Here is a 226,214-nt window from a genome sequence, read left to right on the forward strand (position 1 = left end):
CGGGGATGCGGGGTCAACGGCCGGGCGAGCGGAGGGGCGCTCTGTCCGACTCTTCAGGATTTCTCACTAATTCGGTCATATTCTCGCGAAAATTACATTGTGAAACGTACGTGCTGTAACGTTGGTTCTGGCTAATTCACAACCCCCGAGGCATGCGTGTTGGGGGGTGCGAGGAGCATGGGTGGTCTCGAAGAGCGACTGCTCTACCAGGATGACCAACTCAAGATCATGATGCGCCGGAACCCAGGGTCGCCCGAGCCCCTGGCCGTCACGCTGATCGGCGAGATCGACGCCACCAACAGCCACGCGCTGGCAGGGGCCCTGGCGAGCTGTCGCCAGGGCTCGTACATCCTCGTCGACACCGGGGAACTGACCTTCATCGACGTCTCGGGGCTACGTGTGCTCGTCATGCCCACGCTGCCCCCGTCCCAGCGCTGGATCCGGCTGCACAACGTCACGCCGTACCAGCGGCGGCTGCTGCGCATGATGGGCTGGTACTACGAGCCCCGCGCCCATCACCTGCCCATTTAGCCGGGCATGTCACCTGCCGAGGGCAGGGCTAGCCGTTCCTGCCGACCTCCACGTCCTCCAGGACGCCGAGCGCGTCGGGCACCAGGACGGCGCATGAGTAGTAGGCGCTGACCAGGTAGGAGACGACGGCCTGCTCGTTGATGCTCATGAAGCGCACCGACAGGCTGGGCTGGTATTCGTCGGGGATGCCGGTCTGGTGCAGGCCGACAACGCCCTGCTTCTCTTGGCCGGTCCGCATGAGCAGGATCGAGGTCGTGCTCGTGCCGGAGATCGGGATCTTGTTGCACGGGTAGATCGGGACGCCCCGCCAGGACGGCACCCGATGCCCGTTGACCTCGCCCGCCTGCGGGTAGACCCCGCGCTTGCTGCACTCCCTGCCGAAGGCGGCGATGGCCTGCGGGTGGGCCAGGAAGAACGCCGGGTCCTTCCATACGGTGGCCAGCAGGTCGTCGAGGTCGTCGGGGGTGGGCGGTCCCGAGCGGGTGCGGATGCGCTGGCTGAAGTCGGCGTTGTGGAGCAGGCCGAACTCCCTGTTGTTGACCAGCTCGTGCTCCTGGCGCTCGCGCAGGGCCTCGACCGTGAGCCGGAGCTGCTGGTCGAGCTGGCTCATCGGGTGGTTGTACAGGTCGGAGACCCGGCTGTGCACCCGCAGGACCGTCTGGGCGACGCTCAGCTCGTATTCACGCGGGCTCAGCTCATAGTCCACGAACGTGCCGGGCAAGGTGGGCTCGCCCGTGTGGCCCGAGGACATGTCGATCGCGGCCTCGCCATAGTCGTTGTGCGCGTGCTCCACGCTGGAGCGCCAGTTGTCGAGGTGCTCCCGCAGCGCGGGCGATCCCTCGGCGATCTGCTCGAAGTCCTGCTTGGCGAGCGTGAGCACGGTGGTGGGCGTCTTGGCCCGCCAGGTGTACTCGAAGGCGCCGCCGTCGACCAGGCACTGCTCGCCGAGGTAGTCGCCGTCGGCCAAGGTGCCGAGGCTCTGATCGTCGCCGTACGCGCCGCGGCCGATCTTGCGCACCCGCCCATGGGCGATCAGCACGAGCTGGTCCGCCGGCCCGCCCTCGGTGACGATCTTCTCGTCGGCCTCGTACTCGCGCTGGACGAAACGATCGGCCAGCGCCTCGAGCACCTCCATGTCCTCGAAGCCGCGCAGCATGGGCAGCTCGGTGAGCTCGGCGGGGATGACGCGCACCTCGGAGCCGGTGTTGCTGAACGTGATCCGCCCATCCCCGAGGGTGTACGTCAATCGCCGGTTGACCCGGAACACGCCGCCGGAGCACTGCACCCACGGCAGCAGTCGCAGCAGCCACCGAGAGGTGATCTCCTGCATCTGCGGCGGCGTCTTGGTCGTGGTCGCGAGTTGCCTGGCGGCGTCGGTGCTGAGGCTGAGTTGTCCGTTGCCGTTAGCCGAGGTGGTCGATGGGGTCGTTTCGGTCATCGTGCACCTGCCTGTCTCGTGCTGGGCCTAGCCGGGGTTACGGGTGGATCGGAGTTCAGGAGGGAGGGAGAACGTCAAGGTCTCTTCGGTCAGGGCGACCTGCTCCACGTCGGCGTAGCCGCGCGCCGCCAGCCAGCCGAGTAACTCCTCGACCAGCCACTCGGGGGCGGAGGCGCCGCAGCTCACGCCCACGGTGCGCACGCCGCGCAGCCACCCCTCGTCCGCGTCGGCGGCCCGGTCGACCAGGTAGGCGGCGTCCGCGCCGGCGCCCAGGGCGACCTCCACCAGCCGCTGGGAGTTGGAGGAGTTGGCCGAGCCGACCACGATGACCAGCTCGCACTCCGGCGCGATCCTGGTGACCGCCTCCTGCCGGTTCTGGCTGGCGTAGCAGATGTCGTCGCTGGGCGGGTCGGCCAGGTGCGGGAAGCGCTCGCGTAAATCGGCGACGGCCCGCATGGTCTCGTCCACGGCGAGCGTGGTCTGCGACAGCCAGCTCATCGGCCCTGAGCCGCTCACCGTCACCTCGCTGGGGCGGGCCGGGTCCACCACATGGATGTGGCCGGGAGCCTCGCCGAGCGTGCCCTCGACCTCCTCGTGCTCGGCGTGACCGATGAGCACGATCTCGTAGCCCGCCTTCGCCAGGCGCGCGGCCTCCATGTGGACCTTGGTGACCAGCGGGCAGGCCGCGTCGATCGTACGCAGCCCGCGTCGCCGCGCCTCCTCCTTGACCGCCGGCGAGACGCCGTGAGCGGAGAAGATCACCAGCGCGCCGTCGGGGACCTCGTCGAGCTCCTCGACGAAGACCGCGCCGCGGGTGGTGAGCTCGCCGACCACGTAGGTGTTGTGAACGATTTGCTTACGCACGTAAACGGGCGGCCCGAAACGCCGCAGCGCCTCCTCGACCGTGACGATCGCGCGTTCGACGCCCGCGCAGAAGCCGCGCGGCGCCGCGAGAAGTACCCGGCCCATCTGGGAATCCCCTTACCTGATGCGGTGCGCGAGCCGGTCGGCCAGCACGGCCAGCGCGCTCGCGGCCTCCGGCTTGATCGGCGCCACGACCAGGGCCGTCATGGCCTCGCGCACCCGTTGTTCGATCATTTCCTCGACCACCGCGACCGCTCCGGTGTCGAGCAGGATCCGGCGCAGCTCCGCGGCCCGCTCCTCGGTCAGCTCAGGATCGCCGTGCCAGCGCTTGAGGTGGTCGCGCTGCACCCGCGAGGCCCGCCGCAGGGCATGGGCGATCAGCACCGTGTGCTTGCCCTCGCGCAGGTCGTCGAGCGCCGACTTGCCGGTCTGCGACGACAAGCCGAACGTGCCCAGCACGTCGTCGCGCAGTTGGAAGGCCTCGCCCAGTGGCACGCCGAACCGGGAGTAGGAGTCCAGCAGCTCGGGGGAGGCGCCGGCCAGCGCGCCGCCGATCTGCAGCGGCCGCTCCACGGTGTATTTGGCGGTCTTGAAGCGGATCACCGTCAGCGCCTCGTCCACGCTCGCGCCGGCGCGGAGCTGGGCGAGCATGTCGAGGTATTGGCCGCTGATCACTTCGGTGCGCATGGTGTCGAAGAGGTGGTGGGCGGCCCGCAACCGCGGTGGATCTATCCCGCACGACGACAACATGGCGTCGGACCAGGCCAGGCTCAGCGTGCCGAGCAGGATGCCGCCCGCCTGGCCGAACGACTCCGCGCCCGGCCCCTTGTGCAGCCCGGCCAGGCTCTTGTGCACGGTCGCCCGGCCGCGCCGCAGCTCGCTGCCGTCCATGATGTCGTCGTGGATGAGCAGGCCCGCGTGACACAGCTCCAGTGCCGCGGCGGCCCTGATGATCTCCTCGCAGTCGTCGCCGCCGGCGCCGCGCCAGCCCCAGTAGCACAGCTGAGGGCGGATGCGCTTGCCGCCGCCGAGCACGAAGCCGTTCAGCACCCCATAGGCCGCCTCGACGTCGGGATCGGACACGATCGCGCGCCAGGTTTCGAGAAAACCGCTCAGATGCTGATCAATGCGTGAACCAAGGGAGTGCTGAGTGAAGCTCACCGGCATGAGCACGGCTCCTTCGGTCAGTCGGTCACTACCAGTAGTTACTCACTGAATACGAAGCGTGTAAAGCTTCTTTGGTTACTTGGGTTTCGATGGGCCACAGCTGTTCCAACGGACTGAGGAGGCCATGGGGCGAGCGCGCCCGTTTGAGGTCTGACGTGGGGGTATGCGATCAGTCATGAAGGCAGTCACCTGGCACGGCAAGCGCGACGTCCGGGTCGAGAACGTGCCCGATCCGGCGATCAAGGAGCCCAACGACGCGGTCATCAAGGTGACCAGCACCGGGATCTGCGGCTCCGACCTACACCTGTACGAGGTGCTGGGCCCATTCATGGCCGAGGGTGACATCCTGGGCCACGAGCCCATGGGGATCGTCGAGGAGGTCGGCCCGTCGATCTCCACCATCAAGCCCGGCGACCGCGTGGTCATCCCGTTCAACATCTCCTGCGGCCACTGCCACATGTGCGGGATGGAGCTGTACGCGCAGTGCGAGACCACCCAGGTACGCGAGCAGGGCACCGGCGCCGCCCTGTTCGGCTACACCAGGCTGTACGGGCGGGTGCCCGGCGGCCAGGCCGAATACCTGCGGGTGCCGGAGGCCCAGTTCGGCCCGATCAAGGTGCCGGAGGGACCGCCGGACGAGCGCTTCGTCTACCTGTCGGACGTGTTGCCGACCGCCTGGCAGGCCGTCGAGTACGCCGATATCCCCGAAGGCGGCAGCGTCACCGTCTTCGGCTTGGGCCCCATCGGCCAGATGAGCGCCCGCATCGCCCACCACCTCGGCCACCGCGTGATCGGCGTGGACGGCGTCATGGCCCGCCTGGCGATGGCGCGCCGCCACGGCATCGAGATCGTCGATGCCAGCGAGGTGCACAACGTGCCCGAGGAGATCCGCTACCGGACGTCGGGACGCGGCACGGACTCCGTCATCGACGCGGTCGGCATGGAGGCCCATGGCTCGCCTGCCGCCAAGCTCGCCCAGACGCTCACCGGCCTGCTGCCCGACGCGGTGGCCGCCCCGCTGATGTCCAACGCGGGCGTCGACCGCCTGGCGGCGCTCAACCAGGCCATCGACTCCGTCCGCCGGGGCGGCGTGATCTCCGTCGTCGGCGTCTATGGCGGCATGACGGATCCGCTGCCGATGTTGCGCATGTTCGACAAGGGCATCACGTTGCGCATGGGCCAGGCCCACGTCAGGCGGTGGATCAGCCGGCTGATGCCGCTGGTCACCGACGAGGCCGACCCGCTCGGCGTGATGGACCTGACCACGCACCGGATGCCGCTCGAGCAGGCGCCGCGCGCGTATGAGATGTTCCAGAAGAAGGCAGACGGGGCCATAAAGATTCTGCTCCAGCCGTAAGGCCCAGGTCATAGGTGTTTCGGGGGCTGGAGAGCGGGCAGCGTGGCGGCATGAGAGTCGTTGTGGTTGGTGCTACCGGGAACGTCGGCACCAGTGTGGTGCGTGCGCTGGCCGGGGACGTTAACGTGACCTCGATCGTGGGCGTCGCGCGCCGGATGCCCGGGTGGCGGGTCGACCGCACCGACTGGCGGCAGGCCGACGTGGTCTCCGCCGACCTGACACGGATCTTCGACGGCGCGGACGTCGTGGTGCACCTGGCGTGGTTGTTCCAGCCGACCAGGGATCCGGCGACGACCTGGCGGGCGAACGTGCTCGGCAGCATGCGGGTCTTCCGCGCCGCGGCGGAGGCGGGGGTGCCTGCGCTGGTCCATGCCTCGTCCGTGGGGGCGTACTCGCCGGGGCCCAAGGACCGTCCTGTGGACGAGAGCTGGCCCACGCACGGCTGGCCGGGCGCCGCGTACGGACGGGAGAAGGCGTACGTGGAGCGGGTGCTCGACGTCTTCGAGCATGATCACCCCGGCATCCGGGTGGTGCGGATGCGGCCGGGGTTCGTCTTCCAGCGGGTGGCCGCGACCGAGCAACGCAGACTGTTCGCCGGGCCGTTCGTGCCGCGGCGGCTGGTCCGGCCGGGGCGCATCCCGTTCGTCCCGGACATTCCCGGGCTGCGGTTGCAGGTGGTGCATGCCGGGGACGTCGCCGAGGCCTACCGGCTGGCCGTCACGCGGCCGGTGAAGGGCGCGTTCAACATCGCCGCCGAGCCCGTCCTGTACCCGCACGACCTGGCCGAGCTGCTCGGCACCCGTACGGTGCCGGTGCCGCGGGGCCTGGCCAGGGCGGCCGTGGCGGCAGGGTGGCACATGAGGCTGCTGCCCGCCGCGCCGGGCCTGCTCGACATGGCCCTGCGGCTCCCGGTCATGAAGGTGGAACGTGCCAGGGACGTGCTGGGCTGGACGCCGGCGCGCTCGTCGTTCGAGGCGGTGCGGGAGCTGATCGACGGCCTGCACGACGGGGCGGGCATGGACACCGCCCCGCTCGCGCCGGACGCGGGTCCGGTCGACCGGCTCAAGGAGCTCGCCACCGGCATCGGCGGACGCCCGTAGGAATAGCTAAAAAAGTTGCCGGTAAAAAGGTAGCCGAGTGTAATGCCACTTTCTTGGGGAAGGGGTGGACCATTCGAGGTCCAGAGGCGTGGCCTGGTGTCGGAATGACGCGGAAGGGACGCCATGGACTCCTCTTCACGGGCCGCCTTTAATCAGGTCCTGCACTTCGATTCTCGTTCCGGGGGCGCCGCGTCCTCGGGCTCTGCGCGGACTCAGGCCAGGTTGGAGGAGCCTGCCATGCGCACCCTATTGACCCTGCCCTTCACGCTCCAGGACGTTACGAAGCTGCGCCGAGCGGTGGCCGAGCTCGCCGAGAAGTGCGGGCTGAACGGGCCGAGGCTGGATGACTTCGTCCTGGCCGTGCACGAGAGCGTCGTCAACGCCGTCGAGCATGCGGGCGGGCACGGGTACTTCAAGTTGTGGACGGTGAATGGCGTCATCCGCTCAGAGACGATCGATCGAGGGTCGGGCATCCCCGACGGCTACGTGGACGGTCAGTTCCGGCCGTCCGAACGCAGCTATTCGGGGAGAGGGATCTATCTCATCCGCCGGTTGTGCGACACGGCGGACTTCCACACCGGTCCGCGCGGCACCACGGTCCGGCTCACCATGCAGCTGCCGCGGGGGCGCGACTTCAGCATGCGCCAGCGCATGAGGCGGATCAGGGTCTCGGTCGGCGGCCACCCGCCGGGCCGCTTCACTGCCTGACTGACCTGCTCCTGCGCCAGGTAGGCTCGCAGCGTGAGCGGCGAGCAGCTTTCCCCCGGGATCATCTCTCCGGTCCGGCGCATCGGGCGGCGGGAGTTCGATTTCGAGCGCCAGGTCGCCATCATGGCCATCGTCAACCGGACCCCTAACTCCTTTCACGACCAGGGCCGTACCTACGCGCTGGACGGCGCCGTGGCGGCCGCGAAGAAGGCCGTGGACGACGGGGCCGACTGGGTGGACATCGGCGGGTTCGCCTTCAGTGCCGCTCAGGCGCAGATCGGCACGGCGGAGGAGATCGAGCGCGTCGCCCCGGTGATCGCCGAGGTCAGGGCCGTGACGGACGCCGTGATCTCGGTGGACACCCACCGCCCCGAGGTGGCGCAGGCGGCGATCGAGGCCGGCGCCGACGTCATCAACGACACCAACGGCCTGCGCGAGCCCGGCATCGCCGAGGTCGCCGCGGCGGCCGGTGTGAGCGTGGTGGTCACCCACAGCCTCGGCGGCCCTGGGCAGCGGGTGTTCCGGCCGAGCTATGCCGACGTGGTCGCGGAGGTGGCGGACTTCCTGCGTGAGCGGGTCGCGTTCGCGCTCAAAGCGGGCATCGCCCCCGAAAAGATCATCATCGATCCCGGGCACGACCTCAACAAGAACACCTTTCATTCCCTGGAGCTGACGCGCCGGCTGGAGGAGATCACCTCGATCGGTTACCCGACGCTGGTGGCGCTGTCCAACAAGGACTTCATCGGGGAGACGCTCGACCGTCCCCAGGGGGAGCGGAAGGACGGCACGATCGCCGTCAACGTCGTCTCCATCGTCAAGGGTGCCCGCATCCTGCGTGTCCACGACGTGCCCGCGGCCGTGGACTCCGTACGCATGACCGAGGCCGTGCTCGGCTGGCGCGGCCCGCTCGCACCGAGTCACAACCTGGCCTGACGTGGGAGTTGATGTGACAGAGCGCAAGCCGCCCGGCGTACCGTTCGAGACCTGGGTCGACCGGCAGATCCGCGAGGCGATGGAGCGCGGTGAGTTCGACGATCTGCCGGGGGCGGGCAAGCCCCTGCCGGGGCTGGACCGGCCGCACGACGACATGTGGTGGATCAAGCAGAAGGTGGAGAGCGAAGGGCTCACGATGCCGCTGCCGCCGACGCTGGCGCTGCGCAAGGAGGCCGAGCAAGCACTGGCCGAGGCGCGCGGGGCGCGGTCGGAGACCGAGGCGCGGCAGATCATCGAGGACGTCAACCACAAGATCCGCGAGGCGATCAGGACGGGATTGTCCGGGCCGCCGCTCAACCTGGTGCCGTTCAACGTCGAGCAGATCGTGTCGGAGTGGCGCCGGGCACACTGACGAGAAGGGGCCGGGTCGATGCGACCCGGCCCCTTCAGGAAGCCGAGGGACCCGGGTCAGGCGGGCCCCTCCGGTTGGTGAGGGACCTGGGTCAGGCAGGCCCCTCCGGCCGGGCTGAGGAGGCTCGGAGCTCCTCAGCCCGGCCAGGTCCTCAGTTGACCGGCGGGTAGGCGTTCGCCAGCAGCTGGCGGAACTGCGCGGAGAACCACTGTCCGGACAACGGCGCGTCGGGCAGCGCACCCGACATGTTGAACTTGTTGAGGTTGTTGCCGGTGTAGGTCGGGTCGCACATCCGGTCGAACTTCTTGCCCTCGTCGTTCGGGATGTCCCTGCTGGCGCCGTCGGACTCGCCCGGAGGCTTGATCCAGACGTAGGCGTCGAAGCCGGCGGCGGGGCTGGCGGTGGGCCGCGCCCCCAGGCCTGCGCCGTTCTGGTTGCACCAGTTGCCGGCGTGGATACGGCGGTCGGCGCGCGACTGGTCGACGAACGGGTTGAGCTCCGTCGAGGTGCTCGGCGCGGTCGGGCGGGCGCTGCCGCCCCAGCCGTTGCGCGAGGTGTCGATCAGCATGCCGAGCCCGGAGCGGAAGCCCTTGGTGATCAGCCTGTTACGCAGCTCCGTCGCGAAGGTCCGCTCGTCGATGTAGTAGTTCCAGTCCACCCAGTTCGACGCCCGGACCGACTGGTTGCCCACCTGGGTGTTGATGGTGAAGTGCGGCTCGGTGGTGATGGAGTAGTTGGCGGTGTTGACGATGAAGCCGTCCACGCTGTCCACCCCGGCGGTGGTGCCGGAGACGGTGTTGTAGAAGAGGTCGACGGCCGGCTGGAAGTTCGAGTCCCAGCCGAGCCACGCGTGGTGAGCGGCGTCGATGTAGGAGTAGACGTTGGTGATGGGCTCGAGCTGGTTCAGCGCGTACCGGACGCCGTCGACGTAGCCGCCGGGGCCGTTGGCCTCCCGGCACTTCTCGAAGGAGTTGATGTTGGTGACCAGGTTCGGCAGCGAGTCGGGCTCGATGATCGCGACGATGCGCAGGTTGGCGTACTTGGAGTCGCGGAAGATGGCCGCGATGGGGTCGATGTACTCGCTCTTGTAGCGGTTGAACCCGTCCTGGGCGATGAGGAGCTCACCGCTGGAGGCCAGCGCCGAGCAGTCGCGGTTGGGCAGGTTGTAGACGACGACCTGGATCGTCAGCGGTGCGGAGCCGTTGGCGGCGTCCTGCCTGACCGCCTCGTCCAGGTGGGCGCGCAGGCCCATGGCCGAGGAGGAGCCGGCGATGGCGGCGATGCGGTCCATCCACACGGCCGTGGAGGTGTTGGCCACGGCGGAGCCACCCGGCTCGGCGGCCGCCTTGGCGGACCAGTTCGGGTTCACGTAGCCGGTGGCGCCGGCGTACGGGTTCTCGACGTGGGTCGGGTTGGTGACGCCGTCGTCATCGGCCTCGGTGGCGGTGACGGTCTGCGAGGTCAGCCCGGTGGAGGAGACCGTGATGGGCCGGCTGCCGTTGGTGGTGTCGGTGTCCTGCGCGGCGGCCAGGGTCACCGTCTGCGCGGTGTTCCACGTCGTGGGGCTGAACGTGAGGCTGGCGCCGGAGGAGATGGTGATGTTGGTGTCGCCGGTGCCGGCCGCCGAGGTGACGGTCACGTTCGAGGAGGGCTGGGTGGCCAGCTTCACCGTGTACGTGGCGGTCGAGCCCTCGGGCACGGTCACCGCGGTCGGCGTCACGATGATCGACTGCTCCTGGACGGAGTCGTCGTCCACCTCGGTGGCGTTGACCGTGGCGCCGGTGGCGCCGGTGACGCCGACGCTGAAGGCCGCCGTGCCCGCGGTCGTGTCGGAGTCCTGCGCGGCGGCCAGGGTGACCGTCTGCGGAGTGTTCCAGTTGGACGGCGAGAAGGTCAGCGACCCGCCGGAGCTGACGGTCAGGTCCGTGTCACCGCTGGTACGCGCGGTGGAGACGGTCACGTTCGCCGCCGGCGCGGACGACAGCCTGGCGGTGAACGTCGCGGTGCCGCCCTCGTTGACCGCGACCGAGCTGGCCGACAACACCACCGACGGGGTCGTCTGGGTGCCGCCGCAGGTGACGCCGTTGACGCTGAACGTCTCCGGGTTCGGGTTGGTGCCCGTCCACGTGCCGTTGAAGCCGACGGACACGGAGGCGCCGGTGCCGAGGCTGCCGTTGTAGGGCATGTTGGTGCCGGTCACTCGGGTTCCGGACTGGGTCCAGTTCGCCCCCCAGCCGGTCGGCGTGTACTTCTGGCCGGTGGTCGGGTAGTCAAAGGCCAGCGACCATGACGTAATGGGGTCGCCGGTGTTCTTCAACGTGATGTTCGCGGTGAAACCGCCCTGACCAGGGCTGCTCGTCCACGAGTTGGCAGAGTAGGTCACGTCGCAGGCGACCGCGGCGTTCGCGGCCGTGCTCTGGCCGACGACGAGTCCTAAGGCCGCGACACTCGCGGCGGTCATGGTCACGGCCCATTTGCGAAGGCCGCGTTGGAGTCTCACGAGCGATCATCTCCAGTGCGCTGTTAGATGGCTGGGAGCGCTCCCATGGTGTGCCGGACGCGAGGCGCTGTACAGAGGCCGGCTTTCGCGGAGGTGTCCAACGCCCCGCATGCTCGTTGAATACCCCGGAACGCCGATGAAACTTTCATCCCCGGCAGCCTGGTGAGAGGAAATACGGCGGTTACCGCAATGCCATTTCGTTGACATACGCCGGACGGCCCCCACAATCCCGTTTGGGAGCGCTCCCACACCCCTACTCCCATGGAGATCCCGTGAAGTACAGACCTCCCGCGTTCTTATCGCGCGTGACGAGACGGCTCGCCGTGGCCACGACCCTCGTCCTCGTCGCGGGCGCGACCACGGCCGTGGCGGCCGCACCCGCCCAGGCCGCCGTGTCGTGTGACGTGACCTACTCTGCCAACTCGTGGACGAGCAGCCCTGGTCAGGGCGGTTTCACCGCGAACATCACGTTGAAGAACACCGGCGACCCGATCACCTCGTGGTCGCTGGCCTTCGACTTCCCGACCACCGGCCAGAAGTACACGCCGAGCGGCTGGGGGGCGAACTGGACGCAGTCCGGCACGCGCATGACCGGCACCAACATGCCGTGGAACGGCAGTCTCGGCACCGGGGCCTCCACGACGATGGGCTTCAACGGCACCTGGACGGGCACCAACCCGAACCCGGAGACGTTCAGCGTCAACGGCGTCACCTGTGGCGGGAGCGGCAACAACGTCGCGCCCACCGTGTCGCTGACCTCACCGACCGCCGGGCAGACGTTCACCGCGCCGGCCACCGTGCCGATCGCCGCGAACGCGGCCGACTCCGACGGCACGGTCTCGAAGGTCGACTTCTACCAGGGCTCCACGCTGCTGGGCACCGACACCTCGGCGCCGTACAGCTACAACTGGACGAACGTCGCGGCCGGCAGCTACTCGATCACCGCCAAGGCCACCGACAACGGAGGCGCGACCAAGACCTCGGATCCGGTCGGCATCACGGTCTCCGCGGACACGGGCCCCGCCCTCGTGGTGAGCCCGACGACGATCTCCGTGCCGGAGGCGGGAAGCGCGAGCGTCACGGTGAAGCTGTCACAGGCGCCCTCGGCGAACGTGACCGTCTCCGTCGCGCGGGCCAGCGGTGACGCCGACATCACCGTCCCCGCGCCGGCCACCAGGACCTTCACGCCGTCCAACTGGAACACCGCGCAGAGCGTCCCGCTGAACGCGGCCAACGACAGCGACACGACCAGCGGCTCGGCCGTGATCAGGTTCAGCGCCCCGGGCTATGACCCGATCGACGTCACCGCCAGCGAAGCGGACGACGACCTGGGCGGCGACAACGAGTACGTCAAGCGCTTCGTCGAGCTCTACAACGAGCTCCACGACCCGGCCAACGGCTACTTCTCGCCCGAGGGCGTGCCGTACCACTCGGTCGAGACCTTCATGGTCGAGGCGCCGGACCACGGGCACGAGACCACGTCCGAGGCCTACAGCTACTACCTGTGGCTGGAGGCGACGTACGGGCAGGTCACCGGCGACTGGTCGAAGTTCAACACCGCGTGGGCCTCGATGGAGAAGTACATCATCCCGGCCACCGCCGACCAGCCGACGAACTCCTTCTACAACCCGTCGAAGCCGGCCACGTACGCGGCCGAGCACAACGCGATCAGCAACTACCCGTCGCCGATCGACTCCAGCGTCTCGGTGGGCACCGACCCGCTGGCCAACGAGCTGCAGACCGCGTACAACACCCGCGACATCTACGGCATGCACTGGCTGCTGGACGTCGACAACACCTACGGCTTCGGCCGCTGCGGCGACGGCACGACCAAGCCTGCCTACATCAACACCTACCAGCGCGGCCCGGAGGAGTCGGTCTTCGAGACGATTCCGCAGCCGTCCTGCGACACCTTCGCCCACGGCGGGACCAACGGCTACCTGGACCTGTTCATCAAGGACGGCTCCTACGCCAAGCAGTGGAAGTACACCAACGCTCCTGACGCCGACGCGCGTGCCGTGCAGGTGGCGTACTGGGCGCTGACCTGGGCCAAGGCGCAGAACAAGGCAGGGGACATCTCCGCGACCGTGGCCAAGGCCGCCAAGATGGGCGACTACCTGCGCTACGCGATGTACGACAAGTACTTCAAGAAGCCCGGCTGCACGAGCCCCTCGTGCGCGGTCGGCACCGGCAAGGACTCCGCCGCCTACCTGCTCAACTGGTACTACGCCTGGGGTGGGGCGACCGACTCCAGCGCCGGATGGGCCTGGCGCATCGGCTCCAGCCACAACCACTCCGGTTACCAGAACCCGTTCGCGGCCTGGGCCCTGTCGAACGTGACCGAGCTCAAGCCCAAGAGCCAGACCGGCGCTTCCGACTGGAGCACCAGCCTGACCCGCCAGCTGCAGTTCTACAAGTGGCTGCAGTCCGCCGACGGCGCCATCGCCGGCGGCGCGACCAACAGCTGGAACGGCAACTACAGCGCGCCGCCGAGCACCCTGCCGAAGTTCCACGGCATGGCCTACGACTGGCAGCCGGTCTACCACGACCCGCCGTCGAACCAGTGGTTCGGCTTCCAGGCGTGGTCGATGGAGCGGGTGGCCGAGTTCTACAACGTCACCGGCAACGCCGACGCCAAGGCCATCCTCGACAAGTGGGTGACCTGGGCGCTGGACAACACCACGATCAACGCGGACGGCACCTACCAGATGCCCTCCACGCTGCGGTGGACCGGTCAGCCCGCCGGTGACTTCAACGCCACCACCGGCATGCCGCCGGCCAACCCCGGCCTGCGCGTGACCGTCGTGGACCACACGCAGGACGTGGGCGTCGCCGGCTCCTACGCCAAGGTCCTGATGTACTACGCGGCCAGGGCGAACCACACCGAGGCGCGTGACACCGCCAAGGCGCTGCTCGACGGCGTCTGGAAGAACCGCGACGCCAAGGGCGTGTCGGTGCCGGAGACCAAGGCCGACTACAACCGCATCGACGACCCGGTCTACGTGCCGCCGGGCTGGACCGGCAAGATGCCGAACGGCGACACCATCGACTCCAACTCCACGTTCATCTCGATCAGGTCCTTCTACAAGAACGACCCCGACTGGGCGGAGGTCGACGCCTACCTGAAGGGCACCGGCCCGGTTCCCAGCTTCAACTACCACCGGTTCTGGGCGCAGGTCGACGTGGCCGTCGCGCTCGCCGAGTACGGGCGGCTCTTCCCGTGAGAAAGGCAGCTCTGATCGCTGCGGCGTCGCTGGTCCTACCCCTGGTGACAGGGGTGGGGCCGGCGGCCCACGCCGCACCCGCCTTCGCCTACGGCGAGGCGCTGCAGAAGTCGCTGTGGTTCTACGAGGCCCAGCAGTCGGGCGCGCTGCCCGACTGGAACCGCGTCTCCTGGCGCGGCGACTCGGGCATGAACGACGGCAAGGACGTCGGCGTGGATCTCGCGGGCGGCTGGTACGACGCGGGTGACCACGTCAAGTTCGGCTTCCCGATGGCGTTCTCCGCCACCATGCTGGCCTGGGGCGCGGTGGAGTACCGCGACGCCTACGCGAGCTCCGGCCAGCTCACCCACCTGCTCAACAACCTCAAGTTCGTCAACGACTACTTCATCAAGGCCCACCCGTCGGCCAATGTGCTCTACGGTCAGGTCGGCAACGGCGGCACGGACCACGCTTGGTGGGGCCCGGCCGAGGCGATGCAGATGAACCGGCCGGCGTACAAGATCGACGCGTCCTGTGGCGGGTCGGACCTGGCGGGGGAGACGGCGGCGGCGATGGCGGCCTCGTCGATCGTCTTCCGCCCGACGAACCCGACATATGCCGACACTCTGGTGACGCACGCCAAGCAGCTGTACTCCTTCGCCGACACCGTCAGGAAGAAGTACAGCGACTGCATCACCGACGCGCAGGGCTACTACAACTCCTGGAGCGGCTTCAACGACGAGCTGGTGTGGGGCGCGATCTGGCTCTACCGGGCCACGAACGACGCCTCCTACCTGGCCAAGGCCGAGAGCGGCTACGCCAACCTCGGTACCGAGCCGCAGAGCACGACCAAGTCGTACAAGTGGACGATCGCCTGGGACGACAAGTCGTACGGCGCGTACGTGCTGCTGCACAAGCTGACCGGCAAGCAGCAGTATCTGGACGACGCCAACCGCTGGCTCGACTGGTGGACGGTCGGCGTCAACGGCTCGCAGGTCAAGTATTCGCCGGGCGGCCAGGCCGTGCTCGACCGGTGGGGCTCGCTGCGCTACGCGGCCAACACCTCCTTCGCGGCGCTCGTGCACAGCGACTCGATCACCGACGCCACGCGCAAGGCCCGCTACCACGACTTCGCGGTACGGCAGATCAACTACGCGCTCGGCGACAACCCGCGCAGCTCCTCCTACCTGATCGGCTTCGGCGCCAACCCGCCGAAGAACCCGCATCACCGCACGGCGCACGGTTCGTGGACCGACCAGATCACCAACCCGGAGCAGACCCGCCACACGCTGTACGGCGCGCTCGTCGGCGGCCCGCCCGACCCGAACGACGCCTACACCGACAAGCGTGACGACTACGTCATGAACGAGGTCGCCACCGACTACAACGCCGGCTTCACCAGCGCGGTGGCCAGGCTCTACAAGGAGTACGGCGGCGCCCCGGCGGCGAACTTCCCGGTCGCGGAGACCCCGGACGGTCCGGAGATCTTCGTCGAGGCGGGCGTGAACGCCTCGGGGAGCAACTTCACCGAGATCAAGGCCATCGTCCGCAACCAGTCGGCCTGGCCGGCCAGGGTGCTGTCCGACGGCTCCTTCCGGTACTACTTCACGCTCGACGGTTCGACGACGGCCTCGCAGATCAGCGTGTCGTCGGCGTACACGCAGTGCAAGGCGCCCACGTTGCACGCGGAGCAGCGAACGCTCAGGCCCGAGAGCGGTAGCTTGCGTGACCAGCGAGGGCCAAGTGAGCGCGACCATCAAACCGTGGGCGGCAGCACGTACTACGTCAGCATCGACTGCTCGGGGCAGGCCATCGCCCCGGCCGGGCAGTCGCAGCACCGCAGAGAGGTGCAGTTCAGGATCAGCAGCGCGGGCACGTGGGACCCGGCCAACGACTGGTCGTACCGCAACATCCCCACGACGCCCGGCGCGACGCCGGCGCGGACCCAGAACATCACCCTCTACAGCGGCGCCACCAAGATCTGGGGTGAGCCCCCGGGTCCGGAGGAAGAGGACGACACCCCGCCCAGCAAGCCGGGCAAGCCCGCGGTCTCCGGGATCACGGGCTCCACCGCGAAGCTCAGCTGGACGGCCTCCACGGACAACGTGGGCGTGACGGGTTATGACGTCTACCTGGGGTCCACCAAGGTAGGCACGGCCACGAGCGCCTCCTTCGACCTGAGCGGGCTCACCCCTGCCTCGTCCTACACCGCCTCCGTGGTGGCGCGGGACGCGGCAGGCAACACCTCGGCGCCGTCGGACGGCACGCCGTTCACCACCACGGACGAGCCACCGCCTCCGGGCGGCTGCACGGCGGCGTTCAAGGTGACGAGCTCCTGGGGCGGCGGCTACCAGGCCGAGGTGACCGTGAAGAACACGAGCACCTCGGCGATCAACGGCTGGACGGTCGCCTGGACGTCCCAGAACCAGATCAGCCAGCTGTGGGGCGGCAAGCACACCCAGACCGGCTCCAGCGTCTCGGTCAAGAACGAGGCCTGGAACGGCACGCTCGCCCCCAACGCCACCACCACGTTCGGCTTCATCGCCACCGGCACCGCGTCCACCCCCGACCCGATCACCTGCACCCCCGCCTGAGCGCGGACCCCGCCCCCGTCGCGCCTTGCGCCGGGGGCGGTTCCACGGCTCAGGGAAAGGCCTCCCTCATGAAGTCCGGCATGAAGTCACTGTTCACCGCGCTGGCCGTCGCGGCGGCCCTCGTGGTCGCGCCGGCAACGGCCGCGAACGCGGCCACCGGCATCCACGTCAGCGGCACGAAGATCCTGGAAGGCAACGGCCAGGAGTTCGTGATGCGCGGCACCAGCCACGCGCACACCTGGTACGCCGGTCAGACCAAGGCGTTCGCCGACATCAAGTCACTGAAGGCCAACACCGTTCGCGTCGTGCTCAGCGGCGGCCGCTGGACCGCCAACAACGCCGCCGACGTGGCCAACGTCGTCCAGCTGTGCAAGCAGAACAAGCTCATCTGCGTCCTGGAGAACCACGACACCACCGGGTACGGCGAGCAGAGCGGCGCCTACACCCTGGACCAGGCCGTCGACTACTGGCTCAGCGTCAAGTCCGCCCTGGTCGGCCAGGAGGACTACATCATCGTCAACATCGGCAACGAGCCGATCGGCAACAACGCGGTCACCCCCGGCTGGGCCGACCGCACCAAGGCCGCCATCCAGGAGCTGCGTGACAACGGCTTCGACCACGCGCTCATGGTGGACGCGCCCAACTGGGGCCAGGACTGGCAGGGCACGATGCGCGACAACGCGCGGTCGGTCTTCGACAGCGACCCCGACAAGAACACGATCTTCTCCGTCCACATGTACGGCGTCTACGACACGGCCGCGGAGATCACCGCGTACCTGGACGCGTTCAAGACCGCCGGGCTGCCGCTGGTGATCGGAGAGTTCGGGTTCAACCACTCCGACGGCGACCCGGACGAGGACACGATCATGGCGCAGGCCGTGAGCCGCGGCATCGGCTACCTGGGCTGGTCGTGGAGCGGCAACAGCGGCGGCGTCGAGTATCTCGACCAGGTGACGAACTTCGACGTCACCCGGCTCACCTCCTGGGGCCAGCGGTTGTTCAACGGCGCCAACGGCATCGCCGCCACCGCCAAGGAAGCCTCGATCTACGGCGGCGGCACCACCGACCCGACCCCGCCGAGCACGCCGGGCGCCCCGTCGGCGTCGAACGTCACCGCCTCCGGCGCCTCGCTGACCTGGACCGCCTCCACCGACAACGTGGGCGTGACCGGCTACGACGTCTACACCTCGACCGGCACGCACCTCGGCGCCACGGCCACGAACTCGATCACGCTGACCGGGCTGTCCCCGGCCACCGCGTACCAGGTGTACGTGCGGGCCAGGGACGCGGCGGGCAACCAGTCGAACCCGTCGCCGAGCGTGTCCTTCACTACGCTCGCGGGCGGCGGCTGCACGGCCACCGGCAGCGCGCAGAGCCAGTGGAGCACCGGCTACGTGTCCGGTGTGACCGTGACCAACACCAGCTCCTCGACCAAGAACAGCTGGACGGTGACGTTCACGCTGCCCGCCGGGCACACGATCATCGGCTACTGGAACGCCGCGCTGACGGTCAGCGGCCAGACCGTGACGGCCAAGAACCTGACCTACAACGGCACGCTCGGCCCCAACGCGAGCACCGGTTTCGGGTTCCAGGCCGGCCGCCCGAACGGCGACACGGCCCTGCCGTCCGGCTACGCCTGCGCCAACTGAACACCCCAGCCGTCGGCTGCGTATGAGGAGGTGAGGCCACAACTCCATATCCCTGCCCAATGAACACCATCCCCGCCCGGATGGGACGGACGCGGCCGATTCCTCCAGTCGGCCGCGTCCGTTTGTGTCCGCCCCTGCGGGCCCCGTTTCCGCATGTGCCCGCTCGCCAGCCGTCGTCCTCTTGCCCAAGGAGCGGCATCGAAGTGCGGTGGCGGGCGGGCGTGGCGGGGGAACGGGGCTATTTGGCCTGCGAGAACCGCTGGCGGGCGGCCTCGATGGCCGCGTCGTCGTCGAACTCCTCCTGGAACGCCTGTGTGTGATAGCGCTCGGGGATGAGGTTCTTGACTCGGTCCGGATAACCCGCGCCCGGTTCGGGCACGCGTATCTGGGGCGGGATGCTGATCTTCACGGCGATCGGGCCCCCGGCCCGCACGGAGGCGGCCCAGTCGGGGGTCTCGCCGGTGATCGCGCAGATGTGACGGGCGTACACCCACGTCACCTCCACGAGGGATCGGGCGTCCGCGGGCTCGGTGCCGAACGGTTCCACGGCGCACACGACGCGTGATTCGAAGGCGTGCCCGTGGGCGTGGTGCTCGTCGGGCGAGGACTCCTCGAGAATCTTGGTCACCTGCGCGGCGAGCTCTTCCTTCAACTGTGACGACGGCTGCCTGGCGGCAAAAAACATCACCCCGGCCAGGGTCAGGCTGGCCAGGGTGACGATTGCCGCGACTAGCCCGCGACGCTTTCTGATCACGGGCTAGAGCAGGTCAAGGTGGGTGCAGGGTTGGGGACGGAGCCAGTGGCGTTGAACCCGAACGTTGTCGTGCCGTTCGGCGCCAGCTGGCCGTTGTAGTTGGCGTTCGTGACCGTCACGTTGGGCGGTTGCCCGGTCAGCACGCCGTTCCACGGGCTGCCTTCGAAGCCCTGCCCGCCGCCGTAGGTCCACTTGACCGTCCAGCCGTTCAGCGAGCTCGTGCCGTTGTTGCGCACGGTCACCTCACCCTGGAAGTGGCCGGCCCAGCCGGTGTCGGTGGCCTTCCACGTCGCCGTGCAGGCGCCCGTGGGGGTCGTCGGCGTCACCGTCGGGGAAGGCCCCGGCGACTGGCCGCCGGGGCCGACCCCGGTGACCTCGCCGTTGCCGCCGTCGAAGGTGACGTCGGAGCAGCTGTAGAAGTTCTCGTTGCTGTCCGAGCGGATCCAGTGGGTGAAGATGATGTGCCGGCCGGACTTGCCGGACGGGAGCTGGGCGTTCCAGTAGTAGTAGTTGAGCCCGCCGGCGCCGCCGCTCTCAGGCGGGTTGGTGACGCTGCCGAACGGCTCCAGGTCAGACCACTTCAGCGGCGCGTCCGGGTTCCACCCGTTCTTGGTGATGTAGTAGTTGAACGCGCCGGGGTGCCTGGCCCAGTTGCTGTGCCGCATCTGGATGGTGGCGCCCGAGGTCAAGTGGGTCAGCGGCCAGTCGGAGCGGACCGCGTTGTAGGCCGTGAAGTCGTAGGGGCCGCCGGTGCCGCCGCTGCAGAGCTGCCCGTCGGGGATGAAACCGTTGGTCCGGCCCGCGCCGTCGGAGCGCAGCACCGCGAACCAGTTGTACAGGGGGGTCGTGCCGCTCTGCTGGACGGCAGACGCGCAGGCCGGGTTGTAGGGAATGATCTGGCCGTTGTCGCGCAGGCCGTCCTGCCAGCACAGGAACGTGCGGGCGCCGGGGAACATCGAGACGCCGTGCGCCTGTGCCTGCGTGGGCACCATCAGGAAAGAAGCGATCAGGACCAGTGCGGCGGTGATCCCCGCCGACTTGAATAATTTCATGGGGATTCCCTTGTGCTGACGACAGAGGAAACCTGCCCCACGACCCAGCCCGCCCGGCCAGCGCGATTGAATCACGCCGCGCGTGCCTTGGACAACGCGCGGTGAAACTTTCAGTCGATCTTGGTGATAGCCGCCCTTTGGTGGCATATTGGGAGCGCTCCCAGAGATTGCCTGAGGATCGACATGAGGCGCGTCTACCTTTCCCTGATCGCGTTATTCGCGACGTGCCTGTTCGCCACGCCGGCGCAGGCCGCCCCCGTGCTGTGCGACAAGTACGCCTCGACCACCATCCAGGGCGGCCGCTACGTCGTCATGAACAACGTCTGGGGCGCCGACACCGCGCAGTGCATCGATGTGAACCAGAACGGCGGCTTCACGGTCACCCAGGCCGCGCACAACAAACCGACCAACGGGTCCCCGGCCGCGTACCCGGCGATCTACGCGGGCTGCCACTACGCGACCTGCAGCACCGGCAGCAACCTGCCCATGCAGGCCAGTGCCTCCGGATTCGGCGCCCTGCGCAGCACCGTGAGCATGACGTATCCGAGCTCCGGCGCCTACAACGCCTCCTACGACATCTGGTTCGACCCCACGCCGCGCACCGACGGCCAGAACACCGGCGCCGAGATCATGATCTGGCTCACCAGGCAGGGCTCCGTCCAGCCGGTCGGCTCGCAGGTCGGCACCGTCACCCTGGCCGGCGGCACCTGGCAGGTCTGGTACGGCAACATCGGCTGGAACGTGATCTCCTACGTCCGCACCTCGCCGGCGACCTCCCTCGACTTCACGATCAACACCTTCTATGCCGACGCGATCAGCCGCGGCTACGCGCAGCGCTCGTGGTACCTCACCAGCGTGCAGGCCGGCTTCGAGCCCTGGGTCGGCGGCGCGGGCCTGGCGGTCAACTCCTTCTCCTTCGGCTCGACGGGCGGCGGCACCGACACCACGCCGCCGAGCACGCCCGGCACGCCGGCCGCCACGGGCACCACGTCGACCGGCACGACCCTGTCCTGGGCCGCCTCCACCGACAACGTCGGCGTGGCCGGCTACGACGTCCTGCGCGCGACCGGTGACACCTTCGCCGTGGTCGGCAGCAGCTCCACGACGTCGTTCACCGACACCGGACTGAGCCCCGCCACCACCTACCGCTACCGGGTGCGGGCCAGGGACGCCGCGAACAACCTCTCGCCCGAGTCGGCCGCCACCACGGTGACCACCCTGTCCGGCGGGGGCGGCGGAGGGTGCACGGCCACCGGCGCCGTCCAGAACTCGTGGAGCAACGGCTACGTCGTCCAGCCGGTGACCGTCACCAACACCGGGACCTCGGCCAAGAGCGGCTGGACCGTCACGTTCACGCTGCCGGCCGGGCACACGATCACCGGTTCGTGGAACGCGACCCTCACCGTCAGCGGCTCCACGGTGACCGCCAGGAACCTCGGCCACAACGGCGCCCTGGCGCCGAACGCCTCGACGAGCTTCGGCTTCCAGGCGAGCAGGCCGGAGGGGAACACGCAGGCGCCCAGCGGGTACACCTGCGCATGAAGCCCGCGCGGGCGTGCTTTAGCGAGGGGCACGGGCCGCGCGATCGGAGGGGTACGGCTGGTGCTGCCGTACCCCTCCTTCAATTGCGCTCGAGCGCGGATTCGAGGTCGTCCAGCCTGGCTTCGAGCTCACTCAGGCAGGCGGGTGTGAGCCTGCCCTCCCGCCAGCGGTCGGACAACTTCCTGCGGATGTTGGCCGTCGTGGTCTCGTACGGGCCCCGCGGCGTCACGGTGCCGTTCAGCACCTGCTTGAGGTCGAGCACGACGTCGGCGTCGGTCGCGCCGCACGGCGTCCTGGCCTCCAGCACGGTCGTGAAGTCGTCCACCGCCTTGTCGACCGTGACCGCCGCGGCCGGCTTGCTCTCGATGTACCTGGCCGTGGGGGATGCCGACGGCTCCACCAGGGCCTGGTCCACCTGCTGCCGCATCCCCGGTAGCTGGAGTCCCTGCTGCTGGAGTCCCGTCTGCTGGAACCACAGCAGCGCGGAGAGCGTCAGCACGGCGGAGCTCGCGACCGTCAAGCCGCGCTTGAGCTGCCGGCCGAGGGTCGCCGTGCCCAGCGCGGAGGTCAGCTCGGCGACGATGTCCGCCGCCGTGGGCCGCTCCTCCGGCCGGTGCGCCAGACACCGCTGGCCGAGCGAGGCGACCGCGTGCGGCACCCCGGGGACCCGCGGCGGGGGAGACGTGCGGCGGGCGACCTCGATCTCCTCCCACGTGGTCTCCGGGTACGGCGTCCGCCCCGTGAGCATGGTGTGCAGCAGCACACCCAGGGCGTACACGTCGACCGCGGGATGGGTCGGCGCGCCGAGCAGGCGCTCCGGCGCGACGTAGGGCGGGGTGCCCCGGTCGTCCTCCGGGTCGCCCGCCCAGGCCGCGATGCCGAAGTCGAGCAGCTTGGGCCCGTCCGCGGTGAGCAGCACGTTCTCGGCCGTGACGTCCCGGTGCACCAGGCCGCGGGCGTGCCCGGCCATGAGGACCCGGGCCAGCCGCAGTGCGATGCCGGCCGCCTCGGTCCACGGCAGCGGCCCCGCCTCGATGCGCTCGGCCAGCGGTGTGCCGTCGAGCAGCGGCATCACGACGTAGGCGGCGACGGCGCCATTGGCGGTGACGCACTCGCCGTAGTCGTAGATCTCGATGGTGTCGGGGTGGATGAATCGGGCGGCGGCGCGGGCCTCGCTGCGGACGCTGACCCGCTCGCCGCAATCGGTGTGCAAGGACGCGGTCAGTACCTTGAGCGCGATCATCCGATGCAGTGACTGATCGAAGGCGCGCCAGATGACCGACATGCCCCCCTGGGCCAGCGGATCCAGCAGCAGATACCGCCGAGCCAGCACCTCCCCCGGCTCAAGCCGACTCACGGACGACCAGTTCCGTGGGGAGGACGGGATCGATGCCCGCGGCTCCCGTGAGGAGCAGCCGGGTGGCGACCGTGGCGAGCTCCTCGACGGGCTGGCGGATCGTGGTGAGAGCGGGGACGGTGTGCTTGGCGACCGGGGCGTCGTCGAACCCGATCACCGCGACGTCCGCGGGCACCTTGCGCCCGGCCCTGCGCAGCGCCTGGATCGCGCCCGCCGCCATCAGGTCCGAGGCGACGAACACGGCGTCCAGTCCTGGGGCGTGGCGCAGCAGCCACTGCATGGCATGGGTGCCCGAGGCGGCGGTGAAGTCGCCGTAGGCCACCGGCACGTCCGGCGCGCCGGCCGCCTGCAGGGTGCGGACCAGCCCGTCCAGCCGGTCGCGGGCGGCAGGCAAGGATGGTGGGCCGCCGATCGCGGCCACGTTCCTCCGGCCGCTGAGCAGGAAATGCTCGGCTGCCTGCCGGCCGCCGTCGTAGTTGTCGACGTCGGCGTACGGGAGCTTGAGGTCGTGGGGCGGGCGGCCGATGTTGCGCACCGGGACGCCCGACGTGGATAGTTTGATCGCCAGGGGATGGCGTTCCCTGGCGCCGATGATGAGCACCGCGCCGGATAACGCGGGCAGGGTCGACGACGTGGGGGTGACGGTGGTGACCTGGAGATGGGTGCCGTGCTCGGCGATCACCGCGCCCGCGGCGGACAGGAGCCTGGCATAGTAGGGTTCGGAGAACAGACGGGGCAGATGGTCGCAGATCACGGCCGTGACGCCATCGGCCATGGTCTTGGCCGCCGTTCCCCTGGGCGCCCGGTGCCGGACGTAACCCATGCGGGAGACGGCGTCGTAGACTTGGCGGCGGGTCGAGGTACTGACCCGCACCGAGCCCGTGAGGACTCGGGATGCGGTCGCGGGGGAAACCCCTGCAGCGGCCGCCACCTGTGCCAGTGTGGGCTGCTCGGTCATGGAGCACCTCGCGGGAAGTTGCTGGGAGCGCTCCCAAGGTACCAATGTTTCGGCGTTGTTAATAGGGCCTTTGCAAGGAGTGCGTCCCATTGTGCGGACAGGCTCCGAATTTGCGGAGCTAGAGGCGTTGGTAGCCGTCAGAGGTTTTTGTGCCGACGGTGATCAGCGCTCTATTTCATGTCCGATTTGTCGTATCCGGATGGTGGAAATCCCCCGAATGATCAGTCGTCTTCCCCGCCGACGCGAATCTCGAAGGGGTTGTCGTCGCCTGCCTCCGGCTCCTCGCGCTCGGGCTGCACCGGTGCGCAGCTCTGGCCGCAGCCGCCGAAGCGGGCGCTGTTCACCGGCGTGAAGTCCGTCGCCGGGACGTCCTTCAGCGCGGCGATCATGGTGTCCTTCCAGATCGGACCGGGGATCGAGGCGCCGAAGACCGAGCTGTAGTAGCGGCCGCCGATGGTGACGTAGTTGAGCTTGTACTTCTGCGCGCCGCGCGGGTCACCGATGCTGACCGCCCCCGCCAGGTCCGGGGTGAACCCGGCGAACCAGGCCGTGGCCTGCGAGTCCGTGGTGCCGGTCTTGCCGGCGGCCGGCCTGCCGATGCCGCCCACACTGCGCATCGTGCCCTTGGTGAACACACCGGACAGGATGTCCGCCGCCGCGTCCGCGACCTCAGGGTCCAGCGCCTGCTTGCACTTCGGCTTGTAGTCGGTCACCTTGCCGTAGCGGTCTTTGATCGAGGTGATGGCCATGGGGGCGCAGTACTTGCCCCGCGCGCCGATCGCGGCGTAGGCGTTGGCGACGGTCACCGGATCCATCTCGTTGATGCCGAGCGTGAAGGTGGAGTATTCCTGCAGCTTCTGGCCGTCGGACCGCTTGATCCCGAGTGACTGGGCCGTCTTGATCACGTTGCACAGGCCCACCTTCTGCTCCAGCGCCATGAAGAAGGTGTTCACCGAGCCCCAGGTGCCGGTCGCCAGCGACTTGAAGCCGCCGCCGCCTTCGTCGTTGGTGACGGTGTGGCTGGGGTCGCCGATGTTCTCGCCCTTGCAGTTCTTGAACGAGGAGTAGTAGGGGGCGCGGTAGCCGCTGCCGACGGACAGGCCGTCGTTGATCTTCATGCCTTGCTTGAGCGCGGTGAGCAGCGTGAAGGTCTTGAACGTCGAGCCGGCCTGGAAACCGGTGCCGCCGCCGTGCACCGCGTCGGCGACCACGTTGTATGACATTTCCTTCTTGCGCTTGCTGGTGCCGTACGTGCGGCTGGAGGCCATGGCCTTGATCGCGCCCGTGCCCGGCTCGACCAGCGCCTCGGAGGCGACCGGATTGTCGGAGGCGAACACGTGCTTCTTGATGGCCGCCTCGGCCGCCTTCTGCATCTTCGGGTCGAGGGTGGTGGTGATCTCCAGGCCGCCCCGGTTGAGGAACTGGCTCCGAGCCTTGGCCGTTTTGGCGAAGACTGGATTGGTGAGGACCTCGTTGCGGACGTACATGCAGAAGTACGGATATTCGCTGGCCCCGCAACCACCCGGGATGTCGGTGCCCTTCCAGCCGAGCTTCTTGGCCTTGGCCTCCGCGGCCTCCTCGGAAGTGATCTTGCCCAGCTTGGCCATCGTGTCGAGCACGAGGTTGCGCCGGTTCAGCAGCCGCTCCCGCTGCTCCTTGCCCAGGTTCGGGTCCGTGGCGTTGGGGTCCTGCACGGCGCCGGCCAGGGTCGCCGCCTGCGCCAGGGTCAGCTCGGAGGCGCTCACGCCGAAGAAGCGCTTGGCCGCGGCCTCCACTCCGTACGCGCTGGCGCCGAAGTACGCGATGTTGAGGTACTTCTCCAGGATCTGGTCCTTGGTGTACTTCTCCTCGACCGCCATCGCATACCGCAGCTCTCTGAGCTTGCGCGCGTAGCTGGCCTCGAGCGCGGCGTTCTTCTCCTTCTCGGTGGCCGCCGAGTTGAGCAGCACCTGCTTGACGTACTGCTGCGTGATGGACGAGCCGCCCTGGGCGATGCCGCCCGAGCTGAGGTTCTTGGCCAGGGCGCGGATGGTGCCCTCGATGTCGATCGCGCCGTGCTCGTAGAAGCGGTAGTCCTCAATGGAGATGATCGCCGTCTTCATGACGTCGGCGACCTTGTCGAGCGTGACGTTCTCGCGGTACTCCTCGTAGAACCACGCGATCTCGTTGCCCTGGGCATCGAGCACGGTCGTCCGCTCCGCCAGCGGGGGCTCCTTGAGCTCCTCGGGTTTGATGCCCAGGTCCTCGGATGCCGAGACGAACATCGCTCCGGTGCCTCCGACCGCGGGCAGCGCGATGGCGGCGGCCACCACCCCGGCTGCTGCCGCGGCCGCGGTCAGGCGCGCGATACTCGACACACGGGAACCCATGCGAAAATTCCCCACCTTCTGGAGTGATCTCGAGAGCAATCTCGGGCAATAGGGTGCATCCTAAACCCGCCCGTGGCGTGCTCCATGTAAAAGCTTGGACCTCCGGGGGAGCCGGTTTGTTCGCCCTCGATGTGGTGATTTCCAGCACATCTTGTTGATCGCCTGTCAGGCGCGGCCACGGCTTCGGTCAGGCGTCGGCAAAGAAGCGTGTGAGGGCACGGGCGAACGCACGCCGCTCTGGCAACGTCTACCAGGGAATATCTTCCTGGCCTCGGTGGAGGGTCTCATGCGTCGTGTCGGAGATGGCGGACACTTCGATCGTCTGCTCGGCGCTGCTCGTACGCACTGGGCGGAGAGCCCCAGCGGTGACAGATGCATCGTGGCGGAGGTGTACGACCAGGACATCAGAGCCGTGGCACGCACGCTCCTGGTCGCGAAGGCCCTCTGCGGGGCGGCCACGGCGCGGCTGGTCGTGCTGGGCGACACGGAGGCGCGGCAGCTGGGCGAGGTGTTCGGGGCGGCCCGCGACCTGCAGCCGGAGACGCCGCCCCTCGCACTGGTCACCGACCGGGTGGACCGCGGCATGCCCAGGGAGATCCCGGTCGTGCACGTGACCGGCACAGGCACGCTGCAGGCGTACGCGCTGTTCCCCGCGGACGGGGCGAGCTCCTTCCAGGAGGAGCTGCCCGGCCAGGTCGCCGCGTTCTTCGAGCAGTACGTCTGGCCGCACCGCGACCTGATCAGGCCCAGCGTGGAACGTTCGGCCTGGCAGGCGAAATGCGGCTACCAGGTCCGCACCGACACCGAGCGCCGCCAGCTGCGTAGCTACGGCTGCGCCCGGCTGGGGCTCGATCCCGGCCTGCCCACGGTCGCCGTGTTCGGCCACAAGCCCGGCGAGGACACGGAGCTGTTCGAGACGACGGCGCACTACGCCACGTCCGATGAGTGGGCCAACTGGTTGTTCCTCGACCCGGTCGGCGGCGCCCACGCCCGGATGAAGCACGTGGCCGACACGCTGTCCACGAACATGTTGTGGAGCCTGACCGACGTCGCCGTCGCGTTCGGCGACATCGAGCTGCCGGCCTTCGGCATCCCCGTCATCCAGGCAGGCTGGTCCGAAGGGGCCGAGTGCGGCGCCACGCACGTCTCGCGCACGCCGTCCGAGCTCCGGCAGCTACTGGACGAGTCCATCGCCAGGCACGCCAAGGGCGACACCATCCTCACCCCCGAGCAGCGCGAGCGCGCCCGCCTGTGGCTCTGGATGCGCCGCTGCGGCGGCGACGTGCCCACCCAGCTCCTGCCGCACTGGGCGCATGGCGACGACTACGCGCGGGTGCTGGGGGTCAACCTGCGGTACGTGGAGCGCGACGGCGACCCGCTCTTCGGCGCGGTCCACCGCATGTGGGAACGGCGTGACCCCCTGCTCACCCGTTTCGACTTCCATCACCCGGCAGGGCTGTCCACCATTCTGACCCCCGTGAGGAGCACGAGATGAGCAGCGTAGGATCCGCCACCGATCTCGACCAGATGGTCCTTCCGGCGATACCGCCCGCGCACGTGCTCAGCGGCCAGGTCGCCGCGTTGCAGGTGACCGACCGGCTGCATCGGGGCACGCAGATCGTGGGCCGGTTCGAGACGTCGGGGCTGGCCGGCTTCAAGATCGCCGCGCAGGGCCGCCCGCTGCGGGTGCGGATGTCGTTGTCGGTGGACGAGCGGTCGGTGACCGACTGGCACAACGGCAGCACCGAGCCGGTGAGCTCGCTGCCGCGGCTGATCCAGATCCGCTCCCAGGGGCAGCTGCGCCAGTGCGTGTTGCTGCGTGGCCGGAGGGCGCAGGCCCAGGTGGCCTTCGACCTGCCGGCGGAGGAGATCCCCGACGACGGGCTGATCTGCATCGAGGCGCTCGACATCATGGAGGGCGACGGCGTCAGCGAGGAGCTGCGCCAGATCGTGGGCGGGCGCCTCATGCGTGACGGCGTGGCGGGGCTGCGGCTCGACAAGATCGTGTTCGAGGAGGTGCCGCCGGCCGACTTCGACCCCGACACGCTCGACGGATGCCGCTGTGAGCTGTACTCGCTGATCAGTGCCGGCGGCCTGGCGAACGTCAACAGGCAGGGCGCACGCCAGCTGCGCTCGGGCATGTTCGTGATCAACCCGGTGCTGCCGGGCGCGTTCGGGTCGAGCGGCCTCATCACGCTCCGGCTGGGCACGAGAGCGGAGCCGGCCAGCGTCATCCCCGCGACGTGGCGGCGCATCAACAGCGAGCTGCGCTGGTTGCGCCACGCCACCAGGAAGCTCATGCGGTCGGCAGCGCCGACGGTGGTGCGGATCCTCAGCGTCAGGGACGGCGACATGGGCCGGGCCAAGCGGCGGGTGCAGGGCAACATCACCGAGCTGGAGCTGCCCAGCCCCGCCCGGTCGCCGCTGCTGGTGATGGTCGGGGCCGTCCCGGGCGTCATCCCCACGCTGGAGTCGGGCACCTCGCACTAGTAAGCCGGGGCACCGCGAGGCTTAATGGGCCGGGAAAAAGGGTGATCACCCTGTGATAACGCCGCTCTGAGGGCAGGGGAGAAGGCGTGAGCAGGAACGGCTTGCGCATCGAGACGACCCGATATGTCCAGTGCACTGTCGTGCGTGCCAGCGGTGAGCTCGACCATGCGGGACGGGTCCGGTTCAGCGCCTGCATCAACGCCGTGTGGGACTGGTCGGACGGGCCCGTCCTCGTGTTCGACCTGGCCGACCTGGATTTCTACGACTCCTCCGTCATCGGCGTGCTGGCGATGGCGATGCAGCGCATGGAGGAGGAGGGGGACAGCGGACGGATCATCCTGGTCAGGCCCTCCGATCACCTGCTTTCCGTGCTGCGGCTGACGGACCTGCTGTCGCACGTGGAACTACGCGCCAACGTCGAGGAGACCGTGGCGGAGTTGATGATGCAGTCGGGGGAATCCGCTAGCCCCGCGCCGAGCCGCCTGCCCGTCATCATCCAGACGGGCGGGCGCGAACGCGGGGATTGCTGAAGCGGCCTACAGCCCGTACGTCTCCAGCAGGCGCAGCCACACCTCGCTGACGGTCGGGAACGACGGCACAGCATGCCAGAGCCGGTCGAGCGGCACCTCCGCGGTGACCGCGATCGTGGCGGCGTGCAGCAGCTCCGCCGCGCCCGGACCGGCGAACGTGACGCCGAGCAGCACCTTCCTGTCCTCGTCCACGACGGCCCTGGCCCGTCCGCGATAGCCGTCGCCCAGCAGGTAGGCCCCGGTGACCCGCCCCATGTCGTAGTCCACCACGCGGACGCGGAAGCCCTCCTGCCTGGCCGCCGCCTCGGTGCGGCCCACCGCGCACACCTGGGGGTCGGTGAAGACCACCTGCGGCGCGCCGTAGCCGTCGGCCAGGTCGCGCATCGCGGGAAGCTCGTCGCCGCGCGCCCGCGCCGCGATCACGTCGCCGCAGAGCCTGGCCTGGTACTTGCCCATGTGGGTGAGCAGGTTCCGGCCGTTGACGTCGCCCACGGCGTACAGCCAGCCTTCGGGGACGCCGGTCGCCCGCATGCTGTCGTCCACCTCGACGTACTTGCCGTCGGCCAGCCCCACCGAGCCGAGCCCCAGGTCGCGGGTGGCGGGCCGGCGGCCGGTGGCCACCAGCAGCTCGTCGGCCTCGAGCGGCGGCTCCTCGGGCAGGTGCACCGTCACCTTCCCGCCGGGCTCGGGCCGCTCGACCCTGACCACGTCGGTATGGGTCCGCACGTCGATCCCGGCCTCCGCGAACGACTCGGCGAGCATCTCACCCGCGAACGGCTCCATCCTGCCCAGCAGCCCGCCGCCGCGGACCAGCACGGTGGTCTGCCGGGCGCCGAGCCCATGCATGGCCTGCGCCATCTCGCAGGCCACCACCCCGCCGCCGAGCACGGCCAGCCGCTCCGGGATCGCGGTGGCCGCGGTCACCTCGTGACTGGTCCACGGGTCGGCCTCGGCCAAGCCCGGCACCGGCGGCACGGCCGCCCTGCTGCCGGTGGCCAGCACCACGGCCTGCCTGGCGGTCAGCACCCGCTCGGCGCCGTCTTCCGTGGTCACGCGGACCCGCTTGGGGCCGTCGAGCCGGCCGCGGCCTCGTACGAACTCGGCCGGCACGCTCTCGATCCACCCCACCTGGCCGGTGTCGTCGTACCGCGAGACGGCCTCGTCCCGGTGGGCCAGCACGGCCGCGACGTCGATCTCGCCGAGCGAGAGCCCGGGCACGCGGCTCACCTCGCCCGCCAGGTCGATCGGCCGCAGCAGCGCCTTGCTCGGCACGCACGCCCAATAGGAGCATTCGCCACCGGCCAGCCGTTCCTCGACGACGGCCGCCGTCAGGCCGCCGCGTACGGCCCGATCCACGACGTTCTCGCCGGCGGGACCAGCGCCGACCACGATGACGTCGAACTCGTCAGCCACCCCTGCCTCCAGAAGCACTCGTTCGTGATTCGCACTCTTTCACGCCTGGGTTCTCGCACACCGCGCGACCCCGCCGTGGCCGGGTGAGAGACCTGTCATCTCGACCTCATAGTGGCCCAACGGCCGCCTTGGAGGCTGAGGTCAGCCGCGGAGAGGCCGCGGCGGACGTCAGAAGGGGACTCACATGGGCCAGGCAATACGGCGGATCCTGCTCGCGGTCGCGGTCGCGCTCGGGCTGGGCGCGACCAGCGCGGTCTTCGTGACCACGAGCGCCCAGGCGGCGGCCGCCCCCGCCGCCGTCCACGTCACCACCACCGCGGACGACGACGATGACGATGGCGGCAACGACGACGGCGGTGATGATGACGACGATGGCGGCGACGACGACGGCGGGGCTCCGCGAGGCGGGGTCGACACGGGTGTCGGCGGCGCGTCGCGTGACGACGACGATGACGATGACGGCGGGGCTCCGCGAGGCGGAATCGACACCGGCGTGGGTGGCGCGTCGCGTGACGACGATGACGACGATGGGGCTCCGCGAGGCGGGGTGGACACCGGTCTCGGCGGGACCGCTGAGACCGGGAGCGCCGACGGCGGGTCGGTTCCCGTGCTGCCGCTGAGTCTGGCAGGCGCCGGGCTGCTGGCCGTGGGGGCGTACTGGGTGCGGCGCGCCTTCTTCGCGGGCAGCTGAGACCGTGCGTGCGTTCCTGGCGACCTGCGCGCTGGTCGCGGCGGCCGGAGGATGCGCCGCCGCACCGGCGCCCCGCGAGGCGGCGAGCCCCGCCCACGACAGGGCGGCGACCTCAACGCACGACGGGACGGCGGCTCGAGGCGGGGACACCCGCCCGGTGTCGGTGCCCGACTCGGGCACGTCGGATGCCGCGCCCCGCCGGGCCGACGTCGCCAATCCTGTGCGGTTACGCATCCCCGCCATCGGCGTCTCCACCAGGGTGATCCCGCTGCGGCTCGACGCCGGGAACCGCCTGATCGCCCCCAAGCAGTTCGACCGCGTGGGGTGGAACAAGGCGGGACCGGAGCCAGGCGAGCAGGGCGTCGCCGTGATCGCGGGCCACGTCGACTCGACCACCGGCCCGGCGGTGTTCTACCGCCTGCGCCAGCTGCGCAAGGGCGACCGTGTCCACGTCGACCGCGCCGACGGCACGACGGTCACGTTCGTGGTGAACCGCCTGTCCCGCTATCCGAAGAACCGCATCCCGGACAAGGAGGTCTACGGCTCAGGCGGGGGCACCCAGCTCCGGCTGATCACCTGCGGCGGCGCGTTCGACCGTCAGCGCCGCAGCTACCAAGACAACGTGATCGTCTTCGCCGGATGACCCCGGAACCCCGTGCCGCTGAGGAGCCAGGCTCCTCAGCGGCACAGGTGTCGCTCCTCCACCCATGGCCTCATTCGTCTTCACGTAGGCCAGGCGTCGGGCGTCGTTAACCCGCGGGCCGTAGCGTTCCGGCATGGCGGATCGTTATCCCACGTCGGTGCCCTACAGTCGGGCCACGGACGGCTACCACACCTACCGGATCCCCGCGGCGGTCGTCACGCGGGCGGGCACCGTGCTGGCTTTCGCGGAGGGACGGCGCGCCTCGGGCGGCGACTCCGGACACATCGACTTGGTGCTCAAGCGCTCGACGGACGGCGGCCGGACCTGGGGCGCCCTGCAGGTGATCGCCACGGAGCCGCGGCGCGGCACCGCGGGCAACCCGGCTCCGGTGGCGCTGGCCGACGGGCGGATCGTCCTGGTGTTCGTCCGGCAGGGGCCGTCGGCCACCGAGGAGAAGATCCGGCGCGGCCAGGTGTCCGCGGCCGATGGACGGCGGGTGTTCGTGCAGGTCAGCGAGGACGACGGGGTCACCTGGCCGGCTCCTCGCGAGATCACCGGCACCGCGAAGCGGCCGGAGTGGCGCTGGTACGCGACCACGCCCGGGCACGCGATCGAGCTGCGGCGCGGGCAGCACACGGGGCGGATCGTGGTCCCCGCCAATCACTCGCTGCCCCCGAGCGGTCAGGACAACGGGACCGAGGGCAAGTACAACGGCGGCCACTCGGTGCTCAGCGACGACGGCGGCCAGACCTGGCGCATCGGCTACGTCGACGACAATCCGGACGGCTACGTCAACGTCAACGAGACCACGGCCACCGAGCTGCCCGACGGGCGCGTTTACGTCAATACCCGCACCGACTCGACCGCCCCCGGCACCAGGGCCGACGCGTACTCCGCCGACGGCGGTCAGACGCTGGAGCAGCCGTTCCGCCCCCAGGCGGCGTTGGTCGGCCCGGTGGTCGAAGGCAGCGTGTTGTGGTGCGATTCGCCGGACGTGCTGCTGTTCTCGGGCCCCGCGGCGCCCGACGCGCGGGCGATGATGACGGTACGCGCCAGCGACGACCTCGGCGTCACCTGGCGGGTCGCGCACACGGTGTCCGGGCTGCCTGCGGCCTACTCCGACCTGGTCAGGGTGGACGCAGACACGGTGGGCCTGCTGTTCGAGACCGGGAGCTTCGGCCCGTACGAGAGCATCGCCTTCCGCCGCATCCCCATCGCCGAGCTGGCGCCCTAGATCGCGTAGAGCGGGTTGGGCACTTTCGTCCAGCTGTCGCCCGGTGGCGCGCCGTCCAGCTGCGCACGCAGGTGTGCCTTCACCGTGAGGTGCGGGCCGAACAGGGCGTCGCGGTCGGCCCGCACGTCCGGACCGTCCGGGAGCGCGTCGAACGCCTCCCTGGCGGCGCCCGCCACGACGGCCCACAGCCGTGACTCGGCGGCCCGGTCGCCCGCGCAGAAGAGGGAGATCAGGCTGCCGAACGTGGTGCCGACGAGTGAGCCGTACAGCTTGGCGTGCAGGACGGCGGGGTCGTCGCTGAGCAGCCTGTCGCTGACCGGCGGGACCTCGATCCCGTTGCGCGTCAGCCTGGCGGGGCTGAGCCGGACGTCGGCGAGGTCCCGGTAGACCAGGCGGGTGGGCAGGCCGCGAACTCCGTCCATCACGATCAGCAGGTTCTGACCGTGCGCCTCCAGCGCCGCGCCGAGCGCCAGCAGGCCGAGAGCGCCGGCCAGGGCCAGGCGGGCGAACACCGCCAGCCACTCGGCAGGGTCGCGGACCATCTCCCGGGCGACGGCCGCGACCGGCAGCACGACGCCGCCTCGGGTGACGGCGGGCGTCGGCTCGCGCAGCATGGCCGACACGTCGGCGCTCAGCTCGCCCTTGGCCGTGGCGGCGGCCCCGGCCAGGTAGCGGGCCATGTGCAGGCGGCCGCCCAGTCGCGCCGACAGGTCCGTGAGCACGTCGGACAGCGCCACGCAGTCGCGGATCGAGCCGGGGGAGATGTCCCTGACGTCCGAGGTCATGCGGGTGGTGAACGCCGTCTTGAAATGCGGGCCGCCGTCGAGCGGGGCGAGGGTGCGTACGGACATCAGCGGGTGTGCCGGGATCGCACCCAGCGCGTACGGCCGCAGGCCCAGGTCGGGCAGCACGTGCCGGGTCTGCCACGGGTGCACGGGCAGGAGCAGCCGGTCGCCGTCGGTGAGCGAGGCCGGCCACGGACCCGAGACCAGGCAGTCCGCCGCGGGCACCGCGACCAGGTCCAGGGCGACGACGGGGCGGTGCTCCGGCATGTACGCCAGCTGCTCAGCCACCGAGACACCCGGGCGGTTGCGGCAGCACGGATGGTAAGGGTGACCGTCGACCACACTCTGCTCGTAGTACTCCGGCGTGGCGGTCGTCGCCGGGGGCTGCGTGGCGGCGCTCGCCCGGGACAGGGCCAGGGAGGCGACGCTGTTGTCCAGATCCTCGACCAGCCGCACGGCCCCGGGCAGCCGGAGCGCGGCCAGCAGGTCGGCAGGGTGCGTCCAGGGGCGGCCGTCCAGCCACAGGGCGGGTACGCCGCCCAGGTCGTACGGCAGCCGCGCCGGCCCGGCCATCCGCCGCCCGTCGGACAACACCACAACGGCCTGCCCGGCAGGAGAGCCGGGGGACCCCTCACCCGGGGATGCGGCCACGCCGGGGAGGGATTCGTGGAGGAGGCTGCGCCACAGGCGACCGAGCACGGCGGCTCGCGCGTCCGGAAGCGCCGCGGCGTAGGACGCCGACAGATCAGGACGTACAACGGCCAGCTCGGCCGCGAACTGCTCCTCAAGCAGCCCCATATTTCACACTATTTCCAGAAATATCCTGGGTATCTAGCCCATGGGCATTAATAGGCATAAATGGTAAGAAAAGGTCGCCATGGCATCCACGGAGCTCCCGTCCCCTGGGCCTGAGCGAGAGGCACGGACGGTCGCCGCGGCCCTCGCGGTTACGGCGCTGCTCAACTGCCTGCTCCGCGAGACGGCCCGCCCGGGCCCGGATCCTGGGACATTCGCCCTCGCCGCGACCGGCCGCGTGCTGCGCGTCCACGGCAAACGCTTCCCGGCCGAGCCGGAGCTCCGCACGCCCGACGGCTGGCTGCCGGTGTCGCTGGACGACCTGATCGCGCTGGCGGCGGCGGAACTCCGCGCGAGCACCGGAGTGGACAACGACGTGCTGCCCGCCGAGATCGCCCACAGCCGGGACGTCGCGGCCGCGTTGCTGGCCGCCAGACAGGCCGCCGCGCCGCCCGCGGACCCGTACGTGCGCTCCGAACAGGCCCTCGTCGCCGGGCATCGCTACCACCCCGCGCCCAAGGCCCGCGGTGGCGCGGGTCCGGAGGAGTGGCTGCGTTACGCGCCGGAGGCGCACGCGAGCTTCGCCCTGCCGCTGCTCGGCGTGCCCGCCGAGGTCCTGGTGGAGGAGGGGGAGGTGAGCGCGCTCGATCGGCTGGGCCCGCTCCCGGGCGATGGCGTGGCGCTGCTGCCCGCGCACCCCTGGCAGGTGGAGCTGCTCGGCGGCCTGCGCGGCGGGCGGCTGCGTCAGCTGGGCGCCACGGCGGCCGTCGCCGTGCCGACCGCGTCGATCCGCACGGTCTACCTGCCGGAGCTCGACCTGTTCTGCAAGTTCAGCCTGGACGTGCGGATCACGAACGATGTTCGCCGCCTGTGGCTGCGTGACCTGCGCCGGCTGAGCGCGGTCGCCGACCTGGTCGACGGCGCCTTCGACGGCCTGCCCGAGCATGTGCCCCGGCCCGCCGTGCTGCGCGACCGCGGATACCGCAGCGCGGAGCTGGGCGGGGACGGGGGCGAGGCGCTGGCCGTGATCGTCAGGGACGGGCTGCGCGAGCACGTGCGCCCGGGACTGACCGCGCTGATGGCGGCGGGGATCAGCGAGGGCTTCCCCGGCAACCCGCTCGACGGCCTGGATGAGGACCGGGCGCTGCTGTGGTGGGAACGGTACCTGGAGCACCTGGTGCCGCCGGTTCTGCACGCGTACCTCCGCCACGGGATCGTGCTCGAATGCCACCTGCAGAACGTGCTCGTCGCGGTGGACGAGCACGGCCTGCCCGCTCAGGCGCTCTACCGTGATCACGAAGGCGTCAGGGTCGTCGCGGAGCGTCATCCCGAGATCCCAGGCTCGGGCCTGGTGAGCCCTTCCTACGGCTGGGAGCGGCTGGTCTACTGCCTGGTGACCAACAACCTCTACGAGCTCGCCGGGGCGGTCGCAGAGCGCCATCCGCGGCTGTGGGAGGAGTTGTGGGCGCGGGCGAGGGCCGTGTTCAAAGGCGCCGGGCGGGATCACGGCGATCCGGAGGACGTGCGGACGCTGCTCTCCAGCACGCACATTCCGGCCAAGGCCAATCTCCTGCTGCGCTGGACGGACGCGGCTGGAGAGGCGATGCGGTGCGTGCCCGTGCCCAACCCCTTGCGACTCTTTACGGCATAAGCCACTCTCGCCCGCTCACGCATCGGGCGGCAGGAGTCGCTCGGGCAACGATTTCACGCGGCCGATGATGGCGGTGGTCGAGCGGTCGGGAACGTAGCCGAGCACCCGCACCTCGCCGCCCAGCGCGCGCACCAGCGGCGCCTCCTCCAGCATTTCCGGTGTGTAGTCGCCGCCTTTGACATAGAGCTCGGGGCGGATCATTCTGAGCAGCCGCTCCGGGGTGTCCTCGTCGAATTCGACCACGTAGTCCACGTCGTTCAGCGCCGCGAGCACCGACATGCGGTCCTCACACGGGTTGACCGGCCGCCCCGAGCCCTTCAGCCGGGCCACGCTCGCGTCGCTGTTGACCGCCACCACCAGCACGTCGCCGAGCTGCCCCGCCTGCTCCAGATAGGTCACGTGCCCCCGGTGCAGCACGTCGAAGCAGCCGTTGGTGAACACGACCCGCTCGCCCCTGCGCCGGTGCTCATCCAGCAGCCGGGCCAGCCGCTCGGGAGTCTGCACCGCGCCCTCGCGGCGGCGCAGGGCATGCAGCAGGTCGTGCCGCGTGCAGATGGCGGTGCCCGAGCGGCGTACGACGACGCCGGCCGCGGCCTGGCCCGCCTGCGCCGCCTCCTCCGGCGACGCACCGTCCGCGAGCCAGAGCGCGAAGGCCGCGGTGTAGGTGTCGCCCGCGCCCGTGGTCATGTGCTGCGGCGCGGGCTGCGCGTAGGTCCGATACGGCGGGCAGCCGCTCCTGTGCAGCAGTGTGCCCTCGCCGTCGAGCGTGGTCACCACGATCTCGGCGCCGGTCAGCTCCAGCAGCCGGTCGCTGCGCGCCATCAGGTACGCCGGCCGGTCCACCTCTCCGTCCTCGTCGCCCAGCAGGCGTACGACCTCGGCGTAGTTGGGCAGCACCGCGGCCGGCGCGCACTCCCGCCACGACGCCACCGCGTGCGCGTCCACCACCAGCAGGGCGACCTCGGCGAGCGCCCGGCGCACCGCGGGCGTGCACACGCCGCCGCCGTAGTCGCAGGCCACCACCACATCGGCTCGGCCCACGGCCGCCGTCACCCGTCGCAGCAGCTCGCACTCGGCCTCCGCGGGGAGGACGTCGTGGTCCTCCTCGTCGTAGCGGGCCGTGAGCTGGCCGCTGGCGACCAGCCGCCGCTTGTGCGCGGTACGCCGCCCGGGCACGGTCACCAGGTCCGTCTCCACGCCGAGCAGGCGCAGCGACTGCACCAGCTCGTCACCGGGCGGGTCGTCGCCCACGACGCCGACGAGCCGGACGCGGGCCCCGAGCGCCACGAGGTTGGCCGCCGTGTTGGCGGCGCCGCCCGGCGCGTTCTCGGTCGCCTCCAGGCTCATCACGGGCACCGGAGCCTCCTGAGCCAGCCGTTTCGCCGAGCCGAGCAGCCACGAGTCCAGCATGACGTCGCCCACGACCACGGCGTTGACGGTCTTCTCGTTCGCGGTGCCCATGAGGAGCGAGTACCTGTGAAAGCTCTGCTCAAACCCATGAGGCTGAACCCCGCGCCAGGTATGGAGGGGATGTCCTGGGGTAGCCGGGCGGCTATGCACGGCTGCTCGGACCTGGTCGACGGCGTGGAGCGGATCGCGGTGCTGAGAGCCAACGCGATCGGCGACTACCTGCTGGCCGTGCCGGCGTTGGAGGCGCTCAAGCGGGCCTACCCCGGTGCCCGGCTGACCCTGCTCGGCACCGCCTGGCACGCCGAGTTCCTCACCGGGCGGCCAGGGCCCGTGGACGACGTGGTGGCGCTGCCGCCGATCTCGGGCGTCTCGACGTCGGAACGCGGGCACCCGGCGCCCGACGAGCTCTGCGAGCGGCTGCGGGAGCGCGGTTTCGACCTGGCGGTGCAGATCCACGGCGGTGGCCGGTTCTCCAACCCGTTCATCCGGCGGCTGGGGGCGCGGGTGACGGCCGGACTGCGGGCGCCGGACGCCGAGGGGCTCGACCGCTGGGTGCCGTACACGGACTACCACCACGAGACGCTGCGTTTCCTGCAGGTCGCCGCCCTGGTCAGTGGGGTCGCGGACGGGCTGGAGCCCCGCCTGGCGGTCACCGGCGAGGACCGGGGCGAGCTGGCTCGCGTCTTCGGCGAACCGCCGCCGGGGCTGGTCGCCGTGCACCCGGGGGCGAACGATCCGCGCCGCCGGTGGCCGGTGGAGCGCTTCGCCGCCGTCGCCGACCGGCTCGACCGGCCCGTCGTCGTCACGGGCACGGACAAGGAGCGGGACCTGGTGGAGGGCGTGGTGGCCGCCATGCGCCGCCCGGCCATCCCCGCCGTGGGCACGTTCGGCCTCGGCGGGCTGGCCGCGCTCTACGAGCGCTGCGACCTGGTGATCGCCAACGACACCGGCCCCCGGCACCTGGCCGCCGCCGTCGGCACGCCCACGGTCGCCATTTACTGGTGCGGCAACCTCATCAACCACGGGCCGATGTCCAGGACCCGGCACCGGCCGCTGATCTCGTGGACCACGGCGTGTCCGGTGTGCGGCGCCGGCGGCGTGGACCCGCGGGCGGAGCGTTGCCCGCATGACCCGTCGTGGGTGATCGACGTATCCGTGGGCATGGTGATGGAACAGATCAGAGACTTGCTCACGGTGGAGGGGAGATGTGGACATGAGTGATCACGCAGTGCTTGACGAGCTGCGGCAGGCCATCGACGAGGCGTTCGGCGAGCGTGACCGGGTCGCGATCCGGGAGGTGTACGCGGCGGCGTCCGAACACGTGAACCTGCCCGCCGACCTGCTCGCGCACCTCAACGAGCTGCCCGAGGGCGCCTACAGTCGGCAGGAAGTGACCGAGGCGATCAACGACGTCATCCGGCGCCGGGGTGAGCAGGACAGCCTGGGGCTGCTGGATTCTCCGGATTCAGGCGCATAGCGAGGCGGCGGCGCGGCGTCCCGCACTCATGCGGCTCCGGTTCCTGCTCGCCGGTGGCGATCAGCACGCGGCCGAGGACCTGGTGCAGAGCGCGCGACCGCCACCACACCCTGACCGGGTGTTCTACAGCCTCGACGGTGAGCCACGGGACGCGCCCGACGGCTAGCGGTACGTGGGCTAAGGCGGTGCTGGTGCGGTTCCTCTCGGTGGTCTACGGGTCCTAGGCGAGGGACACAATGGCGATGCCGAGGCACATCTCGTCGCTGGTGCCGTCGCCCCACACCACGTACCGGGGCGGCTGCTTCTGGAGTTGCGGCAGCAGGGCGCGCAGGCCGGCGTCGTGGGTGCAGGTCACCCGGACGACGTCGCCCTTCTTGAGCTGGACGGGCTTGGGGAGTACGCGCAGCGACTGGTCGTCGAAGTTGTAATCGGGGACGTCCAGCAGTGTGCGGGCCCCGGGCGCGCCGGGGTTGAGCTCGACCTTGATGGCGCGGCCGAGCAGGTGCATGTGGCCGGCCAGGGCGTGGACGGTGGCGGGGCCCCCGATGGGCAGGTCGCAGTGCTGCGTGGGGCCCGGCTCGGCCGGGCGGCAGAACTCGGCGAGTTCGGTCAGCTGGTCCTCGATCTCCTTGCCGAACCTGCCGATGACGTCCTTCACCGCGGCGGCCCGGTCGCACAGCGGGCCCGACTCCTTCGGCGTGCAGGGCAGCTCGACCGGGGCGGGGAACAGCGCGGTCTCGAGCGGCGTCAGCGACTGCTCGGTGAGGCGCAGCCGGATCCCGGAACGGTCGGTGCCCGGCTTGCCCGCCACGCCCAGCAGGTTGTAGTGAACCTGCATGACGAGCCGGCTGCCCGGCGGCAGCTCGTATCCGTACTTCGCGTCGAGGAGCGTCTCGTTCGTTCCGGGCGCCCAGTGGGCCACCCATGACGCATTGTCGACGCCCGAGTCGCCGAAGCAGGTGTAGCCCGGGCCCGGGGTGGCGGCGTCGAGCTCGCGGGCCTTCGCGGCCTGCTCGGGGTTGAGCCTGAAGAAGATGGCGTGGTGGACGAGGTCGGTGTTCTGGGGCTGGAACTGGGCGCCGGTCAGGAACATCCGGTTTGCCAGCTTCGGGTCGATGAGGAAACACCGGTAGTCGTCCGTGCCGCCGTTGGGCGGGCCCGGCGTGTACGGCTCCTCCATCGTCAGAGAGACGAACCGCTCGCCGGCCCGGAGCGGGGAGGCCGTGGGCGTGGATGTGGTGCTGTGGCCGGAATGACTCGAGTGCCCGCCAGCCGCCGGGGTCGTGGCGGTGGTGGTGGACGCGCCACACGAGGCGAGCAGGACGGCCACGACGAGGACGGCGGCCGTCCGGGCTAGTCGGTTCATGGAAATCACACTGGCCTGGCCGGAGCCGCCGGGCATCCTTCCCCGGAACCCTTTTGCTCCTTCGTTGGGATGACGTCGCCCATCAGACCGTGGTCCGTCAGGGCGGCGAGATGGGGAGGGTGGCCTCGACGTGGAAGCCGCCGTCCACCACCGGACCGGCCTCCAGCGTGCCGCCGGCCAGCTCGACCCACTGCCGCACGTCGTGCAGACCACCCACGTCCGTCCAGCCGAACGCGGTCGCCTCCTTGTCCGGCGGCGTGTTCTGCACGCTGATCCGCACGACGCCCGCGAGGTAGCGGACCTCCACCCGGGCGTCCGCGCCGGGCGCGTGGTCGCGGACGTTCGCCAGGGCCTCCTGGACCACCCGGTACGCCGTCCGCCCCACCGCGCCGGAGACGGGCACCGGCGTCCCGCTCACCACCAGCTCCACGGGCACCCCCGCGCAGGCGGACTCCGAGGTCAGCGAGCGCAGGTCGGGCAGCGGCAGCCCCACATCGAACCCCTCCCCGGTGCCGCGCCGCAACAACGCCACCATGTGACGCAGCTCCTCCAGCGCCTCGCCGGCCGTGGCGCGCAGCTCCTCCGCCGCCGCCCGGCCGCGCTCGTCGGCCGAGGCCGCCGCCAGGGCCCCGGCCTGCAGCACCATCCGGCTGACGCGGTGGGTGACGACGTCGTGGATCTCGCCGGCCAGCCGCTCGCGTTCCACCCACTCGGCGCGTTCGGCCAGCACCCGCTCCAGCCGTGACCTGATCTCCGTGTACAGGCCGTACAGCACCGCCAGCGCGATCACCACCTCGGTACGCAGGACGAGGGGTGCGGCGGCCGGCCACCCGGCGAGCAGTGACACGGCCAGGGCAAGCGTGATCACCGGCAGCCACCGCAGGGTGCGGCGATGCCTGGCGAACCGCATCGCCGCATACCCGGCGAACGCGCACGACGGCGGCCACACCAGCACGTCGTACAGCGGCGGCACGACGGACGGGGCCAGCACGCACAGCACGGGCAGCGCGACCGCTGTGCCCGCGCAGATCCACGCCACGGTGAGCGGCGCGCGGCGCATCCACAACACCGGCAGCGCGGTGGCCAGAAGGATCGGCAGAAGCGGGCCCGCGGAGTCGATCGCCAGCGTCAATCCTGCCGCGACCAGGACCGCGACCACGTCGGCAGGCCGCGGACGGGCACCGTCCACCGGCTCATCGTACGATCGCCGCCCCGGCCTGCCCAGCCTCCTCAATGCCCCGGCATCAGAGCTTGGTGATGCGGACGGCGTCCGCGATGACGTACCCGGTCGTGGAGGTCCAGCGGCTCACGCCGACCACGTTGTACGTGCCCGCGTTGAGGGAGAACGTGCCGATGCTGCGCCATGCACCGCCCCCCGACCGCTGATCAACGGTGACCGTCTGGTTGCCTCCCGACGCGGCCACGATGTGCGGCGACGCGCTGTTGTAACCGGCGTTGGCCGGATGCCACACCTCCACCCGGTAGTCGCCCGCGCTCGGAATCGAAGCCTGGAACCAGGCGGGATCGCTGGCCGCGACCGGGTCGGCGAACCGGTAGTCGCTGCCGTGCACCTGCGTGGAGTACGTGGAGGTCCCCCAGTTGGCACTGGCCGTGAAGCCGGACCCGGCGTTGTCGATCACCACGCTGTACCCCGAGCCGCCGGAGGCGACCCGGCCGGCGCTGGGCGCGCTCTCCTGGTGCGTCCTGTTGAGCGCGGTCACGTAGTAGGTCTGCGTCCCGCCGGCGGTCGGGTCGGTGAAGGTGGTCTTCCTGGTAGTGGTGATCAGGTTGCGGGCGTCGGCGAAGAAGCACGGGTCGGCGGCCGACGGGGAGCCGGCGACGCGGTAGACGGCGTACGAGGTGCCCGAGCCGCTCCAGGTCAGCTGGACGCCGTTCGCCCCTTGGGTGGCGGAGGTGATGACCGGTGCGGCGGGGGCGGCGGCCGAGCCGCGGGCGGGATGCAGCGCGGGCTTGGTGTAGTGGGCGTTGACGAGCCTGGTGATCGCGCCGATCCGGTCGGCCTTGACGTCCTTGGCGCTGAAGTAGACGTCGCCGACGACCTCGGGATGTTTCCTGTTGTCGGTGAGGTGGTCGCTGAGCTCGGCCGGGTCCTGCCAGGCGGCGTCCTGGCCGGAGGCGCCGGCGCGGTAGGCGGCCTGGCCGACGACGAGCTGCACGCCGGTGTCGCGGACGACGTCGGACCACCAGGCGGTGAGCACCTCGTAGGCGGCGGTGGAGAAGCCGATGTGCCAGTAGATCTGCGGCGCGATGTAGTCGACCCAGCCCTGCTTCACCCACTGCCGGCTGTCGGCGTAGATGGAGTCGTACGACTGCAGCCCCGAGGTGCGCGAGCCGAGCGGGTCGGTGCCGGAGTTGCGCCAGATGCCGAACGGGCTGATCCCGAAGGACACGTGCGGTTTGGCGGCGTGGATGCGCTGGTCGAGCTCACGGACGAGGAGGTTGACGTTGTTGCGCCGCCAGTCGGCGATGTTGCCGAACGAGCCGCCGTACTGCTGGTAGGTGGCCGTGTCCGGAATGCTCTGGCCACTGACCGGATAGGGGTAGAAGTAGTCGTCGAGGTGCACACCGTCGAGGTCGTAACGCGAGACGGCGTCCATGATCGCGTCTTCGATGAAGTCGCGTACCGTCGGGATGCCCGGGTTGTAGTAGAGCTTGCCGCCGTAGGCGAAACGCCAGGACGGATTCTGCCGCGCCGGGTGCGTGGAGACGAGCCTGGTCGGGTCGTCGTGGTTGGCGATCCGGTACGGGTTGAACCAGGCATGGAACTCCAGGTTGCGGGCGTGGGCCTCGTTGACCATGAAGGCCAGCGGGTCGTACCCCGGGTTGCCGCCCTGAGTGCCGGTCAGCCACTGCGACCACGGCTCGTACGGCGACGGCCAGAACGCGTCGGCCGTCGGTCTGACCTGCACGACCACGGCGTTCATCCGTTTAGCGACGGCCAGGTCCAGCCAGGCGCGGAATTCGGCCTGCTGCGCCGCCGCGCTCAGTCCGGTTCGGCTGGGCCAGTCGATGTTCGCGACAGACGAGATCCACATGGCCCTGAGCTGGCGTTTGGGGGTGGCGGGATCGATCGTGCAGGCGGCTGCGGCTGCGGAGGCGGCGGGAGTGACGATGCTGACGAGTGCGGCGGTGAGCGCCGCTAAGACGGTACGCAGAAGCGCGGTCACGAAGGGAAGTTTCAAGGCTGTGAGACTAAAGCGCAATAGTCTTCACAAAAGCTGTGGGCGGAAAGTTTCACCTAACTCCTAAGTAATGTCAATTATCGACATCAGTCAGGACATGCCATACGTTGCTCCCGTCACCCTTGTGTAACGAGGAGCACCCATGACTCTCGCCCGCACGCGATTAGCAGCCCTGGCCACCTCGATTCTCGCCGTCCTCCTCATCGCCGCAGGCCAGCCCACCCTGGCCGCGGCCAAGGAGGCCCCGCTGCCCGCCGCCTTCGCCAAGGCGGCGGCCGAGTACGGCGTGCCGCGCGACCTGCTCGTCGCGCTCGCCTATGCCGAGACCCACCTCGACGGCCACAACGGCGAGCCCAGCGCCAGCGCCGGCTACGGCTTGATGCACCTGGTCAGCAACCCGACCAACCATTCGCTCGAGAAGGCCGCCGAGCTCACCAAGCTCCCGGCCGAGAAGCTGCGCAAGGACGACGAGGCCAACATCCTCGGCGGCGCGGCAGTCCTGCGCTCCCACGCCGACGCGCTGGGCCTCGACGAGACCGCCAGGAAGGACCTCGGCCGCTGGTACAAGGCCGTCGCCAAGTACGGCAACGCCTCCTCGCCCGAGCTGGCCCGCCTGTACGCCGACGCCGTGTACGAGCAGCTCGGCCTCGGCATCGACGCCCGCGGCGTGCAGGTCAAGCCGCAGGAGGTCACCGCCGACCGCGGCGACCTGGCCACGGCCCGCGACCTGAACGCGCAGGCCGAGGTCGCCAGCCCCGACTACCCGCCGGCCGCCTGGGTGCCGGCCAACTCCGGCAACTACCGCGTCGCCAACCGCGAGTCCGACTACAACATCGACCGCGTGATCATCCACGTGACCCAAGGCTCCTACGCCGGGACCATCTCCTGGTTCCAGAACCCCAGCTCCAACGTCTCGTCGCACTACGTGGTCAAGTCCTCCAACGGCGCCATCACCCAGATGGTGCGTGACAAGGACGTCGCCTGGCACGCGGGGAACTCGACCTACAACAACCGGTCCATCGGGATCGAGCACGAGGGCTTCGTCAATGACGCCTCGTGGTTCACCGACGCGATGTACCGGGCCTCCGCGGCCCTGACCAAGGCCATGTGCGACAAGTACGGCATCCCCAAGACCAGGACCGGCATCATCGGCCACAACGAGGTGCCCGGCGCGACCCACACAGACCCGGGCCCGCACTGGAACTGGACCACGTACATGAACTACGTGACCGGTGGCGGCACCCCGTCGTGGACGACGACCGTCGACAACACCACGGCCGGTCAGTTCACCGCCAGCGCCAACTGGGGCACCTCCACCTACTCCAGCCAGCGCTACGGCGCCGACTACCGCTTCGCCGACCCGGTCGCCGCCAGCGACCCGGCGTGGTACTCGGCGACGATCCCCAGCGCCGGCACGTACCGGGTCGAGGTCTGGCATCCGGCTGATCCCGGGTACAGCAGCTCGGCGCCGTACATCGTGGCGGCCTCGGGCGGCAACCAGACCGTGTACGTCGACCAGCGCTCGGGCGGCGGGACGTGGCGCAGCATCGGCACGTTCTCCCTCAACGCGGGCACGTACAACGTGGTCGGCGTGAGCCGCTGGACCTCCGGTACGGGCCTCGTCATCGCCGACGCGGTCCGCATCAGCCGGCTCTGACACCTTCGCACGGCCCGCGCCCGCCTCAGCGGGTGCGGGCCCTACCCTTCGTACGGCCCGCGCCGCCCAGCGGGCGCGGGCCCTGCCCTTCGCTCAGCCCACGGCAACAGGCCCATCGGCCTCCCACCGGGTGAGCACCGCCCGATGGCCGACCTGGAGGCCGGTGCGCGGGTCGATCGCGAAGGCGCCGAACAACGTGCTGGTCTCCAGCGCGCCGGCGACCGCCCACACGTCCTCACGCTCAGCGCTTCCCGCCTCGGCGGCGCAGTGGGTCGCGATGATCGCGGCAGCGGCGGCCTGGACGGCGGGATAGTCGGGCAGGACCCCGGCCTGCTCCCGATAGGCCTCGACGAAATCCCGCTCGCCCATCCCGATGGCGGCCTCGCCACCGCTCCCAGGGAACCATTGCCCGACCCCGTAGATCCCTCGAGGGTCGTCCACGGCCTCGCCGAACTCCCGCACGCCCGCTGCCACGGCACAAACGACCCGCGGACTCCCGGCCCGCCCGATCACCTCGACGTCCTCGTCAAACGACCCAGCACAGAGCAGATTCCACGAGCCGCCCTCCGGAAGAGCATCCCCGGGCCCGACACGGATCACCGGAATGCCGAGCTCATCCGCGCACGCCTGAGCCCCCGCCGCCACCTGCCGGCCGAAGCTCCCCTTGCCCTCGGCGATCCACAGCGGGTCCCGATTGCCCAGGCGCCGCACGAAGGGCTGGGCATACCGGCTCGTGGGCGTAAGGACCGAGACGACATGTCCGGGATGAGCCGCTTCCACGTCGTCACCTGAACCCCCGTGATTCCAGATCAGCCGGTCCAGTTCCACGGCGATCCGGCCCGCCCGGCGCATGAGCCGAGTGGAGTACGGCCCCAGAAGGAGGTCACACCGCGACGACAGCCGGCGGAGCATGCCCTCCAGCACCTCCGGGTCGCTCCGGTCATCCTCGACGATCAACTCCATGGACGGGTTGAAACCTCGCCAGATGTCGAGCCCCAGCCCGACCTGCTCACCAAATCGGGCGTACTTTCCAGACAGGGACAGGGGCACTCCGATCCGGAGTCGTCGGTCGGCGGCGTTCGGCACACCACCAGCCTGACATCATCGACCTCGGCGTTTGTTCAGGGGGCACCGGGCGCGATGATGGTCGGGTGACCGAAGTCCTGAGATACACCGCCTTCACCACCGCTCCCTCCGGAGGCAACCCCGCCGGAGTGGTCTTGGACGCCCACGGGTTGTCGGACGCGGAGATGCTCACCATCGCCGCCGACGTCGGCTACTCCGAGACGGCCTTCCTCTTCCCCACGGGAGAGCGCCAGTACCGGATTCAATACTTCAGCCCGCTGGCCGAGGTCGCCTTCTGCGGTCACGCGACGATCGCGACCTCGGTCGCGCTGGGCGAGCGGATCGGGCCAGGAACCGTGCACCTCTCCACCCAGGTAGGACCAGTCCCGGTGGAGATCGTCGCAGACCCGGCCGGTGGCCTCACCGCCACCTTGACGAGTCCGCCCACCTCCACCCGCCCGGCCTCTGACGAGGAGGTACGGCCGGCGCTCGCCGCGCTGGGCTGGTCGGCCGACGACCTGGACCCCGCCTACCCAGCGCACATCGCCAACGCCGGCAACGACCATCTCGTCCTGCCCGCGGCCTCCCGGGACCGCCTGGCCGACCTCGACTACGACTTCGACGCCCTCGGCAAGATCATGGCAGAGCTGGGCTGGACCACCGTCCATCTCTTCTGGGCCGAATCCCCCACTGTCTTCCACGCCCGCAACCCGTTCCCGCCCGGCGGCGTGGTCGAGGACCCGGCCACCGGCGCGGCGGCGGCCGCCTTCACCGGCTACCTACGCGCTCTGGGACACCTCGAAGACGGCGCGGTCACCATTCATCAGGGCGTCGACATGGGGCGACCCAGCCTCCTGACGTGCACCGCGATTCCCGGCGACACCCGCGTCAAGGTCTCCGGCACCGCAGTGCCCATCCCGCCCATCCCGTAGCGGACGCGATTAGAAGTCGAATTCTCCGAGCTTCGCGCCGCCCACGAAGGCACGGAAGACGCTGCCCCGAAGGATCATCGGTGAGACGTCGGGCTGCTCGGAGTCACGGATCGCGTATTGGTCGCCGCTCAGCTTGGCCGCGTAGAGGCAGTCCCCTCCGTCCGGGCCAGAGAGCGTGGACTTGGTCCACAGCGCGGTCTCCAGCTCAGCACGCAGCTCGTTACTGATCTTCATACCTTGCCGCCACCTCACGCACTAGTCGCTGGCTCACGTGTATAGGATGCGCCCATTTGTGAATTGCGTCGTATATGACGTTAACCCGCCTTACCGTCTCCTCGCGAGCGGAAATAGCGCCCTGCGCGGAGGCATCAATGCTGACGTGATCCGGCATGCCGTCACCCTGAGCAAGCGCGAAGCCTCCGAGCACACCTGCCGTCGCGCCGACTTCCAGCGGCACGATCTGGAACGAGATGTTGGGTCGCTCGGCCATCCGCAGCAGGTGCTCTAGCTGCTCGCGCATCACGTCGTTCCCCCCGACGGGCCGGAGAAGAACGCATTCGTCGAGCAGCGCCCAGTACATGGGCGGGTCTATGCGTTCGAATACGGATTGCCGCCGGAGTCGTGTCTCGACGGCCTCTTCGATCCACTGCTCAGTGGCCCATGGTGCGACCGACAGGATGGCCCGCGCATAGCGAGCCGTCTGGAGGAGTCCCGGGATCACGAGCGGTTGCCAGGTCCGGATCGTGTGCGCCTTCTCCTCGGCCTTCGGCCACTCGCTGAACCACTTCGGAGTGGACATGACCGTCGTGTTGGGCAGGAGCCCGTAGAGCTCTCCGTTCAGCCCCAGAACCGCTTCTGCCGCCAGGGTGAACTTCTTGCCCGGCCTGCGCTTGCCCCGCTCGATCAGGCCGACCAGGCTCTCGCTGCATGAGAGCAGCTCGCCCAGCGCCGTTTGCGACAGTCCGGCCGCGTTGCGCGCCTTCTTCAGTACCTCGCCGTACACCTCTGTCGTCATGCCATGCCCTTTCACAGGACCCCGACAAGCGCCAGCACGTCTGTCCGGAAACGGACCGTGACGAGCCGATTACAAGGTAGCCCCGAAGCGTCACCCTGGGGAGTGTTTCCGGACACATGCTCAGCCAATTGTCAGAGCCAAATGGCCGCACAACAGAACAAAGTCGGTGATTTTGTGCGAGCAGGAACCACACCAACGGAGCTGCCAGATGTCGTCCTATGGCGCAGTACGACACTGCGCCGAAACGACAGGACGGCATGGCAGGCACGGCAGGCGACCGGACTATGGCTGGCCGACAGCCATCCATCGCTCCGATCCGACGCACTCCAGATCGTCGCCGAACTGGTGGCCAACGTCATCCAGCACGTGCCTGCGGGCCGGCGGCGCGACTGGCTGAAGGTACGGCTGGGCTTCGGTGACGGCTTCATCCGCCTTGAGGTGACCGACCCGGGCACTCCGGCACCGGAGCCGCGGTTCGTTCCGCACCAGGTGGACCCCATGGGGGAAACAGGACGCGGCCTCGGCATCGTGGCCCGGCTGAGCATCCGATGCGGAACGCATGTCATCGAGCACGGCCATCGCGTCGTCTGGGCAGACATCACCGTAGGTGCGTGATGGCCGTAACGGCGGCGCGGCGATTCCCCGGCTGGGACATCGTCGATGGCGCTGGGGGCGGCTACATCGCAGTCCGTAAAGTCCGAGTGCCGGAGACCAGCGGGCTCTCCAACGTACGGTGCGGCGCGACTCTGCCCGAACTGTACGAGCACTTGGAGGAGGAAATGCACCGCCAAGAACGGGAGTCTCCGGCCAGGAAATTGCCCGGCGCGGCATAACGGATAGGGTGTGGCGAAAAACGGAGATCGGCTTGCCGCGATTAGCGTTAATGGCCTGGCTGGGGGCCCTGTCCGCCGCCGCCTTCCCGACATGGGATTTATGGAGGGTCCGCTTCGAGGAGGCGCCGTCTTTCTTTGCGGCGGTTTCGACCCCTACTACGAGAGCGTGTGGGACTGGCTGTTCCTGCCGTTCCTCCTGCCCCTTCGCGGTGACCTCAACGCGCTCCATGGCTTCACCCTGACTTGGGCGGTCCCGGCCATCGTGGTGCTGGTCTGCTTCGCCCGCTGGCACTCGGCCGTCGCGGGACGGCGAGCAGCGGGGATCCTCACGTTCTTCGCGGTGCTCGGGCCGCTCGCCTGGCCGTATTTCGACCTTGAAGCCTGTGCCACCGTCCCTCTGCTCAGCGCCCAGTGGTGGGCGGAGATGATCGATATATGGGGGACGACAGAGTTGTCGCTCCTGATGGCCGCCGCGCTCGTGCTGCTCGCGACGCAGGGGCTGGGTCCGGCCGAGGAGTCGCCCACCGCGCCGGTCAGCCTGGTGGCGCGCCGGTCGGCGGCATTCGTGATCGACTACTGGGTCGTCGTGGTGTGCGTCACCCTTATCGCGCAGCCGTTCCCGGACTTCCTCGAATACGGCCTGTCGGACTGGCTCCGCTTCGACAAGATCGCCGAGGAGCCCCTGCGACTGCTGGTCCCCGCGGCGCTGATCCTCTACGTCCTGCCGAGGCGGACGCTCGGAATCTGGCTCACGAGACTGCGATGAAGGTCAGGCGGTGGCGCCGCCATCGATCACGTGGTCCTGACCGACGACGAAGCTCGACTCCGGGGACGACAGCCACAGCACGGCGGCCGCGATCTCCTCGGGGGCGGCGACCCGGCCGATCGGCAGCGCGCTGCGCAGGCGCTCGTCCCGTTGCTCACGCGTCTCCCCCGGTCGGATGGACATCGGCGAGTCGATCGGCCCGGGGCTGACGGCGTTGACGCGGACGCCGTCGGCGATGTGGTCACGGGCGGCGGTGCGGGTCAGGTGGCTCACGGCGGCCTTCGACGCCGCGTATGCCGCCGCGCCCGGGAGGCGCCAGTGCGCGCCCACGTTGGAGGCGACGTTGACGATCGCGCCGCCGCCGTGCGCGCGCATATGGGCGATCTCATGCTTCATCGACAGGAACACGCCCTTCAGGTTCACGGCCAGCACGTCGTCCCAGACGTCCTCGTCGTAGTCGGCCACGGGCGCCAGCATGCCGAAGACACCGGCGGCGTTGCAGGCCACGTCGAGGCCGCCGTAACGGGAGACGGCGGCGGCCACCATGGCGGCGGTCTCGGATGACCTGGTGACGTCGCCGGCGAACGAGCTCGCCCGTCCTCCGTCGTCCTCGATCCCCTTCACGAGCCCGGCCAGCCGGGCCGTGTCACGCCCCACGGCCAGCACGGCGGCGCCCTCCTCCGCGTACGCACGCGCGACCGCCCCGCCCACCACCCCGGTAGCGCCGGTGACGAGAGTGACCTTGCCCGTAAAACGCCCCATAATTCCATACCAATCGTTCTTAAATTTGGACAGCCGTCATGGCCTGATCGACCGCGTCACGAAGCCGGCGCGGGTCCGGATCGGCCCGGCCGAGCACCCTGATGCCCTGCAGCAGCACGAGCAGGAGCCTGGCCAGCGCGTGCGGGTCCTTGCCCGCCGGGATCTCCCCCTGCGCGCGGGCCCTGACGAGCGCGGCGGCCATGGCCGTCTCCAGCTCCGTCCAGCTCGCCGCCACCTTCCGCGAGACCACCGCGTCGCGGGAGCCGAACTCGACGGCCGTGTTGACCACCATGCAGCCCCGCCGCAGCTCATCGGCCAGGCATTCCGCGACGTACGCGTCGAGGAAGGCGCGCAGCGCGGGCAGCGCGCGCCCCGGCTGGGACAGCGGCGAGACCACGTCGCGCCGCGCCAGGTAGAGTTCCAGCGCCTTCAGGTAGAGCTCGCGCTTGCCACCGAAGGTCCCGTAGATGCTGGCTCGCGCGATGCCCAGGTGCTCCACGAGGTCCGCCATCGACGTCCCTTCGTAGCCGCGCTCCCAGAACATCTCCAGCGCCTTCTCTAGCGCGGCCTCTGGGTCGAACTCCTTGCTCCGTGCCACGTCGGCAACGCTAACACTATCGAGAACGATCGGTCAAAAATGCCTTCTTCACGGTCCCGCCCGAGATCGCCCAGCGCCGAGCGGACGGGTAGACGAGCCGCGCCAGCGCGCACTGTCGCGTGGTAGATGTCGGTGCTTCGTGCACGACATCTTCCGTGGGGTGTCCTGCACGTCGCCGGTGTAGCGGGAATCTGCGGGGACGGAGACGCGAAGGGATGAGGCCCCCAACGCTGCGGCTCAGGCGACATCCGGCGCCTTCGGGTTCCTATGGCACAGTTTCACTGTGCCGTTTGACGATCTGCCGGACTGGCTACCGGCGTGGTGTCTGGACCATCTCGGGGACCAACCCGCCGACGTGCTGTTCCGACAACAATCGGTGTCGACGGTGTTCGGTCTCCGGTTGGCCGGCGGTACGGACGTCGTGGTCAAGGCCCGCGGCGACGACGGCCGGGCGGGGTCATGTGTTACAGCGCAGGCCCGGCTGGCCGAGAACGGGTTCCCTTGCGCCCGTCCACTCACGCCGGTCGTCGGTGTCGGTCCCCTGGCCGTGCACGCGGAGGAATTCCGCCCTGGAGGAGAGGTGTTGCGCGGAGACGCGCCGGACATCGCTGTGCGCTACGCAGAGGTCTTCGCCCGGCTGATGACCGCACTGGCGGACCTCGCCGTCACGCCGCCGCTGCCGAATCCGCGCTGGGTGCGGTGGGATCACACGGATCCCGGGCTGTGGCCGTCGATCGAGTCACTCGACGAAAAGGACCACACAACCTCCGGTGGCACGACCAACAGGTGTGGACGGTGCACGACTGGGACAGCCTGGCATGGCAACCGGAAGCTGCCCTGGTGGGAGCCGCGAGTGCAGTATTCCCCAAGATGGGACCGGCTACCCTGCCGCCGATCGAAAGTACCGAGGCGTTCCTGGCCGCCTATCAGGACTCTCGGGCCCGCTTGTTCACCGCCGAAGAGCAGCAGATCGCGTGGGCGGCCAGCCTGTGGCCGGCAGCCCACGACATCCGATGGGAAGCACTCCACGGCTACACCGCAGTGTCCGGCAAGGCACTCTGGACACAAGCGGCCGAACGCCTCCACCGAGCGAACGCCTGAGGCATCGCGGTTCACGCCACGCTCATGCCTCCAGAAGCGCAGCGGGACGAGCCCTTTGCGCAACACCTGGCGCAGGGTTGCCGTTGGCGTCACCGGCGCTTGACCTGCATGTCCCGTCGGCCTTCCCGGCGTCCAGCGGCGTGGTCAGTGCATCCCCGATCGGCCCGTTGTCGTTCGGCGAGTTCTCTTCGAAGTTCGCCACGGTCACCGAGAAGCCTCCGCTCCGGGTGCCGTGGCGCAAGCCGGGGGCTCGGCGTTGATCAGGACAGCACGTGCTCCGGACTGTCCAACCAGATCTGCTGACCTTCCTGTGTGATGGTCAAGCCGAATCTGTCGCGGCCTGGCTCTCCCCAGCTCACCCAGCGGAAATAGGCATCAACAACCTCATCCCACACAGGGCGGTCGCCGACCTGGTAGACGCTGTACTGCTCCTGGTCCGGCCGCCACTCCACAACGGCCCACGAATAGGCGGTTGTCGGATCGGACACCCACATCCGGAAAAGCTCGCCGTCCTCGTCCGCATCCTTCATGCTGCTTGAGGACAGGCCCGTGATCGCGGAAATGGCCAGATCCGCTCCGGCCGAAGCGTAGGCGATCGTGCGCGGGTCGATGCGCGTCGTGACCCAGTGCTTGTCCCGCGGCCCGCGCGCCGGTTGGTCCGGGATGTAGCGCTGCGAGCGTATCGGCATGTAGGAGGCGAAGCCCCGGAATCGTCCGACCGCCGTACCGTCTTGCAGCACCATCAACCGGACCGAGTGGTTTTCCCCGAAATTGGGGCAATATGGCAAGACGATCTTCGCTCCTGGACGGCACTGCTCAACCCAGGCGTACGGCACGGCACGAATGCCGCAGGTGACATGGACGCGATCGAAGGGCGCGTGTTCGGCGTGGCCCTTCGTGCCGTCGCCCACGATGAGATTCGGGTGGCACCCGGCGTCGTCCAGGCTCTTGGCGGCCTGTTCGGCAATCTCCGCGTCAACTTCGATCGAGGTCACACTGCCATGGACCCCGACGAGCTGCAACAGCAGAGCGGCGGTCCAGCCAGTGCCCGTGCCGATCTCCAGTACCCGATTGCCAGGGTCGGGGTCCAGGAGATCCAGCAGGTCCGCCACTGTGCTCGGCGCGGAGGCGGAGGACGTGTAGTCGCCTTCCAACTCGCTGAGGGCAGTGGTGCCGTCGTTGAGCTGGGTGACGACGCTCGTATCCGAGTAGACCGTGTCCAACCAGGTATTGGGGTCTGTGCTGTGGTCGATAAGGAACGCTTTGCCGGTCTTATCGCGCGGCGAGATGAGCCCGACCGTGGGTATGAACAAATGGCGCGGCACCGCTCGGATCGCCTGCTTGACGAAGTCTCGAACCTCTCCGTCGGGGTCGAGCTCGGCGATCAGGCGATCCATCCGCGCAGCGTCCACTACTTCCCCTTGCCCTTGCCGCCGGAGTGCTGGCCGGATCCTGTCTTGTTCTCGTCGTTGTTACTGCCGCCCTGGCCTCCTCCCCGCTTGGGATCGAGTGGTCCTTCCTTTGGACTGCTGGGATCTTTGTGCTTGCCCACGTGGAACCTCCATGACTCGTGATTACTCAACGAGACCATAGGATTACGTATCGGCTTTGAACAAGTAGCACTTGCGACTCCACTCTCTAACTCCGCGTTGGACGTATTTGCTGAATGCCGACAAAGTCCTCAATGCGGGTGAGGACGTTAGGGTTGTGTCTTCTACGAGCCGTGGATGACCGACAGGAAGCGCACCAGCACCGCCTCCCGGCTGGTCGCGGGGAGCGCGTCGAGCACCGTGTTGACCATGGCCATCTCCGGTTGCCCCGCTCCCGGCCGCAGGTCCACGCCCACGGATGCGGCGAGTTCGGCGAACGTGGCGTCGTCCAGCGCCTCCAGGTCCATCCCCGCCACCAGGTCCACCAGCCCATCGGGCAGGACGGCGGGACCGCGCGAACGGGCGGCCTCCGCTGACTCGGCGATCACCTTCAGCATGGATTCCGCTCCTGCCAGCGTCACCCCGGTGACCGTGATGTGCAGGTTGGCCGGGATGCCCGCGTAGGAGAGTTGTGGTTGGAGGAACCAACCGCGCCGCCGGGCCTCGTCCGCCAGCACGAACACATCGATCCCGTCCCCGGCGAACGCCACCAGAGACGACTCCGGCTCACCCAGCACCCGCAGCCCGGAGATCGCGGCGAGGCCCTCGCGCAGCCGCCGCGTCGCCTCCAGCGTGACCCGGCCGAGCTCCTCGTATCCCTGCCGGCCCAGCGCCTGCAGGGTGGCCCAGGCGCCGCCGAGCGGGCCCGCCGACCTGGAGCTCTGAACGGTCGCGTTGATGATCGTGTAGCCGGGCCAGCCGGCCGAGGCGAAGTACGCCTTGCGGCGCATCGCGGGATCGGCGAAGAGCACCACCGAGGCACCCTTGGGGGCGTACCCGTACTTGTGCAGGTCGCAGGAGATCGAGGTGACGCCGGGCACGGACAGGTCGAACAGCGGGATCGCGGCGCCGGCCGCGCGCAGCCACGGCAGCAGCCACCCGCCCACGCACGCGTCCACGTGGCAGGGGACGCCGGCCGCCGACGCCACGGAGGCGACCTGCTCGATCGGGTCGATCACGCCCTGCGGGTAGGACGGCGCCGAGGCGACGACGAGGATCGTGTTCTCGTCGATGGCTGCCTCGACATCCTGCGCCCGCACCCGGTACGTCTCCAGGTCCACCGGCACGGCGACGACCTCGACGCCCAGGTAGTGGGCGGCCTTGTGGAAGGCGGGATGGGCGGTGACCGGCACCACGAGGTTCGGACGAGGCTTGGCTTGAAAGTCCCTGGCCGCCTTCACCGCCAGCATGATCGACTCTGTGCCGCCGCTGGTGAAGATCCCGTGACCGCCTCCGAGCAGGTCGGCGACCGCGCCGACGACCTGCCGCTCCATCTCGACCACGCTCGGGAACGCGGTCGGGTCGAGGCAGTTGACCTCCAGCATCTCGAAGTACGCTCGCGCCGCCGCGTCGTTGACCTCGGCCCGCCCGGTGTCGTAGACGTAGGCGGTCACCTGGCCGCCGCGCACCGGTAAGTCGTGCTCCTTCATTCTGGCCACCTCGGCCAGCAGGTCCTCGGCGGTCCGTCCGGTCAGGGGGAGGTTCACGGGAGCTCCTTCGTGGTGCGGCCGTGCACGAGACGGCGAACGACCGAACATAATTCCGCCGCGCTCTCCCGGTCAATGGTCTCAGTCCGGCGCCCAGTACTTCTCCATGATCTTGTCCAGCTCCCCGACCACGGGCCGCCAGCTCGCGGGCAGCGTGAAGCGAGTGGCCTGCCGCCCCTTGTAGGCCAGCCGGTAGGCGAAGAAGTCCGCCCCCGGCGGCCGCGTCTCCGACCGGCCGATCCGCAGGTCCTTCAGGTACGCCCGGAGCCTGCGCTCCTCCTTGCCGGTGAGGCACTTGTCGATGGTGGGCCCCGTGCGGCGGTCCAGTCGCACGCAGCCGTTGCCGTACACGATTACGTGGTCCTGGAGTCCCGCGAAGCCGCCCTCCTTCCTGAAGTCGACCAGCACCTTCTTCTGCGCGGTCACGGCCGTGGCCTGCGGCGCGGCCGCGCTCACGGTCAGGGCGAGCACCGGCAGGAGCACGACTCGCCAAATTCTCCTCATGCCCCTTGGACGCGTCGCGGCCGCGAATGGCTCATCTGAGCGCGTCCACCGGCTCCATCCTGGCCGCCCGCAGGGCCGGGTACAGCCCGGCCAGCAGGCCCACCACGGCCCCGGCGACGGGCGCGGCGAGTGCCAGGCGCACGTCGAGGAGCGGCGTCCACTGCTTGGCCGCGGACACGACGACGACCGTCACCACGCCCAGGCTCGCGCCGATCACCCCGCCCGCCAGCCCGATCAGCGTCGACTCCAGCAGGAACTGGGCGGCGACGTGTCGCCTGGCCGCGCCGAGCGAGCGCCGCAGGCCGATCTCGGCGATCCGCTCCATCACGGTGACGAGCGTGACGTTCGCGATGCCGACCGCGCCGACGACGAGCGAGACCAGGCCGAGGATCAGGAACAACGCGTTGGCGTCAGCCTGCGCCTGGTCCCGCGCCCGCGTCGGGCTCGGCGGGGCGATCACGTGCAGCGTGTCGCCGTTCCCCGGGCTGAGCGCGTCCGGGGCCTGCCCGGCGATCAGTTCTGCGGCGCCCAGGCTGGTGTTGATCAGCACCCTGGTGACGTCGCGCAGCCCGAAGTGGTGTCCCACGGTGGGTGGCACGATCACGGCGGTGCTCAGGTTCGGCTCGCGGCGCAGCTCGCCCAGGATGCCGATGACGGTGTACACGTGCCCGCCCACGAAGATCGCCGGCGCCCGGTCGAGGTCGCCGATCCCGAGCATCTTGGCCGCCTGGTCGCCGATGACTGCCACCCGGTCGCCGCGCCGGATGTGCCCGGCGTCGTAGAACCGGCCCCGCACGATCCTGCCGCGCGCCGCCTCCGGCAGGCCGGTGGTCGCCGCCAGCACGGTCAGGGTCTGCGCGGTCACCCTGGTGGGGTCCACGATGGCGTTCGCGCGCACCGAGACGTTCGCGCTGTCCTTCGACTCGGCCACGGCGGCGGCCGACTCCACGCCACGCAACCGGGTCAGCCGGTCGATCGCGTCCCACTCCACCAACGGGACGTTCTCCGACTCCGGAACCTCCACGGTGATGGCGGTGGCGACCAGCTCGTCGAAGCGGCCGACGATCTGGTTGCCCGCCGTGGCCGCCACACCGAGCGTGACGACCAGCGTGGTGATGCCCAGCACGGTGCCGAGCGTGGTGAGCGCCGTGCGCACGGGCCTGGCGAGCAGCCCGGCGAGGGCCTCGCCGGCCAGGTCTCTGATGTCCATCAGTCGTCCGCCAGCACGCCGTCGGTGATCCGGGCCCGCCGCGCGGCCCGCTCGCTGACCTCCCGCTCGTGCGTGATCATCACCAGGGTCAGCCCCTGTGCCCGCAACTCGTCGAACAGCTCGAGCACGGCCTCGGTGTTGCGGCTGTCCAGGTTGCCGGTGGGCTCGTCGCAGAGCAGCAGCGACGGCTCGCCCATGAGGGCCCTGGCGATGGCCGCGCGCTGGCGCTCGCCGCCCGACAACCGGTCGGGTGGGAAGCTCGTCCGGTGGCCGAGCCCGACTCGCTCCAACGCCGCCAGGGCTCGCTCCCGCCTGCCCGTGCGCGCCCGGCTGTTGTAGATCTCGGCGAGCATCACGTTCTCCACCACACTGCGGTGGGAGAGCAGGTGGAAGGACTGGAAGATGAAGCCGATCCGCTCGCCGCGCAACCTGGTCCTGGCGCCGTCCCGCAACGTCGTGGTCTCGACGCCGTCGAGGCGGTAGCTGCCCACGCTCGGCCGGTCCAGCAGGCCGAGCACGTTGAGCAGCGTGGACTTGCCCGACCCCGACGGGCCGGCGATCGCCAGGTAGTCGCCTCGGTCCACGCGGAGCGACACGTCGTCGAGCGCCATGACCGGCGGCTGGGCGGGGAAGGTCTTGCGGATCCCGCGCAGCTCGATGACCGGCTCAGCCATCCCCGACCACCACCCGGTCACCCTCCTTGAGCGCGCCGGTGACCTCGACGTTCCCGTCCGCTGCCAGGCCGGTGCGTACGTCGACGTCCTTGGTCCGGTCGGGGGCGTACTCGACCCGGACACGGGCCTTGCCGTCGGCCCCCGTGATCACGGCGGCCACCGGCACCACCAGGACGGGCTCCTCGGTCGCGCCCACCGTCACCCGCGCCGTCACCGGGGTACCCGCCCGCAGCCCCTTCGCCGAGTCCGGCGTCAGCAACACCGGCTGGGCTCCGTCCTTGGGCTCCTCGGCGCCGGGGACCCGGGCCCGCTCACCGACCGCGGTGAGCCGCGCCTGGTACGTCTTGCCCGTATCGAGCTCGATCACCGCCTCCATGCCCGGCCGCAGCAGCTCGGACTCGGCCGCGTCGACCGACCCCGTCACCATGAAGGAAGACCCGGTGACGGTCGCGACCTCGTCCTCGATCCGTTGCCCCGCCTTCACCTCGCTCTTGTCCACCCGCGCGGGCAACGTGGGCAGGAACACGACCTCGCCGGGCGGGACGACCGTCCCGTACGTACGCGCGAACTCGGCCAGCAGCGCCTTGGCCGCCGTCACGTCCTTCTCGGCGCCCGCCACCTTGAGCCTGGTCGGCGAGAGCCGCCTGGCCTGGCGCAGCGCCTGCTCCGCGATGGCCAGTCCCTCCCGTGCGGCTCGCACGGCCTTGCGCAGCTCCTCCAGCTTGGTCTCCCGGGCCTGCTCGGCCTCCTCGAGAACGCGTTCACGGGTGGCGCGGGCCGCCGCGAGATCCGCCCTGGCGTTGGCCGCGCGCATCTCAAGAAGCTGCGTGTCGGCAGCCGGGGCAGCGGTGGACGGCGGGGCGGTGGTCCCGGGGGCGGCGGAAGGCGGGCTTGCGGGCGGGTTCCTGGCCGCGTCGAGGGCCTGCTCGGCCTCCAGCAGCTTCTCCTCGGCCGCCCGCACCGCCGCGTCGGCCGCCGCCAGCTTGGTCTCGTCCTCGGGCGTCAGCCGCCGCGACTCGGCCTGCTTCAGCGCTCGCTGCGCCGCGGCCAGGTCGGCCTTCGCATTGCGGACCTTGAGCTTCAACGGGAGCACGTCACGGCCCTCGTCGAGTGCCTTCTTCTCGGTCGCGAGCGTCTCCTGCGCCGTCTGCACGGCCTTGCGCAGCGTGTCGTACGTCTGCCGGTCGGTCAACGACGGTTGCTGGGCCTCGTAGCCTTTCGCCGCGTACATCCTGGTGACGGCGGCGATCGTGGCCCGGTCGAACACGCCCGAGCGTGGCCCGCCGTATCCCAGCCTGCGCAGCGCCCCCTGCAGTTGCTCGACGTCGTCGCCCTTGGCGCCGGGCGTGATCGTTCGGTGCATCGGCACCGGGCCGCGCAGCGCGAACACCGGGCGGCCGTTCACCTCCATCAGCACCGCGCCTTCCGCGAGCCGGCCCTTGCGCGGCGCCCGGGTGGCACGCTGCAGTTCGGACGTGCCGCCGACGGCCCCGGCGAGGCTGATCGGCAGCGGGGAGCCGTACTCCAGCGTGCCGCTGACCACAACGGTGCTGACGAGCTTGCGGCGCTCGACGGCGGCGGTGATGAGCGAGGGTTTCGGCGCGGCGCGGCGGGCGGCCTCGTCGGCGGGGGAGCGCAGCCGGGTGCTCAGCGCCCAGCCGATCACGGCGACGACCACGACGCCCGCCATGACCGTGACGAGTAGCTTGCGTGGTGAGGTCATGAGCGGTCGTCACATGCCGAACTGCTCGTTGATCTGCTTCTGGATGGCGAGATCCTTCGGCAGGTAGGCCGCGTAGAAGTCCTTGCCGCATTCCAGGTCGTCGAGCGCGGCCTTGATCTCCTTGGCCAGGTACGGCCTGGCCTCCTCAGGGGTGAGCGTCGGCGAGTACCTCGTCGGGATCTCGCCCTCCTTCACCGGAGGCGGGACATCGGGTATGTCGTCACGCTGTGCCCGTCCCAGCCGGTCCTCCTGATCGGCGAACTGCTTCGTGCCCCGCTCGGACAGGGCCTTCGGCGTGGTGCCGGAGATGGAGTAGCCCTTGCCCTTCAGACACGTGGCCATGGCGGAGGCCAGCTCCACCAGCCGGGGATCGGAATTGAGGGTGCTCTCGATCGCCCGGTTGGAGGCCTTGTTCAACTGGCCGTAGTAGTCCATGTCCGACTTCACGTCCAAGCCGAGCACCTGCTTGACCGCCACGGCCATGCAGGCGTCGCTCGCCTTCCGATAAGCGCTCATCTGGGTCTTGGACAGCGAGGACTGAATCGCCCAGTTGGGGTTGATCTCGGGGTTGTCGGGCTTGACGGCCGGGTTGCCGAACTCCTTGGGGTAGACGTGCATGGCGAACACGCCAAACCCATATTTTTCGCGAAATTTCCGCATTGCTGAGTAGTCGCCGGAATCGCGCTTGTCGTCCTGCAGGGCCCACTTCTGCTTTGACACGAAGGCGACGTACTTGAAGCCTTTCTGCTTCATGCAGTCCGCTTTGGCCGCTTCGAGCTGGTGCTTCTTGTCCCCGGCCGAGGCGGTTGGGGATGGCGGCGCGCTCTCGGCGGCGCCCCCGCAGCCGGAGATCGCGGCCGCCGCCGCCACGGCCAGGAACGTGCTCCCGACCCTCATGCGATCTCCACCCCGCCGAACAGCTGGACGACCCGCCGGCTGATCTCGTTCTGCTTCGGCATGTAGGCGGCGTAGAAGTCCTTGCCGCACTCCAGGTCGTCCAGGGCCGCCCTGACCTCCTTGGCCAGGTGCTGCCGGGCCGTGGCCGGTGGGAGGCGGGGGTCGATGTACCCCCCGCGGCTGTCCTTGTCGGGGATGTCGTCGTTCAGGGCGATCCGCTTCTTCTGCTCCTCGAACTCCTTCCAGCCCCGGTGGCTCATGTCCACCGGCTTGACGGAGTCGACCCGGTAGCCCTTGCCCTTGAGGCAGTCGCCCATGGCGGAGGCCAGCTCGACAAGCCGGGGATCGCCGTTGAGCTCGCGGTCGAGCGTCTGCTTGATCATCTGGTTCTCCTGCTCGGCACGGTCCTCGTCGGACTTCACGACCCGGCCGGTGACCTGCTTGACCGCCTGTGCCTTGCAGGAGGTGAGCGCCTTGTCGTAGGCGGCCTGCTGGGCCGGCGAGAGCTCGTTCTTGATCGCGAAGTTGGGGCTGTCGGTCTCGCTCCAGAGCGCCTGCTTGCGGTCCGGGTGGGCGAGGAGGAAGAAGACGCCGAAGCCTTGTTCCTGGCGCTCCTTCCGCATCGCCGCGTAGTCGCCAGAAGTGGCCTTCTTCCACTCGTCGTCGATCTTCGGGTCGGGGACCCAGGCGACGTACTTGAAGCCCTTCTGCTTCATGCAGTCGGCGATGGCTGACTGAATGCGTTGCGGCTGATCGGATGGGCTGCCGCTGATCGTCTCCGGCGCGGGTCGCGCCTGCGTCGTGGAGGCGCATCCGGCCATCCCGACGAGGCAGAGCACGGCCAGAAGCAGGGGTCTGTTCGGCATGTCGATGACCATACTCCGTTAAACGGAGTATGGTCAATCCATACAATGCCGCCGGTGACGGAAGGGCGCGACGGCGGCCCACCCGGCCAGCAGGACGAGCACGCCCCAATAGGCGAGGTGTTGCCTGGTCAACTGCTCGACATGGATGATCAGCTGGCCGGAGGCGGCCAGCAGGTAGATGCCGCACGCCAGCGCCCACCGGTGGTCACGCGCCAGGTAACAGCCCGCCGCCGCCAGCCCGAACGCCACCGCCTCCACCGCCATCCTCGGCAGCCCGAGCGGGTATGACGTCTCCTCGGCCATCCACGCGGGACCGGCCCACGCCGCGGCGAGAACAGCCGCGAACCACCACCACGACCTGGCCCGCAGCGCCGGGCGAGGCACCGAGGCGAGCACCACCAGGCCGGCCAGCACCACGGCGTATGCGGCCGCCACCGCGAAGGGGCTGCTGTCCGCGAAGAGGGCCTGGTCGGCGAGCCATGACGGGTGGACAGGCAGCAGGGTGACGTCGAACGGTTGCTCCCCGCTCGCGATCGCGACCGCTTTGACGCCGACGGCGAGGGTGAGGGGGAGTGCCGGTCGGACCCATCCCCGCAGGACGGCCAGCAGCGCGAGCGCCGACAGCAGCGTCCACACCGGCAACGTCCCCGCGTACGGCAGCAGTGCCGCCAGGTTCGCCGCCGCCACCGCCGTGACCGCCAGGTGCAGGCCGTCCACCCACACGTTGCCCGTGGCCTGATGGGCGACGCGGCTGCGCACGCCGCCCACGAGCAGGCCCCAGGCCTCCTTGAGCGCCGGGATGGACCGGCCCGGTTCGGCGGATTCCAGCAGGACGTCGAGCAACTCGTCGCCGTGCGTCGCGCGGTACTGCCTCGGATAGGCCAGCAGCAGCCTGCGGTATCGCCGCTCCAGCGGCGTCGAGGGGAGGGCCGGGGTCGTCGACGGGGCGGTCGGCTCGGCTGCGGGCAAGTGGCCGGTCGGCTCGACCGCCGTCATGGGGCGGATGGGCGCAGGACGAGGGACGCGGCCGCCTGCATGCGTCTGGCCTCGGCCTCCACCAGCGCCTGGCCCTCGTCGGTGATCCTGAAGTAGCGCCGGTTGCGGCCGTTGACCATTTCCTCGCGATCCACGGTGATCACACCGCGCTCGTTGAGACGCTCCAGGATGCCGTAGAGGGTCCCGACCGACGGCTGCACCCGGCCCCCCGACAGCTCCTTGATGGACTTGCTGATCGCGTGTCCGTGCAGCGGGCCCGCGCGCAGGGCGGTGAGCACGAAGTACATCGGCTCGCTGACTTCAGACGTTCCCCTCGGCATGCGCCGACATTATTCCGTTGAACGGAGCGTGTGCAATGCCTGTGCCCGGCGGCCCGCAGGCCGCCGGGCGGTCGATCATCGGCAGCGGTCGCCGTTGAGGTGGAACACCTCGGGCGCCGGGTTCGGTCCCCACGGGTTGGCGCCGGTGAAACCGAAGGTCACGGACCTGCCCGGCCTGATCTGGCTCTGGCCTTTCGCCGTCACCACCGAGCCGGACTGCGACAGCTGCGCGCCCCAGTCCTGCCGGACCCGCTGGCCGCTCAGGAAGGACCAGCGCAGGCTCCAGCCGTTCACGGTGTGCCTGCCGGTGTTCTCGATCACGACCTGTGCGGCGAACGTGCCCGAACCGTGCGCGGTGTAGCGCACCCGGCAGTCCGAGCGCTGCCCCTTTTCGGCCAGGAAGGCCGACACCCAGGCCAGCGGGGAGTTCCAGTTGATGGTCAGCTCGTTCGTCGACCACGACTCGATGTGGTCGATGTAGCAGAACTGCGGCTTGCAGCCCCGGAGCAGCCGCTGCGCGAGCGGGTCCTGGATGCTGGAGTTCGGGCCGCCGGCCAGCGTGCCGCGCGGCGGGTTGGGCAGCGCGGGGTCGAGCTGGTGGGCGTACCAGCGGCTGTGCTGGTTTTTCGAGGCCACTTCGCCGTAGCCGGTCACGTACGACTGGTTGAGCGCGTTGCGGCCCAGGATGTAGTCCATGCCCTCGCGCACGGCCGACCGGTACTTCTCCTGTCCGGTCAGGTCGAACGCGGTGGCCATGACGACCATGTTGTTCAGCACCAGGTTGTTGGAGCCCCAGTCGAAGTCCGGCGGGTTGTACGGCAGGCCGTACGGGTGCGCCTTCTGGATCGCCAGGTACTTCTCGGCCCCCTCGATCACCGACTGCCGCACCCGCGCCCGGTCGGGCAGCCCGTTGGGCACGGTCGCCAGGTCCAGGCGGCCGAGCTGGGCGGTGTTGCCCCAGTCGAAGCCGCGATCACGCCAGATGTCACCGGTGTGGTGCGGCGAGGCCAGGACGAAGTCCTTGAACTCCTTCTCGCCCGTCGTGATGTACAGCTCGGCCGCCGCCCAGTAGAACTCGTCGGTCACGTTGTCGTCGTTGTAGGCGCCACCGCCGGTGCCGTCGTTCGGGTCGGCGTACTTGGCCGGGTTGGCCTTGGCGGCCGCCCACGCCTTGCGGGCCGCCTGGAGGTTCTTGGCGGCGAACGCGGCGTCGTACGGGGCGAACAGCCGGGCCGCCTGCGCCGCCGTCGCGGCCAGGTTGAGCGTGGCGGCAGTCGAGGTCGGGTGCAGCTCGCGCAGCTGCGGGTCGAGGTGCGGCAGCAGGGGGAGCCCGGTCCAGTTCTGGTCGTGGATCTTGTGGTGCGCCATCCCGGCGAGCGGCTTGCCGTCCGGCACCTGCATGCTCAGCAGGAACTCCTGCTCCCACCGGGCCTCGTCCAGGATGTCGGGCCTGCCGTTGCCGCTCTCGGGGATGTTGAGCTGGCCGTCCTTGAAGGCCGCCTTGTCCCGCTCGTACGCGGCCATGAGCTGGTAGACCGAGATGCCGCCGTTGACGACGTACTTGCCGTGGTCGCCGGCGTCGTACCAACCGCCCTTGACGTTCAGCGAGTAGTCGCAGACGCCCGGCTGGCACGGCACGCTCACGTCGCCCTGGTTCGGCGCCACGCCGACGTGACCGGCAGGCCTGCCGTAACCCGGCCGGAGGCTGTCGAGGATCTCGATGCCGCTGCGCTGGGTGTAGTAGAACTTCAGTGCGTCCGCGGGCAGCTGGTCGTAGATGCCGGCGTCGATGTCGAACGGCCGGCTGGTCTCGCCGTCCGCCGTGATCGTGTAGTCCTTGCCGGGCTTGTGGTATCCGCTGAAGTCCAGCGTGTGGACGTTCTGCCCCGAGCTGGAGTCCACGCCCCTGGGAGTGGTGCTGCCCTTGGCGACGGTCACGTTGGCGGCGTTCTTGAGCTCCCAGTCGAGCGCGGTGGTCGCGGTGGTGACCACGGTCGCCTTCTTGGGGCCCGTGGGGAGGTAGCCGACCATGTTCACGCGGACCCGCGGGCCCGTGTCCGGCTCGTAGACCTCGGGCTCCGCGCCGCCCTTGAGCGACACGTCGTCCATGCAGAACCTCCAGGGCTCGGCGCTGCCGCCCAGCTGGAACGCGACCTGGGAGTTCGGCAGCGACGCGGGAGCGGTGAACGTGTAGGAGTAGGAGTTGCCCGAGACGCTCATCTCGGGAGCGGCCGACAGATACTGCGTCCACGGGTCCACGGGAAGCTGGATCAGCGCCCTGCCGACCTTGGCCGGGGTCGCGGAGGCATAGAACTTGTAGGCGTACGTCTCGCCTTCCACCAGCGGGATGTCGTTCTGGCCGATGATCACGTCCCACGGGTTGGCGGTGCCGCCGGGGATGTCGGCGCAGAGGCGTCCCTCGTCGACGGCGAGCGTGACGTTGGCGGTGCCCCACCAGGGGGCGGTTCCGGCGTCGAAGGTGCCGTTCACGATCTGCTCGGGTCCCTCGTCCGCGGCGTGCGCCGCCGTGGCGGGGGACAGGGCGACCATGGTGAGGAGGGCCAGTAAGGCGGCCCGGCTTCGTGTCATGGAGGTCCTTCGGGGGGGTTGGGAGCGCTCCCATTAGAGCGATCCGATCCTCCTTTCCCACCGCCGCCGCGTCAACGGGTCCGCACCATCGGTCCTTGAAGACTGTGAAAGTTTCACGATCGGCAGCGGCCTTGCCGGGTCACGAGCCGCCCGGCCGCCACATCGGCCAGAACATCGTCCCGTCCGGCAGGGCGAACGGGTCGCGGACCTGATAGCCGTGGCGGGCGTAGAGGTCCCTGCTGCCGGTGCTGCTGGCCACCAAGTACGCCGCCACGCCGCCCAGCCGGCTGTGGTGGTGCCGCAGCAGCGCCGAGCCGAGCCCTTGGTTCTGCCGGTCAGGATGCACCGCCAGGAACGCCAAGTAGTGGTGTGGCTCCGCCGGATGGTGCTCCTCGAACAACCCGTCGAGCACGCGGAAGTGCTCGACCCACTCGCCGGCGCACTCGGCCAGCCGGCGGTCGTAGTCGCGCGGGGCGGGCAGCGGCGCGGTGTGGGGGAACCAGACCGCGGCCGCGTGAGCGTCGTCGATGAGGTGGATCTCGCCGTGCTCGAGGGCGTGGTCCACGAAGATCCGGAAGTTGGCGGTCAGGATCTTGTGCCGCTCCCTGCGGTCGGGCACGAGGTAGCTCACCGCCTTGAGCTGGGCGAACGCCGTCGCGATGAGCTCGGCCACCTGCGGCGCGTCCTCTTCGGCCGCGCGCCGGATGTCCGGGCGCATGACGAAGGTCTCTCCCATGGCCTATCCCCTCTCGTCAGATCAGGTGATGTCCCGGGCAGTGGCCGCCTTGGCGCCCATCCCCACGTGAGAGTAGACCGCGGGTTGCCTGGACCGCAGCCTGATCGCCCACAGCAGACCCACGACGGCGGCGACGCCGTAGACCGCAGGCAGGATCCAGGCGAGCGGGTCACCCTCGGACACGCCCAGCAGCGTCGCGAAGTTGTCCAGCGCCAGCCACACCATCACGGCGAGCGCGATCGTGGCGGGCACCGGAGCGATCAACCGCCGCCCGATCGTCTCGCCGCTCGGCTCGCGGAGGAAGAACGCGATGATCGCGACGGACGTCACGAAGATCAGCAGCAGCACGCCGAACCCGCCGAACGAGCCGCCGTAGAAGAACAACTGCACCAGCGGGTCGAGCCCGAGCAGTGCGTAGACGGCGATGACGACCAGCCCGAACACGCTCTGCGCGATCGAGCCCGCCTTGGGCGCCCCGCTGCGGGCCCGCGTGCGGCCGAAGACGGCAGGCAGCACCCGCTCGCGCCCGAGCGCGAAGAAGTAGCGGGCGGTGGTGTTGTGGAAGGAGATCATCGCAGCGAACAAGCTGGTCGCGAAGAGCACCCTGGCGATGTCCACCACCGTGCCGCCCAGGTGTTGCGTGGCGAGCACGAAGATGGTGTCGGCCTGGTCGCGCTGCGCCGTGGCCACGATGTCGGCCGGGCCGGTGGCGACCGTCATCGCCCAGGACGACAGCGCGTACAGGCCGGCGATGATCGCCACGGCTGAATACGTCGCCAGCGGCACGGTGCGCCGCGGCTCGCGGCTCTCCTCCGAGAAGACCACGGACGACTCGAACCCCACGAATCCGAGCGTCGCGATCACCAGCAGCGCCCCCACGCCCGGCTCGAACAACGCGCCAGGCGACAGGGCCTCCATGGAGAAGCCCGCCGGCGCCGGGTTGAGCAGGTCGGCGAGGTCGAACAGCAGGATGACCGCCACCTCGGCGGTGAGCAGAACGGCCAGCAGCCGGCCGTTGACGTCCACCCGCATCACGCCCAGTGCCGCCACGAGCGCCCAGGCGATCAGCGACACCACCCACCAGGGTGGCGTGAGGCCTGCCCACCGTTCGATGAGCGGGGTGGTCGCCGCGCCGAAGGCCCCGTACAGCCCGACCTGCAGCGCGTTGTACGCGATCAGCGCCACCCAGGCGGCCGCGATGCCGGCCGGGCGGCCGAGCCCGCGGGCGACGTAGGTGTAGAAGGCGCCGGCGTTGGCCATGTGCCGCGCCATCGCCACGTACCCGACTGAGAACACCGCCAGGACGATGCCCACGACCAGGAACGCGATCGGCAGTCCGGTGATCTCGGTGATCGCGTACGCGGTGGTGACCACTCCGGCGACGACGGTGAGCGGTGCCGCGGCGGACAGGACGAAGTAGACGACCGAGGGTGCGCCGAGCCGGTCGGCGGCGAGTGCGCCGGTGATCGGGTCGGGCACGACGGACTTCACGGTGCGCATCGTGTTCCTTTCTGGGGGTCCGTGGGGGTCGGGCCGGTCAGATGCGGTACGTGAGGACGGCGTCGCCCACGGCGGCGCCGACCTGGCGGCTCAGGTCGCTGAGTGGCTGGGGCATCGCGGCCAGCAGCGTGGTCAGGTAGTGGCGGGCGGCCCGGCGGTCGGACGGCTCGTCGAGGACGGTGTCGGTCAGGTCGCACGCGTCCACGAGCGTCGCCAGCGCCATGTCCTGCGGGGACAGCGGCTGGCGCCGGGCCAGCCCCAGTCGCAGTCGCGTCACGGGCCACATGGCGCGGCTGAAATCGGTGGAGAAATAACGGACTTGTTTGCGCTTGAGTAGTTTTGGGGCTTCACGTTGGAGCAGCCCGGCCGTCTCCAGCCGTCCGCTCACATCCGCCACCGAACGTTGTGCCAGATATGCGAGCCACGTACGTATGTCTGTGTGGTGTGCGGAATTGATCATTTCGGACAGCGCGTTATCGGCCACCTTCTCCTGGACCGGCCGCGGGTCGACCACGCCGAGGCGCACGCCGCTCACGGCGATCCGCTGCGCCAGCACCAGCTCCGCGATCAGGGCGCCGGCCAGGCCGAGCGCGATTCCCTGGAGGTGCATGCGCGGTTTGCCCGAGCCGGTCGTATCCCAAGCGACGAGGAAGAAATCATCGGCAAGCACCTTGAATCGGTCCGCTCACTATCACTCGTTGGGGATGACCGGCTGAGGGCGCGGCGAGGTGGCCGCCAGCGAGAACATCTATCAAGAAGGCCATCGCCCGGGTAGGCCCATTTATTGCAAGTCCGGATATTGACGGAATTAACGCTCAATGTACCTATTTATCCGGTCGGGGATGCGAATGGCCCAGGTTGGCTGCGTATTGGGCGGGCCGACAAGCGCCCGGTACGGTCGGGACCATGCGCGCGTACCTCGTGGCACTCACCACGCTGGCGGCGCTGTCCACCGCGTGCGGCGGCGTCGTGCCCACCGCGCACGAGACGGCGCTGCCCGCCGGACCGTCTCCCGCAGACTCGCCCGGCACCCGCTCGCCCGCCGCACGGGCGCTGGACGGGAAGGTCGTGGTGCTCGACCCCGGACACAACGGCGGCAACGCCGCACATCCGGAGGAGATCAATCGCCAGGTCGACATCATCACCGGTCGCAAGGCCTGCAACACGACCGGCACGCAGACCGACGATGGATTCCAGGAGCACGCCTTCACCTGGGACGTCGCCGGCCGGCTCAAGCCGATCCTGGAGCGCATGGGAGCCAAGGTCGTGCTCACCCGGCCCAACGACAAAGGCGTCGGCCCGTGCGTCACCGAGCGGGCCGCCATCGGCAACGAGGCCAGGGCGGACGCCGTCCTGTCCATTCACGGCGACGGGGCCGAGCCGAGCGGACACGGGTTCCACGTGATCATGCCGGGGCTGCTTCCCGGGCACAACGACGACGTCGTCAAACCGTCACGGCGGCTCGGGCTCGCCGTGCGCGACGCCTACCGCAAGGGCACCGGCCTGCCCTACTCCAACTATCGGGGCCGCGACGGGCTGGAGACCCGGACCGACCTGGGCGGGCTCAACCTGTCCAAGCGACCGGCGGTGTTCATCGAGTGCGGCAACATGCGCAACCCCGGCGACGCGGCCAAGATGTCCGATCCCGCCTTCCGCCAACGCATCGCCACCTCCCTGGCCAACGGCATCAAGCGCTTCCTGATCGAGTAGCCCCGTACGCCCAACGGCTGCATCGGCGGGCCGAGCTCGACGGCGGAAGAGCCCTCAGCCGTCGCGACAGAGTGGCTTGCCTCCCACCACGCACGCGATGTCGCCGAGCTGGCAGCTCAGCAGGGTGCCGTCCATGCCGAGCACGAGCACGAGGTCGCGTCGAGATGGATGTGCAAGCATGACCCTGCCGACCACGCCATTGTCCAAGACAACGGTCGGGCGGCCTGCCGCGATCTCCATGCCCTCGTGACTCCTTCCGATGCGGAACCCTCCTCACCAGGATGCACAGGCCGGTGTCCAAAGCGCATCGGCCATCCGGCTGTATTTACGGTCATCCTCGGCGTTACAATCCCGCCCCGGAGACCACCGCCGCGCGCACGCCTCAGGCGATCTCCGTAGCCCTTCCAGGTGGCGCCTCTAGTAACGAGAACATGTTCTCTTCCAGCTGACCGTCCTGCCGGAGGAGCCGAGTAGGATTGGTGCCACGTAGCACCTGGCGAAGGAGACCGCACACACGTGACCGAGCTAGAACGCGTTCCGCCCGGCATCGACCCGAGTGTCCCGAGTTCTGCCCGGGTGTACGACTACTTGCTTGGTGGCAAGGACAACCTCGCCATCGACCGGGCGGTTGCCGAGAGGGTTCTCGCGGTGGCCCCGGACACACGCCTGGTGGCCAGGGCCAACCGGGTCTTCCAGGTCGAGGCCGTTCACCACGCGGCCGCGCTGGGCGTGCGGCAGTTCATCGACCTGGGCACCGGCATCCCGACCTCGCCCAGCATCCACGAGACCGTCCGCAAGGTCAGCCCCGCCTGCCGGGTGATCTACGTGGACTACGACCCGGTGGTGCGCATGCACGCCGAGGTGATGCTGGCCGACGCCCCCGGCATCGCCTCCATCCAGGCCGACCTGCGCCGCCCCTCGGACATCCTCGACGACCCCCACGTCACCGGCCTGATCGACTTCGACCAGCCGGTCTGCGTGCTGATGGTCGGCGTGCTGCACTTCGTGATGGACGCAGAGGACCCCGCCGGCATCGTGGCCGCCTTCAGGGAGCGGATGGCGCCCGGCAGCTTCTTGATCATCTCCCACGCGATGGCGGAGAGCGACCCGGAGGCGATCGCCCAACTCCAGATGGCGACTGCCGGGACGTCGGCCCAGGGCAGGTTCCGCGCGCACGAGGAGGTGCTGCGGCTGTTCGACGGGTTCGAGCTGATCGGGCCGGGCCTGGTGCCCGTGCACGAGTGGCACGTCGAGCCAGCCGACGATCGCCTCCCGCTGCTGGACGACAAGCCCCGGCTCCTGATCAAGGGCGGGGTCGGGCGGCTCAAAGCCTGATCCCCCGGTGGTTCAGTACGTCTTGAGCTCGATGTCGGTCGCGAGCTTGTCGCCCATCTTCATCATCAAAGCCAGCAGGAAGCGGTATTTGAAGATCCAGTTGCGCATCCGGATCCCGGCCGACGTAGTAGGGGCGAGGAAGGGGCCGGCGTTGCCGTTCTTGGCGATCTTGGCGTATCCGCGGAGCTGACGCTCGTACTCGGCGAAGGCCGCATGGTGGTCGCCGCCGGCCGCGGCCAGCTCGCCGGCCAGCACGTACGCGCCCACCACCGCCAGGCCCGTGCCGAAGCCGCCCAGGGTGTTGCCGTACGCCGAGTCGCCGAGCAGCACCACGCGGCCCTTGCTGTAGCGGTCGATCCTGACCTGGCTGATCGAGTCGAGGTAGACGTCGCCGGCGCGGTGCACCGCCTTCATGACGGCGGGGACCTGCCAGCCCACACCCGCATAGACCCGTGCCAGGATGTCCTTCTGCTGCCCGGCGTCGTAGCGGTCGTAGTCCAGCCGGTCGGAGGCGAAGACGAAGAACGCCGGCGCCTTCGGTCCGCCGATCGCGACCATCCTGCCGGGCTCGTTGTACATCATCGCGGCTGGGCCGAAGTCCTCGTCCAGGTCCACCAGGGCGTAGTAATGACCGAGATGCCGGACATAATCGGACTCGGGGCCGAAGGCCACGCGGCGCACGGCCGAGTGGATGCCGTCCGCGCCCACGACCAGGTCGAACGTGCGGGGCGAGGAGCGCTCGAAGGTCACGTGCACGCCGGTCGGGGTCTCGGTGAGCGAGGTGATCGAGTCGCCGAAGACGTACTCGCAGGCCGGGGCCGTCTTCTCGTACAGCAGCCTGGACAGGTCGCCACGCGTGATCTCCAGGTCGCCACCGGTGAACTCGCCCGGCATGATCGCCAGCGTGCGTCCGTTCGCGTCGACGATCTCCTGGTCCGTGCCGCCGGTCTGGAGCCTGCGTACGTCGTCCAGGATGCCCATGCGGGCCAGGACCGTACGGTGGGTCTCGCCCTTGAAGTCGACGGCCTGGCCGCCGAGGCGCAGGGCCGGGGCCTTCTCGACGACCGTGACGGTGAAGCCGTAGCGGATGAGCCAGTGGGCGAGGGCCGGGCCGGCGATGCTGGCGCCGGAGATGAGGATGTTCGCGTTGCGCATGCACGCAGCCTCTGCTGAGTCGCTGACAACTCAGCGACTACCGGCTGACAGCCGCCGCACCCCCTGTCAGCACCGACAGCGCGTCGTCTTGCCCCATGGCCGCGCCCTTGGCGTACGCCGCCGCGAACGCCTCCGGACCGAGGACGCGGGTGGCGGCGGCCGCGACCTCGGCGACGTCCCGGTCCCCGGCCACCGTCGTGCCCCGCAGCGCCACCGCCACCCCGAGCAACGCCGCCGCCTTCTCACTTGCCTGTGGCGAGGCGCCGGCGAAGAGGGCGTTTCCAGCGAGACCCTCGGCGACGTCGGCGAGGTCGGTCACCAGCGGTGAGGTCAGCGCCGCGGCCAGCGCCTCGTGGTGCCTGCGGCCCGCCTCTGCCACGTCACCGCGGGTCTGCGCCAGTCGCCCGAGCGCCGTCAGCACGCGTGACCTGCTGCCCGTGGTGGTGAACACTCCGCCCTCAGAGGAGACCTCCAGCGCGGAGGCCAGCCGGTCGTCCGCACCGGCCAGGTCGCCCTGCCACCGGGCGATCTCAGCCAGCCGCAGCTGAACCTCCGCCGTGAGCCCCGGCCTGCCCATCGCCCGCGCCAGCTCCCCGGCACGCTCGCAGTCGGCGCGTGCCGCCGACGCGTCCCCGGCACGCAGGCGAGCGCCGGCCCGCCGCCCCAGCACGTCCACCAGCTCATCCAGCGCGCCGAGCTCGTTGAGGAGTCCGATCGCGTCCTTCCACAGCCCCATGGCGCGTGCCCAGTCGCCGCGCCAGCTCGCGATCAGCGCCAGCGAGTCCAGCGCCTGTGCCTTCCCCCAGCGCTCACCCACCGCGCTGAAGTCCGCCAGCACCGTTTCCAGCTCCCGCTCGGCACGCCCGACCGCTCCGTTCAGCAGTGCCAGCAACGCGTTGCCGAGCGCTTCCAGCGCCCGGCTCCACGGATCGGCGTCTATCCGCCGATCCCGCCCGGCCGCTCCCGGCTCGGGTGGGCCCACGGTCATGCCCCACAAGGCGGGGCCGATCCGGGGGCGCATCGGCCGGTCCAGCGAGCCGATGATCGCCCGTGCCCGCTCCCAGTGCGGCGACCCGGTGTGGGGCAGGGCGTGGAGCACGGTCAGCACGTACTCCTCGCCGAGCCCGGCGGGCGGCTCCGGCCCGATCGTGTCGAGGAGGCGTACGGCGGGCGCGGTGGCCTGATCACGCCGCCCGCTCAGCCACCAGTACATCGCCAGCGCCGCCACCAGCCGCAACGCCGTCGCTCTGTCGTGCTCCACGCTCCAGCGCAGCGCCGCCCGCAGGTTGGCGTTGTCGGCCGACAGCCGGGCCAGCCAGTCGAGCTGCTCGGCCCGGTAGAGGTGCTCGTCGGCGCGTCGCGCCAGCTCCAGGAACCAGGTCGCGTGGGCCTGCCGCAGCCGTTCCTCCTCACCTGCCTCGGCCAGCCGCTCCGCGCAGAACAGGCGGATGGTGTCGAGCATCTGGTAGCGCTCGCCGTCCGTCTCGACCAGCGACTTGTCCACCAGGCCCGCGAGCGGCCCGGCGGCTTCCTCACCACAGACCCGCTCGATCGCTTCCAGGGTCGCACCCCCTGCGAACACCGAGAACCGCCTGGCCAGCTCCTGCTCCTCGGCGTCGAGCAGGCTCCAGCTCCACTCGACGACCGCGCGCAACGTCTGGTGGCGGGCGGCGGCCGTGCGGTCGCCGCGCGAGAGCAACCTGAACCTGCCGTGCTCGGCCAGCCGGGTGGCGATCTCTTCCACGCCGAACGTCCGCACCCGGGCCGCCGCCAGCTCGATGGCCAGTGGCAGGCCGTCGAGCGCTGCGCAGATGCGGAGCACCGCGTCCACGTTGTGCGGTCCGACCGTGAAGCCCTGCCGCACGGCCGCCGCCCGGTCGGCGAACAACCGGACGGCGGGGTAGCGGTACGGGTCCTCGGCGTCGGGTGGTGGGGTGGGCAGGGGCGCCAGCGGGACCAGGTGCTCGCCGGTGATGCCCAGCGGCTCCCTGCTGGTGGCCAGGATGGTAAGCCGGGGGCAGGAGGCCAGCAGGCGGCGGGCGAGCGTGGCCGCCTCGGTGATGACGTGCTCGCAGTTGTCCAGGATGAGCGTCAATTCCTGCTCGGCCAGCGCCGTCACCAGCCGTTCGGCCGGATCAGGCGGCTCAGCGGCATGGGGAGACCTGGCGGTGACGGGCGGCCGAAGCGCGGACTCCCGCAGCCCGAGCGCCCCGAGCACCGCCGCCGCCACCTGCCCCGACCCGTATGCCCCCGTCAGGCGGCCTGCCGGTCCCGCGGCGTCGACCGGCGCCAGGTGGCCGGTTGGTCCCGTGGCGTCGACCAGCGTCAGGTCCACGAAGCACGCCTCCCGACCGGGTCCGGCTTCGATGGCGAGGCGGGTCTTGCCTGTGCCACCGGGGCCGACGATCGTCACCAGGCGGGCCTCGCCGAGCGCGTCGAGGCGGGCCAGCTCCTCCTCTCGCCCCACGAAGCTGGTCAGCTGGGTCGGCGGCGGCGTCCTGGCGACCCGTTCGCGGTGCCGTTCGCCCCGCAGGATCTCCAGGTGCAGGGCCGCGAGCTCGGCCGACGGGTCGGCGCCGAGTTCGTCGGCGAGGAGCCGCCGCGTGTCCTCGTACACCGCGAGTGCCTCCGCCTGCCGGCCGGCCGCCAGCAGCGCCCGCATCAGCAGCCCCCGCGCCCGCTCGCGCAGCGGATGGGCGGTCACCAGCTCCCGCAGCGCCCCCACCGGGCTGGCCTCCGGGAGTGCGAGCTCGGCCTCCATCAGGTCCTCCAGGGTCGCCAGCCGCAGCTCCTCCAGGCGCCGTGACTGCGCGGCCGCGAACGGCGCGTCGGACACGTCCGCGAGCGCGGGGCCCCGCCACAGGTCGAGTGCGTCCCTGAGCAGGGCTGCCGCGCCCGTGTACAGCCCGTTCGCGAGCAGCCGCCGCCCTTCGCGGACGAGCCGCTCGAACCGGTGCGCGTCCACGTCCTCCCGGTCGACGGCCAGCCGGTAACCCGCCCCGTGGAACTCGATCAGGCCGGCGGGAAGGCGGCGGCGAAGCCTGGAGACCTGCGCCTGGACGGCGTTGGCGGCGCCCGCCGGCGGGTCGTCGCCGTACTGGCCGTCGATGAGCCGTTCGATGCTCACCGTCCGCCCCGCGTCGAGCAGCAGCATCGCGAGCAGGGCACGCGGGCGGGCGCCGCCCACCGCGACTGCGTCACCATCGGGCGATCGCACCGACAGCGGCCCCAGGATGCCGAACTGCACGACCCCGATTGTCCCTTATGCCGGGGTCGACAGGTGAAAGTTTCATGCCGTCCAACCCCGGGTTGACAGAGCATTGACACATGATCGACACGTACGTAGCGTGTCGTGGGAGCGCTCCCAAAATCGTCTGTTCGGGGGGAACATGGGTCTTCGATTCGGCATCCTCGGACCGGTACGGCTGTGGCGAGACGGCGTTGACGTGCCGCTGGGGACGACGAAACAGCGGCTCATGCTCACCCGGCTCCTGCTGGAGCCGAACCGCGCAGTCTCCCACGACCGGCTCTTCAGCGCGCTGTGGGAGGACAGCCCGCCCAGGTCGGCGCTGGCCAACGTACGCAGCTACGCGAACCTCCTGCGCAAGGACCTGGACGGCCGCCTGCGCGCGCACCCGCCCGGCTACCAGCTCACCGTCGAGCCCGGCGAGCTGGACGTCGCCGACTTCAACGAGCTGGTACGGCAGGGGCGCGGCGCGATGGGCGGCGACCGCTACGAGGAGGCGCTGGGATACCTGACGGCGGCGCTCGCGCTGTGGCGGGGCGCCGCCGCCGATGACCTGCCCAGGACGGTCGGGGTGGCCGCCCAGCTCGACGCGCTGGAAGAGCAGCGCTATCTGGCGATCGAGGAGTGCGCGCGAGCCCGGCTGGCGCTCGGCAGGCACAGTGAGATCATCGGCGGTCTCCGCGAGACGCTGGCGCTGCAACCCACCAGAGAGCGCCTGTGGGGGCACCTCATGCTGGCGTTGTACCGCACCGGGGACGTGGCGGGCGCTCTGACGGTGTACGCCGAGGCGCGGCGGGCCCTCCACCGCGAGCTCGGCATCGAGCCGGGGCCGGAGCTGGCCGAGCTGCACCACCTCATGCTGAACCGCGATCCGCGTCTGAGCGGCCCCACGCTGGGCTGGCGCGGCCGCCGCCCCCGCTGCCACCGCCGCCCCGTCCGGCTGCGCTTCACCGGCCGCCGCTGACGCCCGCCGCCTGCGCCCTCACCCGCGACCCGTGCGCCTGCGCACGAGCCGCCGGGGTCAGGCGTCGGCGGGTTGGTAGCCCTGGGCCTGCAGGTCGAAGAGCTTCCGGTAGAGCCCGTCCAGCCTGATCAGCTCTTCGTGTGACCCCTGCTCGGCCACCTGCCCGTCGTCGAGCACCACGAGCACGTCCGCCTCCCGCACCGCCCCGAGCCGATGCGAGATCAGGAGGCTGGTGCGCCCCGCCCGGTGCTCGCGCAGCCGGTTGTGGATCTCGTGCTCGGCCTCGGCGTCCAGCCCCGAGCTCGGCTCGTCCAGGATCAGCAGGTCGCGCCCCTCGCCCAGCACGGCCCGGGCCAGCGCGAGCCGCTGCCACTGCCCGCCCGACAACACCACCCCTGCCTCCGGGTCGGGCCCGAAGAACATCCTCGTCAGCATCGTGTCGTAGCCGCGGGGTAACGCGCTGAGCGTTTCGTGGACGCCTGCCTTCCTGGCCGCGGCCTCGATCCGGGCGGCGGAGGCGGCGGGCTTGTCGCGGCCCGCCACGTCGCCGATCGCGATGTTCTCTGCGGCGGTCAGGTCGTACTCCATGTAGTCCTGGAACACCGCGCCGATCCGGGAGCGCAGCTCGGCGGGGTCGAGGTCGCGCAGGTCGACGCCGTCCCACAGGATCGCGCCCCGGTCCGGGTCGTAGAACCTGCACAGCAGCTTGACGAGCGTGCTCTTGCCCGCGCCGTTCCTGCCCACCAGCCCGACCGACGAGCCGTACGGGATCGTGAAGCTGACGCCGCGCAGCGACCAGGGATGCTCAGGGGAGTAGCGGAACCACACGTCGCGGAGCTCGATGCCGTGCCGGAGGGTGGGCGGCACCACCGGCCTCGCCGGCACCGGCAGGTCGGGCCCGGCGGCTGTCACGGTCAGGTAGTGGTCGAAGGTGAGCAGCTGCTGGTGCGCCATCGTCACCTCGCCGACCAGCCCGGCGAGCGCCGCCTGCACGCCGACGATCGAGGTGGCGAGCAGGGCGATGTCGCCCGTGGTCAGCCGGCCCTCGACGGCGGCGAACAACGCCCAGATCAGCCCGCCGCCGGAGATCACGCCCGACAGCAGCCCGAGTCCGCCCTCGAGGCCCAGCTCGCGGCGGTCGAGGCGGCGGCGTTCTGAATCGGCCGCGAGCCGTTCGGCGTTCATCCTGGACCTGAAGTACCGGCCGGCGCCGAACAGGCGCAGCTCCTTGGCGGCCCGCACGCTGGACAGGAGCTGCCGGTAGAAGAACTCGCGCCGTTCCATCGGCCCGATCCGCCACATCATGGACGCGCGCTGGCGCGACAGGCGCAGCTCGGCGGCCAGCGCGGGCAGCGCCGCCACCAGGACCGCGCCGGCCAGCAGCGGGCTGATGACCAGCAGAGAGCCGAGGAAACCCAGCACCGTGACGAACCCGCGGCAGACCGCCAGCGCCCCCGAGACCACGGCGCTCGGGGCGGCGCCGCCCGACGTGTGGGCCATGCTCATCCGGTCCAGGAACGCGGGGTCCTCGAACTTGGCCAGGCCGGCCAGGCGCTCCACGCCGGCGAAGAGCCGGTCCTGAGCCAGGCGGCCGGTGCGGCGCTGCAGCTCTTGGCGCAGGTAGCCGGAGACGTGCGGGAGCGTGATGGCCGCCACGCCCGCCACCGCCAGCCCCGCGCCGACCGCAACCAGCGCGGACGAGCCGGCCGTCCGGTGCGCGATCACGTCCAGCGCCGACTTGGTCAGCCAGGCGGCTGCCACGGGCACGGTCGCTTCGAGGAGGGCCAGCATCGCGTACGCGAGCACGTGCCACCGGCCCGCCTGCCAGGCCAGCCCCAGCGCGCGGGCGAGCGCCGCCGGGCTGGCCTTCATCCGCACGTCCGCCACGGGTGCGGCGCTCTCCGGGAAGATGGTCTGCGAGGTCACGGCCGCTATGCCCGGGCGAAAGAGAAGACCTGGTTCAACCGCAGCCCGCTGGCCATGACCCGGCCGCCGCCGCCCACGATCGCGAAGACGGGGAACGCCTGCACCTGCAGCGCCGACGTGACCGGCCCGCCCATGTCCTCGACCACCACCCGGGCCACCGGCTCCAGCTCCGTCCGCAGCGGCCCCGACTCTCCCTTCTCATCGACGATCACGGCGAGGACCTGCTGCGGCCCCCCTGGGAAGCGCTCGGCCGAGGCGAGGAAGTCCGGCATCGCCTTGTGGCAGGCATCGCAGCCGGGAGAGAAGACGCCCACCAGGACCGGCTCCGTGATCAGGTCCCGTGAGACGGCGGCTCCGTCTGTGGCGATGGTGTCGTACGGCGGCGCGACCGCGCCCTCGCGCAGGATCGCCTGCCGCCCGTTCCCGTCGTCGGAGCGGGCCGCGAGGGCCTCGGAGTGCTTGCGCAGCCGGCGGATCACGCCGACGGTCAGCGCCAGATTCAACAGGCAGAGCACGCCCAGCAGGATGACGAGCGTGACGATATAAGGCATGGCTGACCTCCAGGTCAGGCAGTCGGGCTGAACAGGTCGATCAGGTCGTCGCCGAGGGCCACCACGATCGCGGCGACCGCTCCGGCGGCGACAGCGGTCAGCATGGCCGCCACGTCCCCGGTCACGGGCGCGTACGTGAGGAGTCCCAAGGCGGACACGGCCATGAGGATGAGGTTGCGTGCCAGGTGACCGCGGCCGAGTGGCCGGTCGGAGGCGCCGAAGCACGCACACGGGGTGCGCTCGGCCCGCCGCAGCGCGGCCGCGATCGCGCAGGTGAACGCCGCCAGCAGGCCCAGCGCCAGGGCGAATCCCGCCCGTACGGTGCCGGGCGCGGCGACCAGCACCACGATCGCGAGCTCGGCGGCCACCACGGCCGCGGCCGCCACGCGGACCGGCGGCCACGGCGGTGCGAGCCTGCGAGTCGCGGCCAGGAAATCGGCGTATGCGCTCCTGCCGCGCAGCTTGCTCGCCGCCGACACGAGGAACAGCAGGGCCACCAGACTGCGGCAGCCCAGGGCGACGTACTCCACGGAGCTTTCCTCCCCTAATGCAGACGGCGGAGCGCCACTCCCAGCAGGGTGCCGGCGTCGATGAAGCCGCACTGCCGGGAGTCGAAGCTGGCCGACGGGTTGTCACCCAGGACGACCAGCCGGTCCGGCGCCACCCGGCGCTCCGGCACCACGGCCTGGACCGAGTCCGGGACCGGGTCGCCGGGCAGCGCCACCACGCGCTTGACCATCCAGCGCCGCTCGGGCGGCGGCGGCTCGCCGATGCCCAGCCAGTCGGGCGTCTCGAACACGACGACGTCCCCGACAGAGATCCGGGTCAGCCGCGTCCGCCTGACCAGGAGCCGGTCGCCCGCGTGGAAGGTCGGCTCCATGCTGAGGCCGGACACCACGACGACGGCGAACCGACGGCGCAGGACCAACAGGGCCACCAGAACTCCGGCTACCGCAAGGAAACCGAACGTCCACGCGAACATGGTCATCTATGTGGACGTCAGCCGCAGGTGTACTGCCAGGCGCCACATGACTTGCCGGTACCGCAGGAAGCACCGTAGGCGCAGCACCTGCGGATCAGGCACGTGGTGCCCTCCCACCAGCACGGACACGCCGCCTGGGCCGAGTGCTCCGGGACCACCTTGGACAGCAGCCAGTCGCTCAACTTTCCGATTTTCACGCGAACCGCCTCTCTTTGGGCGTTTTGGGGATCACCGGAGACGTTAGAAACGGACGGGACAATTCACATACCAGGCAGGTACGCCACGCATACATTCCGGCCTTCGCCCGGCCGCGTTGCCGCCGCCGGCACCGGGCGGCCGGCTGAGCACCGGGTCGATCACGGGAAGGGCGAGCACATACTGTGGATGGATGTCCGTTGCGCGGCAAGGTGTCCTGCTCGGCGTGGCGGCGTATGTGCTGTGGGGATTGTCGGCACTTTACTGGCCACTGGTCGAGCCCACAGGCGCGGTCGAGATCCTGGCGCTGCGCGTGCTCTGGTCACCGGTAGCGGTCGGGCTCTTGGTGCTGGCCATCGGCCGCCGCCGGCAGGTGGCGGCGATCTTACGCCGTCCGCGCGACCTGGCACTGCTCGCCCTCGCCGGTGTCCTGACGTCCGCCAACTGGGGGTTGTTCATCTGGGCGACGATGAGCGGCCACGTGGTCGACGCCTCGCTTGGCTACTTCATCACCCCGCTGGTCAGCGTCGCGCTTGGGGTGGCGCTCCTGGGTGAACGGTTACGAGCCTGGCAATGGGCCGCGATCGGGCTGGGCGCCGCCGCCGTGGCCGTTCTCACGGTCGCGTACGGCGGGCTGCCCTGGATCGCGCTCGGCCTGGCGACCACCTTCGGCGCGTACGGTCTGATCAAGAAGCGGGTCGGGGTCGGAGCCGCCGAAGGGTTGATGGTGGAGACGGCGGTGCTGTTTCCCTTCGCCGTGGTCTACACGGTCGTGATCCAGGCGTCCGGCCAGGCCACGTTCGGTCACGTGTCCGTCGCCAACACGCTCCTCGGCATCGGCTCCGGGTTCGTCATGATGCTGCCGATGCTGCTGTTCAGCGCCGCGACCACGAGGATCCCGCTCAGCGTGGTCGGCATGCTGCAGTTCATCGAGCCCGTCGTGCAGTTCCTGATCGGGGTCCTCGTGTTCCGCGAGGTCATGCCGGCGGCCAGGTGGGCGGCGTTCGGGCTGCTGTGGGTCTCGCTCGCCATGCTGACCGCCGAAGGGTTCAGGAGACAGAGTCCGGCGTCCGCGGCTGATCCAGCTCCACGGCGTTCCTCTCGATCATCTCGAACTGCGTCATCAGCCGTTCGAGATCAGGAGGGGAGACCGTGAAGGTGTCGTAGACGGCCTCGCCTGCAGCGGTGTAGCTGAGCTCGTGGCCGCACGAGCCGTCCCACAGGGCGCTGATCACCCGCATGGCCGGGGGGAGCCGGTCGACATGCACCCGGCGCACCTGGACCCCGGCGGCGATCTGCTCGCGCGCCAGCTCGTCGAGCTCGTCGGTCCACTCGCGGTAGATGAACACCCTGCGGATCTTCACGCCACGCTTCAGCGCATTGAGCTGGGCCTCCCAGTATTGCCTGCCGACCGGCTCACGCCACCAGGCGAGATCCACCGAGGGCACGCTGGTGGCGCACATGGTGCGCTTCGTCTGGTCGATCAGGCGCTGGAAAACCGCGTTGTCGCCGTAGGGCGTGCGGAAGTGCCCCCGCTCCAGGTCGGTGAGAGTGCGCAGGCATTCGTCGAACGCCGCCCGGCAGGCGTCGACGGCTGGAGTGCCGGGGTATTCGCGCTCCACGTGCTTGGCCGCACGGAGGATGGGCACCATCAGCTCCGTCAGCCATGGGATCTTCTCGATCGTGGAGACGAGCTGGCCCACGGTGGTCTCGTGATCGACCCTGCGCTTCTCTCTGAGCAGGGTCTGCACCTGTAACGTGATGACGCCGCCGATGAGCCCGGCCAGGAGCGCCAGTCCCTGGGCGGTGTCCTCGCGGACGTAGAAGATCACGCCGAGCAGGACCGACAGGGTGGTGCCGATGATCAGGACGGGGTCCAGCACGAGTGGCGAAGACTTCTTCGCAGGCCTCTTCACGGAGTCTCCTGAAGACGGGGGGTGATCGCAAATACAGTGTGGCATGCTCCTGTGCGTCACTCCCTATCACAGAACGTGAATATCGCCGGCGCCGGTTCAGCCCATGGTCGCCGTCATCAGATCCCCGCCTACGGTGATCCGCCCCCGATAGCCGCCCGAACGCACGTCCGATGCGAACTCCGCTTCACCGGCCTCGTCTTCGGGGGCCGGGATCAGATGCGTGAGCACGAGATGCGCCACGCCGGCCCGCTCGGCCAGCCCGCCCAGCGCCACCGTGTCCGCATGGTAGGAGAAGATCTTCTCGAACGGCGTCCCGGCCATGGCCGCGTGCAGCGCCGTCGTCCGGCACGCCTCGTGGACCAGCACGTCCGCGCCCCGGCTGAGCTCCTCCACCTCCTCGCACACGCGCGTGTCGCCGGAGATCACCACGGTCCCGTCGGGGGTGCGTACGCGGTAGGCCACCGCGTCGGGCACCGGCTCGTGGTGCACGGCCACCGCCTCCACCGTGACGCCGTCCCGCGACCACACCTCGCGCGGCCGCGCGGAGCAGGCGAACGGATGCAGGCGCAGCTCGGGCGGCACGGACTGGACATGCTCCATGCGCAGCGCGATGTCCGATTTGTACGGGTCCAGCATGCGCTCGGCGAAACCCACGGCCTCGCCCTCGGGCAGGTGGATGTCCAGTGGGCCGGTTCTCCACACGTGGTCCTGGATCCACCGCCCCATGACCAGGTCGGGCAGCCCGATCACGTGGTCGCTGTGCACGTGGGTGACGAACAGCGCGCTCAGTTCGTGCAGGCCGGTGCCGGCCTCGGTCAGGCGTAGCACGGTGGCCCGGCCGGCATCGAACTGCAGGGCGATCCGGCCGTACCGGACCAGGACACCTGCGCCTGCGCGGCCGGGCGAGGGGATCGGCACGCCGGTGCCGGTCAGCGTCACGGTGGTCGTCATGATCGTTCTCCTTGGTGGTTTTCGCGGACTTGGTGGCAGTCACAGGGGCGGCGGGTCAGGCGGCGGTAGATCACCCACATCAGGACCGCCAGCAGCACGTGAACCGGCACCTCGACCAGGAGCTTGAACGCGCCCATGGCCATGGCCCGGTCGGCGAGGTAGAGCCGGACCTGGTTGGCCACGAGGGCGCCTTCGGTCACGACCCAGACGAGATTGGCGACCGTGTACGCCCGCAGCCTCGCCGGGCAACGCCGCCAGGCGAGACCCCGGCCAAAGAGCACTCCGGCCGCCAGGCCGACCGGCGGCCAGCGGAGCAGCAGCATGATCGGAGTGAGCAGGACGACCGTGGCGCGAAGGATCAGCACGGGGAGGAAGAAGTCGGCGGCCTCACCGGACAGGGCGGTGATGGCCGCCGCCCCCGCGGTCAGCGCGAACCCGCCGGCCGCCGGCAGGAGGCTGCGTGCCTGGGTGAACCGGTAGACCGCGACCACCGCGGCCAGGGCGAGGCCGGCCGTCAGGGCTAGGGGGAGGCGGTTGGTGGTGGCGTACACCAGCGTGAATCCCAGCACGGGGGCCGCGGTCTCGGCGATGTGCTGACCGGCCTTGCGCATCAGCACGAGGTCACTCATGTGGCTCCTTCTGATCGTCGTGGACGCGGGGCGTGCGGGTGGGTGGAAGGAGGGGCAACCAGGCGGCCGCGTCCCGCACGATCGCCGCACCGACCGGCCCTGGCCGCCTGGGGAAGGGCGCGGCGGCCAGCACGATGCGGTCGGGCCGGAGCAACACTGCCGCCGCCCCTGCGCCCCGCAGCCACCCATCGAGCGCCCGGTCCTCCACGACCACCGCCCCATCGCGCCGCTCAGCTCCCTCGCCGAGCGACAGGTCGCGCCCGTCGGATGGGGCGCCGTGGTGCGGGGTGCGGCTGACGGGTGGCGCGCCGTGGTGCGGTCGCCGGACGTGGACGACGGTGGCGCGCAGGCGGCGGGCGAGGGCGGCGAACTCGGCGTCCAGCGGTCCGAGGGTGATGACGGCGAACCCATCGCCCAGCACGTCGTCGAGCCGCCGGCGATGCCCGTCCACTTCCATCCACGGCTGCGGCGCGAGGGTCCCCGCCAGGCCGCCGCCCAACGGTGACCGGCGCCTCACCAGCATTCCCCGGCGCAGCCCCGGCGAGGTGCCGTGCACGGTGCGGCGGTGGACCGCCGGAATCCTGGCAGCCTGGGCGAGCAGCAGCCGCCGTACGGCCGCGCCGCGCTCGCGCCCTCCCGCCATCGCCCGCCCGACGGCGATCGCGAGCCTGATCACGTGCGTGACATGCGCAGCCCGCTCGGCCTGGTACGTGTCGAGCAGCCGCTCATCGCCCCCTTCCGAGAGCACGAGCGCCAGCTTCCACGCGAGGTTGGCCGCGTCCCGCAGTCCGGCCCCCATGCCCTGCCCGATGAACGGCGGTGTCAGGTGCGCCGCGTCGCCGAGCAGGAACACCCGGCCGGACCGCCACCGATCGGCCACCTGCGCGCGAAAGGTGTAGGTGGCCGACCGCAGCAGGCGCAGCTCGTCCGCAGGCACCCCCCGAGTCCAGGGAGAGATCAGCCGCATCAGCATGTCGCGGCACGTCAGCCCGGCCTCCGTCTCACTGGCCCGCACCCGGAACTCCCACCGGTAGCGCTCGGGCCCGATGCGCATGAACGTCGCCGGACGTACCGGATCGCACACCTGGTGGATGCCGTCCCACACATCCAGCGGCTTGGCGCTCCGCACGTCCAGCACCAGCCACCGCTCCGCGAAGCGCAGATCCCGCATGCGCGCCCCCACGAATCCGCGCGTGACCCCGCCGGCGCCGTCGCACCCGAGCACCGCGTGCGCCCGCATCTCCTCCCGCCGCCCCGTGGCGACGTCACGGACCAGCACCCGGACAGGCCCGCGCCCGTCCTGGTCGATGCCGACGACCTCGACGCCCGGCCGTAGCTCGGCCTGGGGATGGCGGGCCAGGTTGGCGCGGAGCAGCGCTTCGAGGTCCGGCTGGTCGAACATGTTCGCCTGCGGCCAGCCGGACCGGCCGGGAGCCAGGTCGCGGCGGAACTCGGCGATCGTCCGCAGCTCCCCGTCCATCAGCCGCATGCCCGGCGCGGGCCGGCTGATGGCGGCGAACTCCTCGGCCACGCCGAGCGCCTGCAGGATGCGCATCACCTCGTCGTCCAGGTGGACCGCCCGAGGCAGTGGGTACACGTCCGGGTGCGGGTCCACGACCAGGCTGCGTACGCCGTACCTGGCCAGCAGCGTGGCCGCCGTCACCCCGGTCGGCCCCGCGCCCGCGATGAGGACGGGGACGACGTTCACCCGTACACCACCGGCGTGCGCTGGCAGCCCAGGTCGATGGCGCCGTCGCCGGTCGCGATCCGCGCCGTCACGACGTCGCCGTCCCGCAGGTAGGCGGGCACCTTCGCCTGCCGGTCGAAGAAGATCTTCCACTTCAGCGCGGGCGGCAGCAGCGAGCCGATCAGTTCCACCGGCTTCGGCGGCGCATTCAGCGCCGTCCCGCCGGGCGTGCCGGTCAGCAGCACGTCGCCGGGCCGCAGCTCCTGGAACCGGGCCAGCGCCGTCAGCGCCGCGGCCGGCCCGGCGATCATGTCGGCGACGGTACGGTCCTGGCGCAGCACCTGGTTGACCGACAGTTGCAGCCGCAGGTCCGCCAGCCGGGCGAACTCGGCCGGCTCCAGCAGCACCAGCCGCGGCCCGAGCGGCGTGAACGTCGGATAGGACTTGCTCTCGTAGAACTGCGTCTTCGACAGCTGGACGTCCCTGGCCGACACGTCGTCGGCCACCACCAGCCCGGCCACGTATCCCGGCAGGTCGGCGTCGCTCACGTTCGCGCCGATCGGCAGCGGGGCGCCCATGACCAGGCCGAGCTCGATCTCGTAGTCGAGCAGCCGTACGTGGCGCGGCTTCACGATCGGGTCGTTCGGCCCGCACACCGAGCCGGACGCCTTGCGGAAGAACGTGATCGGCACGCCGTCCGGATCGAACCCGGAGTCCCGGGCATGGGAGCGGTAGTTCACCATCTGGCACACGACCCGGCAGGGCGTGGTCACCGGCGACAGCGGCGCGAGCTCCTCGACCGGCACCCCCTCCGCCGCGGAGGTCTTCATGACCGCCGCCCGGTCCGCCAGCAGCTCCGCGGTGGTCTCCGCGGCCGTGTCGACGGGATGGGCCAGCCCATCGCGCTCGACCCACCAGGCGCCGTCGGTTCGCAGTACGTTGACGCTCACGCTCTCATCGCCTTCATCAGTCCCAGCAGCCGGGCCGGGTCGATCTCGTTGTCTTCGCGCAGCGCGGTCATGACGGTGCGCAGCAGGTGGGGGGACGGGTTCGTGCCGAGGAAGCCGCGGGTGACCGGCGGGCCCCACTGCGCCAGCCCCGAGGCGGACATGGGCGCCCAGCCCGGCTCCACCGTGCAGTCGAACAGGTCGCCGTCCGCGAAGTGCTCCACCATCAGCCGGTCGGGGTCGCGCCAGTAGTCGAAGATCTGGCTCCCCTGGATGTGCCTGCCGACCCCCCACACCCGCCGGTAGCCCCGCCCGGCCAGGTATTCGCCGCCCGCCGCGACCGCGTCCATGTCCGCCACCTGGTACGCCGAATGCACGTAGCCCACGCCCGGCCCCAGATGCATGGCCAGCGTGTGGTGGTCGGCGGGCCGGCCGCCCCGGTCGCATCGGAGGAACGCCATGGTCGGACCGCGGTCGCGCTGGTCGTCCAGGAACAGGAAGTCGCTGACGATCATGCCGAGCGTGTCCAGGTACCAGTCGAGCGCCCGCCCGAACCACCGGGTCTCCAGCACCACGTGCCCGAGCCGCAGCACGCGGGCGGGCTCGGGCGCGGGCCGCTGCGTGCGGTTGACCCGGTTCTGGGCGGCGCCTGCGTTGATCGTCACCGGTGGCTGCTCGGGCAGGGTCGGCAGGTCCGCCGTGCCGTGCACCACGCGTACCGGGATGCCGCTGGGGTCGCGCAGGTCCACGACCCGGCCGCCGCCGAGATCGGTCAGCTCGCGCACCGCCGAGCCGGTGGCCCGGGCCAGCCGTGCCAGGTCGTCCGCCGCGGCCGCCTGGAACGCCGGGCCCATGAAGCGCGACCGGGGCCCACGGCGGACGACCAGGCAGTGCGGCCCTGGCAGGGTGCCGCGCAGGTAGAGAGCATCCTGCGTACGGGCCGCCACGGCGAAGCCGAAGTCGCGGGCGAACGACTCCGATCGCACCAGGTCCGTCTTCTCGAACTCCAGCCAGGCCAGATCCATGACCTTGATCACTGGATCGCGGGATCGCCCGGGATGCTCGCCCCGGAGCGGCCCGCGTTCGCTGTGCAGGTTCGCGTGTGCGCCCTCCATCGGCCCACCTCCTCGTTCTGATGCTACGGTCATTAATGATGAAATCATCAGAAATGAGGGAAGGATCTGTCAAGTCGCTATGATCGGACGTGTGATGTCGGTTCAGAGGCCCGCGTCCCGGCTGGAGCGGCGCAAGACCCGCACCAGGCAGGCGCTCATCGCCGCCGCCCGGGACTTCCTCGCGCGCCAGGGTCTCGCCGAGGTCAGCATCCAGGAGCTGACCGAGGCGGCCGACGTGGGGTTCGGCTCGTTCTACAACCATTTCGGCAGCAAGGAAGAGCTGTTCCACGCTGCCATCGCCGACGTGCTCGAAGAGCATGGGCAACTGCTGGACGAGCTCACGGCCGACATCGAGGACCCCGCCGAGGTGTTCGCGGCCTCGGTCAGGCTGACCGGACGGCTGGTCGAGACCCATCCCCAGATCGCCCGCGTCCTGACCCGCACCGGGCTGCCGTACCTCGACTCCGACAAGGGGCTGGCGCCACGCGCGCTACGCGATATCCACCGCGCCATGGAGGCCGGGCGCTTCCACATCGCCAACCCGCACGTGGCGCTGGCCGGGGCGGGCGGCTCGCTGCTGGGGTTCCTGCAGCTCTGGCTTGAGCATCCGGACCTCGTGACCGAGGACTCGCCGGACGAGCTGGCCGAGCAACTGCTGAGGATGTTCGGGATGGGCCACGAGGAGGCTCGCGCCATCGCCCGCCGCCCACTCCCGGACCGCGCGTGAGCTACAGCTCGGCTGCGGGGCCGTCGAGGAAGAAGCGTCGTACGCCCGCCGCCACCCAGATCGTGCCAAGCCCGGCGTAGACGCTCAGCAACGCGACGGCAGGCGAGCCCGCGACAACCGCCGCCGCGATGGCCAGGACCAGCAGCCCCGCCCACCCGTAGAGCACCTTGCGGCCGCGGGGCGAGCCGGTGTGCGTGGCCTCCTGCACGGGGGTGACCAGAGCCATGACCGCCACACCTGCCGTGCCGACGGCCTCCTGGCCGAGGGCGATGCCCAGCCCGAGCACCCCGGCCCCGACGAGCACCAGAGCACAGCACGCGATGGCCACGCGGGCCTCGACACCTTCGAACAACAGCTTGGTGGCCCTGGCGCGGGCCAGCCGCAACACGGTCACCGACTCGCCGACCCATGCCGCCCAGTGCAGCAGTGCGATGAGGACGAAGACGGCGATCAGCGGCGGGGCCACGGGCAGCAGGAACACCAGCCGCCAGCCGCCGAGGTAGCGGCGCCGCAGGTTCGAGAGCATGCGCTGGAGCGGGTTGCGCTGCTTGAGCGCCGTCACCAGGAGATCCCTGGCCGGGTTGAAGCCGGGATCGAGGCGGAGCACCTCGCGGAAGGACTCGGCGGCTGCCCGGGGATCGCCGAACGCCAACGCCGCCCGCCCGGCCGCCAGGTGCGCGGTCGCGCTCTCCGGGTCCAGCCGTACGGCCTGCGCGGCGGCGGCCCTGGCCTGCTCGGCCTCGCCCAGCTTGGTGTGGGCCATGGACAGAAGGCTCACCAGGTCCGGCAGCTCCGGATCGACGGCCAGCCCGCGCTGTGCCGCCTCCGCCATCCGACGCCATTGGCCCTTGATCATCTGGGCGCGGGTCAGCAGCTCCCATGCCGACGCCTGCTCGGGTGATTGCGCAAGGGACGCCTCGGCGGCGGCGATCGCCGGGTCGGCCAGGCCGATGCGGTAATACACCTGGCCGGCCACGTAGTGCGGATACCAGTGGCCGGGGACCAGCCGCACTGCCTCCTGCGCCGTGGCCACCGCCTCCGCCGCCTTGCCCTGGTCGACCAGTGCGATGGCCAGCAGGCAATGCGCCATGTCCTGCTGCGGCTCGACGGCGAGCACGCCGCGCAGCTCCCGTTCGGCGTCGGCCGGCCGGCGCAGCCGCAGCAAGGTCCTCGCGCAGCCGATCGCGTCGTCGACCTTCACCACTTGGCCTTGATCCACGGCATCAGCTCGTCCCACGCCCCGGACTCGTTGGCGTGCAGGACGTAGTTGCGGGCGGTGGCCAGCCACTCGCGTACCGCCGTGGGCTTGGCTCCCTTGGCGGCGGCCAGCAGGTCGGTGGTCGACATCGGGATGGGGCGGCCCGCGCTGATCGACTGCTGGAGCTTGACCTCCACCGCCCGGTCCACCACGCCCTTCAGGTCCGCGCCGACCATGTGCTCGGTGGCCCGCGCCACCGCGTCGAAGTCCATCTCGGCCAGCGGCTTGTCCCGGCAGAGAATGCGCAGGATGGCCGCGCGGGCCGCGGTGTCCGGCGGCGGCACGAACACGAGCTGGTCGAACCGGCCGGGGCGGCGGAAGGCCGCGTCGATGTACCAGGGCGCGTTGGTGGCCGCCAGCACCAGGACGCCCTCGTTGGCGTTCTGGTCCACGCCGTCGAGCTCGGCCAGGAACTGGTTGACCAGCTGCCTGGCGTGCGCCTGGCGCATGTCGGAGCGGCGGGCGGCCAGCGCGTCGACCTCGTCGAAGAACAACACGCACGGGCGGTTGCGGCGGGCCAGGTCGAACGTGGCATGCAGGTTGCGCTCGCTGGAGCCGACGTACATGTCCAGGATGTCGGCCAGGCCGACGTTGACGAACGCCGCTCCGAGCTCGCCTGCCGCGGCTCTGGCCAGGTGCGTCTTGCCTGCTCCCGGCGGGCCGTACAGCAGGACGCCGCCGCCGGCGCGTTTGCCGTACGCGGCGAAGAGCTCCGGCTGCTGGAGGGGGAGCAGCAGCTTGACCCGCAGGGACTCCTTGACCGCCTCCATCCCGGCCACGTCGGCGAAGGTGTGCTTCGACCGCTCCACCTCCTCCTCTTCGGGCGGTGACGGAGGCACTGGGTCGGCGGGCGCAGCCGAGGGCGTCGGGACCGGGATCGCGAGGCGAGCCGCCAGCTCCGGGTCCTCCAGGGAGGCATCCCTGGAGATCGCCTCGTAGTAGCGGTAGGCCGCCTTACCCGTCTCGCCCTCGCCTAGCAGCGCCTTCGCGGCGATGATCCCCAGCCGCGGCGGGTAGCCGGGCGAGGCCAGGAACGGCTCCAGCGCCGCCAGCGCCGCGCCGTGGGCGCTCTGCCGTACGAACGCCTCGGCCAGCCCGGCCGTGACATCCACGTCCTTGGGCGCGAGCAGGAGCGCGGCGCGGAACTCGGCCTCGGCGTCGGCCAGGTACCCCTTGGCCAGGAGTTGCTCGGCGAGGTGCCGCCGGAGTGGAAGGTTGTCCGGTGACAGGCGCGCCGCCTCGCGGAGCGCCCGGAGGCCGCCATCGTCGAGCACGTGCTCGTCCCTTCTGTCGCAGGAATCCCGTTATTACCAAACTACGCAGGCTACCGAAGGTGGTGCTGGCTCTACCGCGGCTCTCGCCCGAGCGCCCGTGTGCCGGCGCGCGGCCGCCGGTTCAATCGGTGGCATGACGATCAATCAGTTCCCCGGCCGCTGGGTCGAAGGGGCCGGGCTGGTGCTCGGGCCGCTCCTGCTGCTTGCCGCGGTGCTGGTCCGGATGGGTGAGGACGACTTCTTTCCCAGTCAGCTCGCCGCCTACGCGGCGGAGTCGGCGAAGATGACGTTGTCCTACAGCCTGTTCGCGGCCGGGGTCGTAGTGCTGTGGCCGGCCGTGGCCGCGCTGGCGCGCCGCATCGGGGCGACGCACCCGCGGTGGGCCGCATGGGGGGGCACGCTGGTGGTGCTCGGGCTGTTCGGGCGGGTCTTCCACGCGGGGGTGAGTCATCTGGCGTTCCAGATGGTGGACGTGCTAGGGCCGGCGGCGGCGCAACGGGCGGTCTCGTCCACGTACGGCGCCTTCCACCTCTTCAAGGCGGCCAACGTCGCGATCATGGGCGGCTGGATCATGCTGGCGATCGGTGCCTACCGCGCCAGGGCCTTCGGCGGCGGGGTCGCGGGCACCGCGAGCTCAGTTGCGCCGGCGCTCGCGAGCGCGCTGCCGCTGGGCGTGCTCAAGGGCAGCACAGACCTCGTCTCGTTGGCCGCGCTGGCCGGGCTCGCGGCCGCCCTCGTGTCCTTTGGCGTCACGGTGCTGCGCAATGGCCCGGCTCCGCGCTGGTGGGCCGTCGCGCTCACGGTCGCCCTGATCCCCGTGGCCTTCGTCGCGGGCCTGTCCGGCTGAGCCGGCGCTACTGCACCGGAACCTGGAGATCACGGGAAGGTTTCGATCTTCATCTTCATCGTGGTCACGCCCTCGGGCAGCGCGAACAGGTCCCAGAACACCTTCTCCGCCCCGGGCCCGAACTTCTCGGTACTCAGCCGCACGCCGGGACGATCCTGGCGTACTTTACGACCGAAATTCAGGATTCCGGACAAACTAATGGGGACTGTCACACGAAGTCGGCATCGGGAGCTCGAAATGGAGGGTCTGGAGGTGCTCGGGGTCGCCGTCGCGGTCGTCGAAGACCGGCTCGGCCATTGAGCGCCAGAACGCCTCCGCCCCCGGCACCCGGGTGTCGGTGTGCAGGTAGATCGACCGGTAGTCGCCGCACTCCGCGACGAAGCGGCAGGCCTGGCGGACCAGGTCGCGGGCCAGGCCGTGCCGGCGATGAGCGGGGGCCACGTACACCCGGTAGAGCTGCGCCGTCGTGCCGTCCGGGTAGAGCCTGGCCAGCCACTCCGGGTGGGGCGGGCTCTTCGGTCCCTGCGCGCGCACGGCCGTGGTGCCGACCACTTCGTCGCCGTGCAGGGCCACGAGGAGCGTGTGCCTGCACGGCAGGAGGTACGTGCCCTCCAGGTCGATCACGTCCTCATGCCATTGAGGCTGGTAGCCATAGCCGAAGTCGCGGTAGAAGGTGTCCAGCATGACCTGCCGCGCGCCGTCGAGATGGCGGGGCAGGGCGGGCTGGATGACGTAAGGGTTCATGATATTTCGTCCCATGCGAGCCGGCCGTCGTCGAGCGTGGCGACGCGGTCCGCCAGCCTGGCGACCACGTCCATGTCATGACTGATGAGCAACAGCGTCAGGCCGAGGTCGCGACGCAGCTCGTCGAGCAGGTCGAGGATGGCGGCCTGGACGAGCGCGTCCAGGCCGGAGGTGATCTCGTCGCAGACGAGCACGCGCGGGCCGGCGAGCAGGGCGCGGGCCAGCGCGGCGCGCTGCAACTCGCCGCCCGACAACGCCGACGGGCGGCGTCCGGCCGTCTGCTCGCCGAGGCCGACGCGCTCCAGCAGACTGCCGGCCTGCGCCGTGGCCTCCTGCGTGGTGGCGCCGCGTAGCCGCACCGCCGTCCTGGCGACCTGGGCGCACACGGCGCGGTACGGGTCGAACGAGGCTCTGGCGTCCTGGAAGACGTACTGGACGTCGCGAGCGCGCCTGGCCAGATGACCGGGGAGCGGGCGACCGTCCAGGGCGATCGTGCCGGAGGCCGGCCGGTGCAGGCCCGCGACGCAGCGGGCGAGCGTGGTCTTGCCGCTGCCCGACCTGCCCACGACGGCCAGGCAGGCCCCGGCTGGGACGCTCATGCTCACCCCCGCGAGCACGGGCGGGCCGCCCCGGTGCGCCGCCACGAGATCCCGCACCTCGAGCAGCACGTCACCAGTGCCGGTTGCGGCCCGGGGTTCCGGGCGGGCGGCGAGCAGGCGCCGGGTGTAGTCGTGTCGTGGTGTGTCCAGGACGGAGGCGGCCGGTCCCGACTCGACGATGCGGCCCGCGTGCAGCACCGCCACCCGGTCGGCCAGCGTGCGCACCATGGCCAGGTCGTGGCTGAGCAGGACCAGGGCGATGCCCTGCGCGCGCAGCCGGCGGAACTCCTCGATGACCTCGGACCTGAGGAGGCCGTCCTGGCCGGTCGTCGGCTCGTCGGCGACGATCAGGGCCGGGTCCGGCAACAACGCCTGGGCCAGCACGACCCGTTGCTGCTGGCCGCCGGAGAGTTGGTGCGGGTAGCGGCCGAGCAGTTCCACCGGCAGCCGGGCCCGCCGCGCCGCCTCCACCACCCGCTCATCAGCGGCCTGCGCCAGCCGCCGCCGCGTCCAGCTCTGTGCTCCGCCGGCCAGCTGCCGCCGTGTCCAGCCCTGTGCTCCGCTGGCCTGCTGTCGCTGCCCTGTCCAGCCCTGTGCCCCGCTGGCCTCCTGTCGTCTCCCGTCGGCGGCCCGCGCGACCTGCCGCCGTGCGACCTCCCGCAGGACGCTGCCCACCCGCCGCACCGGGTTCAGCACGCTGGACGGGTGTTGCGGGACATAGGCCGCAGTGCCGGCGAGGCGTACCTCGCCGGTGATCCGCACCCCGGGCGCGTGCTCGCCCAGCAGCGCCAGCCCTGTGGTGGTCTTGCCGCTGCCCGAGGCGCCGACCAGCGCCAGCACCTCGCCCGCGGCCAGCTCGAAGGACACACCGTCCACCAGGACGTGCCCGTCCACCTCGGCCCGCAGCCCGGAGACCCGCAGCATCACCGCCTCCTCGCCCGGTCGAACGTCAGGTTCAGCCCCACCGACAGGGCGACGATCAGCAGTGCGGGCACCAGCACCGCCCACGGCTGCAGGAACATCCCGGTACGGTTGCGGTCCACCATCACCGCCCAATCGGCGGCGTCCGGCGCGAGACCGACGCCGAGGAAGCTCGCCGAGGCCACCAAATACAGTGCGCCGACCAGCCGGACCCCGACGTCGGCCAGCAGCGTGGTGAGCATGGATCGGCCGGCGTACCCGATGGCCCGGCGCCACCACGTCTCGCCCTGCAGGCGCAGCGCCTCCATCGCCGTGCTGCTCGCCGTCTCCAGGGCCGCCGCCCTGGCGATCCGCACCACCTCGGGCATCCCGATCAGCGCCACGATCCCGACCAGCACGGCGGGCCCCGGCGAGAACAGCCCCGCCAGCATGATGAGCAGCAGCAGCGACGGGACCGCGAGCAGCAGGTCGAGCGGGCGCATCAGCAACTCGTCCACCCACCGCCGCCCGGCCAGCGCCGCCGCCATCCCGAGCGGCACGCCGGTCGCGTACGCGAGCGCCGTCGCCAGCACCGCCACCGTCACCACCGAACGCCCGCCGAGCAGCACCTGCTCCCACACGTCGCGCCCGACGAAGTCCGTGCCGAGCGGGGGAACGGCGGCGAAGGAGACGCCGCGCGGCTCGGGCGCACCCGCCAGCCATGGCCCGGCGAGCGCCAGGACCAGCGGCACGGCCAGCAGCACGACCCCTACGCTGCGCCTCATGCGAAAGCCTTCGGCGCCAGCCGGTACGCCGCCAGGTCCGCCATCAGATTGACCACCACGGTCGTCGTCGCGAACACCACGCAGAGCGCCTGGATGACCGGAACGTCCCTGGCCGCCACCGAGTCGTTCAGCAACGTGCCGAGGCCCGGGATCACGAACACCGACTCCACCACGATCACCCCGCCGAGCAGCCAGTCCGTGGTCCTCGCCAGCTGCTGCACGCCCGGGGCCAGGGCGTTCGGCAACGCGTGCGTCAGGACCACCCGCCGGCGCGGCAGGCCCAGCCGGCGGGCGTGCGCCGCGTACCCGGAGCCGAGCGCGTCGATCATGCCCGCGCGTACCAGCCGGCTGATCGAGCAGACCGGCCTGGCCAGCAGCACCGCGACCGGCAACACCAGCAGCGCGGGCTGCTGGAGCATGTTGGACGGCGCGCCGACCGCCGTCGGCGGGAACCAGCCGAGCCGCACCGCGAACACCGCCACCAGCACCACGCCCAGCGCGAACTCCGGGATCGAATACAGGCCGACGGTCACCGTCGTCAGCACCCGGTCCAGCGGCCCGCCTTGACGTACCGCCGCCGTCACGCCCACGGCCACCGAGATCGGCACGAGCAGCAGCAGCGTGAGGCCGGCCAGCACCAGAGTCGGCGGCAGGCCGTCGGCGAGCACGCCGGACACCGGGCGCCCGGAGACGAGCGAGACGCCGAGGTCGCCGCGTGCCAGCCCGGCCAGCCAGCCCGCCCACCGCTCGGCGGCCGGACGGTCCAACTCCAGGGCGTGCCTGATCTGGGCGATGCGTTCCTCGTCCGGGATGTCCCCGGCCAGCACGACGGCGGCGTCGCCGGGCAGCGCCTCGGTCAGCACGAACACCAGCGTGGCCACCGCCACCACCTGTGCCACGCCGAGCAGCAGCCGCCGCAGCGCGTAGCGGGCCAGACTCAAGCCAGCCACACCTTGTCGAAGCGGGCCCAATCGAGGGTGTTCGCGGGGGCGTTGGCGATCCCGCGCACCCGGGGCGAGGCGCCGAGCAGCCAGTCGGCGAACCCCCAGATGAGGAAGCCGCCCTCGGCATGCAGCGTGCGCTGCATCTCCAGGTAGATCTGGCCGCGCTTGTTCTCGTCGGGGCTGGCGACGGCCTGGTCGTAAAGCGCGTCGAACGCGGGGCGGGCCCATTTGGTGGCGTTCGTGGTGGAGCCGGTGAGCAGCCGCTGCGAGATGTGCGTCTCGATCGGCATCGCCCCGGAGCGGTAGCAGCAGATGACGCCCTTGTTCAGCACGTCGGCCCAGTAGGTGTCCTTGTTGCCCGTGGCGGCCGTCATGTCGAGCCCGGCCTGCCTGGCCTGGTCGGCGAAGACGCTGGCCGCCTCCAGGAAACCGCTGGCCGCCGCCGAGGTGTCGAGCCGCACCTTCATGCCCCTCGCCCCGGCCTTGTCGATCAGCCACTTGGCCTGCTCGAGGTCGGGGGTGCGCTGCGGGATGCCGGCCGCGTAGTACTGGTAGTCCTTGCCGAACAGGTCGTTACCCACCTGCCCGGCGCCCGCCAGCACGCTGTTGATCATCTGCTCGCGGTCGGCCAGCAGGAACATGGCCTGCCGCAGCTGGGGATCGTTGAAGGGCGGCCGGTCCACCTTCATCGCGAACGCCTGCATGCCGCTGTTGCTCAGCCGGGTGATCGCCATCCGGCCGCCGGCCTGGTGGGTGCGGGCCGTGGCCGGGGTCAGGTCGTGTGCGTAGTCGGCCTGCCCGCCGAGCACGGCGTTCACCCGGGCGGACTCCTCGTTGGCGATCAGGTATTCGAGCTCGTCCAGGTACGGCGCCCCGTCCCAGTAGTTCGGGTTCCTCTTGAGCAGCAGCGACCGGCCAGGCTGGAACGAGCCGAACACGAACGGCCCCGACCCGACGGGCCGGCTGAACTCCTCGGCCCCCTCGGGCACGACGTAAGCGCCGAAGGCGGCCAGCACGTTGGGGAACTCGGCGTAGGGCCGTTTCAGCACGAACTCCACCGTCCGGTCGCCGACCGCGCGGCTGCTCTTCAGGTCGATGAGGGCGAGGTTGGCCTTGGCGCGGAAGGTGCGCTTCTCGTCGGCGATGCGGGCGTAGCTGTGGAGCACGTCGGCCGCCCGCACCGGCCGGCCGTCGTGGAAGACGGCCTCGCGCAGCGTGATCCGCCACGTGCTGAGCTTCTTGTCCGCCTCCCACCCACTTGCCAGGCGCGGCACGATCGACACGTCGGTCCCGTAGTCGGCGAGCTTGTCGAACATCGCCTTGGACCGCGACGCCTCCAGGAACAGGTTGGCCAGGTGCGGATCCAGACTCTCTTGCGCCCCGCCGCCCGCGAACGCCGCCCGCAGCCTCCCACCCCTTCGGGGCTGCGACGACACGGTCCCGGTTTCAGATGGGACGCCACATCCGGCGAGGACGATGGCGGCGGCGGAAAGGAAGGCACGACGATCGGGGCGCATAGCCGACAATGGTAACGATTTTCATTTATGCCGCAAGCTCTCTAGTCTGTGAGGAGTTTCACGATCGCCACGACGCCGATGCAGACGATCGCACCGCGTAGGACCGGCTGTGGCAGTCTCCGCCCGACCCTGGCTCCGAGGAAGCCGCCCGCCATCGAGCCCAGTGCCACCAGCAGCACCGCGAGCCAGTCCACGTCGGCCACCACCGCATACAGCACGGCGGCCACCGAGTTCACCAGCAGCACGAGCACGTTCTTCGCCGCGTTGAGCCGCTGCAGGTCATCGGCGAGGAGGATGCCCATCAGGCCGAGAAGCAGGATGCCCTGCCCGGCGCCGAAGTAGCCGCCGAACATGCCGGCCGCCAGCGTGCCCAGCCACAGCCACGGCCCGCCGTGCGCAGCCGAGCTCGACGCGGGGTTGAGCCCCGGCGCGTTGAGCAGGCGGCTGAGCCTGGGCTGGATCAGAACCAGCGTGCAGGAGATCGCGATCAGCACGCTCACGATCAGGTTGAAGCTGCTCTCGGGCAGGTTGAGCAGCAGGAAGCCGCCGATCAGTGAGCCGATGGCCGAAGCGGGGGCCAGCTTGAGCAGGCGCTCGCGCTGGCCCTTCAGTTCGGGCCGGTAGCCCATGACGCCGGTGAAGCCGCCGGAGACGAGGCCGATGTTGTTGGAGACGTTGGCGCTGATCGGCGGCAGGCCGACGGCCAGCAGCGTGGGGAACGTGATCAACGATCCGGACCCCACGACGGTGTTGATGGCCCCGCCCGCCACGCCGGCCGCCAGCACCGCGGCCATCTCCCAAGGTGTCATGCCGGGAGACTCTAGAGGGAGTCTTATTGAATAAGACGATCGCTCTCGACATATGAGACTCAGGACGCCGTGAGCGCCTGTGGAGTTCGGCGCGCTGACTAGGTGACGGTCACGGTGCGGCGACGGCCTCGGCCGCGGCCTTGGCGTGGCGGGCAGCCGGTGACAACCACGCCAGCGCCACGGCCGTCGTCGCCGCGACGAACGCGGCCAGGACCGGGGCGACCGGGGTGATCTCGTACAGGGCGGTGGACAACAGCGGCCCCACCACGAACGTCGACCCGATGACGGCGTTGACCAGCCCGGAGATCGAGCTCTGCCCCTCGGGCCCGACGAGCAGGCCCGGCGCCGCCGCGACCCCCGGCATGGCGAGCCCCAGCCCCACGCCGAGCAGCCCGAACGCCACGGTGATCAGCCACAGGCTGTGGGCGACGGCGAGCAGCCCGAACGCGGCCACCGCGATGGGCGCCCCCACCCGGATCAGCCGGAGCGCCCGCCACCCCAGCGCCGGCACGAGCGCTCCCTGCACGCCGACGATCACGATGCCCGCCACGGCGAGCGCCAGGCCCACGCCGCCCGCCGTGGCCTGCGGATCCACATGCAGGCGGTCGGCGATCAGGAACCCCAGGATCACCTGCACGAGCCCGAGTGAGAGGAAAACGCAGAAGCCGATCGCGAACAACGGCCACAACCGCGCATCCCACAACCGAGGCCGGGGACCCTCGACGCCTTGGGGCGCTCTGGCAGGCTCACGCCGTACGGCCACCAGCACCCAGACCGTCAGCAGCAGGCAGATCACCGGCGACACGTAGAGGGGCAGCAGCAGCGACGCCACGGCCAGCACGCCGCCACCCGCGGGCCCGACCACCAGCGACAGCCCCTGCGCCGCACCGACCAGCCCGGTGACCCTGGTCCGATCGGCCTCCCCAGTCGTGACGAGCCCCGCCACGGTGAGGGCGGCGACAGGCAACGCGGCAAGCCCGAGGCCGAACAGAAGGCTACGAGTGGCGATCATCAAGGCGAACGTGACCGGCGGCGGCACCACTTCTTCCAGCCCGAGAGTGACGGCCACGGCGAACCCGATCAGGCCGGCGCTCGCAAGCCCGAGCCCGCTCAGCAGCACCGTACGCAACCGCATCCTCCGCATGGCCCGCCCCCACATCGGGCTGGCCACGGTCAGGGTGGCCGCGGAAATCGTGATCACCAGCCCGAGCTGCGTTTCCGTCAACGCCAGCTCCCGCGCCAGCGGCGCCAGCACCGGCGTGAGCAGCTGCTGCGCGGAGAAGACGGCGAGAATCGTGACGAGCAGGGGAGCCATGGCCTTCCGCACGGTCGAGACCTTTCTCGTGGCTCAGACGTGGCGGGGTGCCCCGAATCCACCCCGACAGCATCTTGTCAGGCGACTTCGCGATTCGGCCATCCCTTGACGGAGTCAGCTAATTCTTTGATAAAGTCAACGGTATGACCTTCGGGCAGCCGTACGACTGGGTCTTCGCAGACGGCGAGTTCGTGCACTCGCACGACGCGCGGCTGAGCGTCCTCGCCAACGTGGTCTCCTACGGGACCGGGACGTTCGAGGGCATCCGGGCGACGTGGAACGCCGAGCAAGGAGAGCTGTACCTGCTGGAGGCGGAGGCGCACTACGTGCGACTGGCGCGCTCGGCGCGGATCCTCGGGCTGGAGCTGCCGTACCGGCCCGAAGACCTGGTGGCCGCGACCAAGGAGCTTTTACGCAGGAACGACGTCCGGGCCAACGCCTACGTCCGGCCGCTGCTGCTCCTTGCCGGCGAGCAACTCGCGGTGCGGATGCACGACTCCGGGACTCGGCTGTTGATCCCGGCGACCCCGATGCCCGGCGACTACATCAACCTGCGCGGCGTTCGCTGCATGGTGAGCACCTGGCGCCGCGGCACGGACGTCGCGGTGCCCAACCGCGCCAAGGTGATCGGGAGCTACGTCGGCCCCGCCCTGGCCAAGACCGAGGCGATCAGGCAGGGGTTCGACGAGGCCCTGCTGCTGACCGCGGACGGCCATGTGGCCGAGGCGACCACCTCGAACATCCTCGTGCGCATCGGCCAGGAGTGGGCCACGCCGCCGGTCACCGACGACATCCTGGAGGGGATCACCCGCCGGCAGGTGATGGACCTGCTGGCCGAGGACTTCGGCGTCACCGTCACGCAGCGTCGGATCCACCGCTCGGAGCTGTACGCCTGCGACGAGGCGCTGCTGTGTGGCACAGCCGCGATCGTCGTCCCCGTCACCGAGGTGGACGGCCGCCCGATCGGCGACGGCGTCGTCGGCGAGACGACGCTGGCCGTGCAGCGCACCCTGCGGGAGATCGCGTGCCGCGACGGCTACCGGCACCACGAATGGACGACACCCGTATACGACGAGGCCGTATACGACGAGGCCGTATACGACGAGGCCGTATACGACGAGGCCAAGGAGGCAGGATGAGCGAGCAGGAAACCCGCGAGACCACGACGGCCGGCGCGCTGACTGATCTCGCCGACCTTCGCCCCTTGCGGATCTGGCAGGACGTCACCGCCCGCGTCCTGCAGTGCGAGCGGATCACGATGGCGGTGGTGGAGATTCCGGCGGGTGGGCTGGTGCCCGCACATCAGCACGAGAACGAGCAGGTGGGGCTCTGTCTCGCGGGCTCGCTGACCTTCACCGTGGGCGAGGAAACCCGGGACCTGGGCCCCGGCGGCATGTGGCGGATCCTCTCCAACGTGCCGCACGTGGTCAAGGCCGGGCCGCGGGGCGCGGTCGTCGTCGAGGTCTTCTCCCCGGTCCGCAGCGACTGGGCCGACCTGGAGGAGGCCCCGGACGCCCCTTTGAGCTGGCCGGCCACCACATGACGGCGCCGAACGCGCCCGTGCGCCGGCCGGCCACGACTTGAGGACTGCTCAGTCGTCGAGGCGGGCGATGACCCCTGTCCTCACCAGCCAGTCGACGGCCTCGGCGATGGCCTCGAGCGGGGTGTACCGCGGCCGGTGCCCGAGCAGCCGCTCGGCCTTCTCCATGCTGCAGTGCGGGCTGTAGGAGATGTGGTCGAGCGTGACCTGCGCGTCGAACTCGGACACCGTGTCCCGCCACTGCTCCCACGGCAGGTAGGCCAGCCGCGCCTCCCGACCGAACCACCCGGCCACCGCCTCGGCGTACCCGCGCAGCGTCAGCGCGCTCGTGGCGACCGAGTGGAAGCTCTCGCCCACGGCCACGGACGGACTGGCGATCGCGTCCATGAAGATGCGCGCCACGTCATCGGCGTGCACGTGCTGCACAGTCTCCAGGCCGAAGTTCGGCAGCGCCAGCGCTTCCCCGTCCGCCAGCGTCTGGAAGACGGCGGGATTGACGTTCCCGGCAGGATTGACCGGCACCCACCCAGGGCCGGTGATGTGCCCGGGATGAATGATCGTCACGGGGAAGCCATCCCGATGGGCCCGCTCGAGCAGATATGCCTCGATGGCGGCCTTCTTCCGGCCATAGTCCCCGAGCGGCGCCTTCGGCCGGTCCTCGGTCGTCGGCACCTGCGCGCTCGGCCCGTGCGTCCAGATCGTCCCGCAATGCAGGAACTGCCGCACCCGCCCGTGGAGCGCCTCGGCGAGGTGCCGCGCGCTGTCCTCCTCGAAGCAGATGAGGTCGATGACGACGTCGCCCTCCAACTCGACGATCCGCCGCCCGAACGTCCCGTCGGCATCCTCCGCGTCCCGGTCGGCCGTGACGGTGGTGACCCGCTGCCACGCCCCGTGCGGGCTGTAGGGGTCCCGCTTGCCCCTGCTCACCGCGACCACGTCATGACCTGCTTCGACGAGCTTTGGGACCAGATAAGTGCCGATATGACCGCTGGCGCCGATGACCACTACACGCATGGACGCAGCGTAACCCGCACCGGAGCAACCCGATACGCTCCTTAACGTCCGATTTTTCGGAGGTCAGTTCAGCGTGTCGGGGGTTGTCGCGGCGTTCGCCGCCCTGGTGTCCGTTGCCGTGCTCGGCTACCTCGTCGGCGCCGGCGGCTTATTGCGTGCCAGCGACGAGCTGGTCCTGTCCCGGTTGGCCTTCTTCGTCGCGACACCGGCACTGATGTTCGCCACGGTCTCCCGCGCCGACCTGGCCACGCTCCTCTCCCCGGTGTTGCTGACCGAGGTCGTGGCGGTGGCGTGCGTGCAGCTCGCGTACGTGCTGGTGGCAAAGCTGCTCTGGCGCAGGGACCGCCGCGAGACCACGATCGGCGCGCTGGCCTCGTCGTACGTCAACGCCGGCAACCTGGGCGTCCCCATCTCCATCTACGTGCTGGGCGACGGCGCCCTGGTCGCGCCCATCCTCCTCTTCCAGCTGATCGTCATCACCCCGATCTCCTTTCTGATCCTCGACAAGGGTGCAAGGTCGATCCGCTCGGCCCTCCTGCTCCCGCTCCGCAACCCCCTCACGGTGGCCTCCCTCCTGGGCCTGGCCTGCGCCCTGACCGGCCTTTCCATCCCCGTCACGGTCATGCGCCCGATCGAGCTGCTCGGCGGCGCGGCTATCCCCGTCGCCCTGCTCGCCTACGGCCTCAGCCTGTACGGCTCCCAGCGCGCGCCCACGGAGAAGAGCGGCGGCCTCGGCTGGGACATCGGTCTCGTGGTCGCGCTGAAAGCGGTCGTCCAGCCCGCGATCGCGTACCTGACCGCCCGCTTCGCCCTCGGCCTCGACGACAGCGCGTTGCTGGCCGCCACGTTGTTCGCCGCGCTGCCCACGGCGCAGAACATCTACGTGTACGCGGTGAACTACGACACGGGCCGGCGCCTGGCCCGCAGCGCCGTCCTCATCACCACAGTCCTGTCCATCCCCATCATGACGGCGATCGGCGCGGTCCTAGGCTGAGCCTTAGGGGCTGGAGTTCGTAGGAGTGGGGGCCACCGCGACGGTCCGGGGTACGTGTTGGACCCCGGGTTACGCTTGGCCGGGTCGCCGCCCGCGCGGCCCGACGGAGAGCTGGAGATCGTGAGCCGTTATTCACGTGTGGTGGTCAAGTTGAGCGGCGAGGCGCTGGCCGGGCCTTCGGGCTGGGGCGCGGACCCGGCGAGTCTCGCACAGCTGGCAGACGAGCTGCTGTCGGTCCACGCACTCGGAGTCGAGCTCGCCGTGGTGATCGGCGGCGGCAACTACTTCCGGGGCCGGATGGCCGAAGGATGGGGCATCGGACGAGCCGAGGCCGACAACATCGGCATGCTCGGCACGGTGATGAACGCGCTGATGTTGCGCGGTGTCCTGACGGCACGCAGTGAGTCGGACGTGCGGGTGATGACGGCGGTGCCGATGCAGAGTGTCGCCGAGCCGTTCATCCGGCTACGCGGGGACCGGCACCTGCGGCGCGGACTGATCGTGCTGCTGGCAGGCGGCATCGGGCAGCCGTACGTCACCACCGACTACCCGGCGGTCCAGCGGGCGCTGGAGTTGGAAGCCGACGCGCTGCTGGTCGCCAAGCGCGGCGTGGACGGCGTCTACGACCGCGACCCGAACCGCGATCCCGACGCCAAACGCTTCACCACTCTCACCTATCGGGAGGCGCTGGACGCAGGGGTCAGGGTCATGGATCAGAGCGCTTTCGTCCTAGCCAACGAGCAAGGGCTCCTCATGCACGTCTTCGACGTCGCCGAGGTGGGCGCGATGAGCGCGATCTGCCAAGGCGAGGACATCGGCACCCGCATCACCCGCGATTGAGCACCTGATCGGGTGTGTCCAGCCAAACGCACTGCCCTTCCGGGGTCACCGTCATCCCGAACCGGTCACGTCCGGGCTCGCCCCAGCCGACCCATCGGAAGTAGGCGTCGGTCACCTCCTCCCACAAGGCACGGTGGCCCATCTGGTAGACGGTGTGGTCGGGGTAGCCGCGTTGGTGGACGGCCACTGCCCACTGGCCGGGGTCGGCCGGGTCCATCACGTATGTCAGAAATCGAGCCTCTTCGCGGATGATGTGCGCGTACAGGCCGGTGATGGCCGCCATCGCCAGGTCGGCGCCGGGCGGTGCGAGCCCGATGGTGCGGGGGTGCACCTGAGTCGGGTGGCGTCGACCGCTGCCGTCATCGGTGGCATAGGGGAGGGGCCGCTGGGAGCGCATCATCATGTATGAGGCGTAGCCAGGAAAGCGGCCGATCGCGGTCCCGTCCCGCAAAGTCACGAGCCGCAACACATGATCGTCGCCGAAGCCAGGGCAATATGGGGCGACGATGACCCCTCCCGGCCGACACTGCTCGATCCACGCGTACGGGACTGTTCGGACACCGCAGGTGACGTGCACGCGATCGTACGGCGCTCGCTCGGGACAACCCTCCGCGCCATCGCCGACAATCAGATGTGGCTGCACGTCCACTGCGGCGAGATTCTTGGCAGCCTGCTCGGCTACGGCCTTATCGATCTCCATCGACATCACACTTCCGTGCGGACCGACCAGGTGAGCGAGCAATGCGGCCGTCCACCCCGTGCCGGTGCCCACCTCCAGCACCCGGTCGTCAGGCTCGGGGTCGAGGAGTTGCAGTAGATGCGCGACCGTGCTGGGCGCGGAGGAGGAGGACGTGTAGTCCCCTGTGCGGGCCCTGATGTCGGTGGCGCCATCGTCGAGCTGGATCACGATGGGAGCCCGGGAGTAAACCGTGTCCCACCAGGTCTCGGGATCGCTGCCCCGATCGATGACAAACGCCTCATCAGGACTGCCGGGCGTGGCCAGCGCCACATCGGGGATGAACGGGTGGCGCGGCACCGCGCGGAAGGCTTCAACGACGAAGCCCTGGATATCCTCCAACCTGCTGATGTACTCGGCCAGTCGCTCAATGCGCTGGGCGGTGGCAGCCTCATCCACTACTTCTTGCCGCCCTTGCCCTTGCCGTCCGTGTGCTTACCGCCCGACTCCTGGTGGCGGTCAGGCGTGACCTTCCTGGGGTCGGCCTGGAACGGCCGGTCCTGGGGGCTCTTGGGGTCCTCATGCTTGCCCATGCAAAGGCTCTCTCTTTCGGCTCGTGCCAAAGCTCATCGTGAGCGTACGGCTACGCTATGGATTGGGAAAGGTAGAACTGGCTTCCCGGGAGCTGACGTCTGGGGGGCGGCCGCTCCTGGCGGCGCATCTCCTGCGCCAGGTGCTGGAACAGCTCGGACAGTGTGGCACCGCAGCGTACGTTGGAGAGCCCGCTGTCGCCGGGCACCAAGATGGCGCGAAAGGCGATGTAGCCGCCGCCGGCACCTTCCATGATCTCCCAGCCGGGGAACCTCTTGGTCGTTGTCACAGCGCCCACCAACAGGGTCCGCGATTTTCGTGGATCATGAGTCTTCTCCTCAGGTCTTTGGCTGGCGGAATGGCTCCGCACGAAGCAGAGCAGTGCAGCGGATTCGAAGCTGAGTCGAGTCGCGTTCACCGGCACGGCGGTGTCGACAGGGGCGGGTGAGGTGTCACGAGGTCGTTCCCCTACTGGCTAAGAAGCTGTGCGCGGCGTCGTTGCCGCTCATTCAGCTGCGGTTATACGTGTGCAGCATGCGCCCGTTCAGGGCACGATGGAGGGGCACACTATGCGTGCCCACGTGTGTGCTCACAGCATGCCCACGCGCCGACCGAAAGGGATCATCAGGTGGAAACACCGGATCTCCCGCTTCCGGACCTGCTGAAACACTTGCGGGATACGGCTGGAATGACTCAGCAGCGGTTGGCGGACGAACTGTGCGCCATCACCGGCACGTTCACGCTCACCCGGCACGAGATCGGCCGGTGGGAGCAGGGCCGAGTGCGGCCGCGTGCCTGGCTCCCCGCTCTGGCAGACCTTTTCAAGGTCGATCTGGAAATCCTTCGAAGAGCGCCGAATAGGAAGGCTTCGGTCGCTCCATACACTGATCCCACTGACGATGTGGAGCGGGTGAGCGAGGTGCTACGCCGGACGTTCCTGAGGCAGGGGATCGCGGCCGCCACCATGCCCGCCATGTGCCTGCACCGGGAACATCGCATCATCCAGGCCCTCGATGCGATTGCCGAGGAACCACTCGGCGGCGTTGTGGATGGCATCGGCGAACTCATCGACCACTACGCAGTGACGATCTGCACTCTTCCCCCGGCGGACGTGTACGACGAACTCCTCACCGTCAGGACATATGCGAGCCGCATGCTCCAGCGCCTGGGAACAGTTTCGTCGCATACCGACCTCGCCGTCGCCGTCGGCTGGCTGTCTCACCTGCTTGCCGTGGCCGCCTGCGACATGGGCCAGCACGCGTCAGCCCGGGTGTGGTGTTCTGATGCCGAGCGCCGTAGCCGGGACGCACGACATCCTGAGCTGGCGGCATGGGCCCTTCTGACCCGAGCGATGATCGCGTGGTATCAAGGGCAACCGCGCCAGTCGGCGATCCTCTCCGCCAAGGGCCAGAAGAACGCCCCTGAGGGCACGGTGGTCCACGCCAAGCTGGCCTCGCAGGAGATGCGCGCGGCCGCGATGGCCGGTGATGCCGACCGCATGACACGCGCTCGGCGTCGAGCGAGCGAAGCGATCGCGGTGCTTCCCGCCAATACCCCTGTGACAGGTGCCTTCTCCATCAATCTGGCGGAAGACCCGCCGTACACCGCAACGTCTCTGCTGTTCGTAGGCCGCAATGAAGAGTCTGTGGCCGCCACCAACCGCGTGATCCAGACTGTCTACCAGCCGGAGGCGCGCCAACGTGGCGAGCACCCATCCGGCTATGCGCGCTCGCTGCTCATCCTGGGACTGGCCCAGGCCGGTCTGGGCCGCTTGGATGAGTCCGTAGCCGCAGGCCAAGCCGCGCTCGCAGGCAGCCGCCCAGTCTGGCCGACCATGGTGCTCGCGGGCAAACTCGACAAGGTTCTGACACAGCAATTCCCCCATGCTCGCCAATCCGCGGAATACCACGCCCGCTATCTGGAGGCGATCCGCATTCCGGCAGGACGTCGACCTTGTGAGGATCGCGAATGACCGACGACGCCATCACTCGGGAGCAGATCGCAGTCATTACTGCGTTCGTCGACATCGAAGCCCCACCTCCTGAGGGGCAGCCCACCGCGCATATTCTCTTTGGCACCAACCAAGTCCAGCCCGTCAACATCGCGGCCGAGCGATACCACCGAGGGCTTGCACCGCTCATCATCGGTACGGGCGGGGTCAATCGCCACAACGGCATTGTCGAGGGACGTACCTTCCATCGCCTGTTGCTCGATCGCGGTGTGCCCGACGACGTCATCCGTTACGAGGATCGATCCATCAATACCTGGCAGAACGTCGAGCTGGCGCTGCCGTTCCTGCGCGAAGCGCTGACGGCGGGACTTGCCATCACGGCCGTCTGCAAGTGGTATCACCGCCGTGCGATTCATGCGCTGACAACTCTGGTGCCTGACATAGGCGGCTTCTACGCCATCACGTGGGAGCCTCTCTACGCGGGGAAACCAGTCACTCGACGAGACTGGCCCGGCATTCCTGACGGCAGGCGGCGGGTGCTTCGTGAATGGGAAGAGGTGCCGCGGCGCGTCGCCGAGGGCAGCTTCAAGGACGCGAATCTCGCTGATGGGGCGTGGCACTGACTGCTGAGAGACGCTAGATGATCTCTTCGGGCTGGGCGGATCCCCGGACACGACCGCCCGGATCAGGTTGTTCACCGGCATTAAGCACATTCGAGACCATTGCCATGGAATGATGTTCCATTGTGAGTGATAGCAACGCCGCCGCGTCGGCTTGGGCCCGCGTCGACACCACCGTCCCACACTCGGCGAGGGTGTGGGACTTCCTGCTGGGCGGCAAAGATCACTTCCAGGTGGACCGCGAGGCGGGCCAGACCCTGCTGCGGTTGTTTCCCGACTTCGCGATGGTCGCCCGGCTGCAGCGCGAATTCCTCATCCGTGCCGTGCGCTACCTGGTGAAGGAGGCCGGGATCCGGCAGTTCCTGGATATCGGCACCGGGCTGCCCACGGCGAACAACACACACGAGGTCGCACAGGGCCTCGCGCCAGAATCGCGCGTGGTTTACGTGGACAACGATCCGATCGTGCTGGCGCACGCCCGGGCCCTGCTCACCAGCACGTCAGAAGGCGCCACGGACTACATCGACGCCGATGTCCGCCGTCCCGACCTCATTCTGGGGGAGGCGGCCAGGACGCTGGACTTCTCCCGGCCGATCGCGGTCATGATGCTGAGCATCGCAGGGCAGCTGACTGACGATGACGATCCGCAGGGCATCGTCGACCGGCTGTTGGAGCCCCTCGCCGCCGGAAGCTATCTGGTGCTGAGCGACGGCACGAACACCAACCCGGCCCTGCTTGAGGCGGTCTCCGCGTACAACAAGAGCGCCGCCAACACCTACCAACTTCGCAGTCCGGAGCGGATTGCCGGCTTTTTCACCGGCCTGGAGCCGGTGGAGCCTGGCGTGGTGCCCACGCCGGAGTGGCGGCCTGAGCCGGACCGCTGGGACGATCCGGCCACCGTGGTGAGCGCCGTGTGCGGAGTGGCCCGCAAACCATGAGCCCGCGGCGGTCGATGGATGTTCCGTCTTCGAGACATCCCGTGCCACGACACGTGGCGCTGAGCGCTCAGAGGCGCCAGGCGGTCTCGTCCTCCGGCTGGTAGCGGCACGTCGACCCGGTGGAGATGGAGGCGCGCAGGTGGGCGGCCAGCTCGGGGTGGGTGTGATCGAGTTTGCGGAGCACGTCGCGGATCCTGGCCGTGACCGTCTTGCGGGCCCGCTCGGCCTCATCTCCCAGACGGCGGGTACGGCCGCCGAGGCCCGCCGCCGCCCGCAGCTCCTCCAGCAGCGCCGCCCGCTCCCGGTCGAACTCGGCCGCCCGCCCGTCGTCGCCCCTCTCTACGGCCCGGTCGATCTCCTCGTCCAGCTGGGTCAGGCGACGCCGGTAGCGGGTCTTGGCCTCCTCGTCGAGGACGTCGTCGCCGCCCATCCGGCGGGCGGCCACGACGAGCTCGCCGCCTTCCGGGTCCAGCAGGCGTACGGCGGGCACGTCCTCGCGCGGGCGGCTGAGGAGGGTGTGCAGGTCGCGTAGGCCTTTCGCGTCCGGCATGTGTGCGGCTCGGCCGGCGAAGACCAGCGACCAGACTGCCCCATCCCGCCGGAATTCTGCGCTCGGCGCGTGCTGGGCCGGGTTTCTCGGCTGGGTCGGCCGCGGCGGGCGTATGGACTCCGGCACGTGTGGCATGCCCAGCTCGGCCGCGTCCCGGCGGACGCTGTCCAGGAGGGGTTTCGCCGCTTCCACGTCGCCGGGCGACGCGCGGGTGAGCAGCGTCTCGGCCAGGTGCGCCCGGGCCAGGACCGACCACGGCCGGGCCTGCATGCGGTCGGCGGAGCGGTAAGCGGCGGTGAGATTGTCGACGGCCGCGTCCCAGCGGCCCTCCGCCGCGTCCACCATGCCGAGCCACAGGTCGTAAGGCCCGCTGATGTCCCAGCCCAGCAGCGCCACCGCCCATTGTCCGCGGTGCGGGGACAGCGCGGCTCGGGCCGCGGCGCACAGCTCCGGGTCCTGGGTGGCCGCCGCCAGCTCGGCCTGCAGGCGCAGCCAGAGCGGCTGGGACATGCGGTCGCGGGGCTCGCCGTCGGCCAGGTGGTGCAGGGCGAGGTCGACGTCGCCGCTCTGCAGCGCCGTCAGCGCCTCCAGCAACCCTGGGCACGGGTGGCTGCTGCCTCTGAGCTCGTTGAGCATCTCCTCCTGCTCCTCGAGCCGGCCTTGTAGCCACGACATCGCCCAGCGGTGGTGCCGCAGCATGAAGACCATGTGGCCGTGGTGAGTGTCCAGGCGGACGTCCGACAGCAGTGTCTCGGCTTCGGCGAAGCGACCGGCGAGGGCCGCGATGATGCTTTCGTCGATCGCCGCGGTCATGACGAAGTGCGGTTGCTCGGTGCGGCGGCCCTTGGCGGCGTAGTCGTGGAAGTGGTCGAGGTAGCGGGGGTCGCCCTGCTCGATCATGGCCACCCAGCGCAGCGCCCTGGCGAAGTGCTCCAGCTCGGGGTCCGAGGTGCGGCGGGCGAGGGTGACCAGCTCGCCGGTCAGCGCCACGCGTTCGGCGGCGGTGCCCGGGCCCCAGATGATGTCGTGGTGCGCCCACAGGCTGAACGCCAGCGCGTCGTCGTCGCCTCCCTGCCTGGCCAGCTGGGCGAGGCGGACGACCAGGTCGAGCGCGAGCCGGTCGTCCGGCGCCGGGCCGCCGACCAGTCTGGCGTGGGCCTGTCTCAGCCGGTCGAGGGCCTTGTCGCGGCCGTAGTGGGAGCGGAGGGTCAGGGCGACGCGGGCGGGCAGCTCGGCGTCGTCGAGGTCGTCGGCGATGGCGGCGGCCTGCTCGAAGAGGCGCTGTGCCTCGTCGCCTGCGCCCGTGTGGTGCAGCTCCTTGCCGAGCTCGAGTGCGACGATCGCGTGGGTGCGGGGATCGGCGGCGGCGCTCACCTCGTATGCCCGCCGCAGGTGGCCCAGCTGCTCCTCGCCCGCCATCCGGCCCCGCGCGTCCCGGGCCGCGGCGAGCAGCAGGCCCGTCGCCCGGCCGGGGTCGATGTGGTCGCCCGCCAGGTAAGCGTGCCTGGCCAGGTCGCTCGGCAGGATCCTGCCCACCAGGCCGGAGGAGTCCGCGAGGCCGGGTGCGCGATCGAGGGCGGTGACCACTGCGGCGTGCAGGTCGCGTGGGTCGGCCAAAGAGTCGTAGAGGGTCTCGCGGACCAGGTCGTGGGCGAAGGCGAACGCGCCGCCGCCCTTGGTCACCACGAGCCTCGCCACCACGGCCAGCTCCAGCAACCGGTCCACATGCGCGACCGGCGCCGCCACAGTCGCGGCCAGCACCTGCCGGTGGAACTCGCGCCCCAGCACGGCCGCCGCCGGCAGCAACTCGGCGACCGGCCGCGGCAACAGGGAGAGGCGGCGCAGTAGCGCGTCGCGGATGCCGGGCGCGACGGCGGTGGCCGAGCCGCCGCTGCGCCACAACCGGGCGGTCTGCTCGACGAAGAACGGATTGCCGCCCGTGCGCAGATGGACCTCGGCGACCAGGTCGGGCGGTGGCTCCTGGCCGGCGGTGCGGGCCATGAGCGCCGCGACCCCCGCCTCGTCGAGGCCGGTGAGCGTGATGGTGGTGGCCTTGGCGACGAGCGGTGACAGCAGGTCGCGCAGCGGGTGGTCGACCGGCTCCACCTCGGCGTCGCGGTAGGTGCCGATCAGCAGCAGCCGCTCGAACCAGGTCTGCTGGGCCGCGAACTCCAGCAGCCGCAGCGAGGCGGGGTCGGCCACGTGCAGGTCGTCGATGACGATGACGACCGGGCGGCGCTGCGCGAGCGCGACCAGGGCGGAGGTGACGGCGTCGTAGAGCCTGAAGGTGTCGGGGACCTCGTCCCCGCCCGGGGTGACCGTGAGGAAGGGGGACTGCCCCTGCCGAGCCTGGTCACCGTCCGGCATCGGGGCCTCGCCGAGGAGAGCGGCCAGGCTGGCGCCCGCGGCCGCCTGCGCCGCGGCCCACTCCTCCGGCTCGGCCCCGCGGCGCAGGGCCCGGATGACCTGGGTCCACGGCCAGTAGCCCGGCGCGCTGCCGGAGTCCCAGCACGCGCCGCCCACCACCAGCGCGCCCTGCCGCCTGGCCTCGCGCGCCGCGCTCGTGACGAGCGTGGTCTTGCCGATGCCCGCCTCGCCGGTGACCAGCACCAGGCCGCCGTGGCTACCGATCAGCCGGGTGATCTCGGCACGCAGCAACGCGGCAGGGTGGTCCCTGCCGATGAGCTCGTGTGTGGCGGCGTCGATAGGCATGACGGTTCCTCACGCTACCCGCCGCCACTGACAAAGCCGCCGACAAAGCCACCGGCACCTCCGCTACCAGGCGACCTCCAGGGAGGACAGGCCGTAGACAATGCTGGACGAGCGGAACTGCGGTGTGTTCTCTGTGGGGCGCAACCCGGGGAAACGCCGGAACAGCGCGGGGAAGGCGATCTTCAGCTCCATGCGGGCGAGCGGGGCACCCAAGCAGTGGTGGACGCCGTGACCGAAGGCCACGTGGCCGGGCAGGCCGCGTACGAGGTCGAACGTGTCCGCGTCCGCCATGAGCCCAGGGTCGCGGTTGGCGGCGGACAGCGCGCAGATCACCAGGTCGCCGGCCGCGATCTTCTTCCCGCCGAGTTCGACATCGGTCGTGGCGACCTTGGTGGTGCCCGAGTTCACGATGCTGAGCCAGCGCAGCAGCTCCTCCACCGCGCCGTCGATCCGCTCGGGCTCCTTCTTCAGCAGCTCCAGCTGCTCGGGGTGGCGCAGCAGCGCCAGCGTGCCCAGGGAGAGCATGTTGGAGGTGGTCTCGTGCCCGGCGAACAGCAGCAGGCTCCCGATGCCGATGAGCTCGTCGGTCGTCAGGTCGTCGCCGTGCTCGCGGACCAGCATGCCGAGCAGGTCCTCACCCGGGTCCGCCTGGATGCGCCGGACCAGGTCCTCCATGTAAGCGCGCGCCTGGAACTGCAGCCCCACCCGCTCCTCGGCGGGCACGGTCATGTCGAGCATCCTGCTGGAGCGGTACTGAAAGCCCTCGCGCTCCTCGTACGGGACGCCGAGCAGCTCGCAGATCACCAGCGACGGGATCGGCAGCGCGAACGACGACACCAGGTCGGCCGGGGACCCGGCGGCCTCCATCGCGTCCAGGTGGTCGTCGATGATGCGCTTGATCCGCGGCTCCAGACGGCGCATGCGCCGGATCGTGAACTCGGGGGTCAGCATGCGCCGCAGCCGCGTGTGCTCGGGCGGGTCCACGCCGATCAGGTTCCCTGAGTTGATCTTGGCGAGCTGCTCCTTGGTCAGCTCCGGCGCTCCGGGGAGCCGGGCGATGGTCTGTGGTGCGATCTTGAACCGCTCGGCGTCGCCGAGCACCTCGCGTACGTCCGCGTACCGGGTCACGAGCCAGGCCTCCGCCCCGCCGCCGTACACGCTGGGGACCCGCTTGACCCCCTCCTCGTCACGTGCCGCCGCCAGCTCCGGAGCCGGGTCGAACTCCACCCGCCGCATGTGCAGCGGCATCGCCGAGGACTCGGTCATGGGGAACCCCTTGATGATCGTCGTTGGTCGCGTAAACCGTAACAACCCTGGAGGGCCCGTTCCAGTGTGATCGCCGATCAGATATGAGACCGAATCACGTCTTCCGCCACACTGATACGTGGCTGCGGCTCTCGCCGGTGAAGGGCTCGCGTTTCCAGCCGGCCCAGCGCTCGTGCAACGTCATCCCGGCCAGCCGCGCCATCAGATCCAGCTCCGCCGGCCACACGTAGCGGTGCGGCGTCGAGCGGGTCTCGAGCTGACCGTCCACCACCCAGTAGTGATGGGAGTACGCGATCTGGGTCGCGACGTCGTACTCCTCGAAACCCAGGTGCTCGGGCGTCACGGTGAACGGGTGGACGGTCTGGCCGGGCGGGAGCCGGCGCAGCTCGGGGACGTACACCTCGATGACGAAGCAGCCGCCGGGCTCCAGTTGCGCCGCCACCGAGCGGAAGCACTCGACCTGCTCGTCCTGCGTCGTCAGGTTGGTGATCGTGTTGCGCACCAGGTACGCCACCTTGAAGGGCCCGCTCACCCTGGTGGTCGCGAAGTCGCCGATCGTCACGCCGACGCTCTCGGAGCCGGGGGCGACCCGCAGCCGCGCCGCCATGGCCGGGGACAGCTCGATCCCGTGCACGGGGACACCGCGCCGGCTGAGCGGCAGGGCGATGCGGCCGGTGCCGACGCCCAGTTCGAGAGCGGCGCCGGATCCGGCCAGCTCGGCGAGGAAGTCCACCACCGGATCGACCACCGCCGGGTCGAACAGTTCAGGCCACTTGGCTTCGTACGTCTCCGCGGTCCGTTCGTCGAAGCTGTTCTCTGGCATAACCCATCTGTGCCCGGGGGACCGGGCACAGACGCGGCCTACTTGCGGTTGTACAGCCGCATGGTCAGCGTGCCGAAGACCGCGATCAGTACCCCCGAGGACACCAGGACCCATGTGATCTCCCCGGCGTCCGGCGTGCCGCCCATCAGGGACCGTACGGCGCTCACCAGGTGGGTGATCGGGCTGGCGTTCACGAACACCTGCAGCCAGCCCGGCATGGTGGACGGATCGACATAGACGTTGCTCAGGAAGGTCAGCGGCATCAGCACCAGCATGCTGACCCCCATCACCGACTTCTCGCTGCGCATCAGCAGCCCGAACATGGTCCACAACCAGGAGAACGCGAACGAGAAGGCGAGCAGGAGCAGGATCCCGCCCACCGCGCCGGTGACCCCGCCCTGCGGGCGGAAGCCCAGCACCAGCCCGATCGCCAGGATGACGACCGAGGCGATCGTGTAGCGCAGCAGGTCGCCCAGCAGGTAACCGACCATGGTGGACGGCCGCCAGATCGGCAGGGTCCGGAAGCGGTCGAAGACCCCCTTCTCGATGTCCTTGTTGACCTCCACACCGGTGTACATAGTGATCATCACGACGCTCGTCACCATGATGCCCGGCAGCAGGAACTGCAGGTATTCGGTCGGCGACCCGGCCAGCGCGCCGCCGAACAGGTACGTGAACATCAGCGTCATCATCAGGGGGAACGCCGTCACGTCGAAGAGCTGCTCGGGCACGTGCTTGATCTTCAACATCGCCCGCCAGCCGAACGTGACCGACGCCGACCAGGCGCTCGGCCGCGGCGGTCTCGCCCCCGGCGCCAGGACCGTGCCCAGGGCGTCCGCCGCGGGCGCATACGTGGTGCCGCTCTCGGTTGTGGTGCTCATGCTGCCGCCTCCTCGGTGGCGCGGTGGTCGGTGAGTGCCAGGAAGACCTCGTCCAGGCTGGGCTGGCCGAGGGAGAAGTCGTCGACGACGATGCCGGCCTCGGCCAGCCGGTGGAGGGCACGCGAGGCCTGCTCCGCCTCGTTGCCGCTGCCCGTGACGCGTGCGGTCAGGGCGACCGGGTCGGACTCCAGGTAGACGGGCGCGTCCAGGGTTTCGGCCAGCACCCGCTCGGCGTCGGGGCGGGTGGCCGGGTCACGCAGCCGTACGTGGACCGAGCCCGCGCCGACGGACGACTTGAGCTCGCCCGGAGTGCCCTCGGCGATGACCCTGCCGTGGTCGATGACCGCGATGCGGCTCGCGAGCCGGTCGGCCTCCTCCAGGTATTGCGTGGTCAGCAGCACCGTGGTGCCGTGGGCCACGACGATGCGGACGATGTCCCAGACGTTGTTGCGGCTGCGCGGGTCCAGCCCCGTGGTCGGCTCGTCGAGAAAGAGCAGGTCGGGCGTGTTGAGGATGCTGGCCGCGATGTCGATGCGCCGCCGCATGCCGCCCGAGTACGTCTTGACCTGCCGCTCCCCGGCCTCCGACAGCCCGAACGCCTCCAGCAGTTGCGCCGCCCGCTCCTTGGCGGCGGGCTTGCGGTGGCCGAGCAGGCGGGCGAGCAGGATCAGGTTCTCCTCGCCGGTCATCTCCTCGTCCACGGAGGCGTACTGGCCGGTCAGGCTCACCCGGCTCCGTACGGCGTCCGCCTCGTGCACCACGTCGTGCCCGAACACGCTCGCCTGACCGCCGTCCGGTTTCAGCAGCGTGGCCAGCATGCGCACCGCGGTCGTCTTGCCCGCGCCGTTGGGGCCGAGCACGCCGTACACGGCGCCGGCCGGCACCTTGAGGTCGAGCCCGTCGACGGCCCGTGTGTCGCCGAAGGTCTTGACCAGTCCTGAGGTCTCTATCGCCAGCATGATCGTCCTTTCCTTGAAGTCACGAGACGTACGGCTGGGCGCGGCGGGCGTCCCGCAGGGCGCGGCCCCACCACGTGAGCTGGTCGAGCATGGCCGCGATCGCACGCAGCCGGTCGTCGGTGTCGCGGGGCCGCCCGCATCCCTCGAAGCCCTCCCCGAGCAGGTCCAGCCCTACCCAGTCGCGCATGGTGACGGCGTGCAGGGCGCAGAAGACCGTACGGAGCTGCTCGACCGCGTAGAGTCCGGCCGAGCCTGAGCCGTAGGCCACGAATCCGACCGGCTTGGCCTGCCACTCGTCGTAGGCGAAGTCGATCGCCTGCTTGAGCGAGGCGGGGAAGCTGCGGTTGTACTCGGGCGTCACCACCACGAACGCCTCCGCGCCGCCGACCGCCGCAGTGAAGCCGCGCATGGCGGGGGTGGCGGCGGCCGGATAGCAGCCAGGAAAGGCGTACCCGGCCAGGTCGAGCACGTCGACCGCGAGGTCCTCACGGCAGCGGGCGCGCTCGGCGAACCAGTGCCCGACCGCGTCGCCGACGCGTCCGACCCGGGTGCTGCCGATGATCACCGCTACCCGCAACGGGCTCATGGTCCGCCCCTCCTCCCTTCTGCGCCGTCACTCTCCAGACGCGAGAAAGGCCGCTAGATCAGATCTAGCGGCCTGGAGGCACACAAAAATGACCCCGCCGAGACCAGCAGGGGAGAGGGATCCAATGCGCTGGTCTCGGCGGGGTGGCTCGGGAAGGGGTACGGTCACCGCCCGTCGTGGTGGCGGTCGTCACGCGGCTTCTTGGCGTCGACCACGGTGAACGAGGCGGTGGCGACCTTGTTGCCGACCTTGACGGTCACGGTCTTCTTGCCCGGCTTGGACTTGGCCGGCGCGGTCAGCGTGAGAGTGGCGCGGCCGCCGGACAGCGCCACCCGGTACGTCTTGCCCTCAGGGCTCGTCACCGTGGCCCTGCCCGAGGAAACGCCCTTGGCCACGATCGTCACCTCGTAGGTGCCGCCGGCCCGCACGCGGCCGGGCTCCACGGAGACCTTGACCGCGACCCGGCGCTTGGCGTCCTGGTCCCATGCCGGGTACACATTCACGGTCTGCGCCGGATCCAGCGTCGTGATCGTCACTGTGGGCTGGGGCTTGGGCGTGTCCGCGAGGGCGGCGCCCGAGAACGGCAGGGTGAGCAGGGCCGCGCTGACGAGGGTCACGGTGAGGGGCTTGGCGAAGCGCACGAGTCAACAATCCAATCCGGGACGGACCTGGCCGAACATCTGTATTCGGCTCCCGAAGGCCGTCCTCATGCCGAACACTCTGCAAGCCGAATCTAAGAGCGATCTGTCACGACCATGTGAATCGCATGAGCGCAGCTCATGGCCCTGGCCTGTATTCCGTGATCTCCACCACACGACTCAAACCCTCATCCACGGCAGAAGCTGCGCCGCAAGATCGACGCCGAGTATGGGCCGATGATCCATACGGTGCGTGGCGCGGGCTACATGCTCAGACCCGCGGGGACCCACCCGTGCTCGATCTGATGACGAGGGCCGTGGGCAACTCCGTGCGGGTCGCGGGCGCGCCGGACAGCAGCGCGGTCAGGGCGGCGGAGCCCAGCTCGGGCCACGGCTGGCGGACGGTCGTCAGCGCCGGTGAGACATGCTCGGCCGCCCACGAGTCGTCGTAGCCGACCACGCTCACGTCGTCGGGCACATGGAGCCCATGCTCGCCGAGGGCCTGGTAGACCCCGACGGCCATCGAGTCGGAGCAGGCGAAGACGGCGGTCGGCGGCTCGGGGAGCGTGGCGAGCAGTTCCTTGGTGGCCCGCGAGGCACTCTCGGTCTGGAAATATCCGCACACCTCCCACCGCGGGTCCACCCGTAGCCCGGCCGCGGCCATGGCCTCGCGGTAGCCGGCCAGCCGCTCGGCCGCGCATGGCACCCCCGGGCGGCCGGTGACGATGGCGATGCGCTCGTGTCCGAGGTTGATCAGGTGCTCGGTGGCGGTCCTGGCGCCGGCCCGGTTGGCCGAGACGACGACCGGCACCCCGGGCGAGGGCTTGCGCCGGGGGTCCACGATCACCGCCGGGATTCCGCGGTCGGCGAGCCACGTCCGCTGCGTGGCGGTCGGCGACGTGCGCACCAGCAGCACGCCCGCGCTGTCGCGGGCACTGATCCGGTCCAGCCAGGCAGGCGGCGGCTGGCCGTTCTTGGTGCGGTCGACCACCGCGGAGACCACCAGGTCCACGCCCAGCCGCCAGGCCGCGTCCTCGACGCCGCCGAGGATCGCCAGCGCGTACACCGAGTCCAGGCCCTGCAGCATGACGTCGACCAGGCTGCCGCGCGCCGGCTTGACGCGCTGTCTGGGGTAGCCGCGCCGCTCCAGCACCTCGGCGATCAGGCGGCGGGTGTGGGGGGAGACGTCGGATCTGCCGTTGAGCGCTTTGGAAACGGTTGCGACGGACACGCCGGCCTCACGGGCGATCACCGCTAGCTTGGGAAGCGGCTGGGGCTGGTCGTCGGCGGTCATGTCCCCACTTTCCTCCGCGTGCCGGGTAAAAGGCCAGGCCATGAGACCGAAAATTTCGAGATTTCGGCATTTGCCCTGATGGTGGCGCCGGCGCGCTCCCGCGCCATTGACGTTGCCGTCGTGCTACCGCAACGTTTCCTGCAACCGATTGCACCCCTGCCCCGAAGGAGTCGTGCACGTTGGCGCCACCACGCCGAGCGGGACCTTGGACACCATATGTGCTGATCGCGCCGTCGTTGATCGCGATGCTCGGGTTCCTCGTCTACCCGATGGGCAGCGTGCTGTACTACAGCCTCCAGCACTACAACGTGACCAAACCCTGGGACAACGGCTTCGCCGGGCTGGAGAACTTCCGCACGCTGCTGTTCGAGGACCCGATCTTCTGGCAGAGCCTCGGCTTCAGCGTCAAGTGGGTGGTCGTCGAGGTCGTGCTGCAGTTGCTGCTCGGGCTCGCGCTCGCACTGATCGTCAACGAGAGCTTCGTCGGCCGGGCGTTGTCACGGGCGCTGGTCTTCTCCCCGTGGGCGGTCTCCGGGGTGCTGACCACCGCGATCTGGGTGCTGCTGTACAACCCGTTCACCGGGATGTCGCGCTATCTGGCGGACATGGGGTTGATGGAGTATGGAGCGGCCCCGCTGGCGAACCCGGACACCGTGTTCTGGGCGGCCGTGCTGGCCGAGCTGTGGCGCGGGGTGCCGTTCTTCGCCATCCTGCTCCTGGCCGACCTGCAGTCGGTGTCGAAGGACCTGTACGAGGCCGCCGCCGTGGACGGCGCGAGCCGCATGCGCCGATTCCTGCACATCACGCTGCCGCATCTGCGGGACGCGATCATCCTGTCCACGCTGCTGCGCTCGGTGTGGGAGTTCAACAACGTCGACCTGCTCTACACGCTGACCGGCGGCGGTCCCGCGCACCAGACCACCACACTGCCGCTGTACGTCGCCCAGCAGGCCGCCCAGTCGCACAACTTCGGTTACGCGACCGCGTTGACCACGGTGGCGTTCCTGATCCTGACCTTCTTCTCCATCGCCTACCTGCGGCTGAGCAAGTTCGGAGCCAAGTCATGAGGGGGGCGCGCCGCTGGCAGATCTACGTCCCGCTGGGCCTGTACCTGCTGTTCACGCTGGTGCCCTTCTACTGGATGCTGGTCTTCGCGTTCCGGCCGAGGGGATCCACGTCGATCCTCCCGTGGCCGATCACGTTCGAGCACTTCGACACGGTCTGGAATGGGATGGGGTTCGCCGTCTTCTTCCAGAACAGCCTGCTCGTCGGCCTCGCCTCGCTGGTCGCCACCACGGTCGTCGCCCTGGCCGGCGGGTACGCCCTGGCCCGTTACAACTTCCGCGGCAAGGCCGCGTTCATGGTGGGGATGCTCTGCACGCAGTTCATCCCGGGCGCCCTGATGATCATCCCGCTGTTCGAGATCTTCCGCACGCTGTCGCTGACCAACTCGCTGTGGAGTCTGGTCATCGCGGAGACGGTCTTCCAGCTGCCGCTCTCGCTGATCCTCATCAGCGGCTTCATCAGGAACATCCCGTACGAGCTCGAGCAGGCGGCCTGGGTGGACGGCTGCTCGCGGCTGCGGGGTTTCCTCGCCGTCGTGCTGCCGCTGCTGCGCCCGGCGCTGGTGGCGGTGGGTTCGTTCGCCTTCATCCACAGCTGGAACAACTTCCTTTTCGCCCTCATGTTCATCAACGACCAGGAGAAATTCACCGTGCCCGTGGGCTTGGCCTACAACCTCGGCGAGAACAGCGTCGACTTCGGCGCTCTGGCGGCCGGCGGCGTCGTCGCCGCGTTGCCCGTCGTGATCGTCTTCGCCTTCATCCAGCGTTACCTCGTCCAGGGAATGTCGGCCGGGGCGGTGAAGGGATGACCGGTGACGAGATGACGGGGACCTACCGCAACCCGGTGCTGAACGCCGACTGGTCCGACCCGGACGTGATCCGGGTGGGGGAGGACTTCTACCTGACGGTCTCGACCTTCACCAAGGTGCCGGGGCTGCCGATCCTGCACTCGCGTGACCTGGTCAACTGGACGATCATCGGGCACGCGGTGACCAGCGGCTACGACGACGTGCGGCCCGGCTGCGGGGTGTGGGCGCCGTCGCTGCGGCACCACGACGGCCGGTTCTGGATCTTCTACGGCGACCCGGACGTGGGCATCTGCCAGGTCAGCGCCGAGGACCCGCGCGGCCCGTGGAACGAGCCGCACGTCGTCAAGCCCGGGCTCGGGCTGATCGACCCGTGCCCGTTGTGGGACGACGACGGGCAGGCGTACGTGGTGCACGGCTGGGCCAGGAGCCGCGCCGGGATCAACAACCGGCTCACCCTGCACCGCATGTCGCCCGACGCCCGCACCGTGCTGGACGACGGCACGCTGATCATCGACGCCGACCTGCTGCCGGGCTACCGCACGCTGGAGGGCCCCAAGCTGTACAAACGTGACGGCGTCTACTGGATCTTCGCGCCGGCGGGCGGCGTGGAGAACGGCTGGCAGTCGGTGTTCCGCGCCGAGTCGATCTTCGGCCCGTACGAGGACCGCATCGTGCTGCGGCAGGGCGGCACCGACATCAACGGCCCGCACCAGGGTGGCTGGGTGGACACCCCGACCGGCGAGCACTGGTTCATGCACTTCCAGGACCGCGGCCCCTACGGCCGGGTCGTCCACCTGCAGCCCATGGCGTGGAACGACGGCTGGCCGGTCATGGGCGCCGACGGCGAGCCGGTGCCGGGCGCGCCCATGCCGGTCCCCGGCGGCACCCCCAGCAGGCCCGCCACCTCCGACGACTTCTCCGGACCCGAGCTGGGGCTGCAGTGGAGCTGGCAGGCCAACCCCGATCCGTCCTGGTGGGAGCTGCGCGACGGCACGCTGCGCCTGACCTGCGTGCCCGGACCGGACGACCTCAGGCAGCGCCCGTCGGTGCTCGGGCAGCGGCTGCCCGGCGACCCCTGCACGGTCACCACCACCGTGACTCTCGAAGGCGAGGGCCGTGCGGGCCTGGCCGTGGTCGGCGACACCTATGCCTGCGTCGCGCTGGAGAGCACCCCGGACGGCGCCCGTCTGGTCTGCGGGGATGCCGAGCCCGTGCCCGTCGAGGCGGGCGCGCCCATCACCATCGGCGCGCGGATCGGGGAAGGCGCCCTCGTCACGTTCCTGGCCGACACCGGGGACGGCCCGCGCAAGGTCGGCGAGCCCTTCCAGGCCACGCAGGGCCGGTGGGTCGGCGCCGTCATCGGACTGTTCGCCGCGGGCAGCGGGACCGGCCAGGCGATCTTCGACGCGTTCACCGTGGACATCGAAAGGTAGGAGCCAATGAGACGACGTGTGGTGCCGGGCGCGTTCCTGGCCGTAGCCGTGCTGGCCGCGCTGGCCGGATGCGGCTCGGACGCGGGCTCAGGCGGCAAGACCGAGATCACCTTCTGGGACACCAACGCCGGGCCGTCCCGTACGCCGATCTGGCAGCACGCGATCGCCGAGTTCGAGAAGGCCAACCCGACCATCAAGGTCAAATACGTGGGCGTCCCCATCGCCCAGGCGCCGCAGAAGCTCGACACGGCCATCGCCGGCGGCGGCGTGCCGGACGTGGCCGACATCTCCACCTCAGGGCTGGGCAACCTCGTCGCGCAGAAGGCGCTCGAACCGGTGGACCAGCGCATCGCCGCGAATCCCGCCTTGAACGGCAAGTTCAACGAGGCGCTGCTGACCACCGTCAAGAACGTGGTGCCGGACGGGAAGACCTACATCTACCCGCTGTCCACGAACGCGGGCGCGTTCTGGTACCGCAAGGACTGGTTCAAGGAAGCCGGGCTGGAGCCGCCGAAGACGTGGAGCGAGTTCTTCACGGCGGTGGACAAGCTGACCAACGCGAAGGAGAACCGGTTCGGCTTCACCATCCGCGGCGGCGCCGGCTCGATCGCCCAGATGCTGGAGGTCGTCTACGGTCAGTCCGGCGTCACGGAGTTCTTCGACGCCGCGGGCAAGTCCACGATCAACGACCCGCGCAATGTGACGGCGCTGGAGAGGTACGCCGGTCTCTACAAGAAGAACACGCCCGAGGGCGACCTGCAGAACGACTACGTCAAGATGGTCGCCCAGTTCGACACGGCGGGCAGCATCGCCGTCATGCAGCACAACCTGGGCTCCTATCAGGACCACATGAAGGCCCTGGGAGCCGAGAAGGTGGCCTCGTTCTCGGTGCCGAAGTCCGACTCCGGCACCCAGGCCGTGCTGTCCAACCCCGTCGGCGGCGTCGGCGTCTTCGCGGCGGGCGAGAACAAGGACGCGGCGTTCAAGCTCGCCGAGTTCCTCACTTCGAAGGACATGGGCGGCTACATCGCGGAGAAGACCGGTGTCATCCCGGCCAACACCGAGGCGCAGAGCAACCAGGCCCCGCACATCGTCGAGGCACAGCGGGTGATGAACGACCCGGCCACCAAGGTCGTGCAGATGCCCTACCACCTGCCGGAGTTCAACGAGATCACCAAGACCTGGGCGGAGCCGCTGTTCCAGAAGGTGCTGCTCGGCGAGCTGAGCGCCAAGGACTTCCTGGACCAGTTCGCGGCGAAGCTGACCGAGGCACAGGCCGGATACAAGGAGCGGCACGGCTGACGTAGAAGGACAACCGGTGTGGGCCGGATAGGACCTTTACCTGGCCCACCGTCCAACCCCAGCGTATTCATGCCGACACGCACAGTTACTATGTGTCACGTTCGTGCATGTACGCATCGTGCGGGCGCGTCCCAAAAGGAGCGGCCCGTACCCGGGGGGATGAAATGAACGACGACGACACTACGGCTGACAGGGCAGACATCGCAGAGGAAATCGGCATCGAGGCCGAGGAGCCGCTGCTGCACGCGCAGGACGACCCGGTGGCCGCTGCGGCGGTCGACTTGGCCGTGGAGATCGAGCTGTTGGAGAAGGACGACCTCGCGGACCGTGCGGCCGCCGAGGCCGAATGGCTGGCGGCCAAGGGGGAGAGCGAACGCCAGATCGCCGAGCTGGATCTCAAGGACCAGGACCGCATCCGCCGGGTGCAGAGCGAGCTGCGTGCCCTCGGCGCCGACGTCTGGCCGGTCGCCAGATGGTGGGGCTTCGAGATCAGCCTCAACGAGAACGGCGGGGTGCGCGCCGCCGAGATCTCGAAGGCGATCGGTGAGCTCGCGGGCATCGTGCTCGGCGGCTGGCTCGCGCCGATCGTCGAGCGGTCGGTCAAGGGCAAGGCCGACTGGATCACCTCGATTGCCCGGCCGTACGGCGTCAAGCTGGTCTCGTCCTGGACCACGCCCGCCGCGCTCATCCCGGTCCGCGTGGGTGGCGCGCCCGACGGCGACGCCCGGCTGTGGTGGGCGGTCTATGAGCCCGGCGAGGGGTGGAGCGACGACCAGCGGTTCGTCGATCATTTCACGGCCTCGGGACCGGCCGTCGCCGAGTTCAAGGACCGGCTGTACGTCGCCCACCGCGGCAACGACGGCGACTCCGCCCTGTGGTGGACGGCCTATGACGCGGAGCAGGGGTGGAGTGAGGACCAGCGCTTCCCCAAGCACTTCAGCGCGAGTGCGCCGGCGTTGGCGGCGTACGACGGGCAGCTTTACTGTGTGCACCGGGGCGGCGGCGACGACAATCTTTGGTGGACACGGTGGGACGGCTCCAAGTGGAGCCAGGACGTCAAGCTGCCCAAGCACTTCAGCGCGAGCGCGCCGGCGTTGGCGGCGTACGACGGGCAGCTCTACTGCGTGCACCGGGGCGGCGACGACGACAACCTTTGGTGGACCGTCTGGGACGGCGCCAAGTGGAGCGCCGACCAGCGTTTGTCCGGCCACGCCAGCCGGTCCAACCCGGCGCTGGCGGCGTACAGGGGCCACCTCTACTGTGTGCACCGCGGCGCGGGCGAGGACACGTCTCTGTGGTGGACCCGCTGGGACGGCTCGAGCTGGAGCGCCGACCAGCGGCTGCCCGGCCATTTCGCCGCCGAGGGCCCGGCTTTGACCGTCTACAAGGACCGGCTCTACGTCGTGCACCGCGGCGCGTCGGACCAGAGCCTGTGGTGGGCCTCCTTCGACGGCTCCAGCTGGAGCCCCGATGAGCGGCTGTCCGCGCACCACAGCGCCGAGGCGCCGGCCGCCATCGCCTTCCGCGACAAGAACGCCACCCGCGACCAGCTCCTGGTCGTGCACCGAGGCAACCGCTGAGGCGCCGGGTGCCGGCTCCGCCGAGCCGGCACCCCCTCAGGGGTCGCTCACCAGCCGGCCAGCTGCGCCACGAACCACTCGACCAGCGCCTTGGAGACCGCGCCGTGGGGGTGGTTGCCGGTGTCGCAGCAGAACGTGTCGAGGAACGTGTCGTCCTTGGACAGCTCCCGCAGGTCGGTGTAGAGGTCGGCCTGCCAGTGGCGCGGATCCCTGGCCAGCGCGACCGCGCTGACCGACGGGACGAAACAGGTGCCGCGGAAGCGGTCCTGGACGGGCAGCCCCATCGCGTCGGCGACCCGCCCGAACGCGTCCAGAGTCCCGCCGGGCGCCCCGTCGAACGCGGCCACGTGCGAGGTCGCGCTCGTCCACACCGGCTCGCCGAAGCCGATCGCGCCGACGTTCCGCAGCTCGCCCATGTCGGGTTGGATCCTGGCGACCATTCGCAGCGGCCCTTCGCCCAGGTCGAGAACGGGCGTGCCGGGCTTCAGATGCGGTCCGCTGCCGTCGCCGGTCCCGTTGGCCAGGCCCAGCTTGTACGGCCGCATCGGGAACCACCCGATTCTGCGGAGATCGTCCAGGAACTCCTTCCGTAGCGGACTGGCGGTCACCTGGCCCGAGTAGCTCGCGCTCTCGGCCCAGGCCCACAGCAGCTGCTGCGCCGCCGGGCTGCGGATCAGCTCGGCCTGCCCGGCCCCGTCGTGCCGCGGCTGCAGCGACTCGTGCAGGTAGGCCAGTTGCTGGAGCACCAGCGGGATCCAGGCGCCGAGGTGCGGGGTGTCGTAGGAGAAGTACTTGTCGGTCTGGTGGTCGATCCGCTCGCTCTCCATGCGGGCCAGCGCGTAGCGGGTGACCAGGCCGCCCATGCTGGCCCCGCCGACCACGAGCGGGGTGTCGCCCTGCCGCTCGGCCAGTGCCCGCAGAACGCAGGCGACCGCCACGCCCGCGTTGGCCTGCATGTAGGTCTGCCGCTGGTCGAAGCCCAGCAACACGACGTCGATGCCCAGCGTCCGCAGCTGGTCGAGGAGGCCGGGGACACCCTTCTCGTACGGGGCGTTGAAGTGCCGCCACATCGCGTTCAAGTCGCTGGGCCCGTAGTTGAAGCCGTCGGCGAAGATCAGCGGCCGGGCCAGCGCGGAGTGCGCCTCTGCCAGGTAGACGTGGGCCCGGCCGGTCGCGATGTGCCCCCGATGCGGCTTGTCGCCCACGAGCTCCCACACGAAGTCGGGCCTGGCCGCCTCGCCCGCGCCGGAGCTCGGCGCCGGCGGGGTGGCGAACCACACCCCCGGGTCGCCGAGCGCGCTCGCCACCCGCTGGACCTGCTCCGGGGTCAGGCTGCCCTCGATGGTCCTGGCGTTGATCTCGACGTCGATCCTGGGTTCCTCTGCCATGGTGGATCCCCTCCCACCTGCTCAATGACGTGTGATCACTCACAGTAATCGAGCAGGTGGGAGGGGTGGCGGCGGCCGGGGCCCCGGCGCGTCACGCAGCTCACCGCGTTCCACGGATCGAGGTGGCAGAGATCCCTTCGGGCGTGCTCGCATGGATGTGAATCAGTGGGTGCTCTCCGCCGTCGGGTAACGACCCAGCATCGACCCGACCGCATACGTCGCCCCGATGGCAGTCATCTGCGGAGATGTGACGATCGGCCCGCGAACGCACGTCTCATACGGCGCGGTGATCGAGTCGCATGGCGCGCCAGTGCGCATCGGCGCGCAGTGCGCGCACACCGCAGGCCTCGATGCAAGCGATCGCCGATCAGGTTCCGGACGCAACGTTCGAGGTGATTTCGAGCGCAGGTCACGACGCGCGCATCGAGTCCTGACATTGGTCGTAAGGAGGTCGCCGCCGGGTATGTCAGCGTTGGGGCGTCGTTCGCCAGTCCGTCATGCAATCGCAGCGTCACGTCGTTTGCGGGCAGTCGCGGGGGTAGAGGCGCAATGAATGAAGCAAGCAGGGACGATCAGTTCCTGGGTTCACGGAGGTGAGAGTGATGGGTCTGCCCATGAGGCGAAATCGGGCACCCGTTCCGTGGGGCGGTGCCTGGCCGGCCCGGACGTGGGATCCGTTCACGGAGTTCCAGCAGTTGTGGGATCAGATGGGGCGGCTGTTCGAGCAGAGCGCCGAGACCGACATCGCCGGCTGGCGGCCGCTCGCCGAGACCGAGGAGACGCCGGAGGCGTACGTCGTGCGCACCGAGCTGCCCGGGCTTAGACGGGAGGACGTCAACGTCGAGGTCAACGGCAACGAGCTGTGCATCTCGGGGGAGATCAAGGAGGAGGAGAAGGACAAGGGGAACATGCTCCGGCGGCGTACCGGGAAGTTCGTCTACCGCACGATCCTGCCGACCGACGCCGACCCGGAGAAGATCGACGGTGAGCTGCACGACGGCGTGCTGACGCTGCGGGTGCCCAAGACCGAGCGGGGCCGCTCCCGTCGCATCCAGATCAAGGGCTGACCGAGCGAGCACGGGGGAGGCGCATGGCCGGGACCCAGGCGTTCTGGATCGATGCCGCGCACGAGGGCACCCAGGAGCGCTACGGGGAGCAGCTGCGCAAGTGGCGGCACGTCTTCGCGGCCGCGGAAGGCGAGCCGGGGTCGGGCGGGATCACGCTGGACCCGCTGCACTTCGCGCTGGGCGCGTGGGAGGTCGCCACCCGCCCGATGGCCGAATCGGCCTACGTGCGCTGTCACCCCCGCGTGCTCGACGCGACCTGCCACCGTGCGGAGGAGACGCGCGGCCCGCTGGCCGTGGTCGAGCTCGCGGTCCCGGCCCCGTTTCCGCTGCCCGACGGCTGGTCCACCTGGCACCGGCAGAACGGGGACGACCCGGCGTACGTGGCGCCGCCGTACGAGCGGCCGACCGCGCTGACCACGCTGGAGCTGCGGGTGCCGCTGGCGGCCGACCGGCTGCCGACGCCCACCCGGGCGCGGGCCGACGGGCTGCCGAACCTGGACGACGCCCAGGCCTCGCTGGAAGCGCTCGTGGCGGAGCTGAACGCCGTCGTCACGCCGTTCCTGCGCGAACTGGACTGATCCCGATGAAGAAATCACACGACGACCCGGACGACGAGTTCTTCGCTCCGGTGCTGCGTGAGCCGCCGCCCCGTGGCCCGGGGAAGGTGAGCGACACCGGCGTGCCGGGTGTGGCCGGCGCCGGCCGGGCCCGTTGGGCGAAGTCGCCGCCGCCCTCGAACGTCCTCGGCCTGCGCCTGCTGGCGGCCGCGCTCGCCCTGCTCGCCGGGGTGGTGGTGGCCCTGTGGGCACTGCTGGCCGGGCAGGCGGCGCTGGCGATCCCGCCGGCCGTCGTGGCGCTGGGTGCGGCCGCGTACCTGGTGGTGTTCGGCGTGCGGCGGGCCCGCGACGACGGCGGGCCCCCGACGTTCGGATGAGCCGGGTTTCAGGCCTGTCGCCTGGGTGAGGAGAACGGCATGAAGCACCATCCTGAACTGACGCGGCTCATCGACCGTGAGTGCGTCCGGCGGCTGCTGGAGTCGGGGGACACCGACGCCACGCTGGTCTACGTGCGCGGGGACTGCCTGGTCATGCCGGCCGCCGAGGTGGACGACGCGCACAAGGGGCTGGTCATCGCCCGCCGTGACGAGGTCCTGGCCCACCTCCCGGACAGTGGCCTGACCGACCGGGTCCTCGAGGACCTGGCAGACCGGCTGGACAACGTGGTCCGGGATCTGGGCGCCTGACACGGGCAGGCCCTACCCCCGGCGTGGCTCCTCCTTGCGGTGGATGTGGCCTGGGGTCCTGGTCCCAGACGGGGTTCGCTCGCCGGGACGAGGAAACGCGGCGATCGCGCTCCTAGATTCATGGTGTGAGAGCACGGTGGTTGCGCAGGGTCGTCCTGTGGTTCGCGGCGTTGGTCGCGCTGGCGGGGGTTACGGGGTTCGGCTACGAGAGCCTCGCCCGGCAGGGGGACGGCACCCGGCATCCCGCGCCGGGCAGGCTCGTCCGCGTGGGGGAGCACCGTCTGCACATCACCTGCACGGGAGCCGGCACGCCCACGATCGTGCTGGAAGCCGGGCTCGCCGAGTCGAGCGCGAGCTGGGACGACATCCAGCGCCGGCTCTCCGGCGGCTCTCGCGTGTGCTCTTACGACCGGGCCGGCTATGCCTGGAGCGAGGACGGCCCGGGGCCGCGTACGGCCTCGCAGGCCGCAGGGGAGCTCCACGCCCTGCTCGCCGCGGCCGGGGAACGCGGCCCGTACGTGCTGGCCGCCCACTCCTACGGCGGCACCATCGTGCGGATCTTCGCCGGCCGCTGGCCGGACCTGACCGCCGGCCTGGTGTTGATCGACGTCACCGACGAGACTGCCGACGACGCGCTGGCGGTGTCCCGTCCGCTGATCGCGACCCAGTTCACCGGCTTCGGCCTGCTGGCGCGCGCCGGCCTGCTGCGGCTGGCCGGCGACGCCCTGGTGCCGGCCGAGGCCACCGCCGTGGCGCGGGCCCATGCTCCCGTGGTCTATGGGGGCAGGAGCATGGATGCCGCGCGGGCCGAGGCCTGGTCCAGCCTGGAAAGCGCCGCGCAGGTCAGCGCGACGGTACGGCCGGGGGCATGGGGGGATCGACCGGTCGTGGTCATCATCCCCGCGGGGCAGCCTGCCACCGCGGTCGACCGGGCCCGCCGCCTGGCCACGCTGTCCGGCCGCGGCCGCCTGGTGGTCGCCACCACCGCCGAGCACTACGTGCAGGCCTTCCAGCCTGAGCTGGTCATCGCCGCGATCCGCGACGTCGCCGGCGGTTAGACCGCCGTAAGCATTCCCTCGCCATCAGGTAACTCTACGGATCGTACTGGCATGAATACGTTCGGTAGTGAGAGAGGCTCAAGTGGCGATTGCGAGGGAACATGCCTTCCACGGATGGGCGGTCGAGCCTGGACGTCCGGGCCGCACGCAACCTGGCCACCACCACCAAGACCCGTCCCCAGATGCAGGCCATCACCTCTCGGTGGCTGCTGCGCATGTTGCCCTGGGTGGACGTACGCGGCGGCACCTATCGGGTCAACCGCAGGCTGACGCACCGGGTCGGGCGGGGCCGGGTGAGTGTGGCGCAGCACGGGGCGGACGACGTGCGCATCATCCCGGAGACGCTGGCGGAGCTGCCCCTGCTGCGCGGCTTCGCGGACGCGGACGTGCTGTCGGCCATCGCCGCGACGTTCACGCCACGGGAGGTCCAGGCCGGCGAGGTCGTCGTCGAGGCCGGCGCCCCCATCACCGACATCTACGTGATCGCCCACGCTCGCCTCGAGCGGCTCGCCACCGGCCCGTACGGTGCCCCGCAGGCCCTCGGCGTCATCGCTGACGGCGAGCAGTTCGGTGACGAGGCCGTCGGCAAGGAGGACCCGCGCTGGGCGTATACGGTCAGGGCGGCCACCGCGGGGACGATCCTGGTGTCGCCGCTGGCGGAGCTCCAGCGGATCGCCGGCAGCTCGCCCGCCCTGCGTGCGCAGGCCGAGCGTTATCAGGCGGTCCTGCGCAAGCCGGTCAACCGCCGCGGCGAGGCGGCGGTCGACATCGCCGCCGGTCACGTGGGCGAGCTGGTCATCAACGGCACGTTCGTCGACTACGACCTCCATCCCCGCGAATACCCCCTCAGCGTCGCCCAGACGATCCTGCGCGTCCACACCCGCGTGGCCGACCTCTACAACGAGCCGATGAACCAGCTGGAGGAGCAGCTGCGCCTGACCATCCACGAGATCCGCGAGCGCGAGGAGTGGGAGCTGCTCAACAACCGCGAGTTCGGGCTGCTCCACAACGCCGACTACGGCCAGCGCATCTCCACCTGGTCGGGGCCGCCGACGCCCGACGACCTGGACGACCTGATCAGCATGCGCCGCAAGACCCGCCTGCTGCTCGCCCACCCCAAGGCGATCGCCGCGTTCTTCCGCGAGTGCAACAGACGCGGCCTGGTCCCCGGCAGCACCGAGGTCAACGGCCACGAGATGCCCGCGTGGCGAGGCATCCCGATCTTCCCCTGCGGCAAGATCCCGATCAGCGCCCGGCACACCACCTCGATCGTGGCCATGCGGACGGGCGAGGACGATCAGGGCGTCGTCGGCCTTTACCAGACCGGCATCCCCGAGGAGTACGAACCCGGGCTCAACGTGCGCTTCATGGGCATCGACCCGCAGGCCGTGATGTCGTACCTGGTCAGCGCCTACTACTCGGCGGCCATCCTGGTCCCTGACGCGATCGGAATCCTCGAGAACGTCGACATCGCCGCCCCGCGCTCCTGATCCCATCGACCCCCCGGAGGAGATGTGTCATGTCCGCGAACGAGACGACCCCGGCGTTGCGGCTCCCGGCTCTGCCCACGGGCCTGGGAACGTCCGCGCTCAGCCTTCGGGCCGCGGATCCGGGGCCTGCCTTCGAGGAAGGGGACGGGCACGAACCCGGCCTGCCGGGAGGCGGGCACCGCTACGACCTCGCCCCCCTGGCCTATCGGGAGCGGCAATGGGGCGACGGGACGTACCCGCCGCTCTACTGCCCCGAGACCGTCCGCGTCGACGACGACCTCGGCGTGGAGGTCGACCGGCGGCTGGTGGCGTGGGCGGAGCGGATCGGCCTGCACGAGGGGCGGATGGAGGAGTTCCGCGACACCGGGTTCGGACGGCTGGCCATGCTCGCCCACGCCGACAGCGACGACCCCGACGAGCTGCTGGTCGCCGCGCAGATGAACGCCGCCTGGTGGGCGGCAGACGACTACTACGCCGACGAGAGCGACCTCGGCGCCACGCCCACGGAGTTGCCGCCGCGGCTGGCGCTGGTGATGTCGGCCATGGACCCGCCGCCGCCCGCAGGCGACTACACCCGCCGGCTGGAGGAGGCGATCAAGGCCGACCCCGTCCTGGTCGCGCTGCGCTCGGCCATCAGCCACGTCTCCCGCCACGCCACCCCTTCGCAGGTCATGCGGGTGTGCGGCATCACGTCCCAGATGTACGTGAGCTGGTGCGCGTACGCCGCCTGGCGCTACCTGAAGACGCCACCGCCGGTCTGGCGCTACCTCGCGGCTCGCCAGCACGACAGCTTCTACACCTCGATGACGCTCATCGACATCGTCGGCGGCTACGTGCTGCCCGCCGACCTGTTCTCCGACCGGCGCTTCCACACCGCGCTCATGCAGGCGGGCACCGCCAGCGTGATCGTCAACGACCTGCACTCGGTCGCCAGGGAGGCGGCCGACGAGCTCCCCGACTCCAACGTGATCCTGCTCATCGCCGCCGAGGACGAATGCTCCATCCGCGAGGCGACCGAACGCGCCGTCTCGCTCCACAACGACTTCGTCAGGGACTTCGAGGCCGGCCAGCGCAGGCTGGCGGCCGTGCCGTGCCCCGAGCTGAAGCGTTTCCTGCGCGGCGCGCAGGCGTGGATGGCCGGATGCCTCGAATGGCACGGCAGCACCAGCCGCTACCAGTCATGACACCGCTCGAAAGGAGCTCCCGGTGACCGCCAACCCCGTACTCGACAGCCTCTATCAGCATGCCGTCGCGGACTATTGGAACGAGGAAAGGAACCCGGTCAATTTGCGGCTGGGTGAGGTGGACGGCCTCTATCACCACCATTACGGCATCGGCGACGTGGACTGGTCGGTCCTGGAAGGCCCCGCGGGGACCAGGGAGAAACGCGTCGTCGCCGAATTGCACCGGCTCGAGACGGTGCAGGCCGAGACCCTGATCGCCCGGCTCGGCCCGCTGCGTTCCGAGGACCGGGTCATGGACGCCGGCTCCGGCCGCGGCGGCTCCAGCCTCCTCGCCAACCTGCGCTACGGCTGTCACGTGGAGGGCGTCTCCATCTCCGAGTCGCAGGTGGCCTTCGCCAACGAGCAGGCCAGGCGGCGCGGCGTGGGGGACAAGGTCCGCTTCCACTTCCGCAACATGCTCGACACCCGCTTCGAGACCGGCTCCTTCCAGGCGATCTGGAACAACGAGAGCACGATGTACGTCGAGCTCGCCCTGCTGTTCGCCGAGCACGCCCGGCTCCTGCGCCGCGGCGGCCGCTACGTCTGCATCACCGGGTGCTACAACGACGCCTATGGCCTGCCGTCCCGGGCCATCAGCCAGATCAACGCCCATTACATCTGCGACATCCACTCCCGCAGCACCTATTTCCGGGAGATGGTGGCCAACCGCCTCATTCCCATCAGCGTCCTGGATCTGACCGCCGCCACCATTCCCTATTGGGAGCTGCGTGCGAAAACCCATCTGGCGACCGGTATCGAGCAGTCCTTCCTCGACGCGTACAAGAACGGGAGTTTCCAATATCTGCTCATCGCCGCCGACCGCGTCTGACGGTCACTTCTGCTCTTCCATGGTGACGGTCACGGTCCGCGTCGCGCCGTTGCGCACATAGGTGACGGCCACCTGCTGGCCCACCGTGAACCCGCGGACCTGGCCGACGACCGTGTCGCCGCCCTCAACCTTGGTTTCGCCGATCTTGGTGATGAGGTCGCCCTGCTTCAGACCCGCCGTGTCGGCCGGGCTACCCGCGGTCGGCGCCGCCGGAATTGCCGGCGTTGATGGCCGCGTCGGTCTGGATCATCCGCGCCGAGCGCGCCCTCGGCGCGGATGACGGCGAAGTCGGTCGCCGGGTCGGCGTCCACCACGCTCGCCTTGGCCGTGTGCCGTCGTTGAACTTCACGGTCAGGGTGTTCCGGCCGGACACGACGTGGTTGTCGGTGAGGATCAGGCGCCACCGTGAGCTGGTCGGCGACCGTACAGAACACCGGGGTCGCCGTGGTCGTGCCGGCGGTCGGGGCCAGGCGTTCGTGTCCATGTCATCTCCTTGGGTCCCGACGCCACGGCCGGAAATCCGAGGAAATCCGTAGTCAGGAGGCGGCGCGGGACTCGCCCGGCGCCCGGTAGAGGGACACCGAGAAGGGGCGATGGACGTCGCGCTCGACACGTTCGGCGATCTTGGAGAGGCCAGGGGCGGCGTCGGCGAACCGGTGCAGCCGCGTGGCCTCCGGCCACGGGTGCACGAGGACGAGGAGCCCACCGGCCGCCAGCAACGACGTCAGGCGGTGCGAGGCGTGCCGTAACCGGTCGCCGCCGCCGACGTAATAGAGGGTCTCCGCGCAGATCACCAGGTCGAAGCCGGGTCGCAGGTCATGCTCGAGGATGTCGGCGTGCAGGAAACGTACGCGGCCGGCGAACTTCTCGTTACGCAGGCGCGCGCGTTCGAGTGCCTTCTCCGAGATGTCGACCCCGGTGATCTCCGCATCCGGGTACGTGGCCGCGAGGAGCTCGGTAAAGACGCCCTCGCTGCAGCCGGCCTCCAGGACCCGACGGTAGGCGGGGTCGGGCAGCTGCCCGAGCGTGGTCTGGTATTTGTGCTGTTCGTACGCGTCCGTGGCCAGGCGCCACGGGTCGGGCCGGCGGTGCCACCAGTCGAAGTATCGACGGAGGACGGCTCCCTGGGATCGGCGGCCGAGCAGGGAGAAGGATCTGAAGAGAGCGCGATGCAAGATATCGGGAAACCTGGTCACAGGGCTCCTTCGGAGGACGGTCACCGATCTTGAACCTATGCGCCGGATCGCGGACGCGTCATCGTCCTATGGAAGGATTATCCCGTAATCTCTGGCACTCCACTTTTACGCTTGCGTGAGCGTTTCCTCCGTTGCGCGGGATCGCTGGAGTGCGGCGATCACGGCCGCCTCGACGGTGGCGTGCACGTGCAGAACAGTATTCGCCTGAGTGACGTCCATGAAACGCGCCACTTTGGGGTGGGGCGCGGCCACATGCAGGGTGCCGCCGTGCTGGCGGGCGAAGGCGTGGGTGTTGAGCAGGACGCGCATGCCCGCGCTGCCCACGAACCTGGCTTCGCTGAGATCGATCACCATGTGCTCGCCGGGCATTCGCCGGCTCTGCTGGATGTGGCGGTCGAGCCGACCGGCGTTGGCGGTGTCGATCTCCCCTGCCACGGAGATCACACTCACACCGGGGAGCCACTGGGTGGCGAACGTCAAATCCAGCATGCGAGGCCCACCGATCGGAATTCGGAGACGAATTTCGGAGATATGGACGCAGGCGATGGCTTGCCTCATCGCACAATAACCGGCGGCTCCCCGTCGTAGAAGATGCCTCGCGTCTCTTTTTCACTCGAGGTCCAGTAATTTGTCAACGCCGGGCCCTTCGGGGGCGCATGATGAGCGCGGCGACGTAGTACGTGCACGGGACCGTGTCCGGATTGGCGTAGGCGTGCTCGACATCAGCCGCGAAATAGGCCGAATCGCCCGCGGTGAGATCGAGATCTCTGTCGCCGAGGGTCAGTCGGAGGGTGCCGGACTCGACGGCCACGTACTCATGGGAGCCGGCCGCGTACGCGGGGAAGCGCCCCGCGTCGCACCCGGGTGGCAGGGTGGTGCGGATCCACTCGAAATTCACCCCGGGCACCACCGGCGTGAGGATGGTCCGGTGCCACCCGCCCGGTTCGTCGATGTGCTCCTGGTCGGCGGCGCGGCGCACGACGACGCGGTGGTCGTCGGGCGGCGCGACCAGCTCGGCGAGGGGCACGCCGAGTCCGTCGGCGATGCGGGCCAGCACGACGATGGTGGGCGCCTTATGGCCGCGCTCGACGGAGGACAGCATGCTGACGCTCACGTCGGCCGCGTCGGCCAACTGCTGGAGCGTCATGGAGCGGTCGCGGCGCAGCTCCTGAATGTGCCTGCCCAAGGCTTCGAGGTTCACTGGCTCCTCATCGTAGCCAAGGACCGCTGTAAGGGTTATAGTTCGATTATAAGTCTTACGGAAGGCTGGGGCGTGGACATCTCGATCAACGACTACGCAGTGGGCGCGACCGTGGCGACCGGCCTGGTCAACACCTCGCCTGACGTGCGGGGGGAGGCGCTCCCGGACGTGGACGCGCTGACGGCCTTCTTGGGCGAGCATGGCGTCCGAGCCGACGCCCTGGCGAGCGGTCGGCTGCCGGATGGCGACGACCTGCGCCAGGTGCACCTGCTGCGCCGGGAGGTCCGCCCCGTCCTGGAGGCCGAGACGGAGGAGCGGATCGTCGCGGGCGCGATGGTGCTTGCCGGCTGGGCGGGCCGGGCGCCGGAGCTGCGCCGCGAGGGCGACGGCGGCTGGCAGTGGTACGTCCCGACCGTCGCGGGCGCGTCGCTCGCCGCCGAACTGGCCGCCCTCATCGGCATCGGCGTGCTTGGCACCATCCGTGCCCTCGGCCCTGGGCGCTTCCGCCGGTGCGCGGCGCCCGGCTGCCGCGGCGTGTTCGTCGACACCAGCCGCGGGGGCCGCCGCGCCTACTGCACGCCGGACCTGTGCGGCAACCGCGTCAACGTGGCCGGCCACCGTGCCCGCCGCCGGACACCGAGCGAAGGAGCTCGTGACGAGAGAGCGAGGAACGAGCCAACGAGGAGCGAAGCGGTCGCGACCATGAACACGAGCGAAGGAGCTCGTGACGAGAGAGCGAGGAACGAGCCAACGAGGAGCGAAGCGGTCGCGACCATGAACACGAGCGAAGGGGCTCGTGACGAGAGAGCGAGGAACGAGCCAACGAGGAGCGAAGCGGTCGCGACCATGAACACGAGCGTGGCGCGATGAGCGGCCGGTCACCGGCGGAGGGTGAGGGCATGGACCCCCGGCCGTCGGCCGGGGCCGCGGGCGCTCCGCCGCTGGTGGGGGCGTTCCGGCTGCCGGACGGCTCCTGGGTGCGCGGGCGGGGCTTGCGCCGCCCGCTCCCGGCGGGGCCGGTGCCCGGCTTCGGCCTCTACTTGGGCTCCGGACGGCTGCGCCGCCGCCACGACGGCGCATTGCCGTGGCGGCACGCCTGGGTGGAGTGGCCCGACTTCCTGCTCCCGCGCGACCGCGACGAGGCCGTCCGGCACATTCGGGCGCTGCATGAGCAGGCGCGGGCGGGGGAGGCGGTCGAGGTCGCCTGCGGCGGCGGCATCGGCCGCACCGGGACGGTCATCGCCTGCCTCGCCGTGCTGGCCGGGCTGGACCCCGCCGCCGCCGTGGCCTGGACCAGGGAGCACCACCACCCCCGGGCCGTCGAGACCCCGTGGCAGCGCCGGTGGATCGCCCGTTTCCCTGCTCTATAATGTGATCTGGTTTCGCTATAGAGAAAGACGATCATCGTGGTGTCTCCCCAAGCCGTCATCCGCCCGGCGGTTCCCCCGGACCTGAAGGCCGTGGCCGAGATCAACGCCCACTACGTCACCAACACCGTGATCACCTTTGAGGAGACGCCGCCGGCCGTCGACGACTGGCACCGCAGGCTGGCCGACCTGACCGATCGCGGCCTGCCGTTCCTCGTCGCCGACGTGTCCGGCGAGGTGGCGGGATACGCCTACGCCGGCCCCTGGCGTCCCAAACCCGCCTACCGCAACACCGTGGAGGACACGATCTACCTGTCCCCCCAGCACACCGGCCGGGGGCTGGGCGGAGCGCTGCTGGGCGAGCTGGTGACCCGGTCGATCGCGGCCGGGATGCGCCGCATGATCGCGGTGATCGCCGACGCCGGCGACGACCGCTCAATCGAGCTGCACCGCCGCTTCGGCTTCACCGAGGCGGGCCGGCTGACGGAGGTCGGCTACAAGCACGGCCGCTGGATCGACACCACGCTCATGCAACGCGCCCTGGCCGTCGCCTGAGCTCACAATTTTCCAGGATCAGCGCCAGGAGAGCAGGTAGTCCGTGCCTGCCTGGGCCAAGAAGTCGTCGATGGCGTCGGGAGTGAGCGGCGGCGGCATCGGGTGGCGGCCGGGAAGCGCGCGGTAGGCGGGCTGGTAGCGCAGCGAGCTGCCGGCATCGGCAGGGTAGGCCCGCGTGTCGACGCCGATGATCTCGGCCTTGTCGGTGGCGTACCGGCTGATCAGCTCCTCCCACTTCGAGATCGGCACGACCCCGGGTGACCAGAGGGCCCTGGGAGAAGACGTTGAGGTAAATCGACCGGTACGGCGGAGCGGTCCGGAGGTAGCGCTCCAGCTCCTCGTAATCGTTGTCCGAGTTGAACCGCATCCAGAACGGCACCGAAGCCGTGCGCAGCATCCAGTACGGGTCCGCCTGCACGTACGACTCGGCGACCAGCCGATCGGCGGGCAGGCCCCGGCGACGATGCCACCAGCGGTAGAAGTCGGCGACGAAGGGGCTGAGATCCTCGGGCTCGGCCACCGCCAGCCTGCGCAACCGGAAGCCGCGCCGTTCCGCCAGCTTCTCCAGGTCGGGGACGATGGCGGGATCCAGGCCCCACTCGGCCTCGGGCCGCTTGTCGTCGGGCTCCGGCGGGTCCCAGCGGCGCCGGGGGGAGCCCTCCCGCTCCAGGTAGCGCGCGACGCGATCATCGCTGGTGAAGTACTCCTCCTCCGCCAGCCCGCCCAGGCACCCGAACTGGAAGCAGGTCCGTTCCCCGGTCCCCGTGGAGCGCCAGTTCCTGGTGCAGTCGAGCAGGATGATGCTCCCGCCGTCGGCCAGCCGCTCCTCCAGGAACCGCTCGTAGGCGGGGCCGAGGCGCAGCCGCTTGAGCCGCATGTACGCCATCGCCTCGAGCATCGGCCGGTCCTGCACCGGGTCGTGCATGTGGTAGACGGACAGGTCGGCGTTGTTCTGGGCGATCAGCTGGGCCGTCGGGGCGAGCGCGCGCATGGCCGAGACCGGGTCGTCCGGATCGGTGTCCCGGTCCCTGACCGCGACCAGCGTGGTCTGCGGCAGGAAGGGCGCGCCCAGCGCGGCGGCCAGATGCAGGGCCGCGCCGCTCGCCGCGCCCACCACCACGGCGGGGTAAGGGCCGGGACCGTACTGCCGGACCACCCAGTAGTCGAGGTCCTCGCGGCGGACCCGCGGCACCCGGTGCGGTGGCAGGCCCTGGACCAGGCCCATGGCCCGGTACATCAGCCGCCGCACCCGCGCGGGCGGCGCCGAGGCGAGAGCCGCCAGCACGCGGGAGCCCGGTCCCACCGACATGCCCCGGTGGTCCTTGCCCCGCAGGAACCGGCCGGTCGCGCGCACCATGTTGACGGAGGAGTCGAAGTCGACCTGGGCCCGGGCGGCACGCAGGCGGCGCATGACCCCCTCCACGAGCACGACCTTGTCCTTGACCCTCATGAGCATCACGCCTTACCCGAGCCGCCCTTCGCGAAACGGGCGGCAGGTTTCTTGAGCACCACCCGGGTAGCCGGATCTGGTCGGCTCGTTGGCTAAGGAAGTGGGCAGATGCGATCGTCGTTCCGTCTGGGCCGCGTCGGCGGGGTCGTCGTCGGGCTCAACGTCAGCGTGCTGTTCATCGTCGTGATCCTGGTCGTGGGGCTGGCCTTCGGGCGCTTCCCGATCGCCTTCCCCGGTCACTCCACGGCCGTCTACCTGCTGGCCGGCCTGGGCGCGGCCGTGTTGTTCATGGCATCCCTGCTCGCGCACGAGTTGGCGCACGCCCTGGTGGCCAAGCGCCACGGCATCGAGGTGCCGCAGATTACGCTCTGGCTGCTCGGCGGGGTGGCCGAGCTGCGCAGCGAGCCCCGGACGCCCGCCGCGGACCTGAAGATTGCCGTCGTGGGTCCCGTGGCCAGCCTGGCCTGCGCGGTGGTCTTCGGCGCCCTGGCGCTGCTGACGTCCGGCGCGCCGCTGGTGGCCGGGATGTTCGCGTATCTGGGCGCAGTCAACGTGCTGCTCGCGGTGTTCAACCTGATCCCGGCCGCGCCGCTGGACGGCGGCCGCGTGCTGCGTGCCGCGCTCTGGGCGCGGTGGCGGGACCGGGTGCGGGCCGCCGTCGCCGCCGCCCGCGCCGGGCGGGCGTTCGGGTTCGCGCTCATCGCATTCGGGTTTGTGCTGATCGTCACCGGGCTCAGTCTCGACGGGCTCTGGCTCGCGCTGATCGGCCTGTTCGTCGTCAACGCCGCCACCGCCGAGGAGCAGCAGGCACAACTCGGCGCCGTCCTGCACGGGGTACGGGTCGGGGATGTGATGTCCGCCCCGCCCGTCGCCGCCCACCCCGACGAGACCGTGTCCGGGCTGATCGAGCGGCTGGTGATGAGCCGGCGCCTGTCCACGTATCCGCTCGTGGACGAGAACGGCGGATTCCTCGGCCTGGTGACGCTCAACCGCATCCGGCAGGTGGCCCCCCAAGCGCGGGAAACGACCCGGCTACGCGAGATCGCCTGCCCGCCCGAGGAGGTGCCGCGGTCCACCACGGAGGAGCCGCTGACCGGCCTGCTGGGGCGCATGACCGGCTGCGCGGACGGCCGCGCCGTGGTGCTCGACCCCTCCGGCCGCCTCATCGGGCTCCTCACACCGACCGACATCAGCCGCGTGATCCAGACCGCCGGCCTGCGCGGGAACGATCCCTATCCGCACCCGCGCGGCGCCGACATAGCCGTGCCACACCGCGACGGCTTCTGAGACGTCACTCGAAGTCGTCAGGGTTCAGCTCTTTGCTCCTGATGAAGGCCGCGTCGAATTCGTCCAGGATCTCACCGGGCTCCTCGTCCGCAGCGAGGGGCTCCTCGTCCGCAGCGAGCACGGGCGACTCCTTCTTGGCCGTGGCCAGCAAAGTCCGGATGGTCTCTTCGTTGTCTTCCCGCTCCGCAGGCGCCTGATCCTTTGGATTGCTCATCTCGACTCCCCCTTCTTCGCTCCCCTGCCCAGCAGGATCCCTCTCATCCGCGTCAAGTCCAGGTGTCGTCCGCCGCTCGCGGGGTAGTGGGCGACCACTCGGGCGCCCGGGAGGTGGCGGCCATCGGCAAGGTGGTGTGGGAGCAGTCGTTCGACCGCGACTCGCTGTACGTCCTGCGGGCGACGGTGGAATCACACGCGATCGAGGCGGGCCTGCCGGAGGGCCGCACCGCCGACCTGGTGCTCGCCGTGCACGAGCTGGCCACCAACGTCATCCTGCACGGCTCGGGCGCGGGACGGGTGCGCCTGCGGGCCGCGGACGGCATGGTGCACTGCCAGGTCATCGACCCCGGCTGTGCTGCGGTGCCAGGAGCCCCCGCGTGGCCGTACGAGTTCGGTCACGGGTTGTGGATCGTCCGCTCCCTGGGCGACCGCCATTTCGTGATCAGGGGCCCGGACGGCACCGTCGCCGGCGTCGGCTTCGCCCTTCCCCACCCCCGACGCCCCTCGTTCCGGCTCTTCCGGCACGACGAGGACGGCCACACCACGCTGCGCCTGATCGGCGACCTCGACCAGGGAACGGCCCCCGACCTCACGGCCGCCGTCGAGTCCCTGATCGAGGCGGCCCGGCCGCGCCGCCTCGTTCTGGACTTAAGCAGCATGAGCTTCTGGGACTCCATCGGCATCTCCGCCCTCCTCACGGCGCACGAACAGGTCAAGGCGGCCCCGGGCGTCTCGATGACCGTGAAGGGGATCTCCGACGACTTCCGCCACCGCCTCGACTCCCTCACGTTCGTACCGCTCGACTACGAGAGCCCGGGGGACTAGCGCCTGCGTCCGACCGGGCGGCCTCGTCAGCGAGGTCGGCTCAAGAGAGCAGGCCTACCTGGGCGGATGTGCCCCAGCAGCGGGGCCCATGCGGGGCACTTAGTCCGATCGGACGCGAAAGGTGTCTCGGTTTCCGGTAATTAGGCCCTCGTCGATCGGCGGAACTCGGGTTACATTCACGTTACTTTGCCCTCTCTTATCCCCCCGAGTAGACCGAAGGGAGAGGCATGGGAGCGCGAACCATGATCGCGGCCATGACGGCCGCGGCGATCCTCATGCCGGCCGCCGCCGCGAACGCTACGGGAACCGCCGGAGCTGCGGCCCCGCCGCCAGACGCCCAATTCCAGAAGGTGACACTCAACGACAATCCGGGCGAGCCGATGGACCTGGCGGTGTTACCGGATTCGAGGGTTCTCCACACCACCCGCCCCGGCGAGGTCTGGCTACACGACCCCAAGACCGGACTCAACACGCTGGCCGCCCGGCTCGACGTCTACCAGCACGACGAGGAGGGACTGCAGAGCATCGCCCTCAGCCCCGGCTTCGGCACGGGCTCGAAGCAGGACGACTGGGTCTATCTCTACTACTCCCCGCCGCTCAACACCCCGATCGACGACCCCGCCACGCCCGACGTCAACGAAGGCGACGCGCCGTTCACCGGTACGCCGCAGGACTTCGCGCCCTTCAAGGGGCTGATCCGGCTGTCCAGGTTCCGCTTCACCGGCGCCACCATCGACCTGCGCAGCGAGCAGCGCGTCCTCGACGTGCCGGTGGACCGCGGCATCTGCTGCCACGTCGGCGGGGACATCGTCTTCGACGCCGACGGCAATCTCTACCTGTCCACCGGTGACGACACCAACCCGTTCTTCTCCGACGGCTACACCCCGATCGACGAGCGGGCCGACCGCAACCCGGCGTTCGACGCCCAGCGCAGCTCCGGCAACACCAACGACCTGCGCGGAAAGATCCTGCGCATCAAGGTACGCGACGACGGGTCCTACACGATCCCGCGCGGCAACCTGTTCAGGCCCGGTACGGCGGGCACCCGGCCGGAGATCTACGCGATGGGGCTGCGTAACCCGTTCCGCATCGAGCTCAACCGGCGCACCGGGGATCTGTACGTGGCCGACTACTCGCCCGACGCGGACGAAGCCGATCCCCAGCGTGGCCCGGCGGGGCACGGCAAATGGGCGGTCGTCCGCAAGGCCGGCAACTATGGCTGGCCCTACTGCGCGACCGCGCGGCTCCCGTACGTCGACTACGACTTCGCCACCGGCGCGTCGCGCGCGCCGTTCAGCTGCGCCGCGCCCGTCAACGAGTCGCCGCGGAACACCGGCCTGCGTGCGTTGCCGCCGGTGGTTCAGCCGGAGGTTTGGTACTCGTACGGGCCGTCGCAGGAGTTCCCGCAGCTGGGCACCGGCGGCATCGGCCCGATGGCCGGGCCCGCGTACGTCTTCGACCCACGCAAGGCGAGCGGACGCGCGCCCATCGCCTGGCCGAAGTACTACGACGGCGTCCCGCTCTTCTACGAGTGGACCCGTGACTACGTCAAGGCCTTCCACGACAACGGGCGGCGGATCGAGAACGTGTTGCCCTCGCTCGTCTTCGACAACCCGATGGACATGGAGTTCGGTCCCGACGGGGCGCTGTACGTGCTGGAGTATGGCGACGGCTTCTTCAGCGAGAACCCGGACGCCCAGCTCTCGCGCTTCGACTACATCGGCTACACCGGCAACCACACGCCCATTCCGGTGGCCGCGGCGTCGGCGACCACCGGCCATGCGCCGCTCACCGTCGCCTTCACCAGCGCGGGCACGTCCGACCCCGACGGCGACAGGCTCCGCTACGCGTGGGACTTCAACGCCGACGGCAGGGTCGACGCGCACAGCCCCGACGCCTCGTACACCTACCAGCAGAACGGCCTCTACCACGCCACCCTCCGGGTCACCGATCCCGCCGGGATGTCCGCGGCGACGTCGGTGCGGATCGTGGTCGGCAACGCCGCGCCGGTCGTGGAGCTGGTCCGGCCCGCCGACGGCGGGCAGTTCGCCTTCGGCGACGTGGTCGAGTTCGAGGTGCGTGTCACCGACGACCAGCCGGTGGACTGCGCGAACGTGACCGTGGACTACATCCTCGGCCACGACGACCACGGCCATCCGCAGACCACGGCCCGCGGCTGCACCGGCTCCATCCAGACCACCGAGCCGAGCGGCCACGACCCGGGGAGCGACGACCTCACCGGCGTCTTCGTCGCCACCTACACCGACCCCGGCGGCGACGGGCTGCCCTCGCTGACCGGTAGCGACCAGGCCGTACTCGAGCCCACCAGTTAGGAGAACCCCCATGTGTTACGGCTATGGCCCCAGCAGGCGCTCCCTGCTCGCCGCGGGCCTCGGACTCGGAGCGGCCGCCTTCGCCGCCGCATCCCCTGCCGCCGCGGCGACCTCGCCGCACCACCACGGCAGGGACCGCGTCCCGCCGGGCGAGATCAGCATCCAGCTCTGGACCGTACGCGACGACCTCGCCAAGAACTACGACGCGACCCTGGCCTACCTGGCCGAGATCGGCTACCCGAAGGTCGAGCTCGCGCTCGGCTACTTCGGCCGTACGGCGCAGCAGCTCCGCGCGTTCCTCGACGGGCTCGGCATCCGCGCCACCTCCAGCCACGACGGCATCAGCGCGGACGACGCCGGCCTGGAGACGAAGATCTCCAACGCGCTGACCCTCGGCCAGTCCTTCATGGTGGTGCCCTATCTGAACTCCGACAGCGAGGACCAGTGGAAGGCCTGGGCCGAGCGCATGAACGTCGAGGCACTGGCGGCCCGCAAGGCCGGGCTGCGGTACGGCTACCACAACCACGCCCACGAGTTCACGATCGACCTCGGCGGCGGGAAGACGCCATGGGACGTGCTCACCGCCGAGCTTGATCCCCGGCTGGTCCACCTGGAGATCGACATCTACTGGGCGGTCACCGGCGGCGTCGGACGCGGCGCCGCCGACCCGGTGCGCTTCGCGCTCGACGTCATCCGGGAGGCGCCGCAGCGGGTGCTGCAGTTCCACGTCAAGGACCGGCATCTCGACGGTGACATGGCCGACCTGGGCACCGGGACGATCGACTTCCGGCGGATCTTCGACAGGCACCGTGTGCTGGAGTACATCGTGGAGAACGACACCCCCGACGTGACTCCCCGGCAGACGGCGGAGGTCGGATACCGCTACCTGCGGAAGATCAGGTTCTGAGCACCCACGCTGCCGAGCCCGGCCCCCTTCGCCTGCCTGCCGCGGCGCCGGGGGCCGGGCCGGCGCTCGAGCAGAAGGCCGCACGCCGTCAGGCGGTGTGGCTGACGGAGAACCACACGATCTTGCCGCCGTTCGCGGCGGACACTCCCCAGTCGTCGGCGATCGCCGCGACGATCTGAAGCCCGCGGCCCGAGAGCGCGTCGACATCTACTGAGCACGGGTGGGGGTCACCGTCACCCGGGTCGAAAACCTCGCCGTACAGCCGGCCGTCACGTTGTTCCAAGCGCAGCGCATAGGCCGCTCCGCCGTACCGTACGGCGTTGGTCACCAGTTCGCTGACGATGAGCAGGCAATCGTCGATGACCTCCTCGAGGCCCCAGACGGTCAATTTCGTGCGGACAAGGGAGCGCGCCTCGCCGACGCCGGAGGGCACTGACGGCAGCACGTACTCCGCCGTGCGGATCGGTGCGGCCGACAAGGACCCGGGGTGGGGGGACATGTGCATCACATCTCTCGCTTGGGAGCGCTCCCAATCCCTACGGTAACCCGTCGTCTTCACTCTTGGAATCCGGGATAGACAGAATTGTTGCTATTTCGTGTCTCGGTGGTCGTGCGGTATCCCTGCTCAGGGGATGCGGGCCACGGCGCCGTAGTTGCCCGATGAGCCTGGCTGGTCGCGGCAGGCGAGATCACGCTCGGCGGGACGCCACTGCGGGACCCACACCAGACCGGGCTCCACCAGGTCGAGACCGTCCAGCAAGGCCGCAACCTCGTCCCTGGAGCGGATCGTGAGACCCGGCAGCGTCATGGCGAGCAGATCGCGGATGGCGGGCAGCAGCTCCGGCGGGATGCTGTCGAACGTCGTGTGCAACAGGCCGAGGAAGCTTCCCATCGGCGCGATGTGCCGGAGCCGCTTGATGACGTAATGGGCGTATTCATCGTCATCGAGGCTGTACGTCGACAGCAGCAACACGGCCAGGGGCCGGTCCCAGTCGAGGAACGTGTGGATCACCGGGTCCCCGAGCATCTCGTCGATCTCCCGCACGTCACCCTCCACGACGCGGACCAGGTCGGTGAAGGGTTCGATGGTGGCTTGCGCCATGGTCACCACCATCGGGTCGTTCTCCACGTACACGACCCGCAGATCGGGGTTGGCCGAGGCGCGGCGCGCTATGTCGTGCAATCGGTGCCCGGCCGAGAGGCCGCTGGGGACTCCGCTCCCCACGATCATGAATTGGTCCACGCCTTCGTCGGCGGCCAAGTGGCGTACCACTCGGGACAAAAACTGAAGCACGGCGCGGGCGGCGGTGGTGATCGCGGGGGTCACTTGATCGAAATGGCGCACTGTGGCCTTGTCCAGCAGGAAGTTGTTCTTCCCGCCTGCTGCGGCGTCGAATATCCGGGTGATTCTGGCTTGCGTGGAATCGAGCTTGGCCAGGTTTCGGACAGCTCTTCGGTGCATGAGCGTTGCCCCTTTCCCCTCGCCGCCCACCTTCTCGCGGTAAGCGATCTATGGACCTCACTCGACGACTCAGACCATATGTTCCAACAATTCCAGTCAATGGCAATACGATAGACCGGTTATTTCGGGAAATGTTTGTTACCAGAATCTTCGCGAAATGATCTGTGGTCACCGCGTGACCACGCGGCGGGCTCAGCCGGTCACGTCGAGCCGCTCACGCACCTTGACGAGGAGGTCCTGGGGGAGCGGGGCGTAGCCGTACAGGGAGAGGTAGGACTGGCCGGCGTCGCCGGTGGTGTAGCGCAGGAAGGTCTCCACCAGCGGGTCGGCGTTCTTCGAGCAGGTGATCTCGTACGTGACCAGGACGATGGGGTAGGCGCCCTTGACCTTGGTCAGATAGTCGAACTCCACCACCAGGTCATCATTCCGGCCGGCCGGCCGGGCGCCCTCCAGGGCCTTGGTGGCGCTCTGAGGCGACAGCTCCACGAACTGGCCGGAAGCATTGCGGACCTTCGCGGTGCTCAGGCGGGCGTTGCTGGCGAACCCGTACTCCACGTACCCGATGGAACCCTCGGTGTGCTGGACGGAGTCGGAGACTCCCGAGGAGCCCGAGACGCCGTGCCCCCGGCCGGGCCACTTCCTGGACGGTTGGTGCGGCCAGTGGCCCGCCGCCTTGAGATAGGTCGTGAAGTTGTGGGTCGTCCCCGAGTCGTCGGAGCGGTGGAAGACCCGGATGCCGGTGTGCGGCAGGCGCGTGCCGCGGTTGTCGGCGGCGATCTCCGGGGCGTCCCATCTGGTGATCCGTCCGCTGAAGATGCCGGTCAGGGTGGTGGGCGAAAGCTTCAGATCCGGTACGGACGGAAGGTTGTAGGCCAGCGCGATGGGGCCGACCACCATCGGCAGGTGCACCGCGCGGCTGCCGCAGCGACGGTCGGCCTGCGCCTGTTCGGAGGGGTGCATCGCGACGTCGGAGCCGGCGAACGCGGTGGTGCCCGCGATGAAGTCCCGGATGCCGTTCCCCGATCCGTTGGCCCGGTAGTCCACCCGCAGGTCGGGGTGGATGCGGTGGAACTCGGCACGCCAGGCGTCCATCGCGCCCTTCTGCGCGGTCGAGCCCGAGGCGGAGATCGACGCGCTGATCGGGAGACTCTGGGGTACGTCTTCGCGGGCGGCCAAGAGCGCCGCCCCGCTCACACCGGCGGCTGAGGCGGCCAGAGCTAGGACGATGAGGACCGCCGGCCCAGCGGTGCGTTTCAGCTTTGCCATTTGATCGAGCGTATGAAATGCAGATGACTGAGGCGTTAATCACCCGTCAAGCTGCCGGACATATACCGTCATTTCCTCGTCAACTTGTCCACGCATCCGCAGAGCTGAGCGCCGAGCCGGCTTGTCCCCTGAAGTCAGGCGACGGTGATGTCCCAGGCGTCCTGGCGTACCTCCAGGTGCGGGGACTCGCGTAGGTCACGGAGGACCTCCCGCCATGGGGCGGCCCAGTCGGTGCGCTCCCCGCCGACCCGGATGAGTTCGCAGGCGAACAGGGCCCCCGCCAGATCGCCGCGGTCCGTCAGGCGGCGGGCGGCGGGCAGCCCCGCGGCGGGCGGTATCGGCGGCCGCCTGCCGTAGTCCCCGAAAAGCTTCGAGGTCGCCTTGTCGGCCGTACGGGCCGCGAGGACCGGCCGGTCCCGGAGCAGGTCCGCCAGCGCGCACAGGGCATCGGCGAACCCCGCAGGCTCGCCGGCGCCGTCCGTCTCGTCCGTGGGGAGCAGGGCCACGGCGAGCCGGGCCGCTTGGGGGAGCAGGAGCGGTTGCGCGGCGAGCAGGTCCATCGCGTCACGGGCGAGTCGCCGTTGCCACGGCTCCGCCGTGTCCTGCATCGCGGCCAGGGCCGAGGCGATGGTGGCCACGCGCTCCCGCGCCGGCGTTTCCAGGCCGTCGCCGGGTACGGCGGCGGCCAGCCGGGTGAGGACGTCGAGCGTCTCGGACCGGATCGTCCCGGTCCGCAGCAAGGCCAGGAACACCTTTATGACCTGCTCGTTCGCCCCTGGGTCTGCCGCCGCGTCGATGATCTCCCCGAGGTCGCCCCGGTACCAGGGCGCCCACACGCCGAACGCCTTCGACCCGCGGAAGCGTACGCCGGGGAGGTCGGCGGCCATGAGCAGCCGCCGTACGAGGTCCGCGTAGGCGGGGCGGACGTCAGGGGCGTACGCCATCGGGTGGGCCTGGAAGAGCGTGCGCAGCATCGGCTCGCCGGCGTGCCGGTCGGCGGCATCCGCGAGCGCGTCCAGGGTGCGCGGGTCCTCGGGCATCCCGAGCAGCACCGAGGCCACGGCGACGCGTACGTCCGGGTGCAGCCGGGAGTCCGCCCACGTCCGCAGCAGCACGTCCACCGCGCCCGGCGGGCGGTTGCGGCCCAGCTGGCGGGCGGCCAGCTTGCGCAGCGTCACCTTGCTGCCGGGCGCGGTCAGCGCCTGCTCCAGGAGCGGGCCGAGCCGGGACGGGGCGATGGCCCGGCAACAGCGGGCCAGTGCGGCCACCGCGACGCGGGAGGCCTGGCCGCCGGCGTGGCGCAGAAGCACGGGCGCCGCCCGGTCCGGCTCGCCGGCGCTTGCCATGGCCGTGATGGCGGCTTCGGCCAGCACCGTCGCCTCCCGGTCCGCCCATGCGGCGAGCAGGGCGAGGCCTCCGCCGATCCGGCCGGTCGCCTGGATGGCGGCCACCCTGGCGGCGACGGGCAGCCGCTCGTCGTCCACGACGGCGGCGAGCCCGGTGCGGATTCGGTCGCGCTGCTCGGGTGTCCACCGGCCGGCGTCGCCGCCGCCGACCGCCGGCACCCACGTGGGGTCGGCGAACCGGCCGCGACCGGTCGGCGGCACCGACGAGGAGTCGGCGAACCGGCCGCCGTGGTTCCCGTTCAGCAGCGGGAGGAGGAGGTCGGTGCGGTGCCGGGCCACCGTGCGCCAGACGGCGGGTAGCGTCACGGCCGACGGGTCCTCGCGTACGAGTTCGACCGCCCGCTCCAGCCGCAGAGTCGCAGGGTTCGGCGGCGGCTGCGCGGCGGCCGTGTCGGCTCCCGCCGACCGATACGCCCGGGCGGCGGGTCGCCGCCGGCGGCGGCCGTGCGGGCGGGTCAGCCACAGGTCGGCGGCCTCGCGGGCCAGCGGCTCCGGCGCCGTGCGGATGGCGGCGCGCAAGTCGTCCTGGAGCTCGGCAAGCGCCCATGAGCGGCGGCCGAGCGCGTGGGCGAGGGCCACGGCCAGCGTGAAGTCCTCCCGCTCGCGCGCGGCGCGCAGGTGCGGGCGCAGCACTGCCAGCAGGTCGTGCTCCTGGCCCGCACGCAACACGCGGTCCAGACCGTGTGGCTCCATGGGCGCGTCGGCGTAGTCGCGACGACGACGGCGGCGGACGGGGGAGGCCTGGAGCGCCTGTGCGGGCAGGCCGCCCGCGCCGTGGCGGGCCACCAGCTTTCCGTACGCGCCCAGCGCCCATGCGGTCAGTGCGGGTGCGGCGGCCGGGTCGTGGTGCCGCAGGATCCGACCGGCCAGGCTGCGAAGCGCTTCCTGAGTGGCGGGCGAGGAGTCCGGGGCCTCGACCGCGTCGGTGGCGATGCGTTCGAGCGTCTCCGCACACGAGTCGTCGAGCAGCCCCGGCGGTACGTCCGCCAGGGCAGTAAGCAGGTCCCGGCGGAGCGGATCCTGTTCGTTGACGGTACGCAGGGCCAGGTCGGCCAGGAGCGTGTGGAGCGCCGCCCGGTTCCGGGTCCGGGCCGTGCACTGCACCAGCAGAGTCCTGGCCAGCCCGCGCCGCCGCGGGTCCCCGCCCACGGCCGCCTCGCGCAGCGGGCCGACGGCCTCCTCGTACGGCAGGTAGGAGGTGAGCTTCAGCGGGATGTCCGGATCGTCCAGGCGGGAACGGGCCGAGTGCCACACCGAGTCGTGCCAGGCGAGCATGCGTCCGGCCGCGCCCGCCGCCGTCTCGGCAGGCAGCCACCTGAGCAGCCGCATCCCCCACAGCCCGGTCGAGCCACCTCTACGCTCGGCGGCCGCCTCGAAGATCGCGGTCCGCCGGGCGGGTGGCAGCGACCGCAACACCGGGCCGAGCCGGTGTTCGGCCGAGGCGAGGCGCAGGATCTCCGCTTCCGAACCCGACCGCAGGTGGCGGAGCAGTGCCTTGGGCGGCTCCGCCCAGCCGATCGATGAGCCGTCGACCAGCACTTTGATGGCACGTGCGGGGTCCGCCCTGAACAGTGCGTTCAGCACCGCACCCGGCAGCCGGAAGGCGAGGTGACGCAGGTCGTGTCGTTCCAGCAGGGCCAGCATGAGAGCCGGCTCGGCGAGCGCGGCGCGCGCCACACCCGCGCCGCGGCGACGCCACCAGGCCCACGCCGGAACTCCCGTGGACACATCCTGCTCGGCCACCGCCATGACCGCGCCCGCGTGCCGTTTGGCCAGCGCCGTCCAGGACGTCACCGCATGGGCGAGCCTGGGCAGCCATTGCGTGACGGTCCCGGTGCCGCAGGCAGGCAGCAGCGCGGCGGCCTCGCGGTCCCCCCCAGCGAGCCTGGACGTCCGGCAGCAGGGACTCGGCCAGTGCGGTCCTGCGGGCCTGCGCCAGCGTGCGGTACAACGCCAGCCGCAGCTCAGTGGGCGCGTCCTGAAGCACGGCGGCCACCGCGGGATCAGGCACGGGGAGGGTGCGCACCGCGCGCAGGGCCGCGCGCCGCAGCCCCATGTCCGGCCCGGCGAGGATCTCCTGAATGAAACCGAGGTCACGGGCCGCCATGGCCACGTGCAGGGCCATGCGCCGCGCGTACTGATCCTGCGAGAGCAGCTCCCGCAGGAGAACGCGCAGGTGAGAGGTGCCGGCCAGGCGGCGGGCGTGAAGTGCCAGCGCGCGCATGCGGCGCGGGTGCGGCAGGGGTTCGAGACGCGCCAGCAACGTGGCGGCGGGGAGATTGATGTCGTGGGCCGGCTCCTCGGCCGGCTCCATCGGCCTCAACGGCCTGGGCGGAGACCGCCCTTTCCACTAGTCATGCCGACGATGGTGGCCGATCACGCCCTCGCCGCGCAAGTACGCATGGGCTCCCGTCCACGTAGCGGTGCCGCGGCGGTTGCAGGCGGTGCGTGCCCACCTGCCGGATATGTTCAGCCGTGAGTAAATCGCGATTGCCGATAAATGCCCGCTGGACGGCTGGACGATGTGGTGGAATGCCTGTGCTAGACTACCTGTCGTTGCAGTTGTTGTACCCATAACATGCTTTGTGCGCGCCTGGCAGAGTGATTGCAAGGCGCGTTTTTGTTTCCCGGTCATCTCCGGATGGGCTCATCGCGGCGACACGGCAATTCGCACGGTGCGAATTGCGTCCCTGCACACATCTCGAGGAGATCGACATGGCTTCCGGAACCGTCAAGTGGTTCAACTCTGAAAAGGGCTTCGGCTTCATCGCGCAGGACGGCGGCGGCGCCGACGTCTTCGCCCACTACTCCAACATCGTCGCCAATGGCGGCTACCGTGAGCTGCACGAGGGTCAGAAGGTGTCTTTTGACATCGTCCAGGGCCAGAAGGGCCCGCAGGCGGAGAACATCGTCCCCGCCTGACCTCGCACGTTCGTAAGTCTGGGCCCGCACCCACATTGGGTGCGGGCCCAGACCGCGTTCACCCCCAAGATCCCGCATTCCCGTGTGTGGTTCAGGGAGCCGAGCCGGGGCGGCGTATGGTGGATTACCTGGGATATTCCGCATGTCGGCAGCCGCGTCGGCGTCTTCCCAGACCAGCCGGTCGATCGCGCCGGAGACAGGCGGCACATCAGATGCCGAACCACCACGCACCCGTCATGCCCATCGCCCTCCAACCGGCCCGGGTGTTCCTCGAGCCCACGCTGACCAGGGACGGAACGCTCGACGGCGCCTGGTGGCCCCACTCCACCGATCTCCACCGCGAGCTGCCCGCCCTCGTTCGCATCCTGGAGGACCGGCTCGGTCCCATCCTGCGGGTCAGGCTCGACACGGCGGCATGGGACGAGGTCCCCGCCCACCTGCTCATCGACGGTCATTTCCTGCGTGTCAGCGGCCTCTCGGCAACCTCCAACACGATCAGGGTGATCCGCGGCAGCCAGGATGGCTTCCTGCTCCTGGTGATCCCGCCGGACACCACGGGGCCCGTTGCGGCCGCCGCCATGAGAACCGCCGCACGCACCGGCAACACGATGTCCGCGACCGAGATCCTCACGTGCTGCCACTCGCGCGCCCCCGCATCCAGGCCGGGGACCAGGATTCGCCGCTACCGTGACGCGGACAGGGAGTCCGTGCTGGCGCTCATCGACGCCGACCGCCTGCCCGGACAGCCGCCGTGCACGCCGGACCTGCTGGATCAGGCCGTGGCCGGAACGTCCCGCCGCGATCCCGATCCCTGGGCCGACATCAGACACCCCAGCATCGACGTGCTGGTGGATCCGGACGGTCACCCTGCGGGCGTCGTGTCGTACGCGGTACATCGGGATCGCAGCGCCGCCCAGATCCTGTGGTTGCACGGACGTGAGATCCTGGACGTCGTCGAAGCGCTCGTCTCCCACGCCCTTCGCGGACTGGGCGGCGGCAAGCCTGTGCACGCCTTCACCGCCGCGCTGGGCCTTGGCCTGGCCGCCTTGCCGACGGGCCGCCGGCCCGTCACGCGTAAGGTGCTCGAACACGCGGGGTTCGTCGCCCGGAACTCCTGGCGCTACCTGCGCCGCACGACACCTTGTGACCTTCCTGGCACGGCGTGCCCGTTGGTCGAGGTCGTCGCGAGCGCGGCCCCATCCGGCTGGTTGCTGAAGGCCCGAGACGACGATTCCTCCGCCGAACTCGTCGCGCAGGAGCCGATCGACGGCCTCGGTGTCCTGTGGTGGTTCAGCGCGGCCGATGACCACGGCGATCCGGCCCTCGAACGGGCGCTGCTGCTCCAGGCCGATGCCCTCCTGCGCGAACACGGAGCATCGGAGGCGATCCTGTACGCCGCCGGCGACCCGGAATCGTCCGCGGCGTTGTTCGACGCCGCCGGCTTCGCCGAGATCGACCACCTGGTCTCCTTCACCCGGCCGAACAACGCCTCAGCCGACTGACCACCTCTGTACTCCGTGGGGCACCCGCCGCAGAGATCCGTCCCCACGGCAGCCGCGGCACGTACGCGAAAGGATTTGATCATCGTTTCCGATTCCTTTCCCCCGTCCGAACACTGGGCGCGACGCGTACGTCGCCGCGTGACGGAGACGGCGAAGCTGGGCGCCCGCGAGCAGTCCCACGCCGACGTCGTCCGATGGACCTGCCCACACGGCCTGCACGCCGGCCAGGGTTGTGTCGCCTGCTACCGCGCCTCGACGGAGGCCGACCCGGCGTTGCCGCTGTGGGAGGTCGCGGTGTGGTTCACCTCGACGCGGCCGATGCCGATCAGGGCGCTGAAAGACGTGCGCCGCCACGGCTGTAGCTTCTCGCTCGACCAGCCGTCCACTCCCCTGGTCTATCTCCTCAGCGGGCAGGCACGGGCCGCCACCGGGACGGAGGCGGTTGCTGGACTGGTCGGGTTCCTCATCGATAACCGGCACATCGCCAACACGTTCACGGTGACGGAGGTCCGCGCCGTCCACTCCTGACGAGCGACCGCGCGTTGCGGGCTCATGGAGAGCGGAAGGTGGCAAATAGACGGAGATACCAGTTTTACTGTCTTTGTTACAGCTTGAGGACGGTTTTAGTTGAGCGCAGGCTGCAGGTGTGGCCGTTTATTCCGGCAAACATAAAATGATCGTAACCTCCGAAAGAAGGCCGCCAATGAGTGTGACAGGGTTCCCGCTCACCTTGCGGGTCACCGTGAGTGGAGCGACTCCAGACGAGATCAGAGAGAACGCCCGGGCTGAGGCTCACGCTTTCTTCGGTCCTGACGCCGAACTGGACGTCATCAGTGCCGAGGCCGAAGCGGAGGGGGAGCGTCACGACCGCTACCGCGCGACCGTCGCCTTCCGCCGGGTCGGCTGATCCCTGGACCGTTCCCGCGTCTAACGCGTCTCGTGTGATGAATGTCCCCTTGGTGGGCGGATGTCTACGTTTGGGTGTCTAGGTGGCGAACACTGCGTGTCAGGCCTTTTGTCAGTCCGGTCGGCTGGTCCAAGATCGGCTGCGAGCGGCGACGAGCCGCTCGAGCCGGAAGGGAAAAGATGAAGAAACTGATCCAGACGGCCGTTGTGGGCATCGGTGTGGCGGCGGCGAGCATGGTTCTCGCGCAGCCGGCCTCGGCGGCCTCGTTCTCGTGGAACGTCGGCGACGGCATCGTCTCCTACGACGACGGTGCGGACAGGATCTGCGCCGACGCGTACACGGGCGAGGGCTCTCGCTGGGTGGAGGTTGTGCTGGTCCCGGTCAACGGGGGAGGCCCCTCCCACACCTGGAGGGACTACAGCACCTCCGGGGACCCCACGTGCCGGAGCCTGGCCACCGCGTACGAGGACACCTACTACCGCGCCACGGTCAAGACCTACTGGGGCGAGCGGGGCACTACTGTGAACCGCGGCTCCAAGTACTTCTACAGCTGATCGAGCCAGGCGACGGCGCGGCAACGCGCCGTCGCCCCCGGCTGCCTCTATCGCACGGGTACGGCGAGCTCACGGCCGCGGTAGAAGCCTTCTCGCTCCTCGACGACGTAAGGGGCCATGGCCTCGCGTCGGCGCGCCTCGCCCTCGGAGGTTCGCCAGGAGTCGCAGGCCTCCTTCGAGTCCCAGAACGACACCCCGGTGATCTCCTGCCCGTCCTCGGACCAGTACGCGTAGGCGTGGCGCAGGCCCTCCGGATAGGGCTCCGGGCGCCAGGCCCGTTCGAACTCCTCCAGCGCGTCCGGCCTGATGCGGCGTGTCGTCACCCAGACGTAGTGTTCCCTCATCACAGCCTCCTCTGGAACACAGGTTCGGCTTGATGACCCTCCCTCACTTCCACCATAGACCGTGGACCAGGACCGCCTGCAGGGCGGCCATCAGCCCCGGCCATCCGAGGTGACGGTCACCGGATCGCCGAGCCGGAGCCGTCCCGGGTTCCGTGGCACCAGGCGGATGCCGAACCAGGTCTTGCCGTCCCAGCGGCGGTGTTTCGCGAGGGTGCGGATCGGCTCCTTGCCCTTGACCAGCGTCACGGGGTCGATGGTGGTGACTGCGCAACGGTCGCACAACTCCGAGACACGGAAGTCGACCTCGCCGATCCTGATGTCGGTCCAGGAGTCCTCGACGTACGGCTCGGCGCCGTCGATCACCGCATTGGGGCGGAAACGCGCCATGTCGAGCGGGGTGTCCCCGCCGATCTGCGCATCCAGCACGCGTAGCGACGCGGCCGACGTCAGCAGCAGCGGCGCGTCCCAGGCGAAGCTGACGACCTCGCCGGGCAGGCCGCCGTGGGCCGGGTCGATGGTACGGCGGCGCGGGTCGTCCAGCCAGACCAGCCGGGCGGTGCGGCCCAGGAGCCGGCTGAACCACGCGTGGGCCTCGTCGTCAGCGGGGATCGCCTGATCCAGGCCGGTGAAGCCGACAGGCACCGGCTCCCCGGCGGCCGGGGGGACACGTCGACGACCGCCCACCGCCGATCTCCGGCCAGCCCCCATGGCTCCACGGTGGCTTCGGGCACGGGACACCCGGCACCGGATTTAACAGGATAAATCCGGATATCGACCACTCTCATGATCAGATCGTAGGGCGCGCCGGAACGCAGGCACAATGCCACGCGGAAGGAACCATGGCCAGGCCGCGCTGATCGGCGGCATTTCTCACCTGCGTTTCATGCTCGGCCAAGGGGGCTCCCATGCGGGCTCTCGATCATCGACGTCATGAGCGTCCTGACCGTCACTCCCCACGCCCCGGCCGCGGCATCGGGCCCGGCCCCCGCCGCGCTCTCCCGCCGGCTGCCGTCCTATGCGGTTGTCGGGGCCTTGTGCACGGTGGCCTATCTGGTTCTGTTCTGGGCGCTCTCCGCGATCCTGCCGTCGATGGCCGCCAACACCCTCGCCATGCTCACCACGGCGATCGCCAACACCGCCGCCAACCGGAGGTTCACGTTCGGGGTGACCGGCAGGGCGGGAGCGGTGCGCGATCATCTGGGTGGGCTCATCGCCTTCCTCATCGGCTTGGCGATCTCCACGCTGGGCCTGGCCGTCCTGCCATCGGGCTCGTCGGCGACGGCGGAGCTGATCGCGGTGATCCTGGCCAACGGGCTGGCGTCGGCGATCCGGTTCGCGCTGTTGCAGGGATGGGTGTTCAACCCGAGGCTGCGTTCAACGACGCACTGACGAGGTCTCGTTCCCCTTCGGACCGCCGGCCGCGGGTGGCCCCTGACCAGGGGTCACCCGCTTTTGCGTGCCCGGTCGACGCCTTTGTCAAATGAGCAGTCCACCGGCGGGGCGACCGACGAATAGGAGGCGACAGTTCATCTCGGCAGGGGGCACGATGTTGCAGAACGAGAGCACCACACGAGGACGACGGGAGCGCCCGGTGCCGCCCGGTCCGCTCCAGGAATTCGCTCAGGGGCTACGCGACCTCCGGGCGGCGGCGGGCAATCCGAGTTATCGGGCGATGGAGCGCAAGGCCGGCTACTCGGCCTCGGCACTGTCCGCGGCGGCGGCGGGGGACAGGCTGCCGAGCCTGGCGGTCACGCAGGCGTACGTGGGCGCATGCGGCGGCGATCAGGACGAGTGGACCCGGATCTGGCACACGCTGAGAGGGGACCTGGACAGGCCCTCCGACGGCGGCGTCGGGCTGACGCGTGCCGCGAACGCTCACCACCGGCGGGCGCGTCCAGGGGGCCGCGCGATCAGGCTGTCGGCGATCGTGGCCACGCTCGGGCTGATCGGGCTGGGCACGATTGGAGCGTTCCAAAAACCTCCATCAGCCCAGCGGAAACCGTCGCCGTCGCCGATGTCACAGAACAGAGCGGCAGAGCCTCCCGCGCCACCCGTCCAGCCGGACCAGCAGACCCGGCCGGCCTTCACAGCGGTCGCCGGGCCCGGCTGCCCGCGTGACACCAGCCGCAGTGTGCTCGTCAGCGGCGTGCCGGGCCGGGACGGCTGGAAGGACGCCAGCGTGCCAGGTTGGAGGGGCGCGGGTTGCGGGGACGGTTTCCTGTTCTCGGAGCTGCGGTACGACCCGCGGGCCGCCGCGCATCCGCAGAACAGTTTCCAGTGGAGGTTCACCACGGGGTTGCGCGGCCGGCAGCAGTGCTTCGTGGCGGTGTACGTCCCTAAGTCCTCCTTCGCCGACCAGGCGGTCCGCTACACCGTCAGCGACGACTTCGACAGGGACGCGCGGACGGTTGCGGAGTTCACTCTCGACCAGCGCATGCGGCAGGGCACGTGGGTGCCGGCGCCGGTCCCGGTGGTCGTCACCACCGGTCTGGTCATGGTGAAGATCACCGACGACGGCAAGGGGAACACGACCGGCGACCAGTCGATGGTGGCCGGCCCCGTCCGGCTCGCCTGTCCGTAACGGCGCGGCCGGCTCCTGAGCGTGCCTGCCGCACGCATGGACGACGACACGACCCGGCGAAATCGCCGATTGGTGATCAGTCCGCAACCCGTATGGCCCCGAATCAGGGGCAACGCTCGATCGCTAGGGGACACGATGACAAGCAAGAACACAACGGTCGACAAAAGCACGGCCGGCGGGCGGCACAAGCGACCGACGCCGCCCGATCCGCTCCAGGAATTCGCCCAGGAGTTGCGCGACCTCCGGGCGAGAGCGGGCAATCCGAGCTATCGCAGGATGAAGCGTAAGACGGGGTATTCGGCCTCGGAACTCTCCGAGGTGGCCGCGGGTGAGAAGCTGCCGAGCCTGGCGCTCACGCAGGCGTACGTGGCCGCGTGCGGTGGCGATCAGGCCGAATGGACCAAGATCTGGCACACCCTCAGAGGAGAGCTGGACAAGTCCCACGACACCGTGGTGTACCCCCGTGTCTCGCCCGCTTATCCACCGCAGCAGGCCCGTCCGCGGCGCAGCTCCGTCAAGACCTGGGTGATCGTCGGGGTGCTGGGGCAGGTGGCGGTGGTCTCGGCGTTCGCGGTCATCCATTTCCGCCAGGGCCAGGTGCCCGCATCCGTGCCCGCCGTACAGACCCAGGGCCCCACGCCCAGGGCCGACGGGGCACTCCCGGCACGACCTCAAGCGGAGCCGACCACGTCCCGAGCCGGGCAGCCGCGTCCCCAGCGCACCCGGCTCGGTCCGGAGCCGCAACCGCAGCGCACCCAGGGTGGCTCGACCCAGGTCCGACCGGCCTTCTCGGCGGTTGCGGGGCCGGGCTGCCCGCGTGACACCAGCCGGAGCGTCCGGATCAATGGGGTGCCGGGCCGGGACGGCTGGAAGGACGCCAGCGCACCTGGCTGGACGGGCGCGGGTTGCGGGGACAGTTTCCTGTTCTCGGAGCTGACGTACGACCCGCTGGCCGCCACGCATCCGCAGAACAGTTTCCAGTGGAGGTTCACCACGGGGTTGCGCGGTCAGCGCCAATGTTTGGTGGGGGTGTACGTCCCTAAGTCCGGGTTCGCCGGGCAGCGGGTCTGGTACACCGTCAGCGACGGCTTCGACGAGGACGCGCGGACGGTTGCGGAGTTCACCCTCGACCAGCGCATGCGGCAGGGCACGTGGGTGCCGGCGCCGGTCCCGGTGGTCGTCACCACCGGTCTGGTCATGGTGAAGATCACCGACAACGGCAAGGGGAACACGACCGGCGACCAGTCGATGGTGGCCGGCCCGGTGCGGCTCGCCTGCTTGTGACGGCGTGGCCGAGCGCGCGTGGGAAAGGATCAGTACCGCGCGTGACGTGACGGGGCCGCCGGGCGGCGACCACCGTTCTCGGCTGAACAAGGAGGACGCGGCATGTCACCCAAGGAGATCAGGCCGCCCGGTGACGCGTTGAGCGGGACGGGTCCAGTGGTGTCCGAGCGGGTGGCGGTGCGCCTTCTCGTGGTTCTCGCCGCGGCGGCGGGTTGCCTGGACGCGGTGTGCGTGATGCGGCTCGGAGGCCCGTTCGCCAGCGTCATCACCGGCAATCTCGTGCAACTCGGGCGTGGCGTCGCGACGCTGGACGGTGCGCTGGCGGCGGGCGCCGCCACAGCCGTCGCCGCTTACGCTCTCGGCGTCGCGGCCGCCAGCACCGGGCTCGGCCGCGGCAGGCTCGGCCGCGGTGGGGCCGGTCGCGGTGGAGCGGGTCGCGGTGGAGCGGGTCGCGGTGGAGCGGGTCGCGGTGGGGCCGGTTGGCGCCGGCGGGCCTGTTTGATCGCCGCGGCCGAGCTGGCGCTGCTGGTCTGCGTGTGCGCTGGCTGGCTGGCCACCGGCGGGCAGCCGAGTGCGACCGTCGCCGTGCTGCTGCTGGCGCCGGCATCCGCGGCGATGGGTGTGCAGAGCGCGCTGACGATCGGCTCCGGCGTGCCCGGAGCATCGACCACCTACCTGACCGGCACTCTGACCAGCCTCGTGCACGCCGGGGCTGGGACGCCGCACGGGCGTGCCGACGGCGAGGCTGGGACGCCGCACGGGCGTGCCGCCGCCGGGGCCGGGACGCCGCTCCGGCGTGCCGCCGGCGGCGTGGGCAGGCTGGCGGCGCTGCTCTGCGGCGCCACCGTCGGCGCGCTGCTGCTGCTCGTGGCGCCGTTGTGGGCGCCGGCCCTGTCGGCGGTCCTGGTCGCCGTCGTCGTTGCGATCATCGCGATCTCCACCCGTGGGCGGACGGAAGGTTCGTGAAACCGCCCGCCCGGCGTGGAGCGCGGTCAACCTCGCGGAAAGCGCAGGACCGGCCGGGTCAGTCACGCGGGATGACCAGGGCGGGCCGGAGGGCGAGGAGCACACCCAGCGTGGCATAGCCGAGGAGCAGGTGTCCGCCGCCCACCCAGCGCGCGCTGTCCTCGCCGACCAGGATGAACAGCGGGACCGTCACCACGCCCCAGCTCTCCGCGATCAGCGGCCACCACCGCAGCGGTCCCCTCCACCGTCCGGCCACCGCCAGCTTCACGCCGATGATCATCATGCCCAGCATCGACAGCGGCCAGAACGCGTCGAGGATGGCCAGCGCCACATGGTCCTGGGCGGGGTCCGGGAGAACGCCGTGCAGCAGCGACCACAGGCTGGCCAGCCCGAGCAGGACGAGCTCGACCTTGAGCATGATCCTGGAGACCCGCGACACGCCCGTCGCCAGGGTGCGGATCTGCACGGTGAGCAGGGCGAACACGCCGAGCTGGAAGGCCAGCCCGGTCAGGTCGCCGACGCGCTCTTCGAACCCGTCGTTGACGGTTCCGAAGAGGAAGACGCTGGTGGCCCAGGCCACGGTGCCCGCGGTGAGCGTGAGCCCGAGCCGGCGCACGGCCTCGGGAGTGATGCGGCGGGGGGCGGGTGGCAGACCGTGGGTGGGGACATCGGTCCTGGCCCTGGCCGGGGTGGTGCTGATGTGGGCGTCCATGACGATTCCTTTCTTGTCGTGGCACCCAGAGTCCGCGCCGGGAGACCCGGGCAGGCAGAGCCCGGCGTCCCTTCCCGATCGGGACCCCTGTCCCGGGACAAAAGGACTGAAGTCAGGATGTAATTCGTGGCATGACAGGTAAGGGGCGAGGCATGCTGCCGGTCGTGCTGGCCGCCGCCGGGCTGGCCATCGCGGTGGCGACGGTGGTGCTGGACATCCAGGCGCGCGGCGTGCCGATCCCGGAGGCGGCGGAGCTTGACCTCGGGTGGCCGTCGGCGCTGTGGGGGCTGGCGATGCTGCTGCCCGGCGTGCTGTTGCTGCGTCTGCTGCCGCGCCACGCCGTTGCCTGGGTGCTGACCGGATTCGGGCTGCTGTGGATGGTGGACTCCCTGGCCTCGAGCTGGGCTGCCTACGCCATCTACGTGGCGCCGGGTACGCCGGGCGCGTCGGCGGCGTACTGGTTCTATGCAAGTTTCGGCTCGACGTTGCTGCTCGGGCTGCCGGTGCTGATCTTGCTGTTCCCGGACGGGCGGCTGCCGGAGGGCCGGGTCTGGCGCGCGCTGTCGGTGACGAGCCTGGCGTTGACCGGGCTGCTGCCTGTCCTGCTGATCACCGTGCCGTTCACGGTGATCGCGCGATATCACGGCACGCAGCTGCCGCCGGAGATCGCCCGGCTGGGTCTCGATCCGCTGGCGGTCCCGCTGCCGTACGCGTTCTGGGAGCCCGCGCTCAGCGTGGCGTACGTGTCGATCCTGGTGAGCCTGGTGGTGCCGTTCGCGGCGACGGTGCGCCGCTACCGGGTGGCCGATCCAGAGCGGCGGGCCCAGATCCGGTGGCTCATGTGGGCGGCCCTGATGGACATGGTCGTCCTGCTGACGCCGCTCACGGTGCCGCCGCAGCTGCCCGCGGTGCTGCTGGGCCTGGCCATCGCGCTGACCTCGGCGGCGGTCGTCGTGGCGGTCACCAAATACCGGCTCTACGACGTCGACAGGCTGATCTCGGCCACCGTGGCCTACGGCGTGCTGGCGGCGCTGGTGGTGCTGGTGGACGTGGCGGTGTTCACAGCGGCGGGCAGCGTGCTCGGCGAACGCGACTCCGCCCTGGCCGCGATCGCGATCGTGGCCGTGCTCTACGCGCCGCTCCGCGGCTGGTTGTGGCGCGGGGCGCGGCGGCTGACCCGCGGTCCCCGGCACGATCCCTACGCCGCGGTCTCGACGCTGGCCGAGCGGCTGGAGCTGGCGACCGACCCGGATGAGCAGTTGCTCGCGGTCGCGACCACGCTGGCCGGGGCGTTCCGGCTGGCGTACGTGCGGGTGGAGATCGAACGTCCGAACGGGGACCGTTCCGTCGTGGAACGCGGGACGCCCCGCGGGCCGTCGGTGTCGCTGCCGGTGGCCTACCGGGGCGAGGTCGTGGGGCGGCTGGTGCTGTGCCGTGCCGGCGAGCTGAGCGAGCGGGACCAGCGGCTGCTGGGCGACCTCGTACGGCAGGCCGCCGCGGCGGCGCGGGCCACCGAGCTCAGCGCCGACCTGCAGCGCATCCGCGCCCACCTGGTCCTGACCCGTGAGGAGGAACGCCGCAGGCTCCGCCGTGACCTGCACGACGGGCTCGGCCCCAGCCTGGGCGCGATGGCACTGCGGATCGAGGCGGCCAGGAACCTGGCCGCCACCGCGCCCGCCCAGGCCGACCGCTTGCTGGAGCAGACGGCGGCCGACGTCGGCGGCGTGCTGGCCGACATGCGCCGGCTGGTGCACGACCTGCGCCCGCCGGCGCTCGACGAGCTCGGCGTCCTGCGCGCGATCGAGCAGCAGGCCGACCGGGTCCGCTCGGCCGCGCTGGACGTCCGTGTCACCGGCGACGGCGCGCTGGACGCGCTGCCCGCGGCGGTGGAGGTGGCGGCCTACCGTATCGTGTCCGAGGCATTGGCCAACGTGGTCAAGCACGCGGGTGCGGCACGCTGCGACATCAGCCTGCGCGTGGGCGAGTGCGGGCTGGAGGTGACGGTGCGGGACGACGGCCGCGGCATCGGGCCCGACGTGGCCGCCGGCGTCGGCATGTTGTCGCTTCGCGAGCGTGCGGCCGAGCTGGGCGGGCACTGCGAAGTGAGCTGCCCGCCCGGCGGGGGGACGCTGGTCGGCGCCCGGCTGCCGATGGATTGTCTGGCTTGATGGAGGTGGCGAGTGTCTGACGAGACCATCCGCGTGGTGCTGGCCGACGACCACCCGGTCTACCGGGACGGGCTCGCGGTGTTGCTCGGCTCGATACCGGGCATCGAGGTGGCGGGCACGGCCGCGGACGGCGCGGAGGCGGTCGAGCGCGCCGCCGATCTGCAGCCCGACGTGGTGGTGATGGACGTGCGCATGCCCGGGCTCGACGGCATCGAGGCGACCAGGCGGATCGCCGCCGACAGCCCGCACATCGGCGTCGTGGTGCTGACCATGTCGGAGGAGGACGCCACGCTGTTCGCCGCCATGCGCGCCGGCGCCCGTGGCTACCTGCTCAAGGGCGCCGGCCAGGCGGAGATCGTCCGCGCCATCACGGCGGTCGCGCACGGTGAGGCGATCTTCGGGCCGGCCGTCGCGCTGCGGGTGGCCGAATTCTTCCAAGGGGCCGCGGTCACCGACGATCCGGTGTTCCCGCAGCTCACGCCGCGCGAGCGGGAGATACTCGCGCTGGTGGCGGCCGGCCGGTCCAACACGCAGATCGCCTCGGCGTTGTTCCTGTCGCAGAAGACCGTACGCAACAACGTCTCCAACATCTTCGCCAAGCTGCACGTCGCCGACCGCGCCGAGGCCATCGTCCGAGCCCGCGACGCAGGCCTCGGCCGCCGCTAGGCGGGTGAGCCTTCATCCAGGGGTGTCACCGGCCGACCCGGTCCAGCCGGGCGAACTGCTCGTCGGTCAGGCTGAGATCCAGCGCGGCGAGGTTCTCCTCCAGATGCGACTGAGAGGTCGTTCCTGGAATGGGGACGATGGTCGGCGAGCGGTGCAGCAGCCAGGCCAGCGCCACCTGCGCCGACGTCGCGCCGATCTCCCGCGCCACCGCCGCGACCGGCCCGTCCGGACCCGCGTGCGCGCCCATCGCCACGGGGAAGAACGGAATGAACGCGATGCCGCCGGCCGCGGCGTGGTCGACGACCGGCTCGTGCTGCCGGGTGGCCAGGTTGTACATGTTCTGCACGCTGACGATCGGGACGATCTCGGCCGCCTCGCGGAGCTGCTCCACCGACACCTCCGACAGGCCGAGATGCCGCACCTTGCCCTCGTCCCGCAGCTGCTTGAGCGCCCCGATCTGGTCGGCGAGCGGGACGTTCGGATCGATGCGGTGCAACTGAAGCAGGTCGATGCGCTCGACGCGAAGGCGGCGCAGGCTCAGCTCGGCCTGTTGCCGCAGGTAGGCGGGGTGGCCGAGCGGCACCCACTCGGTAGGGGACGGCCGCAGCACGCCGATCTTGGTCGCCACCGCCACGCCGTCGCCGTACGGGTACAGCGCCTCCGCGACCAGCTCCTCACCGCCGCCGAGCGCGTACGCGTCGGCGGTGTCGATGAGGGTGACGCCCAGCTCCACCGCGCGGCGCAGCACCGCGATCGCGGCCGCCCGGTCGGCCGGGGGGCGCCAGATGTGCGCCTCGGCCCCGCGCGGGGAGTCCGGACCGTCCGCGAGCCGCATGGTTCCGTAGCCGATCCTGCGCACCGGAAGATCCCCGCCCAGCAGGATGTTGTCGTGATTGGTGTCGATCAGTTTCTCGCTCATGGCCAAGACCGTAGGATTTGCCGCCGGTGTGAGATTCAAGGGTTTGTGAGGGACGTCACATGAAGATCGGTGATCTGGCGCGGGAGACCGGGGCCAGCACCCGCATGCTGCGTTACTACGAGGAGCAGGGCCTGCTGCGCTCGGAGCGCAGCGGCGGAGGTCACCGCCGCTACGCCGAGGACACGCCCGCCGCCGTCCGCAACATCCGGGGACTGCTGGCGGCGGGGCTGCCCACGCACCTGATCCGTGAGATCCTTCCCTGCGTCGAGGGGCCGAGCCTGGCCGACTTGCACCCGTGCGTCCGCCGCTACCTGGACGAGCAGCTCAGCGAGATGGACGCCCGGATCTCCACGCTCCAGCAGAGCCGCTCCGCGCTCGCTTCCCTGATCCAGACGACCGCCGCCTGACGACCGCCGTACCCCGACCCCGCCCGGACCGCGCCACCCGCCACATCCCCTTGAGGTCGGTCCGCGCCGCCGTGCCGATGGCCAGGTCGCTGTGCCCCGAAGGCAGCGGCGCCACCAGCGTCCCGCGTGCGGCCGTGTTGCTCCTGCTGTTCAACCCATGAAGGCACAGAGCGCCAAACCGCCCGGCGGGCCGCAGCGCGCCGGGCGGGGAGGCCCGTCTCAGGAGGTCGCAGCCACCTCCTGCTGAGCGGGTTCGCCGGCGGCGGCCGGGGCGCGCAGGACGGCGAGCGCCACGGCGAACGCCGCGAGCAACAGCCCGGCGGAGATGCCGAACGCCAGCCGGTATCCTCCGGTCAGCGCGGCGGCCTGGCCGGCTCCGGAGGCCAGCAGCTCACCCGTGCGCGAGGCGGCCATCGTGGAGAGCACCGCCACGCCGATGGCCATGCCGACCTGCTGGGTGGTGTTGAACAAACCGGACGCCAGACCCGCGTCGCTCTCCCGCGCGCCGGACATGCCCAGCGTGGCCAGCGCCGGGAGCACGAGCCCGCCGCCGGAGATCAGCAGCATCGCAGGGAGCAGGTGAGTGACGTAGCCGGCGTTCACCGTGACCTGGGTGAGCAGGAGCATGGCCCCGATGAGCAGGGCCAGGCCGGCCATCAGGACGGCGCGGGCGCCGAAGCGGGCGCTGAGCCGGGCCGAGACGAACAGCGAGATCGAGCCGATGCCCACGGCGGCAGGAAGCATCGCCAGCCCGGTGTCCAGCGCCCCATACCCCAGGACCCGCTGCATGTAGAGCGCGACGAGGACCTGGAAGGCGAACATCCCCGACAGGGCGAGCATCTGGGCGAGGTTGGCGCCGACCACGTTGCGCGACTGCAGGATCCGCAGCGGCATGAGCGGGGCCTTGGCCGTGGCCTGCCGTGCCACGAACGCGGCGAGCAGGGCCAGCGACACCGCGCCGAGGCCAAGGGTGTGGGCGGCGAGCCAGCCGTACTCCTCGACCTTGACGACGGTGTAGATGCCCAGCATCAGGCCGGTGGTCACCAGCACGGCCCCGAGGACGTCCGCGCCGGCGGCCAGCCCGATCCCGCGGTCGGCGGGCAGCGCCAGTAGCGCGAGCACGACGGTGATCACGCCGATCGGCACGTTGATGAAGAAGATCCACGGCCAGCTCAGGGCGTCGGTGAGCACACCGCCCAGGACCTGGCCGATCGAGGCGCCGGCGGCCCCGGTGAAGCTGAAGATCGCGATGGCCTTGCCCCGTTCGCGCGGGTCGGTGAACAGCGTCACCAGGATGCCCAGGACCACGGCGGAGGCCAGCGCGCTCCCCACGCCTTGCAGGAACCGGGCGGCGATGAGCAGTCCGGGATCGGTGGCGGCGCCTGCCAGCACGGAGGCGGCGGCAAAGATCATGTTCCCGGTCAGGAACATCGTCCGACGCCCGATCAGGTCGCCCAACCTGCCCGCCAGGAGCAGCAACCCGCCGAAGGGGATCAGGTAGGCGTTGACCATCCAGCTCAGCTCCGCGCCCGAGAAGCCGAGGTCCTCCTGGATGGCGGGCATCGCCACCGTCACGATGCTGCCGTCGAGGATCGTCATCAGTCCCGTCGCGGACAGCACTCCCAGGGCGGTCCAGCGCGAGTTACGCACGTACGACATGGTCTCTCCCGTCTCAAGTCGACATGAGAGACCGTAGCAGATAGTTCCGTAATAGACGATCCTCTTCGGACCTACTTTCCGCGCTCCCGTGCCCTTCGCGTCTGCTGGGCTCCCTCGGCGGGGGCGGCAAGATGCCCGCTGACCAGGCGATTCAGGGCGCGGACCAGGACCTCGCGCTCGTCCTCGGGCAATGCCGTCAGCGCCGCCCGATGCACGCCGTCCACGATCTCCTGGCTGCGCCTGGCGATCGCCGCGCCTGTGTCCGTGACCGCGATGATGCGCGCGCGGCGGTCGGTGCTGGACGGGCGGCGCTCGGCGTACCCGGCCTTCTCCAGTGCGTCGACCGTCACCACCATCGTGGTCTTGTCCATGTCGCCGAGCTCGGCGAGCTGGATCTGGGTGCGCTCCTCCTCCAGCGCGTGGACCAGCACGCAGTGCATGCGCGACGTCAGCCCGATCTCGGCCAGCGCCGCCGACATCTGGGTGCGCAGCACGTGGCTGGTGTGGTCGAGCAGGAAGGACAGGTCTGTTTCTGTACGCGCGGGAGCCATCGCTGTCATGTCATCAGCCTACCAAGTCGTCCCGGTGCGGATTATCTGCGATGGAACGATGAGGCGCCGCCCACGTCAGCCGTTGGCGACGTACTTGTCGAAGAAGGCGAAGGTGCGCTGCCACGCGTCGTCCGCGGTCGGCTGGACGAGGCCGTGCCGCAGCGGGAACAGCGCGAGTTTCGCGAGGGGGTGGTGGCCGTCGGTCATGAAGGAATGCCCGGCCGCCGCATAGATCTCGACGTCGTGCTCGAGGCCGAGCGCCCTCATGTGCTCCTGCAGCCGCGTGCCGTGCGCCCGGAAGCCTCGGTCCCGCCCGCCGTAGGAGCCCACGACCGGACATACCGTCCGCAGTTCTTCCTGGTCGCGGGGAACCGCGCCGTAGTTCACCGATGCGGCCCGCACACCGGGGGGCGTGCTCGCCGCGTAGGCGAGGGCGAACCCACCGCCCATGCAGAATCCGATCACGCCGAGCCGGCTGCCGTCGACGTCATCGCGGTCGGCCAGCCATTGCCGGGTCGCGTCGATGTCGGCGGTCGGCCGCCCCGGCTTACCGGTCGTGAACTGGTGCATGGCCCGCGCCAGGCATCCGATTCTGGTGCCGTGGCTGTACAAGTCAGGCAGGATTGCCGCATATCCATGCTCGGCGAACCGGTCGACCACATCCAGCATGTCCGGTTCGATGCCGTAGATCTCATGCACGACCACCGCCCCCGGCCATCCGGCCGCAGGCGCGACCCCCTCCGGCAACGCCACGGTCGCGTCAAGTGAACTGCCGTCCGGCAGCGGAATGCGCACGTGTTGCCTCATCAGCGTCCTTAGCCGACCCGGTTCGACGGGAAACTAGCGGTGGGAAAGATCACGGCCGGTCGTTCTGCCGGTGTAACCACAGTGCTCTACGCATCGTAGAGTAAAGGGCGTTGCCTCCAGAAGGCCCGAGGGACCTCAGGGCGCGGTGGATCTGGGAAGTCGCTGTAAGTCTGGCAGATCTTGGAAAGGTGGCGTGTGGTGGAGCTTCGTCTGTTCCGACTCGTGGCGATCGCTGAGGCGCTGTCGTGGACGGGGCTGCTCGTCGGCATGTTCTTCAAGTACATCGTGGTGGTCGGCGAGCTCGGCGTGAAGATCTTCGGTCCGATCCACGGCGCACTGTTCCTGCTGTATGTCGCCGCTGTGATCTCCGCTGGGCGCGCCCACGGCTGGCGTACCGGGACGATCGTGCTCGGCCTGGCCTGCGGGGTGCCCCCGTTCGCCTCGGTATGGTTCGAGCGGCGCATGTCCCGCCGGGCGGCGGAGGTCGCCCCCGAAGCCGTCTGACGCAGCTCCCCGTTCGTACACCGTCGCGATGTACCCGGTGGGCCGGGGCGCGGAGACTCCGGCCCACCTGGGCGGCCTCTAAGGGGCCGGGTAGTCCGCGACGTACACCGGCACACCGACCTTGGTCGTGTCGGCCGCGTCACCCACGCCGTTGACGACATGGTCGATGATTCCGGCGCTGAGATTGACCGTCATGATGTGGTGCAGCTTGACGCCCGGGGTCTGCGGAACCTCGAAGCCGTTCTCGGTGTGGATCTGCGGGTTGTTCTGGTTGAAGACGTAGACCCCGCCACCGTAGAGGCGGTGCGTCTTCACGCGGTCGCCGACCTTGTAACCGGCCCAGCCCTCGACGTCGCCGTTCATCCAGTCGGCCTGGGTCGGCGGGTCGTACGGCAGCTCGTTCTGGTAGAGGATCGTCGTGCCGTCGTCGCCGTTCCAGACGGTGTTGTACTGCTGAAAGTGCTCGACGAACAGGCCGGTCGCGGTCACGTGGTCGCCGTTGATGACGGCGCCGTTGCGGCCGAGGTTGGTGTTCCAGCGCTGGGTGTCGGTGAAGCCCTCGACTCCGTGGTCGGCGCGCCACACCCAGGCGTGGTCGATGAGCACGTTGTCGCTGTTGACCTCGAGCGCGATGTCGGTCTTGCCGACATGCGGCCCGCCGACCCGGAAGTACACGTCGGACAGCGTCGTCGGGTTGTCCGCCGAGCTCCAGCGCGGCCCGTGCCTCTTGCCCACCCTCAGCAGGACAGGCGACTTCTCCAGACCCGCGTCGACGGTCACGCCGGCGACGACGACGCCGGGGACGTCGGCGACAACGAGCGGGGTCGAGCCGTGGACGGCGGTGAGCGTGGCGTGCCCGAGACCGAGGACGACCGTGTTCGGGCGCTTGATCTCGATGCTCCGCGCGATGTCGTACACGCCGGGCGTCAGCAGCAGGTGCTTGCCGCGCGCCAGCTGGCTGTTGATGACCTGCACCGAGTCCGACGGCTTCGCGACGAAGAAGTCGCTGATCGGCAGCGTACGGCCCGGCGTCATGCCGCCGGCCCACGTGACGCCGCGCGTGTCCTTCCGAGCGGCGGGCACGCGGACCTTGTACTTGCCCTGCGCGTCCACGAAGAGGTAGGGCTTCTCCCGGCTGACGGGAGTGGCGTCGAGGGTCGTGTAGGGCGGGCTCGGGAACGCGGCGTCGTCCGGTGCGCCGACGACGCCGGAGAAGACCTGGTTCCACACGCCGTTCGACCAGCCGGCGACCTCACTGTTGCGGGTCAGCCACTGCTGTTGCGATCCGTTCGTGACGGACGGCAGCTTGGAGTCGGCGATGAAGCCCCCGCTGGCGTACTGCGGGCCGGCGGTGCAGTAGTCCATCAGCGACAGGTTGCCGCCGCTGATGTTGAGCCGGCGCAGGGACACCGCCTGGGAGACGGCCCAGAAGTTCGCCGACGCCCGGCAGCCGTCCTGGCCGGCCGCGTTGACGTTGATCGACAGGTTGGACAGGGTGCGCCAGAAGTTGACGAGCGCGAGGCAGTTGGCGGTTCCGCCGTCCGCCAGGCAGCGGTTGTAGACTTCGACCTTGCCGTTGATGACGACGTCGGTGGGGGAGGCGCCCAGGCCGGCGATCTCGGTGTAGTAGCCGACCTTGATCTGGAGCGGGTGCTCCGCGGTCCCGTACGTGCCGGGCTTGAAGAGGTAGGCGTGGCGCGTGGTGCCCATCTCGTTGTCGACCTGAGCGGCATGTGCGGCGTCGAGGGTCGCCTGGATGTCGCTGACCGGCATGCTCGGATCGAAGACGGTGACGTTCGGCCCGAGATCGGGAGCGCCGGGGGCCGGCGATGCGGCGGTCGCGGCCGGTCCCGCCATCATGACGGCGGTGGCCAGCACGAGACCGGCCGTTAACGCCCGGGCGATGTGCCGGCCGGGGCTCCGGCTCGTGCGACTCCCGTCGCCGGGAGGCTGGGTCGTCATACGGGTCGTCCTTTCCGCTGCCGCCGGATCAACGAGAGAGCGCTCTCTCGCGACCAGCGCTCGTATCAAGGTCAGAAAAGGTGTGGAACGTTTCTATCGTGTGAACCGGGCGGATCACAAGTGCACGAACCGCGTCTGCCCGTAGCCGGGGATCCTCTGGCCGTCGCCTCGGCTCTCCAGGGCGCAGGAACCTTACTATGATAGGTTTTTCCGGCAAGAGGATCATAGCAAGTTTAAGTGGGAATACCCTTATGTCTGAACTTTATGGGCACTCCGACGGCCCTCCGGCTGAAGAAGAATCTGATCCCCATGCGCTCGCCCGAAAAGAGCTGCAGCGACTCCGTGACAGCATTGACAACCTTGATGCCGCGCTGATTCACCTTCTTGCGGAGCGATTCAAGTGCACCAAGGAGGTCGGCAAACTCAAGGCGCAATATGAGCTTCCGCCTGCGGATCCCGAGCGGGAAGCCCAGCAGATACGCCGGCTGCGTCTCCTGGCGGAGGAGTCGAAGCTCGATCCTGTTTTCGCCGAGAGGTTTCTGGGTTTCATCGTCGAAGAAGTCGTCAGGCATCATGAATTGATAGCCAACAGCATGTCGGCAGCGCGCGGGAATTAGCCGGTCTTCCCGGAGCATCGTGGCAAGCACTCTGGAGTCGCGCGGGGCGCAATCAGCGCCGCCTGTCATCCGTCCGTAGGGGTAGCAGGAAAAGCAAGCTCTCCTAAGGAGCCCGCGATGGCCATCGAACCTCTGGCAACTCGGCTGGCTCGCGGCGCGGTGGGTGGCCTGATCTCCGGCCTGATCTTCGCCGGGGTCACCATGTGGTTCGCCTCCACCCAGCCGCCCGGCAAGGCCGACATGCCGCTGCACATGATCGCCAGCATGGTGCAGGGCGGCCGGGAAGCAATCATGGCGGGGCAGACCAGCATCTGGGTGGGACTGGTGGTGCACCTGGCACTGTCCATGGCCTTCGGCCTGGTGTTCGCGCTCATTGCCCCGTGGCTGCGCTCCAACGGCACCGTCGCCCTGGTCGGCACCGTGTACGGCGCCCTCTTGTACGTGGTCAACTTCCTGGTGATCTCGCCGCTGCTGTTCCCGGTGTTCCGGGACGCCAACCAGCCGTTCGAGCTGTTCGCCCACGTGGTGTTCGGCACGGTGCTGGCGTTCTTCTTCTACGGATCCGGAGTCCGGCGCCCGGAGGGCTTCCTGGCGATCGGCTCGCCCGGCCGGGCCACGACCCACTGAGACGGAACCGGCCATGACCCGGCGGCAGGAGCGATTCCTCCAGGCGACCATGCCCGCGTCGGACCTGGTCCACAACCTGGCCCGGCGGCTCACCACCTGCGCCGCCGACGCCGAGGACCTGGTCCAGGAGACCTACACGCGGGCGTGGGCAGCCTGGCAGGACGGCCGCCGCCCGCGCAAGGCGGCGCCGTGGCTGGCCACGATCTGCCTCAACCTGGGCCGCGACCGGCTGCGCCGTACCGCCAACCGCGCCGAGACGAGCTGGCAGCCCGGCTTCGACCCGCCGGGGCCGGCGGACGTGGAGGACGAGGCGATCAACCACTCGCTGATCGAAACGGCCATCCGGCGGCTTCCCATCGACGAGCAGATCGCCCTGGTTCTGATGGACCTGTGCGGGTTCACCGCCGCCGAGGTCGCCGCCATCACCAACAGCCCGCGGGGGACCGTGCTGTCCCGGGCCCATCGCGGCCGCAAGAAGCTGGCGCACACCATCGAGGGGGTGAGGCCGAATGCGCCACGATCCTGAAAGGGATGCCGCCGCCTACCTCGCCGGCGAGCTCAGCACGCTGCGCCGCATCCGGTTCGAGCGGCACATGCTGGACTGCCGCGCGTGCTGGAGTGAGGCCAACACCGCACGTGAGGGCCGGATCCTGGCCGAGTCGCTGCGCGAGGCGGCTCCGGCCTCGACCCGGGAGCGGATCCGGGCGGTCGCCGACGTCCCCGCCGAGTCCCCGGTGCGGCAGCGCGCCCGCTGGCCGTACGTGCTGGCCGCGGCCACCGCGGTGCTGGTGGTCCTGGCCGCCGTGGTCATCCCGCAGGTGATCGAGCGCCGGCAGCCCGCGCCCCTGGTGGCCGCCGCCGCGCTGCTGAAGTCCAACGCCCTGACGCTCAGCCGTGAGCCTGTTCCCGCGATGAAGACCATCGGAGCGTACGGCTGGCGCGGCACGACCCAGCGCGACCTGGCCGGCATCCCGGCCACCATCTACGACTACGTCGCCCCCGAGGGGCGCCGGCTGCTCGTCATCGCCTCGTCTCAGGAGTTTCCTCGCGCCAGGAACGCCCGTGACCTCGACCCGGCCCCGAGCTGGCTGGCGAGGGTCGACGAGGTGTCCCTGCTGTGCGCGGACAAGCACGGACTGTCCTGGCTCGCCGCGGCAACCGATGACGCCGCGGCCCTGAGAGCCGGCCGCGCGCTCGGCCTGACCTGACGGCCGATCGCCTCGCTGCGATCAACCCTCATCGCGGGCATCCGCGCCTACGCGATCGGGCCCGCAGCGCCCTGCCACGAGCGGTCGTCGATCAGGCCGGTCTCGTCAGCGTGATCGGGATCTCTGGGTGTGGCGGCTCGGAAGAACTCTTCGGCTGGGCGGTCTTGGGGATAGATGAGCTCGATGCGCAGGTCGTCAAGGGTGATCTCGACCGCGGTGTCGAAGCGGGCGGTCAGCGTGATGGTGCGGATCACCGTGTCACCGGCACGGAACCACGGGCAGACGACCAGGCCGTCCTCGTGGTCGCCGGCGGGAGGAGCGAGGTTGGCGACGGCGTCCTCGGCGCAGGCGACGAGCGCGCGCAGCCTCTCGTCCAGCGGCGCCTGGCGTGACTGCCTGCGCAGCCGGCTCAGCACGGCCCAGGCCACGTCTGTCCAGTTGACGATGGCCTGGCGCAGTGTCGGGTCGGTGAGATAACGCTGAAGCAGGTTGGCGCCGATCAGATCTGAACCGAACAGCACGCCCGCCGCCTTGTTGGCCGCCACCACATGGGCATGACCGTCCAGCACCAGAGCGGGGAAGGGCTCATGCGCGGCCAGCAGCCGATCGATGGCCGAACGGAAAGGCCGCAACTCGGCGGCATCCGGGGCGGCCTGCGGGTAGGCCGGGGGCCATCCGGCGGCCTGCAGCAGCTGGTTGCGTTCACGCAGCGGGAGATCGAGCACCTCGGCCAGACGCAGCGTCATGTCCCGGCCCGGTCGTGAACGTCCGGTCTCCAGGAAGGAGATGTGCCGGGCGGTGGAGCCGGACAACGAAGCCAGCTGCAGCTGGCTGATGCCGCGCACGCGCCGCCAGTGCCGCAACCGCATGCCGAAGGGACTGACCTCGTCAAGGTGCGTGGCGGGGACGGCCATGCCGTCAGGGTGTCAGATTCCGTGCCGGGTGCTCCATTCCCCGATGGGGAATTGCCCGCCACCCGCCACGACGGCGACGGTGTCGATATGACCGAGATCTCCGCGGCGATCATCGTCGCCGCTCCCGCCGAGCGGGTGTGGCAGGTGGTCGCGCACCACTTCGCCCAGGTCGATGCGTGGGCCACGGCCGTCCGCTCCTCGCATCCGCTGCCGGAACAACCCATCGTGCCCGGGGCTCCGGTGGCCGGCCGGGTGTGCCGGACCGGCCTGCCCGGCCTGTCGCAGGTGACCGAGCGCATCGTGGCCTACGACGAGGCCGCGATGACGCTGACCTACGAGGCCCGCCTGCTACCCGGGCTGATCCCGCAGGCACGCAACCGATGGGAAGTCGTGCCGATCGGCGATACCCACAGCCGCGTGAGCACGCAGGGCAGCGTCCAGACACAGGGCATCCCCGGCATGCTGCTCTATCTCCTGCTGCGGCCCTTCCTCACGCTCGCCGGCCGCCGATTCCTGCGCGACCTGCGCCGCCACGTCGATCGGGAAATGTCGGCGTCCGGGTGACGCGTCCGGATCAAACGCCGGCGTGGTCGCGGCTCCATTCCTGATCCTGCCACGCGGGGTCAAGGGGTGTGTGCGCGATGTGGTTGGTGTAGTTGGACAGCGTCTTCATGCCGATGCCGAGCACGATGTCCAGCACGTGGCGGCGGGTGTAGCCGGCGGCCAGGAACGCTTCGATCTCGGTGTCGTTCACCCAGCCCTGCTGGGCGACCATGGCCTGGGTGAGGCGTCGCGCCGCCTCCAGGCGGGTGTCGTCGAGCGTCTTGCCCGCGCGCAGCGCTGCCACGACCTGCTCCGGTATGCGGGCGCGCAAGGCGAGGGTGGAATGCGCGGCCACGCAGTACTCGCAGCCGTTCTCCACGCTCGCGGTGATCCAGACCACATGTTTGGCCGGTCCCGGGAGCGAGGACTTGCCGAACAACTGGAAATCAACCATCAGAGCTCCCATCCTGGAACGATTGGTCCAAGATAGGGGCGTCGGGTGCGCAAAGGTCAACGCGATGCGTTCGGCAAAGTCGCAGGAGGGTACATCCTGCATGCGGTCAGGCCTCCGCAGGCGGCGCCCGCCGACCACCGCACTCCCCTCATCACGGCCTGGCCAGAGCAGCCGGAACATCACAGGGGAGCGCGATATGGGGACATCACATGGGGACTTGCGCGTCAGCGCAAGGCGAGTAACGCTTCGACTCCTCCTGGCGCTCTGTGTGCTGTCGCCCCTTGTGGCCTGTAACCCCGCTCAACGGGAGTCCCCCCTTCCCCAGTCCACCCGGAACCGGGAGGGCCTGGTCGATGCGCAGGTCGGCGCGATGCAGCTGCTGCACGTCCACATTCTGGCCCCGCCCATGGACCAGCAGAAAACCGGCGACGACCTGGGCCTGTACCTGACCCTGGTCAACCGCAGCGACACACCTCAGCAACTCGACGGCGTCAGCACCGTGCACGCCCAAAGCGTCGCTTACCGCGCAAGACCGTCCGCGCCCCGGCAAGCTGTCAAGGTGACGGTCCCCGCTGGCGGCGTCCTCTCACTTCAACAAGGGCAGGACCGTCCGCACCTGGAACTCATCGACATCCGTCGCCCGCTCGGGGCCACCCCGATCGACGTCACGTTCCGCCTCTCCACCGGTACGACCACCTTGCGCATTCCGGTGCTGCCACTGTCACGAGGAGCTGGATCACCCACGCCCGGCGCCAGCTAAGCGAGCAGGAATCGAGAAGCGCCGGTCGGCGAGCCGTAGTTAGCGTGACTGTCATGGACATCACCTCCAGGACGACTCGTCCTCCTGAGCCTGCGCCGACGCAGGAAACCGGACATACTGCTCAGAGCTGCTCAGGTTGAGCGAGGCAACCGGATGGAGACCGCGCCGGCGGCTCCATCCAGAGACGGAGAAAGGATGAGCATGGCCACGACGACGGACACGCAGTCGCCTGCGCCGCACGCTGCCGACAGCCACGACTTGATCCGCGTGCACGGCGCGCGCGTGAACAACCTCAAGGATGTCAGCGTCGAGATCCCCAAGCGCCGGCTGACGGTGTTCACGGGTGTGTCCGGCTCGGGCAAGAGCTCTCTGGTGTTCGGCACGATCTCCGCGGAGTCGCAGCGGATGATCAACGAGACGTACAGCGCGTTCGTGCAGGGCTTCATGCCGACGCTGGCGCGGCCCGAGGTCGACGTACTCGAAGGGCTGACGACCGCGATCATCGTCGATCAGCAGCGGATGGGCGCCGACTCCCGCTCCACGGTCGGCACCGCCACCGACGCCAACGCGATGCTGCGCATCCTCTTCAGCCGGCTCGGGCAGCCGCACATCGGCTCGCCCCAGGCGTTCTCCTTCAACGTCGCCTCGATCAGTGGCGCGGGTGCGGTCACCCTGGAGCGCGCCGGACGGACCGTGAAGGAGCGTCGCGACTTCAGCATCACCGGCGGCATGTGCCCGCGCTGCGAAGGCCGGGGCAAGGTCTCCGACATCGACCTCACCCAGCTCTACGACGACTCCAAGTCGATCGCCGAGGGCGCGTTCACCATCCCCGGCTGGAAGTCGGACAGCTGGTGGACCGTGCGGATCTACGCCGAGTCGGGCTTCCTGGACCCGCACAAGCCGATCCGCGAGTTCACCAAGAAGGAGATGGACGACTTCCTCTACCGGGAGCCGACCAAGGTGAAGGTCGAGGGCGGCAACTACACCTACGAGGGGCTGATCCCGAAGATCCAGAAGTCGTTCCTCTCCAAGGACCGGGAGGCGATGCAGCCGCACATCCGGGAGTTCGTGGACCGGGCCGTCACCTTCACCTCCTGTCCCGAGTGCGGCGGCACCCGGCTCAGCGAGGCGGCCCGGTCGTCGCGCATCGGCGGGATCAGCATCGCCGACGCGTGCGCGATGCAGATCAGCGACCTGGCCGAATGGATCCGCGGCCTTGACGAGCCGTCGGTGGCGCCGCTGCTCGCCACGCTGCAGCGGACCCTCGACTCGTTCGTGGAGATCGGGCTGGGCTACCTCTCGCTGGAGCGGCCGTCGGGCACGCTGTCGGGCGGCGAGTCACAGCGCGTCAAGATGATCCGCCACCTCGGTTCCTCACTCACTGACGTCACCTACGTCTTCGACGAGCCCACCATCGGGCTGCACCCGCACGACATCCAGCGGATGAACAACCTGCTGCGGCGGCTGCGGGACAAGGGCAACACGGTGCTCGTCGTGGAGCACAAGCCGGAGGTGATCGCGATCGCCGACCACGTCGTCGACCTCGGCCCCGGCGCGGGTACGGCGGGCGGCGCGGTCTGCTTCGAGGGCACCGTCGAGGGGCTGCGCGCCGCCGGCACCATCACCGGCCGCCATCTCGACGACCGGGCCGCACTCAAGGAGACGACGCGCAAGCCCACCGGCACGCTGGAGATCCGCGGCGCGACGGCGAACAACCTGCGCGAGGTCGACGTCGACATCCCGCTCGGAGTGCTCGTCGTCGTCACCGGCGTCGCCGGCTCCGGCAAGAGCTCGCTCGTGCACGGGTCGATCCCCGGCGGCGCGGGCGTGGTGTCGATCGACCAGGGCGCGATCCGCGGCTCACGACGGAGCAACCCGGCGACCTACACCGGACTGCTCGACCCGATCCGCAAGGCGTTCGCGAAGGCCAACGGCGTGAAGCCGGCGCTGTTCAGCGCCAACTCCGAGGGCGCCTGCCCCGTCTGCAACGGCGCCGGCGTCATCTACACCGACCTGGCGATGATGGCCGGTGTCGCCACCACCTGCGAGGAGTGTGAGGGGAAGCGGTTTGCGGCATCGGTGCTGGACCACCACCTCGGCGGCCGCGACATCAGCGAGGTGCTCGCGATGTCGGTGACCGAGGCCGGGGAGTTCTTCGGCGCCGGCGAGGCGCGTACGCCGGCCGCGCACGCCATTCTCGGCCGGCTCGCCGACGTCGGGCTCGGTTACCTCACCCTCGGTCAGCCGCTCACCACGCTGTCCGGTGGCGAGCGGCAGCGGCTCAAGCTGGCCACCCACATGGCCGAGAAGGGCGGCGTCTACGTGCTCGACGAGCCCACCTCCGGCCTCCACCTCGCCGACGTCGAGCAGCTGCTCGGCCTGCTCGACCGGCTCGTGGACGCCGGCAAGTCGGTCATCGTCGTCGAGCACCACCAGGCGGTCATGGCGCACGCCGACTGGATCATCGACCTCGGCCCCGGCGCCGGCCACGACGGCGGCCGGGTCGTCTTCGAGGGCACACCCGCCGACCTCGTCGCCGCCCGCTCCACCCTCACCGGCGAGCACCTCGCGGCCTACGTCGGCACCTGACCGAGGCCACCGGGCCGCCCACCGGCCACGGCCGGCCGCATCGGCGCGTCACTTGATCATCGGTCAGCCCCGCCGGCCGATGCCCGTGCCGTGGCGGGCGGCCGGTGACGTTGCGCTCGGGGCGGGGCGGTCGCGTACAGCTGACGGGCCATGTCCACCAGCGCGTCCAGAAGCGGGGGCGGGTCGTCCTTCCACCAGGCCAGCCGCACGTCGATGGGGGGCGCGTCGGTGACGACGCGGTAGGCGACGCCGGGACGGGGATTCTGATTGGCGGTGGCCTCGGCGGTCATCCCGACGGCCTGGCCGGCGGCGATGAGAGTGAGCCACTCGTCGACCCCGTCGATGCCGCGGGTGCTGACCGGCTGGGCATCGGGCGGCCACAGGTCCAGGCTGGTCGTTCCGCTGCGGTAGTCGATCGCGACGGTGTAGCGGGCGAGATCGGCCAGCCGCAGCGAGCGGCGCCGGGCGAGGGCGTTGTCGGTGTCCACCGCGGCGTAGCGGTACTCGATGCCGATCGAGGCGGTCTCGAAGCGGTCGTCGGCGAGGGGCCGGCGGATCACGGAGACGTCGGCGATGCCCTCGCTGAGACCGCCCGTCGGGGTGTTGGAATGGACGAACACCAGCGACACCCCGGGATGGGCGACGGCCCACGTCTTCTGCAGGCGCCGGGTGTGCTTGCCCATGGCGGCGTAGGCGTAGCCGACGCGGAGCTCCGTACGGGAGTCGTCGGCGATCCGCTGAAGGAAGGCGACCTCGTCGAGGATGCGCCGGGCGTGGGCGACGACGCGGCTACCGGGGCCGGTGAGCAGGACGTGATGCGTGGAACGGTCCAACATGCGAGTGCCGAGGGAGGTCTCGAGGGCGGCGATCGAGCGTGAGACGGCGGCCTGCGAGCAACCGAGCATGGCTGCCGCGTCCGTGAACGTGCCCGCATCGACGACTGCGACGAGCATCCGGAGATGGCGCAGCTGCACATCCATACGCCTAGCGTATAAAACGGACAAAACACTCATTTCCGTCACCGTTGGATGGGTCTGAGACTGAAGGTATGACCTGGTCTCTGAAGAGTTCCATCCGGGCGCGATACGCGCTGGCCATGGGCGTGTTCTCGCTGATCGTCCTTTCCGCGCTCGGCGCGACGCTGGACCTGGCGATCCGTGCCCAGGTCCAAATGATGGTCTTCAACGAGGCCGAGCGGGTGGCGAGTCAATGGAGCGCGGCGGCCCGCACCGGCGTTGTCCCGCACCGGATCCCCACCTCCGGGCACGTCGAGCTCATCCAGGTCGTCGACGCCCACCAGCGGGTCGTGGAGTCCAGCAAGATGGCATCGGCCACCCTTCCGCTCAGCCGGGTCCGCCCGCCGCCGGATGACCGGTTCCAGCGCTACATCGAGTGTCCCTGGGGCGGCCACTGCCTCATGCTGATGGCCATCCGGCTGAGCCCGGCGCCGGACGCCGGCGTCGTCTACGCAGGCCTTCCCGAGCCCGACGTCCTGTCCACGCACCGCCTCGAGTACGTCATCGGCGCGGGGATCGCCCTCCTCGTCGCCGTCGCGGCATGGACGACGTGGCTGCTGGTAGGGCGTACGCTGCGTCCCGTCGAGGCGATCCGGGCGCGGATATCGGAGATCACGGTCAGCGATCTGAGCCTGCGGGTCCCCGTTCCGCCGGGCCGGGACGAGATCGCGCAGCTCGCCGTCACCGCCAACCAGACACTCGCCCACCTGGAGGGCGCGGTGGAGCAGCAGCGCCGGTTCGCCTCGACCACCTCGCACGAGCTGCGAAATCCGATCACCGGGCTGCGCGCGCAATTGGAGGAGGCGGCGCGGTACCCCGAGGACGTCGACCCGCACGAGACGATCCGCACCGCGTTGTCGGCCACGGACCGGCTGGAGGCGATCGTCGATGACCTGCTGCAGCTGGCCCGCCTGCGGGCCGCCGAACCCACCCCTCCGGAGCACATCGACCTGGGCGAGCTGGTCGCCACGGAGGTGAACGCCAAAACCGGCCGCGTGCCGGCCGACATCCGCGCACCCCGCGGGCTCGTGATCCGCGGGCATCGGATGCAGCTCATCCGCGTCTTGGACAACCTTCTGGCCAACGCGCAGCGGCATGCCGAATCCGCGGTCGGCGTCACCGTCGAGCAGGACGAGGGCGAAGCCGTGGTCGCGGTGACCGACGACGGCCCGGGCGTCGCCCCTGCCGATCGGGAGCGCATCTTCGAACGCTTCGTCCGCCTGGACGACAGCCGCCGCCGGGACCCCGGCGGAAGCGGACTCGGCCTGGCCATCTCCCGTGACATCGCCCGCGCCCACAACGGCAGCCTGGAGGTCGAGGATTCGCCACGGGGAGCCAGGTTCGCGCTGCGGCTCCCGCTTGTTGACCGGGTTCACAGTCCTTCCCGCGACCCGTACACCAACGGGTTCGCGCATGACGACGTCGGCGGGAACGGGCAGCTGGTGGACCGGTAGATCTGCCGGGCTGTGGGCCGCGTGTACTTCTTCGAATATGTGGATGATTCGGATATTCTCACAGCGCGTGCAGGACGGCGGGAGGTCTGCTGGTGAGCGTGACCGAGGACGTGAGGTTCGGCGTTCTGGGGCCGCTCCGGGCCGAGGTCAGCGGTCGCCCGGCAGGGCTCGGCGGACCGCGTCAGCGGGCCGTGCTGGCGCTGCTGCTGATCGCGCGGGGCAGGAGCGTCTCGGCAGAGCGGATTCTCTCCGAAGTGTGGGAAGGCACGCGACTTCCCTCCCTGACGACACTCCATGGGTACGTGGCCGATCTGCGCAAGACGCTGGAGCCGGAAAGAGCGCCCGGCGCTCCGGCCCGCCTGCTGGTACGCGAGGGACCCGGATACGCCCTTCGGGCGGCGCCCGCCGCGGTGGACGCCGAGCGTTTCACCGATCTGGCCGCTCGCGGGCGGCGCGCGCTGGAGGGCGGCGACCCTGAACTCGCCGCGGACCTGCTCGGACAGGCGCTCGCGCTGTGGCGGGGCCCGGCCTATGCCGACTTCGGCCCAGCGGCCTTCGCGGTGCCCGACGCGACCCGGCTGGAGGACCTGCGGGCCACGGTCTGCGAGGACAGACTCGCCGCCGTCATCGCATCCGGGCAGCACGCCGCCGCTGTAGGCGAGCTGGAGGCACTGATCGCCGAGCAGCCGCTGCGGGAGCGCGGCTGGGAGTTACTGGTCCTCGCCTTATACCGGTCGGGGCGGCAGGCCGACGCGCTCGCCACCCTTCGAGCCGTACGCAGGAAGCTGGCTGACGAGCTGGGCATCGACCCGGGACGCGGCCTGCGCGACCTGGAGGCGGCCGTACTCGCCCAGGACCCGCGGCTGGCCCCGGAGCCGGCCGAGCCGAGCCGCATGTCGTATCCGCCGGCCGCGGCTCCGGCACCGCACTCGGGCAATCTGCCGTTCGCGCTGTCCAGCTTCGTCGGCCGCGACGGTGACCTCGCGGCCGTCGCAGCTCTGCTGGACGGGCACCGGCTGGTCACGCTCACCGGCCCGGGCGGCGTCGGCAAGACGCGCCTGGCCTTGGAGGTCGCACGCGCCCGTACTGACGCCGACGGGCCCTGGCTCGTGGAGATCGCGGGCCTGCACGCACCCGAACTGCTCACCGCGACCATGGCCGCCGCCCTGGGGTTGCCTACCGCGGCGTCTCCCGATCAGCTGGCCGGGATGATCGCCGGCCGCGACATGCTGATTGTCCTGGACAATTGTGAGCATCTGCTGGTCCCCGCCGCCATGCTCGTCCACACCCTGCTGACCCGCTGCGGCACCGTACGGATGCTGTGCACCAGCCGCGAACCCCTGGGCATCTCGGGTGAAACGGTCTACGAAGTACCGCCCCTGGACGCCGCCACGGAGGCCGCGGACCTGTTCGTGCGCCGTGCGGCAGCCGTCTCGCCCGGCTGGGCTGCCGAGCCGGGCGACAGGGAAAGGATCGCCGCCCTGTGCGCGCGGCTCGACGGCATCCCGTTGGCCATCGAACTCGCCGCCGCACAAAGCCGGGCGCTGTCCGTCGCTCAGATCGCCGATGCCGCGGAGGACCGCTTCACCCTGTTGGTGGACGGATCGGTCGGACGGCCGGACCGCCATCGCACTCTCCTGGCCACGGTCGCCTGGAGTGACCAATTGCTGCAGCCGGAGGAGCGCCGGCTCTTCCACCGGCTCGCCGTGTTCGAAGCCGGCTTCGACCTGGAGGCCGCCGCCGCGGTCGGAGGAGTCGATCCCGTCCTGCCGCCGCTGTCGGCGTTGGTCCGCAAATCGCTGGTCACCGCCCAACCGGGCACGGCGCCACGCCGCTACCGGATGCTGGAGACCCTGCGCCAGTACGCCATGGCCGCGCTCTCCCCGGACGAGACGGCCCAGGCACAGCAACGCCACCGCGCCTGGGCCCTGGCCAGGGCTGAGAACGCCGATCGTCATCTCCGCGGCCCGCAGGGAGCGGCGTTGCTGAGCGGGCTGAGCCGCGATCAGGCGGAGTTCCGGGCCGCGTTCGCCTCGTCGCTGGCCGCGGGTGACGGCGAGTACGCGCTCCGGCTGAGCGGCGCGCTGTTCTGGTTCTGGTTCCGCATGGGGCATGTCGGGGAGGGCCTCGCCTGGCTGTCCGAGGCGTTCGCGGCGGCCCCGCGAGCCGGTGCGGACATCCGGGCGCGTGCCTGGTACGCGCTCACGGGACTGCACTACCTGGCCGGACAGCCGCCACAGGCGTACCAGGCGGCCTGCTCGGCGATCGAGGAGGCCCGCCAGGCAGGCGACCCGGTGACGGAGGCGGGCGCGACCGCCTACGCCGCCTACCTGGGCCTGCTGGCCGGGGTGGCGCTTGACGCCGATGCCCTCACCCGCGAGGCCGTCGAGCTGGCCCGGCGCAGCACTCTGAACTGGCTGGAGGCCGAAACGCTCATGGTCCGGGGCATGGCCCTGCGGGTGCTGGGGGATCTGCCGGGCGCCGACAGTGTCTTTCGTGAGGCCATCGACGCCGCTCGCGCCAGTGGCCACGACTGGGCCGCGGACGGGGCGGCCTGGTGCGACATGAAGACGGCCTCGGACCGCGGGGACGGCGCTCGGGCGCTGACCATCGCGGCGGACATCCTGGCCACGATGGACCGTTACGGAGACATCTCCTTCTGGCTGGTGACGGTGCACAGCGCGGCCCGCGCCCTCGCGCTGACCGGCCGGGCCGAGCACGCAGCCGTGCTGATGGGGGCCGTGGAGGCCATCGGCAAGCGAGCCGGCGTCTCCCCGGAGCTGATGGACCCGTTGGACGGGCCGCGCGAGGCCGCCGCCGTTCGCGGGGCGCTTGCGCCGGAGGAGTACGAACGCCATGCGGCCCGCGGGCGCGCCATGTCTCGGCAGGATGCGAGTGCCCTGCTCAGCTCGTTGATCGCTGGACAGTGATCCTCTGATCGCAGCCGCCCCCGCCATCGGCCCGGGGCGCTTGAAGCCTGGGAAGTCGCTGGGGAAGCCCGTTCCCAGGGGCCCCGAAGCAGGCCGGCCCACTCTCGTTGTGGTGAACGCGGCGCCGTCCGGTCCGGGCGGCCGGACAACGAGGTGGACCATGATCAAGCGAATCGGACACGCCGTCGTCGCGGGTGCGGGGATGGGTGGGCTCCTGGTGGCCCGGGTGCTCAGTGAGACGTTCGAGCGGGTCACGGTGATCGACCGTGACGCGTTGCCCGCCGAGGGCGTCGCCCGGCGGGGCGTGCCGCAGGGGCATCACGCGCACGGGATGTTGTCCCGGGGCTGCGAGATCCTCGAGGACCTGTTCCCCGGGCTGACCGCGGACCTGGTCGCCGCGGGCGCCACCACCTGCGACATCCAGGACGACGTCCGCTGGTACAACGACGGCCGGCTGCTGCACCCCGCGCCCTCGCGGCTGCGCGGCCTGACGGTCAGCCGGCCCGAACTCGAACGGTATCTGCGGTCCCGGGTGGCGGATCTTCCCGGCGTAGCGATCCACGAGCGCTGCGAGGTGGTCGAGCCGATCGCCGGCAGGGATGGCGCCGTCACCGGAGTACGTCTGCAGCGTCCGGGGCACCAGCCCGAGGACGTGGCCGCCGATCTCGTGGTGAACGCCGTGGGCCGGGGAAACCGGGGTGCGGAGTGGCTGCGCCGGCTGGGATACGAGCCCGCGCCGGAGGAACGTGTCGACTCCCGGCTGCAGTACGTTTCGCGTGAGTACCGGCGCCGGCCCGGCGACTCCGACTTCGTCGCCATGGTCGTGGGGCACAGTACCTCGGTCCCGAGGGGCGGGGTCGCCCTCAGCGGGGAGGGACACCGCTGGCTCGTCACCCTGTTCGGCATGGGCGACGACGTCCCGCCCATCGACTCGGACGGATACCACGGGTTCGCCGCCCGGCTCCCGGTCCCCGACCTGCACCGCCTCCTGGAGCGCCTGGAACCGCTGGGGGAGCCGCGGCGGATGCGCATCCCCGTGAGCATTCGGCGCCGCTACGAACAGCTGAGCCGGTTCCCCGAGGGCTATGTGGTGTTCGGTGATGCCCTGTGCCAGTTCAATCCCAGCTACGGGCAGGGCATGACGGTGGCCGCCTGCGAGGCCGTCGCCTTGCGTGAGAGCTTGCAGGACGGCCGACGCGACGGCCTGGCCCGCCGCTTCTTCGAGCGGGCCGCGCGGATCATCGACGTGCCCTGGGACCTGTCGGTCGGTGGTGATCTGCGGTTCCCGTCCGTCGAGGCTCCACGTCCTCTGCGTGTGAAGCTGCTCAACCGCTACATCTCACGCCTCCACGTGGCCGCGGAGGCGGACCCGGTGGTCGGGCACGCCTTCCTGAGCGTCGCCAACCTGCAGGCCCCGCCACAGCGCCTGTTGTCGCCCGGCATCCTGGCCCGGGTGCTCCGGCCGCGTCCCAGCGGCGGCCCGGCCCACCCCCGGCTTCCTGCCCGGGAACAGCTCCCGGCCGGTCAGTGACGTTCGGCCGACTCGGCATGGGCAGGCGTACCCGTAAGGTTAGGCCGCAGTTGTGGAGAGTAACCTGATTGGTGCGGATATGCCGGACGTGAAGCCCGTAGTGATTGCCGGGCGGTACGAGTTAATCGAGTTGATCGGCCGGGGCGGCATGGCGGAGGTCTGGCGCGGTCACGATCGGCGGCTGGACGTCCTAGTCGCGGTCAAGATCATGAATCCCTTGACGGGAGGCATCGCCGCGGCCGAGCGGTTCGCCCGCGAGTCCAAAGCCGCGGCGCGGATCGCGCACCCCAATGTGGTGACGGTGCTGGACGTCGGGCACGACGAGCAACGGCGCTACCTCGTCATGGAACTGCTGGCCGGTCGCAATCTGGCCGCCGAGCTGGCTGCTCGTGGCCCGCTACCGGTCGCTGAGGCGTGCTATCTGCTCAGTCAGGCCGCTGCTGGGCTGGATGCCGCCCACCAGGTCGGAGTGGTCCATCGTGACATCAAACCGGCCAACCTCCACCTGACCGGCACCGGCGCTTTGAAGATCGTCGACTTCGGTCTGGCCCACCTGGCCAGCGAGGCCTCCCGGTTGACAACGGTCGGCACCATCGTGGGCACCGCGGCCTACCTGGCCCCCGAGCAGATCGACGGCGCCGGCGGGGAGGTCGCGACCGACCTGTACGCGCTGGGCTGCGTGGCGTACGAGCTGCTGAGCGGCCGGCCACCCTTCACCGGCTCGCCCCCCGAGGTGGTCTACCAGCACGTCCACCACTCACCCGCCCCGCCGAGCAGCCACCGGCCGGACATCCCGATCGAGCTGGAGCGGCTTGTCCTGGCCATGCTCGCCAAGGATCCCGCCGACCGCCCGGCCGGCGCCGAGCAGGTACGCCAAGGCTTTGCCGCCGTTGCCCATGCGGCCCGCCTCCGAGGACGACACGCGCATCAGCAGACGAGGGTGACACCGGTGCCCCCGCCCGGTGTCGCCAGGGCGGGCGATACCCGCCTCTTCGACGCCCCATTGCCCGGCGCCCTGAACGCCGCCGCGCAGCCTGGGCCGGCGGATGGCCGGCGCCTGCTCCTCCAGGTCGCCGCCGCCGTCGCGGTCATCGCGGTCATCACACTGGGTGCCGTGACCGTGTTCTCCGGGTCGGAGGATCACGCCGCGGAGCCATCGCCTTCAGCGGCTTCGTCCGACGCTGCCCGCGCGTCGGAACAGCCCCAGCCGACGGCCACCACCCGCTCGACCGCTCGAGCGTCCGTACGGCCGACGCCGTCCCCGAAGGTCACACCGACGCGGCCGGACGCGCGGGATCCACGGACCTGGCTGGCCGCTCTCGACCAGGCCGTGAGCGCCCAGCAAGCGCAGGGCGGCATTGACGACGACCTTGCCGATAAGGCGCACGAAAAGATCCGCGAAGCGGCAAAGAAGCTCGTCGAAGGCAAGACACAGGAAGCTCGAGAGAAGATCCAGGAGCTCGGCAAGGACCTGGCCGAGGCCAGGAGCGAGGGCAAGCTCGCCAACGGCCCTCTCACGCAGTTCCTCAACCGCTTCGGTCTGGGCGCCGAGCGCGAGGAGGATGATGACGACTGATCGGCCCACCGGGCGAGAGGTACACCGCTGAGCAGCAGGTACGTCATGGCCACGTTTGGGTATGGGCGTAGGAGTCTTGGCGTGTCTGCGCCCGTGTCGCCCCTCACTTGAAGCGTCGACGCGGCGCAGCGCAGGGGTTGGGGGGCCCGTGGACACGAACGCACAGCAGGGGCAGACCCTTGTGGTCTATGGCATCGCCGGCGACCTCGCCAAGAAGAAGCTCATTCCGGCCTTGTACCGCTTGACCGCCCGTGGCGTGCTGGACGTGCCGGTCATCGGCGTGGACCGCGGCGACCTCAACCCGGCCTGGCTCCGGCGACACGTCCACGACAGCGTCGCGGCCGCATGCGGCGACGTGGACGAGGGTGTGTGCGGCTCGCTCACCGAGAAGCTAGGTCTGGTGACCGGCGATGTGACAGAGCCCGCCATATTCGCCGAGCTAGGACGGAAGATGGGGGACGCCGCATTCGGCGTGCATTACCTCGCCGTGCCGCCGTCTCTGTTCACGGCCATCGCTCAAGGGCTGGGAACTGCGGGATTGAACACCCGAGGCCGCCTCGTGGTGGAGAAGCCCTTCGGCGCCGACCTCGCCTCCGCCGGGCGGCTCAACGCGGAGCTGCACCGATACTTTCCCGAGGACCGGCTGCTGCGTGTCGACCACTTCCTCGGCAAGGAGGCCGTCGAGAATCTCATGGTGTTCCGCTTCGCCAACGGACTCTTCGAGCCCGTGTGGAACCGGTCCCACGTCGCCGCGGTGCGGATCACCTTGGCCGAGGCGTTCGACGTCGCCGACCGTGGGGCGTTCTACGACGCGGTCGGCGCCGTGCGTGACGTGGTGCAGAACCATCTGATCCAGGTGCTGGCCTACCTGGCCATGGACGCGCCGGCGGACGGCAGCACCGAGGCGGAGCGTGACGAGAAGCTCCGGCTGTTGCGCGCGGTCCGGACCGTGGACCCGGGCGACGTCGTGCGCGGCCAATACACGGGCTACCTCGACACGCCGGGGGTGGCCGCCGGGTCGACCACCGAGACCTACGTCGCGCTGCGGCTGTGGATCGACAACTGGCGCTGGGCGGACGTCCCGTTCGTCATCACGGCGGGCAAGGCGCTCGCGGTGACCGCCACCCGGATCGACGTCGAGCTCCGCCGCCCGCCACGGATGCTTTTCCTGCCCACCCAAGCCGCGCGTCCACAGCCGAACATCGTGCGGTTCCGGCTGGATCCCGACCCGGGCGTCGAGCTCAACCTGCTGGCCAAGGAACCGGGCGAGACCAACGCCACCCGGGAGGTGCCCCTGTCGGTCAGCTTCGCCACCGCGCTCGGTCAGCCCGAAAGCGCCTACGAGCGGATCCTGACCGATGCGCTCGCCGGGGAGCTGCGTCACTTCGCCCGCCAGGACACCGTCGAAGAGGCCTGGCGCATCGTCGATCCCGTCCTCGACAAGACCGCGCCGGAGCCGTACGAGCCGGGGACCTGGGGCCCGCCCGGCGCCGACCGGCTCGTCGGAAGGCCCACCAGCGAGCTCGGCGGCCAGGCCGGGAAGCCGGGGTGAGCACGCATGGGCACATCGACGCTCGGGCTGCCTGAGGAAGTGCGCGGATGTCTGTTCGACATGGACGGCGTGCTGACGCGCACCGCGACAGTGCACGCGAAGGCATGGAAGTCGATGTTCGATGAGTTCCTGCGGAAGTGGGCCGAGCGGACGGGGAGCCCCTTCGTGCCGTTCGACCCGGTTACCGACTACGACCGGTACGTCGACGGGAAGAAGCGGCAGGACGGGGCGAGAAGCTTCCTGACGGCGCGGGGCATCACCCTTCCGGAGGGGTCGCCTGACGATCCGCAGGATGCGATGACCGTGTACGGGTTGAGCAACCGGAAGAACGCCCTCGTCCAGGAGGTCATCGACCGGGACGGCGTGGAGGCGTTCCCCGGCTCAGTCCGTTATGTGCTGGCCGTACGAGATGCGGGGTTGCGCACGGCGGTGGTGTCATCGAGCGCCAACACCGCGCGGGTTCTGTCGGCTGCCGGGCTCGACGGGTATTTTCAGGCGCGGATCGACGGTGTGGTGGCCCAGGAACGGCGGCTGGCGGGCAAGCCGGCCCCGGACATGTACCTGGCGGGGGCCGAGGCGCTGGGGCTGCCGCCTGCGCAGGCGGCGGTGTTCGAGGACGCGCTGGCGGGGGTGGCGGCCGGTCACGCGGGCCGGTTCGCCTGCGTCGTCGGCGTCGACCGGAGCGGGCAGGCCGACGCGTTGCGCCGGCACGGCGCCGACATCGTGGTCTCCGACCTCGCCGAGCTGCTGGATGCGCGTGGACGGGGAGGCGGCTCATGATCCGGCATCCCGCGTTCGCGGTGGAGCCGTGGTCGGTGCGGGAGTGCCGGCTCGACCTGGACGTGCTGGCGCAGACCGAGTCGGTGTTCGCGCTGTCCAACGGGCACATCGGCCTGCGCGGCAACCTCGAGGAGGGCGAGCCCTGCGGGGAGCCCGGCACCTACCTCAACGGGTTCTACGAGCTGAGGCCCCTGCCGTACGCCGAGGCGGGTTACGGCTATCCCGAGTCGGGGCAGACGTGCGTGAACGTCACCAACGGCAAACTGATCCGGCTCCTGGTCGACGACGAGCCGTTCGACGTGCGATACGGCACGCTGCACGAACACGAGCGCGTCCTGGACCTGCGCGCCGGGACCCTGACCCGCAGGGCCGACTGGAGCTCGCCCACAGGCGGCCGGATCCGGGTCTCCTCCACACGGCTGGTCTCCTTCACCCACCGCGCGGTGGCCGCGATCCGGTACGAGGTCGAGGCCGTCGATGAGGCGCGGCACGTGGTCGTGCAGTCCGAGCTGGTCGCCAACGAGACCCAGCAGTACCTGGGGGGCGATCCGCGCGAGGCCGCCCCCTTGGCGTCGCCGTTGGTCCTGGAGGAGAACATCGCCGCCAAAGAAGGCGTCGCGATCATGGTCCACCACACCCGGGCCAGCGACCTGCGGGTGGCCGCCGCCATGTGTCACGAGCTCGACGGGCCGGAGGGCACGCGGATCGAGGCGCAGGGCGCGGGCGACGTCAGCCGGGTGACCGTCGCCGCACGCCTCGTCCCCGGCCGCCCGTTGCGGCTGGTCAAGCTCTTCTCCTACGGCTGGTCGGGCAGACGTTCCCGGCCCGCCATGCACGATCAGGTCGTCGCGGCGCTGGCGGCCGCGCGGCTGGACGGCTGGGACGGGCTGTGCGCCGACCAGCGGCGCTTCCTCGACGACTTCTGGGAAGGTGCGGACGTGGAGGTCGAGGGCGACGCCGAGGTGCAGCAGGCCGTCCGTTTCGGGCTGTTCCACCTGCTGCAGTCGGCCGCGCGGCTGGAGGACCGCGCCATCCCCGCCAAGGGGCTGACCGGCACGGGCTACGACGGGCATGCGTTCTGGGACACCGAGACCTTCGTGCTGCCCGTGCTCACCCACACGTATCCGCGGGCCGCGGCGGATGCGTTGTCGTGGCGGAAGTCGACCCTGCCGATGGCCGAGGCGCGGGCCGCGCAACTGGGGCTGTCCGGGGCGGCCTTCCCCTGGCGGACCATCAACGGCCAGGAGTGTTCCGGCTACTGGCCCGCCGGCACCGCGGCGTTCCATGTCAACGCCGACATCGCGTACGCGGTCACGGCGTGTGTCGATGCCACCGGCGATACGGCGTTCGAGCGGGACACCGGCCTGCCCCTGCTGGTGGAGACGGCGCGGCTGTGGCTCGCCCTGGGCCATTCTGATGCCGATGGGCGATACCACATCGACGGCGTGACCGGGCCCGACGAGTACAGCGCCGTCGCCGACGACAACGTCTACACCAACCTGATGGCCCAGCAGAACCTGTGGCAGGCAGCCGACGTCGCCGCCCGCCACCCCGGCCGGGCGGCGCAGCTCGGGGTGACCCCGGAGGAGATCACGACGTGGCGTGAGGCGGCGGACGCGATGGTCGTCCCCTATGACGAGCGGCTCGGCGTGCACTCCCAGAGCGAAGGGTTCACGCGGCATGGACTCTGGGATTTCGCCGCCACCAAGCCCGAGCATTATCCGCTGATGCTCCATTTCCCCTATTTCGACCTCTACCGCCGCCAGGTGGTCAAGCAGGCCGACCTGGTTCTGGCGATGCACCTGCGCGGGGACGCGTTCACACCCGAGGAGAAGGCCCGCAACTTCGCCTACTACGAGGCACTGACGGTGCGCGACTCATCGCTGTCGGCCTGCACCCAGGCCGTGATCGCCGCAGAGGTGGGACACCTGGAGCTCGCCTACCGCTACCTCGGCGAGGCGGCCATGATGGACCTGGCGGACCTGGAGAAGAACACCGTCGACGGTGTCCACATGGCCGCGCTGGCCGGGGCGTGGATCGCCCTGGTGGCGGGATTCGGCGGGATGCGCGCCGGCCAGGGCCGGATATGCTGCGCTCCCAGGCTGCCGTCGCACCTCCAACGGCTGGCCTTCCGGCTGCGTTACCGCGACAGCCTGCTAGGTGTCAGCATCACGCGGGAGACCACGAGCTACCGGCTGATGCAGGGCCCGCCGATCGCCTTGACACACCACGGCGAGCAGATCCAGCTCCGAGCCGGGTCCGTCACCCGGCCCAACCCGCCGACTCCGGCGCCGAAGAACCATATCGACCAGCCATCCGGCCGCGAACCCGCCATCCGGGGAAATGACACACCGGGCTGACGCTGTGGTCCGCGGCTCAGGCCGATTCCGCGGCCTCCCCGACTTCCTGCAGGATGACGAAGCGGTGCTGGCTGGCCAGGAAGTGGCCGACGGCGACGATGCCCACGATGGGCCATTCCACGATCTCCAATACTCCCAGTGCGATGAGAGCCACGTAGAAGGCGAGGTGCTCGGGCTTGACGACCATGGTTCCGCTCCTTCGAACGATCCGTCGCTGCTCGCTTGCCCTCTACGGATCCGGTAAACGGCCGCGAGGTTAAGGTCAGGGAAGAGCGCGGCAAAGGTGTGGGCCGCTCGCCACTCCTACGGCCACGCCTGGAGCTCCTCGCCGTGCGGGTCGTCCACCAGGCTCCGTTCACCGCCGATGCGCATGGTGGCCCGCCGGCCGGAGTCGTAGCGGTCCCAGCCGGGATCGCCGGTCGTGGCGAAGGCGACCCAGGCCGCGTGCATCCAGCCGGCCAGGTCGGCCGGCGGCTCGTCAGTGCCGAGCAGGGCCTGGGGGCCGCGCAGCCGGGGCAGGTCGGTGACGTCGAAGACGAACGGCACCTCCACGGCGTGGGTGGCGCCCAGCTCACCGCCCAGGGCGTCCGAGCGCCAGGCGAACGAGTAGCGGTAGGTCGCGGCGGCCGTCCCCGCGTGCGCGTCGGCCAGGCGCCGGCTTCCCACGCCGAACAGGGCGTCGCCCATGATGGCCGAGCGAAGCTCCCCGAAGGACGCCTGCGGGCGGGACTTGCGGTAGATCTCGACGAGGCGGTCGGGCTCGGGGTGCGAGCGGGCCGCCGCGGCGTCCACGTCCGCCGCCGTCGCGGTGGACAGGCTCCCGAACGGCGCCAGGTAGAGGTTGCCCTCCTCCGTGTTGGTGCCCACCAGCAGGTCCACGCCCGCGCCCCGGCCTGCGGCAACGGCCTCGGCCGGCTGCCGGCCGAGCACGACGCTCATCGGGCTGAGCCCGATGAGCGGGTCACTGTGGGTCTCGGTCCGCAGGTCGATGCCCGACAGCTCGGGCATGACCTCGACGAGCCGCTGGTCGGGGATGCCGGCGAAGGCGTCGGCGTGCGGCTCGATCCCCAGGGCGTGGGCCGCGGCGCGGGTCACGCGGGCGGCCTGCTCCGGTGTGAAGGCGCCCAGGCCGCTGCCGCTCTGCGTGATCGCGCGCCGGAACAGCCCCTCGGCCTCGGGCGCGGTCAGCACCGCGCCGACGATCGTGGCGCCCGCCGACTGGCCGAACAGCGTGACGTGGTCCGGGTCGCCGCCGAACGCCGCGATGTTCTCCCGTACCCAGCGCAGGGCGGCGATCACGTCGAGCAGGCCTCGGTTGGCGGGCGCCCCGGGCAGGTGGAGGAAGCCCGCGATGCCCAGCCGGTAGTTCAGCGTCACCAGGACCACCCCGTCGCGGGCGAAGGCGGCTCCGTCGTAGATCTCCGACCGGGTGGAACCCGCCACGAACCCGCCGCCGTGCACGAACACCATCACGGGCAACCGCGCGCCACCGGCTCCCGGTGTCCACACGTTGACGGTCAGGAAGTCCTCGCCGGGGATCCAGCCAGGCCCGAAGTACGGGGTCATGTCCACGCTGCCGAGCCTGCGTTCGGCCTGGGGCGCGGTGGGCCCCGGCCTGGTGGCGTCCCGTACGCCGTCCCAAGGGGGGTGCGGCCTCGGGGCGGCGAATCGGGCGGCGCCGGTCGGCGGGGCGGCGTACGGGATGTTCAGGAAAACGGTCGTCCCGTCGCGGCGCAGGCCGCGCACGGCGCCCTGCGCGGTGACGACGGTGGCGTCCGCGTGGTGGTTCATCGAGCGCCCTCCCCGGTCTCGGAGTGCGGTGCGAACGGCGCCCAGTCCTTGATGGCGAACCCGCTCCCTTCGCGGATCACCTCGGCGGCCCCCTGCCCGCCCAGATGCGCGGGAACGACCAGGGCGCCCTGGTCGGCGGCCCAGCCGAGCACCTTGCGGCGGGTGGCGCGCGCCTCGGCCGGGTCCTCGCAGAAGCAGCTGTTGGCGTCCGGCTCCACGAACTGCACGGGGCTGTGCAGCATGTCGCCGACGAACACCGCGCGGTCCGTACCCGACTCGAGGGTGACCACCGAGGACCCTGGCGTGTGCCCGGGCGCGAGGTCCAGGCGCAGATTGGAGTCGATCGTGTACGAGTCCTCCCACAGCGTGGTCAGGCCCGCCTCGTGGACAGGGGCGACGCTGTCCTCGAACACGTTCTGGTTGCCCCGGCCGAGCAGCGGCTTGTGCTCGTTCGCCGGGTTCCAGAAGTCGAAGTCGGCCCTGGAGATGAGGTAGGTGGCGTTGGGGAAGGTCGGTACCCAGGTGCGGCCGTCCAGGTAGGTGTTCCAGCCGACGTGGTCCACGTGGAGGTGGGTGTTCACCACGATGTCCACGTCCTCGGGCCGTACGCCGGCGCGGGCCAGGTTGTCCAGGAAACCGGTGTTGAGGCGGCTCCAGACCCGCGAGTAGGGCCGCTCCTTATGGTTGCCGACCCCGGTGTCGATGAGGATGTTCCTGCCCTCGCTGCGGAGCAGCCAGGTCTGGATCGCGGAGTTGACGATCCGCGTGTCGGGGTCCACGAACTGCGGCTCCAGCCAGGAGGAGTGCTCCTCCCATATCCGTGGCGAGCTGTCCGGGAAGAACGTCTCGGGCGTCATCTCGACGGGCCCGTAGTACTCCCAGACCCGCGTGACCATGACATCACCCAGAGTGACTTGATTGGCAGACATGAGCATTCCTTGATCAAGATGAGGGCGGTGAGATCCGCCGCCCGTCCATCGTGCGCCGCCGCCCGAGGCCGGCGGTATGCGTCAGGTGACTGCATCCGCCGCGGCGGCCACGCGCTGCTACCGTGGCGGAAAGGGGACACGGACCTGCGACGACGCTGCGGGGCGTGTAGAGCTGATCTCTGGAGGGCCTGTGGACGAGCGGGCACCCTTCCGCGTCGCCGCGGAACGCGAGGCGATCATCGGACGGGACGCCGAGATCGAGCAGCTCACCGCGCTGGTGGCGGACGCGTCCGGCGGCGGCCAGGTGCTGCTCCTGTCCGCAGCCGCAGGGATGGGCAAGAGCACCCTGCTGGAGCACACGGTCCGCCGCGCCGAGGAGGCAGGCCGCCGGGTGCTGCGGGCGAGCGGTCGCGAGTCCGAGACAGACCTGGCCTTCGCGGGCCTGCACCAGCTTCTGCGGCCCGTGCTGGACGAGGCGGCCGGCCTGCCGGACCGGCAGCGCCGGGCGCTGCTTGGGGCCTTCGGGTTCGTGCCCGACGCCCCCGATCCGCTGCTGACGGGGGTCGCGGTCCTGACTCTGCTGTCCCAGGCGGCCGAACGGACGCCCCTCATGGTCGTGCTCGACGACGCCCAGTGGATCGACTCCGTCTCCGCCGAGGTCCTCGCCTTCGCCGCCCGGCGGCTGGACGACGACCCCATCGCCCTCCTGGCCGCCGTACGCGACGACGGCGAGCGGGGCTTCGAGCGGGGGTTCCCGACGCTCGTGCTGCCCCCGCTCGACCGCGCGGCGTCGCGGCGGCTGCTCGACCTGCGCGCGCCCGGCCTGACGAGCAGGGCCGGGGAACGCGTGCTCGAGCAGGCCGCGGGGAACCCGCTGGCCCTGCTCGAACTGGCCGCGCACGCTTCGCTCGACCCCGACGACCACGGTCCGCTGCCGGTCGGCGAGCGGCTGGCGGTCGGCTACGCCGCCCGGCTGGCGGAGCTGCCTGAGTCCGGCAGACGCGCCCTGCTGCTCCTGGCCGCCGCCGACGTGGAGGATCCGCCCGACGCCGTGCTGGCGCTGCTGCCCGAGGCCGGCGACAAAGCCTGGCTCGCCGTCGAAGAGTCGGGGCTGATCCGCCGGGCCGGCAGGCACGTACGGTTCCGCCACCCGCTGGTGCGCTCCGCGATCTACCACGCCGCGCTGTTCGACGCCCGCATGGAGGCCCACCGCGCGCTGGCCGGCGCCCTGCGCGACGAACCGGACCGCCGCGCCTGGCATCTCGCCGCCGCCACCCTCCACCCGGACGCGGAGGTGTCGGCTGCCCTGGAGCAGACGGCGGACAGGGCACGCAGACGAGGCGGCTACGCGGCGGCCGCCAAGGCGCTGGCCAGGGCGGCCGAGTTGCGTCCCGGGCGCGACGACGGCGCCCGGCTGCTTGCGGACGCGGCCGGGCTGGCCGTCTTCACCGCAGACCTGCCCTGGGTGGAGAAGCTGGCCGGCCAGGTCCGCGCCCGTACCGACGACCCCGCCGTGCTTGCCGCCGCCTCACTGCACGTCGGCCGGCTGGCAGCGCTGACCAGGCAGCACGCCACCATCTTCGCCGGCCTGGCCACGATCGCCGGCGACCTGGCGGTCACGCACCCGGCCATCGCGCTGGACGCGCTCGCCGCCACGGCCGTGCTGCGCTTCTACTCGGGCGAGGAGTCCGAGCGGCGGGAGATCGACCGGCTTCTGCCGCTCCTGCCCGCCGGCCCGGTGCGGGAGTGGGCGCGGATCGTGTCGGACCCGTTCGGCGGCGGACGTGACCTGGCGCCCCGGCTACCGGGCCTCATCGCCGCTGCCGGGGGCCGCCCCGAACGGTTGACCGCGCTCGCCGTCGCGGCCTGGGTGCTGGACGAGACCCCGCTGGCCGTACGCACGTTCGACGAGGCCGTACAGTCGTGGCGCACCACGGGGCCGCTCCCCGACGGGCTCGGGGGCGGCGTCGCGCTGGCCTACTTCGAGTACGGCCGCTGGGACCAGGCCCGCGCGGTGTGCGCCGAACTCACAGCGCTGCCGGCCGCGGCCCGGCTTGACCACGCCGTCGCCTGCGCGCACGCCATCGAGGCCATGATCGTGGCCTCCCAGGGCGATGCGGCGGGCGCCCGCGCGCTCGCCGACGAGGCGCTGCGCCTGGTGGACCCGCTGGAGAGCCGATCGGTCGCCGTGTACGCACACCGCGCCCTGACCGCCGCCGCCATGGTCGAAGGCGACTACGAGGCCGCCTACGAGCACGCGCGGACGGTCTTCGGCCCGAACGGCGACCCCGTCCACTACCACGCCTCCTACCCGGCCCTACCGGAGCTCGCCGAGTCCGCCGCGCGCAGCGGCCACCACGCCGAGACGATCGAGATCGTCGAGCGCTCGGCCCGTGCTCTCGCCCAGGGCGGCTCGCCCCGCCTGCGAGCCCTGGTCCACCGCAGCCGTGCGCTGCTCGCCGACCCCGAGCACGCCGAGCCCGGCTTCCTGGCCGCCCTGGAAGACCCCGCGCTGGAACGCTGGCCGTTCGAACGCGCACAGACACTGCTGGCGTACGCGGAATGGCTGCGCCGCCGCCGCCGGATCGCCGAGGCGCGGCCGTTCCTCACCGCGGCGTACGACACCTTCCGCCGGCTGGGCGCGCGGCCGTGGACGGAACGCGCGCAGGCCGAGCTGCGGGCGGCCGGCCTGGACGTCGACCTGGCCGACCCTGGAGCCTTCGCCGGGCTCTCCCCGCAACAACAGCAGATCGTCCGGCTCGCCGCCCGCGGGCTGACCAACCGTGAGATCGGCGAACGGCTCTTCCTGTCGCCGCGCACCGTCGGCTCCCACCTCTACCGCACCTTCCCCAAGCTGGGCGTCACCGCCCGCTCCCAACTGCGTGACCTGCTGGAGACGACGGCCTGCACGACCGACTAGGGTGCCGGGCGCCTGATCCATGCCTCGCCGGGAGCCCCGCCAGCTCGGCCGTCGCCTCGTCCAGGCGGTCCAGGTGAAAGTGCCCGCGATGCGCCCCCGACGTACCGTCGCCGCCCCACCGGGGGTCGGCGGCGATCCGCGCCAGCGTGCGGCGGCCGTCGTGGCAGGGGATCACAGGCCACGCGCCCGCTTCCACCAGGTGGATCACCCGGTCGAGGTTGGCCCGGATGCGCTCGGAGGCGTGGTCCGCGCACGCCGCCTCGCCCGTTTCGCCGGTCACGGCGGCGAGGCTGCGGGCGTGGTACGCGCACGACTCCAGCAGCGTGAGCAGGTGGCGGGCGTGGGCACGGCGTGCGCGGCGCGGGTTCAGCGGATGGGTCAGCGGGCGCAGGGAGCCGCGCAGCTCCTCCAGAGCCCGGTCCAGCTCAATGGCGTCGAGCAGCGCGCCCCTTTCCGGCACCCGCGTACGCCGGAGGGCCCGCAGCACCTTGAGCAGCCGCTCACCACTCGCCCGGCGCACGGTCGTGGGCAGGACGAGCGCCCCCGCGAGCACCCCGCAGAGCGCACCGAAGGCGGTCTCCCGGACCCGCAGCGCGAGGAGCTCGGCCGAGAACGTGCCCAGCAGGACGAACGCCATGGCGATCAGGCAGGTGATGAAGAACGTCACCACCCAGTACGCGTGCGGCGCGGTGCGGAAGACGCCGAAGACGCAGACCAGCGACAGACCGAGGGCCAGTGGGACGTCGCCACCGGCCACGGCCGCGAACGACAGCCCGCACGCCACACCCAGAACGGTGCCCAGCAGCCGCTGGAAGCCCTGGAGCAGGATCTCTCCGGAGCTCTCGGTGTTGACGAAGACGACCCACGCGGTGAGCACGGCCCAGTACCAGCGCTCTGAGGACGACAACTCCCCGCCCACGACGGCGATCGCCGCCGCCGCGGAGACCTGGAAGGCCTGCCGCGTCGTGACGCGCCTGAGCCCGCCGCCCGTACGACCCGCGGGGCCACCGTCCACGGCACGATACGAGCCGTCGGCGATCGGCCGAAGCCCGGCCGTGGCCCCCATCAGCTCGCCGATCGCGTGGTGGACATCCACGAGCGCGGTGGGAGCCGGGCTCAGGTAAGTGCGGAAGGCGCGCCGCAGCAGCCGCAGCGTCCTGGCGGGGCTGGTCCGCAGCAGGCCGAAGCCCACCAGGGCGTCAGCGGCGAAGCCGATGCCGACGGCGGCGTACAAATTGGGTAGCCAGCCCACCCGCGCGTCGAGGAACTGGGTCAGGAAGTACGCCATGAAGGCGAAAATTCCGAGCGCCTGTCCCCGTGGACCGTATCGGCGGACGTACACCGACCAGAAGATCAACAGGACGAAGAAGGCCTCGGCCGCCACGGAGTAGGGCGCGAGAGCGCTGCCCGCGAGCAGGACCGCGGACACTAGCGGAACGGCCGCGACGACCACGAAGACCTGGTCACGCGCGAGGCTGTGGCCGCCGGCCAGTGCCACGGTGAAAGGAGCGAAGCAGCCGGCGACGAGGAACGCGGCAGGCATGTCCATGAGGGCCAGGAGAGCCAGAGTGAGGGCGATGCCAGCGACGGCCCTGAGCGCGCTCGTGGTGCGGAGGAGCCCGGGATCGCCGGCCGTGAGGCGATCCCATGCCCGCCAGAGTGGAATGCCCATCGGTTTCCTCGTGATCGCCCGGTTCTCAGGCCATCATGCGGACGGGCGGCTCGGCCGAGGTATCGGACGAATGACTGCACTTCACGACTCAAGGGCTCAGCGCTCGTCCATGACCCGGCCGTACAGCGCGGTGGCGTCCTCGGTGAGCGCCATGGTCATCCCCGCCTCCGGGAAGGCGGGGGGTATCTGGTCACTCCGGGATCAGGCCGGCAGCGGTGAATCGCTTGATCAGACTGGGTTTGCCCTGGTGTCGTTCCCGGAGGTGGGTGAAGCGTTGGGCGAAGGTGCCGGCGTGGTCGTCACGGATGGCCAGGGCCTGCAGATCGCGGAGGAGATCGACGGCCTGGTCGTACTCGCGTGGCTTCCTGGTGTCAGTGAAGGACTCCACCCGTGCCCATGCTGCTTCGAGATCTTGGGCGAGCTTATTCAGGTGAAGTTCCCGGGCCTGGCGTTGCGTTTGTTGCCGACGGGTCTGTTCTTCCGCGTGCCGGGCTGTCTCCTGTTGCTCGCGGGTGTGGCGGCGGGTGGCGGCGGTGTCCAGCAGTTCGGCGACTGTCCGGCCTGTTTCCACGTGGTCGGCGGTGTTGCCGCTGAATTCGCGTAGGAGTTCCCAGCGGACCCGTGTGGCGTCGTCCTCGGTCACTCGCAGCAGCAGCGCGTTCTTGCGTTCGGCGGCCAGACTGCCGATCCAGGTGCCCATTGCCACGGACAAAGGTCTTGTCGGGCTCGGTCATGGCTTCTCCTCACACGCAGTCTCCCGTTCCAATGATCGATCAGCCCATCCGCGCGTGTGGCCACGCTGTCATAGAACAGATCGCCCAACTTGGCCTTGTCCCCGGCGAACAACGCCACAACGACCTTCCCACGCCCCGAACGAGGCATACGGGCGGGTGCTGGGCTGGCTGATGGTCTGCGATCCGCCCGAGCAGTCCGCCGGGCAGATCAGTGCCGCTATCGGCGCCAGCCGGGCGTCGCTGACCTCGAACCTGCGACTGCTGACGAGCATGGGGTTCCTGACCTGGCGAACGCGGCCGGGTGAGCGCACCGTCTACTACGGGATGGCCGAGGATGCCTGGGCGGTCGTAGTGCGCCGGCAGATCGCCTCGATCGCTTCGTTCATGGACATCACCCGCGACGGCCTGGACTTGGTCGGCTCGGACGATGAGCGGGCCGCACGCGTCCGCCAAGCGCACGTCACCTTCGAGTGGATGGCCAAGGTGTTCGGCAACGCACCGCCCCTCCAGCCCGACGATCAGGAGAAGCCATGACAAAACAAGCCATCGTGGTTGGCGGCGGCATCGGTGGACTGGCCGCGGCACTGGCATTACACCGGATCGGCTGGCAGGCCACGGTGCTGGAGCGAGCGGCCGAGCTTGGCGAGATCGGCGCCGGCATGTCCCAGGCCCCGAACGCCATGCGGGCGCTGGCCGAACTCGGCGTGGAGCAGCAGGCCCGATCGGCTGGGGTGCCCACCCATGCCTCTGGCAACCTGCGCACGCCGGAAGGCCGCTACCTGCAGCGAGCACGGCCCGGCGACGCGACCGCCATGCTGGCCTTTCACCGCGCCGACCTGCACCAGGTGCTGCTGGAGGCGGTACCCGACGGCTGGGTTCGTACGGGCGCCGAGGTCATCGCCGTAAGGCAGGACGCAGAGACCGTAACGGTGAAGTGCGGCGGCACTGAGCTGAGCGCGGAACTGGTCATCGCCGCCGACGGGATCCGCAGCACCGTGCGCGGGCAACTGTGGCCGGACGCGCCACCGCCGCGCTTCCTGGGCCGCACCGCCTGGCTGGGCATCGCCGAGGTTCCCGGTCTGCCCGGCAGCATCACGCTCGGCCCGGGCGGCTATTTCCTTATCCATCCGGTCGGGCGTGGCCGCGCGTACTGGGCCTACGTCACCACCGCCGACGCTGCGAGCATCCGCTATGAGCAGGAGAAGGCCGAGATCGCCCGCCGGATCGGAGACTGGCACGACCCGATCCCGGCGTTGATCGAGGCCACCGCTCCTCCTTCGGTCATCCACATCGACATCCACGACCTCGACCCGCTGCCGACCTACGTCAACGGCCGGGTCGTCCTGCTCGGCGATGCCGCGCACGCCATGAGCCCCGACCGCGGCCAAGGCGCCGGACAGTCGATAGAGGACGCCGTCGTACTCGCCGCCGCGCTCGCCGGCGAGCCGACCATCGAGGCCTCGCTGCGCCGCTACGACGCCGAGCGCCGCCCCCGTACCCAGGCCACCGCCCGCGGCGCCCGCAAGGACGGCGGCCGGACCACCTCCAAGGCCGCCCACCGGGTGATGGCGACCATGATCCGGCTGATACCCGCGCCCTTGTGGCGCAAGGGCATCGCCGCCGATGGCAACGCCACCTGGCGGTGGCGGCCGCCGCGTCTGCCTTCGCCGACCACGCGCCGCTGAGCCGCTCCTTCGTGAGGTACGTCCACGAGTAAGGCGGAGACCCGCTGGTCCGGTTCACCTGGGAAGTTCTCGAAGGCTGCCCGCTTACGCGGCGCAGGCCTGCGTGTGTCGTCCGATCCCAGGCCGCACGAGTGCGCCCGTGACCACAAAAACCGGCACGGGACACCCGGTGTTCAGCGGCACCTTCACGAGGCCATTACCCGGAGGGGCGGCCCCACATGGGACAGGACATGCCTGAGCCACCGAACCAGTCGGCCAGGTACTGCCGCATCTGCAGCATCTCGGCATGCTGGGCATCGCCCACCTGGTCGGCGAAGGCGGCGACCTCGGCGTGCGGGACGCTCCCGTGCATGAGCAGATGTTCCGACATCATGACGGCCATCATGTGGTGAGGAATCATGTCCTGCAGAAACGCCTCATCCAGCCCGTCGCCCGACAGCTTGGACAGATCGCGCATCATCGGCCGGTAGTCACTCGCCGGTGGACGCCCGGGATACCACGTGGCCAGCCATGCCTTCATCGTGACGATCTCAGCGGTTTGCGTCCTGACGATCGACGCGCCCAGCGTACGCATCTCGGCCCGACCGGAGCGCTGAAGCTGCCGAGCCGCCTCCACCGCCTCCTGATGGTGGGCCACCATGTGGGTCAGGTAGTCGGCCTCGTCGCCGGCGTTTACCGCGGGCATCCGGCTGATCGGCCCCGACATGCTCCAATTCGAGGCGGTCTGCTGCCCTACCGCGGCCTGCCGCGGCAGGGACTCACCGATGGCCGCGACCGCGACGCCGGCTCCTCCACTGACCGCCAGCGCCGCCCCGGCCACAATCCCCACCCATACCGAGCGGTTCATCTCGGCCTCCAGCATTCTTGCTGCTCTCATCCCCCTACCCGGTAGCTCACCGTGTTGGCACGAACGTCCGGGCGCTGCGGAGGATCTGGGAAGTCCGCCGCATCAAAGGTGCGCAGACACGTGATGATCGCGAGCATCGCCGCTCGGACTTGGCGAGGATGTCACATGCCTGATCAATTAAGATTGTTTACTCGGACGGAAGGTTGCGTTGACCCGTATGCCTGGGGAGAAGAGTCAGAGTTCCGGATCGCTGGAGCGGCGTCTGATGGCGGCGAGGGAGCGGTCTTTCGTCGGGCGTCAGGAGGAACTCGCCGTCTTCGAGGCCGCCTTGCGTACCGGTGGGCGGGTGTTGTTCGTGCACGGTCCGGGCGGTGTCGGGAAGTCGGCGTTGCTGCGCCGGTTCGCGCAGGAGGCGTTGGTGGCCGGATGGTCGGTCACGATGCTGGACGGGCGCACTTTGGGGCCTTCTCCGGTGGCTTTGGAGGCCGAGGCCGGTCCGGCGTTCGCCGATGAGCGGGTGGTGTTGCTCATCGACACCTTCGAACATCTGCAGAGTCTGGAGGGTTGGCTGCGGGAGCGTTTCCTGCCCCGTCTGCCGGTCGGTGCGCTGGTCGTCGTGGCCGGGCGGTTCCCGCCGGACCTGACCTGGCAGGCCGACCCTGACTGGAGCGATACGTTGCGGGTCATGCCGCTGCGTGACCTGGCGCTTGAGGATGCTGCGGCGTTGCTGGCGGCCCGTGGGGTGGGCGATGGTCAGCGGGAGTCGCTGCTGGCTTTTGCGGGCGGGCATCCGCTGGCGCTGTCTTTGGGGGCGGCGGTGGCGAGTAAGGATGAGAAGGCCAGTTCCCGGTGGACGCCGACTCAGGATGTGGTGGCCACGTTGCTCGATCAGTTGATCGGGGAGGTGCCGAGTGCGGCGCATCGGCATGCGCTGGAGGTGTGCGCGCACACGTACATGACCACGGAGGATCTGCTTCGTGCGGTGCTGCCCGACGATGATGCCGCCTTGTTGTTCGCCTGGTTACGGCGGCTGCCCTTCATCGAGTCGGGCCCGCTCGGTTTGTATCCGCATGACGTCGTGCGGGAGATCCTCGAAACGGACCTGCGCTGGCGTGATCCCCGGGGTCACGCCGACCTGCACCAGCGCATCAACAGCCACCTCATGGCCCAGGTCCGCACGGTTGGCGACGCCGACGTGCTCCGGGTCGTCGGCTCCATGTTCTACCTGCGCCGCCATCGCAGGTCTCTGCCGGGCCGGGACTTCTGGCGGCAGGAGGACGACGTGTACGAGGAGGCCTTCCGGCCCGGGGACACCGAGGCCGTGGTGGGTCTGGTCGCCGACGTCGACGGCGCGGAGTCGGCGGCCGCCATCGCCTTCTGGGCCGCCCGGCAACCGCAGGCGTTCCACCTCTACCGGCATACCGCGACCGGTGAACTGGCCGGCGTCTGCGCCTGGCTTCGCTTGGAGCGGCCCAGCGACGAGGAGGAGGCGGCGGACCCGATCGTCGCCGCCTCCTGGGCCCATGTCCGCGCCGTCGCCCCGCTGCGGCCGGGTGAGCACCTGGGCGTCGGCCGGATCTGGGTACACGGGCGGGACCGGGGCCTGTCGTCGGTGATGGAGTGGCGCGGCGTCGGTCACTCCCTGCGTTCGGAACACATGGCCTGGTCGGTCATGGGCGTGCCCGTCGATGACCCCAGAGCCGACTACTACCGGCGCGACAGCCCGTACGAGCTCGAGCGCCCCTGGTTGGGCGATGCCGAATATGCCCTGTTCGCCCATGACTGGCGGGCGCTGCCCGCCCAGGTGTGGCTGGAGCGGCTGCTGTCGGCCGACACGCCGGCGAACGTCACTCCCGTACGAGAGCCCAAGCTCGCGGTGCTGACACAGGCGGAATTCACCGATGCCGTCCGCAAGGCTCTGCGTCACCTGTCACGGGACTCCGAGTTGGCCGCCAACCCCCTCATCCGCAGCAGGCTGATCGCCGACCACGACGACCCCGTCCAAGCCCTGCGCCGGCTCCTGGAAGAAAGCATTCACAACCTCGGCCGCGACCCGCGCGCCGGCAAGCTCCAGCGCGCCCTGGAAACCACCTACCTGCGCGGCGTCCCCAGCCAGCAAGCCGCCGCCGAACGCCTCGGCCTGCCCTTCACCACCTACCGCCGCCATCTGACCACGGGCATCGAACGCATCTGCGAGAACCTCTGGCACCGCGAACTCCACGGATGAACGAGAGCTGACACCAAGGCGACTGGCGAGGCCGCACAACTTCGGGTGACTCGCTTCATTTCCCGATGCCAGGAACGGCACGGCCGCCGGCCGGATGGGTGGTCCGGATGGTTTGATCCGGTACCCGACGGATCGGGTGTACTGCCCGACGGCTGGCCTGAAGCGGCTACCGTGCCGCTTTAACTGCATGGATGGCTGCACCCGGGCAAGAGCATCGGCGGCGCCACCGTCACTGACCCCGCCATGCTGTCCATCGCCTTACACCTGCGCCAGCAGAACTTCAGCCGTCGCGACATCGACTCCCGGCTCGTCATCACCAAGGGTAAGAAAAGGGCAAGCATCCCTCACCTGCGACTGTCCTGCGCATGCTCCGCGAGCACGACGAGAAGACCGTGGTCGCGGCCACGACCCATGTGGCGGACAGCTCGAACCTGGTGCTCGAAGATCAACGGCACGGCGGACGCTCGGTGGCGTCAACCTGGGGCTGCTCGTTGACGCCGTTACATTCGTCATCTCCCCACCCTGTCTACTTGCTCCGTGGCCGCGCGAAGACAAGTCTGGGGACCCGCAAAGCGTCATCGACCCTGCTGAGGTACGTGGGCTGGTTCAGTTGGCCACTGGTGCCCGCAGGCTCTCTCGATGTGCTTGATTCGCGGTGATCAGCCCATCGAGTGCGTCGCGCGTGCGTGAGGTCGGTGATGTGCTCGGAGAGCTGGCCGCGCTCCTGCGCCATCCGCTCCATCGCGGCGTCCGATCAAGCCGCCTCACCGCTGGCGGCCCGCCCCTACGACCTACGGCACGCGGCCGTGGCGCCGTGGCTCAACGCAGGCGTTCACGCCCCTGAGGTGGCCGAACGAGCAGGACACGGTGTTGATGTGCTCCTGCGCGTCTACGCCAAGTGCATCGACGGCCAACGCGAGGTCGCAAACCAACGCATCCTGGTCGCCCGTTTCCGGGGAGACCGACACCTCCCGAGGGACCCATGGTGTCGATCCGGTGGATCCGTGCTCGCCATCCATCGTGGAGGACGAGCGGACGGATCAGGCTGATCGTCGCTCGGAGGGGGCGTTGCGTAGTTGCGCTAGGTCGAGTTCGATGCGGCGGCCATGGACGGTCACGACGATGCTGGCGCTTTCGGCCCCTGTCGCCGTGAGGTAGTCGAACAGGGTGGACAGCAGCATGTCGCTGCGGTTCTCCAGCCGTGACACCACGGCCTGTCCCACCCCGAGTTTCTTGGCCACCTCAACCTGGGTCATTTGTCCGGCTTTGCGGATCATCGCCAGATTCATGGCATAGGCTCGGTCCATCTCCTCGGCCGCCTCGTGTGCCAGGGCGACGTCGCCGGCGAGTTCGGGATCGGCGAGCAGCCGATCCAGATGCTCATTGCCACGGACGAAAGTCTTGTCGGGCTCGGTCATGGCTTCTCCTCAAATGCGGTCTCCCGTTTCCACTGATCGATCAGCCCATCGGCGCGTGCGGCCACGCCGTCGTAGAACAGATCGCCCAGCTCGGCCTTGTCTCCGGCGAACAACGCCACGACGACCTTCCCGGTGTCTGGCGGGAACCAGCAGATCAATCGCACCGCCACCTCGGGATGATAGGCGTGCGACACCCGCCACAGCTGATGGCGGCGCGACTGGCGAACCTACCGCAGCGTGGCCGTTTCCGCATTCGGAGCGGGCGGTTCGGTCAGATTCCGAAGCTGATCCAAGGCACGGGCTGTGAACACCAAGAGCAATCGCGATCGCCGGTCGCCAGCGCGGGCTTCTTCTTCCAGCCGGTCAAGCCACGCGCCGAATTCGGCTGGCCAGTCGATGTCCACACACTTCAGTATGCCATCAACGTCATATGCCTTTCAAGTCATATCGATTTGGCGGTGCGGCCTGCTCGGCGGCAGCTTGCCAGGCCTGCCAGATCTCCGGGCGGAGCCTGCCTCGGTCAGCGACCTGCAATCCCTGTTCACGGGCCCACGCGCGCACGTGCGAAACCGTTTGCTGCCGGTCGCTCGATTGCGCAGCACATGATGAGGTCTTCGGCGGGAGCGACGGAGCATCGATTGGCGTGGGCATATGGGAGCCGGAAGCCGTGGTGGTGAAGCCGAGACGGGTGAGGGTACGGCGACGCTTGCCGTACATGCGTTCCAGCTGCGGCACCTGCGCATCCAGATAGTCGTGGACCTCGACGTCATGTTTGGCGGAGGCTTCTCGCATGATCCGGCCGACGTGTTGGATCACCTTGCCTTTGAAGGAGATCGGCATCGCGAGGAACAGGGCGTCCAGGCGGGGCAGGTCGAACCCCTCGCCTGCGACCTTGTCGATGGCCACCAGCACCAGCGGTCCTGCCTCGTTATCGACCAGGCGGGTGCGGACGTGGTCGCGTTCGGCGGTGGTGAGCTGGCCGTGTAGGAGAGTGGTGGCCACGCCTAGGTTTTCGAGGGCGGTAGCCAGGCGTTGCAGGTGTTCCATTCTGTTGGTCAGGATCAGGCTGTTTCTGCCTCGCGTCGCCGCCTCCGCGACGTCGGCAGCGATCTGGGCGGTTCGGGTCTCGTCCGCAGCCAGCTCGCTGTAGATGGCTTGGAAGGAGGCTCCGTCGTTTCCGATCTCCTCGGTGCTGAATTCGGTCGAGTGGACGATGAGATGCTGGGCGAACGACACCTCGGCGATGATCTCGTGTCGGATCGGTCCGCATTGCATTGTGATGAGCGCATCCATCTGATCGGCCCGGTAGGGAGTGGCCGATAGCCCGATCCAGCGTTCCACTTCCACCTGGCGGATCGCTGCCTCGGCGGCGGGAGCGCCCACCGCATGGCATTCGTCGACGACGATCATGCCGTACTCGTTCAGCAGCGAAGGGTCGGCGTCGCGGTGGGCCACGGACTGCAGCATGATCACATCGACGACACCGTGCCGCTTGTCTTTCCCCTTGCCCTTGCCGCCCACCTTCGCCTCACCCAGGTCGAGAAACGTCGTCAGCCGTTCCTTCCATTGGTCAAGCAGCTCGGCGCGGTTGACGATGATCGCGGTTGGGACCTGGTGTCGGGCGATCAGCGCGCAGGCCATCACGGTTTTGCCCGCGCCGGGCGGCGCTACCAGGACTCCCATGAGGTGTTTGGTCATCGCAGTGACCGCCTCGGCCTGGACGTTCGTCAACTCGCCGGTGAAACGCGCCGTAATCGGGTCATGGCCCGGCACTGTGGTGGCGATCTCCATGGCGCCACCTGCTGCCGCGATCAGCTGTTCCGCTTCCTCCGCCAGCCCGCGCGGCAGTCGTAGCCAGCCGGGGTCGCTGTCGTCGAAGCAGCGTACGAAGCGTGGGGTGGCGAAGGTGGAGTATCGCATTGACTGCCGCCGGTAGAACTCCGGGTTGTGGAAGGCGGCCAGGTGCTTGAGAGCGGCGATCAGTGGCGCTGGCATGCCCTTGGTCGAGATCGCCAGCATGGCACCAAGTCGCGCGTGCACCTGTTGGGGAGCGACGCCCAGCGCGCCCTTGCGCGGCTTGGCCGGCAGCCTGCCCGTAACCGATGGGCCGGCGTCGATCTGACCGAATCGCTTCACCAGCGCGTCCACCTCAACCGGGCGCAGCCGACGCATGCCCGACAGGAACGCGAACTGATCCTCATACGGTTGCCATGTTCGTGGGTCGCAGAACAATGTCGTGCCCTGCTCGCGGCTGCCACCATGCAACGGCAGCGCGATCAGATTCCCGAACCGGAACCGCGCCACCGCGTTGACAGGCAACGAGTCCTGCGCCGGAAACAGCCGGTCATAGCTGGCCAGCGACATCGTCCCCCGCCGTGCGATCGCCTCCCGCAACAGCCCTATGCCGATCGCACGCGCCGAAGCGGCCAGCACCGGCTCGGTGAAGAACATCCACACGTGAGCGCCAGCGCCCGACCTGGAAATCTCCGCCGCCGCGCAAATACCGGCCTCAGCACAGGCCTCAGCGTAGGCAGCGGCGTCGCCCCGCCAGTCCGCGCCGTCGAAATCGCATGCCAGTAGCTGACAGGTGTCGTCGGGCAGCATCGGATACAGCCCCACGTGGGTGTCACGCCTGTCGGCAGGTCGGCTGAGGTGCGCGATGAGAACCTCATTGGTCAGCGGCAGGAACTCCCGCTCGCCGTCGTCCCGTTTGCGCCAGAATTCCTTCTCGGCTGGGCTCCACCCGTATCTGCTGGACTTGCGGCTGAAGAAGCGGGTCGCGTACACATCGCGGCGACCGACGAACAACGCCTTGAACAAGGCCAGCTTCTCTGACGGAGACGATGACGCGTCCGCATACGGCAAGCCGTCCTGGGGCAGGTCGACGGGCATGGTGGAGACCTGGACAGGATCGATATCGCCGCGCTCGTCGGAGGCGGTGGCTCGCTGCCGGAGAAGCTGCTTGAGTTGGTCGTTCTGCTCACGCAGCTCTGCGATCTCGACCAACGCGGCGTCCAACCGCATCCGTAGCTCGACCGGGTCGTCCCATTCGGCCCACAAGTCCACGGACCTATCCTGCGTGATTCTCGCCACGCAGCCAAGCAGGCACCGAGTGTGACAGTGCCAGCAGGAGCTCTCGCGAGGGGGAGTGCGGTGAGACCTCTCGATCTGCTGCGGAACGCACATTACTCATGTTCGGGTTGTGGATGCTTGTTGAACAAGAATTCGCCTGTAAGCAGATCCGTTAGTAAACACCCTCGGACGAAGATCGCTCCGGGGGTGTTTGGCTGGTAGGGAGCCCGGGGCTAGAACCCGGAACCTACGGATTAAAGGCATCACGCAGCCCAGTCCTTCTACGCGAAGCATTCCGGATATAGTCCGGATCTTAATCCGGCCCACTTGCTGAAGTCTTCGGCCACTCCCGCCGTCCCCATGTCGTCAGGATGAACCGCGGTCGCCCACGCGACCCGGTGGGCCGGGGCTGAGGAACGAAGTCCCGTACCGTCGAGATCGATCGCCCCCAACCACGCCCAGACACCAGCCACCAAGGCGATCGAGAGGGCAGCATGAGGACGGAGATCATTAGCGCGTAGTGACCGACCGTTTCGGTATAAGGACTATCTGGGCCAACGTTAGAGCGCTGCTCAGTCACCCAGACCTGGGACGGCTGGCCGCCGGTGTATACGTCGTGTGCCTCTGTTGCAGTACCCCCGGCCCTGCGCCACGCTCTCCGTGCCCCCGCCCGCTGCCCCGGATGATCGAGCGGCGGGGGCAGGGCAACATGCGCGAAACGGGATGCTCTGGTTGCTGGTGGTCGATCAAGATAGCGTTGTGCCGATCGATCATTTTCCTCTGGTTGGGCTGCGGCTGACCAGGCCGCACCTCGATCTCCGGCTGCCGACATCAGAGGAGCTGTCGGCTCTTGCTGATCTGGCCGCCGAGGGTATCCACGACCCCGACGCTTCGCCGTTCATCGTGCGGTGGACCGATGCTCCGCCCGCTGAGGTTGCCCGCAGTGTGATCCACTATCACTGGCGGCAACTCGGGGCATGGACCCCACGAGACTGGGTGCTCAACTTCACGGTATTCCGCGGGGGAACAGTGGTCGGGCAACAGAACCTCGCCGCCCGGGACCTGGCCGTCACGCGTCAGGTACGGACAAGTTCATGGCTCGATCGCCGCTATCAGGGACAGGGAATCGGCACCGAAATGCGCGCAGCGGTACTCCACCTGGCCTTCGCCAGCCTGAATGCCGATGAAGCCCTTTCGGGCGCGCTTGAACACAACCATGCCTCCCTGGCTATCTCGCGCAAGCTCGGCTACCAACCTGACGGCCACCACCGCCAGGTATTGGACGGGAAAATGGTTGTAGAACATCGGCTGTGCCTGCCCCGGGCTTCCTGGGAGTAGCACCGCACTGTCCACGTCAGTATCAAAGGGTTCGCGCCCTGCCTGCCCCTACTGGGCATTGACGCGTCGCTGATCGAAGGCAAATGAGATCTTTGGTAGGGGTACTTGCTAGCCAATACCCGGCCACGGTGCGGCGCTGGCCCGGAACTTACCGGTCGTTGTGGTCGCGATGCTGCTGATGAAGTCGTTGGAAGTTCCCTGGAGCGGCTTGTGCGGTGGCGCGGCGCTTGGTCGGCGGGTTCGGGATGTATGGCGGGGCCGCCGTACGGCGATGCCCCGCGCGGCGCTCGCGCGAGAACGGCCCCCAGACCGCACGCGCAGCGCGGGAGGGACGGCGCGGGGTACAGCGGCGCGCCGCGCCGCCGCCTGATACCTACAAGAACATTTCGGCAGCGTAAGTGGCGTGGCCGACCACATCGAGGTTCACGTAACCGTTGGCGATCGGGGCGAGGCGGCAAAGATCTGCCGGGTTGTGGTGGAGCGGCGCTTGGCTGCTTGTGCTCAGGTGGTCGGACCGATCACATCGACGTACTGGTGAGAGGGCAAGGTCGAAGAGGCTGAGGAGTGGTTGCTGTTGCTCAAGACCACCGCTGATCTCTTCGACGATCTGGCCGCGAGCGTGCGGGAAGCGCACTCCTACGATGTGCCGGAGATCATCGCTGTTCCGGTACGAGCGGGAAGCGCCGACTGCCTGGCGTGGATTACGCGGGAGACTGGCCCAGGTTCCGACGTGCCGAGTTGATGGCGCCGAGCGCCGAACGGAACAGGATCGCGAGCTACCTCGGGACCAAGACCAAATCACCCGTTGTGCTGCGCCGAACGCTGGTTGAGCACGACAACGAGCCGACAGAGATCTCCTCCACCTGGCTACCGCTCTCGGTGGCCGACGGCACGCCGCTGACCGAATCAGCAGAGCTAAAGCAGGGTGTTCGCCGGTACGTCGAAGCTGCGGCCGGCACCACGCTCGACCACATCATCGAGCACGTCACAGCACGTAACCCACCAAGGAAGAAAGCGGGCTCATCGACGTCAAGAGCTCGGCCGCCCTGCTGGCCGTTTACGCCGTTGCCTGTGACGCCACCGGGAAGCCGTGGGCTGTCGTCGAGTCCGTGCTGCCTGGGGATCGCCATGAATTGGAGGACGCCTACCCCATCCGTTAACGGCGGCTGGCCGGAGGCATCTCGCTGAGACGCCGCCGGTAGATCAGGGGCGGTCCGTTGGCCCAGGTCGCTTTGCCGGATCGCTTGATGCTGCCGGCAAATGGTTCGCCGTCGACAGAGAGCTCCTGGTTAGTTGGGACATATGAGAACTCAGCGGCGCGATTGGACTGAGCTCCCGGACATCGTGAGACACGAAGTCGAATACCGGCTGGGCTCTACCGTGCAGGACTTCGACGAACGTCAAGGCGGCTTCTCCTTCGGCGTTCTCGGTGTCGCCACGCTGTCCATCGGTGAGCAGGTGTTCATCAAGGCCATACGCGACGATGCGGCCAGCGTGCAGGACTACCGGACCGAGATGGTTGTCGCCGCCGCGTTGCCCCAGACGGTACCCACGCCACGGCTGCGATTCGCGTGTGAGCTGGCGGGGTGGCTGCTGCTGTGCTTCGACGTCGCGCCGGGCGCGCTGCCGCATGAGCCGTGGCGGCTCGATGAGCTGCCCGCCGCCTTGGAGGCGCTGGCTGTATGCGCTCGGGAGTTGACGCCCTCGCCGATCGGCGGCCTGCCAACACTGGCCGAGCAGATGGCTGGGCGGTGTGAGACCTGGCGGGAGCTGGAGCGCAACGGTGCCTGGGGCGCGGTCACCGTTGACAGCATGGGCGAATGGGAACGCAGGCACCTGTCCCGCCTCGCCTCCGTCGAAGCGATGTGGACCGAGCTTGCGGTCGGTGACACGCTCCTGCATTTTGATCTGCGCTTCGACAACATACTCGTCAGCCCATGCGGAACAGCGCACGTCATCGACTGGGGACGCGCATGCATCGGGCCGGCATGGGTCGATTTGGTCTGCCTGCTGTTGCAGTCCGATCTCGGCGACGTTGACCCCGACGAGATCTTCTTCGGTCACCCGGTCGGCGAAGCCGCCGAACCGGAGCAGGTCGACGCGTTCCTTGTTGCGTTGGCCAGCTACTGGACCCACACGGCATCCCTTCCGGGTCTGGCGCATGCCCCGCATCTACGTGACCGGCGCGAGCAATCACGGCGAGCAACGATTGGCCGGCTCCAGCGCCGCTGGGCCTCAAAGCACCTAATGCAATGAGCTCAGGCGGCATCTGGCTAGGGCGTACCCGAGGCATGAAAGCCGGCGATCCATCATGCGGGGGGTCACCGCGAAAGCCGCCCCAGTGGTACTCGCTCACGATCTCACCAGGCCCAGCGTCGGAACGCGTCGATCCACTCGGCGCCGGCCGGTGGCGGGTCGGGCAGCGGCAGATCCAGGATGCCGATCGCCTGCCGGTGCCGGCCGTGGCGGCAGATCGCCACGATGCCGCTCCCCACGAGGAAGTCGATAGCGGTGACGGTGACCTGCAGGCCGAGCACGGTCGTCTCGAACGGCACCGCCAGATTGTCACCGATCATCACATGGAAGCCGGAGAGCTGCTCATCGTCGGTGTAGGCGTCCACAATCGCCCGCTCGATCAGCTCATCCAGGTGATCGTCAGGAGGGCGGCGAGTCACAACCGCACACGATACTCCTGCCGAGTACCCCTATGATCATCCCCGGGGCAGGCCGGTGTCCGGGTCGAACGAGATCGCGGTCTGGTCCACGCGGCAAATCTACAATCTGCTCGACAAGCAAATCAACAATCTCAGATTGTTGAGCCAGGAAATCTACAATCTCTCAAGATTGTAGATTTGGCTCCGCCCCCGACCGGGTGGCACTCTGCCAGCGCCACCGCGGTCGGGCCGCCCGCCGACTGGCCCACGACACTGGCGACGGGGCCAAACCGAGCGTGCCGCACAACTAGGCGAGCACATCGGCGAACCGGTCGGGCTGCATCCGACGCTCAAGCCGCCACAAGGCGAAATCCCAGCTCAGAAGCAGGATTCGAGGTGAGGAGTGGTAGGGCGCCCGGGTCTCGAACCCGGAACCTACGGATTAAAAGATCCAATTCGAGTCGTTCCATATAGTCCAGTGCAGGTCAGCGCTTGTCGCTGGTCCTTCTTGAACGCCCCTGAACGGCCTTGTACTGCAACTGGGACTGCAACCGGCAGGCCCCGCTGATCGGTTCGCCGTTACGCTTCGGTAGTGATGGATATGATCTTCCCTCCCAAGCTGAACGCAGGCGACGTTCATACGAGTGGTAGCGCCAGCCCGGTCCCGTGCGATGGTGATGGAGCACGACCACACCGACATCATCAGGTCTCGGTTCGCCGAGCTCGGCCTGACGCTCTCCTACGGCAGCCATGTCGATGAGCGAGACGCGTTCGACTCCTCCAGCATCGCCTCGCGAGTCAGCGATCTGCACGAGGCCTTCGCGGACCCATCGGTGGCGGCGATCCTGACGGTCATCGGCGGCTACAACTGCAACGAGCTCCTGCCGTTACTGGACTGGGAGCTGATCCGCGCCAACCCGAAGATCTTGTGCGGATACTCCGACATCACGGCCCTGCAGAACGCCATCCTTGCGCGAACCGGGCTGGTCACCTACTCCGGTCCGCACTGGTCGACGTTCGGGATGCGAGACCACTTCGACCAGACCCTGCACTGGTTCGCCTCGGTCATGTTCGACTCCGCTCCGATCACGCTGGCCCCGGCAGTGCACTGGAGCGACGATCTCTGGTTCCTCGATCAGGACAAGCGCGAACTGACCCCGAACGACGGATGGTGGCCGATCCAAACCGGCACCACCGAGGGCCACATCGTCGGCGGCAATCTGTGCACGCTGAACCTGCTACAGGGCACCCCGTACATGCCATCTCTCGACGGCGCGATGCTGATCGTCGAGGATGACCTGGAGTCGCACCCGGCGACCTTCGCACGCGACCTGACCTCATTGCTGCAGCTTCCCGACGCTCCGGGCATACGAGGACTGATGATCGGGCGCTTCCAGCACGCCAGCCGCATGTCTCGCCCGCTGCTGGAACAGATCATCGGCGCCCAACCGGCACTGACCCGCATCCCCGTCTTGGCCAACATCGACATCGGCCACACTTCCCCTTTGGCCACCTTCCCGATCGGCGGCCAGGGCCGCCTCGCCATCACCGACACCGAGACCAGCCTGAAACTGCTACGCCACTGACCCATCGGCCCATCTGCTCGAGCTGTTCCACTCTGGCCGGGACAGGGAACCATCTGATTCCGACGCGTCATAGTGAAAGAGATCGCAAAGCCCAACAAGCGCGTGAGCGGGTCCGGTGTGATCACGCCTTGGCGAATGACAGGTTAGGGCGTGGGCACGAAAGGACGGGCAGGCGACCGCTATTCGATGAGCCGGTGCTGAGGAACGAAGCACCGGATCGCCGATCGCCCCCAACCAACGACGGAGGCCAGCCAACACGGGGCGATCGTAGGGCTGTATTCGTGTGGCGGCTCACCCGCCGCCTACCGGACGGCCCGGTCGGCCGGGACATCCTCACCCAGCCACAACCCGGCCTGTTCACCATGAACCGGCGCGAGAGTTCACAAGACGCCCTGCCGCATCAAGAATGAACGCGGGCTGCTCTGGCGGTGGGCTGCCGATTCATCGGCGGCCGCCTGCGCGAACGATCGTAGGGTGTGGATGGTGGTATCGGGGAGGGGCAGCGCGTCGAGATCGGCCCAAGCGAGGATGTCGGGTTGCGGAAACATCCTGGTGAGGCCGGCTGGGGCGAGGCCAGGCGCGACCGCGCCGAACCGGCTGGCGAGGTCACCCAGGATGGCCCGTGCCCGTGTGGCATCCGGCACCCCGGCACGTACGATGTCGTACACGCCGACTTCGAATGGATCCCAGGAACCGCACGTCTTGGCAGGGTCGTCGAGGGCGAAGATGCGCCGGGCCCGGTGGACGTGGTGGATGAGGCCGTTGAGCCGGGGAAGATGGGCGAGGAGCAACAGCTCGGTTGGGGATCGCTGGGTGATCTCGATCATGCCGGGGTCATGGTCGATGGAGATGGTGCGCCGATAACAGGCGCCGGAGACTGCTTCGACAGTCGGTGTCGCCCGTGCGGCCAGGTGGCGCAGGGCGGCCGCGAAATCTAGCGGCTTGTCGTGGGCGAGCCGGATGGCCAGTCCGCCGTCGGCTTGGAGGCGGTCGGTGACCCGCCGCCGAGCCCGCAGCTCACGCGGGGTGCCGTGGAAGACATCGGCGAGGACCCGGTTGAGCTGTCGAACGCTGCCGAAGCCCGCGGCGAAGGCAATGTCGGCTATGCGTAGGTCGGTGTCGTCGAGCAGTCGGCGGGCGAAGTGCGCGCGCCGGGAGCGGGCGAGTTGGTCGGGCGTGACCCCGGCATGCTGAAGAAATATGCGCCGAAGGTGACGCGGCGACACGCCGAGCCGGCCGGCGAGCCTGCTCTCCGTCGCGTCGTCCAGCGCTCCGTCGGCGATGAGTTGGATCCCGCGGCACACCAGTGCGGGCATGTCTGAGACGGTGATGGGTTCTTGCCGGTACGGGCGGCACCGATGGCAGGCGCGGTATCCGGCCGTTTCCGCCGCGGCCGCGGACGGGTAGCGGGTGGTGTTCGCCGGGCGGGGGCGGCCTGGGCAGTCGTCGCGGCAGTAGATGCCGGTGGTCAGGACGGCGCCGACTGCGTTCACGCTTCCAGCATGGCATCGATCGGCTCGCCGGATCGGACGGATCCGGACCGGTTGCCGATGTTGGCCGAATGTGGCCAGACCTGCTGATCAGCAACCCGTGAGAATCCAGGTTCACCCATCTACAGGAGGTCGTCCCGTGAGTGCAGTATCGAACAAGCAACGCGTCATCGACGCGTGGCAGGTCTTTGCCACGCGTGATGCGGACCGGGTCCGCGACGTCTTCGCCCCCGACGCGGAGTGGCTCGCCCCCGCCGACAACGCGACCTCTCGCGCCATCGATGGAACGCACCATCTCATCGGGCGGGACCGTATCGTGCGATTCCTGACCGAGGAGTTCTCCACGGTCTTCGTCGACAACGTGTCCATCGAGTCCGGCGGCTTCTACGCCGACGGCGACACCGTGGTCGTCGAGATGCGGCTGCAGGCCACCCTCGCCCACGGTGGTCACTACGACAACGAATACTGCTTCATCTTCGAGCTGGAGTCCGGCCTGATCAAGCGGATCCGCGAATACATGGACACACAACGCGGCGCGGCATGGTTCCGCTCGCCCGCAACGGCGGACCGGCTGGGTCGACCCGAAGCGACAGCCACCTATCGGTAGTTTCGCTCTCACCGCCTACCCACCAAACCGTAACCGGCTCGTGAGCACACGGTCAGTGTGGGCGGCGTCAGCGAGGCTCGAGTAGGCGGGCTGAACCCTATGCGGCAAATCGGCTCCAGCCAGGCCGGACGAACAGCCGTACAAGAAACATTGGTGGCTTGACCAGCACTTGATACGGCCTGCCGAATACTGACCAAGCAGCCCGCCGCACCCCTCTCATCAGATCTTCTCTTGATCGTCCGAGGGGTCTGTCCATGGATTGGCCGCCGAAACGATCTACCGTCCGCGACGCACGAGCACAGTCCGTGCACGCGAGCGACATGGGCGAAGCCATGTTCTTCCCGTGCTCGGTGCATGACGCCGAGGCAGTGGTGGCCGCTGCTTCCTTCCATCGAATGCCAAACTCTTCGTCCAGACGCAAGGCTGCGCGGGTTTCCTTCTCGGCACGGTCGAATTCCCTGTGCAAGCAGTACAGGTGAACCAATTCGAGTCGCGCATCCCCTTCGCCGCGCTTCTGCTGCTCGCCATCCTGGCCGCCATCACGACGCTGACGCTCGGGCTCGTCCTGCGCGACGCGGCCGGTGACCCGTACGAGATTACCCGGGCGGCGACGAAGAGACCCGACGTGGTGGCCAGCGCTGGTCGGGCCGTCGGCGGCGGCGATCACGGTGGCGCCATACTTATGCGACCGCCGCACCGACTGGGTGATCGCCGCCTCGGCGCGCCTGCCCGTCCCGCTGCTGCTCGCTCTGCGGGTCGCCGCCCGCCGCCCGCGACGGGTGGTGCTGCGGCGCGACCAGCATCGCGGTCATGGTCAGCGGGATCTACGCTCTGCTGGTGCTGAACGCCTTCCTCGGCACCCAGCCGGCCGCCGGCGGATACAGCGAAAGCCAGGTGGCGACGCTGCGGCACGTGCTCCTGGTCTGGACGACCATCCTGCTCTCCCTGGCGGCGGTCAACGCCATCGTCATCACCTGGGCGACGGTGCTCGACAACCGGCAAGTGTCGGCGCTGACCCGCGCCCTCGGCGTCACCCTGCAGGAAGTGACCGTCGCACTGGCGGCCGCGCAGGTGCTGCCCATGAACCCGGTTATGGGCATTTGGCCAGCGGCCTACTTTGCTCGTTGAGCGGCATGAGGAAACAGATCAAAAGCAATTTTGATACTGCGGCCCCTGTCGAGTCAACGACGCCCATGAGGGATATGGGAAACAAAATGACTGACGTGACAGTCAGGCTCACCGCCGCTTGGATAAGTGCCCTGTCGCCTGTTGATCATTTCTGCGCTGCTGATAAGCCGCAGAGCGGCCGGAAGAGGCATGCCATCGTGACGGAAAGTCCCAAGCGATTCGTTCGCCGCCGCGAGGACTTCAACTGTGCCAACTGCCACAAAGAGGTATTGGGGACGGGATACACGAACCACTGCCCACGCTGCCTGTGGTCCCGGCATGTCGATGTCTCACCCGGTGACCGCCTCGCCACCTGTCGAGGCATGATGGAGCCGGTCGGTGTCCTTTACGAGCGCGGCGAATACCTGGTGACCCAGCGCTGCGTCGAGTGTGGTCACTTATGGCGCAACCGAGCAGCCTCCGCTGACAGCCGGGATGTCTTGCACGGTTTGATGGGGCGTGCCGTCAAATTCCCCGCTGTCGAGACCGGCCGAAGAAGACCCACTGAGCTCTGATTTGCCATTCAGCGGGCCGGAGGTATCGATCGATCAGGTGCTGAATCTTCTTCCGCGCATCTGACGCCCAGATGAGCCCGGCCAGGGAACCGCGTATGAACCACGCGGTCACGAGCGAGAACCGTGTTGGACGTGCGCGGCGTGTATCCCATGCGGGGCCCGCCGTACGCGTGCGTCGGGACTGTCGCGCAGCTCGGTCACTCCAACTCGAAGTGCTGCCAGTGCTTGTTCAACTGCTCGAAGCAATCGGTTGAACAACGTCGAGCCGTTGGCGACCGGCCGTGACGACCCTCGATCCTGTCCGCGCAACCGAGGTCGTGACTACAGCGGTTGTGCCGCATACCAGCAACATACCGCCCCTCCATATTGTCGTGCACGATCACGCACGCATTAAGGGGGCCGACTGTGCCTGTTCCGCCGAAGCGTTGGTTCCGGTGTTCTGCGGTCCATGTTCCTTCATCGCCGCTGCCACCGCCCGCCGGATTGGACGTGATGGTGCCATTGCCCAACGTCTCGCCCGACGGCCGTCGCCTGACGCGTGTGCCCGCTTCGCAGCTTGGTGCTCCGTGCTTCACGACAGGACTCGAACACGGCCTGACCTGGTCGATCCGGCATCGGCATCGAGCTGTCCTGCTGCCGGCGATAGCACGCCTGTGCCGAGGAACACCGTGATCACGGCGAGCTGCGGTGGCCGTACCTATCGGAAGGGAGCTTCGTGGAGAGACGCGCTTCAGAGCCGGCGGACCGGGAGAGCGGATTCATCGCCGACGATGTCGTACGCGTGAGGCTCGCTGAGTTGACGGCGGCGGATTCGCCGCGTTGCCAGGGAGTGGATCTCGACCACGCACGTGCACTTGCCGAGGTGGAGGACCCGCTACCGCCCATACTCGTGCATTTCGCCACCATGCGCGTCATCGATGGGATGCACCGCCTCACTGCCGCCCGGCTGGGCGGTCGCACCGACATCGAGGTGCAGTTCTTTCACGGGACCTCTGACGAGGCATTCCGGTTAGGCGTCCAGGCGAACGTCTCACATGGTCTACCGCTGAGCTTGGCTGATCGGAAGTCGGCCGCGGCACGCATCATGCGGTCCCATCCGTATCTCTCGGACCGGGCGATCGCCTTGTCGGCGGGCTTGGCGGCGGCAACCGTGGCGTCCCTGCGCACGCAGACCGAAGGGTCCGGTGAAGTCCAGGCCAGGACGGGCGCGGATGGCAGAGTCCGGCCGCTGAACGCCGCGAAGGGACGACTGGTTGCCAGCGAGGTGATTGCGGAGCGCCCGGACGCGACGCTCAGGGAGATCGCTCAAGTGGCAGGCATCTCGATCGCGACTGCCCAGGACGTGCGGCGGCGGGTCCTCGCGGGCGTGGACCCCGTTCCTGATCGATTGAAGTCCACCGATGAAGACGTGTCTCAGCGAAGGGCCTCGCTGAACGGCGCCGGCGGCACCACGGACCGGATCGACGTCACACGAATAATCGACACATTGCGGCGTGACCCGTCGCTTCGCTATTCCGATTCCGGCCGCCTGCTGCTCAGGTGGCTGGACTCCAGGACGGTGACGACCACGCAATGGGCAGAGGTCGCGGAGAACGTGCCGCCGCACTGCCGGGCCTCCATCGCCAAGGTAGCGAGGGAGTGCGCCCGGACGTGGTCGGATATCGCAGAGATGATCAATGCCAGATGACCACAGACAGTCGCCTGGCGCACGGCAGACGAAAAAGCCACCAATGAAATCAATCATTGGCTGCTTGAAGCGCTACGTCACTATAGAAGCACTTTTCTCGGCAAGCGATCAAGTACACCGAAATAGGTGACGAAAATTCACACTCAGCGAGTCGTGCGGATGCTGCCCGCAGTATGCCCGGCAACGATCCCGGAGTTGCCATGAGGCCGTTCAGAAAACGTTGACACTTCTTCTCGGCGATCAGTAACGTCCTCCCCACGTATCTACAGAAAGGAGAAAGTATCCATGGAGCTCATCAACGACCTTCAGGTTTCCAGGCAGTCCGAGGAGGACCTGCAGGCTGTCCTCCAGATCGCTTTCGTCTCGGCGTATCGCTGCCCGTCGACGCACCCGGAAGCCAACGTTGAGGAAGAGTTTCAGCTTGCCTGGGTGGCTCCGCAGAGCGCCTGAGTTGCTGATCTGAGGCCGGCAATATCTTGACGCTTGCCGGCTCACATTCATGACCCCGCCTACGCAGGGCGTCACTCAGCCTTGTGTAGGCGGAGTTAAATTACGCGATTGTATGGAGCCCTACATGTTCGTGTTCACTCACCGGCCTCACCGTAAATCCCTCGAGGTCCAGGGTGTGCAGGGCTACTCACCGGCAGTTCTGTCCGACGTCACGCTGCCCTATCTCCGCAACCCGGAACAGGTCGTCGACGACCGTGCAGCAGGGTTTGTGGAACGAGCGATAGGCCGAGGATGGCTGTCTCCGCAGAAGGAACTCAACGGCGTCCTCCGCATCGTCAAGGCGGAACCCTGGCTCCGGCGCATGCAGATCGAGACCGCACTGACCTGCAACTTTTCGTGTGACTATTGTTACAGCGGTTCAGCTCCTACTCGACGTGAGCGACTCGAGCCCGCTGAAATAGTTGCGCTGCTGGACCAGGCGGCGGATCTGGCAGTGCGTGAGATCTGCTTCACAGGTGGAGAATTCCTTCTCTACCCATCATGGCGAGATTTGGTAGCGCACGCGCGCTCCCACGACATGATCGTGGATATCCACACGAATGGATACCTGCTCGATGAAGGAGCGATCGCCTACATCACGGAGAGCAAGGTACGCCAGGTCCAGGTGACGATGGAGTCACACCTTGCCGAGATCCACGAATCAATTCGGGGCCGCAGGGGCTCATGGTCCCGAGTGATGAGGAACATCAAGGCGGCGCGCGACGCAGGCCTCAGAACTAAAGTCGTGACGCAAGTGCACCGGAAGAATCTCTCGACCATCCGAGAAACAGCGAATTGGTTCCACAGCGAGCTCGGCCAGATGGTCAACCTGGACAGGATCGTCGGTGGCGGTGACGACTTCGCCGTCAGCCATGAGGAGTTCTGGGAAGCAGTAGCACCCCTGATGGGCTTGGGAGCCAGAGCATCACGCTTGTGTGACCCCGCCGACGCGGGAATCCCTGGGGTGGAGCCGGAGTGCGGCGTGGGGGCAGACCTGGTCTACGTCACGGCAGATGGTGAGATCGCGCTGTGCCCGACGATGACGAGTCGCGAAAGCGCCCTGTTCTCCGGGCCCAACCTTCGCGAAACATCGCTCGAGGACGCGTGGTACTCCGCGGAGGTTTTCACCCGGTATCGAGGAGTCAACTGCGAGAACACCCATAGGTGTCCGGCTGCCAGTAGTTGTCGTGGCGGCTGCCGTTCGAACGCCTATGCCGAGACTGGGCGCGTCGATGCACCTGACGTGATCGCGTGCAACATCAGCAAGAACCCCGGCGGAGTGTTCGTCGACTTCATCGGCAGGTACGCCGACGGTGACTTCACACCGGTGACGGTATGAGCGATCAGAATTCCGGCCAGGCGCGTACGTGCCGGACGGCATTTCACAGGAACAGACGCGAGAGTGCTGCCGATGCGTAAGGTGCGTGCAATCGTCGTTGACTACGACGGTGGGACGAAGGTACCGGGCTCCGGTGGGTCAAGCCCGGCTTGGCATTCTGTACTGGAAGATCTGCCGGTATCCCTGCGTGCACACGTCGTGGGACAGATAACCATATCCCGGTCATTGGGTAGATACATTCCGTCGATGGTCAGGTTCGCAATAGGCGACTGCCTGCGGGATGGCCTCACTCCGCTCCTCCTGGGCGGGGATCACTCCCTCTCGTACGCAACCGCCTGGGCAGCTCGGGAGTGTGTGGGGGCACTCGACGTCGTCCATGTCGACGCACATCACGACAGCTATCAAGTGCCTTACCTCAGCAACTACTCCTTTGCCTACCACGCGGGCCGGGACTTCGGTCACCAGTGGCATGGAGTGGGATGGCGTCATGAGTCTGATCAACTCCGGTCCAGACGTCTGGAGTATGACGTCCATGGGCCGAGTTGGCTGTCGTTCGACTTCGACTACTTCGACCCGGACATCTTTCCTGAGGTGCGCTTCCCCGTTTCTGGCCCGGGAGGAACACCCCAAGACCTCGATGCGACGGTCGATCGCATGAAAGGTCCGCTGCTCGGCGTGGATCTGCTCGAATGGATGCCCGTGCCAATGACCAAACATCACGATCTCGTCATGCGCACAGTTGTGCGCGCTCTGGAAGCGGTGTTGCGGTGATACTCTTCGATCCCGATGGTCAACTACGGGTACTTCCGACCAATGCGGTGGCCATCGTCGATTCGGTCGACCTGGTCATACGTGACCCGCGGGGACCCATTGTCGTCCGCAATGGCATCTGCAACGGAAGCGAGTTGACCCGCAAAGGCCTCGAAGCGCTTGAGCGGCATGGATATGTGAGCACCCTTTTCGAATCGGATATCGCGGACTGGTATCTCGATGAGGAAGGTCCGGCCGAGGACACCGACGCTGCAGTCACGACCGTGGCCTCGGCCGCCGCGACACTCGACAGACCAGTGCTCGACTGCTGCTGTGGGTTCGGCCGGCTCTCGATATCACTGTTGTCGCAGGGGGTTGAGGTCTATGGCGTGGATGTGTCCGAACGATCGGTTGCTGCGGCCGCGGCCAACGTGGAGGCACAGGGCCTGCTCGAAAGATTCCGGCCCATCATCGCCGACATGGCGAACTTTGGGATCCAGCGGTTCTTCGGTGGCGCCATCTCCGCCGCTAATTCCTTGCGATATCTCGGAAGTATGGGGCGGGTATCCCGGCATATGCGGCTGATGGGCCAGTCGCTGGTTGAGGGTGCGGTCTTCGCGCTGGAGGTCGATACCAACTCCATGCCCGGAGGCGCCACCTGGAATATGCCTCAGGGAGAAATGACATGGGAGGTGCTCTCCGTCGACACGCTGGCAGGAGAGTCACTGGAACGGGTCACCGTCCGGGATACCTTGGGAAACACGCTCCTCAGCGAGGTACAGCATCAGGTGTCGATAAGCAGTGACCAGCTCCTGGAAATCGCGTCGACTGCCGGGTTCACGTTTCGCGAGGCCTGGGACAAGCGTCTCAAGTCGCTGAGTCAGGCCGACCTCCCGGCATACGAGGGCAACATCTGGTACATCTTCGATCGTCAATAGAGCAATAAGAAAAAACGATATGACGCCCCGGGAGGAATCATGAGTGACGCGTTGGCATCGTGTGTGGATGACACCGAGTACTTCTTCGAAACGGTGCTGTCTCGTGCCCACCTCTACAGGCCGGCCGCATTCGACAAGGATGCTGTTCCGGTCTCCACCGCGGAGATCGATGACTGCGTCACCGGCCGTCCCCTGGCGGCCAGTTCCGTTCGGATGGCGAAGGACAACCAGCTGCTTGACGAGAAGCTGTACCTTATGGACGTCGGCCCGAGCTACGTAGGACCTCGGGACACGATCGATCCCGTGAAGGTCTCGCGCCTCATCGACGCGGGTGCCACTCTGGTCATCCGGCCGGCTTCGCTGCATCTGCCGAGGCTCCGACGCTTCTGCAAGGACATCGAGATGCGGGTCGGCCAGGGTGTCGATGCCGATCTCTTCATCACGCCTTCGAACGCCCGCGGCTTCGAGATCCACGCCGATGCGGCTGAGTCGTTGGTCATCCAGCTACAGGGCAGCAAGAACTGGACGCTGTACGAACCAGTGCGGCCCTGGGAACACCGCAGTTTCGGAATCGACCCGCCCGCGGAGTTGAGCCCAGTCGCGGAATACACCCTCAACCCGGGCGATTTCCTGTACGTGCCGCGCGGAATGCCGCATCTCGCGCGCACCGCCGACACCCTGTCCGTGCACGTGACCATAAGCATCAATGCGATCAGATGGTCCGACCTGCTCACCTCGTTGATTCAAACCGCGTTGGGTGCGCCCTCCTTCGCCGGACCCGTTCCCCTGGGGGACAAGTTGGTCGCCGCTATCCGGGAAGATCTGCCGCGGCAGGTGGCGCGGCTTGGCCAGGTCGTCCAGCAGGCGGCGGCTGCCGAGGGCGTCCTCGAACAGATCCTCAGGTCAGACGACAGCATGCTGGACGCGGTCCGCTCGAACCTTTTCTCGGAGCTGGTCACCGGGACGAAGGTCGCCGTGGTGGATAAGGTCCGGCTTCGACCAGGGGTATGGCCCGTAGTCCATCGCGGCGGTCAGGACCCTGCGATCCAGACGGGCCGGAGCCGCTTCCGTGTGAGTGGGAGGGCAGCCGATGCCTGCGAGGTGCTGATGAGGTCGCCTGCTTATGTCAAAGACCTGGCCGAGGACAGCCAAGCGGCGCTGGAGGCGGTGGAGGTGCTCTTCCAGTACGGGATCGCGGAGCGTTGTCCTGATTAGGCGCCGCCATGTCACCAGGTCACGAGGCAAGAGGAGACAAGTGAGCCAGGGTAAGAGCAGCCTGAGGCGGCTACCCGGGTTTCCCGAGGTTATGGCCGCAGCTACCATCTCGACGGTCGGGGATGGAATTCAACTTGTCACCCTGCCGCTCCTGGCGGCGTCCCTGACGATGAGCCCGCAAGTGATTTCTGCACTCGCTGCCGCAGGTATGCTCCCGGCGTTGATCTTCGCACTCCCGGCCGGAGCGCTTGTAGACCGTATTGATCGGCGTCGGCTGTTGGTCGTTGTCGATGTCCTGCGCGCAGCGATCCTTGCGGGTTTGGTCCTCTTGCTGCTCAGCGGTCGGCTGGTGCTCTGGGAATTGTTCGTGATTACATTTGTCCTTGGCATTTGCGGGGTTCTTTTCGGTACCGGATCCGTGGCGTATCTTCCCAGCATCGTCCCTAAAAACAAGCTGGCGCAGGCGAACGGCTACCTGTCCACGGTCACAGAGCTTGGGAACGGCATCATCGGCCCGGCGCTGGGTGGGCCGATCTTCGCTATATCGAAAAGTTTACCCTTCGCCATCGATGCGCTTTCGTTCGCGGGGTCTGCATACTTTCTGGCACGTCTCGCGCGCTCGTCCGATCTTGCTCCCACGCAGACCAGAGCCGCTCCGCCGTCCGGATCCTTCGGTCGACAGGTGGCCGAGGGTCTTCGATGGCTTTTCCGACGACGTTCACTGCGGTCGTTGGTCTTCGTCGTTGCGGGGTGGAACCTGTTCGGATGGATGCCTGAGGCAACCTTCATCCTGTATGCAAAGCAGGAACTCCAGCTCGGCGATGTCGGTTATGCTTTGCTCTTCGCTTCGACATCGGTGGGTGCGGTACTCGGCGGTCTCGTGTCATCTCGGATGATCAATCGCTGGGGCATGCAGCCTGTTCTGTATTGTTCAGTCGGCCTCTACGCACTGCTCATGGTGCCTGTGGCGATCTCGGATTCCGTGGTCGTCGTCGGTGTCGCCTTCTTCGCGCAGGGCATTCCTTTGGTTGCCTGGACCGTTGTCAGTGCCACCATCAGGCAAGCTCTCGTGCCGGACGAGTTGCTGGGGCGGGTCGCTTCCGTGTTCCGCCTGGTCGCGAGTGGCTTGTCACCCATCGGCATGCTGGCCGGCGGGTTTCTCGCGGATTGGCTCGGCCTCCGCGCGGTCTACCTGGTCAGCGCTGCGGGGATTCTCCTGATCGTGATGATGAACATGCGTGGACTGCGAATTCTCGCAGAGGAGGCTGAGGCTGAGACGCGGCAGGTGGCTGAGACCGAAGCGTCGTCGTAGGGGGACGCGTCTGGTCGAAGAGTCTCAATCATCGATTCGGCAATACGAGCAGTGTGGGAGTGATCGGCAGAATGGGCGTGGACACGGTGGGCGCCACTGTTGGCATACAGGGTAAAGCCGAGGGTTCGTTCGGGGTCGAAGGCCTGTCGCGGCTTGGTCTCGGTGTGGGCTTGGACATGCCATGGGGCGGCCGCGTAGGGTTTTCTACGACCGGCGGAAGCCGAGGTGGCGATGGTGTGACGCCTGCCGTCCGACAGTTTCTTGAGCGCCAGCTCAGTGCGTTTTCGTATCTGTTCTTCTCCTTCCAGCCTCGCGACTACGGCCCCCTTGAAGCGGCCCGCTACTACGCTGCATATGACGATATCTGCAGCCTCCTGCCTGCGGACATGCCGCGCGTGTTCCATCACACCCGACTGAACATCGGCAATCCCGAGCCGTTCGACAAGGAAGAGGCCGCCCGCTTCACGAATGACCTCATCGCCAGGTACGGTTTCAGCTGGGTCGTCGAAGACCTTGGGATCTGGTCTTTCCGCGGGAAGTCGCTTCCCTACCCCTTGCCTCCCCTGCTCACGCCGGAGGGCCGGGAGATGTGTATCGAGCATGCGATCCAATGGCGGCAGCTGCTGGACGCTCCCATCTCCATAGAGTTCCCTGGTTTCACTGAGGGCGGCACGTTCTATCTGGGGCACGAGAACGCGTTTCAATACTTTTCGGACGTCGTGGAGACGGCGGACGTCCTGGCCACGATCGATATCGGTCATATCATTAGCTATCAGTGGATCCGGGGGGTGCGGGGAGAGGCTGCTCTGCAGGAACTCGAGCTCCTTCCCTTGGACCGCTGCGTCGAGTTCCACCTGTCAGGCTGCCAGATCGTCGGAAACAAGTTCCGCGATCTGCACCACGGGATCCTCTTGGACGAGCAGCTTGAGTTGCTCGAGCACCTGCTGCCGCTCTGCCCGAATCTGATCGGGGTCACGTACGAGGATCCGGTGTTCGATGGTCGAGGTGATTTCGCCCCCAAGACGGTGCCCAACTACCTCAGGCTGGTCGATATCGCGGAAAGGTGGTACAAGGATGCCCAGTGAGACAGGTCTCGTCGAGACTCTCCATGCGCTGATTTATCATAAAGAGTTCCGCGACGAGTTCATCGCCAATGGGCCGGAGAGTGCTTCGCTTTCGCTGACGCCTGCACAGCGCTCCGCACTGTCCTCCGTAGACCTGGACGAGTTGTCCCGGACCACCTCGCGTATCCAGGGCATGATCCTGCGCGGGCATGTCGATGGACATGGCGGTTTGCGGGCATCCTTTCCGAAGACGCTGACGCTGCTCGCCGGCCAGGGAATCAAAGATTCTGACCTGTGCGCACGATTCCTCGCCTCGCCGAGCTTCGATCAGTTCCGCGAGATCCCTTACGGCGAGAAGGGTCTGTCGCTGGAGGAATGTTTCTACGAGTTCCTTTGTGAGGGATCACGTGATATCGATGCAGATGCAAAGTTCCTGGCGACTCACGAGCTGTTCAAGGCGTTGATCAATCATGTGCAGGCGGGAAGTCTGGCCACGTTCGGTATTCGTACCGAACTGTTCTGGAACA

The 226,214-nt window shown here is 69.6% G+C and carries 210 protein-coding genes and 3 pseudogenes (1 of these 213 only partly in view); 108 read left to right on the plus strand and 105 right to left on the minus strand.

Annotated features, from left to right (window positions below; genetic code table 11):
* Positions 1–177 precede the first annotated feature (177 nt).
* Positions 178–531 (plus strand): STAS domain-containing protein, encoded by a 354-nt coding sequence (locus OHA25_RS10615; protein ID WP_327587390.1) that lies wholly within the window; start codon positions 178–180, stop codon positions 529–531.
* 28 nt (positions 532–559) lie between these two features.
* On the opposite strand, the gene OHA25_RS10620 is transcribed toward OHA25_RS10615, so the two are convergent.
* From OHA25_RS10620 to OHA25_RS10630, 3 genes are read right to left on the minus strand one after another with little or no spacing between them, the layout of a single operon-like run.
* Positions 560–1,969 (minus strand): family 2B encapsulin nanocompartment shell protein, encoded by a 1,410-nt coding sequence (locus OHA25_RS10620; protein WP_327587391.1) that lies wholly within the window; start codon positions 1,967–1,969, stop codon positions 560–562.
* Positions 1,970–1,996: 27 nt separating this feature from the next.
* Positions 1,997–2,938, minus strand: a complete 942-nt coding sequence (locus OHA25_RS10625; RefSeq protein WP_327587392.1) for a 4-hydroxy-3-methylbut-2-enyl diphosphate reductase — start codon at positions 2,936–2,938, stop codon at positions 1,997–1,999.
* A gap of 12 nt (positions 2,939–2,950) precedes the next feature.
* Positions 2,951–4,000 (minus strand): polyprenyl synthetase family protein, encoded by a 1,050-nt coding sequence (locus OHA25_RS10630; RefSeq protein ID WP_327587393.1) that lies wholly within the window; start codon positions 3,998–4,000, stop codon positions 2,951–2,953.
* A 175-nt stretch (positions 4,001–4,175) separates the two neighbouring features.
* Between OHA25_RS10630 and OHA25_RS10635 the strand changes: the two genes are divergently transcribed.
* The 5 genes from OHA25_RS10635 to OHA25_RS10655 all read left to right on the plus strand — a co-directional run bounded on the left by OHA25_RS10635 (position 4,176) and on the right by OHA25_RS10655 (position 8,510).
* Positions 4,176–5,357: a zinc-dependent alcohol dehydrogenase gene (locus tag OHA25_RS10635; RefSeq protein ID WP_327587394.1), complete on the plus strand. Its 1,182-nt coding sequence runs from the start codon at positions 4,176–4,178 to the stop codon at positions 5,355–5,357.
* A 50-nt stretch (positions 5,358–5,407) separates the two neighbouring features.
* Positions 5,408–6,457, plus strand: a complete 1,050-nt coding sequence (locus OHA25_RS10640; RefSeq protein WP_327587395.1) for an NAD-dependent epimerase/dehydratase family protein — start codon at positions 5,408–5,410, stop codon at positions 6,455–6,457.
* 237 nt (positions 6,458–6,694) lie between these two features.
* Complete coding sequence (locus OHA25_RS10645; RefSeq protein WP_327587396.1) at positions 6,695–7,165, plus strand: ATP-binding protein; 471 nt, start codon at positions 6,695–6,697, stop codon at positions 7,163–7,165.
* 33 nt (positions 7,166–7,198) lie between these two features.
* Positions 7,199–8,098, plus strand: a complete 900-nt coding sequence (folP, locus tag OHA25_RS10650; RefSeq protein WP_327587397.1) for a dihydropteroate synthase — start codon at positions 7,199–7,201, stop codon at positions 8,096–8,098.
* A 13-nt stretch (positions 8,099–8,111) separates the two neighbouring features.
* Entirely contained in the window at positions 8,112–8,510 is a 399-nt protein-coding gene (locus tag OHA25_RS10655) for a J-domain-containing protein (RefSeq protein ID WP_327587398.1), read from the plus strand.
* Positions 8,511–8,661: 151 nt separating this feature from the next.
* Here OHA25_RS10655 and OHA25_RS10660 read toward each other — a convergent pair whose 3' ends face one another.
* Positions 8,662–10,971, minus strand: a complete 2,310-nt coding sequence (locus OHA25_RS10660) for a glycoside hydrolase family 6 protein (protein WP_327587399.1) — start codon at positions 10,969–10,971, stop codon at positions 8,662–8,664.
* Positions 10,972–11,282: 311 nt separating this feature from the next.
* Between OHA25_RS10660 and OHA25_RS10665 the strand changes: the two genes are divergently transcribed.
* The 3 genes from OHA25_RS10665 to OHA25_RS10675 all read left to right on the plus strand — a co-directional run bounded on the left by OHA25_RS10665 (position 11,283) and on the right by OHA25_RS10675 (position 18,456).
* Positions 11,283–14,234, plus strand: coding sequence for a glycoside hydrolase family 48 protein (locus tag OHA25_RS10665; protein ID WP_327587400.1), 2,952 nt, complete (start codon positions 11,283–11,285; stop codon positions 14,232–14,234).
* Positions 14,177–16,807: a glycoside hydrolase family 9 protein gene (locus tag OHA25_RS10670; RefSeq protein WP_442942180.1), complete on the plus strand. Its 2,631-nt coding sequence runs from the start codon at positions 14,177–14,179 to the stop codon at positions 16,805–16,807. Before OHA25_RS10665 ends, OHA25_RS10670 begins: the two co-directional genes overlap by 58 nt.
* 80 nt (positions 16,808–16,887) lie before the next feature.
* The gene (locus OHA25_RS10675) at positions 16,888–18,456 is read left to right on the plus strand and encodes a cellulase family glycosylhydrolase (protein WP_327587402.1); all 1,569 of its coding nucleotides are present in this window, start codon (positions 16,888–16,890) and stop codon (positions 18,454–18,456) included.
* 238 nt (positions 18,457–18,694) lie between these two features.
* Here OHA25_RS10675 and OHA25_RS10680 read toward each other — a convergent pair whose 3' ends face one another.
* Entirely contained in the window at positions 18,695–19,210 is a 516-nt protein-coding gene (locus OHA25_RS10680) for a hypothetical protein (protein ID WP_327587403.1), read from the minus strand.
* Positions 19,207–20,262 carry a lytic polysaccharide monooxygenase gene (locus tag OHA25_RS10685; protein ID WP_327587404.1) on the minus strand — a complete coding sequence of 352 codons (1,056 nt, stop codon included), beginning with the start codon at positions 20,260–20,262 and terminating at the stop codon, positions 19,207–19,209. Before OHA25_RS10685 ends, OHA25_RS10680 begins: the two co-directional genes overlap by 4 nt.
* A gap of 183 nt (positions 20,263–20,445) precedes the next feature.
* Here OHA25_RS10685 and OHA25_RS10690 point away from each other — a divergent pair, with 183 nt between their 5' ends.
* Positions 20,446–21,804 carry a GH12 family glycosyl hydrolase domain-containing protein gene (locus tag OHA25_RS10690; RefSeq protein WP_327587405.1) on the plus strand — a complete coding sequence of 453 codons (1,359 nt, stop codon included), beginning with the start codon at positions 20,446–20,448 and terminating at the stop codon, positions 21,802–21,804.
* A 79-nt stretch (positions 21,805–21,883) separates the two neighbouring features.
* Here the strand turns inward: OHA25_RS10690 and OHA25_RS10695 are convergent, their stop codons facing one another.
* From OHA25_RS10695 to OHA25_RS10705, 3 genes are all read right to left on the minus strand, one after another.
* Positions 21,884–23,161: a serine/threonine-protein kinase gene (locus tag OHA25_RS10695; protein WP_327587406.1), complete on the minus strand. Its 1,278-nt coding sequence runs from the start codon at positions 23,159–23,161 to the stop codon at positions 21,884–21,886.
* Positions 23,148–24,119 carry a LacI family DNA-binding transcriptional regulator gene (locus OHA25_RS10700; RefSeq protein ID WP_305924380.1) on the minus strand — a complete coding sequence of 324 codons (972 nt, stop codon included), beginning with the start codon at positions 24,117–24,119 and terminating at the stop codon, positions 23,148–23,150. Before OHA25_RS10700 ends, OHA25_RS10695 begins: the two co-directional genes overlap by 14 nt.
* A gap of 221 nt (positions 24,120–24,340) precedes the next feature.
* Positions 24,341–26,476, minus strand: coding sequence for a transglycosylase domain-containing protein (locus OHA25_RS10705; RefSeq protein WP_327587407.1), 2,136 nt, complete (start codon positions 26,474–26,476; stop codon positions 24,341–24,343).
* Between the two features lie 298 nt (positions 26,477–26,774).
* On the opposite strand from OHA25_RS10705, the gene OHA25_RS10710 reads away from it, so the two are divergent.
* The 3 genes from OHA25_RS10710 to OHA25_RS10720 all read left to right on the plus strand — a co-directional run bounded on the left by OHA25_RS10710 (position 26,775) and on the right by OHA25_RS10720 (position 29,508).
* Positions 26,775–27,983: a hypothetical protein gene (locus OHA25_RS10710; RefSeq protein ID WP_327587408.1), complete on the plus strand. Its 1,209-nt coding sequence runs from the start codon at positions 26,775–26,777 to the stop codon at positions 27,981–27,983.
* On the plus strand, positions 27,980–28,978 hold the full coding sequence (locus tag OHA25_RS10715) for a hypothetical protein (protein ID WP_327587409.1): 999 nt from the start codon (positions 27,980–27,982) through the stop codon (positions 28,976–28,978). Before OHA25_RS10710 ends, OHA25_RS10715 begins: the two co-directional genes overlap by 4 nt.
* 86 nt (positions 28,979–29,064) lie before the next feature.
* The gene (locus tag OHA25_RS10720; protein WP_327587410.1) at positions 29,065–29,508 is read left to right on the plus strand and encodes an STAS domain-containing protein; all 444 of its coding nucleotides are present in this window, start codon (positions 29,065–29,067) and stop codon (positions 29,506–29,508) included.
* Positions 29,509–29,514: 6 nt separating this feature from the next.
* Here OHA25_RS10720 and OHA25_RS10725 read toward each other — a convergent pair whose 3' ends face one another.
* On the minus strand, positions 29,515–30,921 hold the full coding sequence (locus OHA25_RS10725) for a dihydrolipoyl dehydrogenase family protein (protein WP_327587411.1): 1,407 nt from the start codon (positions 30,919–30,921) through the stop codon (positions 29,515–29,517).
* A 184-nt stretch (positions 30,922–31,105) separates the two neighbouring features.
* Here OHA25_RS10725 and OHA25_RS10730 point away from each other — a divergent pair, with 184 nt between their 5' ends.
* The 3 genes from OHA25_RS10730 (at position 31,106) to OHA25_RS10740 (ending at position 33,489) form a co-directional block, all read left to right on the plus strand.
* The gene (locus tag OHA25_RS10730; RefSeq protein ID WP_327587412.1) at positions 31,106–31,612 is read left to right on the plus strand and encodes a hypothetical protein; all 507 of its coding nucleotides are present in this window, start codon (positions 31,106–31,108) and stop codon (positions 31,610–31,612) included.
* 4 nt (positions 31,613–31,616) lie between these two features.
* Complete coding sequence (locus OHA25_RS10735; protein WP_327587413.1) at positions 31,617–32,255, plus strand: class F sortase; 639 nt, start codon at positions 31,617–31,619, stop codon at positions 32,253–32,255.
* A 133-nt stretch (positions 32,256–32,388) separates the two neighbouring features.
* Positions 32,389–33,489 (plus strand): sialidase family protein, encoded by a 1,101-nt coding sequence (locus OHA25_RS10740; RefSeq protein ID WP_327587414.1) that lies wholly within the window; start codon positions 32,389–32,391, stop codon positions 33,487–33,489.
* On the opposite strand, the gene OHA25_RS10745 is transcribed toward OHA25_RS10740, so the two are convergent.
* Positions 33,486–35,072 (minus strand): IucA/IucC family protein, encoded by a 1,587-nt coding sequence (locus OHA25_RS10745; protein ID WP_327587415.1) that lies wholly within the window; start codon positions 35,070–35,072, stop codon positions 33,486–33,488. The two genes, OHA25_RS10740 and OHA25_RS10745, sit on opposite strands and share 4 nt — an antisense overlap.
* Before the next feature lie 79 nt (positions 35,073–35,151).
* On the opposite strand from OHA25_RS10745, the gene OHA25_RS10750 reads away from it, so the two are divergent.
* Positions 35,152–36,720 carry an IucA/IucC family protein gene (locus OHA25_RS10750; RefSeq protein ID WP_327587416.1) on the plus strand — a complete coding sequence of 523 codons (1,569 nt, stop codon included), beginning with the start codon at positions 35,152–35,154 and terminating at the stop codon, positions 36,718–36,720.
* 15 nt (positions 36,721–36,735) lie between these two features.
* Here OHA25_RS10750 and rfaE2 read toward each other — a convergent pair whose 3' ends face one another.
* Positions 36,736–38,181: a D-glycero-beta-D-manno-heptose 1-phosphate adenylyltransferase gene (gene rfaE2 / locus OHA25_RS10755; RefSeq protein ID WP_327587417.1), complete on the minus strand. Its 1,446-nt coding sequence runs from the start codon at positions 38,179–38,181 to the stop codon at positions 36,736–36,738.
* A gap of 69 nt (positions 38,182–38,250) precedes the next feature.
* Here rfaE2 and OHA25_RS10760 point away from each other — a divergent pair, with 69 nt between their 5' ends.
* From OHA25_RS10760 to OHA25_RS10770, 3 genes are read left to right on the plus strand one after another with little or no spacing between them, the layout of a single operon-like run.
* On the plus strand, positions 38,251–39,351 hold the full coding sequence (locus OHA25_RS10760; protein ID WP_327587418.1) for a glycosyltransferase family 9 protein: 1,101 nt from the start codon (positions 38,251–38,253) through the stop codon (positions 39,349–39,351).
* Positions 39,344–39,607 carry a hypothetical protein gene (locus OHA25_RS10765; RefSeq protein ID WP_327587419.1) on the plus strand — a complete coding sequence of 88 codons (264 nt, stop codon included), beginning with the start codon at positions 39,344–39,346 and terminating at the stop codon, positions 39,605–39,607. The genes OHA25_RS10760 and OHA25_RS10765 overlap by 8 nt, the downstream gene beginning before the upstream one ends.
* A gap of 28 nt (positions 39,608–39,635) precedes the next feature.
* Entirely contained in the window at positions 39,636–39,773 is a 138-nt protein-coding gene (locus OHA25_RS10770; RefSeq protein ID WP_327587420.1) for a hypothetical protein, read from the plus strand.
* Between the two features lie 54 nt (positions 39,774–39,827).
* Here the strand turns inward: OHA25_RS10770 and OHA25_RS10775 are convergent, their stop codons facing one another.
* The 3 genes from OHA25_RS10775 to OHA25_RS10785 form a co-directional block, all read right to left on the minus strand.
* Positions 39,828–40,973 carry a monooxygenase gene (locus OHA25_RS10775; RefSeq protein WP_327587421.1) on the minus strand — a complete coding sequence of 382 codons (1,146 nt, stop codon included), beginning with the start codon at positions 40,971–40,973 and terminating at the stop codon, positions 39,828–39,830.
* Between the two features lie 97 nt (positions 40,974–41,070).
* Entirely contained in the window at positions 41,071–42,162 is a 1,092-nt protein-coding gene (locus OHA25_RS10780) for a sensor histidine kinase (protein WP_327587422.1), read from the minus strand.
* A gap of 55 nt (positions 42,163–42,217) precedes the next feature.
* Complete coding sequence (locus tag OHA25_RS10785) at positions 42,218–44,161, minus strand: family 10 glycosylhydrolase (protein WP_327587423.1); 1,944 nt, start codon at positions 44,159–44,161, stop codon at positions 42,218–42,220.
* Between the two features lie 157 nt (positions 44,162–44,318).
* On the opposite strand from OHA25_RS10785, the gene OHA25_RS10790 reads away from it, so the two are divergent.
* A complete protein-coding gene (locus tag OHA25_RS10790) occupies positions 44,319–45,833 on the plus strand; it encodes a golvesin C-terminal-like domain-containing protein (protein ID WP_327587424.1) in 1,515 nt (504 codons plus the stop codon).
* A gap of 93 nt (positions 45,834–45,926) precedes the next feature.
* On the opposite strand, the gene OHA25_RS10795 is transcribed toward OHA25_RS10790, so the two are convergent.
* Positions 45,927–46,919, minus strand: coding sequence for an ABC transporter substrate-binding protein (locus OHA25_RS10795; protein WP_327587425.1), 993 nt, complete (start codon positions 46,917–46,919; stop codon positions 45,927–45,929).
* A 65-nt stretch (positions 46,920–46,984) separates the two neighbouring features.
* On the opposite strand from OHA25_RS10795, the gene OHA25_RS10800 reads away from it, so the two are divergent.
* A complete protein-coding gene (locus tag OHA25_RS10800; RefSeq protein WP_327587426.1) occupies positions 46,985–47,830 on the plus strand; it encodes a PhzF family phenazine biosynthesis protein in 846 nt (281 codons plus the stop codon).
* 9 nt (positions 47,831–47,839) lie between these two features.
* Here OHA25_RS10800 and OHA25_RS10805 read toward each other — a convergent pair whose 3' ends face one another.
* Positions 47,840–48,064 carry a DUF397 domain-containing protein gene (locus tag OHA25_RS10805; protein ID WP_327587427.1) on the minus strand — a complete coding sequence of 75 codons (225 nt, stop codon included), beginning with the start codon at positions 48,062–48,064 and terminating at the stop codon, positions 47,840–47,842.
* The gene (locus OHA25_RS10810) at positions 48,051–48,845 is read right to left on the minus strand and encodes a helix-turn-helix domain-containing protein (RefSeq protein ID WP_327587428.1); all 795 of its coding nucleotides are present in this window, start codon (positions 48,843–48,845) and stop codon (positions 48,051–48,053) included. Before OHA25_RS10810 ends, OHA25_RS10805 begins: the two co-directional genes overlap by 14 nt.
* A gap of 141 nt (positions 48,846–48,986) precedes the next feature.
* Between OHA25_RS10810 and OHA25_RS10815 the strand changes: the two genes are divergently transcribed.
* The 3 genes from OHA25_RS10815 to OHA25_RS10825 all read left to right on the plus strand — a co-directional run bounded on the left by OHA25_RS10815 (position 48,987) and on the right by OHA25_RS10825 (position 50,444).
* Positions 48,987–49,460 carry an ATP-binding protein gene (locus OHA25_RS10815; protein WP_327587429.1) on the plus strand — a complete coding sequence of 158 codons (474 nt, stop codon included), beginning with the start codon at positions 48,987–48,989 and terminating at the stop codon, positions 49,458–49,460.
* Positions 49,457–49,678 carry a hypothetical protein gene (locus tag OHA25_RS10820; protein ID WP_327587430.1) on the plus strand — a complete coding sequence of 74 codons (222 nt, stop codon included), beginning with the start codon at positions 49,457–49,459 and terminating at the stop codon, positions 49,676–49,678. Before OHA25_RS10815 ends, OHA25_RS10820 begins: the two co-directional genes overlap by 4 nt.
* 100 nt (positions 49,679–49,778) lie before the next feature.
* Complete coding sequence (locus OHA25_RS10825; protein WP_327587431.1) at positions 49,779–50,444, plus strand: hypothetical protein; 666 nt, start codon at positions 49,779–49,781, stop codon at positions 50,442–50,444.
* A gap of 3 nt (positions 50,445–50,447) precedes the next feature.
* Here OHA25_RS10825 and OHA25_RS10830 read toward each other — a convergent pair whose 3' ends face one another.
* Positions 50,448–51,206: an SDR family NAD(P)-dependent oxidoreductase gene (locus OHA25_RS10830; RefSeq protein ID WP_327587432.1), complete on the minus strand. Its 759-nt coding sequence runs from the start codon at positions 51,204–51,206 to the stop codon at positions 50,448–50,450.
* Positions 51,207–51,225: 19 nt separating this feature from the next.
* Complete coding sequence (locus OHA25_RS10835) at positions 51,226–51,804, minus strand: TetR/AcrR family transcriptional regulator (RefSeq protein ID WP_327587433.1); 579 nt, start codon at positions 51,802–51,804, stop codon at positions 51,226–51,228.
* Between the two features lie 870 nt (positions 51,805–52,674).
* Between OHA25_RS10835 and OHA25_RS10840 the strand changes: the two genes are divergently transcribed.
* Positions 52,675–52,905, plus strand: coding sequence for a hypothetical protein (locus OHA25_RS10840; RefSeq protein ID WP_327587434.1), 231 nt, complete (start codon positions 52,675–52,677; stop codon positions 52,903–52,905).
* Between the two features lie 260 nt (positions 52,906–53,165).
* Here OHA25_RS10840 and OHA25_RS10845 read toward each other — a convergent pair whose 3' ends face one another.
* The 14 genes from OHA25_RS10845 to OHA25_RS10910 all read right to left on the minus strand — a co-directional run bounded on the left by OHA25_RS10845 (position 53,166) and on the right by OHA25_RS10910 (position 68,726).
* Positions 53,166–54,302, minus strand: a complete 1,137-nt coding sequence (locus OHA25_RS10845) for a methyltransferase domain-containing protein (RefSeq protein WP_327587435.1) — start codon at positions 54,300–54,302, stop codon at positions 53,166–53,168.
* 317 nt (positions 54,303–54,619) lie between these two features.
* Positions 54,620–56,041, minus strand: a complete 1,422-nt coding sequence (locus tag OHA25_RS10850; protein ID WP_327587436.1) for a pyridoxal phosphate-dependent decarboxylase family protein — start codon at positions 56,039–56,041, stop codon at positions 54,620–54,622.
* Positions 56,042–56,122: 81 nt separating this feature from the next.
* Positions 56,123–56,545 (minus strand): hypothetical protein, encoded by a 423-nt coding sequence (locus OHA25_RS10855; RefSeq protein ID WP_327587437.1) that lies wholly within the window; start codon positions 56,543–56,545, stop codon positions 56,123–56,125.
* 31 nt (positions 56,546–56,576) lie between these two features.
* Positions 56,577–57,755 (minus strand): ABC transporter permease, encoded by a 1,179-nt coding sequence (locus OHA25_RS10860; RefSeq protein ID WP_327587438.1) that lies wholly within the window; start codon positions 57,753–57,755, stop codon positions 56,577–56,579.
* On the minus strand, positions 57,755–58,429 hold the full coding sequence (locus OHA25_RS10865; protein ID WP_327587439.1) for an ABC transporter ATP-binding protein: 675 nt from the start codon (positions 58,427–58,429) through the stop codon (positions 57,755–57,757). Before OHA25_RS10865 ends, OHA25_RS10860 begins: the two co-directional genes overlap by 1 nt.
* Complete coding sequence (locus OHA25_RS10870; RefSeq protein ID WP_327587440.1) at positions 58,422–60,152, minus strand: peptidoglycan-binding protein; 1,731 nt, start codon at positions 60,150–60,152, stop codon at positions 58,422–58,424. The genes OHA25_RS10865 and OHA25_RS10870 overlap by 8 nt, the downstream gene beginning before the upstream one ends.
* Positions 60,153–60,161: 9 nt before the next feature.
* Positions 60,162–61,049: a hypothetical protein gene (locus OHA25_RS10875; protein WP_327587441.1), complete on the minus strand. Its 888-nt coding sequence runs from the start codon at positions 61,047–61,049 to the stop codon at positions 60,162–60,164.
* Positions 61,046–61,915: a hypothetical protein gene (locus tag OHA25_RS10880; RefSeq protein WP_327587442.1), complete on the minus strand. Its 870-nt coding sequence runs from the start codon at positions 61,913–61,915 to the stop codon at positions 61,046–61,048. The genes OHA25_RS10875 and OHA25_RS10880 overlap by 4 nt, the downstream gene beginning before the upstream one ends.
* 33 nt (positions 61,916–61,948) lie before the next feature.
* On the minus strand, positions 61,949–62,911 hold the full coding sequence (locus tag OHA25_RS10885; RefSeq protein WP_327587443.1) for a hypothetical protein: 963 nt from the start codon (positions 62,909–62,911) through the stop codon (positions 61,949–61,951).
* A complete protein-coding gene (locus OHA25_RS10890) occupies positions 62,908–63,231 on the minus strand; it encodes a PadR family transcriptional regulator (RefSeq protein WP_327587444.1) in 324 nt (107 codons plus the stop codon). The genes OHA25_RS10885 and OHA25_RS10890 overlap by 4 nt, the downstream gene beginning before the upstream one ends.
* A gap of 75 nt (positions 63,232–63,306) precedes the next feature.
* Positions 63,307–65,820 carry a glycoside hydrolase family 9 protein gene (locus OHA25_RS10895; RefSeq protein WP_327587445.1) on the minus strand — a complete coding sequence of 838 codons (2,514 nt, stop codon included), beginning with the start codon at positions 65,818–65,820 and terminating at the stop codon, positions 63,307–63,309.
* 139 nt (positions 65,821–65,959) lie between these two features.
* Positions 65,960–66,556: a GNAT family N-acetyltransferase gene (locus OHA25_RS10900; protein WP_327587446.1), complete on the minus strand. Its 597-nt coding sequence runs from the start codon at positions 66,554–66,556 to the stop codon at positions 65,960–65,962.
* A gap of 21 nt (positions 66,557–66,577) precedes the next feature.
* Positions 66,578–68,056, minus strand: coding sequence for an APC family permease (locus OHA25_RS10905; RefSeq protein WP_327587447.1), 1,479 nt, complete (start codon positions 68,054–68,056; stop codon positions 66,578–66,580).
* Between the two features lie 37 nt (positions 68,057–68,093).
* Positions 68,094–68,726: a GOLPH3/VPS74 family protein gene (locus OHA25_RS10910; protein ID WP_327587448.1), complete on the minus strand. Its 633-nt coding sequence runs from the start codon at positions 68,724–68,726 to the stop codon at positions 68,094–68,096.
* Positions 68,727–68,962: 236 nt separating this feature from the next.
* Between OHA25_RS10910 and OHA25_RS10915 the strand changes: the two genes are divergently transcribed.
* Positions 68,963–69,766, plus strand: a complete 804-nt coding sequence (locus OHA25_RS10915) for an N-acetylmuramoyl-L-alanine amidase (RefSeq protein WP_327587449.1) — start codon at positions 68,963–68,965, stop codon at positions 69,764–69,766.
* A gap of 54 nt (positions 69,767–69,820) precedes the next feature.
* On the opposite strand, the gene OHA25_RS10920 is transcribed toward OHA25_RS10915, so the two are convergent.
* The gene (locus tag OHA25_RS10920; RefSeq protein ID WP_305924348.1) at positions 69,821–70,006 is read right to left on the minus strand and encodes a hypothetical protein; all 186 of its coding nucleotides are present in this window, start codon (positions 70,004–70,006) and stop codon (positions 69,821–69,823) included.
* 276 nt (positions 70,007–70,282) lie between these two features.
* Here OHA25_RS10920 and OHA25_RS10925 point away from each other — a divergent pair, with 276 nt between their 5' ends.
* The gene (locus tag OHA25_RS10925) at positions 70,283–71,101 is read left to right on the plus strand and encodes an SAM-dependent methyltransferase (protein ID WP_327587450.1); all 819 of its coding nucleotides are present in this window, start codon (positions 70,283–70,285) and stop codon (positions 71,099–71,101) included.
* 12 nt (positions 71,102–71,113) lie between these two features.
* On the opposite strand, the gene OHA25_RS10930 is transcribed toward OHA25_RS10925, so the two are convergent.
* Positions 71,114–72,256 (minus strand): FAD-dependent monooxygenase, encoded by a 1,143-nt coding sequence (locus OHA25_RS10930; RefSeq protein WP_327587451.1) that lies wholly within the window; start codon positions 72,254–72,256, stop codon positions 71,114–71,116.
* Between the two features lie 37 nt (positions 72,257–72,293).
* On the minus strand, positions 72,294–75,503 hold the full coding sequence (locus tag OHA25_RS10935; protein WP_327587452.1) for a BTAD domain-containing putative transcriptional regulator: 3,210 nt from the start codon (positions 75,501–75,503) through the stop codon (positions 72,294–72,296).
* A gap of 142 nt (positions 75,504–75,645) precedes the next feature.
* Here OHA25_RS10935 and OHA25_RS10940 point away from each other — a divergent pair, with 142 nt between their 5' ends.
* The gene (locus OHA25_RS10940; RefSeq protein WP_327587453.1) at positions 75,646–76,467 is read left to right on the plus strand and encodes an AfsR/SARP family transcriptional regulator; all 822 of its coding nucleotides are present in this window, start codon (positions 75,646–75,648) and stop codon (positions 76,465–76,467) included.
* Between the two features lie 57 nt (positions 76,468–76,524).
* Here the strand turns inward: OHA25_RS10940 and OHA25_RS10945 are convergent, their stop codons facing one another.
* The 4 genes from OHA25_RS10945 to lepB are packed head-to-tail and all read right to left on the minus strand — an operon-like array spanning position 76,525 to position 79,932.
* A complete protein-coding gene (locus OHA25_RS10945; RefSeq protein ID WP_327587454.1) occupies positions 76,525–78,393 on the minus strand; it encodes an ABC transporter ATP-binding protein in 1,869 nt (622 codons plus the stop codon).
* Positions 78,394–78,398: 5 nt separating this feature from the next.
* Positions 78,399–78,944, minus strand: coding sequence for a TlpA family protein disulfide reductase (locus OHA25_RS10950; protein ID WP_327587455.1), 546 nt, complete (start codon positions 78,942–78,944; stop codon positions 78,399–78,401).
* A gap of 14 nt (positions 78,945–78,958) precedes the next feature.
* Complete coding sequence (locus OHA25_RS10955) at positions 78,959–79,474, minus strand: MauE/DoxX family redox-associated membrane protein (RefSeq protein WP_327587456.1); 516 nt, start codon at positions 79,472–79,474, stop codon at positions 78,959–78,961.
* Positions 79,475–79,488: 14 nt separating this feature from the next.
* Complete coding sequence (lepB, locus tag OHA25_RS10960) at positions 79,489–79,932, minus strand: signal peptidase I (RefSeq protein ID WP_327587457.1); 444 nt, start codon at positions 79,930–79,932, stop codon at positions 79,489–79,491.
* 382 nt (positions 79,933–80,314) lie between these two features.
* Here lepB and rarD point away from each other — a divergent pair, with 382 nt between their 5' ends.
* Positions 80,315–81,277 (plus strand): EamA family transporter RarD, encoded by a 963-nt coding sequence (gene rarD / locus OHA25_RS10965; RefSeq protein WP_327587458.1) that lies wholly within the window; start codon positions 80,315–80,317, stop codon positions 81,275–81,277.
* Here rarD and OHA25_RS10970 read toward each other — a convergent pair.
* From OHA25_RS10970 to OHA25_RS10995, 6 genes are all read right to left on the minus strand, one after another.
* Complete coding sequence (locus OHA25_RS10970) at positions 81,171–82,037, minus strand: hypothetical protein (protein ID WP_327587459.1); 867 nt, start codon at positions 82,035–82,037, stop codon at positions 81,171–81,173. The genes rarD and OHA25_RS10970 overlap by 107 nt on opposite strands.
* Before the next feature lie 96 nt (positions 82,038–82,133).
* Positions 82,134–82,988 (minus strand): MBL fold metallo-hydrolase, encoded by an 855-nt coding sequence (locus OHA25_RS10975; protein ID WP_327587460.1) that lies wholly within the window; start codon positions 82,986–82,988, stop codon positions 82,134–82,136.
* Positions 82,985–83,617: a DUF3159 domain-containing protein gene (locus tag OHA25_RS10980; RefSeq protein WP_327587461.1), complete on the minus strand. Its 633-nt coding sequence runs from the start codon at positions 83,615–83,617 to the stop codon at positions 82,985–82,987. The genes OHA25_RS10975 and OHA25_RS10980 overlap by 4 nt, the downstream gene beginning before the upstream one ends.
* Positions 83,610–85,325, minus strand: coding sequence for a bifunctional 3-(3-hydroxy-phenyl)propionate/3-hydroxycinnamic acid hydroxylase MhpA (gene mhpA, locus OHA25_RS10985; protein ID WP_327587462.1), 1,716 nt, complete (start codon positions 85,323–85,325; stop codon positions 83,610–83,612). Before mhpA ends, OHA25_RS10980 begins: the two co-directional genes overlap by 8 nt.
* Positions 85,322–86,254 (minus strand): fumarylacetoacetate hydrolase family protein, encoded by a 933-nt coding sequence (locus OHA25_RS10990; RefSeq protein ID WP_327587463.1) that lies wholly within the window; start codon positions 86,252–86,254, stop codon positions 85,322–85,324. The genes mhpA and OHA25_RS10990 overlap by 4 nt, the downstream gene beginning before the upstream one ends.
* On the minus strand, positions 86,251–87,366 hold the full coding sequence (locus tag OHA25_RS10995; protein ID WP_327587464.1) for a VOC family protein: 1,116 nt from the start codon (positions 87,364–87,366) through the stop codon (positions 86,251–86,253). Before OHA25_RS10995 ends, OHA25_RS10990 begins: the two co-directional genes overlap by 4 nt.
* A 94-nt stretch (positions 87,367–87,460) precedes the next feature.
* Between OHA25_RS10995 and OHA25_RS11000 the strand changes: the two genes are divergently transcribed.
* The gene (locus OHA25_RS11000; protein WP_327590960.1) at positions 87,461–88,093 is read left to right on the plus strand and encodes a TetR/AcrR family transcriptional regulator; all 633 of its coding nucleotides are present in this window, start codon (positions 87,461–87,463) and stop codon (positions 88,091–88,093) included.
* 1 nt (position 88,094) lies between these two features.
* Here OHA25_RS11000 and OHA25_RS11005 read toward each other — a convergent pair whose 3' ends face one another.
* Entirely contained in the window at positions 88,095–89,312 is a 1,218-nt protein-coding gene (locus OHA25_RS11005) for a tetratricopeptide repeat protein (RefSeq protein ID WP_327587465.1), read from the minus strand.
* On the minus strand, positions 89,291–90,625 hold the full coding sequence (locus OHA25_RS11010; RefSeq protein WP_327587466.1) for an ATP-binding protein: 1,335 nt from the start codon (positions 90,623–90,625) through the stop codon (positions 89,291–89,293). The genes OHA25_RS11005 and OHA25_RS11010 overlap by 22 nt, the downstream gene beginning before the upstream one ends.
* A 133-nt stretch (positions 90,626–90,758) precedes the next feature.
* Here OHA25_RS11010 and OHA25_RS11015 point away from each other — a divergent pair, with 133 nt between their 5' ends.
* A complete protein-coding gene (locus OHA25_RS11015) occupies positions 90,759–91,472 on the plus strand; it encodes a hypothetical protein (RefSeq protein WP_327587467.1) in 714 nt (237 codons plus the stop codon).
* A gap of 195 nt (positions 91,473–91,667) precedes the next feature.
* Here OHA25_RS11015 and OHA25_RS11020 read toward each other — a convergent pair whose 3' ends face one another.
* The 7 genes from OHA25_RS11020 to OHA25_RS11050 form a co-directional block, all read right to left on the minus strand.
* Positions 91,668–92,216: a GNAT family N-acetyltransferase gene (locus OHA25_RS11020; RefSeq protein WP_327587468.1), complete on the minus strand. Its 549-nt coding sequence runs from the start codon at positions 92,214–92,216 to the stop codon at positions 91,668–91,670.
* On the minus strand, positions 92,213–93,739 hold the full coding sequence (locus tag OHA25_RS11025; RefSeq protein WP_327587469.1) for an ABC transporter ATP-binding protein: 1,527 nt from the start codon (positions 93,737–93,739) through the stop codon (positions 92,213–92,215). The genes OHA25_RS11020 and OHA25_RS11025 overlap by 4 nt, the downstream gene beginning before the upstream one ends.
* On the minus strand, positions 93,739–94,500 hold the full coding sequence (locus tag OHA25_RS11030) for an ABC transporter permease subunit (RefSeq protein WP_327587470.1): 762 nt from the start codon (positions 94,498–94,500) through the stop codon (positions 93,739–93,741). The genes OHA25_RS11025 and OHA25_RS11030 overlap by 1 nt, the downstream gene beginning before the upstream one ends.
* Positions 94,497–95,441: an ABC transporter permease gene (locus OHA25_RS11035; RefSeq protein ID WP_327587471.1), complete on the minus strand. Its 945-nt coding sequence runs from the start codon at positions 95,439–95,441 to the stop codon at positions 94,497–94,499. Before OHA25_RS11035 ends, OHA25_RS11030 begins: the two co-directional genes overlap by 4 nt.
* A complete protein-coding gene (locus OHA25_RS11040; RefSeq protein ID WP_327587472.1) occupies positions 95,438–96,961 on the minus strand; it encodes an ABC transporter substrate-binding protein in 1,524 nt (507 codons plus the stop codon). Before OHA25_RS11040 ends, OHA25_RS11035 begins: the two co-directional genes overlap by 4 nt.
* A 41-nt stretch (positions 96,962–97,002) precedes the next feature.
* Entirely contained in the window at positions 97,003–97,770 is a 768-nt protein-coding gene (locus tag OHA25_RS11045; protein WP_327587473.1) for a sulfite exporter TauE/SafE family protein, read from the minus strand.
* A 109-nt stretch (positions 97,771–97,879) separates the two neighbouring features.
* Positions 97,880–99,097, minus strand: coding sequence for an MFS transporter (locus tag OHA25_RS11050; RefSeq protein ID WP_327587474.1), 1,218 nt, complete (start codon positions 99,095–99,097; stop codon positions 97,880–97,882).
* A 131-nt stretch (positions 99,098–99,228) separates the two neighbouring features.
* Between OHA25_RS11050 and OHA25_RS11055 the strand changes: the two genes are divergently transcribed.
* Both OHA25_RS11055 and OHA25_RS11060 read left to right on the plus strand, forming a co-directional pair.
* Positions 99,229–100,224, plus strand: coding sequence for a branched-chain amino acid transaminase (locus OHA25_RS11055; RefSeq protein WP_327587475.1), 996 nt, complete (start codon positions 99,229–99,231; stop codon positions 100,222–100,224).
* On the plus strand, positions 100,221–100,628 hold the full coding sequence (locus OHA25_RS11060) for a cupin domain-containing protein (protein ID WP_327587476.1): 408 nt from the start codon (positions 100,221–100,223) through the stop codon (positions 100,626–100,628). The genes OHA25_RS11055 and OHA25_RS11060 overlap by 4 nt, the downstream gene beginning before the upstream one ends.
* 48 nt (positions 100,629–100,676) lie before the next feature.
* Here OHA25_RS11060 and OHA25_RS11065 read toward each other — a convergent pair whose 3' ends face one another.
* Positions 100,677–101,639, minus strand: coding sequence for an NAD-dependent epimerase/dehydratase family protein (locus tag OHA25_RS11065; protein ID WP_327587477.1), 963 nt, complete (start codon positions 101,637–101,639; stop codon positions 100,677–100,679).
* Between the two features lie 73 nt (positions 101,640–101,712).
* Between OHA25_RS11065 and OHA25_RS11070 the strand changes: the two genes are divergently transcribed.
* The gene (locus tag OHA25_RS11070; RefSeq protein WP_327587478.1) at positions 101,713–102,633 is read left to right on the plus strand and encodes an AEC family transporter; all 921 of its coding nucleotides are present in this window, start codon (positions 101,713–101,715) and stop codon (positions 102,631–102,633) included.
* A gap of 120 nt (positions 102,634–102,753) precedes the next feature.
* Positions 102,754–103,473 carry a UMP kinase gene (pyrH, locus tag OHA25_RS11075; protein ID WP_327587479.1) on the plus strand — a complete coding sequence of 240 codons (720 nt, stop codon included), beginning with the start codon at positions 102,754–102,756 and terminating at the stop codon, positions 103,471–103,473.
* On the opposite strand, the gene OHA25_RS11080 is transcribed toward pyrH, so the two are convergent.
* The 3 genes from OHA25_RS11080 to OHA25_RS11090 are packed head-to-tail and all read right to left on the minus strand — an operon-like array spanning position 103,460 to position 105,029.
* The gene (locus OHA25_RS11080; RefSeq protein WP_327587480.1) at positions 103,460–104,608 is read right to left on the minus strand and encodes a methyltransferase domain-containing protein; all 1,149 of its coding nucleotides are present in this window, start codon (positions 104,606–104,608) and stop codon (positions 103,460–103,462) included. The genes pyrH and OHA25_RS11080 overlap by 14 nt on opposite strands.
* Positions 104,608–104,742, minus strand: coding sequence for a hypothetical protein (locus tag OHA25_RS11085; RefSeq protein ID WP_327587481.1), 135 nt, complete (start codon positions 104,740–104,742; stop codon positions 104,608–104,610). The genes OHA25_RS11080 and OHA25_RS11085 overlap by 1 nt, the downstream gene beginning before the upstream one ends.
* 50 nt (positions 104,743–104,792) lie before the next feature.
* Positions 104,793–105,029 carry a hypothetical protein gene (locus OHA25_RS11090; protein WP_327587482.1) on the minus strand — a complete coding sequence of 79 codons (237 nt, stop codon included), beginning with the start codon at positions 105,027–105,029 and terminating at the stop codon, positions 104,793–104,795.
* A 339-nt stretch (positions 105,030–105,368) separates the two neighbouring features.
* Between OHA25_RS11090 and OHA25_RS11095 the strand changes: the two genes are divergently transcribed.
* The 3 genes from OHA25_RS11095 to OHA25_RS11105 all read left to right on the plus strand — a co-directional run bounded on the left by OHA25_RS11095 (position 105,369) and on the right by OHA25_RS11105 (position 108,249).
* Positions 105,369–106,712: a helix-turn-helix domain-containing protein gene (locus OHA25_RS11095; protein WP_327587483.1), complete on the plus strand. Its 1,344-nt coding sequence runs from the start codon at positions 105,369–105,371 to the stop codon at positions 106,710–106,712.
* On the plus strand, positions 106,709–107,314 hold the full coding sequence (locus OHA25_RS11100) for a YdcF family protein (protein WP_327587484.1): 606 nt from the start codon (positions 106,709–106,711) through the stop codon (positions 107,312–107,314). Before OHA25_RS11095 ends, OHA25_RS11100 begins: the two co-directional genes overlap by 4 nt.
* A 122-nt stretch (positions 107,315–107,436) precedes the next feature.
* On the plus strand, positions 107,437–108,249 hold the full coding sequence (locus tag OHA25_RS11105) for an SAM-dependent methyltransferase (protein WP_327587485.1): 813 nt from the start codon (positions 107,437–107,439) through the stop codon (positions 108,247–108,249).
* A gap of 67 nt (positions 108,250–108,316) precedes the next feature.
* On the opposite strand, the gene OHA25_RS11110 is transcribed toward OHA25_RS11105, so the two are convergent.
* The 8 genes from OHA25_RS11110 to OHA25_RS11145 form a co-directional block, all read right to left on the minus strand.
* Positions 108,317–111,511, minus strand: coding sequence for an ATP-binding protein (locus OHA25_RS11110; protein ID WP_327587486.1), 3,195 nt, complete (start codon positions 111,509–111,511; stop codon positions 108,317–108,319).
* A 63-nt stretch (positions 111,512–111,574) separates the two neighbouring features.
* Complete coding sequence (locus tag OHA25_RS11115) at positions 111,575–112,777, minus strand: cytochrome P450 (protein WP_327587487.1); 1,203 nt, start codon at positions 112,775–112,777, stop codon at positions 111,575–111,577.
* A gap of 94 nt (positions 112,778–112,871) precedes the next feature.
* Complete coding sequence (locus OHA25_RS11120; protein ID WP_327587488.1) at positions 112,872–113,600, minus strand: class I SAM-dependent methyltransferase; 729 nt, start codon at positions 113,598–113,600, stop codon at positions 112,872–112,874.
* Between the two features lie 38 nt (positions 113,601–113,638).
* Positions 113,639–114,481: an ABC transporter permease gene (locus OHA25_RS11125; protein WP_327587489.1), complete on the minus strand. Its 843-nt coding sequence runs from the start codon at positions 114,479–114,481 to the stop codon at positions 113,639–113,641.
* Positions 114,478–115,440 (minus strand): ATP-binding cassette domain-containing protein, encoded by a 963-nt coding sequence (locus OHA25_RS11130; RefSeq protein WP_327587490.1) that lies wholly within the window; start codon positions 115,438–115,440, stop codon positions 114,478–114,480. The genes OHA25_RS11125 and OHA25_RS11130 overlap by 4 nt, the downstream gene beginning before the upstream one ends.
* Before the next feature lie 19 nt (positions 115,441–115,459).
* On the minus strand, positions 115,460–116,026 hold the full coding sequence (locus tag OHA25_RS11135) for an NADPH-dependent FMN reductase (protein ID WP_327587491.1): 567 nt from the start codon (positions 116,024–116,026) through the stop codon (positions 115,460–115,462).
* Positions 116,027–116,190: 164 nt separating this feature from the next.
* Positions 116,191–116,667 (minus strand): hypothetical protein, encoded by a 477-nt coding sequence (locus OHA25_RS11140; RefSeq protein ID WP_327587492.1) that lies wholly within the window; start codon positions 116,665–116,667, stop codon positions 116,191–116,193.
* Positions 116,668–116,935: 268 nt separating this feature from the next.
* Entirely contained in the window at positions 116,936–117,958 is a 1,023-nt protein-coding gene (locus OHA25_RS11145; protein WP_327587493.1) for a LacI family DNA-binding transcriptional regulator, read from the minus strand.
* Positions 117,959–118,176: 218 nt separating this feature from the next.
* Here OHA25_RS11145 and OHA25_RS11150 point away from each other — a divergent pair, with 218 nt between their 5' ends.
* The 5 genes from OHA25_RS11150 to OHA25_RS11170 all read left to right on the plus strand — a co-directional run bounded on the left by OHA25_RS11150 (position 118,177) and on the right by OHA25_RS11170 (position 124,146).
* A complete protein-coding gene (locus OHA25_RS11150; RefSeq protein WP_327587494.1) occupies positions 118,177–119,025 on the plus strand; it encodes a carbohydrate ABC transporter permease in 849 nt (282 codons plus the stop codon).
* Complete coding sequence (locus tag OHA25_RS11155) at positions 119,022–119,831, plus strand: carbohydrate ABC transporter permease (RefSeq protein WP_327587495.1); 810 nt, start codon at positions 119,022–119,024, stop codon at positions 119,829–119,831. Before OHA25_RS11150 ends, OHA25_RS11155 begins: the two co-directional genes overlap by 4 nt.
* On the plus strand, positions 119,828–121,264 hold the full coding sequence (locus OHA25_RS11160) for a glycoside hydrolase family 43 protein (RefSeq protein WP_327587496.1): 1,437 nt from the start codon (positions 119,828–119,830) through the stop codon (positions 121,262–121,264). Before OHA25_RS11155 ends, OHA25_RS11160 begins: the two co-directional genes overlap by 4 nt.
* Positions 121,265–121,270: 6 nt before the next feature.
* Positions 121,271–122,566, plus strand: a complete 1,296-nt coding sequence (locus OHA25_RS11165; RefSeq protein WP_327587497.1) for an ABC transporter substrate-binding protein — start codon at positions 121,271–121,273, stop codon at positions 122,564–122,566.
* Between the two features lie 164 nt (positions 122,567–122,730).
* Positions 122,731–124,146 carry a hypothetical protein gene (locus OHA25_RS11170; protein WP_327587498.1) on the plus strand — a complete coding sequence of 472 codons (1,416 nt, stop codon included), beginning with the start codon at positions 122,731–122,733 and terminating at the stop codon, positions 124,144–124,146.
* Positions 124,147–124,193: 47 nt separating this feature from the next.
* Here OHA25_RS11170 and OHA25_RS11175 read toward each other — a convergent pair whose 3' ends face one another.
* Positions 124,194–125,534, minus strand: a complete 1,341-nt coding sequence (locus tag OHA25_RS11175) for a hypothetical protein (RefSeq protein WP_327587499.1) — start codon at positions 125,532–125,534, stop codon at positions 124,194–124,196.
* A 614-nt stretch (positions 125,535–126,148) separates the two neighbouring features.
* Here OHA25_RS11175 and OHA25_RS11180 point away from each other — a divergent pair.
* The 8 genes from OHA25_RS11180 (at position 126,149) to OHA25_RS11215 (ending at position 132,444) form a co-directional block, all read left to right on the plus strand.
* Complete coding sequence (locus OHA25_RS11180) at positions 126,149–126,601, plus strand: Hsp20/alpha crystallin family protein (RefSeq protein ID WP_327587500.1); 453 nt, start codon at positions 126,149–126,151, stop codon at positions 126,599–126,601.
* A 23-nt stretch (positions 126,602–126,624) separates the two neighbouring features.
* Positions 126,625–127,179 (plus strand): hypothetical protein, encoded by a 555-nt coding sequence (locus OHA25_RS11185; protein WP_327587501.1) that lies wholly within the window; start codon positions 126,625–126,627, stop codon positions 127,177–127,179.
* A gap of 5 nt (positions 127,180–127,184) precedes the next feature.
* Positions 127,185–127,535 (plus strand): hypothetical protein, encoded by a 351-nt coding sequence (locus tag OHA25_RS11190; RefSeq protein ID WP_327587502.1) that lies wholly within the window; start codon positions 127,185–127,187, stop codon positions 127,533–127,535.
* A 39-nt stretch (positions 127,536–127,574) separates the two neighbouring features.
* Positions 127,575–127,844: a hypothetical protein gene (locus OHA25_RS11195; protein WP_327587503.1), complete on the plus strand. Its 270-nt coding sequence runs from the start codon at positions 127,575–127,577 to the stop codon at positions 127,842–127,844.
* A gap of 125 nt (positions 127,845–127,969) precedes the next feature.
* On the plus strand, positions 127,970–128,902 hold the full coding sequence (locus tag OHA25_RS11200; protein ID WP_327587504.1) for an alpha/beta fold hydrolase: 933 nt from the start codon (positions 127,970–127,972) through the stop codon (positions 128,900–128,902).
* Positions 128,903–129,003: 101 nt separating this feature from the next.
* Positions 129,004–130,392, plus strand: coding sequence for a family 2B encapsulin nanocompartment shell protein (locus OHA25_RS11205; protein ID WP_327587505.1), 1,389 nt, complete (start codon positions 129,004–129,006; stop codon positions 130,390–130,392).
* 29 nt (positions 130,393–130,421) lie between these two features.
* Complete coding sequence (locus tag OHA25_RS11210; RefSeq protein ID WP_327587506.1) at positions 130,422–131,576, plus strand: family 2 encapsulin nanocompartment cargo protein terpene cyclase; 1,155 nt, start codon at positions 130,422–130,424, stop codon at positions 131,574–131,576.
* 22 nt (positions 131,577–131,598) lie between these two features.
* Positions 131,599–132,444, plus strand: coding sequence for a geranyl diphosphate 2-C-methyltransferase (locus OHA25_RS11215; RefSeq protein ID WP_327587507.1), 846 nt, complete (start codon positions 131,599–131,601; stop codon positions 132,442–132,444).
* 3 nt (positions 132,445–132,447) lie between these two features.
* On the opposite strand, the gene OHA25_RS11220 is transcribed toward OHA25_RS11215, so the two are convergent.
* The 4 genes from OHA25_RS11220 to OHA25_RS11235 all read right to left on the minus strand — a co-directional run bounded on the left by OHA25_RS11220 (position 132,448) and on the right by OHA25_RS11235 (position 134,841).
* Entirely contained in the window at positions 132,448–132,660 is a 213-nt protein-coding gene (locus tag OHA25_RS11220) for a PDZ domain-containing protein (protein ID WP_327590961.1), read from the minus strand.
* A gap of 320 nt (positions 132,661–132,980) precedes the next feature.
* On the minus strand, positions 132,981–133,640 hold the full coding sequence (locus tag OHA25_RS11225; RefSeq protein ID WP_327587508.1) for a class I SAM-dependent methyltransferase: 660 nt from the start codon (positions 133,638–133,640) through the stop codon (positions 132,981–132,983).
* A gap of 105 nt (positions 133,641–133,745) precedes the next feature.
* A complete protein-coding gene (locus OHA25_RS11230; RefSeq protein WP_327587509.1) occupies positions 133,746–134,129 on the minus strand; it encodes an STAS domain-containing protein in 384 nt (127 codons plus the stop codon).
* 142 nt (positions 134,130–134,271) lie between these two features.
* Positions 134,272–134,841 (minus strand): helix-turn-helix domain-containing protein, encoded by a 570-nt coding sequence (locus OHA25_RS11235; RefSeq protein WP_327587510.1) that lies wholly within the window; start codon positions 134,839–134,841, stop codon positions 134,272–134,274.
* Positions 134,842–134,913: 72 nt separating this feature from the next.
* Between OHA25_RS11235 and OHA25_RS11240 the strand changes: the two genes are divergently transcribed.
* The 3 genes from OHA25_RS11240 to OHA25_RS11250 are packed head-to-tail and all read left to right on the plus strand — an operon-like array spanning position 134,914 to position 136,763.
* Positions 134,914–135,711 (plus strand): CGNR zinc finger domain-containing protein, encoded by a 798-nt coding sequence (locus OHA25_RS11240; RefSeq protein ID WP_327587511.1) that lies wholly within the window; start codon positions 134,914–134,916, stop codon positions 135,709–135,711.
* Positions 135,712–135,740: 29 nt separating this feature from the next.
* Positions 135,741–136,211 (plus strand): protein-tyrosine phosphatase family protein, encoded by a 471-nt coding sequence (locus OHA25_RS11245; RefSeq protein ID WP_327590962.1) that lies wholly within the window; start codon positions 135,741–135,743, stop codon positions 136,209–136,211.
* A 39-nt stretch (positions 136,212–136,250) separates the two neighbouring features.
* Positions 136,251–136,763 carry a GNAT family N-acetyltransferase gene (locus OHA25_RS11250; RefSeq protein WP_327587512.1) on the plus strand — a complete coding sequence of 171 codons (513 nt, stop codon included), beginning with the start codon at positions 136,251–136,253 and terminating at the stop codon, positions 136,761–136,763.
* Here the strand turns inward: OHA25_RS11250 and OHA25_RS11255 are convergent.
* Entirely contained in the window at positions 136,735–138,213 is a 1,479-nt protein-coding gene (locus OHA25_RS11255; protein ID WP_327587513.1) for a hypothetical protein, read from the minus strand. The two genes, OHA25_RS11250 and OHA25_RS11255, sit on opposite strands and share 29 nt — an antisense overlap.
* Before the next feature lie 108 nt (positions 138,214–138,321).
* Between OHA25_RS11255 and OHA25_RS11260 the strand changes: the two genes are divergently transcribed.
* Positions 138,322–139,500 (plus strand): site-2 protease family protein, encoded by a 1,179-nt coding sequence (locus tag OHA25_RS11260; protein WP_327587514.1) that lies wholly within the window; start codon positions 138,322–138,324, stop codon positions 139,498–139,500.
* A gap of 4 nt (positions 139,501–139,504) precedes the next feature.
* Here OHA25_RS11260 and OHA25_RS11265 read toward each other — a convergent pair whose 3' ends face one another.
* Positions 139,505–139,714 (minus strand): hypothetical protein, encoded by a 210-nt coding sequence (locus OHA25_RS11265; protein WP_327587515.1) that lies wholly within the window; start codon positions 139,712–139,714, stop codon positions 139,505–139,507.
* A 62-nt stretch (positions 139,715–139,776) separates the two neighbouring features.
* Between OHA25_RS11265 and OHA25_RS11270 the strand changes: the two genes are divergently transcribed.
* The 3 genes from OHA25_RS11270 (at position 139,777) to OHA25_RS11280 (ending at position 143,781) form a co-directional block, all read left to right on the plus strand.
* Entirely contained in the window at positions 139,777–140,541 is a 765-nt protein-coding gene (locus OHA25_RS11270; RefSeq protein ID WP_327587516.1) for an STAS domain-containing protein, read from the plus strand.
* Positions 140,542–140,768: 227 nt separating this feature from the next.
* Positions 140,769–142,874, plus strand: coding sequence for a PQQ-dependent sugar dehydrogenase (locus OHA25_RS11275; protein WP_327587517.1), 2,106 nt, complete (start codon positions 140,769–140,771; stop codon positions 142,872–142,874).
* A 10-nt stretch (positions 142,875–142,884) separates the two neighbouring features.
* On the plus strand, positions 142,885–143,781 hold the full coding sequence (locus OHA25_RS11280) for a sugar phosphate isomerase/epimerase family protein (protein WP_327587518.1): 897 nt from the start codon (positions 142,885–142,887) through the stop codon (positions 143,779–143,781).
* Positions 143,782–143,869: 88 nt separating this feature from the next.
* Here OHA25_RS11280 and OHA25_RS11285 read toward each other — a convergent pair whose 3' ends face one another.
* The 4 genes from OHA25_RS11285 to OHA25_RS11300 form a co-directional block, all read right to left on the minus strand.
* Positions 143,870–144,280, minus strand: coding sequence for an ATP-binding protein (locus OHA25_RS11285; protein WP_327587519.1), 411 nt, complete (start codon positions 144,278–144,280; stop codon positions 143,870–143,872).
* Between the two features lie 126 nt (positions 144,281–144,406).
* Positions 144,407–145,243, minus strand: coding sequence for an SAM-dependent methyltransferase (locus OHA25_RS11290; RefSeq protein WP_327587520.1), 837 nt, complete (start codon positions 145,241–145,243; stop codon positions 144,407–144,409).
* Positions 145,244–145,435: 192 nt separating this feature from the next.
* Positions 145,436–146,509 (minus strand): phosphate ABC transporter substrate-binding protein PstS, encoded by a 1,074-nt coding sequence (gene pstS / locus OHA25_RS11295; RefSeq protein ID WP_327587521.1) that lies wholly within the window; start codon positions 146,507–146,509, stop codon positions 145,436–145,438.
* 134 nt (positions 146,510–146,643) lie between these two features.
* Complete coding sequence (locus tag OHA25_RS11300; RefSeq protein ID WP_327587522.1) at positions 146,644–149,709, minus strand: hypothetical protein; 3,066 nt, start codon at positions 149,707–149,709, stop codon at positions 146,644–146,646.
* 921 nt (positions 149,710–150,630) lie between these two features.
* Here OHA25_RS11300 and OHA25_RS11305 point away from each other — a divergent pair.
* The 5 genes from OHA25_RS11305 to OHA25_RS11325 all read left to right on the plus strand — a co-directional run bounded on the left by OHA25_RS11305 (position 150,631) and on the right by OHA25_RS11325 (position 153,800).
* Positions 150,631–150,837: a cold-shock protein gene (locus OHA25_RS11305; RefSeq protein WP_305923275.1), complete on the plus strand. Its 207-nt coding sequence runs from the start codon at positions 150,631–150,633 to the stop codon at positions 150,835–150,837.
* Between the two features lie 236 nt (positions 150,838–151,073).
* Complete coding sequence (locus OHA25_RS11310; protein ID WP_327587523.1) at positions 151,074–152,339, plus strand: DUF5994 family protein; 1,266 nt, start codon at positions 151,074–151,076, stop codon at positions 152,337–152,339.
* 138 nt (positions 152,340–152,477) lie between these two features.
* Entirely contained in the window at positions 152,478–152,867 is a 390-nt protein-coding gene (locus OHA25_RS11315; RefSeq protein ID WP_327587524.1) for a hypothetical protein, read from the plus strand.
* A gap of 175 nt (positions 152,868–153,042) precedes the next feature.
* Complete coding sequence (locus tag OHA25_RS11320) at positions 153,043–153,246, plus strand: hypothetical protein (protein ID WP_305923272.1); 204 nt, start codon at positions 153,043–153,045, stop codon at positions 153,244–153,246.
* A 179-nt stretch (positions 153,247–153,425) separates the two neighbouring features.
* A complete protein-coding gene (locus OHA25_RS11325) occupies positions 153,426–153,800 on the plus strand; it encodes a hypothetical protein (protein WP_327587525.1) in 375 nt (124 codons plus the stop codon).
* A 47-nt stretch (positions 153,801–153,847) separates the two neighbouring features.
* On the opposite strand, the gene OHA25_RS11330 is transcribed toward OHA25_RS11325, so the two are convergent.
* From OHA25_RS11330 to OHA25_RS61235, 3 genes and pseudogenes are all read right to left on the minus strand, one after another.
* Positions 153,848–154,144 (minus strand): hypothetical protein, encoded by a 297-nt coding sequence (locus OHA25_RS11330; RefSeq protein WP_305923270.1) that lies wholly within the window; start codon positions 154,142–154,144, stop codon positions 153,848–153,850.
* Between the two features lie 90 nt (positions 154,145–154,234).
* A complete protein-coding gene (locus OHA25_RS11335) occupies positions 154,235–154,786 on the minus strand; it encodes an MOSC domain-containing protein (RefSeq protein WP_327587526.1) in 552 nt (183 codons plus the stop codon).
* A gap of 38 nt (positions 154,787–154,824) precedes the next feature.
* Positions 154,825–154,929: pseudogene (locus tag OHA25_RS61235) on the minus strand (MOSC N-terminal beta barrel domain-containing protein); the annotation flags it as partial.
* A 145-nt stretch (positions 154,930–155,074) separates the two neighbouring features.
* Between OHA25_RS61235 and OHA25_RS11340 the strand changes: the two are divergent.
* The 4 genes from OHA25_RS11340 to OHA25_RS11355 all read left to right on the plus strand — a co-directional run bounded on the left by OHA25_RS11340 (position 155,075) and on the right by OHA25_RS11355 (position 158,975).
* Positions 155,075–155,533 carry a GtrA family protein gene (locus tag OHA25_RS11340; protein ID WP_327587527.1) on the plus strand — a complete coding sequence of 153 codons (459 nt, stop codon included), beginning with the start codon at positions 155,075–155,077 and terminating at the stop codon, positions 155,531–155,533.
* 157 nt (positions 155,534–155,690) lie between these two features.
* Positions 155,691–156,725 (plus strand): helix-turn-helix domain-containing protein, encoded by a 1,035-nt coding sequence (locus OHA25_RS11345; RefSeq protein WP_327587528.1) that lies wholly within the window; start codon positions 155,691–155,693, stop codon positions 156,723–156,725.
* Positions 156,726–156,860: 135 nt separating this feature from the next.
* Positions 156,861–158,009 (plus strand): helix-turn-helix domain-containing protein, encoded by a 1,149-nt coding sequence (locus OHA25_RS11350; RefSeq protein ID WP_327587529.1) that lies wholly within the window; start codon positions 156,861–156,863, stop codon positions 158,007–158,009.
* A gap of 102 nt (positions 158,010–158,111) precedes the next feature.
* Positions 158,112–158,975, plus strand: a complete 864-nt coding sequence (locus OHA25_RS11355; RefSeq protein ID WP_327587530.1) for a DUF1275 family protein — start codon at positions 158,112–158,114, stop codon at positions 158,973–158,975.
* Positions 158,976–159,033: 58 nt separating this feature from the next.
* On the opposite strand, the gene OHA25_RS11360 is transcribed toward OHA25_RS11355, so the two are convergent.
* On the minus strand, positions 159,034–159,687 hold the full coding sequence (locus OHA25_RS11360) for a hypothetical protein (protein ID WP_327587531.1): 654 nt from the start codon (positions 159,685–159,687) through the stop codon (positions 159,034–159,036).
* Between the two features lie 152 nt (positions 159,688–159,839).
* Here OHA25_RS11360 and OHA25_RS11365 point away from each other — a divergent pair, with 152 nt between their 5' ends.
* Positions 159,840–161,855 carry a sensor histidine kinase gene (locus OHA25_RS11365; RefSeq protein WP_327587532.1) on the plus strand — a complete coding sequence of 672 codons (2,016 nt, stop codon included), beginning with the start codon at positions 159,840–159,842 and terminating at the stop codon, positions 161,853–161,855.
* Between the two features lie 12 nt (positions 161,856–161,867).
* On the plus strand, positions 161,868–162,521 hold the full coding sequence (locus OHA25_RS11370) for a response regulator transcription factor (RefSeq protein WP_327587533.1): 654 nt from the start codon (positions 161,868–161,870) through the stop codon (positions 162,519–162,521).
* 25 nt (positions 162,522–162,546) lie between these two features.
* Here the strand turns inward: OHA25_RS11370 and OHA25_RS11375 are convergent, their stop codons facing one another.
* Positions 162,547–163,440 (minus strand): aldo/keto reductase, encoded by an 894-nt coding sequence (locus OHA25_RS11375; protein WP_327587534.1) that lies wholly within the window; start codon positions 163,438–163,440, stop codon positions 162,547–162,549.
* A 59-nt stretch (positions 163,441–163,499) separates the two neighbouring features.
* Between OHA25_RS11375 and OHA25_RS11380 the strand changes: the two genes are divergently transcribed.
* Positions 163,500–163,847 (plus strand): MerR family transcriptional regulator, encoded by a 348-nt coding sequence (locus OHA25_RS11380; RefSeq protein ID WP_305923260.1) that lies wholly within the window; start codon positions 163,500–163,502, stop codon positions 163,845–163,847.
* 219 nt (positions 163,848–164,066) lie between these two features.
* On the opposite strand, the gene OHA25_RS11385 is transcribed toward OHA25_RS11380, so the two are convergent.
* The 3 genes from OHA25_RS11385 to OHA25_RS11395 form a co-directional block, all read right to left on the minus strand.
* Complete coding sequence (locus OHA25_RS11385) at positions 164,067–165,506, minus strand: MFS transporter (protein ID WP_327587535.1); 1,440 nt, start codon at positions 165,504–165,506, stop codon at positions 164,067–164,069.
* 71 nt (positions 165,507–165,577) lie between these two features.
* Positions 165,578–166,066, minus strand: a complete 489-nt coding sequence (locus OHA25_RS11390) for a MarR family winged helix-turn-helix transcriptional regulator (protein ID WP_305923258.1) — start codon at positions 166,064–166,066, stop codon at positions 165,578–165,580.
* A gap of 66 nt (positions 166,067–166,132) precedes the next feature.
* Positions 166,133–166,864, minus strand: coding sequence for a dienelactone hydrolase family protein (locus OHA25_RS11395; RefSeq protein ID WP_327587536.1), 732 nt, complete (start codon positions 166,862–166,864; stop codon positions 166,133–166,135).
* 198 nt (positions 166,865–167,062) lie between these two features.
* Here OHA25_RS11395 and OHA25_RS11400 point away from each other — a divergent pair, with 198 nt between their 5' ends.
* Complete coding sequence (locus tag OHA25_RS11400) at positions 167,063–167,368, plus strand: DUF3817 domain-containing protein (protein ID WP_327587537.1); 306 nt, start codon at positions 167,063–167,065, stop codon at positions 167,366–167,368.
* A gap of 78 nt (positions 167,369–167,446) precedes the next feature.
* Here OHA25_RS11400 and OHA25_RS11405 read toward each other — a convergent pair whose 3' ends face one another.
* Positions 167,447–169,330 (minus strand): adenylyl cyclase, encoded by a 1,884-nt coding sequence (locus OHA25_RS11405; protein WP_327587538.1) that lies wholly within the window; start codon positions 169,328–169,330, stop codon positions 167,447–167,449.
* 251 nt (positions 169,331–169,581) lie between these two features.
* On the opposite strand from OHA25_RS11405, the gene OHA25_RS11410 reads away from it, so the two are divergent.
* The 4 genes from OHA25_RS11410 (at position 169,582) to OHA25_RS11425 (ending at position 171,782) form a co-directional block, all read left to right on the plus strand.
* On the plus strand, positions 169,582–169,947 hold the full coding sequence (locus tag OHA25_RS11410; RefSeq protein ID WP_327587539.1) for a chorismate mutase: 366 nt from the start codon (positions 169,582–169,584) through the stop codon (positions 169,945–169,947).
* A 117-nt stretch (positions 169,948–170,064) separates the two neighbouring features.
* A complete protein-coding gene (locus tag OHA25_RS11415; protein ID WP_305923253.1) occupies positions 170,065–170,574 on the plus strand; it encodes a hypothetical protein in 510 nt (169 codons plus the stop codon).
* Positions 170,575–170,587: 13 nt separating this feature from the next.
* Positions 170,588–171,100, plus strand: coding sequence for an RNA polymerase sigma factor (locus OHA25_RS11420; RefSeq protein ID WP_327587540.1), 513 nt, complete (start codon positions 170,588–170,590; stop codon positions 171,098–171,100).
* A complete protein-coding gene (locus tag OHA25_RS11425) occupies positions 171,084–171,782 on the plus strand; it encodes a zf-HC2 domain-containing protein (protein ID WP_327587541.1) in 699 nt (232 codons plus the stop codon). The genes OHA25_RS11420 and OHA25_RS11425 overlap by 17 nt, the downstream gene beginning before the upstream one ends.
* Positions 171,783–171,829: 47 nt before the next feature.
* Here the strand turns inward: OHA25_RS11425 and OHA25_RS11430 are convergent, their stop codons facing one another.
* Positions 171,830–172,696 (minus strand): helix-turn-helix domain-containing protein, encoded by an 867-nt coding sequence (locus OHA25_RS11430; protein ID WP_327587542.1) that lies wholly within the window; start codon positions 172,694–172,696, stop codon positions 171,830–171,832.
* A gap of 87 nt (positions 172,697–172,783) precedes the next feature.
* Here OHA25_RS11430 and OHA25_RS11435 point away from each other — a divergent pair, with 87 nt between their 5' ends.
* Positions 172,784–173,260 (plus strand): SRPBCC family protein, encoded by a 477-nt coding sequence (locus OHA25_RS11435; protein WP_327587543.1) that lies wholly within the window; start codon positions 172,784–172,786, stop codon positions 173,258–173,260.
* 10 nt (positions 173,261–173,270) lie between these two features.
* Here OHA25_RS11435 and OHA25_RS11440 read toward each other — a convergent pair whose 3' ends face one another.
* Positions 173,271–173,693 (minus strand): carboxymuconolactone decarboxylase family protein, encoded by a 423-nt coding sequence (locus tag OHA25_RS11440; protein WP_327587544.1) that lies wholly within the window; start codon positions 173,691–173,693, stop codon positions 173,271–173,273.
* 370 nt (positions 173,694–174,063) lie between these two features.
* Here OHA25_RS11440 and OHA25_RS11445 point away from each other — a divergent pair, with 370 nt between their 5' ends.
* Together OHA25_RS11445 and OHA25_RS11450 are read left to right on the plus strand one after the other, a co-directional pair.
* The gene (locus OHA25_RS11445; RefSeq protein WP_305923247.1) at positions 174,064–174,453 is read left to right on the plus strand and encodes a copper chaperone PCu(A)C; all 390 of its coding nucleotides are present in this window, start codon (positions 174,064–174,066) and stop codon (positions 174,451–174,453) included.
* A gap of 195 nt (positions 174,454–174,648) precedes the next feature.
* Positions 174,649–177,042, plus strand: coding sequence for an excinuclease ABC subunit UvrA (locus OHA25_RS11450; RefSeq protein ID WP_327587545.1), 2,394 nt, complete (start codon positions 174,649–174,651; stop codon positions 177,040–177,042).
* 56 nt (positions 177,043–177,098) lie between these two features.
* Here OHA25_RS11450 and OHA25_RS11455 read toward each other — a convergent pair whose 3' ends face one another.
* Positions 177,099–178,022, minus strand: coding sequence for a LysR family transcriptional regulator (locus tag OHA25_RS11455; RefSeq protein ID WP_327587546.1), 924 nt, complete (start codon positions 178,020–178,022; stop codon positions 177,099–177,101).
* Positions 178,023–178,090: 68 nt separating this feature from the next.
* On the opposite strand from OHA25_RS11455, the gene OHA25_RS11460 reads away from it, so the two are divergent.
* From OHA25_RS11460 to OHA25_RS11490, 7 genes are all read left to right on the plus strand, one after another.
* Positions 178,091–179,512 carry a sensor histidine kinase gene (locus OHA25_RS11460; RefSeq protein ID WP_327587547.1) on the plus strand — a complete coding sequence of 474 codons (1,422 nt, stop codon included), beginning with the start codon at positions 178,091–178,093 and terminating at the stop codon, positions 179,510–179,512.
* 92 nt (positions 179,513–179,604) lie between these two features.
* Complete coding sequence (locus OHA25_RS11465) at positions 179,605–182,442, plus strand: BTAD domain-containing putative transcriptional regulator (protein ID WP_327587548.1); 2,838 nt, start codon at positions 179,605–179,607, stop codon at positions 182,440–182,442.
* 160 nt (positions 182,443–182,602) lie between these two features.
* Positions 182,603–183,973, plus strand: coding sequence for an NAD(P)/FAD-dependent oxidoreductase (locus OHA25_RS11470; RefSeq protein WP_327587549.1), 1,371 nt, complete (start codon positions 182,603–182,605; stop codon positions 183,971–183,973).
* A gap of 79 nt (positions 183,974–184,052) precedes the next feature.
* Positions 184,053–185,549 carry a serine/threonine-protein kinase gene (locus tag OHA25_RS11475; protein ID WP_327587550.1) on the plus strand — a complete coding sequence of 499 codons (1,497 nt, stop codon included), beginning with the start codon at positions 184,053–184,055 and terminating at the stop codon, positions 185,547–185,549.
* A 148-nt stretch (positions 185,550–185,697) separates the two neighbouring features.
* A complete protein-coding gene (gene zwf, locus OHA25_RS11480; protein WP_327587551.1) occupies positions 185,698–187,101 on the plus strand; it encodes a glucose-6-phosphate dehydrogenase in 1,404 nt (467 codons plus the stop codon).
* 6 nt (positions 187,102–187,107) lie between these two features.
* Positions 187,108–187,881 (plus strand): beta-phosphoglucomutase family hydrolase, encoded by a 774-nt coding sequence (locus OHA25_RS11485; protein WP_327587552.1) that lies wholly within the window; start codon positions 187,108–187,110, stop codon positions 187,879–187,881.
* Positions 187,878–190,241, plus strand: coding sequence for a glycoside hydrolase family 65 protein (locus OHA25_RS11490; RefSeq protein WP_327587553.1), 2,364 nt, complete (start codon positions 187,878–187,880; stop codon positions 190,239–190,241). Before OHA25_RS11485 ends, OHA25_RS11490 begins: the two co-directional genes overlap by 4 nt.
* 16 nt (positions 190,242–190,257) lie before the next feature.
* Here the strand turns inward: OHA25_RS11490 and OHA25_RS11495 are convergent, their stop codons facing one another.
* The 3 genes from OHA25_RS11495 to OHA25_RS11505 form a co-directional block, all read right to left on the minus strand.
* A complete protein-coding gene (locus OHA25_RS11495; RefSeq protein WP_327587554.1) occupies positions 190,258–190,428 on the minus strand; it encodes a hypothetical protein in 171 nt (56 codons plus the stop codon).
* A 116-nt stretch (positions 190,429–190,544) separates the two neighbouring features.
* Positions 190,545–192,032, minus strand: a complete 1,488-nt coding sequence (locus OHA25_RS11500; RefSeq protein WP_327587555.1) for a carboxylesterase/lipase family protein — start codon at positions 192,030–192,032, stop codon at positions 190,545–190,547.
* Positions 192,029–192,961 (minus strand): MBL fold metallo-hydrolase, encoded by a 933-nt coding sequence (locus OHA25_RS11505; RefSeq protein WP_327587556.1) that lies wholly within the window; start codon positions 192,959–192,961, stop codon positions 192,029–192,031. The genes OHA25_RS11500 and OHA25_RS11505 overlap by 4 nt, the downstream gene beginning before the upstream one ends.
* 190 nt (positions 192,962–193,151) lie before the next feature.
* On the opposite strand from OHA25_RS11505, the gene OHA25_RS11510 reads away from it, so the two are divergent.
* On the plus strand, positions 193,152–195,881 hold the full coding sequence (locus OHA25_RS11510; protein WP_327587557.1) for a helix-turn-helix transcriptional regulator: 2,730 nt from the start codon (positions 193,152–193,154) through the stop codon (positions 195,879–195,881).
* Here the strand turns inward: OHA25_RS11510 and OHA25_RS11515 are convergent.
* On the minus strand, positions 195,823–197,553 hold the full coding sequence (locus tag OHA25_RS11515; RefSeq protein WP_327587558.1) for an FUSC family protein: 1,731 nt from the start codon (positions 197,551–197,553) through the stop codon (positions 195,823–195,825). The two genes, OHA25_RS11510 and OHA25_RS11515, sit on opposite strands and share 59 nt — an antisense overlap.
* A 190-nt stretch (positions 197,554–197,743) precedes the next feature.
* The gene (locus tag OHA25_RS11520; protein ID WP_327587559.1) at positions 197,744–198,253 is read right to left on the minus strand and encodes a hypothetical protein; all 510 of its coding nucleotides are present in this window, start codon (positions 198,251–198,253) and stop codon (positions 197,744–197,746) included.
* Between the two features lie 190 nt (positions 198,254–198,443).
* Between OHA25_RS11520 and OHA25_RS11525 the strand changes: the two genes are divergently transcribed.
* Both OHA25_RS11525 and OHA25_RS11530 read left to right on the plus strand, forming a co-directional pair.
* Positions 198,444–198,821 carry a GbsR/MarR family transcriptional regulator gene (locus OHA25_RS11525; RefSeq protein ID WP_327587560.1) on the plus strand — a complete coding sequence of 126 codons (378 nt, stop codon included), beginning with the start codon at positions 198,444–198,446 and terminating at the stop codon, positions 198,819–198,821.
* On the plus strand, positions 198,818–199,972 hold the full coding sequence (locus OHA25_RS11530) for an FAD-dependent monooxygenase (RefSeq protein ID WP_327587561.1): 1,155 nt from the start codon (positions 198,818–198,820) through the stop codon (positions 199,970–199,972). The genes OHA25_RS11525 and OHA25_RS11530 overlap by 4 nt, the downstream gene beginning before the upstream one ends.
* Before the next feature lie 196 nt (positions 199,973–200,168).
* Here the strand turns inward: OHA25_RS11530 and OHA25_RS11535 are convergent, their stop codons facing one another.
* Positions 200,169–200,834, minus strand: a complete 666-nt coding sequence (locus tag OHA25_RS11535) for a DUF305 domain-containing protein (protein WP_327587562.1) — start codon at positions 200,832–200,834, stop codon at positions 200,169–200,171.
* Positions 200,835–201,084: 250 nt separating this feature from the next.
* On the opposite strand from OHA25_RS11535, the gene OHA25_RS11540 reads away from it, so the two are divergent.
* Together OHA25_RS11540 and OHA25_RS11545 are read left to right on the plus strand one after the other, a co-directional pair.
* Positions 201,085–203,046: an ATP-binding protein gene (locus OHA25_RS11540; RefSeq protein WP_327587563.1), complete on the plus strand. Its 1,962-nt coding sequence runs from the start codon at positions 201,085–201,087 to the stop codon at positions 203,044–203,046.
* Positions 203,047–203,801: 755 nt separating this feature from the next.
* Positions 203,802–203,984 (plus strand): annotated as a pseudogene (locus tag OHA25_RS11545) (tyrosine-type recombinase/integrase); the annotation flags it as partial.
* Between the two features lie 102 nt (positions 203,985–204,086).
* On the opposite strand, the gene OHA25_RS11550 reads toward OHA25_RS11545, so the two are convergent.
* From OHA25_RS11550 to OHA25_RS11565, 4 genes are read right to left on the minus strand one after another with little or no spacing between them, the layout of a single operon-like run.
* On the minus strand, positions 204,087–204,464 hold the full coding sequence (locus OHA25_RS11550; RefSeq protein ID WP_327587564.1) for a helix-turn-helix domain-containing protein: 378 nt from the start codon (positions 204,462–204,464) through the stop codon (positions 204,087–204,089).
* On the minus strand, positions 204,461–204,634 hold the full coding sequence (locus OHA25_RS11555; protein ID WP_327587565.1) for a hypothetical protein: 174 nt from the start codon (positions 204,632–204,634) through the stop codon (positions 204,461–204,463). Before OHA25_RS11555 ends, OHA25_RS11550 begins: the two co-directional genes overlap by 4 nt.
* Before the next feature lie 57 nt (positions 204,635–204,691).
* A complete protein-coding gene (locus OHA25_RS11560) occupies positions 204,692–204,868 on the minus strand; it encodes a hypothetical protein (RefSeq protein WP_327587566.1) in 177 nt (58 codons plus the stop codon).
* 22 nt (positions 204,869–204,890) lie between these two features.
* On the minus strand, positions 204,891–207,530 hold the full coding sequence (locus OHA25_RS11565; protein ID WP_327587567.1) for a TOTE conflict system archaeo-eukaryotic primase domain-containing protein: 2,640 nt from the start codon (positions 207,528–207,530) through the stop codon (positions 204,891–204,893).
* 729 nt (positions 207,531–208,259) lie between these two features.
* Between OHA25_RS11565 and OHA25_RS11570 the strand changes: the two genes are divergently transcribed.
* From OHA25_RS11570 to OHA25_RS11580, 4 genes and pseudogenes are all read left to right on the plus strand, one after another.
* Complete coding sequence (locus OHA25_RS11570) at positions 208,260–208,874, plus strand: GNAT family N-acetyltransferase (RefSeq protein ID WP_327587568.1); 615 nt, start codon at positions 208,260–208,262, stop codon at positions 208,872–208,874.
* A 403-nt stretch (positions 208,875–209,277) separates the two neighbouring features.
* Positions 209,278–209,616 (plus strand): annotated as a pseudogene (gene cutA, locus OHA25_RS11575) (divalent-cation tolerance protein CutA).
* Positions 209,616–210,062 (plus strand): UTRA domain-containing protein, encoded by a 447-nt coding sequence (locus tag OHA25_RS61240; protein WP_442942098.1) that lies wholly within the window; start codon positions 209,616–209,618, stop codon positions 210,060–210,062. Before cutA ends, OHA25_RS61240 begins: the two are co-directional and overlap by 1 nt.
* Positions 210,063–210,218: 156 nt before the next feature.
* On the plus strand, positions 210,219–211,130 hold the full coding sequence (locus tag OHA25_RS11580; protein WP_327587569.1) for an aminoglycoside phosphotransferase family protein: 912 nt from the start codon (positions 210,219–210,221) through the stop codon (positions 211,128–211,130).
* Positions 211,131–211,234: 104 nt separating this feature from the next.
* Here the strand turns inward: OHA25_RS11580 and OHA25_RS11585 are convergent, their stop codons facing one another.
* A complete protein-coding gene (locus OHA25_RS11585) occupies positions 211,235–211,549 on the minus strand; it encodes a hypothetical protein (protein ID WP_327587570.1) in 315 nt (104 codons plus the stop codon).
* A gap of 623 nt (positions 211,550–212,172) precedes the next feature.
* Here OHA25_RS11585 and OHA25_RS11590 point away from each other — a divergent pair.
* Positions 212,173–213,114: a S66 family peptidase gene (locus OHA25_RS11590; RefSeq protein WP_442942099.1), complete on the plus strand. Its 942-nt coding sequence runs from the start codon at positions 212,173–212,175 to the stop codon at positions 213,112–213,114.
* Between the two features lie 380 nt (positions 213,115–213,494).
* Here the strand turns inward: OHA25_RS11590 and OHA25_RS11595 are convergent, their stop codons facing one another.
* Positions 213,495–214,607 (minus strand): helix-turn-helix domain-containing protein, encoded by a 1,113-nt coding sequence (locus tag OHA25_RS11595; RefSeq protein WP_327587572.1) that lies wholly within the window; start codon positions 214,605–214,607, stop codon positions 213,495–213,497.
* 136 nt (positions 214,608–214,743) lie between these two features.
* Between OHA25_RS11595 and OHA25_RS11600 the strand changes: the two genes are divergently transcribed.
* Positions 214,744–215,211: a nuclear transport factor 2 family protein gene (locus OHA25_RS11600; RefSeq protein ID WP_327587573.1), complete on the plus strand. Its 468-nt coding sequence runs from the start codon at positions 214,744–214,746 to the stop codon at positions 215,209–215,211.
* Between the two features lie 97 nt (positions 215,212–215,308).
* On the opposite strand, the gene OHA25_RS11605 is transcribed toward OHA25_RS11600, so the two are convergent.
* Together OHA25_RS11605 and OHA25_RS11610 are read right to left on the minus strand one after the other, a co-directional pair.
* Positions 215,309–215,878 carry a hypothetical protein gene (locus tag OHA25_RS11605; RefSeq protein WP_327587574.1) on the minus strand — a complete coding sequence of 190 codons (570 nt, stop codon included), beginning with the start codon at positions 215,876–215,878 and terminating at the stop codon, positions 215,309–215,311.
* Between the two features lie 13 nt (positions 215,879–215,891).
* Entirely contained in the window at positions 215,892–216,023 is a 132-nt protein-coding gene (locus OHA25_RS11610) for a hypothetical protein (protein WP_327587575.1), read from the minus strand.
* On the opposite strand from OHA25_RS11610, the gene OHA25_RS11615 reads away from it, so the two are divergent.
* The 11 genes from OHA25_RS11615 to OHA25_RS11660 form a co-directional block, all read left to right on the plus strand.
* On the plus strand, positions 216,022–216,339 hold the full coding sequence (locus OHA25_RS11615; RefSeq protein WP_327587576.1) for a hypothetical protein: 318 nt from the start codon (positions 216,022–216,024) through the stop codon (positions 216,337–216,339). The two genes, OHA25_RS11610 and OHA25_RS11615, sit on opposite strands and share 2 nt — an antisense overlap.
* 86 nt (positions 216,340–216,425) lie before the next feature.
* The gene (locus OHA25_RS61245) at positions 216,426–216,893 is read left to right on the plus strand and encodes an RNHCP domain-containing protein (protein ID WP_442942100.1); all 468 of its coding nucleotides are present in this window, start codon (positions 216,426–216,428) and stop codon (positions 216,891–216,893) included.
* Between the two features lie 715 nt (positions 216,894–217,608).
* Positions 217,609–218,580 (plus strand): ParB/RepB/Spo0J family partition protein, encoded by a 972-nt coding sequence (locus tag OHA25_RS11620; RefSeq protein WP_327587577.1) that lies wholly within the window; start codon positions 217,609–217,611, stop codon positions 218,578–218,580.
* Positions 218,581–218,865: 285 nt separating this feature from the next.
* Complete coding sequence (locus OHA25_RS11625) at positions 218,866–219,030, plus strand: hypothetical protein (protein ID WP_327587578.1); 165 nt, start codon at positions 218,866–218,868, stop codon at positions 219,028–219,030.
* A 124-nt stretch (positions 219,031–219,154) separates the two neighbouring features.
* Complete coding sequence (locus OHA25_RS11630) at positions 219,155–220,408, plus strand: radical SAM/SPASM domain-containing protein (RefSeq protein ID WP_327587579.1); 1,254 nt, start codon at positions 219,155–219,157, stop codon at positions 220,406–220,408.
* Positions 220,409–220,480: 72 nt separating this feature from the next.
* Positions 220,481–221,179 (plus strand): arginase family protein, encoded by a 699-nt coding sequence (locus tag OHA25_RS11635; protein WP_327587580.1) that lies wholly within the window; start codon positions 220,481–220,483, stop codon positions 221,177–221,179.
* Entirely contained in the window at positions 221,176–222,096 is a 921-nt protein-coding gene (locus tag OHA25_RS11640) for an SAM-dependent methyltransferase (RefSeq protein ID WP_327587581.1), read from the plus strand. The genes OHA25_RS11635 and OHA25_RS11640 overlap by 4 nt, the downstream gene beginning before the upstream one ends.
* A gap of 39 nt (positions 222,097–222,135) precedes the next feature.
* Complete coding sequence (locus OHA25_RS11645; protein WP_327587582.1) at positions 222,136–223,311, plus strand: JmjC domain-containing protein; 1,176 nt, start codon at positions 222,136–222,138, stop codon at positions 223,309–223,311.
* Between the two features lie 40 nt (positions 223,312–223,351).
* On the plus strand, positions 223,352–224,623 hold the full coding sequence (locus OHA25_RS11650) for an MFS transporter (protein ID WP_327587583.1): 1,272 nt from the start codon (positions 223,352–223,354) through the stop codon (positions 224,621–224,623).
* Positions 224,624–224,694: 71 nt separating this feature from the next.
* Complete coding sequence (locus OHA25_RS11655) at positions 224,695–225,708, plus strand: multinuclear nonheme iron-dependent oxidase (protein ID WP_327587584.1); 1,014 nt, start codon at positions 224,695–224,697, stop codon at positions 225,706–225,708.
* Positions 225,698–226,214, plus strand: partial view of a hypothetical protein gene (locus OHA25_RS11660; RefSeq protein WP_327587585.1) — the 5' portion only. The gene runs 290 nt beyond the window's last position; only the first 517 of its 807 coding nucleotides appear in the window; its start codon is at positions 225,698–225,700; its stop codon lies beyond the right edge, outside the window. The genes OHA25_RS11655 and OHA25_RS11660 overlap by 11 nt, the downstream gene beginning before the upstream one ends.

Source organism: Nonomuraea sp. NBC_00507 (assembly GCF_036013525.1).
GTDB lineage: Bacteria > Actinomycetota > Actinomycetes > Streptosporangiales > Streptosporangiaceae > Nonomuraea.

Coding starts and splice junctions, on each gene's coding strand:
- OHA25_RS11450 (WP_327587545.1), top strand. CDS start 174,649: ATGAGCATGGCCACGACGACGGACACGCAGTCGCCTGCGCCGCACGCT.
- OHA25_RS10975 (WP_327587460.1), bottom strand. CDS start 82,988: ATGACGACCACCGTGACGCTGACCGGCACCGGCGTGCCGATCCCCTCG.
- OHA25_RS11280 (WP_327587518.1), top strand. CDS start 142,885: ATGTGTTACGGCTATGGCCCCAGCAGGCGCTCCCTGCTCGCCGCGGGC.
- OHA25_RS11415 (WP_305923253.1), top strand. CDS start 170,065: ATGGCCATCGAACCTCTGGCAACTCGGCTGGCTCGCGGCGCGGTGGGT.
- OHA25_RS11045 (WP_327587473.1), bottom strand. CDS start 97,770: ATGACACCTTGGGAGATGGCCGCGGTGCTGGCGGCCGGCGTGGCGGGC.
- OHA25_RS11540 (WP_327587563.1), top strand. CDS start 201,085: ATGGCGGCGAGGGAGCGGTCTTTCGTCGGGCGTCAGGAGGAACTCGCC.
- OHA25_RS11160 (WP_327587496.1), top strand. CDS start 119,828: ATGACCGGTGACGAGATGACGGGGACCTACCGCAACCCGGTGCTGAAC.
- OHA25_RS11350 (WP_327587529.1), top strand. CDS start 156,861: ATGACAAGCAAGAACACAACGGTCGACAAAAGCACGGCCGGCGGGCGG.
- OHA25_RS11120 (WP_327587488.1), bottom strand. CDS start 113,600: ATGCCAGAGAACAGCTTCGACGAACGGACCGCGGAGACGTACGAAGCC.
- rfaE2 (WP_327587417.1), bottom strand. CDS start 38,181: ATGGGCACCGCGAACGAGAAGACCGTCAACGCCGTGGTCGTGGGCGAC.
- OHA25_RS11260 (WP_327587514.1), top strand. CDS start 138,322: ATGCGATCGTCGTTCCGTCTGGGCCGCGTCGGCGGGGTCGTCGTCGGG.
- OHA25_RS11365 (WP_327587532.1), top strand. CDS start 159,840: ATGCTGCCGGTCGTGCTGGCCGCCGCCGGGCTGGCCATCGCGGTGGCG.
- OHA25_RS10685 (WP_327587404.1), bottom strand. CDS start 20,262: ATGAAATTATTCAAGTCGGCGGGGATCACCGCCGCACTGGTCCTGATC.
- OHA25_RS11285 (WP_327587519.1), bottom strand. CDS start 144,280: ATGTCCCCCCACCCCGGGTCCTTGTCGGCCGCACCGATCCGCACGGCG.
- OHA25_RS11345 (WP_327587528.1), top strand. CDS start 155,691: ATGTTGCAGAACGAGAGCACCACACGAGGACGACGGGAGCGCCCGGTG.
- OHA25_RS11405 (WP_327587538.1), bottom strand. CDS start 169,330: ATGACGACCCAGCCTCCCGGCGACGGGAGTCGCACGAGCCGGAGCCCC.
- OHA25_RS11100 (WP_327587484.1), top strand. CDS start 106,709: ATGACCGACGACGCCATCACTCGGGAGCAGATCGCAGTCATTACTGCG.
- OHA25_RS10855 (WP_327587437.1), bottom strand. CDS start 56,545: ATGAGGAGAATTTGGCGAGTCGTGCTCCTGCCGGTGCTCGCCCTGACC.
- OHA25_RS11520 (WP_327587559.1), bottom strand. CDS start 198,253: ATGGGCACCTGGATCGGCAGTCTGGCCGCCGAACGCAAGAACGCGCTG.
- OHA25_RS11020 (WP_327587468.1), bottom strand. CDS start 92,216: ATGAACCCTTACGTCATCCAGCCCGCCCTGCCCCGCCATCTCGACGGC.
- OHA25_RS11570 (WP_327587568.1), top strand. CDS start 208,260: ATGCTCTGGTTGCTGGTGGTCGATCAAGATAGCGTTGTGCCGATCGAT.
- OHA25_RS10625 (WP_327587392.1), bottom strand. CDS start 2,938: ATGGGCCGGGTACTTCTCGCGGCGCCGCGCGGCTTCTGCGCGGGCGTC.
- OHA25_RS10810 (WP_327587428.1), bottom strand. CDS start 48,845: ATGACGACAGAGGTGTACGGCGAGGTACTGAAGAAGGCGCGCAACGCG.
- OHA25_RS10640 (WP_327587395.1), top strand. CDS start 5,408: ATGAGAGTCGTTGTGGTTGGTGCTACCGGGAACGTCGGCACCAGTGTG.
- OHA25_RS11000 (WP_327590960.1), top strand. CDS start 87,461: ATGTCGGTTCAGAGGCCCGCGTCCCGGCTGGAGCGGCGCAAGACCCGC.
- OHA25_RS10805 (WP_327587427.1), bottom strand. CDS start 48,064: ATGAAGATCAGTAACGAGCTGCGTGCTGAGCTGGAGACCGCGCTGTGG.
- OHA25_RS10760 (WP_327587418.1), top strand. CDS start 38,251: ATGTCCTGGGGTAGCCGGGCGGCTATGCACGGCTGCTCGGACCTGGTC.
- OHA25_RS11175 (WP_327587499.1), bottom strand. CDS start 125,534: ATGGCAGAGGAACCCAGGATCGACGTCGAGATCAACGCCAGGACCATC.
- OHA25_RS11430 (WP_327587542.1), bottom strand. CDS start 172,696: ATGGCCGTCCCCGCCACGCACCTTGACGAGGTCAGTCCCTTCGGCATG.
- rarD (WP_327587458.1), top strand. CDS start 80,315: ATGTCCGTTGCGCGGCAAGGTGTCCTGCTCGGCGTGGCGGCGTATGTG.
- OHA25_RS11060 (WP_327587476.1), top strand. CDS start 100,221: ATGAGCGAGCAGGAAACCCGCGAGACCACGACGGCCGGCGCGCTGACT.
- OHA25_RS10825 (WP_327587431.1), top strand. CDS start 49,779: ATGGAGGGTCCGCTTCGAGGAGGCGCCGTCTTTCTTTGCGGCGGTTTC.
- OHA25_RS10660 (WP_327587399.1), bottom strand. CDS start 10,971: ATGACCGCCGCGAGTGTCGCGGCCTTAGGACTCGTCGTCGGCCAGAGC.
- OHA25_RS10860 (WP_327587438.1), bottom strand. CDS start 57,755: ATGGACATCAGAGACCTGGCCGGCGAGGCCCTCGCCGGGCTGCTCGCC.
- OHA25_RS11515 (WP_327587558.1), bottom strand. CDS start 197,553: ATGGGCATTCCACTCTGGCGGGCATGGGATCGCCTCACGGCCGGCGAT.
- OHA25_RS11635 (WP_327587580.1), top strand. CDS start 220,481: ATGCGTAAGGTGCGTGCAATCGTCGTTGACTACGACGGTGGGACGAAG.
- OHA25_RS11040 (WP_327587472.1), bottom strand. CDS start 96,961: ATGCGCCCCGATCGTCGTGCCTTCCTTTCCGCCGCCGCCATCGTCCTC.
- OHA25_RS11330 (WP_305923270.1), bottom strand. CDS start 154,144: ATGAGGGAACACTACGTCTGGGTGACGACACGCCGCATCAGGCCGGAC.
- OHA25_RS11135 (WP_327587491.1), bottom strand. CDS start 116,026: ATGAGCCCGTTGCGGGTAGCGGTGATCATCGGCAGCACCCGGGTCGGA.
- OHA25_RS10830 (WP_327587432.1), bottom strand. CDS start 51,206: ATGGGGCGTTTTACGGGCAAGGTCACTCTCGTCACCGGCGCTACCGGG.
- OHA25_RS11255 (WP_327587513.1), bottom strand. CDS start 138,213: ATGAGGGTCAAGGACAAGGTCGTGCTCGTGGAGGGGGTCATGCGCCGC.
- OHA25_RS11085 (WP_327587481.1), bottom strand. CDS start 104,742: ATGGGCAAGCATGAGGACCCCAAGAGCCCCCAGGACCGGCCGTTCCAG.
- OHA25_RS10865 (WP_327587439.1), bottom strand. CDS start 58,429: ATGGCTGAGCCGGTCATCGAGCTGCGCGGGATCCGCAAGACCTTCCCC.
- OHA25_RS11425 (WP_327587541.1), top strand. CDS start 171,084: ATGCGCCACGATCCTGAAAGGGATGCCGCCGCCTACCTCGCCGGCGAG.
- OHA25_RS10915 (WP_327587449.1), top strand. CDS start 68,963: ATGCGCGCGTACCTCGTGGCACTCACCACGCTGGCGGCGCTGTCCACC.
- OHA25_RS10775 (WP_327587421.1), bottom strand. CDS start 40,973: ATGAACCGACTAGCCCGGACGGCCGCCGTCCTCGTCGTGGCCGTCCTG.
- OHA25_RS11610 (WP_327587575.1), bottom strand. CDS start 216,023: ATGACCGCGATGCTGGTCGCGCCGCAGCACCACCCGTCGCGGGCGGCG.
- OHA25_RS11190 (WP_327587502.1), top strand. CDS start 127,185: ATGAAGAAATCACACGACGACCCGGACGACGAGTTCTTCGCTCCGGTG.
- OHA25_RS11305 (WP_305923275.1), top strand. CDS start 150,631: ATGGCTTCCGGAACCGTCAAGTGGTTCAACTCTGAAAAGGGCTTCGGC.
- OHA25_RS11375 (WP_327587534.1), bottom strand. CDS start 163,440: ATGAGCGAGAAACTGATCGACACCAATCACGACAACATCCTGCTGGGC.
- OHA25_RS10870 (WP_327587440.1), bottom strand. CDS start 60,152: ATGACCTCACCACGCAAGCTACTCGTCACGGTCATGGCGGGCGTCGTG.
- OHA25_RS11440 (WP_327587544.1), bottom strand. CDS start 173,693: ATGGTTGATTTCCAGTTGTTCGGCAAGTCCTCGCTCCCGGGACCGGCC.
- OHA25_RS10900 (WP_327587446.1), bottom strand. CDS start 66,556: ATGGGAGAGACCTTCGTCATGCGCCCGGACATCCGGCGCGCGGCCGAA.
- OHA25_RS11360 (WP_327587531.1), bottom strand. CDS start 159,687: ATGGACGCCCACATCAGCACCACCCCGGCCAGGGCCAGGACCGATGTC.
- OHA25_RS11310 (WP_327587523.1), top strand. CDS start 151,074: ATGCCCATCGCCCTCCAACCGGCCCGGGTGTTCCTCGAGCCCACGCTG.
- OHA25_RS11015 (WP_327587467.1), top strand. CDS start 90,759: ATGACGATCAATCAGTTCCCCGGCCGCTGGGTCGAAGGGGCCGGGCTG.
- OHA25_RS11115 (WP_327587487.1), bottom strand. CDS start 112,777: ATGACCGAGTCCTCGGCGATGCCGCTGCACATGCGGCGGGTGGAGTTC.
- OHA25_RS10690 (WP_327587405.1), top strand. CDS start 20,446: ATGAGGCGCGTCTACCTTTCCCTGATCGCGTTATTCGCGACGTGCCTG.
- OHA25_RS10615 (WP_327587390.1), top strand. CDS start 178: ATGGGTGGTCTCGAAGAGCGACTGCTCTACCAGGATGACCAACTCAAG.
- OHA25_RS11290 (WP_327587520.1), bottom strand. CDS start 145,243: ATGCACCGAAGAGCTGTCCGAAACCTGGCCAAGCTCGATTCCACGCAA.
- OHA25_RS11205 (WP_327587505.1), top strand. CDS start 129,004: ATGCCTTCCACGGATGGGCGGTCGAGCCTGGACGTCCGGGCCGCACGC.
- OHA25_RS11420 (WP_327587540.1), top strand. CDS start 170,588: ATGACCCGGCGGCAGGAGCGATTCCTCCAGGCGACCATGCCCGCGTCG.
- OHA25_RS10620 (WP_327587391.1), bottom strand. CDS start 1,969: ATGACCGAAACGACCCCATCGACCACCTCGGCTAACGGCAACGGACAA.
- OHA25_RS11475 (WP_327587550.1), top strand. CDS start 184,053: ATGCCGGACGTGAAGCCCGTAGTGATTGCCGGGCGGTACGAGTTAATC.
- OHA25_RS11210 (WP_327587506.1), top strand. CDS start 130,422: ATGTCCGCGAACGAGACGACCCCGGCGTTGCGGCTCCCGGCTCTGCCC.
- OHA25_RS11410 (WP_327587539.1), top strand. CDS start 169,582: ATGTCTGAACTTTATGGGCACTCCGACGGCCCTCCGGCTGAAGAAGAA.
- OHA25_RS61245 (WP_442942100.1), top strand. CDS start 216,426: ATGACTGACGTGACAGTCAGGCTCACCGCCGCTTGGATAAGTGCCCTG.
- OHA25_RS11455 (WP_327587546.1), bottom strand. CDS start 178,022: ATGGATGTGCAGCTGCGCCATCTCCGGATGCTCGTCGCAGTCGTCGAT.
- OHA25_RS10675 (WP_327587402.1), top strand. CDS start 16,888: ATGAAGTCACTGTTCACCGCGCTGGCCGTCGCGGCGGCCCTCGTGGTC.
- OHA25_RS10790 (WP_327587424.1), top strand. CDS start 44,319: ATGACTCTCGCCCGCACGCGATTAGCAGCCCTGGCCACCTCGATTCTC.
- OHA25_RS11065 (WP_327587477.1), bottom strand. CDS start 101,639: ATGCGTGTAGTGGTCATCGGCGCCAGCGGTCATATCGGCACTTATCTG.
- OHA25_RS11180 (WP_327587500.1), top strand. CDS start 126,149: ATGAGGCGAAATCGGGCACCCGTTCCGTGGGGCGGTGCCTGGCCGGCC.
- OHA25_RS11025 (WP_327587469.1), bottom strand. CDS start 93,739: ATGCTGCGGGTCTCCGGGCTGCGGGCCGAGGTGGACGGGCACGTCCTG.
- OHA25_RS11550 (WP_327587564.1), bottom strand. CDS start 204,464: ATGACCGAGCCCGACAAGACTTTCGTCCGTGGCAATGAGCATCTGGAT.
- OHA25_RS11470 (WP_327587549.1), top strand. CDS start 182,603: ATGATCAAGCGAATCGGACACGCCGTCGTCGCGGGTGCGGGGATGGGT.
- OHA25_RS11155 (WP_327587495.1), top strand. CDS start 119,022: ATGAGGGGGGCGCGCCGCTGGCAGATCTACGTCCCGCTGGGCCTGTAC.
- OHA25_RS11130 (WP_327587490.1), bottom strand. CDS start 115,440: ATGCTGGCGATAGAGACCTCAGGACTGGTCAAGACCTTCGGCGACACA.
- OHA25_RS11355 (WP_327587530.1), top strand. CDS start 158,112: ATGTCACCCAAGGAGATCAGGCCGCCCGGTGACGCGTTGAGCGGGACG.
- OHA25_RS11655 (WP_327587584.1), top strand. CDS start 224,695: ATGGGCGTGGACACGGTGGGCGCCACTGTTGGCATACAGGGTAAAGCC.
- OHA25_RS10995 (WP_327587464.1), bottom strand. CDS start 87,366: ATGGAGGGCGCACACGCGAACCTGCACAGCGAACGCGGGCCGCTCCGG.
- OHA25_RS10700 (WP_305924380.1), bottom strand. CDS start 24,119: ATGACCGAGCAGCCCACACTGGCACAGGTGGCGGCCGCTGCAGGGGTT.
- OHA25_RS11385 (WP_327587535.1), bottom strand. CDS start 165,506: ATGTCGTACGTGCGTAACTCGCGCTGGACCGCCCTGGGAGTGCTGTCC.
- OHA25_RS11530 (WP_327587561.1), top strand. CDS start 198,818: ATGACAAAACAAGCCATCGTGGTTGGCGGCGGCATCGGTGGACTGGCC.
- OHA25_RS10920 (WP_305924348.1), bottom strand. CDS start 70,006: ATGGAGATCGCGGCAGGCCGCCCGACCGTTGTCTTGGACAATGGCGTG.
- OHA25_RS11435 (WP_327587543.1), top strand. CDS start 172,784: ATGACCGAGATCTCCGCGGCGATCATCGTCGCCGCTCCCGCCGAGCGG.
- OHA25_RS11500 (WP_327587555.1), bottom strand. CDS start 192,032: ATGAACCACCACGCGGACGCCACCGTCGTCACCGCGCAGGGCGCCGTG.
- OHA25_RS11625 (WP_327587578.1), top strand. CDS start 218,866: ATGGAGCTCATCAACGACCTTCAGGTTTCCAGGCAGTCCGAGGAGGAC.
- OHA25_RS10730 (WP_327587412.1), top strand. CDS start 31,106: ATGGGCCAGGCAATACGGCGGATCCTGCTCGCGGTCGCGGTCGCGCTC.
- OHA25_RS10710 (WP_327587408.1), top strand. CDS start 26,775: ATGCGTCGTGTCGGAGATGGCGGACACTTCGATCGTCTGCTCGGCGCT.
- OHA25_RS11495 (WP_327587554.1), bottom strand. CDS start 190,428: ATGGTCGTCAAGCCCGAGCACCTCGCCTTCTACGTGGCTCTCATCGCA.
- OHA25_RS11505 (WP_327587556.1), bottom strand. CDS start 192,961: ATGTCTGCCAATCAAGTCACTCTGGGTGATGTCATGGTCACGCGGGTC.
- OHA25_RS10905 (WP_327587447.1), bottom strand. CDS start 68,056: ATGCGCACCGTGAAGTCCGTCGTGCCCGACCCGATCACCGGCGCACTC.
- OHA25_RS11230 (WP_327587509.1), bottom strand. CDS start 134,129: ATGCTGGATTTGACGTTCGCCACCCAGTGGCTCCCCGGTGTGAGTGTG.
- OHA25_RS10765 (WP_327587419.1), top strand. CDS start 39,344: ATGAGTGATCACGCAGTGCTTGACGAGCTGCGGCAGGCCATCGACGAG.
- OHA25_RS10770 (WP_327587420.1), top strand. CDS start 39,636: ATGCGGCTCCGGTTCCTGCTCGCCGGTGGCGATCAGCACGCGGCCGAG.
- OHA25_RS10950 (WP_327587455.1), bottom strand. CDS start 78,944: ATGCCTTATATCGTCACGCTCGTCATCCTGCTGGGCGTGCTCTGCCTG.
- OHA25_RS11195 (WP_327587503.1), top strand. CDS start 127,575: ATGAAGCACCATCCTGAACTGACGCGGCTCATCGACCGTGAGTGCGTC.
- OHA25_RS10885 (WP_327587443.1), bottom strand. CDS start 62,911: ATGACGGCGGTCGAGCCGACCGGCCACTTGCCCGCAGCCGAGCCGACC.
- OHA25_RS10715 (WP_327587409.1), top strand. CDS start 27,980: ATGAGCAGCGTAGGATCCGCCACCGATCTCGACCAGATGGTCCTTCCG.
- OHA25_RS10880 (WP_327587442.1), bottom strand. CDS start 61,915: ATGCCGAACAGACCCCTGCTTCTGGCCGTGCTCTGCCTCGTCGGGATG.
- OHA25_RS11460 (WP_327587547.1), top strand. CDS start 178,091: ATGACCTGGTCTCTGAAGAGTTCCATCCGGGCGCGATACGCGCTGGCC.
- OHA25_RS10940 (WP_327587453.1), top strand. CDS start 75,646: ATGGGTCTTCGATTCGGCATCCTCGGACCGGTACGGCTGTGGCGAGAC.
- OHA25_RS10740 (WP_327587414.1), top strand. CDS start 32,389: ATGGCGGATCGTTATCCCACGTCGGTGCCCTACAGTCGGGCCACGGAC.
- OHA25_RS10630 (WP_327587393.1), bottom strand. CDS start 4,000: ATGCCGGTGAGCTTCACTCAGCACTCCCTTGGTTCACGCATTGATCAG.
- OHA25_RS11340 (WP_327587527.1), top strand. CDS start 155,075: ATGAGCGTCCTGACCGTCACTCCCCACGCCCCGGCCGCGGCATCGGGC.
- OHA25_RS10980 (WP_327587461.1), bottom strand. CDS start 83,617: ATGAGTGACCTCGTGCTGATGCGCAAGGCCGGTCAGCACATCGCCGAG.
- OHA25_RS10890 (WP_327587444.1), bottom strand. CDS start 63,231: ATGCCGAGGGGAACGTCTGAAGTCAGCGAGCCGATGTACTTCGTGCTC.
- OHA25_RS11325 (WP_327587525.1), top strand. CDS start 153,426: ATGAAGAAACTGATCCAGACGGCCGTTGTGGGCATCGGTGTGGCGGCG.
- OHA25_RS10930 (WP_327587451.1), bottom strand. CDS start 72,256: ATGCGCAACGCGAACATCCTCATCTCCGGCGCCAGCATCGCCGGCCCG.
- OHA25_RS11055 (WP_327587475.1), top strand. CDS start 99,229: ATGACCTTCGGGCAGCCGTACGACTGGGTCTTCGCAGACGGCGAGTTC.
- OHA25_RS11615 (WP_327587576.1), top strand. CDS start 216,022: ATGGTCAGCGGGATCTACGCTCTGCTGGTGCTGAACGCCTTCCTCGGC.
- OHA25_RS10750 (WP_327587416.1), top strand. CDS start 35,152: ATGGCATCCACGGAGCTCCCGTCCCCTGGGCCTGAGCGAGAGGCACGG.
- OHA25_RS11645 (WP_327587582.1), top strand. CDS start 222,136: ATGAGTGACGCGTTGGCATCGTGTGTGGATGACACCGAGTACTTCTTC.
- OHA25_RS11125 (WP_327587489.1), bottom strand. CDS start 114,481: ATGAGCACCACAACCGAGAGCGGCACCACGTATGCGCCCGCGGCGGAC.
- OHA25_RS11485 (WP_327587552.1), top strand. CDS start 187,108: ATGGGCACATCGACGCTCGGGCTGCCTGAGGAAGTGCGCGGATGTCTG.
- OHA25_RS11165 (WP_327587497.1), top strand. CDS start 121,271: ATGAGACGACGTGTGGTGCCGGGCGCGTTCCTGGCCGTAGCCGTGCTG.
- OHA25_RS10840 (WP_327587434.1), top strand. CDS start 52,675: ATGGGACCGGCTACCCTGCCGCCGATCGAAAGTACCGAGGCGTTCCTG.
- OHA25_RS11535 (WP_327587562.1), bottom strand. CDS start 200,834: ATGCTGGAGGCCGAGATGAACCGCTCGGTATGGGTGGGGATTGTGGCC.
- OHA25_RS61240 (WP_442942098.1), top strand. CDS start 209,616: ATGGCGCCGAGCGCCGAACGGAACAGGATCGCGAGCTACCTCGGGACC.
- pstS (WP_327587521.1), bottom strand. CDS start 146,509: ATGGCAAAGCTGAAACGCACCGCTGGGCCGGCGGTCCTCATCGTCCTA.
- OHA25_RS10815 (WP_327587429.1), top strand. CDS start 48,987: ATGGCCGCACAACAGAACAAAGTCGGTGATTTTGTGCGAGCAGGAACC.
- OHA25_RS10875 (WP_327587441.1), bottom strand. CDS start 61,049: ATGAGGGTCGGGAGCACGTTCCTGGCCGTGGCGGCGGCGGCCGCGATC.
- OHA25_RS11390 (WP_305923258.1), bottom strand. CDS start 166,066: ATGACAGCGATGGCTCCCGCGCGTACAGAAACAGACCTGTCCTTCCTG.
- lepB (WP_327587457.1), bottom strand. CDS start 79,932: ATGACCATGTTCGCGTGGACGTTCGGTTTCCTTGCGGTAGCCGGAGTT.
- OHA25_RS10635 (WP_327587394.1), top strand. CDS start 4,176: ATGAAGGCAGTCACCTGGCACGGCAAGCGCGACGTCCGGGTCGAGAAC.
- OHA25_RS11030 (WP_327587470.1), bottom strand. CDS start 94,500: ATGAGGCGCAGCGTAGGGGTCGTGCTGCTGGCCGTGCCGCTGGTCCTG.
- OHA25_RS11145 (WP_327587493.1), bottom strand. CDS start 117,958: ATGACCGCCGACGACCAGCCCCAGCCGCTTCCCAAGCTAGCGGTGATC.
- OHA25_RS10845 (WP_327587435.1), bottom strand. CDS start 54,302: ATGGATCGCCTGATCGCCGAGCTCGACCCCGACGGAGAGGTTCGAGAC.
- OHA25_RS11630 (WP_327587579.1), top strand. CDS start 219,155: ATGTTCGTGTTCACTCACCGGCCTCACCGTAAATCCCTCGAGGTCCAG.
- OHA25_RS11275 (WP_327587517.1), top strand. CDS start 140,769: ATGGGAGCGCGAACCATGATCGCGGCCATGACGGCCGCGGCGATCCTC.
- OHA25_RS11185 (WP_327587501.1), top strand. CDS start 126,625: ATGGCCGGGACCCAGGCGTTCTGGATCGATGCCGCGCACGAGGGCACC.
- OHA25_RS10645 (WP_327587396.1), top strand. CDS start 6,695: ATGCGCACCCTATTGACCCTGCCCTTCACGCTCCAGGACGTTACGAAG.
- OHA25_RS11110 (WP_327587486.1), bottom strand. CDS start 111,511: ATGCCTATCGACGCCGCCACACACGAGCTCATCGGCAGGGACCACCCT.
- OHA25_RS11170 (WP_327587498.1), top strand. CDS start 122,731: ATGAACGACGACGACACTACGGCTGACAGGGCAGACATCGCAGAGGAA.
- OHA25_RS11320 (WP_305923272.1), top strand. CDS start 153,043: ATGAGTGTGACAGGGTTCCCGCTCACCTTGCGGGTCACCGTGAGTGGA.
- OHA25_RS11265 (WP_327587515.1), bottom strand. CDS start 139,714: ATGAGCAATCCAAAGGATCAGGCGCCTGCGGAGCGGGAAGACAACGAA.
- OHA25_RS11445 (WP_305923247.1), top strand. CDS start 174,064: ATGCAGCTGCTGCACGTCCACATTCTGGCCCCGCCCATGGACCAGCAG.
- OHA25_RS10745 (WP_327587415.1), bottom strand. CDS start 35,072: ATGGGGCTGCTTGAGGAGCAGTTCGCGGCCGAGCTGGCCGTTGTACGT.
- OHA25_RS10895 (WP_327587445.1), bottom strand. CDS start 65,820: ATGACACGAAGCCGGGCCGCCTTACTGGCCCTCCTCACCATGGTCGCC.
- OHA25_RS11245 (WP_327590962.1), top strand. CDS start 135,741: ATGGACCCCCGGCCGTCGGCCGGGGCCGCGGGCGCTCCGCCGCTGGTG.
- OHA25_RS11380 (WP_305923260.1), top strand. CDS start 163,500: ATGAAGATCGGTGATCTGGCGCGGGAGACCGGGGCCAGCACCCGCATG.
- OHA25_RS11490 (WP_327587553.1), top strand. CDS start 187,878: ATGATCCGGCATCCCGCGTTCGCGGTGGAGCCGTGGTCGGTGCGGGAG.
- OHA25_RS11395 (WP_327587536.1), bottom strand. CDS start 166,864: ATGAGGCAACACGTGCGCATTCCGCTGCCGGACGGCAGTTCACTTGAC.